Source organism: Streptomyces sp. NPDC001401 (assembly GCF_042895385.1).
Lineage (GTDB): Bacteria > Actinomycetota > Actinomycetes > Streptomycetales > Streptomycetaceae > Streptomyces.
The window spans coordinates 512,937-699,442 of sequence record NZ_JBIAWI010000004.1; the positions used below are offsets into that span (position 1 = coordinate 512,937).

165 protein-coding genes, 1 pseudogene and 2 riboswitches (1 of these 168 only partly in view) are annotated in these 186,506 nt (G+C 70.9%); of the genes and pseudogenes, 68 read left to right on the forward strand and 98 right to left on the reverse strand.

Annotation, left to right across the window (positions count from 1 at the left end; translation table 11 throughout):
• Positions 1-262 carry the start of a glycoside hydrolase family 20 protein gene (locus ACFY10_RS17630; protein WP_390666187.1) on the reverse strand. It extends 1,346 nt beyond the left edge of the window, so 262 of the gene's 1,608 nt are visible here — the first part of the coding sequence; its start codon is at positions 260-262; its stop codon lies off the left edge, out of view.
• Positions 263-480: 218 nt separating this feature from the next.
• Here ACFY10_RS17630 and ACFY10_RS17635 point away from each other — a divergent pair, with 218 nt between their 5' ends.
• The 6 genes from ACFY10_RS17635 (at position 481) to ACFY10_RS17660 (ending at position 6,299) form a co-directional block, all read left to right on the forward strand.
• Positions 481-1,059 (forward strand): 2-oxo-4-hydroxy-4-carboxy-5-ureidoimidazoline decarboxylase, encoded by a 579-nt coding sequence (locus tag ACFY10_RS17635; protein WP_390666020.1) that lies wholly within the window; start codon positions 481-483, stop codon positions 1,057-1,059.
• Positions 1,060-1,252: 193 nt separating this feature from the next.
• Complete coding sequence (sdhC, locus tag ACFY10_RS17640; RefSeq protein WP_037884595.1) at positions 1,253-1,633, forward strand: succinate dehydrogenase, cytochrome b556 subunit; 381 nt, start codon at positions 1,253-1,255, stop codon at positions 1,631-1,633.
• A 5-nt stretch (positions 1,634-1,638) separates the two neighbouring features.
• The gene (locus ACFY10_RS17645; protein ID WP_390666021.1) at positions 1,639-2,121 is read left to right on the forward strand and encodes a succinate dehydrogenase hydrophobic membrane anchor subunit; all 483 of its coding nucleotides are present in this window, start codon (positions 1,639-1,641) and stop codon (positions 2,119-2,121) included.
• 23 nt (positions 2,122-2,144) lie between these two features.
• Positions 2,145-3,899, forward strand: a complete 1,755-nt coding sequence (sdhA, locus tag ACFY10_RS17650; RefSeq protein WP_390666022.1) for a succinate dehydrogenase flavoprotein subunit — start codon at positions 2,145-2,147, stop codon at positions 3,897-3,899.
• Positions 3,899-4,672, forward strand: a complete 774-nt coding sequence (locus ACFY10_RS17655; RefSeq protein ID WP_390666023.1) for a succinate dehydrogenase iron-sulfur subunit — start codon at positions 3,899-3,901, stop codon at positions 4,670-4,672. Before sdhA ends, ACFY10_RS17655 begins: the two co-directional genes overlap by 1 nt.
• Positions 4,673-5,195: 523 nt before the next feature.
• Complete coding sequence (locus tag ACFY10_RS17660; RefSeq protein WP_390666024.1) at positions 5,196-6,299, forward strand: hypothetical protein; 1,104 nt, start codon at positions 5,196-5,198, stop codon at positions 6,297-6,299.
• On the opposite strand, the gene ACFY10_RS17665 is transcribed toward ACFY10_RS17660, so the two are convergent.
• Positions 6,261-7,007: a hypothetical protein gene (locus ACFY10_RS17665; RefSeq protein WP_390666025.1), complete on the reverse strand. Its 747-nt coding sequence runs from the start codon at positions 7,005-7,007 to the stop codon at positions 6,261-6,263. The genes ACFY10_RS17660 and ACFY10_RS17665 overlap by 39 nt on opposite strands.
• A gap of 242 nt (positions 7,008-7,249) precedes the next feature.
• Between ACFY10_RS17665 and ACFY10_RS17670 the strand changes: the two genes are divergently transcribed.
• From ACFY10_RS17670 to ACFY10_RS17700, 7 genes are all read left to right on the forward strand, one after another.
• Positions 7,250-8,233: a hypothetical protein gene (locus ACFY10_RS17670; RefSeq protein ID WP_390666026.1), complete on the forward strand. Its 984-nt coding sequence runs from the start codon at positions 7,250-7,252 to the stop codon at positions 8,231-8,233.
• 5 nt (positions 8,234-8,238) lie between these two features.
• A complete protein-coding gene (locus tag ACFY10_RS17675) occupies positions 8,239-9,633 on the forward strand; it encodes a hypothetical protein (protein WP_390666027.1) in 1,395 nt (464 codons plus the stop codon).
• 11 nt (positions 9,634-9,644) lie between these two features.
• Complete coding sequence (locus ACFY10_RS17680) at positions 9,645-11,597, forward strand: hypothetical protein (RefSeq protein ID WP_390666028.1); 1,953 nt, start codon at positions 9,645-9,647, stop codon at positions 11,595-11,597.
• Positions 11,598-11,601: 4 nt separating this feature from the next.
• Positions 11,602-13,077: a penicillin-insensitive murein endopeptidase gene (locus ACFY10_RS17685; protein WP_390666029.1), complete on the forward strand. Its 1,476-nt coding sequence runs from the start codon at positions 11,602-11,604 to the stop codon at positions 13,075-13,077.
• 113 nt (positions 13,078-13,190) lie between these two features.
• Positions 13,191-15,932, forward strand: coding sequence for a helix-turn-helix transcriptional regulator (locus tag ACFY10_RS17690; protein WP_390666030.1), 2,742 nt, complete (start codon positions 13,191-13,193; stop codon positions 15,930-15,932).
• Between the two features lie 128 nt (positions 15,933-16,060).
• Positions 16,061-16,471: a VOC family protein gene (locus ACFY10_RS17695; protein ID WP_390666031.1), complete on the forward strand. Its 411-nt coding sequence runs from the start codon at positions 16,061-16,063 to the stop codon at positions 16,469-16,471.
• 45 nt (positions 16,472-16,516) lie between these two features.
• The gene (locus tag ACFY10_RS17700; RefSeq protein ID WP_390666032.1) at positions 16,517-17,248 is read left to right on the forward strand and encodes a TetR/AcrR family transcriptional regulator; all 732 of its coding nucleotides are present in this window, start codon (positions 16,517-16,519) and stop codon (positions 17,246-17,248) included.
• A 24-nt stretch (positions 17,249-17,272) separates the two neighbouring features.
• Here ACFY10_RS17700 and ACFY10_RS17705 read toward each other — a convergent pair whose 3' ends face one another.
• Positions 17,273-19,675, reverse strand: a complete 2,403-nt coding sequence (locus tag ACFY10_RS17705) for an MMPL family transporter (RefSeq protein ID WP_390666188.1) — start codon at positions 19,673-19,675, stop codon at positions 17,273-17,275.
• Positions 19,676-19,841: 166 nt separating this feature from the next.
• Here ACFY10_RS17705 and ACFY10_RS17710 point away from each other — a divergent pair, with 166 nt between their 5' ends.
• Complete coding sequence (locus ACFY10_RS17710) at positions 19,842-20,531, forward strand: response regulator transcription factor (protein WP_390666033.1); 690 nt, start codon at positions 19,842-19,844, stop codon at positions 20,529-20,531.
• Complete coding sequence (locus ACFY10_RS17715) at positions 20,528-21,988, forward strand: ATP-binding protein (protein WP_390666034.1); 1,461 nt, start codon at positions 20,528-20,530, stop codon at positions 21,986-21,988. Before ACFY10_RS17710 ends, ACFY10_RS17715 begins: the two co-directional genes overlap by 4 nt.
• A 15-nt stretch (positions 21,989-22,003) precedes the next feature.
• Here ACFY10_RS17715 and ACFY10_RS17720 read toward each other — a convergent pair whose 3' ends face one another.
• The 4 genes from ACFY10_RS17720 to ACFY10_RS17735 form a co-directional block, all read right to left on the reverse strand.
• Positions 22,004-22,405 (reverse strand): ATP-binding protein, encoded by a 402-nt coding sequence (locus tag ACFY10_RS17720; protein ID WP_390666035.1) that lies wholly within the window; start codon positions 22,403-22,405, stop codon positions 22,004-22,006.
• 95 nt (positions 22,406-22,500) lie between these two features.
• The gene (locus tag ACFY10_RS17725) at positions 22,501-24,057 is read right to left on the reverse strand and encodes an ABC transporter substrate-binding protein (protein WP_390666036.1); all 1,557 of its coding nucleotides are present in this window, start codon (positions 24,055-24,057) and stop codon (positions 22,501-22,503) included.
• Positions 24,058-24,273: 216 nt separating this feature from the next.
• The gene (locus tag ACFY10_RS17730) at positions 24,274-25,515 is read right to left on the reverse strand and encodes a metallophosphoesterase (RefSeq protein WP_390666037.1); all 1,242 of its coding nucleotides are present in this window, start codon (positions 25,513-25,515) and stop codon (positions 24,274-24,276) included.
• A gap of 52 nt (positions 25,516-25,567) precedes the next feature.
• Positions 25,568-25,807: an SCO4848 family membrane protein gene (locus ACFY10_RS17735; protein ID WP_390666038.1), complete on the reverse strand. Its 240-nt coding sequence runs from the start codon at positions 25,805-25,807 to the stop codon at positions 25,568-25,570.
• 91 nt (positions 25,808-25,898) lie between these two features.
• Here ACFY10_RS17735 and ACFY10_RS17740 point away from each other — a divergent pair, with 91 nt between their 5' ends.
• A complete protein-coding gene (locus tag ACFY10_RS17740) occupies positions 25,899-27,173 on the forward strand; it encodes a D-alanyl-D-alanine carboxypeptidase family protein (protein WP_390666039.1) in 1,275 nt (424 codons plus the stop codon).
• Here the strand turns inward: ACFY10_RS17740 and ACFY10_RS17745 are convergent.
• The 3 genes from ACFY10_RS17745 to ACFY10_RS17755 form a co-directional block, all read right to left on the reverse strand.
• Positions 27,121-28,083 (reverse strand): YihY/virulence factor BrkB family protein, encoded by a 963-nt coding sequence (locus tag ACFY10_RS17745; protein ID WP_390666040.1) that lies wholly within the window; start codon positions 28,081-28,083, stop codon positions 27,121-27,123. The genes ACFY10_RS17740 and ACFY10_RS17745 overlap by 53 nt on opposite strands.
• A 147-nt stretch (positions 28,084-28,230) precedes the next feature.
• Positions 28,231-29,220: a decaprenyl-phosphate phosphoribosyltransferase gene (locus tag ACFY10_RS17750; protein ID WP_390666041.1), complete on the reverse strand. Its 990-nt coding sequence runs from the start codon at positions 29,218-29,220 to the stop codon at positions 28,231-28,233.
• Positions 29,213-29,731: a phosphatase PAP2 family protein gene (locus tag ACFY10_RS17755; RefSeq protein WP_390666042.1), complete on the reverse strand. Its 519-nt coding sequence runs from the start codon at positions 29,729-29,731 to the stop codon at positions 29,213-29,215. The genes ACFY10_RS17750 and ACFY10_RS17755 overlap by 8 nt, the downstream gene beginning before the upstream one ends.
• A gap of 133 nt (positions 29,732-29,864) precedes the next feature.
• Between ACFY10_RS17755 and ACFY10_RS17760 the strand changes: the two genes are divergently transcribed.
• Positions 29,865-31,220 (forward strand): FAD-binding protein, encoded by a 1,356-nt coding sequence (locus tag ACFY10_RS17760; RefSeq protein WP_390666043.1) that lies wholly within the window; start codon positions 29,865-29,867, stop codon positions 31,218-31,220.
• 19 nt (positions 31,221-31,239) lie between these two features.
• Complete coding sequence (locus ACFY10_RS17765; RefSeq protein ID WP_390666044.1) at positions 31,240-31,995, forward strand: decaprenylphospho-beta-D-erythro-pentofuranosid-2-ulose 2-reductase; 756 nt, start codon at positions 31,240-31,242, stop codon at positions 31,993-31,995.
• A 16-nt stretch (positions 31,996-32,011) separates the two neighbouring features.
• On the opposite strand, the gene ACFY10_RS17770 is transcribed toward ACFY10_RS17765, so the two are convergent.
• Together ACFY10_RS17770 and trpS are read right to left on the reverse strand one after the other, a co-directional pair.
• Entirely contained in the window at positions 32,012-32,590 is a 579-nt protein-coding gene (locus ACFY10_RS17770; RefSeq protein WP_390666045.1) for a 2'-5' RNA ligase family protein, read from the reverse strand.
• A 137-nt stretch (positions 32,591-32,727) separates the two neighbouring features.
• Complete coding sequence (gene trpS, locus ACFY10_RS17775) at positions 32,728-33,741, reverse strand: tryptophan--tRNA ligase (RefSeq protein WP_390666046.1); 1,014 nt, start codon at positions 33,739-33,741, stop codon at positions 32,728-32,730.
• Positions 33,742-33,872: 131 nt separating this feature from the next.
• Here trpS and ACFY10_RS17780 point away from each other — a divergent pair, with 131 nt between their 5' ends.
• The 3 genes from ACFY10_RS17780 (at position 33,873) to ACFY10_RS17790 (ending at position 36,200) form a co-directional block, all read left to right on the forward strand.
• Positions 33,873-34,433: an RNA polymerase sigma factor gene (locus tag ACFY10_RS17780; RefSeq protein WP_390666047.1), complete on the forward strand. Its 561-nt coding sequence runs from the start codon at positions 33,873-33,875 to the stop codon at positions 34,431-34,433.
• Positions 34,420-35,355: a hypothetical protein gene (locus ACFY10_RS17785; RefSeq protein ID WP_390666048.1), complete on the forward strand. Its 936-nt coding sequence runs from the start codon at positions 34,420-34,422 to the stop codon at positions 35,353-35,355. The genes ACFY10_RS17780 and ACFY10_RS17785 overlap by 14 nt, the downstream gene beginning before the upstream one ends.
• 200 nt (positions 35,356-35,555) lie before the next feature.
• A complete protein-coding gene (locus ACFY10_RS17790; protein WP_390666049.1) occupies positions 35,556-36,200 on the forward strand; it encodes a hypothetical protein in 645 nt (214 codons plus the stop codon).
• 72 nt (positions 36,201-36,272) lie between these two features.
• Here the strand turns inward: ACFY10_RS17790 and ACFY10_RS17795 are convergent, their stop codons facing one another.
• Complete coding sequence (locus tag ACFY10_RS17795; protein WP_390666050.1) at positions 36,273-37,724, reverse strand: glycine hydroxymethyltransferase; 1,452 nt, start codon at positions 37,722-37,724, stop codon at positions 36,273-36,275.
• Positions 37,725-37,767: 43 nt separating this feature from the next.
• Positions 37,768-37,857, reverse strand: a riboswitch (ZMP/ZTP riboswitch).
• A gap of 103 nt (positions 37,858-37,960) precedes the next feature.
• Here ACFY10_RS17795 and rocD point away from each other — a divergent pair.
• The 3 genes from rocD to ACFY10_RS17810 all read left to right on the forward strand — a co-directional run bounded on the left by rocD (position 37,961) and on the right by ACFY10_RS17810 (position 41,418).
• Entirely contained in the window at positions 37,961-39,166 is a 1,206-nt protein-coding gene (rocD, locus tag ACFY10_RS17800; protein ID WP_390666051.1) for an ornithine--oxo-acid transaminase, read from the forward strand.
• 128 nt (positions 39,167-39,294) lie between these two features.
• On the forward strand, positions 39,295-40,344 hold the full coding sequence (locus ACFY10_RS17805) for an AraC family transcriptional regulator (RefSeq protein WP_390666052.1): 1,050 nt from the start codon (positions 39,295-39,297) through the stop codon (positions 40,342-40,344).
• 225 nt (positions 40,345-40,569) lie between these two features.
• Entirely contained in the window at positions 40,570-41,418 is an 849-nt protein-coding gene (locus ACFY10_RS17810; RefSeq protein ID WP_390666189.1) for a hypothetical protein, read from the forward strand.
• Positions 41,419-41,433: 15 nt separating this feature from the next.
• Here the strand turns inward: ACFY10_RS17810 and ACFY10_RS17815 are convergent, their stop codons facing one another.
• The 3 genes and pseudogenes from ACFY10_RS17815 to ACFY10_RS17825 all read right to left on the reverse strand — a co-directional run bounded on the left by ACFY10_RS17815 (position 41,434) and on the right by ACFY10_RS17825 (position 43,323).
• Positions 41,434-41,556 (reverse strand): hypothetical protein, encoded by a 123-nt coding sequence (locus tag ACFY10_RS17815; protein WP_390666053.1) that lies wholly within the window; start codon positions 41,554-41,556, stop codon positions 41,434-41,436.
• Positions 41,538-41,980 (reverse strand): annotated as a pseudogene (locus ACFY10_RS17820) (carboxymuconolactone decarboxylase family protein); the annotation flags it as partial. The pseudogene ACFY10_RS17820 and the gene ACFY10_RS17815, both read right to left, overlap by 19 nt.
• Complete coding sequence (locus tag ACFY10_RS17825; RefSeq protein WP_390666054.1) at positions 41,923-43,323, reverse strand: PLP-dependent aminotransferase family protein; 1,401 nt, start codon at positions 43,321-43,323, stop codon at positions 41,923-41,925. The pseudogene ACFY10_RS17820 and the gene ACFY10_RS17825, both read right to left, overlap by 58 nt.
• A 47-nt stretch (positions 43,324-43,370) precedes the next feature.
• Between ACFY10_RS17825 and ACFY10_RS17830 the strand changes: the two genes are divergently transcribed.
• Entirely contained in the window at positions 43,371-43,868 is a 498-nt protein-coding gene (locus tag ACFY10_RS17830; RefSeq protein ID WP_390666055.1) for a carboxymuconolactone decarboxylase family protein, read from the forward strand.
• Positions 43,865-44,590, forward strand: a complete 726-nt coding sequence (locus ACFY10_RS17835) for an isocitrate lyase/phosphoenolpyruvate mutase family protein (protein WP_390666056.1) — start codon at positions 43,865-43,867, stop codon at positions 44,588-44,590. Before ACFY10_RS17830 ends, ACFY10_RS17835 begins: the two co-directional genes overlap by 4 nt.
• Here the strand turns inward: ACFY10_RS17835 and ACFY10_RS17840 are convergent, their stop codons facing one another.
• The 8 genes from ACFY10_RS17840 to ACFY10_RS17875 form a co-directional block, all read right to left on the reverse strand.
• Complete coding sequence (locus ACFY10_RS17840) at positions 44,591-45,538, reverse strand: ABC transporter substrate-binding protein (RefSeq protein ID WP_390666190.1); 948 nt, start codon at positions 45,536-45,538, stop codon at positions 44,591-44,593.
• 13 nt (positions 45,539-45,551) lie between these two features.
• A complete protein-coding gene (locus ACFY10_RS17845; RefSeq protein WP_390666057.1) occupies positions 45,552-47,495 on the reverse strand; it encodes an ABC transporter permease in 1,944 nt (647 codons plus the stop codon).
• Positions 47,495-48,625 (reverse strand): glycine betaine/L-proline ABC transporter ATP-binding protein, encoded by a 1,131-nt coding sequence (locus ACFY10_RS17850; RefSeq protein ID WP_390666191.1) that lies wholly within the window; start codon positions 48,623-48,625, stop codon positions 47,495-47,497. The genes ACFY10_RS17845 and ACFY10_RS17850 overlap by 1 nt, the downstream gene beginning before the upstream one ends.
• 8 nt (positions 48,626-48,633) lie before the next feature.
• Positions 48,634-50,163, reverse strand: a complete 1,530-nt coding sequence (locus ACFY10_RS17855) for a GMC family oxidoreductase (protein WP_390666058.1) — start codon at positions 50,161-50,163, stop codon at positions 48,634-48,636.
• 126 nt (positions 50,164-50,289) lie between these two features.
• A complete protein-coding gene (locus ACFY10_RS17860; protein ID WP_390666059.1) occupies positions 50,290-51,819 on the reverse strand; it encodes an aldehyde dehydrogenase family protein in 1,530 nt (509 codons plus the stop codon).
• 203 nt (positions 51,820-52,022) lie between these two features.
• Positions 52,023-53,078: a hypothetical protein gene (locus tag ACFY10_RS17865; protein ID WP_390666060.1), complete on the reverse strand. Its 1,056-nt coding sequence runs from the start codon at positions 53,076-53,078 to the stop codon at positions 52,023-52,025.
• A 10-nt stretch (positions 53,079-53,088) separates the two neighbouring features.
• Positions 53,089-53,454, reverse strand: coding sequence for a hypothetical protein (locus ACFY10_RS17870; RefSeq protein ID WP_390666061.1), 366 nt, complete (start codon positions 53,452-53,454; stop codon positions 53,089-53,091).
• Positions 53,444-55,171, reverse strand: a complete 1,728-nt coding sequence (locus ACFY10_RS17875; protein ID WP_390666062.1) for a hypothetical protein — start codon at positions 55,169-55,171, stop codon at positions 53,444-53,446. The genes ACFY10_RS17870 and ACFY10_RS17875 overlap by 11 nt, the downstream gene beginning before the upstream one ends.
• Positions 55,172-55,324: 153 nt before the next feature.
• On the opposite strand from ACFY10_RS17875, the gene ACFY10_RS17880 reads away from it, so the two are divergent.
• A complete protein-coding gene (locus tag ACFY10_RS17880) occupies positions 55,325-56,242 on the forward strand; it encodes a GNAT family N-acetyltransferase (protein ID WP_390666063.1) in 918 nt (305 codons plus the stop codon).
• An 80-nt stretch (positions 56,243-56,322) separates the two neighbouring features.
• On the opposite strand, the gene ACFY10_RS17885 is transcribed toward ACFY10_RS17880, so the two are convergent.
• Positions 56,323-57,246 carry a LysR family transcriptional regulator gene (locus ACFY10_RS17885; protein ID WP_390666064.1) on the reverse strand — a complete coding sequence of 308 codons (924 nt, stop codon included), beginning with the start codon at positions 57,244-57,246 and terminating at the stop codon, positions 56,323-56,325.
• 96 nt (positions 57,247-57,342) lie between these two features.
• On the opposite strand from ACFY10_RS17885, the gene ACFY10_RS17890 reads away from it, so the two are divergent.
• Positions 57,343-58,776, forward strand: coding sequence for an MFS transporter (locus tag ACFY10_RS17890; RefSeq protein ID WP_390666065.1), 1,434 nt, complete (start codon positions 57,343-57,345; stop codon positions 58,774-58,776).
• Between the two features lie 10 nt (positions 58,777-58,786).
• On the opposite strand, the gene ACFY10_RS17895 is transcribed toward ACFY10_RS17890, so the two are convergent.
• From ACFY10_RS17895 to ACFY10_RS17920, 6 genes are all read right to left on the reverse strand, one after another.
• A complete protein-coding gene (locus tag ACFY10_RS17895) occupies positions 58,787-59,704 on the reverse strand; it encodes a hypothetical protein (protein ID WP_390666066.1) in 918 nt (305 codons plus the stop codon).
• 142 nt (positions 59,705-59,846) lie between these two features.
• The gene (locus ACFY10_RS17900; protein ID WP_390666067.1) at positions 59,847-60,836 is read right to left on the reverse strand and encodes a malate dehydrogenase; all 990 of its coding nucleotides are present in this window, start codon (positions 60,834-60,836) and stop codon (positions 59,847-59,849) included.
• A gap of 320 nt (positions 60,837-61,156) precedes the next feature.
• Complete coding sequence (locus tag ACFY10_RS17905; RefSeq protein WP_390666068.1) at positions 61,157-62,377, reverse strand: DUF2690 domain-containing protein; 1,221 nt, start codon at positions 62,375-62,377, stop codon at positions 61,157-61,159.
• A gap of 365 nt (positions 62,378-62,742) precedes the next feature.
• The gene (locus ACFY10_RS17910) at positions 62,743-63,216 is read right to left on the reverse strand and encodes a helix-turn-helix domain-containing protein (protein WP_390666069.1); all 474 of its coding nucleotides are present in this window, start codon (positions 63,214-63,216) and stop codon (positions 62,743-62,745) included.
• Positions 63,217-63,449: 233 nt separating this feature from the next.
• Positions 63,450-63,971, reverse strand: coding sequence for a DUF3017 domain-containing protein (locus tag ACFY10_RS17915; RefSeq protein WP_390666070.1), 522 nt, complete (start codon positions 63,969-63,971; stop codon positions 63,450-63,452).
• Positions 63,961-64,815 (reverse strand): bifunctional methylenetetrahydrofolate dehydrogenase/methenyltetrahydrofolate cyclohydrolase, encoded by an 855-nt coding sequence (locus tag ACFY10_RS17920; RefSeq protein WP_390666071.1) that lies wholly within the window; start codon positions 64,813-64,815, stop codon positions 63,961-63,963. Before ACFY10_RS17920 ends, ACFY10_RS17915 begins: the two co-directional genes overlap by 11 nt.
• 267 nt (positions 64,816-65,082) lie before the next feature.
• Here ACFY10_RS17920 and ACFY10_RS17925 point away from each other — a divergent pair, with 267 nt between their 5' ends.
• The 6 genes from ACFY10_RS17925 to ACFY10_RS17950 all read left to right on the forward strand — a co-directional run bounded on the left by ACFY10_RS17925 (position 65,083) and on the right by ACFY10_RS17950 (position 71,215).
• Positions 65,083-65,685 carry an RDD family protein gene (locus tag ACFY10_RS17925; protein ID WP_390666072.1) on the forward strand — a complete coding sequence of 201 codons (603 nt, stop codon included), beginning with the start codon at positions 65,083-65,085 and terminating at the stop codon, positions 65,683-65,685.
• Between the two features lie 37 nt (positions 65,686-65,722).
• Positions 65,723-66,253, forward strand: coding sequence for a hypothetical protein (locus tag ACFY10_RS17930; protein ID WP_390666073.1), 531 nt, complete (start codon positions 65,723-65,725; stop codon positions 66,251-66,253).
• Positions 66,254-66,384: 131 nt separating this feature from the next.
• On the forward strand, positions 66,385-67,131 hold the full coding sequence (locus ACFY10_RS17935; protein WP_390666074.1) for an FHA domain-containing protein: 747 nt from the start codon (positions 66,385-66,387) through the stop codon (positions 67,129-67,131).
• The gene (locus ACFY10_RS17940) at positions 67,128-68,699 is read left to right on the forward strand and encodes a protein kinase (RefSeq protein ID WP_390666075.1); all 1,572 of its coding nucleotides are present in this window, start codon (positions 67,128-67,130) and stop codon (positions 68,697-68,699) included. Before ACFY10_RS17935 ends, ACFY10_RS17940 begins: the two co-directional genes overlap by 4 nt.
• Before the next feature lie 159 nt (positions 68,700-68,858).
• Entirely contained in the window at positions 68,859-69,359 is a 501-nt protein-coding gene (locus ACFY10_RS17945; RefSeq protein WP_390666076.1) for a hypothetical protein, read from the forward strand.
• A 179-nt stretch (positions 69,360-69,538) separates the two neighbouring features.
• A complete protein-coding gene (locus tag ACFY10_RS17950; protein WP_390666077.1) occupies positions 69,539-71,215 on the forward strand; it encodes a protein kinase in 1,677 nt (558 codons plus the stop codon).
• 6 nt (positions 71,216-71,221) lie between these two features.
• Here the strand turns inward: ACFY10_RS17950 and ACFY10_RS17955 are convergent, their stop codons facing one another.
• Complete coding sequence (locus tag ACFY10_RS17955; protein ID WP_390666078.1) at positions 71,222-71,947, reverse strand: family 16 glycosylhydrolase; 726 nt, start codon at positions 71,945-71,947, stop codon at positions 71,222-71,224.
• A gap of 77 nt (positions 71,948-72,024) precedes the next feature.
• Between ACFY10_RS17955 and ACFY10_RS17960 the strand changes: the two genes are divergently transcribed.
• Positions 72,025-72,678, forward strand: a complete 654-nt coding sequence (locus ACFY10_RS17960) for a hypothetical protein (RefSeq protein ID WP_390666079.1) — start codon at positions 72,025-72,027, stop codon at positions 72,676-72,678.
• Between the two features lie 15 nt (positions 72,679-72,693).
• Here the strand turns inward: ACFY10_RS17960 and ACFY10_RS17965 are convergent, their stop codons facing one another.
• The 3 genes from ACFY10_RS17965 to purN form a co-directional block, all read right to left on the reverse strand.
• The gene (locus ACFY10_RS17965; protein WP_390666080.1) at positions 72,694-73,197 is read right to left on the reverse strand and encodes a hypothetical protein; all 504 of its coding nucleotides are present in this window, start codon (positions 73,195-73,197) and stop codon (positions 72,694-72,696) included.
• 98 nt (positions 73,198-73,295) lie between these two features.
• Entirely contained in the window at positions 73,296-74,861 is a 1,566-nt protein-coding gene (purH, locus tag ACFY10_RS17970; RefSeq protein ID WP_390666081.1) for a bifunctional phosphoribosylaminoimidazolecarboxamide formyltransferase/IMP cyclohydrolase, read from the reverse strand.
• Positions 74,858-75,487, reverse strand: a complete 630-nt coding sequence (purN, locus tag ACFY10_RS17975) for a phosphoribosylglycinamide formyltransferase (protein ID WP_390666082.1) — start codon at positions 75,485-75,487, stop codon at positions 74,858-74,860. The genes purH and purN overlap by 4 nt, the downstream gene beginning before the upstream one ends.
• A gap of 305 nt (positions 75,488-75,792) precedes the next feature.
• On the opposite strand from purN, the gene ACFY10_RS17980 reads away from it, so the two are divergent.
• The gene (locus ACFY10_RS17980) at positions 75,793-76,557 is read left to right on the forward strand and encodes a hypothetical protein (RefSeq protein WP_390666083.1); all 765 of its coding nucleotides are present in this window, start codon (positions 75,793-75,795) and stop codon (positions 76,555-76,557) included.
• Between the two features lie 31 nt (positions 76,558-76,588).
• Here ACFY10_RS17980 and ACFY10_RS17985 read toward each other — a convergent pair whose 3' ends face one another.
• The gene (locus tag ACFY10_RS17985) at positions 76,589-78,256 is read right to left on the reverse strand and encodes a DUF6350 family protein (RefSeq protein WP_390666084.1); all 1,668 of its coding nucleotides are present in this window, start codon (positions 78,254-78,256) and stop codon (positions 76,589-76,591) included.
• Between ACFY10_RS17985 and ACFY10_RS17990 the strand changes: the two genes are divergently transcribed.
• Positions 78,146-79,330: an RNA polymerase sigma factor gene (locus tag ACFY10_RS17990; protein WP_390666085.1), complete on the forward strand. Its 1,185-nt coding sequence runs from the start codon at positions 78,146-78,148 to the stop codon at positions 79,328-79,330. The genes ACFY10_RS17985 and ACFY10_RS17990 overlap by 111 nt on opposite strands.
• Before the next feature lie 147 nt (positions 79,331-79,477).
• Here ACFY10_RS17990 and sucD read toward each other — a convergent pair whose 3' ends face one another.
• The 8 genes from sucD to ACFY10_RS18030 form a co-directional block, all read right to left on the reverse strand.
• The gene (sucD, locus tag ACFY10_RS17995; RefSeq protein ID WP_390666086.1) at positions 79,478-80,362 is read right to left on the reverse strand and encodes a succinate--CoA ligase subunit alpha; all 885 of its coding nucleotides are present in this window, start codon (positions 80,360-80,362) and stop codon (positions 79,478-79,480) included.
• 20 nt (positions 80,363-80,382) lie between these two features.
• Complete coding sequence (gene sucC, locus ACFY10_RS18000) at positions 80,383-81,561, reverse strand: ADP-forming succinate--CoA ligase subunit beta (protein ID WP_390666087.1); 1,179 nt, start codon at positions 81,559-81,561, stop codon at positions 80,383-80,385.
• 483 nt (positions 81,562-82,044) lie between these two features.
• Positions 82,045-84,039 carry a hypothetical protein gene (locus ACFY10_RS18005; RefSeq protein ID WP_390666088.1) on the reverse strand — a complete coding sequence of 665 codons (1,995 nt, stop codon included), beginning with the start codon at positions 84,037-84,039 and terminating at the stop codon, positions 82,045-82,047.
• A gap of 274 nt (positions 84,040-84,313) precedes the next feature.
• On the reverse strand, positions 84,314-85,399 hold the full coding sequence (locus ACFY10_RS18010; RefSeq protein ID WP_390666089.1) for a hypothetical protein: 1,086 nt from the start codon (positions 85,397-85,399) through the stop codon (positions 84,314-84,316).
• Between the two features lie 272 nt (positions 85,400-85,671).
• Complete coding sequence (locus tag ACFY10_RS18015; protein ID WP_390666090.1) at positions 85,672-86,847, reverse strand: VWA domain-containing protein; 1,176 nt, start codon at positions 86,845-86,847, stop codon at positions 85,672-85,674.
• Positions 86,844-87,002: a hypothetical protein gene (locus tag ACFY10_RS18020; protein WP_390666091.1), complete on the reverse strand. Its 159-nt coding sequence runs from the start codon at positions 87,000-87,002 to the stop codon at positions 86,844-86,846. The genes ACFY10_RS18015 and ACFY10_RS18020 overlap by 4 nt, the downstream gene beginning before the upstream one ends.
• Positions 86,999-89,695 (reverse strand): DUF5682 family protein, encoded by a 2,697-nt coding sequence (locus ACFY10_RS18025; RefSeq protein ID WP_390666092.1) that lies wholly within the window; start codon positions 89,693-89,695, stop codon positions 86,999-87,001. Before ACFY10_RS18025 ends, ACFY10_RS18020 begins: the two co-directional genes overlap by 4 nt.
• Before the next feature lie 175 nt (positions 89,696-89,870).
• Positions 89,871-91,010 (reverse strand): AAA family ATPase, encoded by a 1,140-nt coding sequence (locus ACFY10_RS18030; RefSeq protein WP_390666093.1) that lies wholly within the window; start codon positions 91,008-91,010, stop codon positions 89,871-89,873.
• A 133-nt stretch (positions 91,011-91,143) separates the two neighbouring features.
• Here ACFY10_RS18030 and ACFY10_RS18035 point away from each other — a divergent pair, with 133 nt between their 5' ends.
• Both ACFY10_RS18035 and ACFY10_RS18040 read left to right on the forward strand, forming a co-directional pair.
• Positions 91,144-92,499, forward strand: coding sequence for an SWIM zinc finger family protein (locus ACFY10_RS18035; RefSeq protein WP_390666094.1), 1,356 nt, complete (start codon positions 91,144-91,146; stop codon positions 92,497-92,499).
• Between the two features lie 64 nt (positions 92,500-92,563).
• A complete protein-coding gene (locus tag ACFY10_RS18040) occupies positions 92,564-94,183 on the forward strand; it encodes a DUF5691 domain-containing protein (RefSeq protein ID WP_390666095.1) in 1,620 nt (539 codons plus the stop codon).
• Positions 94,184-94,338: 155 nt separating this feature from the next.
• On the opposite strand, the gene ACFY10_RS18045 is transcribed toward ACFY10_RS18040, so the two are convergent.
• Positions 94,339-94,755: a cobalamin B12-binding domain-containing protein gene (locus ACFY10_RS18045; protein ID WP_388819976.1), complete on the reverse strand. Its 417-nt coding sequence runs from the start codon at positions 94,753-94,755 to the stop codon at positions 94,339-94,341.
• A 353-nt stretch (positions 94,756-95,108) separates the two neighbouring features.
• On the opposite strand from ACFY10_RS18045, the gene ACFY10_RS18050 reads away from it, so the two are divergent.
• Together ACFY10_RS18050 and ACFY10_RS18055 are read left to right on the forward strand one after the other, a co-directional pair.
• Complete coding sequence (locus ACFY10_RS18050; protein WP_390666096.1) at positions 95,109-95,975, forward strand: lipase family alpha/beta hydrolase; 867 nt, start codon at positions 95,109-95,111, stop codon at positions 95,973-95,975.
• 281 nt (positions 95,976-96,256) lie between these two features.
• Positions 96,257-97,684, forward strand: coding sequence for a M23 family metallopeptidase (locus ACFY10_RS18055; protein ID WP_390666097.1), 1,428 nt, complete (start codon positions 96,257-96,259; stop codon positions 97,682-97,684).
• A 105-nt stretch (positions 97,685-97,789) separates the two neighbouring features.
• Here ACFY10_RS18055 and pcrA read toward each other — a convergent pair whose 3' ends face one another.
• Complete coding sequence (pcrA, locus tag ACFY10_RS18060) at positions 97,790-100,276, reverse strand: DNA helicase PcrA (protein ID WP_390666098.1); 2,487 nt, start codon at positions 100,274-100,276, stop codon at positions 97,790-97,792.
• Positions 100,277-100,399: 123 nt separating this feature from the next.
• A complete protein-coding gene (locus ACFY10_RS18065; RefSeq protein ID WP_390666099.1) occupies positions 100,400-101,479 on the reverse strand; it encodes a ScyD/ScyE family protein in 1,080 nt (359 codons plus the stop codon).
• Between the two features lie 261 nt (positions 101,480-101,740).
• A riboswitch (cyclic di-AMP (ydaO/yuaA leader) is annotated at positions 101,741-101,911 on the forward strand.
• An 8-nt stretch (positions 101,912-101,919) separates the two neighbouring features.
• Between ACFY10_RS18065 and ACFY10_RS18070 the strand changes: the two genes are divergently transcribed.
• Both ACFY10_RS18070 and ACFY10_RS18075 read left to right on the forward strand, forming a co-directional pair.
• On the forward strand, positions 101,920-103,083 hold the full coding sequence (locus ACFY10_RS18070; RefSeq protein ID WP_390666100.1) for an NlpC/P60 family protein: 1,164 nt from the start codon (positions 101,920-101,922) through the stop codon (positions 103,081-103,083).
• Positions 103,084-103,320: 237 nt separating this feature from the next.
• Positions 103,321-104,295, forward strand: coding sequence for a tellurite resistance/C4-dicarboxylate transporter family protein (locus tag ACFY10_RS18075; protein WP_390666101.1), 975 nt, complete (start codon positions 103,321-103,323; stop codon positions 104,293-104,295).
• On the opposite strand, the gene ACFY10_RS18080 is transcribed toward ACFY10_RS18075, so the two are convergent.
• Complete coding sequence (locus ACFY10_RS18080; protein ID WP_390666102.1) at positions 104,273-104,626, reverse strand: hypothetical protein; 354 nt, start codon at positions 104,624-104,626, stop codon at positions 104,273-104,275. The two genes, ACFY10_RS18075 and ACFY10_RS18080, sit on opposite strands and share 23 nt — an antisense overlap.
• 452 nt (positions 104,627-105,078) lie before the next feature.
• On the opposite strand from ACFY10_RS18080, the gene ACFY10_RS18085 reads away from it, so the two are divergent.
• Complete coding sequence (locus ACFY10_RS18085) at positions 105,079-106,140, forward strand: NlpC/P60 family protein (RefSeq protein WP_390666103.1); 1,062 nt, start codon at positions 105,079-105,081, stop codon at positions 106,138-106,140.
• Between the two features lie 18 nt (positions 106,141-106,158).
• On the opposite strand, the gene ACFY10_RS18090 is transcribed toward ACFY10_RS18085, so the two are convergent.
• Together ACFY10_RS18090 and ACFY10_RS18095 are read right to left on the reverse strand one after the other, a co-directional pair.
• Positions 106,159-106,884, reverse strand: coding sequence for a LuxR C-terminal-related transcriptional regulator (locus tag ACFY10_RS18090; RefSeq protein WP_390666104.1), 726 nt, complete (start codon positions 106,882-106,884; stop codon positions 106,159-106,161).
• A complete protein-coding gene (locus ACFY10_RS18095) occupies positions 106,884-108,173 on the reverse strand; it encodes a PspC domain-containing protein (protein ID WP_390666105.1) in 1,290 nt (429 codons plus the stop codon). The genes ACFY10_RS18090 and ACFY10_RS18095 overlap by 1 nt, the downstream gene beginning before the upstream one ends.
• A gap of 179 nt (positions 108,174-108,352) precedes the next feature.
• Here ACFY10_RS18095 and ACFY10_RS18100 point away from each other — a divergent pair, with 179 nt between their 5' ends.
• The gene (locus tag ACFY10_RS18100; protein ID WP_390666106.1) at positions 108,353-109,864 is read left to right on the forward strand and encodes a PspC domain-containing protein; all 1,512 of its coding nucleotides are present in this window, start codon (positions 108,353-108,355) and stop codon (positions 109,862-109,864) included.
• Positions 109,851-110,099 (forward strand): hypothetical protein, encoded by a 249-nt coding sequence (locus ACFY10_RS18105; RefSeq protein ID WP_390666107.1) that lies wholly within the window; start codon positions 109,851-109,853, stop codon positions 110,097-110,099. The genes ACFY10_RS18100 and ACFY10_RS18105 overlap by 14 nt, the downstream gene beginning before the upstream one ends.
• Before the next feature lie 118 nt (positions 110,100-110,217).
• On the opposite strand, the gene ACFY10_RS18110 is transcribed toward ACFY10_RS18105, so the two are convergent.
• Positions 110,218-110,748: a DoxX family protein gene (locus ACFY10_RS18110; protein WP_390666108.1), complete on the reverse strand. Its 531-nt coding sequence runs from the start codon at positions 110,746-110,748 to the stop codon at positions 110,218-110,220.
• 182 nt (positions 110,749-110,930) lie between these two features.
• Positions 110,931-112,220 (reverse strand): hypothetical protein, encoded by a 1,290-nt coding sequence (locus ACFY10_RS18115; RefSeq protein WP_390666109.1) that lies wholly within the window; start codon positions 112,218-112,220, stop codon positions 110,931-110,933.
• A 186-nt stretch (positions 112,221-112,406) separates the two neighbouring features.
• On the opposite strand from ACFY10_RS18115, the gene ACFY10_RS18120 reads away from it, so the two are divergent.
• On the forward strand, positions 112,407-113,291 hold the full coding sequence (locus ACFY10_RS18120) for a DUF4429 domain-containing protein (protein WP_390666110.1): 885 nt from the start codon (positions 112,407-112,409) through the stop codon (positions 113,289-113,291).
• Positions 113,292-113,296: 5 nt separating this feature from the next.
• On the opposite strand, the gene ACFY10_RS18125 is transcribed toward ACFY10_RS18120, so the two are convergent.
• A complete protein-coding gene (locus tag ACFY10_RS18125) occupies positions 113,297-114,106 on the reverse strand; it encodes a class II aldolase/adducin family protein (RefSeq protein WP_390666111.1) in 810 nt (269 codons plus the stop codon).
• Positions 114,107-114,282: 176 nt separating this feature from the next.
• On the opposite strand from ACFY10_RS18125, the gene ACFY10_RS18130 reads away from it, so the two are divergent.
• Entirely contained in the window at positions 114,283-114,792 is a 510-nt protein-coding gene (locus ACFY10_RS18130; RefSeq protein WP_390666112.1) for a pyridoxamine 5'-phosphate oxidase family protein, read from the forward strand.
• Between the two features lie 18 nt (positions 114,793-114,810).
• Here the strand turns inward: ACFY10_RS18130 and guaA are convergent, their stop codons facing one another.
• The gene (guaA, locus tag ACFY10_RS18135; RefSeq protein WP_390666113.1) at positions 114,811-116,385 is read right to left on the reverse strand and encodes a glutamine-hydrolyzing GMP synthase; all 1,575 of its coding nucleotides are present in this window, start codon (positions 116,383-116,385) and stop codon (positions 114,811-114,813) included.
• A gap of 324 nt (positions 116,386-116,709) precedes the next feature.
• On the opposite strand from guaA, the gene ACFY10_RS18140 reads away from it, so the two are divergent.
• Together ACFY10_RS18140 and ACFY10_RS18145 are read left to right on the forward strand one after the other, a co-directional pair.
• Positions 116,710-116,997, forward strand: a complete 288-nt coding sequence (locus tag ACFY10_RS18140; protein ID WP_390666114.1) for a chorismate mutase — start codon at positions 116,710-116,712, stop codon at positions 116,995-116,997.
• A gap of 726 nt (positions 116,998-117,723) precedes the next feature.
• On the forward strand, positions 117,724-118,743 hold the full coding sequence (locus ACFY10_RS18145; RefSeq protein ID WP_390666115.1) for an LAETG motif-containing sortase-dependent surface protein: 1,020 nt from the start codon (positions 117,724-117,726) through the stop codon (positions 118,741-118,743).
• 71 nt (positions 118,744-118,814) lie between these two features.
• On the opposite strand, the gene ACFY10_RS18150 is transcribed toward ACFY10_RS18145, so the two are convergent.
• The 4 genes from ACFY10_RS18150 to ACFY10_RS18165 form a co-directional block, all read right to left on the reverse strand.
• A complete protein-coding gene (locus ACFY10_RS18150; RefSeq protein ID WP_390666116.1) occupies positions 118,815-120,590 on the reverse strand; it encodes a GMC family oxidoreductase N-terminal domain-containing protein in 1,776 nt (591 codons plus the stop codon).
• A 28-nt stretch (positions 120,591-120,618) separates the two neighbouring features.
• Positions 120,619-122,232 (reverse strand): succinic semialdehyde dehydrogenase, encoded by a 1,614-nt coding sequence (locus tag ACFY10_RS18155; protein ID WP_390666117.1) that lies wholly within the window; start codon positions 122,230-122,232, stop codon positions 120,619-120,621.
• A gap of 137 nt (positions 122,233-122,369) precedes the next feature.
• Positions 122,370-124,148, reverse strand: coding sequence for a protein kinase (locus tag ACFY10_RS18160; RefSeq protein ID WP_390666118.1), 1,779 nt, complete (start codon positions 124,146-124,148; stop codon positions 122,370-122,372).
• 65 nt (positions 124,149-124,213) lie between these two features.
• Positions 124,214-125,164 carry an MBL fold metallo-hydrolase gene (locus ACFY10_RS18165; RefSeq protein ID WP_390666119.1) on the reverse strand — a complete coding sequence of 317 codons (951 nt, stop codon included), beginning with the start codon at positions 125,162-125,164 and terminating at the stop codon, positions 124,214-124,216.
• A 72-nt stretch (positions 125,165-125,236) separates the two neighbouring features.
• Between ACFY10_RS18165 and ACFY10_RS18170 the strand changes: the two genes are divergently transcribed.
• Positions 125,237-126,139 (forward strand): AraC family transcriptional regulator, encoded by a 903-nt coding sequence (locus ACFY10_RS18170; protein ID WP_390666120.1) that lies wholly within the window; start codon positions 125,237-125,239, stop codon positions 126,137-126,139.
• 15 nt (positions 126,140-126,154) lie between these two features.
• Here ACFY10_RS18170 and ACFY10_RS18175 read toward each other — a convergent pair whose 3' ends face one another.
• The 5 genes from ACFY10_RS18175 to ACFY10_RS18195 all read right to left on the reverse strand — a co-directional run bounded on the left by ACFY10_RS18175 (position 126,155) and on the right by ACFY10_RS18195 (position 136,624).
• On the reverse strand, positions 126,155-127,756 hold the full coding sequence (locus ACFY10_RS18175; protein WP_390666121.1) for a serine/threonine-protein kinase: 1,602 nt from the start codon (positions 127,754-127,756) through the stop codon (positions 126,155-126,157).
• Between the two features lie 122 nt (positions 127,757-127,878).
• Positions 127,879-129,492: a serine/threonine-protein kinase gene (locus ACFY10_RS18180; RefSeq protein ID WP_390666122.1), complete on the reverse strand. Its 1,614-nt coding sequence runs from the start codon at positions 129,490-129,492 to the stop codon at positions 127,879-127,881.
• 75 nt (positions 129,493-129,567) lie between these two features.
• Complete coding sequence (locus ACFY10_RS18185; RefSeq protein ID WP_390666123.1) at positions 129,568-131,250, reverse strand: protein kinase; 1,683 nt, start codon at positions 131,248-131,250, stop codon at positions 129,568-129,570.
• A 160-nt stretch (positions 131,251-131,410) separates the two neighbouring features.
• Positions 131,411-134,170: a protein kinase gene (locus tag ACFY10_RS18190; RefSeq protein ID WP_390666124.1), complete on the reverse strand. Its 2,760-nt coding sequence runs from the start codon at positions 134,168-134,170 to the stop codon at positions 131,411-131,413.
• 174 nt (positions 134,171-134,344) lie between these two features.
• Complete coding sequence (locus ACFY10_RS18195; RefSeq protein WP_390666192.1) at positions 134,345-136,624, reverse strand: serine/threonine-protein kinase; 2,280 nt, start codon at positions 136,622-136,624, stop codon at positions 134,345-134,347.
• Between the two features lie 172 nt (positions 136,625-136,796).
• On the opposite strand from ACFY10_RS18195, the gene ACFY10_RS18200 reads away from it, so the two are divergent.
• Complete coding sequence (locus ACFY10_RS18200) at positions 136,797-137,840, forward strand: serine hydrolase domain-containing protein (RefSeq protein WP_390666125.1); 1,044 nt, start codon at positions 136,797-136,799, stop codon at positions 137,838-137,840.
• Between the two features lie 62 nt (positions 137,841-137,902).
• Here ACFY10_RS18200 and ACFY10_RS18205 read toward each other — a convergent pair whose 3' ends face one another.
• Entirely contained in the window at positions 137,903-139,609 is a 1,707-nt protein-coding gene (locus ACFY10_RS18205) for a glycerol-3-phosphate dehydrogenase/oxidase (protein ID WP_390666126.1), read from the reverse strand.
• A 270-nt stretch (positions 139,610-139,879) separates the two neighbouring features.
• Between ACFY10_RS18205 and ACFY10_RS18210 the strand changes: the two genes are divergently transcribed.
• Entirely contained in the window at positions 139,880-141,088 is a 1,209-nt protein-coding gene (locus tag ACFY10_RS18210) for a nucleotide sugar dehydrogenase (protein WP_390666127.1), read from the forward strand.
• A 646-nt stretch (positions 141,089-141,734) separates the two neighbouring features.
• Here the strand turns inward: ACFY10_RS18210 and ACFY10_RS18215 are convergent.
• The 4 genes from ACFY10_RS18215 to ACFY10_RS18230 form a co-directional block, all read right to left on the reverse strand.
• The gene (locus ACFY10_RS18215) at positions 141,735-142,859 is read right to left on the reverse strand and encodes a GuaB3 family IMP dehydrogenase-related protein (RefSeq protein ID WP_390666128.1); all 1,125 of its coding nucleotides are present in this window, start codon (positions 142,857-142,859) and stop codon (positions 141,735-141,737) included.
• Between the two features lie 104 nt (positions 142,860-142,963).
• Entirely contained in the window at positions 142,964-144,466 is a 1,503-nt protein-coding gene (guaB, locus tag ACFY10_RS18220; protein ID WP_390666129.1) for an IMP dehydrogenase, read from the reverse strand.
• A 154-nt stretch (positions 144,467-144,620) separates the two neighbouring features.
• Positions 144,621-145,208 (reverse strand): sigma-70 family RNA polymerase sigma factor, encoded by a 588-nt coding sequence (locus ACFY10_RS18225; RefSeq protein ID WP_390666130.1) that lies wholly within the window; start codon positions 145,206-145,208, stop codon positions 144,621-144,623.
• 320 nt (positions 145,209-145,528) lie between these two features.
• On the reverse strand, positions 145,529-146,140 hold the full coding sequence (locus ACFY10_RS18230; RefSeq protein ID WP_003948568.1) for a response regulator transcription factor: 612 nt from the start codon (positions 146,138-146,140) through the stop codon (positions 145,529-145,531).
• Between the two features lie 381 nt (positions 146,141-146,521).
• Here ACFY10_RS18230 and ACFY10_RS18235 point away from each other — a divergent pair, with 381 nt between their 5' ends.
• Positions 146,522-146,848: a WhiB family transcriptional regulator gene (locus ACFY10_RS18235; protein WP_390666131.1), complete on the forward strand. Its 327-nt coding sequence runs from the start codon at positions 146,522-146,524 to the stop codon at positions 146,846-146,848.
• Positions 146,849-146,896: 48 nt separating this feature from the next.
• On the opposite strand, the gene ACFY10_RS18240 is transcribed toward ACFY10_RS18235, so the two are convergent.
• The gene (locus ACFY10_RS18240; RefSeq protein ID WP_390666132.1) at positions 146,897-147,802 is read right to left on the reverse strand and encodes a LysR family transcriptional regulator; all 906 of its coding nucleotides are present in this window, start codon (positions 147,800-147,802) and stop codon (positions 146,897-146,899) included.
• A 286-nt stretch (positions 147,803-148,088) separates the two neighbouring features.
• Between ACFY10_RS18240 and ACFY10_RS18245 the strand changes: the two genes are divergently transcribed.
• Together ACFY10_RS18245 and ACFY10_RS18250 are read left to right on the forward strand one after the other, a co-directional pair.
• On the forward strand, positions 148,089-148,862 hold the full coding sequence (locus ACFY10_RS18245; protein WP_390666133.1) for an SDR family NAD(P)-dependent oxidoreductase: 774 nt from the start codon (positions 148,089-148,091) through the stop codon (positions 148,860-148,862).
• 84 nt (positions 148,863-148,946) lie between these two features.
• On the forward strand, positions 148,947-149,654 hold the full coding sequence (locus tag ACFY10_RS18250; protein ID WP_390666134.1) for an ester cyclase: 708 nt from the start codon (positions 148,947-148,949) through the stop codon (positions 149,652-149,654).
• Between the two features lie 87 nt (positions 149,655-149,741).
• On the opposite strand, the gene groL is transcribed toward ACFY10_RS18250, so the two are convergent.
• From groL to ACFY10_RS18270, 4 genes are all read right to left on the reverse strand, one after another.
• Positions 149,742-151,367 carry a chaperonin GroEL gene (gene groL, locus ACFY10_RS18255; RefSeq protein ID WP_390666135.1) on the reverse strand — a complete coding sequence of 542 codons (1,626 nt, stop codon included), beginning with the start codon at positions 151,365-151,367 and terminating at the stop codon, positions 149,742-149,744.
• 129 nt (positions 151,368-151,496) lie between these two features.
• Complete coding sequence (gene groES, locus ACFY10_RS18260; protein WP_003998759.1) at positions 151,497-151,805, reverse strand: co-chaperone GroES; 309 nt, start codon at positions 151,803-151,805, stop codon at positions 151,497-151,499.
• Positions 151,806-152,074: 269 nt separating this feature from the next.
• A complete protein-coding gene (locus ACFY10_RS18265; RefSeq protein WP_390666136.1) occupies positions 152,075-152,890 on the reverse strand; it encodes a polysaccharide deacetylase family protein in 816 nt (271 codons plus the stop codon).
• On the reverse strand, positions 152,887-153,819 hold the full coding sequence (locus ACFY10_RS18270; protein ID WP_390666137.1) for a polysaccharide deacetylase family protein: 933 nt from the start codon (positions 153,817-153,819) through the stop codon (positions 152,887-152,889). The genes ACFY10_RS18265 and ACFY10_RS18270 overlap by 4 nt, the downstream gene beginning before the upstream one ends.
• A gap of 30 nt (positions 153,820-153,849) precedes the next feature.
• Here ACFY10_RS18270 and ACFY10_RS18275 point away from each other — a divergent pair, with 30 nt between their 5' ends.
• Positions 153,850-155,091, forward strand: a complete 1,242-nt coding sequence (locus ACFY10_RS18275) for a methyltransferase domain-containing protein (protein ID WP_390666193.1) — start codon at positions 153,850-153,852, stop codon at positions 155,089-155,091.
• On the opposite strand, the gene ACFY10_RS18280 is transcribed toward ACFY10_RS18275, so the two are convergent.
• The 5 genes from ACFY10_RS18280 to ACFY10_RS18300 all read right to left on the reverse strand — a co-directional run bounded on the left by ACFY10_RS18280 (position 155,088) and on the right by ACFY10_RS18300 (position 160,615).
• The gene (locus ACFY10_RS18280) at positions 155,088-156,386 is read right to left on the reverse strand and encodes an RNA polymerase sigma factor (protein WP_390666138.1); all 1,299 of its coding nucleotides are present in this window, start codon (positions 156,384-156,386) and stop codon (positions 155,088-155,090) included. The two genes, ACFY10_RS18275 and ACFY10_RS18280, sit on opposite strands and share 4 nt — an antisense overlap.
• A gap of 53 nt (positions 156,387-156,439) precedes the next feature.
• Entirely contained in the window at positions 156,440-156,796 is a 357-nt protein-coding gene (locus ACFY10_RS18285) for a YciI family protein (RefSeq protein ID WP_390666139.1), read from the reverse strand.
• A gap of 181 nt (positions 156,797-156,977) precedes the next feature.
• Positions 156,978-158,027 (reverse strand): LCP family protein, encoded by a 1,050-nt coding sequence (locus ACFY10_RS18290; protein ID WP_390666140.1) that lies wholly within the window; start codon positions 158,025-158,027, stop codon positions 156,978-156,980.
• Positions 158,028-158,107: 80 nt separating this feature from the next.
• A complete protein-coding gene (locus tag ACFY10_RS18295) occupies positions 158,108-159,451 on the reverse strand; it encodes an endo-1,4-beta-xylanase (RefSeq protein ID WP_390666141.1) in 1,344 nt (447 codons plus the stop codon).
• A gap of 102 nt (positions 159,452-159,553) precedes the next feature.
• Positions 159,554-160,615: a LacI family DNA-binding transcriptional regulator gene (locus ACFY10_RS18300; protein WP_390666142.1), complete on the reverse strand. Its 1,062-nt coding sequence runs from the start codon at positions 160,613-160,615 to the stop codon at positions 159,554-159,556.
• Positions 160,616-160,767: 152 nt separating this feature from the next.
• On the opposite strand from ACFY10_RS18300, the gene ACFY10_RS18305 reads away from it, so the two are divergent.
• Both ACFY10_RS18305 and ACFY10_RS18310 read left to right on the forward strand, forming a co-directional pair.
• Complete coding sequence (locus ACFY10_RS18305) at positions 160,768-163,071, forward strand: glycoside hydrolase family 3 N-terminal domain-containing protein (protein ID WP_390666143.1); 2,304 nt, start codon at positions 160,768-160,770, stop codon at positions 163,069-163,071.
• A 30-nt stretch (positions 163,072-163,101) separates the two neighbouring features.
• Positions 163,102-163,620, forward strand: coding sequence for a hypothetical protein (locus tag ACFY10_RS18310; RefSeq protein WP_390666144.1), 519 nt, complete (start codon positions 163,102-163,104; stop codon positions 163,618-163,620).
• Here ACFY10_RS18310 and ACFY10_RS18315 read toward each other — a convergent pair.
• Genes ACFY10_RS18315 through tsaB form a run of 4 tightly spaced genes read right to left on the reverse strand, consistent with a single transcriptional unit; the run spans position 163,571 to position 166,107 of the window.
• Positions 163,571-163,828: a hypothetical protein gene (locus ACFY10_RS18315; protein WP_390666145.1), complete on the reverse strand. Its 258-nt coding sequence runs from the start codon at positions 163,826-163,828 to the stop codon at positions 163,571-163,573. The genes ACFY10_RS18310 and ACFY10_RS18315 overlap by 50 nt on opposite strands.
• Positions 163,825-164,928, reverse strand: a complete 1,104-nt coding sequence (gene tsaD / locus ACFY10_RS18320) for a tRNA (adenosine(37)-N6)-threonylcarbamoyltransferase complex transferase subunit TsaD (protein WP_390666146.1) — start codon at positions 164,926-164,928, stop codon at positions 163,825-163,827. Before tsaD ends, ACFY10_RS18315 begins: the two co-directional genes overlap by 4 nt.
• A complete protein-coding gene (gene rimI, locus ACFY10_RS18325; RefSeq protein ID WP_390666147.1) occupies positions 164,921-165,454 on the reverse strand; it encodes a ribosomal protein S18-alanine N-acetyltransferase in 534 nt (177 codons plus the stop codon). Before rimI ends, tsaD begins: the two co-directional genes overlap by 8 nt.
• On the reverse strand, positions 165,451-166,107 hold the full coding sequence (gene tsaB, locus ACFY10_RS18330) for a tRNA (adenosine(37)-N6)-threonylcarbamoyltransferase complex dimerization subunit type 1 TsaB (RefSeq protein WP_390666148.1): 657 nt from the start codon (positions 166,105-166,107) through the stop codon (positions 165,451-165,453). Before tsaB ends, rimI begins: the two co-directional genes overlap by 4 nt.
• 114 nt (positions 166,108-166,221) lie before the next feature.
• Between tsaB and ACFY10_RS18335 the strand changes: the two genes are divergently transcribed.
• Positions 166,222-166,776: a hypothetical protein gene (locus tag ACFY10_RS18335; RefSeq protein WP_390666149.1), complete on the forward strand. Its 555-nt coding sequence runs from the start codon at positions 166,222-166,224 to the stop codon at positions 166,774-166,776.
• A gap of 19 nt (positions 166,777-166,795) precedes the next feature.
• On the opposite strand, the gene ACFY10_RS18340 is transcribed toward ACFY10_RS18335, so the two are convergent.
• The 5 genes from ACFY10_RS18340 to ACFY10_RS18360 form a co-directional block, all read right to left on the reverse strand.
• Positions 166,796-166,969, reverse strand: a complete 174-nt coding sequence (locus tag ACFY10_RS18340; RefSeq protein WP_390666150.1) for a hypothetical protein — start codon at positions 166,967-166,969, stop codon at positions 166,796-166,798.
• Positions 166,970-167,119: 150 nt separating this feature from the next.
• The gene (gene tsaE, locus ACFY10_RS18345; protein WP_390666151.1) at positions 167,120-167,632 is read right to left on the reverse strand and encodes a tRNA (adenosine(37)-N6)-threonylcarbamoyltransferase complex ATPase subunit type 1 TsaE; all 513 of its coding nucleotides are present in this window, start codon (positions 167,630-167,632) and stop codon (positions 167,120-167,122) included.
• Positions 167,598-168,839, reverse strand: coding sequence for an alpha/beta fold hydrolase (locus ACFY10_RS18350; RefSeq protein ID WP_390666152.1), 1,242 nt, complete (start codon positions 168,837-168,839; stop codon positions 167,598-167,600). The genes tsaE and ACFY10_RS18350 overlap by 35 nt, the downstream gene beginning before the upstream one ends.
• A gap of 199 nt (positions 168,840-169,038) precedes the next feature.
• On the reverse strand, positions 169,039-170,208 hold the full coding sequence (gene alr, locus ACFY10_RS18355; protein ID WP_390666153.1) for an alanine racemase: 1,170 nt from the start codon (positions 170,206-170,208) through the stop codon (positions 169,039-169,041).
• A gap of 61 nt (positions 170,209-170,269) precedes the next feature.
• On the reverse strand, positions 170,270-171,160 hold the full coding sequence (locus ACFY10_RS18360) for a L,D-transpeptidase family protein (RefSeq protein WP_390666154.1): 891 nt from the start codon (positions 171,158-171,160) through the stop codon (positions 170,270-170,272).
• 128 nt (positions 171,161-171,288) lie between these two features.
• Here ACFY10_RS18360 and ACFY10_RS18365 point away from each other — a divergent pair, with 128 nt between their 5' ends.
• Positions 171,289-171,666 (forward strand): VOC family protein, encoded by a 378-nt coding sequence (locus ACFY10_RS18365; protein ID WP_390666155.1) that lies wholly within the window; start codon positions 171,289-171,291, stop codon positions 171,664-171,666.
• Between the two features lie 54 nt (positions 171,667-171,720).
• On the opposite strand, the gene ACFY10_RS18370 is transcribed toward ACFY10_RS18365, so the two are convergent.
• The 3 genes from ACFY10_RS18370 to ACFY10_RS18380 all read right to left on the reverse strand — a co-directional run bounded on the left by ACFY10_RS18370 (position 171,721) and on the right by ACFY10_RS18380 (position 174,066).
• Entirely contained in the window at positions 171,721-173,193 is a 1,473-nt protein-coding gene (locus ACFY10_RS18370) for an NAD(P)H-hydrate dehydratase (RefSeq protein ID WP_390666156.1), read from the reverse strand.
• Positions 173,194-173,209: 16 nt separating this feature from the next.
• A complete protein-coding gene (locus tag ACFY10_RS18375) occupies positions 173,210-173,581 on the reverse strand; it encodes a holo-ACP synthase (protein ID WP_275775486.1) in 372 nt (123 codons plus the stop codon).
• 65 nt (positions 173,582-173,646) lie between these two features.
• Positions 173,647-174,066, reverse strand: a complete 420-nt coding sequence (locus tag ACFY10_RS18380) for an ATP-binding protein (RefSeq protein ID WP_390666157.1) — start codon at positions 174,064-174,066, stop codon at positions 173,647-173,649.
• A gap of 200 nt (positions 174,067-174,266) precedes the next feature.
• Here ACFY10_RS18380 and ACFY10_RS18385 point away from each other — a divergent pair, with 200 nt between their 5' ends.
• From ACFY10_RS18385 to ACFY10_RS18395, 3 genes are read left to right on the forward strand one after another with little or no spacing between them, the layout of a single operon-like run.
• Positions 174,267-175,106 carry a helix-turn-helix domain-containing protein gene (locus tag ACFY10_RS18385; protein WP_390666158.1) on the forward strand — a complete coding sequence of 280 codons (840 nt, stop codon included), beginning with the start codon at positions 174,267-174,269 and terminating at the stop codon, positions 175,104-175,106.
• A gap of 8 nt (positions 175,107-175,114) precedes the next feature.
• The gene (locus tag ACFY10_RS18390) at positions 175,115-175,303 is read left to right on the forward strand and encodes a DUF397 domain-containing protein (protein WP_390666159.1); all 189 of its coding nucleotides are present in this window, start codon (positions 175,115-175,117) and stop codon (positions 175,301-175,303) included.
• Positions 175,300-175,518 carry a DUF397 domain-containing protein gene (locus ACFY10_RS18395; RefSeq protein ID WP_390666160.1) on the forward strand — a complete coding sequence of 73 codons (219 nt, stop codon included), beginning with the start codon at positions 175,300-175,302 and terminating at the stop codon, positions 175,516-175,518. Before ACFY10_RS18390 ends, ACFY10_RS18395 begins: the two co-directional genes overlap by 4 nt.
• Here ACFY10_RS18395 and glmS read toward each other — a convergent pair.
• Entirely contained in the window at positions 175,479-177,326 is a 1,848-nt protein-coding gene (gene glmS, locus ACFY10_RS18400) for a glutamine--fructose-6-phosphate transaminase (isomerizing) (RefSeq protein WP_390666161.1), read from the reverse strand. The two genes, ACFY10_RS18395 and glmS, sit on opposite strands and share 40 nt — an antisense overlap.
• 234 nt (positions 177,327-177,560) lie before the next feature.
• Between glmS and coaA the strand changes: the two genes are divergently transcribed.
• Complete coding sequence (coaA, locus tag ACFY10_RS18405; protein WP_390666162.1) at positions 177,561-178,529, forward strand: type I pantothenate kinase; 969 nt, start codon at positions 177,561-177,563, stop codon at positions 178,527-178,529.
• 21 nt (positions 178,530-178,550) lie between these two features.
• The gene (locus ACFY10_RS18410) at positions 178,551-179,498 is read left to right on the forward strand and encodes a DUF389 domain-containing protein (protein WP_390666163.1); all 948 of its coding nucleotides are present in this window, start codon (positions 178,551-178,553) and stop codon (positions 179,496-179,498) included.
• Here ACFY10_RS18410 and ACFY10_RS18415 read toward each other — a convergent pair.
• From ACFY10_RS18415 to rplM, 4 genes are all read right to left on the reverse strand, one after another.
• Entirely contained in the window at positions 179,495-180,028 is a 534-nt protein-coding gene (locus ACFY10_RS18415; protein WP_390666164.1) for a hypothetical protein, read from the reverse strand. The two genes, ACFY10_RS18410 and ACFY10_RS18415, sit on opposite strands and share 4 nt — an antisense overlap.
• Before the next feature lie 117 nt (positions 180,029-180,145).
• A complete protein-coding gene (glmM, locus tag ACFY10_RS18420) occupies positions 180,146-181,504 on the reverse strand; it encodes a phosphoglucosamine mutase (RefSeq protein WP_390666165.1) in 1,359 nt (452 codons plus the stop codon).
• 162 nt (positions 181,505-181,666) lie between these two features.
• On the reverse strand, positions 181,667-182,194 hold the full coding sequence (gene rpsI, locus ACFY10_RS18425) for a 30S ribosomal protein S9 (protein ID WP_275775499.1): 528 nt from the start codon (positions 182,192-182,194) through the stop codon (positions 181,667-181,669).
• 42 nt (positions 182,195-182,236) lie between these two features.
• Entirely contained in the window at positions 182,237-182,680 is a 444-nt protein-coding gene (gene rplM, locus ACFY10_RS18430) for a 50S ribosomal protein L13 (RefSeq protein ID WP_020941688.1), read from the reverse strand.
• A gap of 337 nt (positions 182,681-183,017) precedes the next feature.
• Here rplM and ACFY10_RS18435 point away from each other — a divergent pair, with 337 nt between their 5' ends.
• Positions 183,018-183,902, forward strand: coding sequence for a hypothetical protein (locus tag ACFY10_RS18435; protein ID WP_390666166.1), 885 nt, complete (start codon positions 183,018-183,020; stop codon positions 183,900-183,902).
• Between the two features lie 108 nt (positions 183,903-184,010).
• The gene (locus ACFY10_RS18440; RefSeq protein ID WP_390666167.1) at positions 184,011-184,385 is read left to right on the forward strand and encodes a hypothetical protein; all 375 of its coding nucleotides are present in this window, start codon (positions 184,011-184,013) and stop codon (positions 184,383-184,385) included.
• A 27-nt stretch (positions 184,386-184,412) separates the two neighbouring features.
• On the opposite strand, the gene truA is transcribed toward ACFY10_RS18440, so the two are convergent.
• The 3 genes from truA to ACFY10_RS18455 form a co-directional block, all read right to left on the reverse strand.
• Entirely contained in the window at positions 184,413-185,279 is an 867-nt protein-coding gene (truA, locus tag ACFY10_RS18445; protein WP_390666168.1) for a tRNA pseudouridine(38-40) synthase TruA, read from the reverse strand.
• 145 nt (positions 185,280-185,424) lie between these two features.
• Complete coding sequence (gene rplQ / locus ACFY10_RS18450) at positions 185,425-185,919, reverse strand: 50S ribosomal protein L17 (protein ID WP_390666169.1); 495 nt, start codon at positions 185,917-185,919, stop codon at positions 185,425-185,427.
• A gap of 177 nt (positions 185,920-186,096) precedes the next feature.
• Positions 186,097-186,506 (reverse strand): DNA-directed RNA polymerase subunit alpha C-terminal domain-containing protein (locus ACFY10_RS18455; RefSeq protein WP_346184910.1); only part of this gene is annotated, 410 nt, incomplete at its 5' end.

A 186,506-nucleotide genomic window follows, 5' to 3' on the forward strand; every position in this document is an offset into this window, starting at 1 on the left:
GCACCGGACGCCAGCCGGGCCCGCGCGCCGCGGTGTGGGAGCGCACCGCGGGGATGGTGCGGGGGGCCTTGGACAGGGCGTACGAACGGGTCGGCGTCGGCGTCGGGCTCTGGCCGTGCGAGGCGCTGGGCGCTGCCGCGGACCTGCCCGCGGAGGGCGGCTGCTGCGCCGACCCGGCCGGCCCGCTGTCGTCGGAGGAGGCCCAGAATCCCAGGCCGATCCCGAGCGCGACGGTCCCGGCGAACGCACCCGCGATGATCATGCGCCGCTGCTGCTTCGCGTTCTGCGCCGGAGACCGACGCCTGTGCTGGCTCACAGCGTCAACCTAAGGCCCAAGGGCAACACGAAGCGTCCACCACGCGTCCCGAAAGCCTCCCTTGCGGGTGAAATTCGGGCATCCGTCGGACACGTCACGTCCAATCTCGATAACGTGAGACCACATCTCTCGCAGCTCTCACAGCATCCTCTGCCGAAACACACGTGACGCCCACACACCTTCCTGGCCGAGTCGCCGCCATACCGGCGCTGCCCGAGCAGACCCGCACTCCACCGTCCACGACGGCGCTGGAGGAGTTCAACACCGCGCCCGCCGACGAAGCACGGCGCCTCCTCCTCACCTGCCTCCGCAGCCTCTGCTGGTCCCACCGAGTGGCGGACCACCGCCCCTACCCGGACCTCGACTCCCTGCTCGCCGCCTCCGACGAGGCGGCCTACGACCTGACCCCGGCGGATCTTTCGGAGGCACTGGCAGCCGAGACATTGCCGACATTGCCCGACGAAACCTACGCAGTCGCCTATACAGCCCTGAGGGCGGCGCACGCGGCGTACGAGGCAAGGTTCGGCCACTCATTCGTCATCTGCCTGGACGGCCTGCATGCGGACGAGACGCTGGACCATGCCTTGGCAGGCATCCGGTCACGCTTGGCCAACGATCCCGAGGAGGAACGGGTAGTGGCGGCAGAGGAACTCCGGCGCCTGGCAAGGCAACGGCTGGTGCACTCCCTCAGGGGCGCGGGGAACTGCGCGACCAGCCAAACACAACCCGCACCCGGCAAATAAACCCGGACACCCCACCCCAGAAGCCGCAAACGCTAACCCATACGCGTGCCACTTTGATCACACCGGTAGGCCCCCCGTAAAGCTTGCGGCAGCGCGTCGCTACGATGCTGGGGGCCGGTGGACCGTACCCGGCCGGGCCCGACCGACAGCACAAGCCGGCGCGGCCCCAATCCCCGCTCCCGGAGGGACTTCCGTGCCGGCTGGAACGCTGTACCGCGGCCGGGAAGGAATGTGGTCCTGGGTGGCTCACCGAGTCACCGGCGTCCTCATCTTCTTCTTCCTGTTCGTTCACGTGCTGGACACCGCTCTCGTCCGTGTCTCCCCCGAGGACTACGACAAGGTCGTAGCCACGTACAAGACCCCGATCGTCGCTGTGCTGGAGTACGGCCTCGTCGCGGCCATCCTCTTCCACGCACTGAACGGCCTGCGCGTCATCGCCGTCGACTTCTGGTCGAAGGGCCCGCGCTACCAGAAGCAGATGCTCTGGTCCGTCGTGGGCCTGTGGGTCGTGCTGATGCTCGGGGCGATCTACCCCGTCCTCGGCCACGCCGCTCGTGAACTGTTCGGGAGCTGAGACCGATGGCCACCACTGAAACCGCCGCGTCCGGGATCGGCCCCGTCGAGGGCGACTCCGTCCACAACGTCGACAACCCGGCGCCCCTGATCGAGGCCCCGCGCAAGCGGACCAAGAAGACCCCGAAGTCGACCCGGGGCAACTTCGAGATGTACGGCTGGCTCTTCATGCGCCTGTCGGGCATCGTGCTGGTCGTCCTCGTCCTCGGCCACCTGCTGATCCAGCTCGTGCTGGACGGCGGTGTGTCGAAGATCGGCTTCGCCTTCGTGGCCGGCCGCTGGGCGAGCCCCTTCTGGCAGGTCTGGGACCTCCTCATGCTGTGGCTCGCGATGCTGCACGGCGCCAACGGCCTGCGCACGGTCATCAACGACTACGCGGAGCGCGCGAACACCCGGCTGTGGCTCAAGGGCCTGCTCTACACCGCCACGGTGTTCACCATCCTGCTGGGCACGCTGGTGATCTTCACCTTCGACCCGAACATCCGCTAGGCACGGGGCTGAGGCAACCACTCATGAAGATCCACAAGTACGACACCGTCATCGTCGGCGCAGGTGGCGCGGGCATGCGCGCGGCCATCGAGTCCACGAAGCGCAGCCGCACCGCCGTGCTGACCAAGCTCTACCCCACCCGCTCCCACACGGGCGCCGCGCAGGGCGGCATGGCCGCTGCGCTGGCCAACGTGGAGGAGGACAACTGGGAGTGGCACACCTTCGACACGGTCAAGGGCGGTGACTACCTGGTCGACCAGGACGCCGCCGAGATCCTGGCGAAGGAGGCCATCGACTCGGTCCTCGACCTGGAGAAGATGGGCCTGCCGTTCAACCGGACGCCCGACGGGACGATCGACCAGCGCCGCTTCGGCGGTCACTCCCGCAACCACGGCGAGGCCCCGGTCCGCCGGTCCTGCTACGCCGCGGACCGCACCGGCCACATGATCCTCCAGACGCTGTACCAGAACTGCGTCAAGGAGGGCGTGGAGTTCTTCAACGAGTTCTACGTCCTCGACCAGCTGATCACCGAGGTCGACGGCGTCAAGAAGTCGGCCGGTGTCGTGGCGTACGAGCTCGCGACCGGCGAGATCCATGTCTTCCAGGCGAAGGCCGTGATCTACGCGTCCGGCGGCTGCGGCAAGTTCTTCAAGGTGACGTCCAACGCGCACACCCTGACCGGTGACGGCCAGGCCGCCGTCTACCGTCGCGGGCTGCCGCTGGAGGACATGGAGTTCTTCCAGTTCCACCCGACCGGCATCTGGCGCATGGGCATCCTGCTGACGGAGGGCGCCCGTGGTGAGGGCGGCATCCTCCGCAACAAGGACGGCGAGCGCTTCATGGAGAAGTACGCGCCGGTCATGAAGGACCTCGCGTCGCGTGACGTCGTCTCGCGCTCCATCTACACGGAGATCCGCGAGGGGCGGGGCTGCGGTCCCGAGGGCGACCACGTCTACCTCGACCTCACGCACCTCCCGCCGGAGCAGCTGGACGCCAAGCTCCCGGACATCACCGAGTTCGCGCGCACGTACCTCGGCATCGAGCCGTACACGGACCCGATCCCGATCCAGCCCACCGCGCACTACGCCATGGGCGGCATCCCGACGAACGTCGAGGGTGAGGTCCTGAGCGACAACACGACGGTCGTCCCGGGCCTGTACGCGGCCGGCGAGGTCGCCTGTGTCTCGGTGCACGGCGCCAACCGTCTCGGCACCAACTCGCTGCTGGACATCAACGTGTTCGGCCGTCGGGCGGGCATCGCGGCGGCGGAGTACAGCCAGAAGGCGGACTACGTCGAGCTGCCGGAGAACCCGGCGGAGCTGGTCGTCTCGCAGATCGAGCAGCTGCGTACGTCCACCGGCACCGAGCGCGTGGCGACGCTCCGCAAGGAGCTGCAGGAGACCATGGACGCGAACGTCATGGTGTTCCGCACCGAGCAGACGATCAAGACCGCGGTCGAGAAGATCGCCGAGCTGCGCGAGCGCTACAAGAACGTCGCGATCCAGGACAAGGGCAAGCGGTTCAACACCGACCTGCTCGAGGCCGTCGAGCTGGGCAACCTGCTCGACCTGGCCGAGGTCATGGCGGTGTCGGCGCTGGCCCGCAAGGAGTCCCGCGGCGGTCACTACCGCGAGGACTACCCGAACCGCGACGACGTCAACTTCATGCGCCACACCATGGCGTACCGCGAGGTGGGCGACGACGGCACCGAGTCCATCCGTCTCGACTACAAGCCGGTCGTCCAGACCCGCTACCAGCCGATGGAGCGTAAGTACTGATGGCAACCCCGACTCTGGAGAAGGCGGACGCGGCCCCCGAGCCCGGCTTCGCCGACTCCCCGTACATCACGGTCACCTTCCGCATCCGCCGCTTCAACTCCGAGGTCTCGGCGGAGGCGGTCTGGGAAGACTTCCAGCTGGAGATCGACCCCAAGGAGCGCGTCCTCGACGGCCTCCACAAGATCAAGTGGGACGTCGACGGCACGCTGACCTTCCGCCGTTCCTGCGCCCACGGCATCTGCGGCTCGGACGCGATGAGGATCAACGGCAAGAACCGTCTTGCCTGCAAGACCCTCATCAAGGACATCAACCCCGAGAAGCCGATCACGGTCGAGCCCATCAAGGGCCTGACGGTCCTGAAGGACCTCGTGGTCGACATGGAGCCGTTCTTCCAGGCGTACCGGGACGTCATGCCCTTCCTCATCACGAAGGACACGAACGAGCCCACGCGCGAGCGTTTCCAGACCGCCGAGGACCGCGAGCGCTTCGACGACACGACGAAGTGCATCCTCTGCGCCGCGTGCACGTCCTCGTGCCCGGTGTTCTGGAACGACGGGCAGTACTTCGGCCCGGCCGCCATCGTCAACGCGCACCGCTTCATCTTCGACTCGCGCGACGAGGCCGGCGAGCAGCGCCTGGAGATCCTCAACGACCGTGACGGCGTGTGGCGTTGCCGCACGACCTTCAACTGCACGGACGCCTGCCCGCGCGGTATCGAGGTCACGAAGGCGATCCAGGAAGTGAAGCGGGCGCTGATCACGCGCCGTTTCTGAGGTTCCCCTCCCCTACCTCACCGAAGGCCCCGTTCCCGCTTGGGAAGGGGGCCTTCGTCGTGGACATGGTGTGCGCACACGGGAGTTGACGGCATACTCGATGCACCTACGTCGGGGGTGGGCGTGAACCGAGCACGTTGGGGCGCGGACTTCGGGGGCTTGGCGCTGAGAAGCGAGCATGCCCTCTGGAGCTGGGCGGGTGACTCCTACGGATCGGCCACCGAGGAGTGGGAGTACGTACACGTCTGCAAGAGGACCGACTGCGAGCAGCCCACCCGGAAGACAGCGGCGACCGCGCCGCCTCAACGGTGCGGGTGTGGGGAGGACATGCTCAGCCGCCGGATCGAGTCCGGGAACCGGTTCGATCCGATCACCCACCACACCCAGGACATCTGGGCCTGCCCCCAGTGCCAAGCCGCCCCTCCCCACCGGAAGACCACGCCTCCCCGGCGCACCGACTGCCGTCACGCGTACCAGCGCTATGCCATAGCCGCCCGACAGCAGCACTGAAGGGACCAGCAGCATGCTGAACGGACTGATCTCCGCCGGGAGCAAGGTGCTCGGAGGCTCGCGATTCAGCCTGATCAGCGTGCTGCCCACCTTCCTGGTCATCACCGTCATCGCGGTCCTCGTACGAGCGCACCTGTACGATCCCCACGCCCACGCGGACTTCAGTGCGGTCATGCCGACGACGAAGGACGCCTTCGGTGTCGGACTGTTCCTGCTGATCGCCTTCCTCGGCGGGGTGCTGATCCGACCGTTCGAGGCAGCTGTCGTCCAACTCCTCGAGGGGTACTGGAACCCGCCTTCACCCCTGGCGCCGCTGCACGGGGCCGCGGTGGAATGGCACAGGCGGCGACGGAACCGAGCCATCCTGGACGTAGCACACGGTGCCGCGAGCCCTGCCGCCCCGCAGGCGACCGTCGGCAGACGCCCCCTCGCCGAACTCGCCGCCGTGGACCGTGCCGCCGCGAGGAGGGCTCGCGCCGTCGCCAGATCCCGGCGGATCCGGCGCGGCTATCCCGTGGAGATACGCGATGCCGGGAGAACTGTCAGGGACCGGGACGGAGAGGTGATGCCCACCTTGCTGGGCAACGCCCTCAGGCGCGGCGAGCGACTCTCCGGCGACCGGTACGGCCTTGACATGCCGACCGTGGCACCAAGGTTGTACGCCTTCACCTCGCCTCGCCTGCAAGGCGCCGTCAACCAGCAGATGGACCTCATATCGGCTGCCGCGTCCCTGTCCGTCTCGCTCGGCGTGGCCACGGTCGCGACGATCCCGCTCATCGCCCGCCTCGATGCCTGGTCCCTGCTCCCGCTGGCGCCGGCCTGCATGGCGGTCCTGTCCTACCGGGGAGCGGTGGCTGCGGCGCTCTACCACGGCACGCTGCTCAGCTCGGCATTCGACCTGCACCGGTTCGACCTGATCAGGGCCTTCCACTACGACATCCCGACGGACGCCAGGTCGGTCGTGGCGCTGAACGGCAAGATCTCCACGTTCCTGGCCGCCGACAACCTCCACCGGCTCGACACCAGCCTGGATCTCAAGGACACCAATATGGTGCACCCGTCCGACGACCAGGACGTCCTACAGCGAACTGATCGCGACGGAGCCGCCGAGTCCTAGCACGTTCAGCACCACCCGTTGCGGCTGCCGCAGCCCTCCGCCGTCCAGGTACTCGCGCTCGTTTGGATACACCGCGACACGATCCGCGAAGTGCACAGCCGGGGCGTTCTCCACGTTCCCCTTCACCACCGCGCAGTACGGTCCCACGACGAGCTCCACCCTCCCGAAGAGCACGGTGATGTCGGCCTGGAGGACCCGCAGGCGGTCATTCGGTGAGGCGAAGCCCGTGAACTCCGCGCCCGACAGGTCGATCACCGCGTTCCCGAAGTAGGAACTGACCGTCAGGCTCCGCAAGGGCACGCCGGCGGTGACCACCCGCCGGTCCACGGGTACCAGAACGCTCCGGTAGCGCCGCAGGGGATGATCGTGCTCCCGCGGACGGGACTGGGTCGGTACGCCCAGAGAGAGGGCCGCGCCCAGAACGATCACCACGACCGGCAGGATCTGATGGGCAGCACTGCCGTCGAAGGCCCCGGCGTTGTACGCGGCCCAGACGCCACCCCCCGCAACCAGCACCACAGGCCCGGCCAGCAACCCCTTGGGCACCGCAGCGCGAAGTATCAGCAACAGCCCCATCACGGCCAGCGCATAGGGCATCGCCGACAGAGCCCAGCGCCCACCCGCCCGGATGGCTGATCCACCGCCCAGCAACCAGGTCGTGCCGCCGACTACCACCAGCAGCCCGAAGGCTATTCGCACACGGCCCACCGGCTTCCCCTCCCGCGTTCAGTCTGAAGAGTACTGAAGGCTTCATGACACGTCCCTTGGCAGGCGGGGCAGGCAGGCCCAGGCCGCCCTTGACACCCCTGGGGTCCGGCCACCCCAGGGTTTTCCCCAGGTCCGCCCCTGGCGACGCCGTACCCCGTGCGCTGCCAACGTTGCCGTTCCAGGCCCTGGTTCAGGGGTCCGGACAGGTCGCGTCGGCTCAGGGCCGGGAGGGGCTGATCTCTATGCAGCCGTACGAAGAGGAATACGAAAGGCGTTACCGGGAGGAAGAGGAAGAGGAGTTCGGCGCCGAGGAGTACCGCGAGGAGCGTCGCGCGGAGCGGGTGCCCGAGTCGCTGGAGAGCCCCTTCAGCGAGGAGGAGGAAGTCCAGCTGGCCACCGAGCTGCTGGGGGTCACCTCCGAGGAGGAGCTGGAGCAGTTCCTGGGCAACTGGCTGAAGGCCGCGGCGAAGAAGGCCGGGGGCTTCCTGCGTTCCTCGGTCGGCAAGCAGCTCGGCGGCATCCTCAAGAACGTCGCCAAGCAGGCGCTGCCGGCCATCGGAGGCGCCGTCGGGACGGCGATCGCCCCCGGCCTCGGCACGGCGGTCGGCTCCAAACTGGGCAGCTGGGCGAGCAACCTGTTCGAGGTGGAGGGCGAGGGCCTCGACCACGAGGAGTACGAGTTCGAGACCGCCCGGCGCTTCGTCGCCCTCAGCGGTGCCGCCGCACGGAACGCGGCGTTCGGCTCGCGCCGGACGGCCCCGCGGTCCCTGGCACAGCAGGCCGTCCACTCCGCGGCACGCCGCTACGCACCGGGAGTGGCCCGGCGCTTCCGGGCCTTCTCCGTTCCGGCGCCTTGGTACTGGCCGGGCCCCGTGCCCGTGTACGTCGACGAGCCGGCCGCGGCACCGGACGCCCCCGGCGCCCCCGCTGCCAAGGAGGAGTGGGGCGGCTCCAAGGGGCTCGAGGAATGGCGTCAGGGCGAGGAGCAGCGCGAGGAGTGGGGGCGCCGCGAGGAGCAGCGCGAGTTCGGTGAGGAGCGTGGCTGGGAGCACGCCGAGGAGGAGGAAGAGGACGAGGAGTGGGGGCGCGCCGAGGAGGAGAGGCGCGCCCGGGAAGAGGGCTGGGGACACGCCGAGGGGATGCACCCGGGCGGCCACCACAACGGCCATGCACGGTCGGGTCGTTGGGTCCGACAGGGCCGCAAGATCGTCATCATGGGGGCCTGACCGCCATGGACCTGCGGCCGGCAGCCACCGCGCTGCTCGAAGGCGAGGCCCGCGCACTGCTGACCCGGCTGGACCGGGTCACGCCGTTCGCACTGCACGAGACCATGGTGCCTGCCGCCGCACCGTCCGCCGCCGCCCAGAGCGCGATCGAGCGCTTCCTGATGGAGGGGCGGGCCAGACTCCGGGGCCGGGTCGGTGCGTATCTGGAGTGGCTGGACGGGCCGGGCGGGGAGAGGGACCCCGAGTGGCAGCAGCATCAATTCTCGTTGCTGCGCTGGGAGTTCAACTCCGTACTGACCCACTTCGACCTCTTCCAGTCGGCGGTCACGCAGCGCAGCGAGCGTGACATCGGGGTGCAGCTCGCCGGGCTCGACGTCGCGGCCGTCGACGCGCTGACCACACCGGGCACACCGCTCGCCGACCCGCCGCCGATCGTCTGCTACCTCGCCCGCGGCCCGGGCGGCGCGATCCGCCGGGTGCACACCCGCATCCCCGGCGGCGGCCGCAGCCCAGTCTCACTGATCCGGATACCGCGCGAGCGCATGGTGGGGTACGGGATCGGCTCCTCGCTGGTCCACGAGGTCGGGCATCAGGCGGTCGCCCAGCTCGGGCTGCTGGGGTCGCTGCGGCCCGTGCTGTACGACATCGAGCGGCATGCCCGTACGGCGGCCGAGCGGACGGCCTTCCGCTACTGGGGGCTGACCCTCTCCGAGGTGCTCGCGGATCTCTTCGCCGTGGGGAAGCTCGGCATCGGCGGCACCCTGGGGCTGATGGCGGTGGTGAGCCTGCCGCGCCGGCTGGTGCTCGCCCCGGCCCTCGACGACCCCCATCCGTTCCCCTACATCAGGGTCCGGCTCAGCTGCGCCATGGGCGACGCCCTGTATCCGCATCCCCAGTGGCGGGAGCTGAGCGCGCTGTGGGCCACGCTCTATCCGCCGCGCCGCGCCCCGCGGGAGCTGCGCGCGCTGACCGGGATCCTCGAACGGTCCATGCCCCGCTTCGTCCGGCTGCTGGCGGGCCATCGTCCGCCCTCGCTGAGCGGTGCCCGGCTGGCCGATCTGATGCCCCGCTCCAGCCGTACCCCCGCCCTGCTGCTGGCGCGTTACCGGCGCTGGGTACGGCAGCCCGCGCTGCTGCGCACCGCACCGCCCACGCTCGTCTTCGCGGTCCTCGGCCAGGCCAGGGCCGCCGCGCTGATCACCCCGGAGGAGGAGAGCCGCCTGCTCGGGGAGCTGATCACCCATTGGGCGCTCTCCAGCACGCTCGACGCCCTGGACGGGGCGGCAGCCGCGCCTTTTAGGGGCGCGGGGAACTGCGCGACCAGCCACGACGGCGCCGCAGACAACCGACAACCCATAGCCGCACATCAAGCGGAGCGCTCCGCGCTCGACAGCCGTTGAGGAGGCCGTCCATGGCCACGATCGAAGTACGGCCCCAGCAGATCCAACAGGGCGGACGAGTCTCGCTGTTCGCCACTCCCAGTCGGCAGACCGCCGGCGGAACCACCGAACCCACCGCCGCGGAGGCGGCGACCACCATCACCTGGGAAATCCTCGGCTTCGGCCCGCTGCCCGGCGACCCGACCGATCCCGTCCGGGCCGTCTGGGACGTCCCGGACGACCAGCAGCCCGGCGCCTACACCGCCCGCGTGACGTTCCGCAGCCCCGGTGTCGCGGACGACGTCGGCACCGCCGACCTCACCGTGCAGGTGCGGCCGTTCGCCGCCGGCGACAGCATCAACGTCCAGCTGCGCAGGGCGGGTTCGGACCCGACGGACGACCAGGCGCTGTGGACGGCGATCCGCCGCTCCACCGACCGGATCTCGTTCAACGAGTACAGCGCGTTCATCGACCCGATCATGTGCAACATCGCACCGCTGCCGGGCGCCCGCGAGCCGCGCAAGTCGATCGGGCCGCGCGCCCTGCCCTTCCCCGGCGTGGACGCGTACCGGCTGCTGAAGGTCGCCACCGAGGTGTTCCTGATCGTGCGGTGCGGGGTCCTCGTCGACAGCCACGATCTGACGTCTCCGTTCGAGGGGGTCGACCTGGAGGAGGAGCGGCGCCGCTACGGCGAGTCGGGCGACGTGGACGGCGACGCCTTCGGGCGGGCCATCCAGCAGCGCTGGCTGCGCTACATCTCGGCGCACTCCCCGGGTGAACGCCGCCCGGACGAACAGGACCTGGCGCTGCTGCCCTACCTCGGGGTGATCCGGCTGAAGCTGGGCGAGCTGGCGATCACGGACGCGGACAAGTTCGGCGTGGAGTGCTTCGGCATCCTGCGCGACAAGCTGACCTTTCCCTGCTTCCTCGAACTGATCTGGTCGTACTGGCACGAGGAGGGCATGCTGGTCCAGTCGACCGAGGCGATCGCCGCGCGCTTCCAGAACCTGCACGGCCCCGGCGACTACGATCCGCTGGCCCACGTCGACATCGATCCGCTGCGCGCCCTCAACCAGCTGATGTGGGGCTACGTACAGGACGAGCAGAACCGGCTGTCGCCGCTGCGCCGGGCCTACGAGTACGACCACCAGTACGGGATCACCCAACTGGCGCCGGGCGGACCGCCGTTGCGACCGGTGGACAGCCGTCCCCGGTTCCTGGAGGCCTTCCACACCCTGCTGAGTCTGACGTCGGTCTTCTTCCGCGAGGACGACGACACCACGATCATCGCGGACGGCTTCCCGGTGCTCAACGCGCTCAAGGACGTCCATCTGCTGCTGACCGAGGGACAGCACAACCAGTACGGCGACCTGCCCTGGACGGCCCGCCAGGAGATGCTCATGGAGGAGTGGCTGCTGGCCCGCCCGGAGATGCGCGAGTTCCTGCCCGGCCGCACGATGGTCGCCTACCCCGAGCAGTGGATGGACCGCGTCGACACCATGAAGCGGCTCCAGGGCTGGACCCCGGACACCGTCATCCACTTCCGCGACCTCGGCCGGTTCGGCGAGCAGCTGCTCCTGTCGATCCGGTACGGCAACTGGAACGCGGTCAACGACCGTACCCAGGCGGCGAACTGGGCCCGCTACTGGCGTTCGGAGATCCAGGGGTACCTGCACTCGTACCGCTCGGTGACCGGGGTCGACCTCGGCCTGGAGCGCACGGACGCGCGCATCGACGCCACCATGCCGGCCGTGCATCTGCGGCGCAGGCTGCTGGAGCAGCAGGGCCGGCACGCCGTCGCCGCGGGCTCCGACCAGCGGGGCGGGCGCGAGCTGGGCCGGGCCGAGCCCAGGGCGCAGCTGCCGCGGGCCGCCGCCCGGGCACCGCGGGAACTGCCGCGCGGCAAGCAGCCCGAACGGCGGCCCGCCGGGCTCCCGCCGGGACGTACCGGCGCAGCTCGGCGCGGCCGTCCGGAAGGGGAGTGAGGTCATGCCGGCCGCTCCGATCGCCCTGCGGAACGGGACCGGGCACGTGCCGGTCGCCCGGGCCGGGCGCGTGCGCGGCACCACCGCCCGCAACCGCGCCTACGCCCGTTCGCTCGGCTGGGAGGCCCACCTCCCGGCCGTCCGGCGGGCCCTCGACCGGCAGCGTACGCACTGGGACTGGGCCACGCTCGGCGCCGAGACGCGGAAGTGGCAGGCGGTACAGGGCATTTCACCGGCGGACGGCGTCATCGGGCCCGCCACCTGGGCTCTGCTGCGCACCGCCGCGGGAGTGGCCAGGGACCCCTCGATCGCCTATCAGCTCCCCGAGTTCGGACTGGGGTTCCGCGCCACGGGCAGGCCCGCGCACCGGTTCGGGCGGCCGGAGACCGCCCGTGCCCTGCTGGCCGTCGCCGCCGCCTGGCGGCGGGCGCATCCCCGGGGGCCCGTGCTCGACATCCGGGACCTGTCCCGCAGCGGCGGCGGCCCGCTGCCCGGGCATGTCTCGCACCGGCTCGGCCTCGACGTGGACATCCGCCCGGTGAAGGCCAACGCCCGTCAGGGACCGACAAGTTGGCGTCAGCCCTCGTACTCGCGGGCGCTCACTCAGGAACTCGTCGACCTGCTGCACGGCAACGGCGTGCTGCCGGTCCACGTGATCTTCTTCAACGACCCGGAGGTCCGCGGCGTACGCCCGCTGAAGAACCACGACAACCATCTGCATGTGCGCTTCGCACCGCCGTCGGCCTCACCGTCGCCGTCGGCACCGGCGTCCGCCGCCCGCAGGAGCTCCGGCCCGGTCCTGGAGGTCACGGCGACCCCGCGGCTCGGCGTGCTGAGCGCCCAGGGCAAGGCGCCCTACCGGTTCACCGAGGACGACGCCGAGTGGACCGCGCGGTTCATCATCGGGGAGTCGGGCGGCCGGGACGACGCGGACAGCCATGCGGTCATCTGGGCGATGTTCAACCGGTACGCGCTGCTCACCCGCCCCTACTACCGGACCTTCAACGCCTTTCTGCGGGCCTATTCGACCCCGCTGCAACCGGTCCTCAAGAGCTGGGGTGCGAGCAGGCGGAACATGAACCGCGCCGACTTCGTCCGGACGGGCGGCACCTTCGGACCGCCCGCCCCGCCCGGCATCCCCCGCGGCCAGCGCCGTGCCTACCTGGACCTCCAGCAACGGCCGTGGGCCCAACTGCCCGCCGCGGCAAGGTCGGTGGCCGTGCGGGCGCTCGGCGGGGCGATCCCGAACCCGATCGGCAACGCCACGGAGTTCGGCTCGACGTACGTCTACTTCCACGACGCGAACCGCAGGTATCCGAACCCCGACGAATGGCGGCGCTTCACCGAGCAGTACGCCGCCAGGATGGGATGGCAGTGGATCGGCCCCGTACCGGGCCTCGACCAGAACAAGAACACCTTCTTCGTCCAGCGCAGGCTCGCCTCACTGCCCGTCCCCGCGGTGCGCGTCCTGGCGGGGTGAGTCCCGTCGGCCCCGACCGCCGAACCACTCAACGGCACACGCATTGAACCGACATGACAGGGCGCTCACCATGGCCCTGGGAACACCGACGACTCACGGGGGTGGACGTCGACATGCCGGTGAACGCGCTGCCGTACCGGACTCAACAACCGGCCGACGCCGGGGAACTGTCGTTCTACGGGCGGAAGCCGCAGCTCGGAGCGGTGCAGGACCGGCTGCGTGAGGCCCGCGCCGGTGCTTCGCGGCTGGTGGTCGTCGAGGGTCCGCCGGGCATCGGGAAGACGGCCCTGGTCCGCCGCTTCCTGCGTACGGCGGACCGGGTACGCGTATTGGAGGCCAGCGGCGCCGAGAACGAGACGGCACTTGCCTACGGCGTACTCACCCAGCTCCTGAGACAGACCACGGTGGGCGAGTACGCACCGGGCCCGCAGGACGAGCCCAGCACGGCCGGCGCACGACTGCTGGCCCTCGCCGACCGGATCCCCGCGGACAGAGTCGTCGTGGTCGTCATCGACGACGCCCACTGGGCGGACGCCCCGTCGCTGGACGCCCTCACCTTCGTGCTGCGCCGCCTGCAGTCCGAGCCGGTCCTCACCGTGCTGGCCGTCCACGGACCGGCCGAGGCCCGGCTTCCCAAAGGGCTGGGGAGGCTGCTGGCGGACGACGAGACCCTCCGGCTCACCCTCGACGGCCTGACCGTCGAGCAGACCGGCGCCCTGTGCGACCGGCTGCTGCCCACGCGCCTGCCGCCGCACGCGGTCGGCAGGCTGCACGCCCACACCCGGGGCAATCCGCTGCATCTGCGCGCCCTGCTCCGCGAGGTGGAGCCGGAGGTCCTGGCCGCTTCCGACTCACCCCTGCCCGCCCCCCGTTCGTACGAGTCGCTGGTCCGGGACCGCCTCGCGCACTGCGACCCCCCGGCCCGGGACCTCGTCGCGGCGGCGAGTGTGCTCGGGCTGCGGGCGACGCTGCACCGGGTGGCGCAGCTCGCCGGTCTGGAGAACCCGCTGCCGGCGGTCGAACAGGCCGTAGGACAAGGGCTGTTGGAGGAGGGCCCGGCGGGCGGTCCGCCCGAGCTGGCCTTTCCGCAGCCGCTGATCCAGGCCGCCGTCTACCACCAGCTGGGCCCGGCCCGGCGGGCCGCACTGCACACCAGGGCGGTGCAGGCCAGCAAGGACACCGCCGGCCGTACCTGGCACCAGTTGCTCGCGGGCCGCAGCCCGGACCCGGCGCTGGTCGCCGACCTCGCCACGGGCGCCCGCCGGCAGGCCGCCGCCGGCCACTGGTCGAGAGCCGCGTCGATGGCCGCGCACGCCTCCCGGCTGGCGACGACCCGGCCGGAGCGGGAGCGGCTGACCGTGGAGGCGGCGGACGCGCTGCTCTGCGACGGACGGGTGGAGGAGGCCGCCGATCTGGTGCGTTCACTGCCGGGAGACACCGCACGCGCGGCCCATCGGTACGCGCACGGCCATCTGGCGTTCGTCCGGGGCGAGACGCCCAGCGCCCGGCTGCTCCTCGACGACGCGTGGCGGCACTGCGATCCGGCCGTCGACCCGGCGCTGGCCCGGCGCATCGCGGAACGGCTCTCCTACGTCTGTCTCCTCCAGGGCGAGGCTGCGGCCGCCGTCCGCTGGGCGCAGCGGGCCGAAAGTCTGCCGCCCGTGCCGTTCACCTGCGGAATGCTGCGCTACGCACAGCTGGCCGCGCTGGGCCTGACGGGTGCCGCCGAGGAGGGCATCGCACGGGCGGCCGGGCTGCCGGAGTCCGTACTCGTCCAGTCGGGGGACGTGGACCTGCTGCTCGGCCGGAGTGCGCTGCGGCTCGGCTCCGACGACCTGGAGGGCAGCCGGGCGGACCTGCGCTCGGCGGCCCCCCTGTGCCGGAGCGGGCCCGCGCCCCTGCGCGCGATGTCCCAGCTCCTGCTGGGCGAGACCGAACTCCGCCTCGGGAACTGGGACGTGGCTCTCGCCGAGCTGGAAGCGGCGGCGTCGACCGCGGCCGGCCGCGGCCTCGCCTGGCTGGAGCCGGTCGCCCACGCGGACGCCGCGGCGGCGCTCGCCCTGCGGGGGCTCACCGAGCGCGCCGCCGAGCACCTCGCGAAGGCCCGGGACAGCAGCGGATACGGCCACGGGGTGTCGAGCTTCGCCCATGTGGCCAGGGCACAGGCCCAGTTGGCCGCGGCCCGGGGGGCGCAGGACGAGGTGGCGAGCGCGCTGCTGCCCCTGCTGCAGCGGGAGTCGGTGGCGGAGACGGTCGTCGCACCCTGGCGTGATCTGCTGGCGGACGCGCTGACCGCGCTCGGGGAACACCGGCAGGCCGAGCGGATCCTGGACGGCCTGGACGCGCCCACCGCCCACCGGGGCCGGCACTCCCAGCTGGCGGCGGCGGCCCGGGCACGGGGCACCCTGCTGGCGGCGCGCCGGGCGCCGGCCGCCGCGGAGTGGTCGTTCCGCAAGGCGATCGGCCACGCGGAGCAGGTGCCGGACCCCTTCAACCGGGCCCGCGTCCACCTCGCCTACGGCGCGTTCCTACGCCGCGCGGGCAAGCGGACCGCCGCCGCCGGGCAACTGCGCCGGGCCCTGCACACCTTCACCGAGCTGGGCGCCGCCCCCAGCGCGGCCCACTGCGAACGCGAACTGGCCGCCATCGGCGGGGCGATCGTGCCGGACTCCCCCCTCACCCCGCAGGAACTGGCGATCTCCCGCCTGGCCACGTCCGGACTGACCAACCGCCAGATCGCCCGCCATCTGGTCCTCAGCGTCAAGACGGTCGAGTTCCACCTCAGCCACGCCTACACCAAGCTGGGCATCACGTCCCGCATGGGCCTGCTGGACAAGCTGCCGGACGCCCCGTAAGGGGCGCGGGGCTGTATCGATATGCGGCTCCGCCGCGTGGGGCGACCAGCCACGACGATCCGCGGACAAATGACGGCACATCGCCGCGCATCCCACGGTGCGCGCACCCTCGCTCCTATTCTGACGGTATGTCAGATGACCAGTCGTACGAACTGCTCGGATTCGACAACGTCCTGCTGCCCGTCGGGAACCTCGGCACGGCGGTCGACTTCTACGAGCGCGCCGGCTTCGAGGTGGGCTTCCGGTTCGACGAGGCCGGGATCGCGCAGCTGAAGGTCGGCGGCGAGACACCGGGGATCCTGCTGCGGCAGGAGGAGGAACTGGGGCATCGGTCGCCGCCGTGGCCCTCTCCCCGCGTGTGGATCGAGGTGGCCGACGCGCGGACAGCGGCCCGCTCCCTCGCCGCGGCGGGCATCACGCTCCTCGACGAACCCTTCTCCGTGGCCACCGGCTGGACCGCCGAGATCGCCGACCCCTGGGGGAACGTCATCGGATTCACCGACTACAGCAAGCGCCCGGAGCTCGGCCGCCGCCCCTGAGGCCGCGAAGGACGGCTCCTGCGTCACCCCGTAGGCTCTCGTTCCGTGCGCGCGAAGAACGACGGCCCCGACGAGGGCGGCAACCCCAGCAAGTCCGAGCAGACCCGTGCGCTGATCCTGGAGACCGCGATGCGGCTGTTCCAGGAGCGCGGCTACGACAAGACGACGATGCGGGCCATCGCCAAGGAGGCCGGGGTCTCCGTCGGCAACGCGTACTACTACTTCGAGGGCAAGGAACACCTGATCCAGGGCTTCTACGACCGCCTCGCCGCCGAGCACCGGGTGGCGATCCGGGAGGTCCTCGCCCGGGAGACCGACCTGGAGGCGCGGCTGGCGGGCGTGCTGAAGGTGTGGCTGGACATCGCGACGCCGTACCACGAGTTCGCGGTGCAGTTCTTCAAGAACGCCGCCGACCCGGACAGCCCGCTCAGCCCGTTCTCCCCCGAGTCCGAGCACGCGCGCGTGGAGGCCATTTCCGTCCACCGGGAGGTACTGGCGGGTGCGACGAAGACCAAGGTCCCGGAGGAGCTGAGGGACGTCCTGCCCGAGCTGATGTGGCTCTCCCAGATGGGGCTGGTCCTGTACTGGATCTTCGACCGTACGGAAGGGCGGGAGCGGAGCTACCGCCTGGCCGAGCGGGGGGCACGGCTGACCGCTCGGGGTGTGTCACTGGCCCGGTTCCGGGTGCTGCGGCCGCTGGTGCGGGAGGTGCACGAGCTGTTCACGGACTTCTTGCCGGGGATGACGAAGGTGCTGCCGAACCCCGGCAAGTCCTGAGAGCCGGTGAACTTCCGGACGCGGTCAGTTCACCGCGTCCACCTCCCCCTCCGCCAGCTCCACGTCGTACACCAGCGGTCCGTCCGCCACCACGACCTGTGCCGCACGTGAGCCGTACGACGTCGCGGTCGTCGCCAGCAGATACGTCCCCGGCGCCGGTACCGACACGATGTACGAGCCGTCCGCCAGCGATGTCACCCGGTCCAGCTGGCGTCCGCCCTTCGACAGCAGCGTCACCGCGGCGCCGTCCACCGGCTCTCCGTCGGCGGTGCGTATGAAGCCGTGTACGGCGGAGGCGGGACCTTCACCGGCTTCGGGCCCGGCCTCCTCCTTGGGCTCGACGGCCAAGTGCGGAAGCCGCTTCTCCAGCCAGGCCGGCAGCCACCAGTTGGAATTGCCGAGCAGGTGCATCGCGGCCGGCACCAGTGCCGTACGGAGAATGAACGCGTCCAGGGCCACCGCGGCAGCCAGGCCCACGCCCGCCATCGCGGCCCCGGAGTCGCCGCTGAGGACGAAGGCCAGGAACACGCAGACCATGATCAGGGCCGCGGAGTTGATGACCCGGCTGGTCTCCGCCAGACCGACCCGGACAGCGCGCGCGTTGTCGCGCGTGTGCACCCACTCCTCGTGCATCCGGCTCACCAGGAACACCTGGTAGTCCATCGACAGCCCGAACAGCAACGACAGCATGATGACCGGCAGGAAGGCGTTGATGGGGCCCTCCTTGCCGAGGCCCAGCAGATCCAGGCCCCAGCCCCACTGGAAGATCGCGACGAGCACGCCGAAGGAGGCGGCCGCGGCGATCAGGTTCATCAGGGCGGCCGTCAGCGGGACGACCAGGGAGCGGAAGGCGACGAGCAGGAGCAGGAAGCCGAGGCCGATGATCGTCGCTATGAAGAGCGGCAGGCGGTCGCCCGTGACCGACGCGAAGTCCTTGGAGACCGCTGTCACGCCGCCCACGTGGGCTTCCGCCCCTGCCTTCGGAATCACCTTGTCGCGCAGGGTGTCGATCAGGTCGTCCGTCTGCTTCGACTGCGGCGATGTCGTCGGGACGACCTGGATCACGGTCACGCCCTGCGCGGGCGGCAGCGCGGCCACGCGCGCGACGCCGGGGGTCGACCCGATGTCCCTGACGAGGGAGGCCGTGTCGCCGCCCGCGGTGACCACCTGGAGCGGGCCGTTGAAGCCGGGGCCGAAGCCCTCGGCGAGGAGGTCGTAGGCCTTCCTGGTGGTCGACGAGGCGTTGTCGTTGCCCTGGTCGGTGGCGCCGAGGCGGAGCGACAGCACGGGAATGGCGAGGACGGCCATGACGACCAGGGCGAGTGCGGCGATCCGGCGCGGACGCTTCTGGACGTTGTCCGACCAGCGGGCCGCGAGGCCGCTCGCGTGCTCGGTCTCGGGGCCGCTCGCGGCGAGGCGCCGACGCTGGCGGCGGCTGAGGACACGCGGGCCCAGGAAGCCCAGCAGGGCAGGGAGGAGGGTCGTGGCGGCCAGGACGCTGAGCACCACCGTCAGGGATGTGCCGATGACCACGCCGTCCAGGAAGCGCAGTTGGGTGACCAGCATGCCGGCGAGGGCGATGCAGACCGTGCCGCCCGCGAACAGGACCGCCCGGCCGGAGGTGTTGAGGGCGGTGACCGCCGACTCCTCCGGGTCCAGGCCGCGCAGGATGCCCTTCCGGTGCCGGGTCACGATGAAGAGCGCGTAGTCGATGCCGACGCCCAGGCCGATCAGGGAGGCGAGCAGCGGGGCGATGTCGGGGATGTCGGTGGTGTGGCTGAGCAGCTGGGTGGAGAACAGGCCCATGCCGACGCCGAAGATCGCGATGGCGATCGGCAGCATCATCGCGAAGAACGAGCCGAAGGCCAGGAAGAGCACGACGGCCGCCGCGACGATGCCGACCATCTCCGACAGGCCCTGCGGCGGCTCCTGGACACGCTGGATGGCCTGGCCGCCCAACTCGACGTGCAGACCTGCGCGTTCGGCGTTCTGCGCGGTGTCGACGACGTTCTGGACGAGGTCCTTGGGCACCTCGTTCGCGCGCTTGGCGAAGGTCAGCTGGGCGTACGCGATCTTGCCGTCACGGCTGATCTGCGCGGCTCCCCGGGCGCCGGCGTACGGGCTGGTCACCTCGCCGACGCCGTTCATCTTCGCGATCTTGTCGAGGGCGGGTGTGATCCGGGACTGGACCGCCTGGTCCCTCACCGAGCCCTGGTCGACCTTCCACACCACCGTGTCGGTGTCGCCCGAGGTGTTCGGGAAGGCCTTCTCCATCAGGTCGTATGCGCTCTTGGAGTCCGTGTCGGGGAGGGAGAACACGTTCGCGTAGTTCGTGCCCGCCGTCGAGGCCGAGAAGCCCAGGCCGAACAACGCCCCCACCCACAGCAACAGGACCACCAGCCGGTGCCGATAGCACCACCGTGCCAATGCCGCCACGATCAACGCTCCTTTGCCGTCGTCGGTTGGTCCCCCCAGGTCCTGCGCAACAGGATTGGCTGCGCCACGCGCGCGTGGACACCGATCGCCATGACTCTCAAGGAACTCCAAAGACCGATCCGGCCCGACTGTCAGTGGCCCGCCCGATACTGGGGGCATGACGACGGCTCCAGGCACCGTGCTGGTGGTGGAGGACGAGCCGAGCATCGCGGACGTCCTCGCCATCGCCCTGCGCTACCACCGGTTCGAGGTGATGATCGCGGGCACCGTCCGCGAGGCCCTCGCGCTCGCCGAGCGCACCCGGCCCGACGCGGCGCTGCTCGACGTCATGCTCCCGGACGGGGACGGGCGGGCCCTGGGGCGCGAACTGCGCGCCAGGCGGCCCGACCTGGCGCTGGTCTTTCTCACCGCACGCGACTCGCCCGCCGAGATCGTCGGCGCCCTCGGCTTCGGCGACGACTACATCACCAAGCCGTTCAACATCGACGAGGTCGTCGCCCGCATCACCGCGGTGCTGCGGCGCACGCGCACGGCCGACGTACTGCCGCAGCGGCCCCCGCTGCGCTACGGCGACCTGGAGCTGGACGAGACGACGTACAGCGTCCACCGCGCGGGCCGCAGCGTCGAGCTCACCCCCACCGAGTACGCCCTGCTGCGCTTCCTGGTGCGCAACGGCGGCCGGATCGTGCCCAAGGAGCAACTCCTGCGCCATGTCTGGCAGTACGAGCACACACCGCCCGAGTCGACCGTCGTGGAGACCTACATCAGTTATCTGCGGCGCAAGCTGGACGTGCTCGGGCCGCCGATGATCACCACGCGGCGTGGTGTGGGATACGGGCTGGCATGAGGCTCCCGCGCGCGCTGTGCACCAAGCGGGGCGTCCACTCCCTGCGCGCCAAGCTGACCCTGGCGAACGTGGCCCTGCTCGCCCTCGGCATCGTGGCGACCACCGCCATCAGCCTGATGGGCATGCGGTACTACCTCATCGGCCAGATCGACGGCGGGCTGACCAAGATGCGCGACTCGCTGGCCGGTTCGCAGCTCACGATCCGGCAGATCGACTCCCTGGGCGCGCTGACGTTCGTCCACGACCGCCTGGTCCCGGACTCCACGGACAAGGAGCGCTCGACACCGGACTCGATCTACACGGCCGTCGACGGCAAGGGCGCGGCCGTCGGCATCCTCGGCGTCAAGCCCACCGAGGCACAGACCGGCCTGGCCCGCGCGGTCGACGACGCCCGGGCGCTCGCCCGGGACACCGATCCGCACGAGGTGAAGGTGCACGGCAACACGTACCGGGTCACAGCCGTCCGGCTGTCCGACGGCACGTACGTGCTCATGGCCGCGTCGACCGAGGCCCTGCACCGCGGCATGGCCAAGGCTCTCAGACTCGACTTCGCCGTCGGCGGCCTGTTGCTGGCGCTGCTCGCCTGTCTGACCCTGTTCAGCGTGCGGCGCCGGATGCTGCCGCTGGAGGACATGGTGGAGACGTCGACGGCGATAGCCGAGGGCGACCTGACCCGGCGCGTGCCCTCCAGCCACCATCCGACGCAGGAGGTCGAACAGCTGCGGCTCGCCCTCAACTCCATGCTCCACCAGGTCGAGTCGGCGTACCGCACGCGCGAGGACAGCGCGGCCCAGCTGCGCCGCTTCGTCGCCGACGCCTCGCACGAGCTGCGCACCCCGCTGTCCGCGATACGCGGCTATCTGCAGCTGTACGACAAGGGCATGCTCACCGACCCGGAGGAGCGCAGGAGGTCCTGGGAGCGGGTGCTCGCGGAGACCGACCGCATGGGGCGGCTCGTGGACGAACTGCTCACCCTGGCCCGCCTCGACCAGCAGCCCGAACTGCGCTTCCGGAACGTCGACGTGAGCCGCCTGGTGCGGGACGCGGCCGAGGACCTGCGGGTGCAGCAGCCGGAACGGCCCATCAAGGTCGCGGCCGACGGCTCCGTGCTGGTGCACGCCGACGAGTCGGGGCTCAGACAGGTGCTGGGCAACCTGGTGGGCAACGTACGCACACACACGCCCGCGGACGTGGCGGTGCGGCTGGGAGTGGAGCGGGAGGACGGGGTCGTACGGCTGTGTGTCGCGGACGAGGGTCCGGGGCTGTGCGAGGAGGACGCCGCGCGGGTCTTCGACCGCTTCTTCCGGACCGGCGGGGGCGCGGGCAGCGGGCTGGGCCTGGCGATCGTGCAAGGGGTGGTGCAGGCGCACGGCGGGGAGGTCGCGGTGTGCACGTCACCGGGCGAGGGTCTGGCCGTGACGGTCACGCTGCCGTCCCGGACGGCCGTACGGCCCTGACTCGACGGCCGGCGCTCAGGGGTTGACCATGACGAGCGCCCATACGGTCTTGCCGTGGCGCCCTCTGCTCCACACCCCCCAGGCCGCCGCGATGTTCTCCACCAGTTGCAGGCCGCGGCCGGCCTCCTCCCACTCACCGACCAGCCGTAATCGGGGCTCCAGCCGGCCCTCGTCGGACACCTCTATGAGACAGGACCCGTCGGCGAGCGCGGTCACCGCCACCTCGAACTCCCGCTCCAGGAGCGGGCCATGGCGTACGACGTTGGTCGCCAGCTCGGACACGAGCAGCACCGCGTCCGCCAGCGCCGGATCGTCCGGCAAGTGCCCCCAGTCGGCCAGATGGTCCCGGACCCGGCGCCGGGCCAGACCGACGGAAGCCGGATGCCGGGGCAGCCGGAAGGAGTTGCGTCTCAACACGTTTGCTCCTCACCCCGCGCACACCTCCGTCACATGGTCCTGCGTCAGGTGAGCGTCCGACGTCACTGGGGCGAATGTCAACGCCGCAACTTCCGTCAGATCCAGGAAAGGCTCCAGAGCCGGAACACGCCGGTGCCGTCGTCCAGATACTGGCTGCCGCCGACGTCCTCGCTGCTGAGGACGTATTCCTTGCCCTGCCACAGCGGGATGACCGGCACGTCGTGGGCGACGTCCTGCTGGAGCGTGCTGAAGTCCGAGGCCGCCTCGCCACGGTCGGCATATCGCTGGCTGGCCTGAATCAGCTGATCGACCGCCTTGTTGCTGTAGCCGGTGTTCATGGTGCCGTCGGTGCCGACGAGCGGGGCGCCGAAGGTGTCGGGGTCGGGGTAGTCGGCGACCCAGCCGACGGCGTAGGCGTCCAGCTTCCCGGTCGCCCAGCGCTTCTGGAAGTCGGACCACTCGTAGCCCTTGAGGGTCACCTTGAACAGGCCGCTCGACTCCAGTTGCTTCTTGATGGCCTCGGCCTCCTGCTCGGCGGAGCCGCGGCCCTTGCCGTAGCCGTAGGTGAAGCGGACCGGCAGCGTCACGCCGGCCTCGGTGAGCAGGGTCTTCGCCTTCGTCGTGTCCTGCTTCGGGTAGGCGTCGAAGAACGATGTGGTGTGGCCGGTGATGCCCGTCGGGATCAGCGAGTACAGCGGGTCGACGGTCCCCTGGTACACCGTGGCGGCGAGCTGCTCCCGGTTGATCAGCCAGGCCATGGCCTGGCGGACCCTGACGTCGTGCAGGGGCGCGTTCGCGCGGGTGTTGAGGTAGAGGTTGCGGGTCTCGGAGCTGTCGGACTCGGCCAGGCGCTGGTTCGGGTCGCTCGCCGAGAGCCCGGACAGGACCTTGGGGGGCAGCTGGCGGGTGGCGGCGTCGATCTGCTTCGCGTTCCAGGCCTTGTCGAGGGCGTCCGAGTCGGCGTAGTAGAGCAGGTCGACGGGCCGGCCCGTCTTCTGGATGGCGCCCTTGTACTGGGTGTTCGGCTCGAGAGTCGCCTTCTTGCCCTTTGTATACGCCGTCAGTTCGTACGGTCCGGTGCCGTCGGCGCCGGGGTCGGTGCGCAGGCCCTTCTTCGGGTACTTGTGGCTGTCGACGATCGAGCCGGCCCCCGTGGCCACCTTGAACGGGAAGGTGGCGTCGGGCGAGGACAGGCGGAAGGTGACCGTCAGGCCGTTCGCGTCGACCGAGTGGAGCGTGCTCAGCAGGGAGGACGGGCCGACGTCGGAATTGATCGCCTTGACCCGGTCGAAGGAGTACTTGACGTCCTCGGCGGTCATCGTGCGGCCGCTGGGGAAGGTGAGCCCCGTCCGCAACGTGCAGCGGTAGGTGGTCAGTTGGCTGCCCACGAAGCCGCAGCTCTTTGCCGCGTCGGGCACCGGCGAGGCGCCGCCCGGCTCGAAGGTCAGCAGTGACTGGAAAACGTTGCTGAACAAGGCCCAGGAGCCCGCGTCATAGGCCCCGGCCGGATCGAGCGAGGTGACCTCGTCCGTCGTGCCGACCTCGATGGTCCTGTCGGTGTTCTCCTGCGAGGGCAGCAGCTGCCAGCCGCCCACCCCTACACCCGCCAGTACCAGCAGTGTCGCAAGAATCCGCATGCGAACCGAGCGCATCGGTTGCCCTCCCCGGGCCCGACGGGCCCCGCCCCACATGCCACTCCCCTAGTGGCGCGGCTCACCTAATCACAGGTTTTTCACCTGGGGGAAGAGGGTTTTGTTGAGTTGAGAAAGAAGTTACCGCAAGGGGTTTCCACCAGGTTTCACAGGGCCCTCACAGGGTCCGCGGCGCATGGTTTCGGCCAGCGGTTTCCATCGGACCCTTGGGTCCGCTCAGGCGTGCGTCGACGCCAGTTCGATCACGGTGATGTCCGACGGTGCGCCCACGCGCGTGGGCGGCCCCCAGGCGCCCGCGCCCCGGCTGACGTAGAGCTGTGTGTCGCCGTAGCGCTCGAGGCCCGCGACGGTCGGGTTCGCGGCGGCCGCGATGAAGTTGCCGGGCCAGAGCTGGCCGCCGTGGGTGTGGCCGGAGAGCTGGAGGTCGACGCCGTGCCTGACGGCGTCGTGGATCTGGACCGGCTGGTGGGCAAGGAGCACGCACGCGCGTGCCGTGTCCCGGTCGCCGAGCGCCTTGGTGAAGTCGGGGCCCTGGCCCTCGCTCTCGCCCGCGATGTCGTTGACGCCGGCGAGGTCGAACCACGGCAGCTCGGTGCGGGCGTTCTCCAGGGGGTGCAGCCCGAGCCGCCGCACCTCCTCGACCCACTGCGCGGCGCCGGAGAAGTACTCGTGGTTGCCGGTGACGAAGTAGGACGGCGCGTTCAGCTGCGACAGCGGTGCCGCCGCCGGGCCCAGGTTCTTCACGCTGCCGTCCACCAGGTCGCCGACGACCGCGACGATGTCCGGCTGGGTGGAGTTGATCGTGTCGACGACCTTCTGCGCGAAGCCCCGGCCGAGGGTCGGGCCCAGGTGGATGTCGCTGACCACCGCGATGCGGTAACCGTGCGCCCCGCGCGGGAGCTTGGCCAGCGGCACGGTGACGCGCTTCACACCGGGGCCGCGCAGCACGCCGTAGGTGCCGTAGCCGACCGTTCCCACGGCGGCAGCGGCGGCGGCGCCCGCGACCACGCGGGAGACGAAGAGGCGGCGCGACGGCTCCGAGGGCGGGGCGGACCCGGGCTCGGGCTCCGGCGCCTTCGGCGGTACGGATCCGGCCGGTACCGGCTGCGCCTGCGGTACGGCGGCCGTGGCGTGCGCCCGCCGCGCCGGCAGACGGCGCAGCAGGGGCCGTACGACCTCACCCGCCACCACGGCAAGGAGCAGATAGATCGACAGCGCGAGCCACAGGAAGCCGGGCCAGGCGAGGACCTGCTGGAGCCAGAAGGGCGCGCCCGCGCGCTCGCCGACGACGGCGCCGACCGCCAGCACCCAGCCACCCGCGATCATCGCCGCACCCACGCGGCGCGCGAGGCCCGGGCCCCGGGTCGTGTCGCGGAACAGACGGCGCCACAGGTACCAGTTGCCCGCTACGAGGACGCCGAGCGCCAGCAGCGCGAATACCCCGAAGACGACGACCATCGTGCCGTGACCCCCGTTGCCGGTTCTGCCGTTTGTGTGTATTTGGCGCGGTTTATGAGGTCTGGCGCAAAGCGCGCAGTCCACGCAACCCGATGCCCCCGATGACCGTCCCCAATACGAAGGAGACGACGGCGAGGGTCAGATGCACCCAGAAGTACGCCGTCGGGTGACCGTCGTCGAACGCGAGCCCGCTGCCGTCCTTGATGAGATTTTTAACGAAAGTGACCCAGATGACCCAGGACCACACCCCGAAGGCGAGCAGGAACCAGGAGACCGGGCGGCTGAGCTTCATGCGTTCAGTATCGCCGCCGCCCGTTCCGTTCCGTGCCCGGGGTGGGGTGGGAGGCGGGACTTCACGTCCCGTGGCATGTACGTTCTCGTCCGTGCCCGCTCCCAAGAAGACCGTCAGGCGATCCCTGCTGGTCACCTCCGCCGTCCTGTCCTCGTTCGCGCTGACCGCGCCCGTCTCCTTCGCGGACCCGAGTCCCTCGACGCGTCCGTCGGCCACTCCCCCGGCGAACATGTCGTCCGTGGGCGGCACCCGCCTCGGGCAGCCGGGCACACAGGTCGATCTGGGCAGCGGCGCCCCCGTGCTCCCCAAGGACATCACCGCGCGCTCGTGGATCGTCGCCGACGCCGAGTCGGGCGAGGTGCTCGCCGCGCACAACGCGCACTGGCGGCTGCCCCCGGCGAGCACGATGAAGATGCTGTTCGCGGACACGGTGCTGCCGAAGTTCCCGAGCACCCAGAAGCACGAGGTGGCGCCCTCCGACCTGGCGGGCATGGGCGCCGGTTCCAGCATGGTCGGGATAAAGGAGGGCGAGACGTACACGGTCCACGACCTGTGGCTCGGCGTCTTCCTGCGCTCGGGCAACGACGCCGTGCACGTGCTGTCCGCGATGAACGACGGCGTCGACAACACCGTCAAGGAGATGAACGAGCACGCCGAGGAGCTCCAGGCCCTCGACACACACGTGGTCACGCCCGACGGATACGACGCCCCGGGGCAGGTCTCGTCCGCGTACGACCTGACGCTGTTCGCCCGCTCCGGGCTGCAGAAGAAGGACTTCCGCGAGTACTGCTCGACGGTCCGCGCGAACTTCCCCGGCGAGACCACGAAGAAGAAGGGCAAGTCGGTCCGCGACTCCTTCGAGATCCAGAACACCAACCGGCTGCTGACCGGCGACTCCGACGTCTCCGTCTACCAGGGCATCGCGGGCGTCAAGAACGGCAACACGACGAACGCGGGCGCGACCTTCACCGGTGTCGCCGAGCGGAACGGCAGGGTGCTGCTGGTCACTGCCATGAACCCGGAGAAGAGCGAGCACAACGAGGTCTACAAGGAGACCGCCAAGCTCTTCGACTGGGGCTTCGCGGCGGCCGGAAAGGCCCGCCCGGTGGGTGAGCTGGTCGCGCCGAAGAGCGCCGCGCAGTCGAGCGCCCAGCCCGGCGGGAACGCGTCGGCGGGCCAGGCGGGCGGGGCCGGCAAGGCGTCCGGCTCACCGGTGGCGAGCGCCTCGGCCGCGGGCCGCTCCGGCGGCATGGGGGTCGCCTTCGCCATAAGCGGTGGGGTGCTGGTGCTGCTCGCGGCGGCCGCGTTCCTGGTCAACCGCCGCTGGCCGCTGCCGGATCTGGTACGTCGCCGGTCCCGTCCGTGAGTTCTTCCCTGCCGTCCCCCTCGTCGCTCTCATCTCCCTCGTCCCCCTGATCGCCCTCGTCCTGCTCGCTCTGCGTCGCCGTCCACGCGGCGCAGAACAGGACCAGCTTCGCCGTGAAGTTGATCCACAGCAGCAGGGCCACGGGCACGCCGAACGCGCCGTACATGCTCTTCCCGGCCACGCCCTGCATATAGCCGCTGAGCAGCGTCTTCAGCAGCTCGAAGCCGACCGCGCCGATCAGCGCGGCGACCATCAGCCGGCGGCGGGACGGTTCGACGCCGGGCAGCAGGGTGAGGACGTACAGGAGCAGCAGGAAGTCGGCGAGCACGGCGACGGCGAACGCGGCGATGTGCAGCAGGATGCCGCCCCAGCCGCCGTTCTCGATGCCGAGCTGCCTGGTGATCCAGCCGACCATCGCGGAGGCGACGGTGGAGATGGCGAGCGTGACGAGGACGGCGCCGCCGAGGCCGACGAGGATGCCCAGGTCCTTGACCTTGCGCAGGACGGGGTTCTCCTCCTGGTCGGGCAGCTCCCACACCGCGCGCAGGCACTCGCGCGTCGAGCCCGCCCAGCCGATGCCGGTGAACAGCAGCAACGCTCCCGCGATGAGGCCGATGGCGCCGGCGTTCTGGACCAGGCTCTGGATGTCGAGCTGGTCGGAGATGCCCGGCACCTGCTCGGCGATCTTGTTCTGCAGGTCGTTCTGCTGTTGCTTGCTGAGCGTGGCCGCGGCGATCGCGGCGGCCACGGTGAGCAGCGGGAACAGCGCGACGAAGCTGGTGAACGTCATCGCCGCGGCAAGCCGGGTCCACTTCACCCGGTCCAGACGTTCGTACGACCGCCACGCGTGCGTGAGCGTCAGGCGCGCCACCAGCGGCCCGACGAAGGGGAGCTTCTTCAGCCAGTCCATGATCAGACTCTCCCCCAGGTGTGGAAGACCAATGTGCGAGTACCCCGCAAACCCCGAAGACACAGCACGGTGCCGCACAGCACCGTGCCGCCGAGCGCCTTGCCCCTGGTCGCTTGCCCCTGGCCGGGTGGGCGCGTGGCGCGTGGGTCACCAGTGCGCCACCGCCAGGCCGTACATCGCGAGCCAGACCAGGGCGATCAGGGCGAGGGCGCGGTCGCGCAGGACGACGTCCTCGGGTTCGCCGGCCGTGCCGCGGTCGGCGAAGACGGCGTACCGGAGGATCGCGAGGATGAAGGCCACCATGGAGAGCTGACGCCAGGGCAGCACGCCGGTGTGCCGGGCCCGGCCCTCCTCCAGGGCCCACAGGCAGTAGCCGAGGACGGCGACGGCGGCCGCCAGCTGCCACACGAAACGCAGGTAGCCGGTGGAGTACTCGGTGAGCAACGCGCGCGTGGCGCCCGTTTTCCCGGCCATCTGGACGGCTTCGGAGTAGCGCTTGGCCGACACCATGAACAGCGCGCCGAAGCCGGTCGTGATCAGGAACCAGCGGGACAGCGGAATCCCCAGCGCGAGTCCGCCGACCATCGCCCGCATCAGGAATCCGGTCGTCACGACGACGAGGTCGACGACGAGGACGTGCTTGAGGCTGACGCAGTACGCCAGCTGCATGCCGACGTACGCGCTCAGCAGCGCCGCGACCTCCGGCGAGACCAGCCACGCCGAGGCGGTCGGCGTGAGGACGCCGAGGGCGGCTCCGAGGGAGTACGCGACGGGTACGGGGACCTGTCCCGCGGCTACGGGGCGGTGGCGCTTGGTGGGGTGGGCGCGGTCGGCCTCGGCGTCGCGGGCGTCGTTGATCAGGTAGACGGCGACGGCGCAGGCGGTGAACAGGGCGAAGACCAGGGCGAGTTGGGCCATCGAGTGGCGGGAGAAGAGCCGGCCGGCCGCGGCGGGGGCGGCGGCGACCAGTAGGTTCTTGATCCACTGCTTGGGGCGTGCGGTTCTCAGCAGGCCCCTCAGGAGGGCGCCGAGGGAGCCTTTGCGGGGTGGTGCGGTGTTCCGGTTCGGTGTGCGCTGCTCCAGGAGCGCCGCGTCCTTCGTGCGTGCGCTGCCCCTGAGAGGCGCCGTCTCAGTCATGAGCGCCCCCTCTCATCCAGCGTGACCCCATGCGTGCCGTGAGCGCTCCCAGCGCGACGCCCGCCGCCACGTCCGAGGGGTGGTGCACGCCGACGACCAGGCGGGAGAGGCACATCGCGGCGGCGAGCGGCGGGATCACATGCGCGCCGAGCGCCCCGTAGGCGACGGCGGCCGCCGCGGCGGAGGTCGCGTGGGAGCTCGGGAAGGAGTGCCGGCCGAGGGTGCGTACGAGGGGTTCGACATGCGCCGGGCGCGGACGGCGCACCACTCTTTTCACCCCCATGCTGACCAGGTGCGCGCCCGCGGTGAGCGCCGCCCCGCGCAACCAGGCACCGCGCCGCGCTCCGTCCACGGCAGCTCCCGCGAGGCCCGCCGCGAGCCACAGCGCACCGTGCTCACCGGCCCACGAGAGGGCGCGCGCGGCGCCGGCGACGCACGGCGCGCTGCCGCACGCCCGCAGTGCAGAAAGGATTTGGCGGTCCAGGTGGTCCAGCTGGTCCAGGTGCTCCATGTGGACTCACTGTTCACGCCGAGACCGATAAAACTCTGACAATATTGAGCGACATCCCATTAATCACCCATTTCGGGGAGAAGTGTCACGTTTCAATGCTGACCGGTTATATATGGGCGATACGGTCACCGATATGTCTGCCGACACCGCTCCGGTCACCGTCACCGGCTGGGGCCGCACCGCCCCCACTGCGGCCCGTCTGATCCGCCCACGGACGTACGAGGAGGCCGCGGCCGCCGTCCGGGGCTGCGGGGTCCGCGGAGGCATCCCCCGGGGCCTGGGACGGGCGTACGGGGACGCGGCGCAGAACGCCGGCGGGGCGGTGCTCGACATGACGGGCGTGGACCGCATCCACGCGATCGACGCCGCCGGCGGCACCGTGCTGTGCGACGCGGGCGTCTCCCTGCACCGTCTGATGGAGGTGCTGCTGCCGCTGGGCTGGTTCGTGCCGGTGACGCCCGGCACGCGTTATGTGACGGTCGGCGGCGCGATCGGAGCGGACGTCCACGGCAAGAACCACCACGTCTCCGGTTCCTTCTCCCGGCACGTCCTGTCGCTGGAGCTCCTCACCGCCGACGGCAGCATCCGCACCGTGAGCCGCGGCACGCCCCTGTTCGACGCCACCGCCGGAGGCATGGGTCTGACCGGCGTGATCCTCACGGCCACCATCGGGCTCCTGCCGGTCGAAACCGCCCTGATGTCGGTGGACACGGAGCGCGCCACGGACCTCGACGACCTGATGGCGCGTCTCGCGGCCACCGACCACCGCCACCGCTACTCGGTCGCGTGGATCGACCTGCTGGCCCGCGGCGCGGCGACGGGACGCGCGGTCCTCACCCGCGGCGACCACGCCCCGCTCGAAGCGCTGCCCGCACGCGCGCGTGGAGCGCCGCTGGCCTTCCGCACCCCGCAGTTCCCGCCGGCCCCCGCCTTCCTCCCGGAGGGCCTGCTCAGCCGCACGACCGTGGGCCTGTTCAACGAGCTCTGGTACCGGACGGCGCCACGCGCGCGTACCGGCCAACTGCAGCGGATCTCCACCTTCTTCCACCCTCTGGACGGCGTGCCCCACTGGAACCGCATCTACGGCCGCGGCGGCTTCGTGCAGTACCAGTTCGTCGTCGGACACGGCCAGGAGGACGCCCTGCGCCGGATCGTGCGGCGCATCTCCGAGCAGCGCTGCCCGTCCTTCCTGGCCGTCCTCAAGCGGTTCGGGGAGTCCGCCCCGGGGTGGCTGTCGTTCCCCGTGCCCGGCTGGACGCTCGCCCTGGACCTCCCGGCGGGCCTGCCCGGCCTCGGCGCGTTCCTCGACGAACTCGACGAGGAGGTCGCCACGGCCGGCGGCCGCGTCTACCTCGCCAAGGACTCCCGGCTGCGCCCCGAACTCCTCGCTGCGATGTACCCGCGCCTCGACGACTTCCGGGCACTGCGCACGGAACTCGACCCGCGCGGCGTGTTCACGTCCGATCTCTCCCGCCGTCTCGCCATCTAGGCACCTAGGAGCTGCTGTCGTGAAGGACGCCTTCGGCCTCCCCCAGTCCCTGCTCGTCCTCGGCGGTACGTCCGAGATCGCGCTCGCCACGGCCCGCCGTCTCATCGCGCGCCGCACCCGCACGGTGTGGCTCGCCGGACGCCCCTCGCCCGCCCTGGAGCAGGCCGCGGAGCAACTGCGCGGCCACGGTGCCGACGTGCACACCGTCGCCTTCGACGCGCTCGACCCCGACTCCCACGAGACGGCCCTCGGCAAGGTCTTCGCGGAGAGCGACGTCGACATGGTGCTGCTCGCCTTCGGAATCCTCGGCGACCAGGCGCGCGACGAGCGCGAACCGGCCTGGGCGGTGCGTGTCGCGCAGACCAACTACACGGGCGCGGTGTCGGCGTCCCTGGTGTGCGCACGCGCGCTGCAGTCGCAGGGCCACGGCTCGCTGGTGGTGCTCTCCTCCGTCGCCGGCGAGCGGGCCCGCCGCAGCAACTTCATCTACGGTTCCAGCAAGGCCGGCCTGGACGCCTTCACACAGGGCCTGGGCGACGCGCTGTACGGCACGGGCGTGCACGTCATGGTCGTACGCCCCGGGTTCGTACGGTCGAAGATGACCGCCGGCCTCGAGGAGACACCGCTCGCGACGACGCCGGAGGCGGTCGCGACGGCCGTCGAACTGGGGCTGCGGCGGCGCTCGGAGACGGTGTGGGTGCCCGGCACGCTGCGCGTGGTGATGTCGGCCCTGCGGCACGTGCCGCGCGGGGTGTTCCGCCGGCTGCCCCTGTAGCCACGGCCCCAGGTCGTTACCGGGTGGGCAGGGAGCCGCGCTCCACGTGCCCGGCCTGCGGCGGCACCACGGAGCCGCCGAAGGTGTACTCCCGCAGCTTGCGCCATACGCCGTCCGCGCCCTGTTCGTAGAGGGCGAAGCCGGTGCACGGCCAGTCCGCCTCGTAGCCGGCGAGTTCCTCGAAGGCGCGGTCCATCGCCTCGTCGTCGATGCCGTGCGCCACCGTGACATGCGGGTGGTACGGGAACTGCAGTTCGCGCGGGACGGGGCCGGAGGGGTCGCGGAGCTGCTTCTGCAGCCGGGTGCAGGCCTCGGCGCCCTCGGCGACCCGCACGTAGACGACGGGTGACAGGGGCCGGAAGGTGCCGGTGCCGGACAGCCGCATCGGGAACGGCCGGCCGGCCGCGGCGACCTCGGTCAGGTGCCCCTCGACGGCCGGCAGGTCGCTGCCGTCGACCTCGGTCGGCGGCAGCAGGGTGACGTGCGTGGGGATGCCGTGAGCAGCGGCGTCGCCGAAGCCCGCGCGCAGCTGTTGGAGCAGGCTGCCGTAAGGCTCCGGGACCGCGATCGACACGCCGATCGTTACGGTCCCCACGTCGTCTCCTGTCGTCGTGACGGATTTGTTCTCAGCCGTCGGCTATCGACTGTAAGGCCACGGCTGTGTCGCGGGCAGGCGCAACCATAGTGATGTGCAGCGCTCTGCCGGGTGGTACGTGCGTGCGCTGGTGTACGTCAGTGCTTGGCAGGCAGGAAGCCCACCTTGTCGTACGCCTGGGCGAGGGTCTCCGCGGCGACTGCGCGGGCCTTCTCCGCGCCCTTGGCCAGGATCGAGTCGAGCGTCTCCGAGTCGTCCAGGTACTGCTGGGTGCGCTCCCGGAAGGGCGTCACGAAGTCGACCATGACCTCGGCGAGGTCCGTCTTGAGGGCGCCGTACATCTTGCCCTCGTAGTCCTGCTCCAGCTCGGCGACCGACTTGCCGGTGAGGGTCGAGTAGATGGTGAGCAGGTTGCTGACGCCGGGCTTGTTCTCGGCGTCGTAGCGGATGACGGTGTCGGTGTCGGTGACCGCGCTCTTGACCTTCTTGGCGGTGGCCTTGGGGTCGTCGAGGAGGTTGATGAGGCCCTTCGGCGTGGACGCCGACTTGCTCATCTTGATCGACGGGTCCTGCAGGTCGTAGATCTTCGCCGTCTCCTTGAGGATGTACGGCTTCGGGATCGTGAAGGTCTCGCCGAAGCGGCCGTTGAAGCGCGTGGCGAGGTCACGGGTGAGCTCGACGTGCTGGCGCTGGTCCTCGCCGACCGGGACCTCGTTGGCCTGGTAGAGCAGGATGTCGGCGACCTGGAGGATCGGGTACGTGAACAGGCCGACGGAGGCGCGGTCGGCACCCTGCCGGGCGGACTTGTCCTTGAACTGGGTCATACGGGAGGCCTCGCCGAAACCGGTGAGGCAGTTCATGACCCAGGCCAGCTGGGCGTGCTCGGGGACATGGCTCTGGACGAAGAGTGTGCAGCGCTCCGGGTCGAGACCGGCCGCGAGCAGCTGGGCGGCGGCGAGCCGGGTGTTGGCGCGCAGCTCCGCCGGGTCCTGCGGAACGGTGATCGCGTGCAGGTCGACGACCATGTAGAACGCGTCGTGGCTCTCCTGCAGTGCCACCCACTGGCGGACGGCGCCGAGGTAGTTGCCGAGGTGGAACGAGCCTGCGGTGGGCTGGATTCCGGAGAGCACACGAGGACTGTCAGAGGCCATGTTCACCATTCTCTCAGGTCTGTCGAGCCGATCCGGAACTGGTCGGAAACAGGTGGGAACCGATCCATCTCCTGCGGTGTAACAAGAGTGTGAGAACGCGGGAGGGGGGCCGCATCGTCGATGAGGCCGCGGTGATCGCACGTGTACGCGCCGGGGAGCCGGAGGCGTATGCGGAGCTGGTGCGGGCCCATACGGGCATCGCGCTCAGGGCGGCCGCGGCGCTCGGGGCGGGAGCGGACGCGGAGGACGTGGTGCAGCAGGCCTTCGTCAAGGCGTACTGCGCGCTGGGCAAGTTCCGGGACGGCGCGGCCTTCAAGCCGTGGCTGCTGTCGATCGTCGCCAATGAGACGAGGAACACAGTGCGCACGGCGGCGCGACAGCGCACGCTCGCCGGCCGGGAGGCGGCCCTCGTGGAGGCGGAGCCGCTGATACCGGAATCGGCGGACCCGGCGGTGGCGACGCTGGAGACGGAGCGCCGCGCGGCGCTGCTGTCCGCCCTGGAGAAGCTGAGCGAGGAGCACCGCCTGGTCGTCACCTACCGCTATCTCCTGGAGATGGACGAGTCCGAGACGGCCCAGGCCCTGGGCTGGCCTCGCGGGACGGTCAAGTCCCGCCTGAACCGCGCTCTGCGCAAGCTGGGCCGACTGCTGCCGGATTTCAGGCCTCGGGAAGGGGGTGATGAGCGTGAGTGAGGGACGAAGCGCGTACGACGGTGAGGGCGGCCGGGGTCGGGGCCGCGAGGACCGCGCTTCCGGGCTGCTGGAGGAGCTGCGGGCGCTCGGCCGGTCGCTGGACGCACCCGGGAGCGGCGATGCGGACGGTTCCCTCGGTGCCGAGACGATGGTCGAGCGGGTGCTGGGACAGATACTGGCCGAGCATGTGCCGGTCCCGGCGGTCGAGCCCCGGAGCCCCCGTGAGCGGCTGCGCGCGGTCCGGCGCTGGACCCGGCTGCGGTGGCGCCCGCTGACCGCGGTCCTGTGCGGTCTGCTGACGGTTCTCGTGCTCACGCCCCCGGTGCGGGCCGCGGTCTTCGACTGGTTCGGCTTCGGTGGGGTCGAGGTGCGGTACGACCCGTCGGCGGTGCCCTCGCCGGGTGCCTCGGTGCCGGGCTGCGGCACATCGGTGTCGCTGGGGCAGGCCGAGCACCGGGCCGGCTTCGAGCCGCTGGTGCCGGACGCGCTCGGGGTGCCGGACACGGTGGCGGTGACGAGCCAGCCGCACGGCCGGTTCCTGGTCAGCCTGTGCTGGCGGGAGGACGGGCGCACGGTCCGGCTGGACGAGTTTCCGGAGCGGCTGGACGTCGGCTTCACCAAGGTCCTGCGCGAGCCACCGGAGTGGATCGGGCTGGGCGGGGAGCCCTCGGCGGACGGGGTGCAGGAGTACGCCCTGTGGTTCCCGCGCCCGCACCTGCTGAGCTTCTGGCTGGTCGACCCGGACGAGAACCGCTTCACCCGCAAGGAGCGGACCGCCGGGCCGACGCTCCTGTGGACCCGTCACCAGGCCGGCGAGGGCGAGATGACACTGCGGCTGGAGGGGGTGGCGTCCAGGACCCGGGCAGTGGAGCTCGCAAGGTCCCTGGAGAAGCGGCTCGAGAGCAACGATTCATCTAGATAGTGCGCTGTATCAGGAAATAGCCCGCTGAGATGGAACCCCGTCGGCCCGAGCGGTGTACCAGAAGTGACACGCAGCTCGCGAGCGGGCCGCACGGGGTTACTGGTTGGGGGGACGGGATGCGCAGGTGGAGGGGCAGGGTTCGCGAACCGGCAGTGCTGATCGGGGCGTCGGTATCCGCGGTGGCGATGGCCCTGTGCGGAATGCAGACGACCACTGCGGCGGCGGAGACACCCACGCTGGCGCAGGGCCGGGACGTCCCGGATCTGGCCCTGGTCATGGTGGGCAGCTCGGGGCGGACAACGGCGGTGCGCTCCGGCGAGCCGGACTTCGCCCGCCTGTGGCAGTTGCTGCAGCCAATGCACTCAGGAACGGAGCGGGTGCCGGAAGCCTGGGAGGAAGGCCGGTATCCGCTGGTACGGCTCACCGTGGTCTGGGGGCTGACGGGGATAGGTGGCTGGCCCCTGACGAACGGGCCTCCGGACGGTGACGTGGCCATCGAGCGGCAGGACCAGCTGCTCGTGGCGGCGGACGGCACACCGTGGGTGCGCTCGGATCCGGCACCTGAGGTGGAGGACGACGACATCCGCTGGCACCGGGCACCGCGCTCCGTCTTCGACCAGCTGTACCGGCAGGGACTGCTCGGGATGTCCGGGAAGGAGGCCTTCGCGTACGGCGGCGCCCGCGAGGCGTCCTGGGTGCATGCGTCCGACTTCTGGTGGGTTCCGGGGGTGGCCGTGGGCCTGGTGGTCGGTGCCGGAGGCACGCTGCTGATACGCCGCGCGGCGGCCCGGCAGGGTGCCGGACCGCCGCGGGAGGAGCCACGACAGGAGCTCATCGATCTCTGAGAATCACCGATCTCCGAACGCCGTCGGTCTTTGAGAGTCGTCGATCTTTGAAAACTCAAGAGCGAGCGCTGGTCAGCCCAGGTCGATCTCCGGGTACAGCGGGAAGCCGGCCACGAGGTCGGTGGCGCGGCGGGAGATCTCGTCCGCGATCTTCGGGTCGAGGACGTGCTGCGCCTTGGACGGGGCGCCCGACTTGGTGGTGCCCGGCTCGGTGCTGGTCAGCACACGGTCGATGAGGCCCGCGACCTCGTCCATCTCGGCGGTGCCCAGGCCACGCGTGGTCAGGGCGGGGGTGCCGATGCGGATGCCGGAGGTGTACCAGGCGCCGTTGGGGTCGGCGGGGATGGCATTGCGGTTGGTGACGATGCCCGAGTCGAGCAGGGCGGCCTCGGCCTGGCGGCCGGTGAGGCCGTAGGAGGTGGCGACGTCGATGAGGTTGAGGTGGTTGTCGGTGCCGCCGGTGACGAGGGTGGCGCCCCGGCGCATCAGGCCTTCCGCCAGCGCGCGGGAGTTGTCGACGATGCGCTGGGCGTAGTCCTGGAAGGAGGGCCTGCGTGCCTCGGCGAAGGCGACGGCCTTGGCGGCCATGACGTGCGGGAGCGGGCCGCCGAGGACCATCGGGCAGCCGCGGTCGACCTGGTCCTTGAGGGAGTCGTCGCACAGCACCATGCCGCCGCGCGGGCCGCGCAGCGACTTGTGGGTGGTGGTGGTGACGATCTGGGCGTGCGGGACCGGGTCGAAGTCGCCGGTCAGCACCTTGCCCGCCACCAGGCCGGCGAAGTGCGCCATGTCCACCATCAGGGTCGCACCGACCTCGTCGGCGATCTCGCGCATGATGCGGAAGTTCACGAGACGGGGGTAGGCGGAGTAGCCGGCGACGATGATCAGCGGCTTGAACTCGCGGGCGGAGACGCGCAGGGCCTCGTAGTCGATGAGGCCGGTGGCGTGGTCGGTGCCGTAGGAGCGCTGGTCGAACATCTTGCCGGAGATGTTCGGGCGGAAGCCGTGGGTGAGGTGGCCGCCGGCGTCCAAGGACATACCGAGCATGCGCTGGTTGCCGAAGGCCTGGCGGAGCTCGGCCCAGTCGGCCTCGGTGAGGTCGTTGACCTGACGGACGCCGGCCTTCTCCAGAGCGGGGGCCTCGACGCGCTGGGCGAGGACCGACCAGAAGGCGACGAGGTTGGCGTCGATGCCGGAGTGCGGCTGGACGTAGGCGTGGCGGGCGCCGAAGAGCTCCTTGGCGTGTTCGGCGGCGAGGGACTCGACAGTGTCGACATTGCGACAGCCGGCATAGAAGCGGCGGCCGATGGTGCCCTCGGCGTACTTGTCGCTGAACCAGTTGCCCATGGCGAGGAGGGTGGCCGGGGAGGCGTAGTTCTCGGAGGCGATCAGCTTGAGCATCTCGCGCTGGTCGTGAACCTCCTGGCCGATGGCGTCGGCGACACGCGGCTCCACGGCGCGGATCACATCGAGGGCGGCACGGAAGGCGGTGGACTCGGTGGAGAGGGGCTGCTGCTCTGACATGTCGTCGGCCTCCGGGTGGCGTGGCTTGAAGCGTTCACGGTTCACGGTTGGCCCAGGCGCACGGCACTCGCTCACACACAGGCCGCTCCCCGATGGTCGGTCCCATCCCAGCGCGCCAGTCACGGCCCGCCGATCAGCCTACCGGGCGCGTCGAAAGGCAGAGGTCCCGCGTCCACCATGCGAGCGACGATAGGAAAGGGGCACCCTCAGAGCACCTGGCACCTTCTGGAGATCCCGTGACCGCTACGGAGACACTCATCGCCGCCGCCGACGCGCACACCGCGCACAACTACCACCCGCTGCCCGTGGTCGTCGCCACTGCGGACGGGGCGTGGATGACCGATGTGGAGGGGAGGCGGTATCTGGACCTGCTGGCCGGTTACTCGGCGCTCAACTTCGGCCATCGCAACAGGCGCCTGGTGGAGGCCGCGAAGGCGCAGCTGGATCGGGTCACGCTGACGTCGAGGGCGTTCCATCACGACCGGTTCGCGGCGTTCTGCTCCGAGCTCGCCGAGCTGTGCGGGATGGAGTTGGTGCTGCCGATGAACACGGGCGCGGAGGCGGTCGAGACGGCGGTGAAGACGGCCCGGAAGTGGGGGTACCGCGTCAAGGGCGTGCCCGCGGAGATGGCGAAGATCGTGGTCGCGGGCAACAACTTCCACGGCCGTACGACGACGTTGATCAGCTTCTCCACCGACCCGGAGGCACGGGCGGACTTCGGGCCGTACACCCCCGGCTTCGAGATCGTGCCGTACGGGGACCTGACGGCGATGCGGTCGGCGGTCACGGAGAACACGGTGGCCGTGCTGCTGGAGCCGATTCAGGGCGAGGCGGGGGTGCTGGTGCCGCCTGCCGGTTATCTGCCGGCGGTGCGGGAGCTGACGCGGGAGCGGAACGTGCTGTTCGTGGCGGACGAGATCCAGTCGGGGCTGGGGCGGACCGGAAAGACCTTCGCGTGCGAGCACGAGGGCGTGGTGCCGGATGTGTATGTGCTCGGGAAGGCGCTGGGCGGCGGGATCGTGCCGGTGTCGGCGGTGGTGTCATCGGCGGATGTGCTCGGAGTGTTCCGGCCCGGTGAGCACGGGTCGACGTTCGGCGGGAATCCGCTGGCCTGTGCGGTGGCACTCGAGGTGATCGCGATGCTGCGAACGGGCGAGTTCCAGGCGCGGTCCGCCGAGCTGGGTGGTCACCTGCACCGGGAACTCGGCGCGTTGACCGGCACGGGGCGGGTGACGGCGGTGCGCGGGCGGGGGCTGTGGGCCGGCGTCGACATCGCGCCGCGGTACGGCACGGGGCGGGAGGTCTCCGAGAAGCTGATGGAGCGGCGAGTGCTGGTGAAGGACACGCACGGGTCGACGGTGCGGATCGCACCGCCGTTGGTGATCGGGAAGGAGGACCTCGACTGGGGGCTCGCGCAGTTGCGGGCTGTGCTCGGGCTCTGAGCGGCTCGGCCGGGAGTCGGCGTGCTCCCGTGCGGTTTTCGGCTTCCGGGACCTTCGGCCCTCGACGCAGCGGTGCGGAGGTCGGGAAACTCGGACGGTACGGACGTACGGGACACGTGGCGAGAGGCATGTCCGTCATGGGCGCAGGCGGGTCGGAGGCCGTGCCGGTGGGTGCGGGGCGGGGGCTGCTCTTTCGGGGTCGTGACGTCGAGGAGCTGCATGCGCTGGTGAGTGCGCGGTTCGCGCCGCATCGGCTCACGGTGCTGGACGAGCATCCGGTCGACGGGCGGTTCCGGTGCGTGCACGAAGGGGCCGTGGCGCTGTACGAGTTGGGGTACGGGGCGGAGGTCGATGTCACGCCGGGTGAGTTGCCGGAGTTCTACAACATCCATGTGCCGCTTGCCGGGGACGGCATCGTCACCGCGGACGGGGTGGCCCTGGCATCCGCGCTCAGCATCGTCAATCCGGGGCAGCGGCTGTCGATGCGGTGGAGCGGGGAGACCCTGAACCGGGTGCTGATCATTCCTCGGCAGACCATCGACCGGGCGCTCGCCGTGCGGCTGGGTGAACCGCCCATCGTGCCGCTGCACTTCGCGCCGGTGCTGGATCCGCGCGTGGGGGCGGTCCGGGCGTGGTTACGGGTGGTGCGGGCGTTCGCGGAGTTCGCCGACTCGGAGCTGGCGGCGCGATCGCCGCTGGCGGTGGGGCACTTCGAGCAGTTGCTGGTCGACGGTCTGCTGGACGCGCAGCCGCACATGCTCAGCGATGCGGTGGCGGGGCGGGGGCCCGCGGTGCTGCCCAATGCGGTACGGCGCGCCGCGGACTTCTGTGCCGAGCATGCCCACGAGCCCATCTCCGTGGCCGACATGGCGATGGCGGCGCGGGTGAGTCTGCGGAGCCTGCGGGAGGGGTTCCGGGCACATCTGGCCACGACTCCACTGGCGTATCTGCGGCGTGTACGGCTGGATCTGGCCCGGCGCGATCTGCTCGCCATCGCCGACGGACATGCGCTGGGGACGGTCACCGATGTGGCGCTGCGCTGGGGGTTCGCGCATCTGGGGCGGTTCACCGGGCACTATCGGCAGACGTACGGGGAGACGCCGTCGCAGACGTTGCGGGGGACTCGGGCTGTCCGTGAATCTGGCGCTATCCACAAAACGGTGGCGTTTCCGCCGTAACCGGATAGCCGGGTCAGGGGCGTCGGAGCGATGGTGGAACCCTGCCGCCCGGGTCGTGGACGGTGGTTCGGGGGAGCCGAGCCGGGCGGCAGCAGACGCGGGACCAACGCCCCTGGCACAGATGCACCTTGCGCCTATGCGCAAGGCCAAAGATCGGTGAGAGCCGACGCCGAGGCATCGCCGCTTCCTGTGCCTCTCCCCTACAGTCGCTTTGTGATCTTTGGGATGGTGTGCGCGCTGGGCGCGGCGGTCTGCTTCGGTACCGCGACGGTTTTGCAGGCGGTCGCCACGCGGTCGGCCAGTACGGGTGGGGGCGGAGAGGCGGCGCTGCTGCTGCGGGCGTTGCGGCAGTGGCGGTATCTGGCCGGGCTGGCGCTGGACGGGCTGGGGTTTCTGCTGCAGATCGCGGCACTGCGGTCGATCCCGATCTACGCGGTCGCTGCGGCGCTCGCGTCCAGCCTGGCGGTGACCGGGGTGGTCGCGGCGCGGCTGCTGCAGGTGCGGCTGAGCGGGACGGAGTGGGGTGCGGTCGGGGTGGTGTGCGCCGGGCTCGCCATGCTGGGGCTGGCGTCCGGGGCCGAGGGCGATCGCGAGGGGTCGACGGCGCTGAAGTACGCGATGCTCGCGATTGCCGTCGTGGTGTTGCTGCTCGGGCTGTTCGGGGGCCGGTGGTCCGGGCGGGGGCGGGCGCTGGTGCTCGGGCTGGGGGCCGGGTTCGGGTTCGGGGTGGTGGAGGTGTCGGTGCGGCTGATCGACTCGCTCGCACCGTCGGAGCTGCTCACCAACCCGGCGACGTACGCCCTGCTGCTCGGTGGAGGCGCCGCCTTCCTGCTGCTGACGTCGGCGTTGCAGCGCGGCTCGGTGACCACTGCCACCGCCGGGATGGTGATCGGCGAGACAATCGGGCCGGCGGCGGTGGGCGTGGTGTGGCTCGGGGACCGTACGCGGGAGGGGCTCGCCTGGCTTGCGGTGCTTGGGTTCGTCGTCGCCGTTGCGGGAGCGCTGGCGCTGGCGCGGTTCGGGGAGGCGCCGGCACCGGTGGCGGCCGAAGAAGCCGAAGAACCAGCGGTGTGACGGACGCGCACCGCCTCAACCCCGCGCCTGCGTGATGCCGGCCCACAGGCGGGACCTGGCCTCCAGCGCGAGGGTCGCCGTCTCGACGGCCTCCTGCCGGCGGGCGTCGTCCGTGCCGCCTTCTTTGCCGGCTGACAAGCCCCCGGCACCGTCCGCGCAATGGCGATCCGGTTGTACGCGTTGATGACGGTCGCCGCCCAGATCAGTGCCGCGATCCGCTGCTCGTCGAAGACCTCGGCGGCCTCGTCGAAGACCTCGGCGGCCTCGGCGTAGACCTCGTCCGGGACATGGCCGTCGTGAACCAGGGTCACGGCCTCGGTCAACGCCAGTGCGGCGCGCTCCCGTTCGGTGTAGAGATGCGCTGCTCGGTCTCGCCCTGGGCGCGGGCGTCCTTGGTGTGCATGTCGAGGCAGAACGCACAGCTGTTGATCTGTGTGGCACGGATCCTGATCAGTTCCAGCAGTTCCGGACCGGCCTTGGCGTCCTGTGCCGCGCAAACGGCGATTACGGCCCCGCCGATTCCGGCAGCGCCGCGCACAGCGCGTCCAGCGTCCCCGCCCAGGCGCTGTCCGGCGGTGTCCCGTACCCCACGACCAGCGCGTCACGCGGCTCGACGGTGGCGTCCGGGTGCCGGTAGCGGTGCAGCCCGTGCACCGCGAGGCCCTGCCAGGCCGCCGCCCGCAGCGTCGCCTGCTCGGTGCCCGGCGGCAGACGCAGCACCACGTGCAGGCCCGCCGCGATGCCGGTGGCGCTGACCTGGGGGGCCCGCCGCGCGAGTTCCGCGACGAGCGCGTCCCGGCGGCGGCGGTAGCGCAGCCGGGCGGCGCGCACATGGCGGTCGTACGCGCCGGAGGTGATGAACTCGGCAAGCGTGAGCTGGTCCAGGGCCCCGCACGAGTCGATGTGGCCCTTCGCCTTCGCCGCCTCGTGGGCGAGGTCCGGCGGCAGGACCAGCCAGGCCAGTCTGAGGCCGGGGGCGAGGGACTTGCTGGCCGTGCCCGCGTAGACGACGTGGTCCGGGTCCAGGCCCTGGAGGGCGCCGACGGGCTGGCGGTCGTAGCGGAACTCGCCGTCGTAGTCGTCCTCGACGAGCAGGCCGCCGGTGCGGCGCGCCCAGTCGACGGCGGCCGCCCGCCGGTCGCGATGCAGGGTGCCGCCCATCGGGAACTGGTGGGCGGGGGTGAGCAGGACCGCGGCCTCGTCCGTCAACTCCCCCGGATTCGTGCCCCGTTCGTCGAACGGCAGCGGGACCGTCCGCAGACCGGACTCCGCCAGCAGATCCCAGTGCACGTACAGGCCGTACGACTCCACGGCGATCGTGCTCGCGCCGCGCGCCCTCAGCACTGCGCAGAGGATGCGCAGGCCCTGCGAGATGCCGGCGCAGACCAGGATGCGTTCGGGGTCGGTGCGCACGCCCCGGGACCGGGCGAGGTAGCCGGCGAGAGCGGTGCGCAGTTCGATCCGGCCGCGCGGGTCGCCGTAGTCGAGGGCCTGGTACGGGGCCGCGGTGAGGGCTCGGCGGGCGGCCTTGAGCCACTCGGCGCGGGGGAAGGACGCCAGGTCGGGGAGGCCGGGGGCCAGGTCGTAGGCGGGGCGGCCGGGAGTGCGGGGGCGGGGTGCTGGCGTGGCAGGCGGGCTCACCGCCCGGTCGGCCACCCGCGTGCCCGAGCCCTGCCGGGCGGTGAGCCAGCCCTCCGCCACCAGGTCGGCGTATGCGTCGGCGACCGTGTTGCGGGCGATGCCCAGGTCGGCGGCGAGGGTGCGGGAGGAGGGCAGCCGGGTGCCGGGGGCCAGACGGCCGGTGCGCACGGCCTCGCGCAGGGCGTCGGTGAGACCCCGGCGGACCCCGGGACCCGTCGGCTCCAGGTGCAGGTCGACGCCCAAAGTGGCCCAAGGTTTCGCCATGGGAATGGACCATACCTCTGGGCTGCCTCGCTTCTAGGGTCGAGGGCATGACGACAGAAGAAGCCACCGCGTACGCGCCCGAGCAGCCCGCCCGGCTGGGCTGGGCCCAGCACGTCCCCGAGGTCTACAAGGCGATGGTCCGCCTCGACGCGGCAGCCCGGCAGGGCCTCGACCCGAAGCTGCTGGAGCTGGTGAAGATCCGCGCCTCGCAGCTCAACCACTGCGCGTTCTGCCTGGACATGCACACCAAGGACGCCCTCGCGGCCGGTGAGAGCGTGCAGCGGATCATCCAGCTCGGTGCGTGGGAGGAGTCGAAGCACTTCTACACGGAGAAGGAGCTCGCCGCCCTGGAACTGACCGAGGCGGTCACTGTGCTGACCGACGGCTTCGTCACGGACGAGGTGTACGACCACGCGGCCAAGCACTTCGAGGAGCCCGAGCTGGCGCAGCTGATCGCCGCGATCACGGTGATCAATGCCTGGAACCGGTTCGCCGTGACGTGCCGCATGGTCCCGGGGCACTACGAGGCGGGGCAGCACCGGTGAGCAAGGTGGACGTCTTCCGCGCCCTGCACCGGAGGCGCGAGCCCGGTGACCCGCTGGTCCTGCCCGGCCCCTGGGACGCGGTCAGCGCCCGGGTGTTCGTGAAGGCCGGGTTCCCGGCGCTCGCGACGCCCAGCGCGGGGATCGCGGCCTCCCTCGGGTATGAGGACGGGTCCACGCCGGCCGACGAGATGTTCGCCGCGGTGGCGCGCATCTCCCGGGCGGTCGATGTGCCCGTGTCGGCCGACGTCGAGGACGGGTACGGGCTGGCGCCGAGGGAACTGGTGGAGCGGCTGCTGGCAGCGGGGGCCGTGGGCTGCAACCTGGAGGACTCCAGCGGGGGCGTCCTCAAGGACCCGCACGAGCACGCGGAGTGGCTGGCCGAGGTGCGGTACGCGGCGGGCGACCGGCTCTTCGTCAACGCCCGCGTCGACACCTTCTCCCACGGGGACGGTGACCCCGAACGGGCCATCGAGCGGGCCGCGTTGTACGTCGCCGCCGGCGCCGACTGCATCTATCCGATCGGCGCCCCGGCGGACGTACTCCCACTCCTGCGGTCCGGCATCCAGGGGCCGATCAATGTGTACGGCAAGCTGGACGGCGGCCCCAAGCCCGCCGAGCTCGGTGAACTCGGGGCCACGCGCGTCACGTTCGGGCCAGGGCTGCTGCGCTGGGCGGCGCTGGCGCTGGAGGGGATGACCGGGGAGCTGAGGAAGCGGATGTGATCACGACAGCCACGCCTTCCACGTCGACGCGTGGCTGTCCACCCACTTCTTCGCCGCCTGCTCGGGGGTGAGCTTCTGGTCGGCGATCAGCAGGGAGACCTCGTTCTGGTCCTCGGTCGTCCACCTGAACTTCTTCAGGAAGGCGGCCGCCTTGCCGCCCTTCTTCGCGAAGTCCGCGTTGAGGTACTTCTGCAGCGGGGTGTGCGGATAGGCGCAGGCGACTTTCGCCGCGTCCGCGTCACAGCCCTCCTTGTACGCCGGCAGCTTCACCTCGGTCATCGGGACCTTCTTGAACAGCCACTGCGGCGCGTACCAGTACGTCAGGAAGGGCTTCTTCTCCTTGGCGAACTGCTTCATCTGCGTGATCTGCGCCGCCTCGGAACCGGCGAACACCACCTGGTAGTCCAGCTTCAGGTTGCTCACCAGCGCCTTGTCGTTGGTGACGTAGGACGGTGAGCCGTCCATCAGCTGGCCCTTGCCGCCGCTCTCCGCGGTGCGGAACAGCGACGAGTACTTGTTGAGGTTCTTCCAGTTCGTGATGTCGGGGTGCTGCTTGACCAGGTACGTCGGCACGTACCAGCCGATGTGGCCGGTCACTCCGAGGCCGCCGCCCCGCGCGATCGTCTTCTTGTCGTCGACGTAGCGCTTCTCCTGGTCGGGGTGGCCCCAGTCCTCCATGATCGCGTCGACGCGGCCCTGGCTGAGCGCGTCCCAGGCGGGGACCTCGTCGACCTGGACGGTGTCCACGCGGTAGCCGAGCTTGTGCTCCAGCAGGTACTGGGCGACGGCGACGTTGGACTGCGCACCCACCCAGGACTGGACCGAGAGGGTCACGGTCTTGGCGCCCTGCGCATTGGCGAACGGCGATGCCTGCTTGGTCATGTCGGCGGCACCGCAGCCGGTGAGCAGCACCAGGGAGCCCACCACGGCGGTCGTACTCACACTCATACGAATGCGCATGTCACGCTCCCTTCTTCGTGCGCCGTTGGATCGGCTGGGTCACCCGGTCGAGCATCAGGCCGAGGCAGACGATCGCGGCGCCCGCCACCAGGCCGGTCGCCAGGTCACCCTGTGCCAGGCCGAAGACGGTGTCGTAGCCGAGAGCGCCTCCGCCGACCAGGCCGCCGATGACGACTACGGCGAGGACGAGGACCACGCCCTGGTTGACGGCGAGCAGCAACGCCGGGCGGGCGAGCGGGAGTTGCACCTGGCGCAACTGCTGGGCGGGGGTCGCGCCGAGCGAGCGGGCCGACTCCAGGGCGGCCGGGTCGACCTGGCGCAGGCCCTGCGTGGTGATGCGGACGATGGCGGGCAGCGCGTAGACGACGGCGGCCGCCGCGGCGGGCGCACGGCCCACGCCGAACAGCGCGACCACCGGGATCAGGTACACGAACTGCGGCATCGTCTGGAAGACGTCCAGGACGGGGCGCAGGGCCCGTTCGAAACGGTCGCTGCGGGCCGCCGCGATGCCGGTCGCGAAGCCCAGCACCAGGGTGACGGCGACGGCCGCCAGCACCTGGGAGAGCGTGTCGAGCGCCGGCGTCCAGACGCCGAGCACACCGACCGCGGCCATGGCGAGGACCGCGGTGAGCGCGGTGCGCCAGGTGCCGATCAGCCAGGCCAGGGCGGCGACCACGAGCAGCACCGACCACCAGGGCAGCCCCTGCAGGCCGCTGCGGACCGGGTTCAGCACCCAGGTCGTGAAGTGGCCCGCCCAGTCGGCGGTGCCGCCCACGACAGGCACGCCCGAGTAGAGGTGGGCGGTCATCCAGTCGACGGCGCGGTTGACCGGTTCGGCGATGTTCAGCGTCCAGGCGTCGGGCCAGCCGAGGCCTCCGGCCAGGCGTCCGGCCAGCGCGACGGCCACGGCGGCGACGGCAGCGTAGAGCCAGGGGCGCAGGCTGCCGGGTTCCTCGCCGGCGTGCTCGCCCGCCGCGCCGGTGATCCGGTCCAGTACGACGGCCAGCAGCACGATCGGGATACCGGCCGCGAGCGCCGCGCCCACGTCGACGGAGGCCAGCGCCTGGTAGACGCGGTCACCGAGGCCGGCGGCGCCGATGACGGAGGCGATGACGGCCATCGACAGCGCCATCATGATCGTCTGGTTGAGGCCCAGGAGGAGCTCCTTGCGGGCCAGGGGGATGCGGGCGGTCAGCAGCCGCTGGGGCGCGGTGGCGCCGAGCGACTCGACCGCCTCCAGGACCTCCTTGTCGGCGCCGCGCAGCCCGAGCGCGGTGAGCCGGGCCATGGGCGGGGCGGCGTAGACGACGGTGGCGAGGACGGCCGCGGGGACGCCCATGCCGAAGACCAGCACGACGGGCAGCAGATACGCGTAGGCAGGCATCACCTGCATGGTGTCCAGGACCGGGCGCAGGGCGCGGTCGAGGCGGTCGGAGAGACCGGCGGCGAGGCCGAGCACCACTCCGACGACGACCGACGCGAGCACGGCGACCACCATGAGCGCGAGCGTCTGCATGGTCGGCACCCACATGCCGAGCAGGCCGCAGGCCAGGAAGGCCGCCGCCGTGCCCAGGGCGAGCCGGACTCCGGCGACGCGCCAGGCGACGAGGGCCCCGAGGGCCGTGACGCCGGGCCAGCCCGCGGCGAGGAGGACCAGATACACGGCGCGTACGGAGATCACGACGGCGTTGCTGATGTAGCCGAAGCCGTAGAGGAACAGGGGGTGGCTGTCCCGGTTGTCGATGATCCAGTTGCTGGCGGTGGTGAGGGGGTTGGTCAGGTCGACGGTTAGGGCTTCGGGCCAACTTCCGCTTGCCCAGCGGGCGTTGGCCAGAGGGACGAGGATCGCTGCCGCCAGGGCGAGGAGCAGGAGCTTCTGGACCGCGCGGTGTTTGAGAGCGGCTGGGAGTGCGAGGCGAGGGGCGTTTGCGGTGACCGTTGCCATTAGACGGCCTCCGTGTTGGTGCTGGGGGGCGGCGGGGTCGCTGGACCGCGCTGAGCGGGTGCCGCTTTCTGTGGGACGGGTGCCGCCCCAGCGGCACGACTGCCCGCAGCTACGCCAGCTACGACGCCGAGCAGGGTGTCCGCGTCCACGACGCCCAGACAGCGGCCTTCCTCCACAACACAGGCCGTCTCCCCGCTCGCGGCCACGACCTTGATCGCGTCGGCGACGAGCTCGCCGGGCGCGAGAGCCCCGGGATGCTTCGTGCCGCCGCACTCCCCGGCCCGCATGGCCGTACGCACCGTCATCACCTGCTCGCGGGAGACGTCCCGTACGAACTCGCGGACGTAGTCGTCGGCCGGGCTGCCCACGATCTCCTCCGGGGTGCCCAGCTGGACGACCCGGCCGTCGCGCATCAGGGCGATGCGGTCGCCGAGCTTCAGGGCCTCACTCAGGTCGTGGGTGATGAAGACCATCGTGCGGCCCTCCTCGCGGTGCAGGCGGACCACCTCCTCCTGCATGTCCCGCCGGATCAGCGGGTCGAGCGCGCTGAACGGCTCGTCGAAGAGCAGGACCTCGGGGTCGACGGCCAGGGCGCGGGCGAGACCCACGCGCTGCCGCTGACCACCGGACAGCTGGCTCGGTCGGCGCTGCTCCATGCCCTCCAGGCCGACCTTGGCGACGACCTCCTGGGCGCGCGCCCGCCGTTCGGACTTGCTCACGCCCTGGATCTCGAGGCCGTACGCCACGTTGTCGAGGACCGTGCGGTGCGGCAGGAGACCGAAGTGCTGGAAGACCATCGCGGCGCGGTGGCGGCGCAGTTCGCGCAGGCGGGACTTGTCCATGGCGCGGACGTCCTCGCCGTCGATGGCGATCGTGCCGGCCGTCGGCTCGATCAGCCGGGTCAGACAGCGCACGAGCGTGGACTTGCCGGAGCCGGACAAGCCCATCACCACGAACACCTCGCCCTTGCGTACGTCGAAGGAGACGTCACGGACGGCGGCGGTGCAGCCCGTACGGGAGCGGAGTTCGGCGGGTTCCAGCGAGGTCAGTTCTGGATCGGCGGGGATGCGCTCGGCCTTCGGGCCGAACACCTTCCACAGTCCCTCAACAGAAAAGACCGGCGTATTCATCGCGTTCATCACGCACCACTTCCGATCAGGTCTACGGCTTTCTCCCCGACCATCAGCACTCCGATCATCGGGTTCACGGCGGTCATGGTCGGGAACACGGAGGCGTCCGCGATACGGATGCCGTCCAGACCGCGGATCCTCAACTGCGGGTCGACGACAGCCAGTTCGTCGTCGCTCGCCCCCATACGGCAGGTCCCCGCCGGGTGGTACACGGTGTGCGCGACCTTGCGGGCGTACTCGCTCAGCTCCTCGTCGCCCGTGATGTGCGGGCCAGGGGCCACCTCGCGCTTGAGCCAGCTCGCCAGCGGCTCGGTCTGCGCGATCTCGCGGGCGATGCGGATGCCGTCGACCAGGGTGCGGCCGTCGTAGTCGTCCTCGTCCGTGAAGTAGCGGAAGTCGAGGGCCGGCTTGACCGACGGGTCGGCGCTGGTGAGGTACAGCCGGCCGCGGCTCTTCGGCTTCGGGATGTTGGGCGTCATCGATACGCCGTACGCCGGGCGTTCGTAGCCGAGCCGCTCCGGGTTGTCGGTGAACGGCACCTGGTAGAAGTGGAACATCAGGTCCGGGCCCTGGTGTTCGGGGTCGCGCCGGACGAACAGCCCGGCGTCGCTGTCCATCGCGGAGTTCTCCGGGAGCGGGCCGTGGGTCTCCCAGACGATCACCGACTCGGGGTGGTCGAGCAGGTTCTCGCCGACACCCGGCAGGTCGAGCACCACGGGTATGCCGAGCGCCTCCAGGTCCTTGCGGGCGCCGATGCCCGAGTGCAGCAGCAGGCGCGGGGAGTCGACGGCACCGGCGCAGAGCAGGACCTCGCTGCGGGCCCGTACGAGCATCTCCTCGCCGTCCTTGGTGCGGACGTGCACGCCCTCCGCCCGGGTGCCGTTCAGCTCCAGCTTGTACGCCCAGGTCTCGAGGAGGATCGTCAGGTTCTCGCGCTCGTCCATGACCGGGTGCAGATACGCCACCGACGCCGACGAGCGCTTGTTGTTCTCGGGGTGGTAGGCGAGGTCGAAGAAGCCGACGCCCTCGGTGAACGGGGAGCGGTTGAAGCCCTCGATCCGGGGGACGCCGACCGCGTGCTGCGCGGCGTCGACGAAGTCGTGGGCGATGTCGTTCCGGTCCTTCTCGTCGACCGGGACGATGTTGTTCAGCAGCCGGGCGTAGTACGCCTCCATCGGCACCGCGCCCCAGCCCTTGGCGCCGGCCTCCTCCCACTCGTCCCAGTCGGACGGCAGCGGCTTGAAGGCGATGAGCGTGTTGTGCGAGGAGCAGCCGCCGAGGACCCGGGCGCGGCTGTGCCGGATGTGCGAGTTGCCGCGGGGCTGCTCGGTGGTGGGGTAGTCGTAGTCCAGCTCGCCGCCGAGGAGGCCCATCCAGCGGCGCAGCGTCAGCACGTCCTCACGGCCGACGTCGCTCGGGCCGCCCTCGATGACGGCGACGGTGACGTCCGGGTTCTCGGTGAGGCGGGAGGCGATGACGGAGCCTGCGGTGCCGCCGCCGATGACGACGTAGTCGTAGATCTGGGTGTTCTCGGACATGGGGGTGGTAACTCCAGGGGGATCGAACGCGCCCCAAAGGGGCGCGGGGAACTGCGCGACCAGCCACAACGGGCCTGCCAGACGACCGACGGTCCGTCCGCGGCACACAGCGGCGCGCAGCGCGTCTCAGCCGTTGAACCAGCGCACGGGCTTGGGCGCGAGGTTCTGGTAGACGTGCTTGGTCTCGCGGTACTCGGCAAGACCGGCGGGGCCGAGCTCGCGGCCCACCCCGCTCTTGCCGAAGCCGCCCCACTCCGCCTGCGGAAGGTAGGGGTGGAAGTCGTTGATCCAGACGGTGCCGTGGCGCAGCCGGCCCGCGACCCTGCGGGCCCGGCCCGCGTCGGCGGTCCAGACGGCGCCCGCGAGTCCGTACTCGGTGTCGTTGGCGAGGGCGACGGCCTCGTCCTCGGTGCGGAAGGTCTCCACCGTCAGCACCGGTCCGAAGACCTCTTCGCGTACGACGCGCATCTCGCGGTGGCACTGGTCGAGGACGGTCGGCTCGTAGAAGTAGCCGCCCTCGGGGCGTTCCGGCGACGGCTCGGGGCGCTTGCCGCCGGACCGCAGCACCGCGCCCTCCGCGAGCGCGGAGGCGACGTACGACTCGACCTTGGCGCGCTGCTGCGCGGAGACGAGGGGGCCGCACTCGACGCCCTCCTCGGTGCCGCGGCCCAGGCGGATCCGGCCGGCCCGGCGGGCGAGTTCGGCGACGAAGCGCTCCCGTACGGACTCCTCGATGATCAGGCGGGAGCCGGCCGAGCAGACCTGGCCGCTGTGGATGAAGCCCGCGTTGAGGGCCTGGTCGACGGCCGTGTCGAAATCCTCGTCCGTCGCGCAGGCGTCGGCGAAGACGACGTTGGGGTTCTTGCCGCCGAGTTCCAGGGCGACCTTCTTGACGCTCGGGGCGGCGGCCTGCGCGACCTTGGTGCCGCTGACCAGGCCGCCGGTGAAGGAGACCAGGTCGACGTCCGGGTGCTCGGCGAGCCGGGCGCCGACCGAGTGGCCGGGGCCGGTGACGATGCCCGCGACACCGGTGGGGAGCCCGGCCTCGGAGAGCAGGTCGATGAGCGCGATGGTGGTGAGCGGGGTGATCTCGCTCGGCTTGATCACGAAGGTGTTGCCCGCTGCGAGCGCGGGGGCGATCTTCCAACTGGCCTGGAGGAGTGGGTAGTTCCAGGGGGTGATCAGCGCGCAGACACCGACCGGTTCGTGTACGACGACGCTGTGGATGTCGGGCGAGCCCGCGTCGACGACCCGGCCCGGGGCCTCACCGGCCACCAGGTCGGCGAAGTAGCGGAAGGCGTCGGCGACGCAGTCGATGTCGATCCGGCCCTCTTCGGCGGTCTTGCCGGCGTCACGGCTCTCCAGCAGCCCGAGCCGCTCGCGGTCGCGCACCAGGAGGTCGGCGACGCGGCGCAGCAGCGCAGCGCGCTCGGCCACGGGGGTGCGCGGCCAGTCGCCGTGGTCGAAGGCGTGCCGGGCGGCCGCGACCGCCAGGTCCGTGTCCTTCTCGTCACCCTCCGCAACCAGAGCGAAGCCCTGGCCGTCCGCGGGGTCGATGATCTCGCGCGTGGCACCGGAGACGGCTTCTCGCCACTCCCCTGCCACGTGGATGGTCGCCTGCGCGTCCAGCCCCTGGGTTTCCGCTCTCTCCGCCATGATCCGTACTGCCTTCCGTTCCTGTTCGGTGCCCCTGAGTGACACATGTGTCCCTCACGAGGACCGTGAGCGCCTGCCCCCCGCCTCCGGTTGCATGCGCAATCCATGGACGAAAGTGCGCTGCATCACTGAACATGCGGGCAAACAGGACGAAACGTAGGCGGATGCTGAGCCGAGGGGTGGTGCGCACCACAGAGGCGCCGTCAGTCGGTCCCCGGGTCCGCGTCACACGTCGTGTAGGGCGGGCAGAACCAGCCCAGCGCCGTGGTGAGGTAGGCCAGCTCGTCGTCGCGGCCGTCGGAGTCGGGGCCGTACGAGGCGATGGCGTAGATGTTGCCGTCCGCTGCGACGAAGCGCTCGTCGTAGACGTGCCAGGTGCCGACGTCGGGCTCGCCGTTGATGCTGTCGGCCAGGTACTCCAGCCGTGAGCCGGTGAACTCGCCGTCGTCGAGCTTCTGCAGATCGAGCTTCTTGAAACCGGCGGGCTTGCGGGTCTGGTCGGACAGATACAGCTTGAAGGAGGCCTCGGGTGACGCCTCCGACACCTGGTACACCTGCAGCCGGTGTTCCCGGTCGGCGCTGCGGTAGCTGACCACGGCCATCCCGTACTGCGAAGCGACGCTGCTGCGCGACCACCCTTCCGGTATCGCGACCCGGAACCCCTCCGTGTCATTGCGCAGCTCGTAGCCCGCGGGCGGTGCGGAGGCCGAGGGGGAGGGCGATCCCGTGTCGCCGGCGAACGGCGACTGCGAGACGTCAGGCGACGCCGAGGCCGTGGAGGGCGTGGAAGGCGTGGCGGAACTCGCCGCCACGGGCTTCTTCCCCGACCCGTCGTCCTTCCCGACCACCATGGTCAGTACGAGGCTCACGGCGACCCCGACCACGGCGGCACCGACGACCACGGACCAGACGAGCCGCCGGTTGAGCCCTCCGGCGGGGGCGGGCGGGGAGAGCGGCTCGACGGGCGGCCAGGAAGCCCCACTGGACCACTCCGGCACGGTGCCCTCGGCCCCCGGACCGTGCCAGGCGCTCTCCGCAGCGCCACCGGGCCAGCCCTGCGCCCCCGCGGTGGGAGTCTGCGCCCCCACGGTGGGAGTCGACGTCGGAGGCGCGGGGTAGGCCGGGCCGGCGGTGGGCGGATCAGCGACCGGCGCCCCCTCCACCGGCGGCGGCAGCGTCGGCTCGGCCGCCGGGCTGCCGCCCGTGCCGTCCTCCCAGCGCTGGGTGTCCTCGTTCCAGTACCGCTGTCCCCCGCTCATCGCGTCCCTCTCACCGCCCCAGCAGGCCGGCCACGGCGCCGGCGGAGGAGAGGAAGGTGACCAGGGCCTGGGAGTCGGCGAGCAGTTCGCGCAGGCGCTGGCGGCGCGTCGGCCCCGCCTGTCCGGTGCTGGTGATCTCGCTCTCCGTCTCGGCGAGCGCCGCGCCCAGCGCGACCGTCTGCTCGCTGCTGTTCACCCGCCCCAGGTCGTCCCTCAACTGCCGTATGGCTTCGAGGAGTTGCTGGGTGGCCTCGTCCGGCTGCGCTCCCGAGCCGTGGTGCACATGGCTCTCGGCGTGTGCGTTGTTGCCGACGGCGACGTTGTTGTTGCTGCCGGAGATGTCGCCGATGTTGAAGCTCGGCTCTTCACTGGCCATTGCTGTCGGCTCCCTTCTGCGGCGCGGTGCCGCCCGAGGCATTGGAGGACGAGGCGGAGTTCTGCATACCGGCAGCGACGTTGTTGTTGCTGCCCGAGATGTTGCCGATGTGCACGTCGCCGTTGCTTATGTTCACGACCTTCTGCATGAACTCCCCGGTCTCGTAACCGGCTTCGGCGAGCGCCGCCCGCACCCCGTTGGCGACACGGTCCTGCACGCTCTTCAGATAGCGCGCCACGTCCATCTCCTGGAAGAGCGAACCGGCGGCCACCGAGCCCAGTTCGCGCACCGACAGCGCCGGCCCGTCGGGCAGCGCGCCCGCATACCCGCCGGTCAGCAGCCGCCACACGTACACCAGGCCGCGGCCGAGCTGGGCGACCGAGCGCCCCGCCGACGCGGGCACCAGGACGACGGCCCCGGCCGCCTTGCCGAGCACGTTGTTGTTGCGGAACCGGTGCGCCGTACGGTCGGCGTCCTTGAAGTCCGCTCGCACCGGCGTCAGCACATGCGGCGCTATCTCCAGCATCAGCATCCGGCCCTGTGTGTGGATGCGCACGAAGACCGTGACGACCAGTTCCTCCTCCCAGCCGCCGACGCGGATGCGCAGGAAGTGCCGCCGCTTCTCGGCGCCCTCCTCGACCGCCCGCGTCCGGTGGTCCTCGAAGGCCTGCGGGGTGTACGGCGCCTGGTCCCGGTGGAGCAGCCCCTCGACCGGCAGGAACACGCACTCGTCGATCTCCAGCCAGCGCAGGCGGTCGCGGACGCCGGGGCTCGCGTACTCGGCCGGGACGCGCAGCTGTTCGAGCAGCGGGCGGACCTCCTCGAGGACCGTGCGGTTGCTGAGCGGCCGCTGCTTCTTCAGCTCGTCCGGCCGCAGTTCGACGGCCAGCACCCAGGTGTCGTACGCCGCTCCGGCCCCGCAGAACGGACGCGCCTCGTGGTACATGACCAGCGGCGCGTGCTGCTCGACCCGGATGCGCTGCTTCAGCCGCTGGAAGCGGGGGTTCTCGGCCTGCTCGGCGGGGTCGCCGGCGGCGTCCGGGAAGCGCTGCGGGGAGAGCTCGGCGGCCAGCGCGCGGCTGAACTGGTGGCGCTGGGTGTGCACGCACCACGCGATCAGCGCGAACACGGCGAGCGCGAACCAGGCCTGCCACGGCTTGATCGCATCGCTGATGCTGCTCGGCGAGAACACGTCACTGAAGCTGGGCGAGTCCGAATAGCCGTAGTCGTACGAGGAGTTGTAAGAGCCGTACGACGAGCCCTCGTCCGAGCCCGAGCCGAACGCCGCGAGGACGGTGAAGACCATCATCGTGGCGAAGAACGCACGGCCCCACCAGCGGACGAGGAACGCGGCGATCCGGCGGTACAGGGGCGGCTGTTCGGCGCCGCCCCTGATCCAGGGGGCGAGGGCGAGCGCCACGCTGGGCAGCAGGAACAGGAGCAGCAGCCCGCCGCTGAGCGCGGTGCCGACCACCCACAGGCCGATGATCGCGCCGGCCCACAGCAGCTCCTGGCGGCGGGCGCGCAGCGCGTGGGCGAGAACGCGGGCGGCGTCGAAGCCGAGCGAGGGCGCCACGATGCGCTGCTCGTTGAGATGCAGTTCCTCGATGACGCGGTCGCGGTAACCGGAGTCCAGATAGGTTCCCGCGCACAGCAGCCGGGTGGCCTCGCTGGCGTGCGGCGGAGTGGGCGGTGCTGCAGGTGGCGCGGTGCTCACGCGAATCCCCCGATGCGTGGAAAAGCCGTTGTCAGACGTTCAGTTGACAAACCATCAGCATAGAGGGGCTGGTGGGAGCGGGGAAGCGGAATACCAAGGTGTGGAATCCAAGGTATGGACCCCCGCCGATTCTTTGACTAAAGTCAAAGAATTATGGAGCCAGGGCATACGGAGCCGGTGTCGACGGAGCAGGTGGCGGCCCTCCGTCGCTTCAACCGTTACTTCACGCGCCGTATCGGGGCGCTCGACGACCACTACCTCGGCCAGGACCGCCCGCTCGGCGAGGCCCGGCTGCTGTTCGAGATCGCCGGGCAACCGGGCGGGGTCTCGCTGCGGGAACTCAGGAGCCGCCTCGGGCTCGACGCCGGCTACCTGAGCCGGATGGCCAAGGCGCTCCAGGCGCAGGGCCTGGTCCGGCTCAGCGTCCACCCGGACGACAACCGGCTGCGCATGATCGAGCCGACGCCCGCCGGGCGCGTCGAGGTCAAGGAACAGAACCGCCGGGCAAACGCCCTGGCGGCAGGCCTGCTGGACACCCTCGCCCCCGCCCAGCGCGCCCAGCTGATCGAGGCGATGACCACCTCGCAGCGCCTGCTGCGCCTGGCCGCCATCACCGTCGAGCTGGTCGACGGCGCCGCCCCGGACGCCCGCGCCTGCCTGGACGCATACGCCGCCGACATCGACGCACGCTTCCCCGAGGGCTTCGACAAGTCGGACCTGGTGGGACCGGAGGAGGTGTCCGGGGACGCGGGTGCGTTCTTCGTCGCGTACGAGGAGGGCCGCCCGGTGGGCTGCGGCGCACTGCGTCGCCTCGAACCCGGCGTGGGCGAGATCCGGCACGTGTGGGTACACCCGGAGGCCCGGCGCCTCGGCCTCGCCCGCCGGATCCTCGCCGCACTGGAGCAGGCGGCGGCCGAGCGCGGCTGCACGGTCGTACGACTCGACACACACGCGACCCTCACCGAGGCCCAGGCGATGTACAGGGCGAGCGGCTACACGGAGATCCCGTCGTACGTCGACCACATCTACGCCGCCCACTGGTTCGAAAAACGGCTGGACACCGCCCTCTGAGGGGGCGCGGGGCTGTATCCACAAGCGGCTCCGCCGCGGGGCGCGACCAGCCACAACGGCGCCGCAGCCGACAAACAACGCTAGGCACCCCCAGGCCACTCAGCCAAAACCTCCCGCACAGTCCGCCGCAGCCACGCATGTGCCGGGTCCGCGTCATGCCGTGGGTGCCAGGCCAACCCCAACTGCAGCGGCGGGAGTTGCAGCGGCACGTCGAAGGTGACCAGGTCCAGGGCCGCCGCCAGCGGCAGGGCCCACGAGCTGATCAGTCCGACGAGGTCGGTGTCCCGGACGATGAACAGCGAGGCGGGGAAGGTGCCGACCGCCCCCACCACCCGCCGTTTCAGGCCGAGTTCGGCGAGGGCCGTGTCGACGGGCCCGTGCAGCTTGCCCCGTCGCGACACGATCAGATGATCGGCCTCCGAGGCGAACCGCTCCGCCGTCAACTCACCCTCCAGCAGCGGATGTCCGGCCCGTACGACGCCCATCATCCGGTCCTCGTGCAGGGTCTCCACATGCACCTCGGGCGCCGTCGTGTCCACGACCCCGACCTCCAGATCGGCGGTCCCCTCGCGCAGGAACGGCGCGTCCACATGGCTCTCGGCCAGGAACCGGACGCGGATGCCGGGCGCCTCCTCTGCGGCGCGGGCGAACAGGGCGGCACCGCAGGCGGCGGCGATGGCGTCGTGGCCGATGATCGTGAGGGTGCGGCGCACGGTCCTGAGGTCCGCGTCCCGGCCGGGCGCGAACAACGCCCGCGCCCGCTCCACCACGGCACTCACCTCGGCCTGCACGGCCAGCGCGTGCGGCGTCGGCACCATCTGCCGCCCGGCCCGCACGAGTACCGGATCGCCGAGCGCCTTGCGGATCCGGCCGAGGGTGCGGGACATCGCCGGTTCGGAGAGATGGAGCCGGCGGGCGGCGCCGCCCACGCTCTGCTCATCCAGCAGCACATCCAGGGCGACCAGCAGATTCAGATCCAGACTGCTTGATTGCGTCACGCGCATCGATCCCTTGCAAAGGTTGCACTGGAGTGCAGGACACGACCGAGCCTACGGTGACAGGGCATCCCACACCACCCACCGAGCTCCCGAGGAGGAGCCATGCCCTCGCCTGCCCCGATATCGGCTTCGGTATCGGCCCCGATCCCGGCCCTGAAACGGTCCACGCTTCTCGCGGTGTGCGCCTGCGTCCTGGTCGCCCAGAGCATGGTCGCCGCCGTCAACCTCCTTGTCCCGCAGCTGAGTTCGTCTTCGCTGCACCCCTCGCACACCGAGATCCTGTGGACGGTGGACGCCTACGTCATCGTCTTCGCGTCCCTTCTGATCCCGGCCGGTGCGCTGGGCGACCGGTACGGCCGCAAGGGCGCCCTGCTGGCCGGTCTCGGCCTGTTCGCAGCGGGCGCGGCCACCAGCGCGCTCGCCCCGACCCCGGCCCTGCTCATCACCGGCCGCGGCATCTCGGGAGCCGGAGCCGCCCTGATCACACCCGCCACGATGTCGATCCTGATGCGTCTCGCCGGACCCGAGCACCGCGCCCGGGCCATGGCCTCCTGGACGCTGGCCATCGGCCTCGGCGGCATGGCGGGCAACCTCGGCGGCGGCCTGGCGGGCCAATTCCTCACCTGGCGCGCCCTGTTCGGCGCGATGGTCCCGCTGGCCGCGCTGCTCGCCGTCATCGTCGCGTTCACCACGCCGCGCACGGAACGAGCCGCCGGCAACCATCTCGACCCCCTGGGCACCGTGCTGCTCACGGCAGCCCTGGTCGCCCTCCTCTTCGGCATCATCGAGGGCCCGACGTACGGCTGGAGTTCCCCACGCATCCTGGCCGTCTTCGCGGCGGGCGCCCTCCTCACGGCCGCCTTCACCCTCCACGCCCTCCGCTCCCGCACCCCCCTCTTCGACCCCCGGGTCTTCAGCTCCCCCCGTCTGCGCGCCGCGTCCCTCGGCATGACCACCGGCTTCTTCGGCCTGTTCGCCCTCTTCTTCGTCAACTCGCAGTACCTGCAGGGCGTGAAGGGCTACGGCCCCGCCGTCACCGGCGTCGCGATCGTGCCGCTGATCGTCGGCATGGCGCTCGTCCCGAAGGCGGCGGCACGCTGGGCCTCGCACCCGCGCCCGGTCATCGGCACCGGTCTCGCGCTGATCGGCCTCGGCCTGCTCGGCGCGTCCACCGCGGACGCGGGCACGCCCTATCCGGCGTACGCCTGCTGGCTGCTGGTCATCTCGGCAGGCACCGGCCTGTGCATGCCCGCCCTCACGCTCGGCGTCGTCACGTCCCTCCCCGCCCACCAGGCGGGCCTCGGCTCCGGTCTCGGCACCTCCGCCCGCGAGATCGGCGCGGCCCTCGGCGTCGCCGTCACCGGCACGGTCCTCGCCGCCCACCCCGACCTCGCCCACGGCATGGGCCCGGCCCTGCGCACGGTCGCCCTGCTGGTCCTGGCGGCGACGGCAGCGGTCGTGGCCGGCTACCGCGAAAACGGCGCCCCCTCTCGCCCGGCGGCCTCGTCCGCCCGCACCAAACAGCCCGTCTCGTGACGGTCAGCGGCTACGAGCAGTCGGCCCCCGTCGGGCAGAAGGACCGCACCGCCATCGCCAGCGGCCCCCGTACCAGTTCGGGGTCCATGTTCTCGGGGCCGCTGGAGCGGATCGCGTACAGGGTGCCGTCGGCGGCGCGGAAGCGGTGGTCGATGACCTGGCGTGCGCCCTTGTCCTTGTCGACGTAGCGGTACGACAGTTCGGCCCAGATGTCGCCGCGGTCGCGGTCGAGGACCCGGTAGCCGGGCTGCTGCGAGAAGCCGTAACCGGGGTCGGTCTCCGCGAGGGTCAGGGACTCGTAGGGAGTGGACTCGGAGAGCTCGAAGATCTGCAACTGGCGGCCGTCGGCGGGGGCGTCGTAGTAGACGACGGGGGCCAACTTGCCCTGCTCCTGGCGGCGGGTCCAGCCCTGGGGGACGTCGACCCCGTAGCCGACGGGGTCCTGGGCGCGGCGGTAGCCGACCGAGGGCGACGAGGACGCCAGGAGCGAGGCGGACGCGGTGGGAGTGGGAGTCGGCGTCGGGCTCTGCGGCGGGGTCGTGGTGACCGCGGCACTCACGCTCGTCGCGGGTGTGGCCCCGGCGCCGGTGCCGGTGGAGTGGTCGCGGGTAAGGAACCAGGCGCCGGCTCCGGCGCCCGCGCCGAGAACGAGCGTGGCCGTAAGAGCGGCCAGGACGCGGCGGGCTCTCCGGCGTGGGTTCGCGGGCGGCGGCGGTGGCGGCCAGGTCGGCGGCAGGACGCCGCCCGTGTGGGTCGGCACCGAAGCCCAGGGCGGTGGTGCCTGGCCCGTCTGCGTCTCGGCCGACGACCACGGCGGCGGAGATGCCGGCTGCTGGGCGGCCCAGGCCGCCTGGCCTCTCTCCTCGCTCGGTTCACGCTCCGGTCCGGAACCGGAGCGGCCGTCGTCGTAACCGTCCCAACCACTCATGGCACGCCCCCCGAATCACCCCATTGGGTACCGCTTCTGACGGTAGCGGCGAAAACGGCCACGGGCCCCGTTCCGGAAGGAAACCGGAACGGGGCCCGTGCGGGGTCGTGACAGAACCGTAAAGCCGTATGGCTCAGTGGGCTCAGATGAGGCCGAGGCCGCGGACCGCCTCGCGCTCCTCCTCGAGCTCCTTCACGGAGGCGTCGATGCGGGCGCGCGAGAACTCGTTGATGTCCAGGCCCTGGACGATCTCGTACTGGCCGTCCTTGGTGGTGACCGGGAAGGAGGAGATCAGGCCCTCCGGGACGCCGTAGGAGCCGTCCGACGGGATGCCCATGGAGGTCCAGTCGCCGTCCGCCGTGCCGTTGACCCACGTGTACACGTGGTCGATGGCGGCGTTGGCGGCGGAGGCGGCCGAGGACGCGCCACGGGCCTCGATGATCGCCGCGCCGCGCTTGGCGACGGTCGGGATGAACTCCTCGGCCAGCCACTTCTCGTCGTTCACGGTCTCGGCGGCGTTCTTGCCGGCGACCGTGGCGTGGAAGATGTCCGGGTACTGGGTGGCGGAGTGGTTGCCCCAGATCGTCAGACGCTTGATGTCGGCGACCGTGGAGCCCGTCTTCTTCGCGAGCTGGGTCAGCGCCCGGTTGTGGTCGAGGCGGGTCATCGCGGTGAAGCGCTCGGCCGGTACGTCCGGGGCGGCGGCCTGCGCGATGAGCGCGTTCGTGTTGGCCGGGTTGCCGACGACCAGGACCTTGATGTCGTCCGCGGCATGGGCGTTGATGGCCTGGCCCTGCGGCTTGAAGATGCCGCCGTTGGCGGAGAGCAGGTCGCCGCGCTCCATGCCCTTGGTGCGCGGGCGGGCGCCCACGAGGAGGGCGACGTTGGCGCCGTCGAAGGCGACGTTCGGGTCGTCGGTGATGTCGATGCCCTGGAGCAGCGGGAACGCGGAGTCGTCCAGCTCCATGGCCGTGCCCTCGGCGGCCTTCAGCGCGGGGGTGATCTCCAGCAGGCGCAGCTTGACCGGCACGTCCGCGCCGAGCAGCTGGCCGGAGGCGATGCGGAAGAGCAGGGCGTAACCGATCTGGCCGGCCGCGCCGGTGACGGTGACGTTCACGGGAGTGCGGGTCATGGCGTTCTCCGTATGACAGCTGGCGGTGGGCGTCCTTGCCCTGGGGTGCGGACGTACAAATGATCGATCTCTTGGTATCAAGAGATCCACCGGTCAGGCTATCGCGCCTCCGGGATCCCGGATGCGCGGGTCCGTGTGGCCCGTCCCACAGAGTGAACCGGCGACTCAACCGGCTCAGAAGAAATGCGGGACGGGAGGAATAGTCGTCCCCATCCCGGGCACGCGAACCGTACCCCCACGGGAGTCCGGCACGGTCGGTCCCCCCACGGCGGCCGCCTCAGTCCCCCCTCTCCCGGACGGGCGGCCGCCCCTTTTTCTCCCTACTTCGTGCACCCCTTCTGCCCCGACGCCAGCGTCGCGCACGCCGTGGCCTCGCCCGCGTCCTTGACCGCGACCATCGGGGTGTAGGCGATGTTGTCGCCGGTGGCGGTGATGCTGTCGCTCTCCTTGGCCTTGCCGGCGGTCACCTGCACGGAATCCCCCTGGGTGGCCTGGGTGATACGACCCCACGCGGCACCGCACGTCTTGCTGTACCGCACCTCGACCGTGGTCGTGCCGACGACGGCGGTCTTGGCGGTGGTGACCGAGGCGGCGTCCTTGGTGCAGCCCATGGCCTCCGCGTCCTTGCCGGTGCAGGAGGCGCCGCTGCACTTCACGCCGGCCGGCAGGTCGGTCCGGGCGCTGACGGACGGGGACGGCGAGGCGCCGCCCTCGTTCTTCTTGCCTCCGCCGTTGTCGGTCAGGTAGAACACGGCCGCTATGACGACCAGCACGCCGACGAGACCCGCGAGGAACATCGTCAGCTTCCGCCTGCCGCCGCCGGAGGAGGAGCCCCCACTCGGCCGCGGGCCCTGCGGCGGCTCGCCGAACGGGCTCGGCGTCCCCGGCGTCCAGCCGTGACCGTCGGCCGCCGGTTCCGGCGCCGCGGCTCCGGGAGTACGCGCACCGGTCTGCGACGGACCCTTGTACCCGGCCACCCCCCACGAGTTGGCGCCGGAGGAGCTCTCCGGCGCACCCGCGGAGGGTGATCCGCCGCTCTCCCGCACCGCCCCCGCCGAGTCCCGCACCTCCGGGCTCACCGGCTGCGGCGGCACCGTCGGTGCCACTCCCGCAGGACCCGCGACTCCCGGCATCGCCGTCGCGCTGCCGGACCTGCGGGCCGTCGCGCTGCCCTTGCTGCTCGCCTTGCCGCTTCCCTTGGCATTGGCGGGAGGCGCCCCGAACTCACCGAGCGCGGCGCGCGCCTGGGAGATGCGGATGGCCTCCATGGTCATGTCGTGGCGCATCTCCGAACGGCTCCAGGCCCGTTCGGCGAGCTCCCACATGGTCGTCAGATGGATCGGGTTGGTACCCGTGACCTCGGCCAGCGCCACGATCGCACCCTTGGGCGCGAGCAGCCGGCCGTTCAGATACCGCTCCCAGGACGTCTTGCTGTAGCCCGTGCGGTCGGCCACCGACGCGATGCTCAGGCCACTGCGGTCCACGAGTCGGCGCAGCTGGCTCGCGAACTCCCTGACCTGCGGATCGAGTTCGTCCGGCAAGGCCCTCCAACGAGGCATTGCTTCCCCCCTCTTCCCCCCGGTTGTGCTGGTATTCCTCGCGTTTCCCCCGCGCGTGGTGCCCGTTCTGGCTACCCACAGGGATGCGCCCAGTAAGGATCTCAGTTCCCGGGATGGGGGCGCACGGGAGCGTTGGGGCCGTTCGGCATGCACCGTTGCACGCCGAACCGGCCGCGGTCCAGTGTCCCACCGGCGACCCCCTCCGCCGCCCGGCCGGACCTGCCCACACTAGGGCCCGCATCGAACAATCCCGTGTCAAATCCGCAAACTTGTCAATACATCGACACCGCAGGCACACACGGACAACCCCACCCGCCACGGTCGTATTCGCCCCACGCACGGGCAACTCACCCGAGGGTGAGAACGCCCACGACCGCGATCACCAGCATGAGGAACAGGAGCAGTACGGCGTACAGAAGCAACCGCCCGCCCGGCCGCCGACGGGTCTCCTCGGGGGCGTCCCACCAGGGCAGGGTGGGGTCGTCCTCGTAGTCGGGCGGGCTGTCGTCACCGGATTCACCCGCTTCACCGGCAGGTTTCGCCGGCCGGGGCCAGGCCTGGACGGCCAGTTCCCAGCGCACGCCGAAGCGCTCGGCCTCGGTGTCGGCGAGGCCCGCGATCCGGCACAGGGCGCTGACCGCCTGCCGGGGCGGGGGCTGGGTGGCGTTGAGGTAGCGGTGCCAGGAGGACTTGCTGTACGCGGTGCGGGCGCCGAGCGAGACGAGGCTGAGCCCCGTACGGTCCTTGAGGAGCCGCAGCTGCTCCACGAAGTGCCGCACCTCCGGCGGCAGATCGTCCGGCAGCGGCTGCCAGCCGCCCATCGCACACCTCCACGGCGTTCCTCGTGTTCCCCGGTCGTGTCGCCCGGTCTGAGCAGGTGACGACGCGGGCCGCCCGATGGTTCCCGCGTTGCGGAACGGTCACCTCCGTGCCACAGCGTGCTGACAGGCGTTGAACAGGCCGTTCACCGTGCAGGAGGCTTTGGCTTCGGCGACGGCCCGTCCTTGCTCGGGGGAGAGGACGGGCCGTCGTCACGGAAGGTTCCGTACGGGGACTAACTGCTCACCGTGAAGTGCAGCGTGTCCTTCAGGAACGGGATCTGCAGCCACGGGTTCGGCTGCACCATCATCGCCAGCAGCACGATCGCGAGGCCCAGCACGCCGTACGTGACGATGTCCGTGAAGCGGGAGCGCACGGCGAGCATGCCGACGTCGGGCAGGATCCAGCGCAGCACGGCGCCGGCCACCAGGGCGATGCCGATCAGCAGCGTGCCGTACCGGAAGACGTCCAGCGCGGTCAGCAGCAGGCCGAGCCCGACCATGCCGAGGACGGCGAGGATCGGCCACTGCCGGGCCGGCGCGGGGGCGTCGCCGCGGGCGGCCCGGCCGCCGCCCTCGGGACGTGCGGTGTCCTTGGTGAACAGCGGGAAGCGGCGCGTCGTGCGGCGCGGCCTGCCCTCGGCGTCGGGCGCGCTGATCGCGTCGCGCACGGTCTCCTCGGCCTGCTGCTCGGGCTCGTTGACCTCGCGCTCGGGCCGCTTCGCCGCACCTTCGGGGCGCTTCGCCTCAGCCGGCACTGCGCTCCGCCGCCTCGACCACGTTGACGAGCAACTGGGCACGGGTCATCGGGCCGACACCGCCGGGGTTCGGCGAGATCCAGCCGGCGACCTCGGCGACGCCCGGGTGGACATCGCCCACGATCTTGCCTTCGGCGCTCCGCGAGACGCCGACGTCGAGGACGGCCGCGCCCGGCTTCACGTCCTCGGGCCGGATCAGGTGAGCCGAACCGGCGGCCGCGACGATGATGTCCGCACGCTTCAGGTGCGAGGACAGATCACGCGTGCCCGTGTGGCACTGGGTCACGGTCGCGTTCTCGCTGCGGCGGGTGAGCAGCAGCGGCATCGGGCGGCCGATGGTGACACCGCGGCCGACGACCACGACCTCGGCGCCCTTGATCTCCACGCCGTACCGGCGGAGGAGAGTGAGGACGCCGTTGGGGGTGCAGGGCAGCGGGGCGGGCTCGTTCAGGACGAGGCGCCCGAGGTTCATCGGGTGGAGGCCGTCGGCGTCCTTGTCCGGGTCCATGAGTTCCAGGATCCGGTTCTCGTCGATGCCCTTGGGCAGCGGCAGCTGGACGATGTAGCCGGTGCACGCCGGGTCCTCGTTCAGTTCCCGTACGACCGCCTCGATCTCCTCCTGCGTCGCCGTGTCCGGCAGCTCGCGCTGGATGGAGGCGATGCCGACCTGGGCACAGTCGCGGTGCTTGCCGGCGACGTACTTCTGGCTGCCGGGGTCGTTCCCGACGAGGATCGTGCCGAGGCCGGGCGTGATGCCCTTCTCCTTCAGCGCCGCCACGCGGGCGGTCAGATCGGACTTGATCGCGGCTGCGGTGGCCTTGCCATCGAGAATCTGGGCGGTCATGACCCCATCCTCGCGGATGACCGCCCCCCGGTTCCAATCCGGGGCCCTTCCGGACGCCACGGCACGGCTCCGCTCGTATCCGGCCATGATCAGAGATGTTGCACTTGCACAACACCTTCCGCCCACAGCTGGACAACGGCTCGCCCCTCCGAGAACGATGTAAGGCGCTGTATCGCGGCTGATGTTCGGGGGGCATACCGCTCTGATCGTGACGTTCCTCCGCACAATTCCGCAATGTCCCCATGCGTGCAACGGAGGAATCCCGCCATGAGTTTCGGCGACCCGAACAACCCCTACGGCCAGCCCCAGCAGCCGCCGCAGCAGCCCGGTTACGGCTACCCCCAGCAGGGCGGCCAGCAGCCCTACGGCTACCCGCAGCAGGGCGTGCCGCCGCAGCAGCCGGGATACGGCTACCCGCAGGCGCCGCAGGCCCCGGCCGGCTACGGCTACCCGCAGCAGCCGGGTTACGGCATGCAGCCTCCGTACGCGAGCTGGGGTCAGCGTTTCCTCGGCACTCTGGTGGACGTGCTCGTGTTCGTGCCCGCCTACATCGTCATCGCCATCGGTGGGGGCACCAGGATCTGGGCTCTGGTGATCATCGGCTACCTCGCCGTCCTGGGCATCGCGATCTGGCAGCTGATCCGGGAGGGCCGCACCGGCCAGACGGTCGGCAAGCAGGCGCTCGGCATCCGCCTGGTGCGGGAGATAGACGGGCAGCCCCTCGGTGTCGGCTTTGCCTTCGTCCGCCGGCTCGCGCACTTCCTGGACAGCCTCGCCTGCTACATCGGCTGGCTGTGGCCGGCCTGGGACCCCAAGCGTCAGACGTTCGCCGACAAGGTGTGCTCGACCATCGTGATCCGTACGAACTGAGCGCTGCTCCACCCCATTTCACGGAGGAACACCCCCCATGAGTTTCGGCGGCCCCAACAACCCCTACGGCCCGCAACAGGGCCAGCAGCCGGGCTACGGCTACCCCACGGCTCCCCCGGTGGCCTCCTACGGCGGTGCTCCCGTGATGACGACGATGCCGGGCACCGTGAGCGCGGGCCGTGTGCTGCTGTGGGTGATCGTTCCCCTGCAGCTCATCGGCGTGGCCCTGTTCGCCTTTGTCGCCGGGGTCGTTCGGAGGACGACGAGCGCCGGCGTCGAGGACGACGCCTCCTTCGAGAAGATCAAGGAGTACTCGAGCGGCGTGCTGTGGGCGATGGTGGTGTTCGCGCTGGCCTGGGCGGTGTTCGCGGCCGTGCTGGCGTTGAAGTTCAGCGACGGCGGCAACCGTGTCCGGATCACGGCCATCGTCTTCGGCGTCATCACCGCGATGCTGGGCCTCTACCCCTTCGTCGTCGTGGGCCTCCTCCACACGGTTCTCGGCATTCTGATCGCCGTGTTCGCCGGCAACGCGAACGGAAGCGCCTGGTTCAACCGCGTACGCCAGTGAACCGCCGCGCGCCACTGAACAGTTCGCGCCAATAAATCGCCAAGGGCCGTGTCTCCCCGTCCCAGGGGGACACGGCCCTGGTGCGTCGCCCTACTCTGACCTGGGTAGCCGGCAGGCACGGGAGACGCACCTTGTACAGCATCATCGTGGTACCTCCGCCGACCACGGAGGACGAGTCCACTCGCACCCAGCTCAGGCTCGCGCCCGGCGAGCGGCTGACGTTCGGGCGCAGCGCCGACTGCGACGTGGAGATCCCCCACAAGGGCGTCTCCCGCAGGGCCGGTGAGATCACCGCGCAGGGTGCTTTCTGGATACTGAGCAACCTCAGCGGCGAGCAGACGTACGTCGTCGAGAACCCGGAAGGCGCGGGCGAGCACATGAAGGTCGGGCCGGGCCGACTCGACGCACCGGTCCCCTTCGAGTTCTCGCGGATCGTGCTGCCGGCGGCCGGGGACCTCCTGCCCATCGAGGTGTGGGCGCCCCGCCACGACTACCTCCACTCCGAGGGCGGCCTCGACGGCGCCACCACCGCCCCCGCCTTCTCCGTCGACCGCACCAAGCGCTACTTCGCGGTTCTGGCGGCCCTGTGCGAACCCCGCCTGCGCGGCGAACCGCACGCCCCGCTGCCCACGGTGGACCAGGTCGTCGACCGCCTGCGCCCCAACTGGCCGGCCGCGTCCCGCACTTCGGTGCAGTGGAACATCGACTACCTGGCGGTGAAACTGCGCCTGAAGCCGGGCCCTGAAGAGGCGGACACGGGCCCACGGCTCAACGGCAAGAAGGAGTCGCTGGTCTCGCTCGCCCTCCGCTTCGACCTCGTCCGGGAGGACGACCTGGTCGTGCTGTCCGCCTCGCCGTCCGGCCGGGCGGTCCGGTGACCGAGCCCTACGCCGTGCCGGTGCCCAAGGGGTACCGGGTCGGCGCCTGGGAAGTACGGGAGCCGATCGCGACGGGCGCCTTCGGCAGCGTCTACGAGGGCCGGCGCACCGTCGACTCGCCCGACCTGCCCCGCACGGCCGCCCTCAAGTTCCTGCCCACCGGCACCGGCACCCCCCGCCAACTCGCCCACCTGCGCGAACTCATCGACCGCGAGGTCGAGTTGCACCGCCGCCTGAAGCAGCCGCGCCTGATCCGGATGTACGAGACGCTCGTCGTCGACGACCCGGAGCGCCCCGCCCTCGACGGCGCCACCGTCCTCGTACTGGAGAAGGCGGAACGCTCCCTGTCGGCGCTGCTCTCCGCCGCCCCCCGCCCGCACGCCGGACCGGCACTGCTCGCGCAGATCTGCGAGGGCCTGGCCCAGCTGCATCGCGCAGGGTGGGTGCACGGCGACCTGAAACCGGCCAATGTGCTGCTGATGAAGGACGGTTCGGCACGTCTCGCGGACTTCAACATGGCCGCGGAACTGGAAGGCACGCACGCGTACACCCCCGCGTTCTCCACGCCCGACTACACCCCGCCCGAACTCCTGTGGTCGGAGATCGGCACCCGCGGCCGCCAGATCCGCCCGTCCGCCGACATCTGGGCCTTCGGTGTCCTGGCACATCTGGTGCTGACCGACTCCTTCCCGCTGCCCGGCGGCACCCCGACCGCCCGCCGCGACGCTGCCGCCGCCTACGCCCGCGGCACCGACGAACTGCGCCTCTCCCCCCAACTCCCGGACGCCTGGCGGGAGATCGTGCGGGACTGCCTCTCCCGCACCCACGCCGACCGCATCGACACCGGCACCCTGCTGCTACGGGTCGAGGAGGCGGCCGGCGCGGCCCGCTCGCCGCGCCTCCCCCGCCTGTTGCCGCTGCTTCCCCGCCGCAGACGCCGCTCGACGGCGATCGCGGGCGCGACCGCCGCCACCGTCGCGATCGCGGCGCTCGGCTACGGCATCAGCACCTGGGCGGACGCGGGCGGCAATCCCCCGGCCGCCAACAGCGCCTCCCCCACGGCGAAGGTCACCCCCGCCACCTACGGCTCCGCCGAACTCCGCACCGACAAGGGCGTCCCGGCCGTCTACCGCCCGATGATCGTCAAGGCGGCTCACGACTGCCCCCAGCCGGACGTCACACCCGCGCTCATCGCCGCCATGCTCAAGGCGGAGAGCAACTTCGATCCGAAGCTCTCCGACCCCGGCAAGGACGAGTACGGCATCGCCCGCTGGACTCCGAGGCTCCTGCGCTGGTGGATCCGGAGCGACGGCCGGCCGGTCAAGTCGAACCCCAAACCGCCCCTCTCCGTCCCCGACTCGATCACGGCCCTCGGCCACTACCTCTGCTACATCGAGCCGCAGCTGACGCCCGGACTGCCCGGCGACAAGCGGGTGCTGATCGCCGCCGCGTACCGGACCTCGTACAAGCGCGTGAATGCCGTGCGCGGTATTCCCCCCGAGTACCGCGACTACTGCAAGCGGCTCGCGCAGCACCTCAAGGAGTACACGCCGCCGGGCAAGAAGTGACCCTGAGAGTTCATAGGTACCGGAGCGGGGAGTGGGCGCGTAGCAGGTCGTCAAGAAGTGACCCTGAGACTTCCGAGGTACCGGGCGGCGGGCGCCGACGGCACGGTGGTACCACTCCGCCACGGCGGAACGACCACCAGAGTTCATGGGGGAACGAACGTGAACATCGCCAAGCCCGCCGCACTGCTCCTCGCGGCCACCGCCCTGCTCGCCGGCTCCACGGTCGCGGCCACTGCGGCCGACACTCCGGACGGCACCCGAGTGACCTCGACGCCGGACGGCATCCGCGTCAACAGCCTCCAGCAGACCGCCGACCAGGTGCTCGCCGGCCACCCGAAGGCCCTGAAGGTCTCGGCGAACGAGGTCAAGTACGACGGCCTGAGCCTCACCCGCGCCCCGAAGGGGAAGCTCGGCGCCCAGGACCTGGCCTGTGACTACGGCCACCTGTGCATGATCGTCAAGGGCACCAAGTTCGACTTCTACAAGTGCCAGACCTGGACCGTGAACAACTGGACCGGCGACGGCCCGTTCACCAACAACCAGACGCCCGGCACGGTCGCCAGGTTCTACAACCAGGACGGCAGCGTCCGCTGGACGTCCACGGCGTACGAGGCGGGCACGGCCAGCTGGGACCCGATCTGGTCCCTGCGCCCCTGCTGACAGGGCGCCCCACAGCCGCGGTCTCCGGCTCCCTCGGGGGAGGGCCGGAGGCCGCGCTCATGTCTACGGCGAGCTGCCCACGCCCGCCGCCCCCGCAACCCGGTAGTCTCTCGTCAACCAGGGGTGCCACAGGGCACGTTGGGACGACCGAGGTCGAGAGCGAACACGTCGGGGGATCCATGTCAGACGCCGCCCTCGCCCAGACCTGCGCGAGGCCGCTGCGACCGGCCGATCCGGTGCGCATCGGACCGTACGTGCCGTTGGGGCTGCTCGGCAGCGGCGGCATGGGCCGGGTCTATCTGGCGCGGCACGGCGACGGGACGCCCGGACTCGCCGCGGTGAAGGTCGTCCGGCCCGAGCTCGCCGAAGACCCCCGCTTCCGGCGGCGGTTCGAGCGGGAGGCCACCGTGCACGCGCGCGTGGGCGCACCGTACACGCCGGAACTCTTCGGTACCGGATTCGAGGCCGACAGCGAGCTGCTGTGGATGGCGACTGCGTATCTGCCGGGCCTCAATCTCGCGGACGCCGTGCGTGAGTGCGGCGTGCTCGCGCCGCCCGGGGCGTGGCGGCTCGTCGCGGATCTCGGTCGGGCACTGGGCGCGCTGGCCGCCGTCGGGATCGTGCACCGGGACTTCAAACCCTCGAACGTCCTCCTCACCCAACAGGGCGCGCACGTAATCGACTTCGGCATCGCGCAGGCCGTCGACGCCAGCGCGATCACCACCACGGGCAGCCGGGTCGGCACCCCGGCCTTCATGTCCCCGGAGTACCTGAGGGACGGCCGCTGCGACACCGCGTCCGACGTGTTCTGCTGCGCCAGCACCGTCGTCCACGCGCTCACCGGCCACGCCCCGTTCGGCGACGGCACCGGCATGGACGTCCTGCACCGTGTCGCCTCCGAGCAGCCGAACGCCGAGGTCATGGCCGAGGTCGCGGCAGCCGACCCTGCCCTGGCCGCCCTGCTGACCGCCTGCCTCAACAAGGACCCCGCCCTACGCCCCGGCCCGCAGGACCTCATCGACGCCGCTGCCACGCACCCGCGGGCCGTCTTCTGGCAGGAGCCTCTGGGCAGCCGCCTCCGCGCCCGCCAGCAGGCGTACGACGTACTCCGCGTCGGCCCGGTACCGGGCGGACAGCCTCAGCAGACGCCGACCCAGCCGGTGACGTACCCGGCGGCAGGGCCGGGGTTCGGCCCACCGGTGACTCCGGTTCTAGCGGTGCCCCCACCGGCCGCACCGGCCCGGCGTCGCAGGCGGCCGTACGCCGCCATCGCCGCCGTACTCGCGGTGTGCGCCGTCGCCGCAACCGCCTTCCTGCTCACCCGCCCGTCGTCCTCCGACGCCACCACAGGCGCCGCCTCCACCGCCGGCACGGCCGGCACGTCCGACGACGGCGCCAGGCCCTCGTCGGCCTCCAAGAACCCGAAGGAGAAGGGGCAGGAGAAGCCGAAGGGGCAGGGGCAGCTGGTCGACACGGGCGCCTCCGCCACCCCTTCCCCGTCCGGCAACGGCACGCAGAGCACCAGCCCCACTCCCCACCCCACCTCCAAGACACCCGGCGCTCCGACCCCCACCCCCTCGAAGTCGACCCCCGCCCCCGCAAAACCCCCCTGGCTCACCGACTGCACCTACTACTCCGGCACCGAACAGACCGAACTCGGCGACCGCGGCCAGCGCGTCGTACAGGTGCAGTGCATGCTGACCAAGCGCGGCTACAGCGTGGGCAGTTCGGGCGTGGACGGAGACTTCGGCAAGGACACCGACACGGCGGTACGAAGCTTCCAGACCGCCAGGGGACTGGAGATCGACGGCCAGGTGGGCCCCAACACCTGGGCGGCACTGCGCAGTTCGACCTGAGTGGCTTTACGGAAAGTACGGCGTGTAGGTGATCGAGGAGACCTTCAGATACCTCGCGCCGTCCCCTGTGGCCCAGGTCGAGTCGTTGGGGTTGCCCGGCCAGTCGCCGCCGACGGCGGTGTTGACAATGAAGTGCATACCGACACCCGGGGCAGTGGTGTACCACTTGGTGCCGGTGATGGTGCCGTCCACCGCGAAGTCGATGTGATCGGGCCACCAGGTGAACGAGTACGTGTGGTACGCGTTGGTCCAACCCGCACCATTCGTCTTCGAGAACTGGGTCTGGGCGTTGTTGGAATCGTGGGAGGTCTGGTAGACGGTGTTCGCGTTCTGGCCGACGATTTCCGCGGCGTCGAACTCGGGCAGCCACGGATTCAGGTAGGCCGCCCATACCGCGGGCAGGAGGCCCTGGCCGTTGGGCATGTTCGCGGTGAAGCTGTAAGTGCCGTAGCCGTAGAGCGCCTTGGACTCCACGCGGCCCGAGTAGTAGGTGCTGCCCGACTTGTAGGTCTTGATGACCAGAGTGCTGCCCTCGTACCAGACGCAGCCGGGGGTGTAGGTCTCCAGCTCGTTGTTGGCGGTCCACCGACCGCTGATGACGTTCCACGAGTTGACCGTCTGCGGGGCTCCCCAGGACGCCGCGTGGGCCTGCGGCTGTCCCAGGAGGAGCAGTGACAGCGCCGCCAGGGCGGCGACCATCAGGCGTCCCGGCCGGAGAAATGCAGATGACATCGCGGCTCCATTGCTCGGATGACACGGGGTGTGGGAGCGATCCCACTTTCGTCAACCGGACTGTAGGAGTCCGTTCAATGTTTGACAAGATGCACGGAGCGGATCGCTTCCTGGCTTCTGGAGTTGAAGCCACCAGTCTTTGGCGGGCCGGAGGCCACGGCCGTGTCTCGCCGTTGTACGGTCCCGATGCCACGCCCGAGACCAGGGCATGGTTCCTGCAGACAGGGGGGATCGTGAACCAGCAACTCGTTCCGGCACCGAAGAGGCCGCTGAGCAGAACAAGGAAGACCGCTGTCGCGATGGGGGCACTGATCGCGGCTCCGTTGCTGATGGCGAGCACGGCCTGCGGATCCAACAACGCCGACACGCACGACGGCTCGACAGCGGCCGCAAAACCCGCCGCCGGCCACACCAGCCCGGCAGCGACGCCGGCCACACACCCGTCGCCCTCAGCCGGCCCGGCACAGAAGCTGGCCGACCTCGACGGCAACCTTCGCCCCGCCGACCAGTACCAACAGGTCCTCTCCGCATTGGCACCACGCTGCAAAGAGGACCTCCCGCACCTGGCGACCGTCGTCGACACGACACTCAAAGCCGTGAAGAAGAAGGGAGGCTCCGACGAGGACGAATTCAGCGTCCTGCAGAAACTGGAGGCCTGGGTGCCCGCCGGAAAACCGCGGGCCAACTGCGCGTCGGAGGCGACGGCTTACGTGGCGCAGCGCGAAAAATGATTCGGTACGCGGCTGCTAGCCGAAGTCCGGGACGGCCGGGGATGTCCAGAAGGTCACAGTCGGCCCATAGGAGCCGTCCTCCTCGTCGCCGACCTCGACGGTGATTTCCCGGTCCGGGTAGCGCGCGGACAGGACTCCCTGCCAGCACTCCCCCAGAGCCAGCGCGAGTTGGGGCAGTTCCTCCCCGAGCCGATCGCGGTCTGTCCGGGAAGCGTTGATGAACACATCCCACAACCTGACCTGGTTGACGACCGCTTCGATTCGTTGCCGATTGTCGCCCAGACTCGTGAACCAGTTGTCGACAGTGTCCTGGCTGAAGTTCTCCTTGAGGAACACGCAACCGCGGTACTCGACCGTCTCGGGGCAGAACAGCCAGGCCGCGGCCAGGACGAAACGCAAGCCGCCCTCGTAGTCGAGGTAGTTGGCCGGGGAGAGCTCCTCGTCCTTCCATTCGGTGCGCCACTGCCTGAAGAACGCCGGCAGCACGCGCTCGGACCACACCGGCTTGCTGTTCGTCACGGGATCTCCCCAGGGGCCTACGGCAACCGCCCGTACCCGGCGCCAACCGAGTACGGGCGGATGAGTCAGCGTCGAATGCGCCGCTCTGCGGAGACGGCTCAATGGAAGAAGTGCCGCGTCCCCGTGAAGTACATCGTCACGCCCGCCTTCTTCGCGGCCTCGACCACCAGCTCGTCACGGACCGAACCGCCCGGCTGGACAACGGCCTTGACGCCGGCCTCGATGAGGATCTCCAGGCCGTCCGGGAAGGGGAAGAAGGCGTCCGAGGCGGCGTACGAGCCCTGGGCGCGCTCGGCGCCGGCGCGCTCGACGGCGAGCTTTGCGGAGTCGACGCGGTTGACCTGGCCCATGCCGACGCCGACCGAGGCGCCGTCCTTGGCGAGCAGGATCGCGTTGGACTTCACTGCGCGGCAGGCCTTCCAGGCGAAGGACAGCTCGGCGAGCTCGGAGGGCGACAGCGCCTCGCCAGTGGCCAGGGTCCAGTTGGCCGGGTCGTCGCCGTCCGCCTGGAGGCGGTCCGTCACCTGGAGGAGCGCGCCGCCGTCGATGGGCTTGACCTCGGCCGGGTGGGAGGGCGCGGCCGGGGCCTTCAGGACGCGGATGTTCTTCTTCTTGGCGAGGGCTTCGAGGGCGCCGTCCTCGTAGTCCGGCGCGACGATGACCTCGGTGAAGATCTCGGCGACCTGCTCGGCCATCTCCTTCGAGACCGGGCGGTTCACGGCGATGACGCCGCCGAACGCCGACAGCGGGTCGCAGGCGTGCGCCTTGCGGTGGGCCTCGGCGACGTCCGAACCGGTCGCGATACCGCAGGGGTTGGCGTGCTTGATGATCGCCACGGCCGGCTCGTCGTGGTCGTACGCGGCACGGCGGGCGGCGTCCGTGTCCGTGTAGTTGTTGTACGACATCTCCTTGCCGTGCAGCTGCTCGGCCTCCGCAAGGCCGACGCCCGTGCCGTCGACGTAGAGCGCGGCGGGCTGGTGCGGGTTCTCGCCGTAACGCAGGGTGCTCTTGCGCTCCAGGGCGGCCGCGATGAACTCGGGGAACTGAGAGTCGTCGGCGGGCGCGTAGGCGGACGCGAACCAGCTCGCGACCGCGATGTCGTACTCGGCCGTGTGCCGGAAGGCCTCCGCGGCGAGCCGCTTGCGGGTGGCGAGGTCGAAGCCGCCGTCCTTGACCGCGCCGAGCACGTCCGCGTACCGCGCCGGGCTGGTGACCACGGCGACCGACGGGTGGTTCTTGGCGGCCGCGCGGACCATCGACGGGCCGCCGATGTCGATCTGCTCGACGCACTCGTCGGGGGACGCCCCGGAGGCGACGGTCTCGCGGAAGGGGTAGAGGTTGACGACGACGAGGTCGAACGGCTCGACGCCCAGCTCGGCCAGCTGCTCGCGGTGGCTCTCCAGCCGCAGGTCGGCGAGGATGCCCGCGTGCACCTTGGGGTGCAGGGTCTTGACCCGGCCGTCCAGGCACTCGGGGAAGCCGGTGAGCTCCTCGACCTTGGTGACGGGCACGCCCGCGGCGGCGATACGGCCGGCGGTGGAACCGGTGGAGACGAGCTCGACACCGGCCTCGTGCAGCCCGCGCGCGAGCTCCTCGAGCCCGGTCTTGTCGTAGACGCTGACGAGCGCCCGGCGAAGGGGCCGCTTGTTGATGTCGGCGGTCACTGGATAACTACCTTTCGTCCCTCAATGCGATAGCCGTTGCGGGCGAGCCGCCCCACGACATCGACGAGCAGCCTTCGCTCGACTTCCTTGATGCGCTCGTGCAGAGCGCTCTCGTCGTCCTCGTCCCGGACCTCCACCACGCCCTGAGCGATGATCGGTCCGGTGTCGACGCCGTCGTCGACGAAGTGGACGGTGCAGCCGGTGACCCTGGCGCCGTACGCGAGCGCGTCGCGCACACCGTGGGCTCCCGGAAAACTGGGGAGGAGGGCAGGGTGCGTGTTCACGAACCGCCCGCCGAAACGGGCCAGGAACTCCTTGCCCACGATCTTCATGAACCCGGCGGAGACAACCAGGTCGGGCTCGTACGCGGCAACGGCCTCGGCGAGCGCGGCGTCCCACTCCTCGCGGGTCTCGTAGTCCTTGACCCTCGTCACGAAGGTCGGCAGCCCGGCGCGCTCGGCCCGGGCGAGCCCCTCGACCCCGGCGCGGTCGGCCCCGACGGCCACGATCTCGGCGCCGTAGGCCTCGACACCGCTCGTCGCGATGGCGTCCAGCAGCGCCTGGAGGTTGGTGCCGGATCCGGAGACCAGCACGACGAGGCGCTTGGCCACGGGCTTGGCGGCCACGGTGGAGCCCTTTCTCGGGGGAGCGTTTCCGTACGGTCGACCGTATGTACGTTCGTACGAATGCTTCGCGTCCCGGGATACGGGGAAGTCTACGAAGCGGCCGAACGTCAGCAACGATACCGGCACTCCGGGCGGCCCCCACGGGACGGGGGCGTGGCCGGAAGGTAGCGTCTGGGAGAGCCCGGGTCGGGAACGTGGTCGTCGTGCTGTGCGTTTCCGAAGTGAAGGCCCGTGCAAGACAGACGTACGAAGCCTGATCACTGCCGTAACACCTGCCGTATCGCCTAGGGGAAGACGCTCACTTGATGCCGGACCGCAGCCTGCGACTGCTCATGCTCCCCCCGCAGTCGGTGGAGGGAGGGGAGCACCGCGGCGTGCTGCTGCGGGAGCGCCCCGCCTCTCCGCCCGACGCGCCCTCGGACAAGAAGACCGGCGACTCCCCCGAGGACGACAACCCCTTCGCCCCGCCGCCGGAGGGCACACCCGACCGCCCCTGGCGGCCGCGCCGCCCGGCCGACGGGGAGAACGGCGACGGATCGGGCGACGCCGGTTCCCCCTGGGGCAGCCAGTGGAGCGACCGTCAGCCGGGCCGCTCCCCCGGCGGCTTCGGACAGCGCCCCGGCGGTCCGCCCCCGAGCCCCGAGGGCCAGGGCGGCAACACCCCGGGCTCGGGCATGCGCTGGGACCCGACGGACCCCTCCCAGCGCCGCGCCCGCTACGCCCTCCTGTGCGGGATGTGGGCCTTCTTCTTCGCCCTCTTCAGCTGGCCGTACGTGGCCCTGCTGCTCGGCGCCCTCGCCCTGTACTGGGGCGTCAGCGCCCTGCGCGCCAGGACCGGCGCCTCCGAGCCCACCAACGACACGGCCGGCCGGCCGCAGACGACGGCAGCGGTGACCGGCCTGGTCACCGCCTCCCTGGCCATCGCGCTGGTCGCCGCGACCTTCACCGCGCAGATGGTTTACAGCGACTACTACACCTGCACCAGCGACGCCCTCACGAACGAGGCGAAGCAGTCCTGCACCCAGCTTCTGCCCAAGGAGCTGAGGGGGTTGCTGGGGACGAACGGCTGACGCACGGCCGTTCCGTCAGCGCGGTCGGCGGTCACGGCAGGTCCGGCGCGTCCGGCACGTCCGGTGCATCCGGCGTCCGAGGCGGGTCGGACGCGTCCTTCAGCGCCGCCCACCGGGACTCGCGGGTGGCGTCGCCGGGCCATGGGGCCGGCTGCTGGGGCGCCGGTTCGACGGGCAGGAAGTCGTACGGCCCGAACCCCGCCTCCTCCTGGTCGCTGAGCGCGCCGTACGCGTCGTCCTGGTCGTAGGGCGCGGAGGGCGTTCTGGCGTCCGCCGGCTTCTGTGCCCCGCCCGAAGCCGACTTCCGCCGGAGCCGCCCCATGCTCTTCGACTTCTTCGGCTTCTTCGGTTTCTCCGCCTTCGACTCCGCGACCTCCGGCCTCGGCTCGACGATCTTCGCCTTCGGTTCCAGGGTGTTCGGCGTCGGCTCCACGGTCTTCGGCCTCAGATCCAGGGTCTGCGCCACAGGTTCTCCGCCCGCCCGACGTCCCCGGCGTGCCCGGCCCTGCCAGGCCCGCACCACCACTGCCGTCGGAATCGCCGCAACCGCCGTCCATACGAGCGCCGCGCCCCCCGTCTCCCACCACACCGGCCCGAAGCTGGCCAGCTCCGCGACCCCGAGCCGTCCGCCCGCCATCGCCGCGAGTACGGCCATTCCGGCCGCGCACAGCAGCGCCGCCAACGCGGCGGTACGGGCGGTCTGCCCAGCGCCGGACACTCCGGCGGCAACCGAGCGGGACGCACCGCGGGATTCCGCCCCGCCCACGAACCACCCCACCGCGAGTCCGGCCGCGATCGGCACTGCTCCCGAGACCCAGTTCGGCCACCCCCCGGTCCCCGCGTCCGGCACCGCGGCCAGCAGCGGAAACGGCGGCAGCAGCGGGGCCGGCGCCGAGGACAGCGGATCCACCACATGCCCCGCGCCCAGCACGAACCCCGGCCCGAGGGCGTACGCCGCCCCCCACACCGCCGCGTTCGGCACTAGCACCAGGCACAGGAACAGCACGGCGAAACGGCCCGACCAGCCCTCCGTCAGCTGCAGGAAGGAGTCCCGCGCCGCACCGCCGTGCCACACCAGCGACACGGCCACCAGCACCGCGCCGCCCCCGACGAACACCGCCGCCCCCGCCCCGGCGGCCCGTGCCGCGGTGCCCAGGCGGGCGTGGGCGTCCGGTCCAGAGCCCCGCACCGCGGCCGGCAGCAGCTTCAGCACCCCGTCGAACGCCCGGCGCGGATACCCGTATGCCGTCCACACCCCCGCCCCCGCCATCACCATGACGAGCAGCGGAAGGCACAGCGTGGCCCGCCCCCACGAGGGCCGCAGCTCTCCGCCCGAGGCGTACAGCGCGGCGGCCGCGCCGACGCCGAGGTAGCCGAGGACGACGCCCGCCCAGGCCGTACGCCCGGACAGAAGCGGCCCGTCCTCCTCGCCGCCGTACACCACGTCCCGCGCCGCCCGGTGCACCAGCAGCACCGGCAGCACGAACAGCAGCAGCGGTGTGACACCCACCGGCGCGGGGGCACCGGAGAGCGTGTCGGTGCGCAGCAGTTCGGTGCCGTGCGCCAGCAGCCACAGCGCGGCGGCGACATGGAGCGCACCGCCGGGCCCGCTGTCGGGGTACGGCGAGCTGATCCAGAACACCATCACGAGCACGGTGATCGCCCCGAGCCCCAGCCCGGCGGCCACCGCACCCCCCATCAGGCCGGCGCCCAGCCCGGGCGATCGGTCACGCACCCTGGCCCGAATCCGGGCACGCAGGTACGACAGCGGGGGCCGGCGAGCGGTGCTCATCTGGATCACGACCGCCATGCTCCCAACGACACGCGCTTTCTCGTCGTAACAGGCAAACCTCCGAAGTGTCGCTCAATATACGTTTATGTTCTTTTTCGTACGGAAGGGTGCCCCGTGACGCAGGATCAGGTCGCCAAGCGGGACGGCACCCCCAACGAGACCCCGGCCGCCGGGCCCGCCGCTCCCCTGACGCCCACTCAGGCCTTCGACGCGCTGTACGCGTTCTGCGCCCCCGCCCTCGTACGGCAGACGTACCTGCTCACCGGGCGGCGCGAGCTGGCCCGCGAGTCGGTCGAGCGGGCCTTCCAACTCGCCTGGCAGCGCTGGCCCGAGGTGGCCGTCGACCGGGACCCGGCCGGGTGGGTGCGGGCGACGGCGTACGAGTACGCGCTCTCTCCCTGGCACCGGTTCCGCCCGTGCGTGAGGCGCCCCGAGCCGCCGCTCACCGACCGGTGCGACCGCGAGCTGCTGGGCGTACTCATGGAACTCCCGCCGTCGTACCGCCGGGCGCTGCTGCTCTACGACGGTGTCGGCCTCGACCTGCCGGAGACGGCGGCCGAGGCGGAGGCAAGCACTCCGGCGGCGGCCCACCGGCTGCTGCACGCGCGCGAGGCGGTCGCCGCGCGCGCACCGGAGCTTGCCGATCCGTCCGCGCTCAACCGCCGCCTGGCCGAACTGGCCTCCACGGAGCGGCTGCCCGCACCCAAACCGCCGACGGTGCGCAGGCGCGGCGAGCGCAGGGCGCGCTTCTGGACGCGGGCCGCCATCGCCTTCACGGCGGCGCTGATCGGGACGACGGCGCTCGCATTGCGCACGGCCCCCACGCACTACGAGCCCCCGGTGCCGCCGGGCGCGATGGTGCAGGGGGTTCCGCCGCGGGTGGCCCTGGGGGCGCTGTCGCAGGCGGAGGTACAGCTGCGGGCGAAGCTGCGCGGGGAGACCGCGCACGGTCCCGAACGGCTCGTACCGCTGAATCAATAGCACGCCCAGCCTGCGGGCAGTCGTGCCGCTGGGGCGGCGCCCGTCCCACAGACAGCGGCACCCGCCCGGCGCGGCCGGCCACAACGCCGGTGGGCCCGCCCCCACCCCGGGAACGGGCCCACCAACGTTCAGCTAAGAAGCCGCTGTTCAGCCCGCGAGGATCTCGCGCGCCAGCTTCGCCGTCTCGGTCGGCGTCTTGCCGACCTTGACGCCGGCGGCCTCGAGGGCCTCCTTCTTCGCGGCAGCCGTACCGGAGGAGCCGGAGACGATGGCGCCGGCGTGGCCCATGGTCTTGCCCTCGGGCGCGGTGAAGCCCGCGACGTAGCCGACGACCGGCTTCGACACGTTCTCCTTGATGAAGGCCGCGGCCCGCTCCTCGGCGTCGCCGCCGATCTCACCGATCATCACGATCAGGTCGGTGTCGGGGTCGGCCTCGAACGCGGCGAGCGCGTCGATGTGCGTGGTGCCGATGACCGGGTCGCCACCGATGCCGACGGCGGAGGAGAAGCCGATGTCACGCAGCTCGTACATCATCTGGTACGTCAGCGTGCCGGACTTCGAGACCAGGCCGATACGGCCCGGCTTGGTGATGTCGCCCGGGATGATGCCGGCGTTCGACTGGCCCGGGGTGATGAGACCGGGGCAGTTCGGGCCGATGATCCGGGTCTTGTTGCCCTTGGACACGGCGTACGCGTAGAACGCGGCCGAGTCGTGGACGGCGATGCCCTCGGTGATGACGACCGCGAGCGGGATCTCGGCGTCGATCGCCTCGACGACGGCGGCCTTGGCGAAGGCCGGCGGTACGAAGAGGACGGATACGTTCGCGCCCGTCTTCTCGATCGCCTCGGCGACCGTGCCGAACACCGGGATGTCGGTGCCGTCGATGTCCACGGAGGTGCCCGCCTTGCGCGGGTTCACGCCACCGACGATGTTCGTGCCGTCGGCGAGCATGAGCTTGGTGTGCTTCATGCCCGTGGAGCCGGTCATGCCCTGGACGATGACCTTGGAGTCCTTGTTGAGGAAGATAGCCATGGCTGTGTGTCCCTCGTCCCTTACTTCGCAGCCGCGAGCTCGGCGGCCTTGTCGGCCGCGCCGTCCATGGTGTCCACGCGCTGCACCAGCGGGTGGTTGGCGTCGGTGAGGATCTGGCGACCCAGTTCGGCGTTGTTGCCGTCGAGACGGACGACGAGCGGCTTGGTGACGTCCTCGCCGCGGTCCTCGAGGAGCTTCAGCGCCTGCACGATGCCGTTGGCGACCTCGTCGCACGCGGTGATGCCGCCGAAGACGTTGACGAAGACGGACTTGACGTCCGGGTCGCCCAGGATGATCTCCAGGCCGTTCGCCATGACCTGCGCGGAGGCGCCGCCGCCGATGTCGAGGAAGTTGGCGGGCTTGACGCCACCGTGGTTCTCACCGGCGTACGCGACGACGTCCAGGGTGCTCATGACGAGACCCGCGCCGTTGCCGATGATGCCGACCTCGCCGTCGAGCTTGACGTAGTTGAGGTTCTTCTCCTTGGCGGCGGCCTCGAGCGGGTTGGCCGACTCCTTGTCCTGGAGGGCCTCGTGCTCCGGCTGACGGAACTCGGCGTTCTCGTCCAGGGAGACCTTGCCGTCAAGGGCGATGACGTCACCGGAGGCGACCTTGGCCAGCGGGTTGACCTCGACGAGGAGGGCGTCCTCTTCGATGAAGGTCTTCCAGAGGGTGACCAGCACGTTGGCGACCTTGTCGGCGACCTCGGCCGGGAACTTGGCGGCCGCGACGATCTCGCGGGCCTTCTCCTCGGTCACACCCTCGTTGGCGTCGATCGGCGTCTTGGCGACGGCCTCGGGGCGGGTGGCCGCCACCTCCTCGATCTCCACGCCGCCCTCGACGGACGCGATGGAGAGGAAGGTGCGGTTGGCACGGTCGAGGAGGAAGGAGACGTAGTACTCCTCCAGGATCTCCGGGGCCGTCTCGGCGATCATCACCTTGTGGACCGTGTGGCCCTTGATGTCCATGCCGAGGATGTCCGTCGCGCGGGCAACGGCCTCGTCCGGGGTGGCGGCGAGCTTCACGCCACCGGCCTTGCCACGGCCACCGACCTTCACCTGGGCCTTGACGACAGACTTGCCGCCGAGACGCTCGGTGGCTGCGCGGGCCGCCTCAGGCGTGTCGATGACTTCACCGGCCAGCACCGGTACATCGTGCTTGGCGAAGAGGTCCCTCGCCTGGTACTCGAACAGGTCCACGCGCTTCCGTCCCTATCAGTGATCTCGCGGTTCGTTGGATGCGTGGGCGTGCCGCGAAGGGCAACGTGACGTCCGCTAGTCACAGGGGAGGCGCACACGGTGTCCGAGCGCGCGGCATGTCCGTCTCGCAGGTTATCGCTGCTTACGGAGGGCCCCTAAATCGAGGGTCACACCTGAGCGGTGATACCTGTCACATGATGCCGCGCTCACTGGCACGGCGTGCCGAAAGTGAAGGGCCTCACCGGGTTGGGGTTGACCCGGTGAGGCCCCTTGTGCAGCCCCCGAGGGGGCTCGGAGCAGGTGGTCCCCACCCCAATGGGGACCACCTGGCCCGTCCGCGGGGTTCCGGTCGGACGAACCGACGGCTTTCGGCCGTCCGGGTCCTTCGGCCCGTGGAGTCGGTCGTTCGCCGCATCACTGCGGCGGATCGCGTCGTGCGGCGGCTCCGCCGGGGGCCGCCGCACGACGCCGCTCGCGGATCGGTCAGACGCCGTACGGGCTGCCGTGCTGCAGGTTCTGCACGTAGCCCGGCGTGACCGACTCGGCGACGCCCTCGACGCCGGAGAGGGCGTGGCCGGCGAGCGGGCCAGAGGTGGACCGGACGGTGCCGGTCAGGTCGCCGGCGAAGGGCGCGACCCGGCTCACGACGCCGGGGGCGAACGGGTCGACGTCACCGACGACGCCGTACGCGAAGGGGTCGGCATCGCCCGCGACGCCGTACGCCAGCGTCGTCGCGCTGCCGCCGACGCCCTGCACGACGGGCTGGACGGTCTCGGTGACGGTGTCGACGACGGGCTGGACGGCACCGGTGACACCGTGCGCGAACTGCGGCACCTGCCCGGCGACGCCGTACGCCAGGTCGGTCGCGTGACCGGCGACGCCGTACCCGAGCGGAGCCACGTCCTCGGCGATCCCGCCGGCGAACGGCTGGACGTCGCCCGCGACGCCGTACGCCAGCCCGCCCGCGTCCGCCACGGCCTGCCCGGCGACCGGCAGCACGCCGTCCACGGCGGTGTGCGCGACGGGCGGCAGCACGGCGCCCACCGCGTCGTCCTGGACCTGGCCGACCAGGCCGGTGGCGTACGACGGCACGTCCGCGACGACACCGCCGGCGACCGGAGCCACGCCGTACACGGCGCCACCGGCCACCGACTGCACGTCGGACACCGCCCCCGCGGCGACGGACTGCACGCCCTGCACCACACCACCGGCAACCGGCTGCACGCCCTGGACGACGCCACCCGCGACCGGCTGGACGTCGGCCACGACGCCGTACGCCAGCGCCGTCGCCGCGTCGACCGTGTGACCGGCGGTCTGCCGGACCCCGGCCACCGCACCGCCGGCGACCGGCGCCACGCCGTACACGGCACCCGTGGCGACCGGCGTCACGCCGTCCGCCACATGACCGGCAACCGGCGCGACCCCGCCGACGGCCTGCCCGGCGACCGGGACTACGCCCGCCACCGCCTGGCCGGCGACCGGCGTCACGCCATTCACGGCGTTGGCAGCGAGGGGCGGGACGGCAGCCGCGGCCGTCTCCGCGACGACCGGGGTGACCGTGCCGGGAACGCTCTTCACGGTGCCGACGACCTTCTGCTCGACCCCGCCGACCGTGCCCGTGACATGGCTGGGGACCGCGGCCACGGAGGCCTCGGCGGCGCCGGCGACGGCACCGGCCCCGCCCTGCGCGGCGGCCGTCACGCCTGCGGCACGGCCCTGGACGCCGGTCGCCGCGGTCTGTGCGGCGCCCTGGACGCCCGCCGCGGTACGGCCCGCGCCCGCGACGGTCTGCTGCGCCTTCGTCCTTACGACACCGTCGACGCCCTGCGCCTGGGTGCGGGCCGCCGACTGCACGCCCTGGAGCTTCGTCTGCGCGGCGGCAAGGGCCTGCTCCAGCTCCGGCGCGAAGGCGGCGAGGGGGCCGAAGAGGTAGTCGACCTCGCCCCGCGGGGAGGAGGTCGTGTCGGTGACGGTGGTGCGGGCGGTGGTGACGGCGCCCTCGGCCGCGGACTTCGCCTCGGCCTGCGCGGCACGGGCGGCCTTGGCGCCCTGGATGGCGGCGGCGCCCTTGACCTTGGACGCCTTCTTGGCCGCCTGCGCGGCGGACGCCTTGCCGTCGACGTACTTGCGGGCCTGCTCGGCGGTGCTGCCGGGCGTCGCCTTCTCGGCGCCGGCGACGGTGCCGGTGACCGTGGAGGTCGCCTTGGCCGCGGTGCCGCCGACCGTACCCGTGACGCCGGAGACGGTGTCCTGGACACCGGTGACGACGCCGTCGACCGTGCCGGTGACGGTGTCGGTCAGCGCGCCGAGGGTGCTGCCGGTGTCGACGGTCGCGTCGGTGGCCGGATCGGATGTCGTGTCGGACACGGACAGGGAGGAGGAGGGCAACTCGTCAGCGCTGGCGACGGCGGAACCGAGCGCCCACGCGCCGGTGACACCGGCGGCTATGACGATGGAGCGGCGGATGTTCTTGTTCATGCGTGCGTCAGATCCTTAGATCCCTGGAAGCTCCGCGCTCCTTGATCTCAGGGGAGATCCGGGGAGTTCCGGGGCTTCTTCGAAGGGCTCGGGGTTCGAAAGGCTTGTGCCTCGAACGGCTTGGGACATTTCCGGCGCCACTTCCGGTCCTGGTCCGGGGAGTCGGGACCAGCGGAGTCGGCGGCTTGCGTCCGGAGAACGGAGGGTGTCCGGACGGGCGGGCAGACCTGTTCCGCCCCCGCGCGGCAGGTCCGTGGCGGGGGAAGGGCCTGCGCTAGCCGGGGAATACGGGAATGTCCCGGTGCCTGTCCCGGGTACCGGCCGCGGCTGCGCCCGCGGCGGCGCCGGGCACGAGCCGCACGGGCGCCCGGTGGTTCAGGGCGACGGCTTGCGCGTCACCGTGCCTCGAGGTGCCGTTGTCCACGGCGGCCCGGTTGGCCGGCGCACCGGTCGGGTCGCCGCCGGGAGCCTGCTGCGCCGGGGCATGCCCGGCACCGGCGGCCCGCCGCCCGTCGCCCTGCACGACGGTGGCGCCGCCCGCGGTGACGTCCACGGCGAACCGCGGCCCGTGGGCCGTACCGCTCGCCCCTGCTCCGGAGCGCCTGTCGTCGACGGCCCCTTCCGTCCCCGAGTGCCCTGCGGCGCCCGGCTCCGGTGCCTGCGCGACCGGCGCGGGAAGTATCTGGGCCGGCGGCGCAGGGAGGCCGGGCAGCGCGGGCAGGCTCGGCAGCGACGGGGACCCGGGCAGCCCCGGCAGGGAGGGCAACGACGACAACGGAGGTATCTGCGCGGTCACCCTGCCCAGCCCGGCGGTCACGGTCTCCACCAGACCACCGACCGGCTGCACGACACGATCGCCCACGGAGTGGACGAGGTCACCGGTCAACGGGGTGAGGACCTGATCGGCTGCGCCCAGGGTCGCAGGATCGGGGTCGGGCCTGGGGCTGGGCTTGGCCTCGATCGGTGCGGGTGCCGGTGCCTGTGCGACGGGAGCCGTCGGTTGGGGCTTGTCCGGAGCGTCCGGCTGTGGCTGGGGCGCTGACGGAGTGTCCGGCTTCGCCTTGGCAGCGGGCGCCGCATCGTCCGCCTGCGCCGCGGGTGCGGCCGAAGCGTTCGTCAGCCGGCCGACCGCACCGACCGCACCACTCGTCAACGACCGGACGCCGTCCGCCGGAGCGGTCGGCGCGATCTCGGACGAGGAGGCGGCCGGCGCCCCCTCCGCCGCGTGCGCCTGCTCTCCGCAGAGGAACCCCAGTGCGAACAACCCGCCCACCAGCAGGACCACTTGCAGCGCACGCCGTCCGGCCGCCGTGCGCATCACGCGCAGAGCGGCACCGGGCAAGGCTGCTGGCCAGGTCAAGAGGGGGTGGGTCCTCTCGTGCGGCGGAACGGATTTCACGTGACGAGCCGTAACGAGCTACGAGTCGGAGCGACGCGGTGCGATGCGGTACGGACGAGCGGAGCAACGGCGCACCGCTGATGAGGCGTCGATCCTCGCACGGCACTCCCGAGGTTGCGCAAGCCCCCTGTTACCGATGGGTAGGCATGTCCGTTTTGCTGGGCGAAGTCGGACGACGATGCATCGACAAATCGTCAGCGAACGCTCCCTGTCCGCCCGGTCGCGCTTTCCGGTCATGCCGTGTCAGGTATGGGCAGCGGGCGCTTCTCGATCGCCGCCGCCATCACTTCAGGGAACAGATCGGGCGTGCACGCGAACGCCGGTGCCCCCAGCGCGGCGAGCGCGGCCGCATGCTCCCGGTCGTAGGCCGGCGCCCCCTCGTCCGACAGGGCGAGCAGCGTCACGAACTGCACTCCCGACGCCTTCATCGCTGCGACCCGCTTGAGCATCTCGTTCCGTATGCCTCCCTCGTACAGATCGCTGATGAGCACGACCACCGTCTCCGCGGGCCGGGTGATCTGCGACTGGCAGTAGGCGAGTGCCCGGTTGATGTCCGTACCGCCGCCCAGTTGCGTCCCGAACAGCACGTCCACGGGGTCGTCCAGCTGGTCGGTGAGATCGACGACCGCCGTGTCGAAGACGACGAGCCGCGTGTTGATCGACCGCATGGACGCGAGCACCGCACCGAACACGGACGCGTAGACCACGGATGCCGCCATCGACCCCGACTGGTCGATGCAGAGGACGACTTCCTTCTTCACGGACTGGGACGCCCGCCCGTAGCCGATGAGCCGCTCCGGCACGATGGTCCGGTACTCGGGCAGGTAGTGCTTGAGGTTGGCCGCGATGGTGCGGTTCCAGTCGATGTCGTGGTGGCGCGGCCGGTTGATCCGGGCGCTGCGGTCGAGGGCGCCGGTGAGGGTGGCCCGGGTGCGGGTGGCGAGCCGCTTCTCGAGGTCCTCGACGACCTTGCGCACGACGGCCCGTGCCGTCTCCTTCGTCGTCTCCGGCATCGCCTTGTTGAGGGAGAGCAGTGTGCCGACGAGGTGTACGTCGGCCTCCACCGCCTCCAGCATCTCCGGCTCGAGCAGCAGCGCGGACAGCCCGAGCCGATCGATGGCGTCGCGCTGCATGACCTGTACGACGGAGGAGGGGAAATACGTCCGGATGTCCCCGAGCCAGCGCGCCACTGACGGCGCCGACGCCCCGAGCCCCGCCGAGCGGTCCCGCCCCGCCTGCCCTTGCTTGTCCCCCTTCCCGTACAGCGCGGCCAACGCCCCGTCCATCGCGCTGTCCTGCCCCGACAGCGCGCATCCCGTGCCGTCGGCGGCGTCGCCCCCGAGCACGAGCCGCCAGCGCCGCAGCCGCTCCTGTGCCGGGGCGGCCGGGTCCGTCGCTTCGGTCGTCATCGGCACACCCCCGTACGGGGCCGGTCCCAGAGCGGCATCACCGGCACGATCGTCGTCGGCACCCGGCCGTCCTCCCGGAGCTTCTGCGCGCCGCCCCGGACGGCCTCACCCGCACTGCCCCGCCGCCTCGGCTCCCGCGCTCCTTCTGCTGTCATCCCGCCACCCCCACAAGGTCGTTGTCGATGTCCTCTTCCACTCCGCCCGGGCCACCCGGGCCGCCCGGTTCGTCCAGCCCCAGCAGCAGCCGGACCACCGGCAGCACGGCATCAGCGCGCCCGGGGTCGAGGTCGGCCGCGAAGCCCGGTATGCCGGAGCCGACGGCCGCCACGCTCCCCCGCTCCCCCGGTCCGCGCCGGACCAGCTCGCCCAGCGTCCGGCGCACGCCCGGCTCGTACGCCGAGAACGTCCGCCGCAGCAGGGGCAGTACGTCCGTGAACGCGTCCGCCGGCACCCCGGTCAGCCAGGAGTCGACCAGCCCGAGCAGTCGCTCGTCGTGCACGAGGAGCATTCCGCCGCCGGACCCTCCGCCGACAAAGCCCTCGATCCACGCGGCCGCGTCCCCCGGCGGAGTCCCCGGCGAGAGCACGAGTCCCATGAGCCGCGCGGCCTCGTCCTGCCCCAACTCCCCGTCGTCCAGCAACAGCCGCACGGCCCGCCCCCGGACCACACCGGGCACGGTGTCCCGGACCGACAGCACGCGCAGGACCGAGTGCCAGCGGCCACGCAGATCGCGGTGGTCCGGAGCGGGCGCGTCGCCCAGCAGCCCCACCGCCCCGTGCACCGCGTCCACATGGCGTCGCATCTCCTCGGCGGCGTCTGTGTCCAGAGCCGCGCAGGCCGGGGGCAGGCCGACGAATATCCGCTCGGCGAGGCCCGCGGCGACTCCTGCCAGCGCTCCGGTGTCCGTGCCGCGTACGTCGCCGTACCGCAGGGAGCGGACCAGGGCCGGCAGGGCCTGCGCGAGGTGGCCGACGTCCGTGTCGAGCGCCGCCCGGTCGGCCAGGACCTGCATCACCACCGGCAGCGCTTCGGGGAGTTCGGCCAGCAGGCAGCGCTCGGCGAGCCCGGTGACATCGGCCAGGGCCTGTGCGGCGACGGCGTCCGCCTCCGCCTTGGCCGTCGCCGCGGCGAGCACCGTCGTACCCCACACCCCGGCCTCTGCCACCCGCACGGACAACTCCGGCTCCCAGCGCAGCCGCCACGTCTCCCGGAACGTGCCCGTGCTCCCCCGCGAAGCCACCGGTTCGCCCCACGCGACACCCAGCAACCGCAGCCGGTGCAGCAGCCTGCTGCGCCCGGCGTCGGTCTCCTTGCGCAGGTCGAGCTCCAACTCCCGCTCCAGCGCCTCCGGTTTGAGCCGCAGCCGACGCTGGGTGCGGTCCAGGTCCCGCTGCAACGGCACCGCCGGCGCAGCCTGCGGCACCTCCCCCAGCACGTCCCCGACGACCAGCCGGTCGTGCACCAGCGCCAGCGGCACGTCCGAGCCCTCGCACATAACGGCACGCACGGCATCGGTCGTCTCGCTGAGCCCCGGCAACGGGCGGCCCCGCATCACGGCCAGTGTTTCGGCCAGCCGCACCGCCTCGATGACGTGCGCCGAAGAGACGATCCGGTCCTCGGCGCGCAGCAGTCCGGCCACCTTGGTCATCCACCGCTCGACCGGCCGGTCCGGGGCGGCGAACAGATGCCCGTACCAGCCCGGCGAGTCGATCCCCGCCCCGTACCCGCTGACCCTCGACAGCCTGCGGTACGTCCACGGCACCCACGTCATGTCCGCCCTGACCTTGGGCAGCCCCTTCACCAACGCCCGGTCGGCGGCGACGGCCGTCCTCTGCCGCAGCGCAGGCACGTGCCAGGCCCCGCACACGACGGCCACCGCGTCCCCGAACTCCCGCTGCGCCGCCCGCACCTGGAGCCGCATGTACGCCTCCCGCACGAGATCCCGGTCATGCCCACCGCTGCCGTACGCCTCCCGCAGCACCCCCATGGCCTCTTCGAGCACGACGAACGGCGCGAACGCGTCCCCCTCTCCCAGCCCCCGGTGCTCGACGACGTCCTCCCACCACCGCTCCGCGTCGTCGTACCCGGCGGCTTCGGCGAGCACGGCGAGGGGGTCGATACGGACGTCGGCTTCGACGTCCGATGTGTCGGCAGAGGGCTGCGCACCGGCATCGGCATCGGCATCGGCATCGGCATCGGCATCGGTGTCAGTGTCGGCATCGACGCCGGACCCGGCTCGGGTCTCTACCTCGGCGCCGGAGCCGGCCGCAGCGTCGGCTCCGGCCTCGATTCCTGCCCCGGCACCGGAGTTGGCGTCTGATCCAGTCCCGGTCTCTGCCCCAGCACCGGAGTTGGCGCCGCCCCCGCGCTCGGCGTCGACACCGGCCGTACCGCCTCCGGCCGAACCGGCGTCGTCCCCACGCCCGTTGCCGGCTCCCCCGCCGGGCTCGCCGTCCGTGTCCTTTCTCCACGCCAGGGTGTGCGTCGCCGGCAGGTCGATGAAACGCGCCGGGACTTCGTGCTCCAGGGCCCACCGGATCGCGACCCACTCCGGGGAGAACTCGGCGAGCGGCCAGAAGGCCGAGCGGCCGGGCTCGTCCACGGCGTGGGCGAGGAGGGCGACCGGCGGCCTCATGTCCTCCTCGGCCGCCAGTGGGATCAGCGCGTCGGCCTCGGGCGGCCCTTCGATCAGCACGACCCGGGGCCGGGCCGCGTCCAGCGCCGCCCGTACCGCGCGCGCCGAGCCGGGTCCGTGATGCCGTACGCCGAGCAGCAGCGGCCCGCCACCCGCCACGTCACTCCCGCCCCTCGCAATCCGTGTCACACCGTCCCCCTCGTCATCCTTCATCGCGGCCCTCGACTGCACCCGCCGGACGCCTTCCGGGCGCCCTCCACGCCGCTGCCGTCCCCGACGTACGCCCCGTCCTCGTGTGCCATGCACACAGAGCCGCCGCCCGATCCCTGGCCCCCGCCCGACCCCTTGTTCCCGCCGTTCCCGCCCGCGCGACCCCACCCCAGGTCGTTCACGCGCTCACCTCCCGGCAGGCCCGGTAGAAGTCCTTCCAGCCGTCGCGCTCGCGGACGACCGCCTCCAGGTACTCCTGCCAGATGACGCGGTCGGCCGCCGGGTCACGGACGACGGCGCCGAGGATGCCCGCGGCGACGTCGCCGGCCCGCAGCACGCCGTCGCCGAAGTGGGAGGCCAGCGCGAGTCCGCTGGTGACGACGGAGATCGCCTCCGCCGTGGACAGCGTGCCGCTGGGCGACTTGAGCTTCGTACGGCCGTCGGACGTGACCCCGTCGCGCAGCTCGCGGAAGACGGTCACGACCCGGCGGATCTCGTCGACGCCGTCGGGCACGGCCGGCAGGTCGAGCGAGCGCCCGATCTGGTCGACGCGCCGCGAGACGATGTCGACCTCGGCCTCCACGCTCTCCGGCAGCGGCAGCACCACCGTGTTGAAGCGGCGGCGCAGCGCGCTGGAGAGGTCGTTGACCCCGCGGTCGCGGTCGTTGGCCGTGGCGATCAGGTTGAAGCCCCGGACCGCCTGCACCTCCTGCCCCAACTCCGGTATCGGCAGCGTCTTCTCGGAGAGGATCGTGATGAGCGTGTCCTGGACGTCGGCGGGGATACGGGTCAGCTCCTCCACCCGCGCCGTCATCCCCTCCGCCATGGCCCGCATGACGGGGCTGGGCACCAGGGCGTCCCGGCTCGGGCCGTTCGCCAGCAGCTGCGCGTAGTTCCAGCCGTACCGGATCGCCTCCTCCGGCGTGCCCGCCGTGCCCTGCACGAGCAGCGTCGAGTCGCCGCTGACCGCCGCGGCCAGGTGCTCGGACACCCAGGTCTTCGCAGTGCCGGGCACGCCGAGCAGGAGCAGGGCGCGGTCGGTGGCGAGCGTGGTGACGGCGACCTCGACGATGCGGCGCGGGCCCACGTACTTCGGTGTGATCACCGTGCCGTCCGGCAGGGTGCCACCGAGCAGGTACGTCGCCACCGCCCACGGAGACAGCTTCCAGCGGGCCGGGCGGGGGCGGTCGTCCTGCGCGGCCAGCGCGGCGAGTTCACCGGCGGAGGCGTTCTCGGCGTGTGGCCGCAGCGCCTCGGTCGGTTCCTTCGCAAGTACTTCGGCTGCTTCGACGGTCATCGGTTCCACAGACACAGACATGGCTGAGGCCCCCTCCAGCTCGGCCGGTTCGGATCTGACACCAACCGTGCACCACGCCACTGACAATGCGTTCCGACCTGCGCAAACGTGCTCGCAGGCCCGATTGTCAGTGGCGGGATCTACCTTCGATGTCATGACTCAGCAGGGGGTGCGCTGGAGCGCGGATCAGGTGCTGGCACTGGCGCCTGACGTCGCGTCACGCAAAGCGGGAAGCAAACTCGGCGCGGCAGGGCCGTGGTCCGAGGCGGGGAGTTCCGACGAGGGGACGGTGTGGGGGCTGTGCAAGGGCAGTGGCAGCAAGCCGTATCAGACGGTCGTGGACATCGCGGACGCGGCGGGCCCCGCGTACAAGTGCAGTTGCCCGAGCCGCAAGTTCCCGTGCAAGCACGCGCTCGGGCTGCTGCTGCTCTGGGCGGGCGAGGACGGTGCGGTGCCGTCGGGGCAGGTGCCGGACTGGGCGGAGCAGTGGATAGAGGGGAGAAGGCAGCGCGCCGAGCAGAAGCGGACGGCGGGGGCCTCCCATTCCTCGTCCGGGTCCGGTGATCCGGAGGCCGCGCAACGCCGGGCGGAGCGCAGGGCCGAGCGGATCACCGCGGGCGCGACCGAGTTGGAGCAGCGCCTGGCGGATCTGCTGCGCGGAGGTCTGGCGAGCGCGGAGCAGGCGGGGTACGGGCTGTGGGAGGAGACAGCGGCACGCATGGTCGACGCCCAGGCACCCGGACTGGCCGCGCGGGTGCGGGAGTTGGGGGCGATCCCGTCGTCCGGGCCAGGCTGGCCGGTGCGTCTGCTGGAGGAGTGCGCGTTGCTCCATCTCCTCGACCAGGGCTGGCTGCACCGCGCGCAGCTGCCGGACGGCCTGGCGGCGACGGTCCGTTCACGGATCGGCCTGCCCGGCACGGCGGACGGCCCGCCGCTGCGGGACCGCTGGCTGGTCCTCGCCCAGTACGACACGGCGGACGCACGCCTGACGACCCGCAGGATCTGGCTGCACGGCACCGACTCGGACCGCAGCGCACTTCTCCTCTCCTACGGCGCCGCGGGCCGCGCCCCGGAGCTGGCGCTGCCCGTCGGGCTGACCTTGGACGCCGAGGTGTACGCCTATCCGGGTGCCGGACAGCTGCGGGCGGCCCTGGGCGAGCAGTTCGCACCACCGGCACCGGCGGCAACACGGCCGCCGGGAATGACGACGGCCCAGGCGGCCGCCCGCTACGGCGAGGCACTGCGGGACGACCCGTGGCTGGACTCCGTCCCGGTCACCCTGGACCGGGTCATACCGATCCCGGACGGCGACTCCTGGCAGCTGGCGGACGCCGACGCGGAGGCGGCGCTGCCACTGACTCCCGCCGCCCGCACCCGCCCCGGCCTCTGGCGCCTCGCCGCCCTCTCGGGTGGCGCCCCCGTCAAGGTCTTCGGCGAGTGCGGCCACCGCGGCTTCACCCCGCTGACAGCGTGGCCGGAGGGGGCGGGAGAGGCGGTGCAGCTGTGCTGAGCCGACGGTCCGGGGACTGCCGTACGACGCCCGCAGAGACGGCCCCTTCATGGGAAGGAACGACATGAACAGCACGTCCACGCCTGTGGCTGCGCCCGCCCCGGGCGCCTGGGAGGAGCTCGTCACGGCGGCGCTGCTCGGGACGGAGCGGCGCACCCCGCCGGGCGGAGCGCCGGGGCGGGAGGCACCGGTGGCGCTGCTGGACGCGGCGGCCGCGGAGACCGTACGGCGGCGGGCCGGGCTGCAGCCGGCGCGGGCGGCCGGGCGGCCCGCGCCCGCTGCCGAGGACCCGCGACCCGTGCTGCCCCCCGCTGCGGCCCGCAGGCTCGCGCTGCTGCTCGCCGACCGCCCGGGCACGGGCGGCGGCGGCCGCAGGGGCACGGCGCCCGACCTCATGGAACTGCTGCCCCAGTGGCTCGCGGCGGCGAACGCCCGCGGATTCGCGGCACCCCCTCAGGCACTGCCCGCGCTGCTGGACGCGGCCCGGGGGCGTACGGATCTGCGTCCGGCGGCGCTGGCATTCGCAGGGCCGCGCGCCGTGTGGCTCGCCCGGCTGAACCCCGACTGGCGGTTCGCCCTGCGCGCGATGCCGGGCGGGGGCGCCGCCCTGCCGCAGCCCGAGGACACGGAGCAGACGCGGCGCCTGTGGGAGGAGGGCCTGTTCGCCGAGCGGGTCGCGCTCCTGACCGCCATACGCGCCCGCGAGCCCGCCGCGGCCCGCGAGCTGCTCATGACGACCTGGTCGACGGAGCGGGCCGAGGACCGCCTGATGTTTCTCGACTCGCTGCGTACGGGGCTCGGCCCCCAGGACGAGCCCTTCCTGGAACGGGCGCTGGCCGACCGCAGCCGCAACGTACGGGCGACAGCGGCCGAGCTGCTCTCCGCGCTGCCGGATTCGGCGCTCGCCGCGCGGATGGCGGTCAGGGCGACGGCCTGCGTGGCCGTCGACCACATGCGGCACGCGCCGACGATCACCGTCGAGGCCCCGCACGAGTGCGACGCGAGCATGGAGCGGGACGGTGTCGTACCCAAGGCTCCGGCAGGACGGGGTGAACGGTCGTGGTGGTTCGGCCAGTTGGTGGAGGCGACACCGCTCGGGACGTGGTCCGCGCGGCTGGGTGGGCGTACGCCACGGCAGATCGTGGCACTGCCGGTGACGGACGACTGGCAGAGCGAGCTGCACGCGGCGTGGTGCCGGGCCGCCGTGCGGCAGCGGGACCCCGAGTGGGCCTGGGCACTCCTCGGAACCCCGTCCGCCCCGGAGGCCGGCGGGCCGGGAGCCGTGTCGCTGGCCGAGCGCGCCAAGCTGCTCGGGACGCTCAGCGCCGTCGAACGGGCCGACTGGGTGGCCGGATTCATCGCGGCACATGGTCTGTCCGAAGCGTTTCAGCTGCTCGGGGTGTGCGCGGTGCCCTGGTCTGCGCCGCTCGGACGGGCGGTCGTCGACGCGCTCAACATCGCGCGGGACGCAGGGAGTTATCCATGGAGCTTCAGCGGAGTAATGGGCCTGGCCGAGCGCTGCCTCGACCCCTCCGAAGCGAGCCGCCTCGACGGCCTGCTGGCGATACCGGACGAACCGGAGGACGCGTCGCCCGGTGCCGGGGGCTACTGGGCGGAGGCGTTCCAGCGCCTGGTGACTACGTTGCGGTTGCGGGCGGCGATGGCGGAGGAGCTGGGGGCGTAGGGCGGTACGCCTTCATTGGACGGCGCGCCTTCAGCACCGGTCGGCATATTTCAGCCCGTCCGGCGTTTGAGGACGAGGCCGTTGAGGCCGATCGGGGGTCTGGGGGCAGAGCCCCCAGGGACAGCAAGCCCCACTCACCCGCAGCGCATGACGGCCTACGCCCCGGCCGGCTGCCGAACATTCGCCCGCACCCAGTCCACGATCGACTGCGTCGTCGCCCCCGGCGTGAAGATCTCCGCGACGCCCTTCTCCTTCAGCGGAGCGATGTCCGCCTCGGGGATGATCCCGCCGCCGAAAACCAAGATGTCCTCCGCGTCCCGCTCCTTGAGCAGGGCGATCACCGCGGCGAAGAGCGTGTTGTGGGCACCGGAGAGGATCGACAGCCCGATCGCGTCGGCGTCCTCCTGGATCGCGGTGTCGACGATCTGCTCGGGAGTCTGGTGAAGGCCAGTGTAGATGACCTCCATACCGGCGTCGCGCAATGCACGCGCGATCACCTTGGCCCCACGATCGTGGCCGTCGAGCCCCGGCTTGGCCACCACCACGCGGATCGGACCGGCTGCCACACCCATCACTGCCTCCATGAAGCGACTGCATGCATCCCTACCGACAAGTACTGCAGTACCCAAACCGGCCGGGGAAGTGAACGAACGTTATCGCCAGCATCCCGCAACCGGCAGTTTCGCGGTGAAGAGCGAGGGGGAAATCACACGATGGGACACGTTCACCGCGCACTGTTCCGGCGGGAACACGCGCAACGGGAGCCGCAAAGAGGTCGCCGCACCACCGCGCCGCAGGCCGCGCGCCGTGGCGATGCGGCGCGTCGACGATGCCACGAAGGGCAGTCGACCACCTTCCTCGCGGCCTCCCACGAGGGCACACGGGGGACAGAGGCGTCCTCCTGCGTGCCGACAGGAGGTCGGCCATGAAGGTCACAAGGGCAGCGCTGCCCCTTCTTCCACTCTGTCAGCGGCTGCTCCCGAGCAGACTGGCGGGACTCTCCCTGGCGCTGCTGAAGGCGACCGCCCTGGAAATCGCGATCCTCGCGGGACACCTCCTCCTCTATCCCTCCGGCGTCACACAGGAACGCCGAGGACCATCGGCCCCGCTCCCGTCGCCGGGCGGCGCCGCGCAGCTGCCGACCGAGACCAAACCCCCGGTCGTCCTCCTGCACGGCTTCATAGACAACCGCTCGGTCTTCGTGCTGCTGCGCCGCAGCCTCGCCCAGCACGGCAGGCAGCAGGTCGAGTCGCTCAACTACTCGCCGCTGACCTGCGACATCCGCACCGCGGCCGAGCTGCTGGGCCGCCACATAGAAGAGATCTGCGAGCGCACGGGCAGCAAGCAGGTCGACATCGTCGGGCACAGCCTCGGCGGACTGATAGCGCGGTATTACGTGCAGCGGCTGGGCGGTGACATCCGCGTTCGCACGCTGGTGACACTCGGCACCCCGCATTCCGGCACCCGGGTGGTGCCGCTGGCGAACGCGCACCCAATCGTCCGCCAGATGCGCCCCGGCTCGGAGCTGCTCGAGGAACTGACCCGGCCCGCGCCGGGCTGCCGTACGCACTTCGTGAGTTTCTGGAGCGACCTCGACCACCTGATGGACCCGCTGGAGACCGCCTGTGTCGACCACCCCGACCTGATGGTGCAGAACGTACGGGTGAGCGGGATCGGACATCTCGCCCTGCCCGTGCACCCCGCCGTCGCGGCCGGGATACGCCAGGCCCTCGACGCCGAGCGAACAGGAGCCGAAGCCGCCGCCCATGCCGGCGGCCTGACAGTGGCGTGACCGCGTCCCGTACAGGCGGCTTACAGCCCTCGGACGGCGCTCGGACAGCACGCGAACGCCTTTCCGACAGCCATTCGGCCTCGAACATTCTTCGAACACAGGGCCAAAGCCGTGCCCACCCTCCCCCGAAACACGGCCGAATGCCCGTTTCCTGCGCGCACGAAACCTGTTGAAGATTGTCGAGCCCGCATACCGCCGGGTACAGTCACCGCACTGCTCTGGCAGCCCCTGTTGTCGAGGCGAAAGAGAAGTTGGTGAACGACCGTCACCCGTCGGGGACCATGACTACCCCGGCCCCGGCTTCCGACGCCGCCTCGGCGCACTACGCGTCGTACGGCACGCAGGAAGCCCAGTACGGCGACTTCACCACGTACGGCGGCTACGACTCCAACGGTTTTGCGACCGGCAGCCACGCCACCGGGACCTTCGCCGCAGACCCCCTGTTCGGCAGCCTCCCGGGCGAGAGCACCGGTTCGTACGACTCCGGCCACTGGGCCACCAGCAGTCACCACACCCTGAACTACGACGCGTATGCGGCCCAGCACCATGCCGCCTATGACACCGGCGTGTACGACACAACCGCCTGGACCACCGCCTACCAGCCGCTCTCTGTCATCCCGCCACAGTCCACCGGACATGATGTCTCCGGTCAGTGGGACGCGAACGCCTGGCTGCAGCCCGATCATTCGGGCGCTCCCGCCGACCAGACCCAGCAGTGGGAATGGGGCACCCAGGCCTTCGACACCGGGGCGTACGACGCCACGCAGTGGAACTCCGAGAGCCCGGAGGGCGGCGCCACCGCCGCACCCGCCGACGACTACGAGCAGCAGGCCGATCAGGGCTCGTACGGCGAACCCGTCCCGGACGACGGCCAGTTGGACGCCGTCGGAGAGCAGCCCTCTCTCACCCCGCTCCTCGACGACCAGGAAGAGGTCACGCCGGCTCCGGCATCGCGCGCCGCCTCCCGAAGCGGGGCCCGTTCCCGCCGCCGCGCGCCCGCCAAGCGGTCCGCGCTGCTGACCATCGCCGTGCCCTCGGCGTGTGTGATGGGCGTGGCCGGTATCGCCGCCGCCTCCGTGGGCACCTTCACCGGCGACCAGGACACCTCGACGACCGCCTCGGACGCGCATGCGGTGAAACCCTCCGCCGCCAACAACAAGCTGGACACCCAGATCCAGAGCCTCTCCGCCGGCGCGGACGACTTCGCCGACCGGGCCAGCCGTACGCAGGAGCGCATCGACCTCAAGACCCAGCAGGAGGCCGAGAAGAAGAAGGCAGCGGCTGAGGCGGCCCGCAAGGAGCGGCTGCGCCCGAAGTACGTCCTTCCGGTCACCCAGAAGGGGCTCAGCGCCTACTTCGGCCAGGCCGGCATCAACTGGATGTCCGTGCACACCGGCATCGACTTCCCGGTCTCGTACGGCACGACGGTGATGTCCGCGACCGACGGCACCGTCCGCACGCAGTGGAACAGCGCGTACGGGAACATGATGATAGTGACCGCGAAGGACGGTACGGAGACGTGGTACTGCCACCTCTCCAGCTACCGCGTCTCCTCCGGTACGACCGTGAAGGCCGGCGACCCGATCGCGTACTCCGGCAACTCGGGCAACTCGACCGGCCCGCACCTGCACTTCGAGGTCCGGCCGGGCGGCGGCTCGGCGATCGACCCGCTGCCGTGGCTGCGGAGCCATGGGCTGGACCCGACGTAGAAGCCCCTGGGGGCTGCGCCCCCAGACCCCGCTTCGGCCTGAACGGCCTCGTCCTCAAACTCCCCCAGAGGGGGTGCCCCCAGACGGGCTGTAAGTCACCGCCAGTTACAACTTCTCCACCGGCGCATATCGCAGCAGCAGCCGCTTCGGCTTGGTGTCGCCGAAGTCGATCGTCGCCTCGGCGTTCCCGCCCGTGCCCTTCACGGCCACGACCGTGCCGAGTCCGAACTGGTCGTGCGTGACGCGGTCGCCGACGGCCAGCGAGACCACCTGCTTGTCGGAGGCCCGGCTCGTGGCGAAGCCGGACGCGCCCGATGCCGAGGAGCGCGAGCGGGAGGACGACAGGGAGGCCGCCACACCCGACGCCGGGCCGGAGGGGACCGGTGCCGTCGCGCCTGTCCGCTTCCAGTCGACGTGGTGCGCCGGGATCTCCTCCAGGAAGCGCGAGGGCGGGTTGTACGACGGCTGCCCCCATGCGCTGCGCAGCGACGAGCGCGTCAGGTACAGCCGCTCACGCGCGCGGGTGATGCCGACGTACGCGAGCCGCCGCTCCTCCTCCAGCTCCTTGGTCTGGCCGAGGGCGCGCATGTGCGGGAAGACGCCGTCTTCCATGCCGGTGAGGAAGACGACCGGGAACTCGAGGCCCTTGGCGGTGTGCAGGGTCATCAGGGTGATGACTCCGGAACCGTCCTCGTCCTCATCCGGGATCTGGTCGGAGTCGGCGACCAACGCGACGCGCTCCAGGAAGTCGGAGAGCCCGCCGGTCGCCTCGCCCTCACCGGATTCCTGCTCGAACTCCAGGGCCACGGCGGCGAGTTCCTGGAGGTTCTCGATGCGGGTCTCGTCCTGGGGGTCGGTGGAGGCCTGCAACTCGGCGAGATAGCCGGTGCGTTCGAGGATCGCCTCCAGGACGGTCGCCGGGCCGACGCCCGACTCGACGATCGTGCGGAGGTCCTCCATCAGCGTGTTGAACCGCTTGACGGCGTTGGTCGACCGCGCGGCCATGCCGTACGCCTCGTCGACGCGGCGCAGCGCCTGCGGGAAGCTGATCTTCTCGCGCTGGGCGAGGGCGTCGATCATCGCCTCCGCGCGATCGCCGATGCCGCGCTTGGGGACGTTCAGGATGCGGCGCAGCGGCACCGAGTCCTCGGGGTTGGCCAGCACCCGCAGGTAGGCCAGGACGTCCCGGACCTCCTTGCGCTCGTAGAAGCGGACGCCGCCGACGACCTTGTAGGGCAGGCCGACGCGGATGAAGACCTCTTCGAAGACACGGGACTGGGCGTTGGTGCGGTAGAAGACGGCGACGTCTCCGGCCTTCGCCTCGGCGGAGTCCGTGAGGCGGTCTATCTCGTCTGCGACGAACTGCGCCTCGTCGTGCTCCGTGTCCGCGACGTAGCCGGTGATGCGCGCGCCCGCGCCCGCGTTCGTCCACAGGTTCTTGGGGCGGCGGGACTCATTGCGCTCGATGACCGCGTTCGCCGCACTCAGAATGGTCTGCGTGGAGCGGTAGTTCTGCTCCAGGAGGATCGTCGTCGCGTCCGGGTAGTCCTCTTCGAACTGGAGGATGTTGCGGATCGTCGCGCCGCGGAAGGCGTAGATCGACTGGTCGGCGTCACCCACGACGCACAGTTCGGCGGGCTGCAGGTCGTACTCGTTGGGCGGTACGTCCTCGGCGTGCGCGCCGGTGCCGACGAGTTCGCGTACAAGCGCGTACTGGGCGTGGTTGGTGTCCTGGTACTCGTCCACGAGCACGTGGCGGAAGCGACGGCGGTAGTGCTCGGCGACGTCCGGGAAGGCGCGCAGCAGGTTGACCGTCGTCATGATCAGGTCGTCGAAGTCGAGGGCGTTCGCCTCGCGCAGCCGCGACTGGTACATGGCGTAGGCCTGGGCGAGGGTCTTCTCGAAGCCGTCGGCGGCCTGGGCGGCGAAGTCCTCCTCGTCGATCAGCTCGTTCTTCAGGTTCGAGATCTTGGCACTGAAGGACTTCGGCGGGTAGCGCTTGGGGTCGAGGTCCAGGTCGCGGCAGACCAGGGCCATCAGGCGCTTGCTGTCGGCGGCGTCGTAGATCGAGAACGACGAGGTGAAGCCGAGCTTCTTGCTCTCCCGGCGCAGGATGCGCACGCACGCACTGTGGAAGGTCATCACCCACATCGCGTTCGCGCGCGGGCCGACGAGCTGCTCGACGCGCTCCTTCATCTCGCCCGCGGCCTTGTTGGTGAAGGTGATCGCGAGGACCTGGCCCGGATGCACATTCCGCTCGCCCAGGAGGTAGGCGATGCGGTGGGTGAGCACGCGGGTCTTGCCGGAACCGGCGCCGGCCACGATGAGCAGGGGGGTGCCGGAGTGGACGACGGCCGCGCGCTGGTTCTCGTTCAGCCCGTCCAGGAGCGCGGCCGGGTCGATCGCCGGGCGGGGGGCGCCGTCGCGGTAGTAGGCGTCCCGGTCCGGTGGCACGTCGAACTTCCCGCCGAACAGATCGTCCGGAACCGGCTCCGGTCCATGATCGTCCTCGGGCGGCGGCGGAGGTTCCTCCTCGTGCCCGCGGGGGGCCTGGAGGTTCGCCAGGAAGCTGTCGTCAAAGAGGCTGCTCATCGCTCTCCGAGTCTAGGGCGCCCCACTGACAGCCCGCCGCCGCCCTGAGAACATCGCCGGATTCAGCGACCCGGAGGGCCGGGAACCGGCCTCCCGGAACCCGGCCCTCCGGCCTCCCGCAGCTCAGAAGCCGAGGATCTTCCAGACCTGGCCGCCGGGCGTCTTCCTGCCCTCCAGGACCGTGCCGTCACGGTCCGCGATCGACCAGGCCGAGACGTAGACCTTGCCGTCCCAGGGGTCGACGGCAATGCCCGCCGGGAACGGCACCTTCACGTTCGTACGTGTGCCGCCCGAGACCTTCGTCACGACGCCGGCGAAGAGCTGGCTGACGTACAGATCTCCGTCGTCGTTGAAGGCGATGCCCGTGATCGAGCCGAAGCCGGACTTCCAGCCGAGGATCTTCCCGCTCCAGGGGTCGACCTTCCACACGCGCGCGGTGGGCTTCTTGGGCTCGCCGTTCAGCTCGCCGACGTAGAGGTTGCCGTCGGGGCCGAGGGCCAGGGATGTGGGGACGGCCTCGTGCTTGTCATGGTCCTTGAAGACCGTGAACGGGCGGGCCTTGCCGTTCGGGGAGACCTCGATCAGGTCGTTCCCGGCCGCGTCGGCGACGATCTTGCGGCCGTCGGGGAGGGCGAGGACGGCGTACGGGTTGGAGTCGACGGACGCCTTGTGCGGGTTGTACTTCAGTTCTACGGCGGAGATGTCGGCGGCGATCCTCGCCTTGCCCCGCTCGATGGACAGGAGCTTGCCGAGCTTGTTCCAGGGCGGGGTGGTGGGCACGCCGGCCTCCGGCGGGGCCCAGGTCTCCACGCCCCAGACGCAGCCGTTCAGGGCCGAGACGCCGTCCACGCCGACCGAGAAGCCGCCGTCGGGCGCTCCCGCCGAGGGCAGGCCGTCGACCACGCGGTAGTGCTTCCAGGCACCCCCGTCCCAGAAGATCTTGGTGACTGCCGACGAGAGACCTATGCACGTCGGGCCCTCCGGTCCCTGCCCCAGGCACTTCTTGCCACCGCGGCCGGCCTCGGCGACGTACAGGTGCCCGTTGTCGTACGAGAGCTGGCGCGGGTTGTCCAGGCCGGTCGCGATCACGCGGATCACCGGCCTGCCGCCGGAGTGTCCGCCGGTGGCGCTCGCGGGCGCGATGCCCGCGGTGGCGGCCAGGGCGGCCGATGTGCCCATGACGAGTGCTGTGCGCTTTCTCATGGCGTACCCCCTCACCTGCCGCGGCACCTGACCGCGACTGGCTGGAAGTTAGCGTCCGGAAGCGGTCGGACGTCATCACTCCGGCAAAAATACGCACAAGTCGGTGCAGATCCCTCCGGATTGACGACCACCTGCGACGTCCTGACCAAAGGTCACGAAAATGTATCGGGCATATCGAACATCAACCTTCACAGAGGCCACACGAGTTGGCTACCGTTCCGGGCAGGCCGCACGACCCCCACCGGCGAACGTCGCCGGGCCGCGCGGCCTCCGCCGAGTCCGGCGCGCCGCCGCGCATCCGGAGCCGGGGACCCACACCGACCTTGGGGTGAATCGGTCCGACTCCCTTTCGGGAACGGACCGTAGGGCAACCCTTCCGAACCACCCGCCCGAACCCGACAGCTAACTCGGTAGGCGGAGCATGGAAGGAGTCGCCTCCCTTGGCGTCGCACCGCAAGTCGCGCCCCGCGGGTACGCGCGTAGCAGGCATACGCACCCCCGCCCTCGCCACGGCCGCCCTCACCTCGGTGGCCCTGCTGTCCCAGTCGGCCAATGCCGCCCCCGCCGCTGACGGGAAGCCCAGCCTCGAAGAAGTCGAGAAGAAGGTCGACGACCTCTACCGCCAGGCGGAGTCGGCCACCGAGAAGTACAACGCGGCCAAAGAGAAGACCACGCAGCAGCGCAAGAGCGTCGACACCCTCCTCGACGACGTCGCCAAGCGCACTCAGAAGCTCAACGAAGAGCGGGAGCAGCTCGGTTCGTTCGCCGCGGCCCAATACCGGACCGGCGCCGCCGCACCCGACACGGCGACCTTCCTGCTCGCCGACTCCCCGCAGGACTACTTCGACCAGACGCAGCTGATGGGGCGGCTGACCTCCCGCCAGAAGAGCGCGGTCGACGACTACTTCACCGAGCAGTCCGCGACGATGAAGAAGCGTCAGGAGGCCTCCAAGAGCCTCCAGACGCTCACCGAGACGCAGAGCAGTCTGCAGACCGCCAAGTCCACGGTGCAGAAGAAGCTCTCCGACGCGCGCGAACTGCTGTCGAAGCTGACCGCCGAGGAGAAGGCGCGGCTCGCGGCGATCCAGAAGAAGAAGGAAGAAGAGGCCGCCCAGAAGGCCGCGGAGCTCGCGAAGCAGCAGGCGGCGGAGGAGAAGGCCAAGGCGGAGGCCGCTGCCCAGCAGGATCAGAGCGGCAGCTCCTCCACGGACTCGGGATCCACTTCCACCAGCGATTCCTCGTACGCCACCAAGGCCGAGAAGGCGCTCGCCTTCGCCCGCGCGCAGATCGGCAAGCCGTACGTCTGGGGCGCCACCGGCCCCGACTCCTACGACTGCTCCGGCCTCACCCAGGCCGCCTGGAAGGCCGCGGGCGTCTCCCTCCCGCGCACCACCTACGACCAGGTGAACGCCGGCACCACGGTCTCCCTCACCGACGCCCAGCCCGGCGACCTGATCTTCTTCTACGACGACATCAGCCACGTCGGCATCTACATCGGCAACGGCATGATGATCCACGCCCCGAAGCCCGGCGCCTACGTCCGCGAGGAGTCGGTCTACTACGGCGGCGAATCGATCATCCACAGTGTGGTGCGGCCCGCCTGAGGCACCGGTGAGCCCTGCGACACCGGGGAGCGGTGCACGCGCGCGTGGAGGCAGTTTGTGATGCACGCGCGCGTGCGGGCCGTTTTCCGGGAGTTCCGCGGAGGGCGCCTTCCCTGAGTCGCCGGCGTGCAGCTCCTGTCCGGCGCGCCCGTTCCTGCCCCGCGCCCGCGCGTATTTCGCCGTACCCGCGCGCGTGGCCCGCCCTCAACCCGCGCCGCGCTCCTTAGCATCGGCCCCATGTCCGGACCGACCTCACTCCGCGCCTGGTGGGCGCAGCGTTCGCCGGCGGCCGGGTCCGCCGTGATGGCGACCGGCATTCTGTCGGTCGGGCTGCATCTGACGGGGTACGAGGTTCTGTCGCGGGTCTTCCTGGTCCTGGCCTGTGCAGCCTGGGCGGGGCTGGCGGCGGACTTCGGCGTCCGTCTGATGCGGGATCGGGAGAGGTGGCGGGCGGAGGCGGGGACGCCGGGCGCGCTGACCGCCGTCGCGGCGACCGCCGTGCTCGGAACCCGGTTCTCCGCCCTGGGACGGCAGACCCTCGCCGAGGCCCTGCTCGCACTGGCGGCCGTGCTGTGGCCGGGGCTGCTGGTCGAAGCCGTACGGCACTGGCGACGTCACATGCCGGGCGCGGTCTTCCTGTGCTGTGTGGCCACGCAGGGGCTCGCGGTGCTCGGCGCCACGCTCGCCGGGGCCGAGGCGACGGCATGGCTCGCGCATGCGGCGCTCGTGCTGTTCTGGCTCGGGCTCGTTCTCTACGGCTGTGCGCTGGCCCTCTTCGACCTGCGACAGGTGAGGCAAGGGCCGGGCGACCAGTGGATGGCGGGCGGCGCGCTCGCCATCTCGGCGCTCGCCGGATCGAAGCTCGTCGCCGCGGACAGCGCGCGCCTGTACCTGTGGAACGACGACGACCGCGGTGTCCTGCGCTCGGTCACCGTCGCGCTGCTCGCGCTCGGCCTGGCCTGGTACGCCGTACTGCTCGTCGCCGAGGCCCTCCGGCCGCGGCGCGGCTACGACGTGCGCCGCTGGGCGACCGTGTTCCCGATGGGGATGACGGCGGCGGCCGTGCTGTCCGTCGCCGCCGCCCTGGATGTCCCGTGGCTCAAGGGGCCCGGGCGGGTGCTGCTGTGGATTGCGGTGGCGGCGTGGGTGGCCGTCGCCGCGGGGGCTGTCGCCGCGGCCCGCGCCGGCATCAGGTCCACAGCACCGCGATGAAGATGTTCGCCGTGGTGAGCAGGCCCACCAGCCCGAACAGGCTCTTGTCGACCTTCTCGTCGTCCCGCTTCACATAGACCAGGCCGAGGATCACGATCAGCAGGGCCAGCTTCACGCCGATCTTGATGTTGTTGACGTGATGGTCGTCGGCCTGGTTGAGGCCGACCAGGATCGCGCCGGTGACCAGCATCGTCAGCGCGCCGTGCAGCATCGCCGGGACGAAACGGGCCTCGCCGCGGCACATCGCCTTCATCTGGGTGAGGAAGCCGCCGAGAAGCGCGGCGATGCCGATGATGTGCAGGCCGACGAAGAGATGGATGAGTACGTCCATGAGGCCGGAGCTTAAACAGGGGCGCATGGGGCGCCGGACACCGCCCCGTCCTTCATACCTGGATCCCATACCGGGACCCCATAGGTGGATCCCATAGGCGGATCCCGCATACATGCGGCCCATAGCACTCCGCCACCCGCACGTGTCCCGGAACCGCCACATCGGTCAGCGCACTGCGTGAAGTCGACGGCGCGAGTCCTGGATCACGGTCGGGTACGGTCACGCGGCGATCCGCCGGGGGCACTTCCGCACATCGCGTTACCGAGCCGACACAGTCAGGTTTAGCGTCCTCCACCAGGTGACCGGCTCCCCACCGCCGCCCGGGCCAGGGGCGGCAGCCGGCCACCACCGCCGAGAAGGTCCGGCGGCGGCCCGCTCCCCCTGTGCGGGCCGCCGCCGGACGCGTAAGCCGCCCCGGAACGGGCGGTCGTACGAAAGGACGTGCAGTCCACGTGGCAGCGCACCGCAGGCCCAGTCGGCGCTCGCTCAGCGGCAGTTCGGCCCGGACCGCCTTCACGATCGCGCTGGCGGGCGCGGCGACCGCCACGGGCTTCGAGGGGACCGGACACGCCGAGCCGGATCTGTCGCCGGAGCAGGTCAAGGCGGAGGTGGACAAGCTGTACCAGGAGGCGGAGGTCGCCACCCAGAAGTACGACGGGGCGAAGGAGCGGGCGGACGCCGCCGAGCAACGGCTGTCGACACTGCGGGACGAGGCGGCGCGCAAGACGGACGGGCTCAACTCGGCGCGGGACGAGCTGGGTTCGATGGCCGCGGCGCAGTACCGCGACGGCGGCCTCGACCCGGCGCTGCAACTCGCGCTGTCGGACGACCCCGACCACTATCTCGAGGGGGCCGAGTTCGTCGACCGGGCGGGCACCCGGCAGGCGGCGGCCGTTGCGGGCGTACGCGAACAGCTGCGGGAGATCGAGCAGTTGCGCGGGGCCGCACGCATCGAGCTGGCCGGGCTCAGGGCGCGGCAGGCGGAGCTGAAGCGGGACCAGAAGACGATCAACGGGAAGCTGGATGCGGCTCGGCGGCTGATGTCCCGGCTGTCGGCTGCAGAGCGCGCTCGGCTCGGGGACGGCACCGGCCGCGCCTCACGGTCGGCCACGGGTGGCCGGGAGGGCCTCGCGCCCCTTGGATCCGCGACCGCCGAGGCGCCCGGCTCCCGCGCCGCAGCGGCCCTCTCGTACGCGTACTCCAAGCTGGGCAGCCCCTATGTGTGGGGCGCGACCGGCCCGGACGCCTTCGACTGCTCGGGCCTCGTCCAGGCCGCCTATCGCGCCGCGGGCATCTCCCTGCCCCGTACCACCTACGCCCAGATCGACGCCGGCCGCCGCGTGTCCCGCTCCGAACTGGCCCCGGGCGACCTGGTGTTCTTCTACTCCGGCATCAGCCACGTCGGCATCTACGTCGGCAACGGCATGATGATCCACGCCCCGAATCCGTCGGCGCCGGTGCGGATCGCACCGATCGACGAGATGCCGTTCGCGGGGGCCACGCGGGTGGTGTGAGCTTCGGGCAGGGGCTTCTCAGACCAGCCGTCGCGCCGTCGCCCACCGCGTCAGCTCATGCCGGTTCGACAGCTGCAACTTCCGCAGTACCGCCGAGACATGGGACTCGACCGTCTTCACGGAGATGAACAGCTGCTTGGCGATCTCCTTGTACGCGTACCCCCGGGCGATCAGCCGCAGTACCTCGCGCTCGCGCTGGGTGAGGCGGTCGAGGTCCTCGTCGACCGGCGGGGCGTCGGTGGAGGCGAAGGCGTCGAGGACGAAGCCGGCCAGGCGGGGGGAGAAGACGGCGTCGCCTTCCTGCACGCGGAAGATGGAGTTGACGAGGTCGGTGCCGGTGATCGTCTTGGTGACGTAGCCGCGCGCGCCTCCCCGGATCACGCCGATCACGTCCTCCGCCGCGTCCGACACGGACAGCGCGAGGAAGCGGACTGGCTGCTCGGCGTCCGCCATCAACGCGGCGCAGCGGCGCAGGACTTCGACGCCGCCGCCGCCCGGGAGGTGGACGTCGAGGAGGACCACCTCGGGGCGGGTCGCGGTGATGACCGTGACCGCCTGGTCGACGTCCGCGGCCTCGCCGACGACCTCGACGCCGGTCTGCTCGGTCTGGCCGATCTCGGCCTGTACGCCGGTACGGAACATGCGGTGGTCGTCGACGAGGACCACGCGCACGTGCCGCTCGCCCGCGCCACCGCCGGCCGTCGGCTCCACAGGCTCCGCATTAGCCTCGGTCGGGTCGCTCATCACGTCTTCTCCGCCCTCTCCATCTCCAGCTCGACCTCCGTGCCGCCGTCCGGCACCGCGCGCAGCCGCGCCGTACCGCCGTGGCGCTCCATGCGGCCGATGATCGATTCTCTGACGCCCATGCGGTCGGCGGGTATCGAGTCCAGGTCGAAGCCGGGGCCGCGGTCCCGGACCGACACGAAGACCGTCTTTCCCTCGACTTCGGCGTAGACCTGTACGGCGCCGCCCTCGCCACCGTACTTGGCGGCGTTCACCATCGCCTCGCGCGCGGCCTGCATCTGTGCGCCGATCCGCTCGTCGAGCGGGCAGTCGCCGACGACGACGACCTCTATGGGGACGCCGTGCTTGTCCTCGACCTCCGCGGCGTTGCGCCGCACCGCGTCGGCGAGGTTGGCGGGTTCGTCCGCCTCGTCCTTGCCGGTGCCCTCGGGTTTGTAGAGCCAGGTGCGCAGGTCGCGCTCCTGGGCGCGGGCGAGGCGGCGCACCTCGTTCGCGTTCTCCGCGTTGCGCTGGATCAGGGTCAGGGTGTGCAGCACGGAGTCGTGGACATGGGCGGCGACCTCGGCGCGCTCCTGCGCGCGGATGCGCATCAGGCGCTCCTCGGAGAGGTCCTGGGTCATACGGACGAGGTACGGCCCAGCGAGGAGCGTTATCCCGACGAGGACCGCGAGGGCCGCCTGCAGGACGGAACCGAGGTGGGCGGCTGAGCCCTGCAGCACGAACATGCCGGAGACGCCGGCTGTGACGAGGAGAACGCCGCCCGCCGCGCGCAGCAGGGTGAGCGTGCGCCGACGGCTGCCGACCTCGACCCAGCGGGCCCGCCGCGCGTTGTCCGCCTGGCGCCAGACGAGGGCGACGCCCGCGCCTACGAGGACGGTGGGCCAGAGGTAGGCCTTGGCTCCGCCGCCCACATTCACATTGCCCACGAAGACCATGGCCACCACGACCATGAGGAGCAGGGCGACGATCTGGCCCTTGTCCGGCTTGCGGGCGACCAGTCTGCGGCGGCCGTCCGGCGAGGTCTCGGTGCTGACCAGCGACGGGGGTTTCTGGCCGCCGACGCCGCCGACGCCGAGCGGCACGAAGAACCAGAACGCGGCATACAGCAGCGCGCCCAGGCCGTCCGCCATGAACAGGCCGACGAACACCAGCCGCACCCAGATGACCGGCAGCCCGAGATGCCCGGCGAGCCCCCGCGCCACGCCACCGAGCCAGCGTCCGTCGCTGCTGCGGTAGAGCTTGCGCGGCGGCCGCGGTTCGACGAGTGGCGCTGCAGCGGCTTCCGGCATGCCATCGATACTCACACGGTCGGAGGACAGGGGCATCAGGGTCGACCCCCGAGACTCCCCTGATCTTCGAACTCGGGCCCCGTCGAACGCTTCCCGGTCGCCGGCTCAGGGGCGATATCAGGGTCCGGCCAGGGTCGTACCGACTCCCGCCGGAGCGGCTCGGCCGTCACCATGGACACATGACAGATCACGAGCGCGCCGCGACGGGTCCGGGACCCGGCTCCGGCCCGCGCCCCGCTCCGGGCGCCGGGCCGCAGGATGCCGCGCCCGCCGCGGATGCCGCAGCCGCCGCCGGGCCGCGACCCGGTGCGGGGGCGGACCCGGGCGCCGGTGCCCCTGCCGACGCGGACGCGGGCTCGCGCGCGCACGGGCGGGCGGGCGCGCAGGAAGAGGGAGGTGCGGTTGCGGAGACCGCCGAGGCTCCCCGCAAGTTCCGGCGCGACCGGCAGTACAAGGTGCTCGCCGGGGTGTGCGCGGGGCTCGGGCGGCAGTGCGACATGGATCCGGTGATCTTCCGGATCACCCTCGCGGTGCTCTCGGCGACCGGCGGCATCGGCCTGATCTTCTACGGCTTCGCCTGGCTGCTCATCCCGTACGAGGACGAGGAGGAGAACGAGGTCCGCAAGCTGCTGACCGGCCGCGTCGACGGCCAGGCGCTGACCGCGGTGATGTTCGCGCTGGTCGGCTGCGGGGTGTTCCTGTCCTTGCTGAAGAACGGCGGGGTGCTGGCCTTCGCCGTCGTCCTCTCCCTGCTCCTCGCGGGCGCCGGGTACTGGTCGCGGCAGCGCGGCGCCCCCGACCCCGACCCCCTGGCCGCGCAGGCCGTCGCCGACGCCCCACCGGAGGCCCAGGCACCGCCGGTCCCCGCCGCCTACCCCTCCTGGTGGCGCGACCCCATCGTCAAGGACGGCACGCATGTCGGCGGCACCGGCTATCTGTGGGGCCCCCAGGACTCCCGCGACCGGGACATCGCGGCAGCGGTCAACATCAGCCTCGGCACGCCCTGGCCCCATCGCGCAGACATCCGCACACCGCGCTCACCGGCGCCCAGGCCGCGCGGCCCCCGCTGGATCGGCGGCTGGGTCTTCCTGCTCGCCCTGCTCACAGGCGCCCTCGGCACCGGCCTGACCTGGGACGACCATGCGCTCGGCACCAGCCTGCAGACCGGCCTGTCCTGCGCGCTCGTGGTCTTCGGCCTGGGCATCGCGGTCAGCGCGTTCCTGGGGCGTACGGGAGCAGGGTCGGTCTTCCTCGCCATCATCACGGCGGCCCTGCTCGCCGGCTCGGCGGCCCTGCCCAAGGACGTCGGCACGCACTGGATACGCACGACCTGGCAGCCGGCCGCGGCGGCGGACGTGCAGGAGAAGTACGACGTCGGCAGCGGCGTCGGCACCCTGGATCTGAGCCGGCTGCACCCGGCCAAGGGACAGACGGTGAGCACGAAGGCCGATGTCGGCATGGGCCGGCTGAAGGTGATCGTGCCGAAGGACGTGACCGTGAAGCTGAGCATCGACGTGGGGGTGGGCGACATCCAGCTGCCGGGCGACAAGCCGGGAGACGTGGACGTGGAGCCGGGCAAGCACAAGGAGGTGACCTTGCCGGCGGTCTCGGGCGGCAAGAACACAGGCACGCTCGACCTCGATCTCAAGGTCGGTCTCGGACAGGCGGAGGTGAGCCGTGCTGCGTCATGAGTTCCAGCCGGGGAAGCTGGTCGCCGGTGTCTTCCTCGCCCTTGCGGGCGCCGTCTACGCCGGTGACGCGGGCGGACTGTGGGAGACCCCGTGGTTCGCGGTGATCCCGGTCGTCACGGGCGGGCTCTGTCTGGCCGGTGTGGTGGGAGCGCTGACCCGGGGCATACGGCGGCGCCGGGCGGCAGTGGCTGGAAAGGGGCCGACTGAGGCGCAGCTGGATGCACCGGGGACATGACACAGGTCTCCGGGGCAGCGCGGCTCCACGCCGGGGGACATGACACAGGAGTCCGGGGTGGCGCGGGTCCCGGTCGGGCCGGGGCGCTCCGCGACCGGTAGCCCCCGCCGACCAGGAGCTACCGGTAGCCTCCCGCCCGCTGCCTTCGCCGCGCGCGGAGTGCCGCGTCCAGGGAGAAGGTGGCGGCGCCCGCGAGCACGAGGGGGAGCCAGGCCATCAGGTAGGCGAGGTCGTTGCCGTAGTAGTACGGGTCGGACTGCCAGCTCACGGTGAGCCACAGGCTGAGGGAGATCAGCGCGCCGCCGAGCGCTGCCAGGCGCGCGAACAGGCCGATCAGGGTGCCGATGCCGACCGCCAACTCGCCCAGGGCGATGGCGTAGCCGAAGCCCACGGGGTTCTTCAGGGCCATGTCGACCATGGCTGGGATGGCGGAGGAGTCGCGGACGTTGCGCATCATCTCGCCGATGGATCCGGAACCGGAGTCCTTCAGGAACGCGCTGTTGGTGAGCTTGTCCAGCCCGGCGTAGATGAACGTGACGCCGAGGAAGACGCGGAGCGGAAGGAGGGCGTACCGGGACGCTGAATCGCGCCAGCTCCGGTCGCCGTCGAGGTACGGGGTGTGCGTGTCCGTGCGCATGCCGTGAGTCATCGCTGTCGCCTCTCGCCCGCGGTGCCGGGACCCCTCACCAGACGATACGTACGCAAAGGACGGTGCGCTCAATGAGTTCGTGCCGATTTCAACGCCCGTGCCCTGCGCCGAGAGGGGTGTCCTATTCGGTCCGTCACATCGATTCAGTCCGTCAACTCAGTCCGTCAACTCAGTCCGTCAACTCAGTCCGTCACATCAATCGCGTACCTATTCGTCTCTACCCCCGCTGCCGTGACTACTTGCACCTCGACACGCCCCGGTTCCACATCCGCCGGTACCGGCACGGTCAGTGCCGCGTCCGTCGGGTTGCTGAAGCCGCCGGTCACCGGGACGAGGGGCACATGGACGTTCACCGTGCCGATGCGGACCACCATGCGGGTCAGCCGGTCGGCGCCCTGTGCTCCCGGGGGGACGAAGCCCGCGCCGCGGATCTCGATGTCGTCGCCCGTGCGGATGGGGGCGTCGAGGTCGCCGGCCTCCCGGGCGCGCACCACGGAGAGGATCACCGGGCGGCCGCCCTCCGCGTACTTGCCGGCCACGTAGGTCGCCGCCGACACCAGCACCACCACCGCGAGACCCCATGGAAGGTCCGGCAGCTGGTCCGGGCGGCGGGCCAGCCGTACCGCGGCGAACAGGACGGCGACGGTGCTGATCACGACGTACTGGATGTCGGCGAAGGTGCCCCGTCCCGAGTCGTCGGTCAGCAGGTCGGCCGCCCTGGGCCGGTCCGCCCGTACCTTCTGCAGCCGCTGGCCGAGGACCCGCAGCCCGACCACGCGCCGCACCAGCACCGCGATGCCGCACACCACGGCGAGGACGGTGACGACACCGGCGCCGCGGGCGAGACCGAGGCCGGAGATCAGCGTGTCGCGCTCCGTGTGGTCGGAGGCCGCGGCGAGGCGGCCGGCCAGGAGCAGCACGGCGTAGGCGACGAACAGCACCCAGGCCGCCGCCACCGCGCGGGACGTGGACAGGCGGTTGTCCTCGCCGATGACGGGAGCCAGCAGGCCGCCCCGCGCACGGTGGAACCAGGACGCGGCGGTCAGCACCCCGCCCACGAGCACGGCCGCCAGCAGACCCGCGGTGCGCGCCGTCGTCCAGCCCGCGCCGATGGCCGTGAGCGACTGCACCAGCAGCAACAGCACCACCAGCGCCCACACCGCACACACCGTCCGCCGCCACAGACGGGCCAGCCAGGCCTCGCCCTCGGCGCGGCCGCGCTCGGCGACGAGTTCCGCGGACTGGGTGAGCTCCTCCGAGACCCACTGGCGGGAGGCCGAGGCGGAGTGGGCCACCGCGGCGGGCAGCCCCTGACCGGCCGCGAAACCGTCCCGCATCAGCAGGAATTCGGCGACCGCGCGCCGGTGTCCCTCGCGCGCCCCGTGCGGGCAGTCCCCGCAGGTGCAGCCACCGCCGTGCGCACCTTTGCCGGCGCCCGCGTCCGCGCCGCCTCTCGCCTCCTGCACCGCCACGCTCGACGCCCGCCTTCCCCGCATCCCCTGCGGCCGGCGGCCCTGTCCAGCATTCGGCCGCCGCCTGCAACTCCCCGAGTGATGACAGCGAATTGTGCCCTACGCCACCCCGCCCCCGTCCGGCAGGTCTGGTCAGCGCGGGGTGAAGCGGGGCCGCCGTGTTGACCCTGCTGCGAGAATTTCCCTATGGCCGAGATCATCCAGCGCGACGGAACCTGGGCCTTCGACGGCACCACGGTCAGGATCACGCCGGGTCTCCACCGCTCCGTGCCGCTGTTCCGGCAGACGTACGGCGAGGTCGCGGTGCCCCTCGAAGCGGTCGCGGGCGTGGTCTTCGAGCCCGAACGCAAGCGCGGGCGGCTGCGGATACGGCTGCGCGAGGGCGCCGACCCGTTGCTCCAGGCGACCGGCGGGCGGCTGCCCGATCCGGCCGACCCGTACCGGCTGGTGGTGGACGTGGACCGGGCCGGGGTCGCCGAGTACGTCGCCGAGGAGATCCGCCGGGCTCTGCTGCTGGACCAGATTCCCAAGGAGCCGACCAAGGCGTATCTGCTGCCGGGGCCGCCCGTGCCGGTCTCGGTCCGTTCCTCCGACGGCACCGTCTCCTTCGACGGCACCCAGGTGCGCATCGACTGGGCCGACACCTCCGACCGGGTCAAGCGGGCGACCGGGCCGCGGATCATCGCCGTCGGCGACCTTGTGCAGGTCGAGTGGCTGCCCAACTCCGGTTACGAGGACGGCTTCCTGCGCTTCGTGACGCGCGAGACGGTGTTCTCCAAGCTGCCGCCGGAGAAGGACCCGTACGCCCTGGACCTGTGGGGCAGCGCGCGGCGCGACCTGCTCACCGCGCTCGTCGCCACCGCGATCACCGCGCGCCTGCCGCACCCGTCCACCCGCAACGGCGGCGAGTACGCGGAGAGACGGCAGCCGACGGCGGCCGTACCGCCCGCGGCCGACCACCACGACGTACTCCTGCGGCGGCTGCGGGAGTTGGGCGAGCTGCACCGGGACGGGGTGCTCACGGACGAGGAGTTCGCGATGACCAAGGCGGCCGTACTGCGAGGATTCTGAAGCCGTCAGCTCAGCAGATCCGGCTCGCTGCGGCTGATGTCCTGCCACAGCGGCTGGTAGTTGATCCACGCCACCAGGTCGCCGCCGAGCTGCTCGCGGGTCGCCACCGCCAGCCGGTGGTCGATGAGGAGGGGGCGTCCGGCGGCCTTGGCGGTCAGCTGCACCTGGGCGGAGCGTTCCATGGACACGAACCACCAGGCCGCCGCGTCCACCGAGTCGCCGACCGTCAGCAGCCCGTGGTTGCGCAGCACGAGCGCCTTGCGGGAGCCGAGCGCCGTGGCGATGCGACGGCCCTCCTCGGCGTCGACGGCAACGCCGGTGTAGGCGTCGTAAAGGGCGTGGTCCTCGTAGAAGGCGCAGCTCTCCTGGGTGATCGGGTCGAGCAGGTCGCCCAGCGCGGACAGGGCACGGCCGTGCACCGAGTGGCAGTGGGCCACGGCCACGACGTCCGGGCGGGCGGCGTGCACCTGGACGTGGACGGTGAAGGCGGCCTGGTTGACGTGGTAGCGCCCATCGATCACCTGACCCTCCGAGTTGGCGAGCACCAGGTCGCTCACGGTGACGTGCTTGAAGGGCATCCCGAAGGGGTTGACCCAGAAACAGTCGCTGTACTCGGGGTCGCGGGCCGTGATGTGCCCCGAGACGCCGTCCTCGAAGCCGAGCCGCCCGAAGATCCGCACTGCGCCCGCGAGCCGCTCCTTGCGATGCCGGCGCTCGTCCTCGACCGAGTCGTGCATCGGCGGCATCGCGAACCGCAGCCGGTCGCTCGGAAGGGCGGGGGGCGGAGTGGGCCCGGCCCCGGGGGTCCCGTGCATGTGTCCTCCAGCACTGGGTTGCTTTACGGGGCGGAAGTTACCGTCGGTCAGCCCAGGAGAACAGAGATGTTCTGTAAAGATGACGCGCGCAACCGTTCCGGGGGCGCGCGGGCGGGCTGTGACGCCCCCACGGATACCCGACAGAAGATGTCGGGTATCGGCGCGACACTCGCCGTATGACAGCGAAGACGGCAGCGAACACGGAAGCGCATACGGCAGCGAACTGGGCGGCGTTCGCCAGCGCCGAACCCGACCTGGCCAGGACCGTGGAGGAACGCTTCGGCGCCTTCACCCACCACGTTCTCGCCACGCTCCGCAAGGACGGCTCCCCGCGCACCACCGGCCTCGAGGTCCGTTTTCTCGACGGCGAGCTGTGGCTCGGCATGATGCCGGGCTCGCTCAAGGCCCTCGATCTCAACCGCGACCCGCGCTTCGCACTGCAGGCGAATCCGGGGCCGGGCACCGGGATGGGCGGCGGTGACGTGCGGATCAGCGGGCGGGCCGTCGGCGTCGAGGACGGGGAGGCGAAGGCGGCGTACAGCAAAGAGGTGGAACCGCCGGAGCCGTTCCACCTCTTCCGCACCGAGTTGACGGAGGTCGTACGGACCTACGTCGAGGACGACAAGTACCTGGTCGTCGAGGTCTGGAAGCCCGGAGCGCCGGTGCGCACGCTCAAGCGGACATGACCTTCACAGCCGTGGGGACTACTCCCACTCGATGGTGCCCGGCGGCTTCGACGTCACGTCGAGGACGACTCGGTTGACGTCCGTGACCTCGTTGGTGATCCGCGTCGAGATCTTCGCGAGGACCTCGTACGGCAGCCGCGACCAGTCCGCCGTCATGGCGTCCTCGGAGGAGACCGGGCGCAGGACGATCGGGTGGCCGTAGGTCCGGCCGTCGCCCTGGACGCCGACGGACCGGACGTCCGCGAGCAGTACCACCGGGCACTGCCAGATGTCGCGGTCGAGGTCGGCCGCGGTCAGCTCCTCGCGGGCGATGGCGTCGGCCTCGCGGAGCAGGTCGAGCCGCTCCTTGGTGACCTCGCCGACGATCCGGATGCCGAGGCCGGGACCCGGGAACGGCTGGCGCTGGACGATCTCGTCCGGGAGCCCGAGCTCCTGGCCGACCATCCGGACCTCGTCCTTGAAGAGCTTGCGCAGCGGCTCGATGAGCTTGAACTCGAGGTCCTCCGGCAGCCCGCCCACGTTGTGGTGGGACTTGATGTTGGCGGTGCCGGTGCCGCCGCCGGACTCGACCACGTCCGGGTAGAGCGTGCCCTGGACGAGGAACTCCACCGCCGGACCCTCGTCCGCGATGATCTCCGCCTGCGCCTGCTCGAAGACCCGGATGAACTCGCGGCCGATGATCTTCCGCTTCTCCTCGGGGTCGGAGACGCCCTTGAGCGCGGTGAGGAAGCGCTCCTCCGCGTCCACGACCTTCAGCTGGACGCCGGTCGCGGCCACGAAGTCCTTCTCGACCTGCTCGGTCTCGCCCTTGCGCATCAGGCCGTGGTCGACGTACACGCAGGTCAGCTGCGAGCCGATGGCCTTCTGTACGAGGGCCGCGGCCACGGCGGAGTCGACGCCGCCGGACAGACCGCAGATGGCGCGCTTGTCGCCGACCTGCTCGCGGATCGCGGCGACCTGCTCCTCGATCACGTTCCCGGTGGTCCAGGAGGGGGTCAGGCCCGCGCCCCGGTACAGGAAGTGCTCCAGCACCTGCTGGCCGTGCGTCGAGTGCATGACCTCGGGGTGGTACTGGACGCCGTACAGCTTCTTCTCGTCGTTCTCGAAGGCGGCGACCGGGACGACGTCCGTGGACGCCGTGACGGAGAAGCCCTCGGGGGCGGCGGAGCAGGCGTCGCCGTGCGACATCCACACGTGCTGCTCGGCCGGGGTGCCCTCGAAAAGGGTGGAGGACGACTTCGATACGTGCAGATCGGTACGGCCGTACTCGCGCGCGCCGGTGTTGTCGACCGTGCCACCGAGGGACTGGGCCATCAGCTGGAAGCCGTAGCACATGCCGAACACGGGGACACCGGCCTCGAAGAGCGCGCGGTCGAGGCGGGGGGCGCCCTCCTCGTACACGGACGAGGGGCCGCCGGAGAGGATGATCGCCGCCGGGTTCTTGGCGAGCATCTGAGCGACCGGCATGGTGCTCGGCACGATCTCGCTGTAGACCCGGGCCTCGCGGACGCGACGGGCGATGAGCTGGGCGTACTGCGCGCCGAAGTCGACGACCAGGACGGTGTCGGTGGCGGCTGGGGTCGCTGATGACACGGGTTGCCTTCCGGCGGTGAGCGAGGGTGTGTGTGAGGCCGAGTCTACCGGGCCTGGCGGGACCGCCCCGTGAGCAAGTCCCGTCTCAGGATGCGAACCGCCTTGGACACCGTCGGCACCCACGGCATACTGGCCCCATGCTCAAGACCGCGACCTTCCTCTTTACCTATGGCAACCGGCCCACCGGCTGCCATGGTCGTGCTGCTTGAGCAACTGACAAGCGACTTCCCAGGCGCCCCGGGCCGACAAGGTCCGGGGCGCCTGGCGTTTGCGGACACTGCCGGTCCGGGACGCCGCCCTTCGACTCTTTCGAGGAGCCCCGACATGACCGCCACCGCAGCAGAGAAGACCGGCGCCCGTACCACCGAGGCCGCCGATGTGATCACCGGCGCGCGGGAGCGCATCGACGCGCTCGACGACCGGATCATCGGCCTGATCCAGGAACGGATGGCCGTCTCCGCCGTCATCCAGGAGGCCCGCATCGCCTCCGGCGGGCGGCGCGTGAACCTGTCCCGCGAGATGGAGGTCCTCGGCCACTACAGCGAGGCCCTCGGCAAGCCCGGTACGTCCCTCGCCATGACGCTGCTCGAACTGTGCCGCGGTCGCATCTGAGTTCGGGGTCCCTTTAACCCGTACGGCGCGTGACCGCCGCGCGAAGCCCTTCGTTGGTGGTGGTGTCCGTGCCAGCCAGGGGCGGGCCCGAAAGAACCACGCGTGGCTTGCTGGAGTGATGAGACGTACGGGTCGTGCCGAACGTCGTGGGACCTCACTCCAGGGTTGTGGCCGGACAGCAGGGGACAGCAGCCCGGCCACCCAAGAGAACGGTCGGCTCCGGGGACGCCCGGGGCCGACCGGCGGAAAATGCAAAAATGCACAACCCTGGGTCAAACGGTTGCGTACGCCCCGTCCATCCAGCACGATGCGTAGAAAGCCCCCAAGTCCCGCAGCAGACAACTGCATTGCTTGCACTTCCGTACCTTCAGAGGTCGAGACCATCCGTGCGCCTCGGATGCGCCGGGGCGGCGACCCAGGGCACACGAGACAAGCGGCGCAACCCCCCGGCGCCGCTCCCAGGCACCGGCGCTGCCCTGACGTCGGTGCTGACGGAGAAGGGCCCCGCGGCCAAAGCCCGCGGGGCCCTTCGCATGCCGACTTCAAGGTCGGCATGCCGACTTCAAGGTCCGCACGCCAACTCCAAGTGATCCACGCCACATAAGAATTCTGTGAATGCCGGCACAACCATTTACACGCTTCACGGATCCAACCAGGCGAACCAAGGGCCACACCCGCGCCCCACACGCGGAGCCCTCCCACTGGACTGGACTCCCTGAGGTTTTCATGAAGCTTCGTCGTGCCATGGGCGTGGCGGCCGCGACCGCGGTCATCGCTCCCCTCGCGCTGCTGTCCGCGCCCGCCGCCTTCGCGGACGAGACGCCGACCGCGAGCGCCACCGAGACCGTGTCCGAGACGCCCACCGAGACGCCGAGCGACACGGCCTCGGCGACGCCGACGGACACCGGTCTGCCGACCGACACGGCAGCGCCGAGCGACTCGGCGTCCAGCTCGACGCCGACGGCGAGCGCCTCCGCCAGCGAGTCGAGCGAGCCCACGCCCTCCGTGTCGGCCGAGCCGAGCGATGACCCGTCGGACCCGGACGTCCCCTACTGCGACGACCTCGACCAGAACTTCGGCAACGCGAAGGTGTCCGCGGACATCAAGGGGCTGCCGGGCAAGATCGTCGCGGGTGACGGCTTCCACTCCTTCAAGCTCACCGTCACCAACGAGTCGAAGACCACCGTCGACGGTGTCGCCTTCTACGCCGAGGTGGAGAACTACGAGCTCGACGAGTCGAAGTTCCTGAGCCCGTACGTCGACCTGGAGTTCAAGAACCCCGAGACCGGCTCCTGGGACCGCATCGGTACCGACGAGTGGGCGGGTGACTACTTCTTCTACGTCGACGAGCTGAAGGCCGGCAAGAGCCAGACGGTCGCCCTGCGCGTCAGCATCGACGCCAAGGCCCCGGCCGGCGACGCCTACTCCTTCGGTTCCGGTGCCTACCTCGACAACGTCGACGGACAGGACTGCATCGCCGAGGGCTGGGCACAGTACGACTTCGAGGTGCTGAAGGCCGGCTCCGCCAACACCGACCCGGGCTCCGCCACCCCGAGCGACAAGGGACCCAAGGACTCGGTGAAGAAGCCGCAGGGTGAGATCTCCGCCCTGCCGACCGGCAACCTCGCCGAGACCGGCTCCAGCTCCGCCCTGCCGGTGATCGGCCTCGTCGGCGGTGTCGCCGTCGTCGCCGGTGCCGGTGCGGTGTACACGGTGCGTCGCCGTCGGGCCGGCGCGAGCGCGTAACAACAGCTCACTGCAAGAAAGAAGGACCCGCACTCGGAGGGGGGTGCGGGTCCTTCGCTTTGCCTGAGCGCCTACTTCTTCGGCGGCACCGCCGGCATTCCCAGGAACGGCAGCTTCAGTGCGCCGAAGGCGTCCGCCGGGACCGCGGGAGCGTTCGGTTCCACCGGCTTCAGGCGTTCGTACGCCGCTCCCTGTGCCGGACGGGGGTCCTCCTCGTCCTTGTTGGGCCAGTACGACATCGCCCGCTCGGCCTGGGCGGTGATGGTGAGGGAGGGGTTCACACCCAGGTTGGCGGAGACCGCGGCGCCGTCCACCACCGAGATGCCGGGGTGGCCGTAGAGGCGGTGGTACGGGTCGATCACGCCGGTCTCGCGCGAGCTGCCGATCGGGCAGCCGCCGAGGAAGTGGGCGGTGAGGGGGGTGCCCATGAGTTCGCCGACGTTCGAGCCCGCGAAGCCGTTGATGTCGGCGGCGAGGGCGGACGCGCCCTCCGAGGCGGCCTTGATCTGCTTGGGGTTGGGCGCGCCGTGGCCCTGGCGGGCGGTGAGCAGGCCCTTCCCGACCCCGTCCGGCTTGAGGTACGTCGTCAGGGAGTTGTCCAGCGACTGCATCACCAGGCCGATGATGGTCCGCTCCGACCAGCGGCGGTTGGAGAGGGAGCGCAGCACGAGGAGGGGGTGGCGGGCGGCGTTCGCCAACCAGGCCATGACTCTCGACGATCCCTCCGCGTACGGGACCTGGAGGATCGACAGGCCGCCCATCGAGTTGGAGCCCTTGCCGTAGCGGACCGGCTCGATGTGGGTGTTCTCGTCCGGGTGGATGGACGAGGTGATGGCGACTCCCTGAGTGAAGTCGACCTTCGGCTCGCCGGTCGCCTTGCGGTAGCGGCGGTTGTCCGTCTGCGCGCCGACCAGCGCCTCGGAGTTGGTACGGGTCAGCTCGCCCAACTTGTCGGAGATGTACGGGAGTTGGCCGCCCGCCTTCATACGGTGCAGCAGGGTCTGGGTGCCGTAGGTGCCGGCGGCCAGCACCACCCGGCGGGCCTTGAAAGTGCGGCCCTCGGACTTCTTCTCGCCGGTGGGGAGGGTCGCGACCGCGTAGCCGCCCTGCGAGTCGTCCGTGATCGACACGACCGTCGTCATGGGGTGCACGACCGCGCCCGCCTTCTCAGCGAGGTAGAGGTAGTTCTCGTTGAGGGTGTTCTTCGCGCCGTGACGGCAGCCGGTCATGCACTCGCCGCACTCGGTACAGGCCTTGCGCGTCGGGCCCGCGCCACCGAAGTAGGGGTCGTCGACCTGCTCTCCGGGTCCGGCCTTCGCCGTCCCCTCGGCGTCCTTGCCGTCGCCGAAGAAGACGCCGACCGGCGCCATGTGGAAGGTGTCGCCGACGCCCATCCGCTCGGCCGCGGCCTTCAGGTGGACGTCGGACGGGGTCATCGTCGGGTTCAGCCGCACGCCGAGCATGCGCTGCGCCTGGTCGTAGTACGGCTTCAGCTCCTCCTGCCAGTCCGTGATGTCACGCCACTGGGGGTCGTCGAAGAACGGCTTCGGCGGTACGTAGAGGGTGTTGGCGTAGTTGAGGGAGCCACCGCCCACGCCTGCGCCGGCCAGGACCATGACATTGCCCAGCAGGTGGATGCGCTGGATGCCGTACATGTGGAGCTTGGGCGCCCAGAGGTAGTTCTTGAGGTCCCAGGAGTTCTTGGGGAGGGTGTCGCGGGTGAAGCGGCGGCCGGCTTCCAGGACACCTACGCGGTAGCCCTTTTCCGTCAGGCGCAGGGCGGTCACGGAACCGCCGAAGCCTGAGCCGACGACGATGACGTCGTAGTCGTAGGTGTCCTGTGACACGTGCTCTCCTCGTTGAGAACGGGTGTTTCTACTTGAAGCGCAGGGCCTTCATCAGCCGGAGGCTGCGGCTCATGAACTGCGCGTACTTCTCGTCGTCCATGCCCAGCGAGGGCGCCATCGGCAAGAGCCTCTGCTGAGCGACCGTCTGGGCCTCCGTGTACTTGAGGATGCCCTCGGAGCCGTGGCGGCGGCCGAGGCCCGAGTCCTTCATGCCGCCCATCGGGGACTGGACGCTGCCGTAGGCCGGGGCGTAGCCCTCGTTGACGTTGACCGTGCCGGTCCGGAGGCGGGAGGCCACGTCGCGGCCGCGGCTGCCGTTCTTCGTCCAGACCGAGGAGTTCAGGCCGTACGGCGTGGAGTTGGCGTGCTCGATCGCCTCGTCGTCGGTCTTGAAACGGTAGATCGAGACGACCGGGCCGAAGGTCTCCTCGGTGCAGACCGACATGGGCTCGGTCACGCCGTCGAGGATGGTCGGCTCGAAGAAGTACGGGCCGATGTCCGGGCGGGCCACACCGCCGGCGACGACCTTCGCGCCCTTCGCGACCGCCTCGTCGACGTGGCGGGTGACCGTCTCCAGCTGGCGTTCGCCGACCAGGGAGCCCATGTCGGCGCCGTACGCGAGGGACTTGCCGAGGCGCATGGCCTTGGTGCGGGTGGCGAAGCGCTCGAGGAAGGTGTCGGCGATCGACTCGTGGACGTACAACCGCTCGATGGAGATGCAGAGTTGGCCTGCGGAGGAGAAGCAGGCGCGGACCGCGCCCGCGGCCGCCTTCTCGATGTCGGCGTCCTGAAGGACCAGCATGGCGTTCTTGCCGCCGAGTTCGAGGGAGACGCCGACCAGGCGGGCGGCGGCACCCTGGGCGACCTCGCGGCCGGTGCGGGTGGAGCCGGTGAAGGAGACGTAGTCGGCGTGCCGGACCACTTCCGGGCCGACGACCGGGCCTTCGCCGAGGACGACCTGGAAGACGTCCGCGGGCAGCCCCGCCTCGATCAGGAGATCACGGGCCCACAGTGCCGTCAGACAGGTCTCCGTGTCCGGCTTCATGACGACTGCGTTGCCCGCCGCGAAAGCCGGGAGCGCGTCGCCGACCGACAGTTCCAGGGGGTAGTTCCAGGGAGCGATCTGGCCGACCACGCCGCGCGGGTGGCGCAGTTCGGTGACCTTCGTCAGCGTCGGCATGGCGCCCGCGTGCCGCTTCGGCTTGAGGTAGGCGGTGGCCCGGCGGCCGTAGTGGCGGGCCGCGACCGCGACGGCCTGGACCTCCTCGTGGGCGTGCAGCCGGGCCTTGCCGGTCTCCAGCTGGATGAGGTCGAGGACCTCGGCCTGGCGGGCGAGGATCAGGTCGTGGAAGCGGAGGAGGACGGCCGCGCGCTGCCGGACCGGTGTCTGCGCCCAGACCGCCTGCGCCGCACGGGCCGCCTCGAAGGCTTTTGCCACGTCCTCGGGGGTGGACTCGGGCAGGTCGGCCAGCTTCTCGCCGGTGAACGGCGTGTGGTTGGCGGTGCGCCCGGAACCGACCACGCCCTTGGTGAGCTGGGCGATCAGCTCGGGGGTGACCACGTCGGCGGCGGTGCGGGCGCCTTCGGGTGCGGGGGCGAGGGGGTTCGTGCCGGTCTTGGCCTCGGCATGCGCTTCCGTCATGAGGCGCAGGGTATGACGGCGCGGGGGCTTTGGGTACCCGTCGGTAACGCGGCTTCACGGAGTACACACACGCCGCCAGTGCACACTGGCAAGGTTTGCGCTGATCAGGGCGTTGGGCCGGGACGACGGGGAATGCTTCAGCTCTTTCCGATCACGAGGCGCGCGCGGGCACCCTTGAAGAGCGCCGTGCCCTTCTTCTCGGCCGGTGTCCCCTTGGGCATGTCCACGCGCAGTTCGTACATACGCCCGTCGTCGGTGCGGATCATCAGCTGCATCACCCGGGTCGGGGTGCCGTCCAGGCCGTAGGTGGTGTCGGCCTGGACGGCCTCGAAGCCGTGGAAGGTGGTGCGGGTGTACTGGGTGCGCGCGTCCCCGCTGTAGCTGTTCCAGTCGGCGTGCGCCTGCTGCGCCTGGGCCATCGGGGAGCGCGGGGCCTTGTCCCACTGGGTGAGGCGGATGCTGACGTCGCCGTCGGGCGCGTCGTACTCCACGAGGTGGCGCGGGCTCGCGGAGCTGCCTTCCCTGGCGGACTCCCGGTACCGGCTCGGCAGGGACAGCACGGCGTTCATGCCCTTCTCCCGGTGTTCGGTCCAGGCGGTGGCGCCGGTGCCGGGGGTCGCGACGCGCGCCGGGGCCTCGCTGAGGGTGGCGGTGCGCTCGCTGACGCCTCCGCTGTCGGACTCGCCGAAGTAGGACGTACCGAGCCAGGTGCCCCCGACGAGGAGGGCGGCCAGCGCGGCGAGGGAGACGGGGCGGCGCAGAAGGGGGCGCTTCGGGGCCGGGTCCGGCTGGGGGACGCTCGCGGTCGAGGGTTCGGCGGCGGACGGCTCGGGGGCCGGCTGGGGTCCGGATGTGGGTGCGGTGCCGGATGTCGGTGCGGGGTCGGATGTCGGTGCGGGGTCGGATGTGCGCGCGGTGTCGGATTCCGGTACGGCCACGGGGGCCGCTGCCTCCGGCACCGGGGCCGTCGGGTCCGACACGGGTGCCGCCCCCAGTCGTACGGTCCCCACGTCGTCGGCGAACTCCCGTAGCCCTGCCGTGTCCTGAGCTGCCGCCGCACCGGCCTCGACCTGCGGTACCGGCCAGCCCTCCGCCACCGCCTCCAGCACCGCCCCGGCCTCCTTCGCGCCGGGTCGCTGCTCCGGGTCCTTCACCAGCAGCCGTGCGATCAGCGGGCCGAGCGGTCCGGCCTGTTTGGGTTCGGGCGGGTCGGAGGCGATGACCGCGGCGAGGGTGGACTCCACCGTCGTACGCCGGAACGGAGACACTCCCTCCACGGCCGCGAACAGCAGCACGCCCAGCGACCACAGGTCGGAGGCGGGCCCGGCGCCCCGGCCCGACATCCGTTCGGGCGCTACGAACTCCAGGGAGCCGACGAACTCCCCGCTGACGGTGAGGGATTCCTCGCCCTGGACATGGGCGATGCCGAAGTCGGTGAGGACGACACGGCCGTGCGCGCCGAGGAGGACGTTGGCGGGCTTGACGTCCCGGTGCACGATGCCGACGGCGTGCGCCGCATCCAGGGCGCCGAGGACGGCGAGGCCGATACGGGCGGCTTCGCGCGCCTCGACCGGGCCGCGCTGGAGGACTTCGTGCAGGGACTCGCCGCGGATCAACTCCATGACGATCCAGGGGAGTCCGTCCTCCTCGACGACGTCATGGATCGAGACGGCGGCCGGGTGGTCGACGCGGGCGGCGGCGCGGGCCTCGCGGTAGAGGCGGTGGGCGGCTCGCCGGTGGTGCTCGTCCTCCGGGTCGCCCGGCAGCCGCGGCTGCTTGACGGCGACGTCCCGCTCCACGAGTTCGTCGTACGCCTGCCAGACGGTGCCCATCCCGCCGGAGCCGATGCGCTCGGTCAGCCGGTAGCGCCCGCCGAGCAGCCGCCCTTCGCGCGAATGTTCGCCGCCTGCACTCATGCCTCATGAGTACCGTGCGGAACGGGGACTTGTCGACGCGGGTCCCTGCAACGTCCTACGACGTCCTACGGCATCCAGCGGACGAAGGCGAGCGAGTCGCCCCGCCGCCGTACCTCCACGACCCCTGATCCGCCGAAGTGCGCCGGGATCACCAACTCGCCCTCTTCTGCGGCCCGTTCGAGCACCCGACGGCGGCTGGTGACCGCCTGCCCGGGGTCCAGGCAGAAGCAGCTGCTGCACTCGGGGTGCAGGATCTGGACCGGGCTGTGCAGCAAGTCGCCGACGAAGACCGCTCGTTCACCGTGCGAGGAGACGCGCAGGACGGACGAGCCCGGGGTGTGGCCGGGGGCGGACTCCAGGATGAGGTGCTCGTCGATGCGGTGCTCGCCGTCCCAGAGCACGGCCTGACCGGACTTGTGCACGGGCGCGATGCTGTCCTCGTGGATCAGCCGGTCGTCCGGGCGTACGCCGCCGCCGTATCCGCCGTCGGGGCCGAAGTGGTGGTCGTCGGCGGCCGGGAGAAGGTAGGTGGCGTTGGGGAAGGCGGGTACCCAACTCCCGTCCACATCATGGGTGTTCCAGCCGACGTGATCCCCGTGGATGTGGGTGTTGACGACGACGTCGACATCCTCCGGCCGTACCCCGGCCCGCGCCAGCCGGTCCGGGAAGTCGCCCTGCCGCTGGTGGAAGAGGGCGTTGCCCGGCCGCTCGCGGCCGTTGCCGACCCCGGTGTCGACGAGGACGGTGCGGCCGCCGCTGCGGACGACCCAGGTCTGCAGCGCGACCACGGCACGGTCGCTGCCGGGCTCCCAGTGGTCCGGGACGAGCACGTCCCGGTTGTCCCGCCACACCTCGGGGCCGACGCCCGGAACGAGGTCCCGGACCGGTGCGTAGGGCGCCCGCCACTCGACGACCCGGAACACCTCGACGTCACCGATCACGAAACCCTGCACATCACTCTGTCCGTCAGCCTGCACATCACTCTGTACGTCAGCCTGCGCGTTGTCATCAGCCATGCCATGAACACTAGAAGCGCCGCTGTGAGCGTTCCAATGCCTCTGTGGCTCATTCGGATACGCTTGCGTCTCATGGATGTGGTGAGTGACGCGATCTCCGCCGTACGCATCGGGCAGCCCTCCTCGAACCGGCTGCGGGTCGGCGGGACCTGGTGCACGCGGTTCGCCCCGTACGAGGGCGCGGGGTTCCATGTCGTCCTCGCGGGCGGCTGCTGGCTGCAGCCCGACGGGGGCGGTGAGCCGGTGACGCTCGGCGCGGGGGACGTCGTACTGCTGCCGCACGGGGCGGGGCACGTACTGGCGGATGCACCGGGCGATACGGCGCGGGCCGTGCCGTTCGAGGAGATGAGGCGGCCGGCGGGGGCGCCGGGCGGGCGTGAGGTGGAGCTGCTGTGCGGCAAGTACCGCCTCGACCGCAGCCGGGTGCATCCGTTGCTGGCGGAGCTGCCGCAGGTCGTGCATCTGCCGAACCGGGTCGGCGCCCACCCCGAACTCCGGGCTGCCGTGGACCTGTTGGCCCGCGAGCTCGACGAGCGCCGCCCGGGTTCCTGCCTGGCCCTGCCGAGCCTGCTCGACCTGCTGCTGATCTACATGGTGCGGGCGTGGACGACGGAGGCGGGCCCGTCGGCGGGTGCCTGGCCTGCGGTGCTCGGCGACCCGGTGACGACGGCCGCCCTCCGCGCCCTGCACTCGGAACCGGCCGCCCCCTGGACCAACGAACGCCTGGCCGCTGAGGCGGGCGTCTCCCGCGCGACGCTGGCCCGCCGGTTCACCGCCCTGGTCGGCCGCCCGCCCATGGCGTACCTGACCTGGTGGCGCCTGACGCGCACGGCCACCCTCCTGCGCGACACCGACGCCCCGCTGGCCTCGGTCGCGCGTGAGGCCGGGTACAGCAGCCCGTACGCGCTCTCGCATGCGTTCAGCAGGGAGTTCGGGGTGACGCCGGGGAGGTACCGGGCGGAGGTACGGCGTTGAGGGCGGGTCAGGGAGTCAGAGCTTGTCGACGTCCAGATTCGCGATCGCGGCCCCGGCCACCTCGCGTCCGCGGGCGGTGAAGTCGCCCTTGCCCGGGTAGCTGACGATCAGCTTGTACAGGTCGCCGGCGGAGGACTTGTAGTAGAAGATCCGCACCTCGCGAGGGAGCGGGTTCTGACTGTCGTCGGTCTTGTAGACCACCGTGTTTTCGGCGGCCTGCTTTCCCTTGTACGTCGTCAGCCTGGTCGCGGTTTTCGCGCCGGCGGGCATGTTGAGCTCGTACGCGCCGCTCTCCTTGAACTTGCCGTTGTCGTCGTACATCTGGGCGGCCGCGGAGTCCTTGATGGCATCACCGGTGTCCTCGGACTTCTTCTCGAGGCTCAGGGTGATCCCGATCGCACCGCTCAGGTCGCTGTACGTGACCCAGTGAGTCTTGTCGGTCTTCCGGTCGGGCACGTGCCGCTGGTAGCCGTCCGGCACCGCCAGCGTCCCGGCCACGTCCTTCTCGTGATGGGTCTGCCAGCCGTCCGGCAACGGCCCCGCAAAGGGATCCGCGATCAGCAGCCACGCCGCCACCGCCGCGGCGAGGACGCCCGCGCCGACCCCGAACCACGCCCTGCGCCCGAACCGGATCCCTCGGGTGACGATCTGCACGGGCTGGGTGGCTTGCGTGGCCGCGGCGGGCGGCGGGGTCGCGGTCTGTTCCAGCAGGGCCCGGACCTGCGTGGCGTTCGGACGTCTCGCCGGGTCCTTCTGCAGCAGGCCCGTGATCAGCTCGGCCAGCGGTCCCGACGCCGAAGCGGGCGGTGCCGGTGTGGCGTTGAGGACCGACTGGAGCGTGGCCGGAGTGTTGCTGCGGCGGAACGGGGAGACGCCCTCCGTGGCCGCGTAGAGGACGACACCGAGGGACCAGAGGTCGGAGGCCGGGCCCGGGCGCTGGCCCAACACCCGCTCCGGGGCTATGTATTCGGGCGAGCCGACGAAGCCGCCCGTGTCCGTCAGGTTCGTCTCGCCCTCGATCTGCGCGATGCCGAAGTCGGTCAGGACGACGCGGTCGTGGCGGCCGAGGAGCACGTTGTCCGGTTTCACGTCGCGGTGCAGGATGCCCGCCGCATGCGCGGCCTCCAGCGCGCCGAGCACCTCCAGGCCGATCCTGGCGGCCTCACGCGCGTCCAGCGTGCCTTCCTGGAGGGCGCTGCCGAGCGAACGGCCCTGCACCAGCTCCATGACGATCCACGGCCGGCCGTCGACGACCGCCACATCGTGGACATTGACCACTGCCGGGTGGTCGAGACGGGCCGCGGCGCGGGCCTCGCGACGCATCCGCTCGAAGACGTTGGCACGTTCGCGTTCGGGAAGGTGGTCCGGAACGCGGGGCTCCTTGACGGCGACCTCACGGTCGACGGTCTCGTCCTTGGCACGCCACACCGTGCCCATGCCACCGTGCCCGAGCTTGGCCAGCAGCCGGTAGCGGCCCGCGACGAGGCGCCCGGTACCCGGGTCCTGCGGCAGGGCCACCTGAGTGGGCACGGCATACGGATTCGGCTGATTCGGCGGTTGCAGAACAAAACTCGTCGTGTCGTCGGACTCCGGGCCCGGTCCCCCGTTGTTGCTCATGCGTCCATCCATATCGCGCCAGACGCTCCCGCATCCACAGGGAGCGCATTCCGGTCACAGACCCGTGACCCGGGCTGCCGCGTATTTCCGCTTCCTGCGCGTACGAGCCACTTGCTTCCGCTTCATGTGCGTACGAACGTGTCGACCGCGACGTCGAAGTGCTCCTTCGCCTCCCGCACCTTGCCGACCGGCGCCGACACCCACACGTCGTACATCCGCCCGCCCTCCTCCCAGCACAGGTCGTACGTGTGCCGGGGACCCTCGGCCGTACTGAAGCCGTTCCAGGTGAACTCCCAGAGGGCGGCGGGGTGTCTGTGCTGTGTGGTCGAGGTGACCCGGCCGTCGTGGTAGCCGGGGTTGGTGTCGGAGCCCTTGGCGGCGGCGCGCCGCATCACCGCGAGCGGGCCGCCCGGCTCGGGGTCGGTGGCCTTGATGCCGAGGCGGAAGGTTTCTCCCGGCGACAGGTAGAAGACGCGCTCGCCCTGCGGTTTGCGGGTGAAGGCCTCCGGTACGGCGAGGGAGAAGCCGGCCGGGTCGTCGGCGACGCGGTAGCCGGAGGGGGCCGAGGGGCGGGTGGCGGTGACGGAGGGTGTGGAGGTGGGCGACGGGCTCCGCGTACTGGAGGTGGGCGACGGCGACGCGCTCACCGATGTCCCCGGCGCCGAACTCGTCGGCGTACCGCCACCCCCCTCGCCGTCCCGGTTCATGAGCAGCGCCGCCGCCGACACCCCCGCCCCGGCCATCGCGGCGACGAGCAGCGCGGCCACCAGCACGCCCCGGGTGGAGTGCCGGGTCTCCACCGTGGTCGGCGGCGAAGGTGACGGCGTCGGCAGCGGCGCGGGCGGGCGGGGCACGTTCCGCTCGGTCGGTGTGTAGCGGGGCGGCAGCTGCGGGGTGTGGCCGGTGCTGCGGTAGGCGCGCAGCATCCGCTCGGCCTGCTCCGCGTCCAGCCGGCGGTCGGGGTCGCGCTCCAGCAGGCCCAGTACGACGGGCAGCAGCGGCGCGGCCTGCGCGGGCGGCCGTATCTCGTCGAACACGACCGCGTGCAGGATGCCGCCGAGCGAGTCGCGCCGGAACGGCGATTCGCCGCTCAGCACGGTGCACAGCAGAGCGCCCAGCGACCACAGGTCGGACTCGGGGCCGGTCCTGGCCCCGGACATCCGCTCCGGCGCGGTGTACTCGGGCGAGCCGACGAAGGAGCCGGTCTCGGTGAGCGTGGTGGCGCCCGCGACCTGGGCGATGCCGAAGTCGGTGAGGACGACCCGGTCCGTGCCGGACTCCAGCAGGACGTTGGCCGGCTTGATGTCGCGGTGCAGGACACCGGCCTCGTGCGCGGTGCGCAGCGCGCTCAGCAGGCCGACGCCGATCCGGGCGGCCTCGGCGACGTCGACCGGCCCGCGCGCGGAGATGCGGTCGGCCAGCGAGCCGCCGTCGATCAACTCCATGACGATGTACGGGCGTTCGTCGTGCTCCACGACGTCGTGGACGACGATGATGTGCGGATGGCGCAATTGGGCCACCGCGCGGGCCTCGCGCAGGGCGCGGTCGCGCTGCCGCCGGGCCTCCTCGGCGGAGAGCGTCTCGTCCAGGTCGAGGGGGATCTCCTTGACCGCCACCTGCCTGCCGAGCAGCTCGTCGGTCGCCCGCCACACCACGCCCATGCCACCGCGCCCGAGCCTCGCCTCAAGCCGGTAACGGCCCGCTATGACACGGACGCCTTCCCCCTCGGTCCCCATGCGCCCCATCATGCCGCACCGGACGACCCGGCTCCGGGGCGGCGACCGGCCAACCCGGCCGGATCACGGCGCCTGCTACTGCGAGGTCTTCTCCTGCCAGCCCTGCAGCACCGACTTGAACTGCTTGCCGGTCTTCGCCCAGTCGGCCGCCGGCGAGGCCATGTAGATCGCGTACTCGGTACCCGCCCCCGAGAAGTAGGTCTCCTCGATCGAGCGCCACGGCCCGGGGAACTTGGTGCCGTTGGACTGCGCGGTCCAGGTGGCCTCCCACAGGGAGCCGTCGTAGTCGCGGTAGTTGTTCTTCTCCATCCGCACGGTCTTGAAGTCGAGCAGCCGGGACTGGAGCAGCTGCTCCAGTCTCTTCTGGTGGTCGTACGCGTTGGTGAAGTCCGGCGAGGTGTCGATGGCGATCCGGAGGTAGTGCTTCTCGTTGTCCGGTGTGTAGTCGACCTGCCTCAGGTCGCCGTCGATGCCGACGACCCTCCGCGACCAGCCCTTGGGCAGGTAGACGGTGAAGCCCCAGGGGTCGTTGTACGCCTGCCAGTTGGCGGGAACGGTCCCGTTGGTCCCCCGGCTCGGCGAGCTGCTCGGCGACGGGCTCTGCGGCCCGGTGGTCCCGGTGGAGTCCGACGGTCTGCCATGGTCCTGCTGCTGCAATGCCACGGCCGCACCGCCGCCGACGATCGCCGCGAGGGCGACCACCAGGAGGAAGGCGCGCAGGCGCCGGCGCTTGCGAGCGGGCGGGGCGGAGACGGGGCCGGTACCGGAGGGCTGCCCCGGGCCCATGCCGGTCGGCCCGATCGAGGTCGGCCCGGTCATCGGCGGGTACGGCGTGGCGGAGCCCGTCTGCGGCCCCGTACGGGAGCCGGTGTGCGGCCCTGTACCGGTGCTCGCTGTGTCGAAGCCATGCTGGGTGTGCAGATAGGCCTGCGCCGCGTTCGACCGCCGGCCCTCCGCCGCCTCGGCGAGCATCTGCTCGGCCTCGGCCGCACCGGGCCGCACCGCGGGGTCCTTGTGCAGCAGCGCGGCCATGACGGGTCCGAGCGGACCGGCGTACTGCGGATCGGCCGCGTTCTCCTCCACGACCGCCTGCATGGTGGACAGCGGCGAGGTGCGGCGGAACGGCGACCTGCCCTCCACCGCCGTGTACAGCGTGGCGCCGAGCGCCCACAGGTCGGAGGCGGGGCCCGGGTCGTGGCCGCGGACCCGCTCGGGGGCTAGGTAGTCGACGGAGCCGACGACCTCTCCGGTGCGGGTGATCGTCGTATCGCCCTCGATCTGGGCGATGCCGAAGTCGGTGAGCAGCACCCGGCCGTCGTGGCCGATGAGGACGTTGCCGGGCTTCACGTCGCGGTGCAGCACTCCGGCGGCGTGCGCGGCGCGCAGCGCGCGTAGCACCCACAGCCCGATGCGCGCGGCCTCGGCGGGCTCGACGCGTCCCCGCTCCTTGACCGCGTCGGCCAGCGAGTACCCCTCGACGAGCTCCATCACGATCCACGGGCGGCCGTCGTGCTCCAGCACGTCATGGACGGTGACGACCGCGGAGTGGTTGATGCGCGCGGCGGCGCGCGCCTCCGCCCGGGTGCGCGCGAGCAGCCGCTCCTGGTCGCTCTCGGACACATAGAGCGCGGCGGTCAACTCCTTGATCGCGACGGCCCGGTGCAGCACCTCGTCGTGCGCACGCCACACGCGGCCCATGCCGCCGCTGCCGATCGAGTCGGCGAGCCGGTAGCGGCCCGCGACAAGCTGGCCCTGCATCTGATTCACGTTGCCCCGCAATGCTCTTGACAGGGTCAGACTAAGGACCGGCCCGTAAACAGGGAACAACGGGGGTCCCAAGGAGACCGCACTGTGACGGTTGTCGCTCAGAGGCCCGGACAGCAACCGTTTTCGCTTCACGGACCGTTCACAGGTGAGGTCAGCCGGTCACCTGATACGTGGCCGACGCCTGCTCGTACAACCTCGTCACCTCGTCCCGCTGCGACTCGGGACCGCGCACCTGCACGATGTGGTACCGCCCGTCGATGAGCATCACGAGGTTGCGCACATACAGGTCGTTCCCGCTGTCGTCGGTCCAGGTGAACTGCCCCTCGGCCATGACCCGCGTCCCCACCGTGACGGTGCGCAGCCCGGTCGCGGTGGCCCAGCTGGAGCTGCGGTACGGCTGCAACTCGTGCTCCGTGTCCCGCTGGTACGCCATCGGGTCGCTGCCGTAGGTGACCGCGCCGTCCCGTCCCTTCACGACGACGAGCTCGAAGTCGCCGTGCGAGTACACCACCTGGTTCCAGTCGTTCTTGGGCGCCCGGGACCAGCCCTTGGCCACGGCGACCCGGAAACCCTCCGGGTCCTTGCGCAGCGTGAAACCGTCGGCCACGACGGGCCCGGTGGTCTGGCTCTCCGTGGCACCGGCCGAATTCGAGGGGCTGTCCTCGGACTTGGGTGAGGTCTGGTCGGGGCGTGGCTGGCTGCTGGCGCCCTTGTCCGACTGCTCGGGGGCGGGGCTGACGTCCCCCGCACTGCCGGTGCGGTCGCTGCCCGCCGCGCCGTTCTCCCCGGCCTTCGGCATGAAGAGCACGGCGTACGCGACCGCGGCGGCCAGCAGAAGCAGGATCAGCAGAAGCAGGGTGCGGCCGAGCCTGCGGGGTGAACGTGCCTGCTCCTTGGCCCGCTTGTGCCGCCCGTGCGCGCTGGTCGCGGGCAGTCCGGCGCGCCGCCTGCGCACCAGCTCGCCCCGCCGCCGTACGACAGGCAGCCGGCTGGCGTCGACGGGCGGCGCGGCGATGACGTGCGCGCCGGCGTCGGGCTCGGGCGCGGACCGCACCAGCGACCGCAGCCAGCCCCTGAGCTCCTCGAAGTCCAGCCGCTCGGTGGGGTCCTGACGCAGCAACGACTCCACGACGGGCCGAAGCGGACCGCACTCCTCCGCGAAGGCGGGCGGCTCGGCACACACCATCTGCACCAGATCGGCCGTCGACTCCTCCGGATACGGCGCATGCCCCTGTACGGCCCGGAAGAGCAGCGCCCCGAGCGCCCACAGGTCGGTCGCGGGCCCGATCGGCGCCGCCAGCTGCCAGTTCTCGTGCACGGGCCCGGCCTGCTCCGGCGCCCACCGCTCCGTCACGGGCCCCACCACAGCCATCCGCGCCTGCCGGGCCCGCTCGGCGGCCAGCGGGGTGGCGGGACCGCGTGGGGCGGGAGTGCCGGCCACGAGGTCGTCCCAGCGGCTGGGGGGCGTTGCGCCGGGCGGGAGCGGGGCGGGAGTGTGGGAGGCGGGTGTCGGAACGCCCGTCGGGGGAGCCTTGTCGAGGCGGGGCGCTGGAAAGCCGGACGTCAAGGGGGCGCCGGGGACGGGCGCTGTGCCGGGCTGCGCCGCGTAGGTCCCGCCGTTGCCATGGCCACTTCCGCCGGCATAGGGGGCGCCGCCGCCAGGCGGGAGTGCCGTACGACCGCCCTGGCCCGCGAGACCGGCCGCTCCGTTGTCCCCGGCGGCCTCCGCCCCGCCGACTCCGCCGCGCGGCCCGGCGCCGTGCCAGGGGGTGGCGCTCACACCGTAGGGGTCGGCTATCTGCCCCGGAGGAGCGGTGGTGCGGGGCGTGTTCTCCACGCCGTCGCCGGAAGTGTGCGTCTGCGCCGAGCCGCCCGCCTGCGCCGCGGGGCCGCCCTCGGGCGCGGAACGGGCACCGGGCAGCGCCGCCCGCCCGCTCTGCGCCTCCTGAACCCTGGCCGCGGCCCGGGCGCCCGCCCGATACGCGGCAATCGCCCCGGCCCGCGCGGCCCGGATGTCCCCGCCGCTCTCCAGGGCCTTGGGCGCGAACGCACCCGGCGCCCCCGCCCCGTTCGCCGTGTCCGCCCCGGCGCCCGGCAGCCCCCCGGCCGTACGCGCCCGGATGGCGGCGCGCCGAGCGGCCTCGGGGTCGGCTTCCCGGGGACCGCCTTGAGCACCCTGGAATCCAGGGGGACCCTGGACACTCTGCGCACCCTGGACGCCCGGCAGACCCGGCCCGCCCGGGGAACCGTCCGCAGATCCAAGGCCGCTGTCCCCGTCACCCTCCGGAGCCGGCACCGGGTCATACCCGCACAGCGCCTCCTCCGCCGCCCCGACCGCGAGCCCGGTCAGCATCACCCGGCCGTCGTCGCAGACCAGCACCGTGCGGGCCGTGATGTTGCGGTGCACCCAGCCATGGGCGTGCAGCACACGCAGCGCCATGAGGACGTCGGAGGCCACCTCGGCCGCCCGATACGGCGTGAGCGGCTTCTCGGCGAGCAGCGCCGACAGCGGCCGCGCCGACACCAACTCGCTGACGATCCACAGCGAACCGCCCTCGGCGAACACGTCGAAGACCTGGTCGAGCCGCGGATGGTCGGGGATCCGCGCCGCGGCCTGCGCGGCCTCGACCGCACGCCGTACGGCCGGGTCGGTGGGCCGACGCACTCCGGTGCGCGCCGCGGACCGCCCGCTCCCCCGCTCCCGCGGGTCACGGGCCGTGAAACCGTCGGGCAGCCCTTCCGCGTCGAGCACCTCCGCCTCGACGACTTCCGGCAACGGCACCTGCCTGACCAGGACTTCCTGACCGCTGTAGGTGTCGAAGGCCCGAGTGTCGGTGAGTTCGTACTCGTCGGCGGGTGGCAGCGGCAGGCGGTAGCGGTCGGCAAGAACCCGTCCCGCATAGTCGTCCACATTGCCTCCCCCGGCCGCCCGGTTGGTCAATTCCGTTCGCCTTGCGCCCCGTTCCGAACCCATACCTGGATGCGTACGGTCCGCAAACACTCACGATACGTGCCGGAGGCAACCTGCAATGAGGGGATGCCATATCTCACGGCATCTCACGGCTCAAACGCGGGCCGGTTCACTTCACGACTTGGGTTCGAACGTCTTCGCGAGCGTCTTCCAGGTGTCCTTACGGAGTTCGCTGTCCCAGTTCGCGGCTTTCGCCGTGTACATCAGCGCATATCCGAGATGGTCGTTGACGACGAACCCCCGGTCGATCGTCCGGTACTTCGTCCCGCTCTCCACATAGGTGAACTCCCAGTCGGCCGTGTTCCAGCCGCGGTAGTCCACCTGCTCTATCCGGATCTTCTGGTACTGCGAGCGCGTCATGTAGCGCTCCTGGTTCTTCCAGTCGGACACCGGGTCGCCCTTGGGCGTGGACGTCCAGGCGACGAGCAGCTTCTGCCCGTCGGGCCCGGTGAACCGGTCCCCGGCGGCACTCGCCGACTGATACTTCCATCCCTTGGGCAGCCCGATCGAGTACCCCTGGCTCCCCTTGTAGGTCGACTTCACCGCACTGTCGTCCCCGGACGACCCGCCCGCTCCCGCACCGGTCCCACCGGAGGCGGTCGGACTGTTGCTGGGCGTGCTGCCGCCCGTCGCAGCCGAGGCGGACTGCGAGTCGCTTCCGTCCGCACGGGTGCCGCCGCCCTTGTCCTCCTTGGTGTCGGCGCCGGCGGACGCGCTCGCCGCGACCTTCCCGCCGCTGTTCTTGGTCCCGTTCGAACCCTTGCCGTCGCCGCCGCCGAGCGTGAGGGCCAGCACGGTCCCGAGCACGGCGAGCACGACCACCACGGCGATGATCACCAGCGTCCGCTTCGGCACCACGTCGGTGAGCGGCGCCCTGGGCACGGGCCGCGGCGGCAGATCCGGCGGCGGCACGACCGGCCACCCCGAACTACGCCCACCGGCCTGCACGTTCGCCCCCTGCGCCGTGCGCTCCCGGCCCCCGGAATCCGCACCTGCCGACAAGCCCGAGGCACCCGCGGAACCCGAACCGGCCGAAGAACCCGAAGCCCCCGAAGAACCGGAGTCGGCCGAAGAACCGGAAGAAGCCGAGGGCTGCGCCGGAGCCGCCGGCGCCGACGGCGACGAGGCCGACCGTGGAGCCGCCGGCACCGCAGGCATCGGAGTCGTCGGAGCCGGAGGCGGAGGAGTCGTCGGAGCCGACGGAGCCGACGGAGCCGAAGAACCGGACGCACCCGACGCCCCGCCGTCGGCCGCCCCGGCGGACTTCGCGCCACCCGACCCCGAACCCGCCGTATCGCTCCCGGACTTGCCGCGCGCCGCAGCCGCCGAACCGGCCGCCGCTCCCGCCGCCACGGCAGCCTTCCGCACGGAACGCAGCGCCCCGCGCAGCTTCTCCGCCGCCTCCTCGCCGCGCTTGCCGCCGGAGCCGCCCGAACTCCCCTTGCCCTTCGGCGCATCGGGCTGCACCGGCAACGGCACGACGCGGGTCGCGTCCGCCGGCGGCTCCGGCTCGGCCTCCTTCGGCTCGGGCGCGTGGATCACACGGTTGAGCATCGCCCGCGCACCCGCGTCGTCGAGCCGCTTGGCGGGATCCTTGGTCAGCAGCCCGTAGATGACGTCCTTCAGCGGCCCCGCGTTCTTCGGCTCCTCCATCGGCTCGGTCATCACCGCGGTGAGGGTCGCGATCGCGGAACCCTTGTCGTACGGCGGCACGCCCTCGACCGCCGCGTACAGCAGTCCGCCGAGCGACCACAGGTCGGCCGCGGGGCCCGGCTTGTGCCCGCGGGCCCGCTCCGGGGAGATGTAGGAGGGCGCGCCGACGAGCATGCCGGTCGAGGTGATGGACGGGTCGCCCTCGACCTGGGCGATACCGAAGTCGGTGAGTACGACCCGTTCGGTCTCGGACTCCAGCAGGACGTTGGACGGCTTCACGTCACGGTGCAGGATGCCCTCGCGGTGCGCCGAGCGCAGCACGTCGAGAATCGCCAGCCCGACCTCGGCCGCACGCCTGGGCTCGAGCAGGCCGTCCTCCCGGATGACCTCGGCGAGCGACTTGCCCTCGACGAGCTCCATCACGATCCACGGCCGGTCGTCCTCCTCGACCACGTCGAAGACCGTCACCGCGCTGTTGTTGCGGATCCGCGCGATCGCCTTGGCCTCGCGCAGCGTCCGCGTGATCAGCCGGCGTTTCTCGTCCTCGTCGATGTTCGACGGGAACCGCAGCTCCTTGACGGCGACCGTCCGGCCCAGCGTCTCGTCCTCGGCCCGCCACACCGTGCCCATGCCGCCGCGGCCGAGCACTCCTCCCAGCCGGTACCGCCCGGCGAGAAGACGCTCGCTGTTGTCCTGACGAGTGTCCTGACGAGATGTCCCCGCCCGCTCCGCCTCCGACATGCGTCCCCTCATGCAACCCGCCCTGACAGAGCCTCCATTGTCCCTCACCCGACAAGTGCCCGACGCCCAGGGTGCCCGTGGCACCGTACGAGGAGCCTGTGCACCCGGGGCCCCGCCGAACCGCGCGTTGCGCCACCCTGCATGATGGGCCGCAACAAGGGAGGACCTCGCGATGCCGCCGCTCCGGACGCTACTGGCCGTGCCGGTGTCGATCGTGCTCCTCTCCCTGTCCCCGACCGCCTCCTCGGCCCCCGCGGCACCGGCCACGGACACGCTCGTTCCCCTGCTGGTCACGCGGGGCGAAGCCCCCGCCGCAGCCCTCCTGGCCCGCGAGGAATCCGGCACCCGATACGCCCAGGCCGGTCATGGAATCGCCCGTACCGACCACTTCCGCGCCGGCAGCATCACGAAGACCTTCATCGCGACGGTCGTCCTGCAACTCGCGGCGGAACACCGGCTGTCCCTGTCCGACACCGTCGAGCAGCATCTGCCCGGCCTGGTGCGCGGAGCCGGCAACGACGGCCGCACGATCACCCTGCGCGCCCTGCTCACCCACACCAGCGGCCTGAACGACTTCACCATGGACACCGGAGGCGTGGTTCCCGTCTCCCCTCTTCAAGCCGTACGCATCGCACTCACCCACCCCCCGGCCGACCCGGGCCGCTTCTCCTACTCGAGCACCAACTACGTGGTGCTCGGCATGGTCATCAAGCAGGTCACCGGCCGCTCGTACGCCACCGAGGCCGAGCGCCGCATCATCGCTCCGCTGGGTCTGACAGGCACCTCCTTCCCCGGCTCCCGTATCTCTCTGCCCTCCCCGCACGGCCGCGCCTACGCCGCCGACGGAACCGACGTCACCGAACTCGACCCGCGGGTGGCCGGAGCCGCGGGCGAGCTGGTGACCACGCTCGCCGACCTGGACCGCTTCTACGCGGCCCTGCTGAGCGGCGAACTGCTGCCCTCGCGCTGGCTGCGCGAGATGCGCGACACCCGCACCGCACACGGCTTGTACGGCATGGGCCTGCTTCCCGAGAAGCTGCCGTGCGGCATCACGGTGTGGGGACACAACGGACGCATCAACGGAAGCTACGTGCGCACCGCAGCCACCGTCGACGGCCGGCGTGTCCTCACCTTCCGCGTGAACACGACGGCGATCGCAGATCCCGACCTCGAACCGGCCCTGCTCGCCGCCGAGTTCTGCCCTCGCACTCCGTAGAACGGCCGGGTTCCGAACGAAGGTCCCGGTTCGCACCACTCGTTCGAGTGATGTCCGGCGTCCTACAGCGGCACGATGTCCGGCGCCCCCAACCGCGCCGCGTCCGCCGTCAGATCGTCCGGCTGCCGCTGTGACTCCCGCTCGGCCTCCACCCGCTTCTCGTAGTGCTCGATCTCGCGCTCGATCTGGTCCTTGTCCCAGCCGAGCACCGGCGCCATGAGTTCGGCCGCCTCCCGCGCACTGCGCGTCCCCCGGTCGAAGGTCTCGATGGAGATGCGGGTGCGCCGGGTGAGTACGTCGTCCAGGTGCCGGGCGCCCTCGTGCGAGGCGGCGTACACGACCTCGGCGCGCAGATAGTCGTCGGCGGCCTGCAGCGGCTCCCCGAGCGACGAGTCGGCGGCGACGAGGTCGAGGACCTCCTCCGCCATCGACCCGTACCGGTTCAACAGATGCTCCACCCGCACCACATGAAGACCCGTCCGTGCCGCGATCCGCGCCCGCGCGTTCCACAGCGCCCGGTAGCCCTCGGCCCCCAGCAGCGGCACGTCCTCCGTCACGCACTCGGCGACCCGCAGGTCGAGCCCGTGCACCGCCTCGTCCACCGCGTCCTTGGCCATCACCCGGTACGTCGTGTACTTGCCGCCCGCCACCACGACAAGGCCGGGCGCGGGATGCGCCACGGTGTGCTCGCGCGACAGCTTGCTGGTGGCGTCCGACTCGCCGGCCAGCAGCGGGCGCAGCCCCGCGTACACGCCCTGCACGTCGTCCCGCGTCAGCGGCACCGAGAGGACCGAGTTCACGTGCTCCAGCAGGTAGTCGATGTCCGCGCTGGACGCGGCGGGGTGCGCCTTGTCGAGGTCCCAGTCGGTGTCCGTCGTGCCGACGATCCAGTGCCGGCCCCAGGGGATGACGAACAGCACGGACTTCTCGGTGCGCAGGATCAGTCCGGACGACGAGCTGATGCGGTCCTTCGGTACGACCAGGTGGATGCCCTTGGACGCCCGGACATGGAACTGCCCGCGCTCGCCGACCATGGCCTGGGTGTCATCGGTCCACACGCCGGTCGCATTGACGATCTGCTTGGCGCGGATCTCGTACTCGCCACCGGCCTCGACATCCTCCATGCGCGCCCCGACGACACGCTCCCCCTCCCGCAGGAAGCCCGTCACGCGCGCGCGGTTGGCGACCTTCGCGCCGTAGGCCGCCGCCGTGCGCACCAGGGTGGCCACATAACGGGCGTCGTCCATCTGGGCGTCGTAGTACTGCAGGGCCCCGACCAGCGCGTCCTTCTTCAAGGCGGGTGCCACGCGCAGGGCGTGGCGACGGGTCAGATGGCGGTGCATGGGCAGACCGCGACCGTGTCCGCGGGCCATCGACATCGCGTCGTAGAGCGCGACGCCCGATCCGGCGTACAGGCGCTCCCAGCCCTGGTGCTGCAGCGGGTACAGGAACGGCACCGGCTTCACCAGATGCGGGGCGAGCCGCTCCAGCAGCAGCCCGCGCTCCTTCAGCGCCTCCCGTACGAGCGCGAAGTCGAGCATCTCCAGATAGCGCAGTCCGCCGTGGATCAGCTTGCTGGACCTGCTGGAGGTGCCCGACGCCCAGTCACGCGCCTCGACCAGGCCCGTGGACAGACCGCGTGTCACGGCGTCCAGGGCGGTGCCCGCACCGACCACGCCGCCGCCCACGACCAGTACGTCCAGCTCGCGCTCGGCCATTCCCGCCAGTGACTCGGCTCGCTGCGCCGGCCCCAGTGTCGCTGTCCTCACCGCTGCCTCCTGCTGTCGGTAGCGCCGGCCGCACCCGTCGGGCGAAGCCCGTTCCTTTCCCCCATGCCCAAATTCTGACCGGCTTGCCCGACTTCAGCCACCAGTCGCCCCCAGCCTGTGGACAACATTCCCGAGACCTGCGGAAAACACGGACAACCAATCCAGCAAATCGGTCATATTTACTCCTAGTGTGACATTGCGCTTCGCCTGTCCTGTCCACAGGACTTGCGCACCTGCCCCGCTTCGGTTATTGGGAGGACGGCACACGCCATGCCCGCAGATCTCGCCGTCATCGGACTCGGCCCGTTCGGCCTGCCCCTGGCCCAGGCAGCCGTCGCGGCCGGCATCCCCACACTCGGCTACCGGACCGGGCCCGAACCCGCCTCCCTCAGCCCCGCCGAACTGCGCCGGATGCTCGCGGGGGGCTTCCGCCACGCCACCAGCCCCGCCGAGCTCGGCCGCGTCCGCACCGCGGTCATCTGCGTGCCGACCCCGCGCGGCGCGGACGGCACGCTCGACCTCGGCCAGGTGGAGGCGGCGGCCCGTACCCTGGCCGCGCGTCTGCGCCCGCACACCACGGTCATCCTGGAGTCGCCCGTCCCCCCGGGCACCACCGAGGAGTTCCTGTGCCCCCTCCTCGAGGAGGGCTCCCAGCTGCAGGCGGGCCGCGACTTCCACCTCGCCTACTCCCCCAGCCGGGTCGACCCCGGCAGCCGCGCCTTCACCCCGGCCAACATCCCCAAGGTGATCGGCGGCCTCACCCCCGCCTGCACCGAGTCCGCCGCCGCCTTCTACGGCCGCCTCGCCGACAAGGTGGTACGCGCGCGTGGACTGCGCGAGGCGGAGACCGTGCAGCTACTGGAGACCAACTTCCGGCACGTCAACATCGCGCTCGTCAACGAAATGGCCGTCCTCTGCAACAACCTCGGCGTCGACGTCTGGGACGTCATCCGCTGCGCGGAGACCAAGCCGTTCGGCTTCGAGGCCTTCCGCCCCGGCCCCGGCGTCGGCGGCCACGCCGTCCCCCAGGACCTGACCGGCCACCCGGGCCGCCCCCTGCGCATGGTCGAACTGGCTCAGCAGGTCAACAACCAGATGCCCCGTTACGTCGTCCAGCGCGCCGCGGCCCTCCTCAACGAGCACGGCAAGTCGGCGCGCGGCGCACGCGTGCTGCTCCTCGGCGTCACCTACAAGCCGGATCTCGCCGACCAACAGGGCACCCCCGCCCCGGAGATCGCCGTCCGCCTCATGGAACTGGGCGCCTCGATCAGCTACCACGACCCGCACATCCCGTCCTGGAGCGTCCTGGACCGCCCGGTCCCACGCGCGGACGCCCTCTACGAGGCCGCGGCCGAGGCCGATCTGACGATCCTGCTCCAGCAGCACCGGACGTACGACCTGCAGGGGCTGTCGGTGAAGGCGCAGCTGCTGCTGGACACGCGGGGGGCTGCGCCCACGGGGGCGGCGCATCGGTTGTGAAGGGGGGCGCGCGGACGCGCGGGCTCCGGGGGCTGCTGGCAGGCGGGGCGCGGCGCGGGTACCTTACGGAGACAGGTGGAGTCGGCCGCAGAGGGCACTGTGGCGGGCTCGTGGATGGATCGCGGAGTGTCCGCCGCTACGTTTCTTAGGGACGGCCGCTCACCATCACACCAACAAGGTGGAGCCCACCGCAGTGGCTGCTGCGGCAGGCTCCTGGATGGTTCACGGAGTGTCCGCCCCTAGTTGCCTTGGGGGCGGCCGCTCACCATCCGAAAATCCGCAAGATCCACCTCCTCCGGCACTTCACCGTCCAAAGACGGATCCGATCCCAGCGAGAGGGCTTGCGGTGACGTCCCATGGACGCCCCCTTCCACGACACCGCCCAGTAGCCCGGTGGACGGTCCGTCGGAAATCGGGCCGGGCCCCGAGGAGCGGGGTCCGGAACCAAGTCCTTGGAAGGGGGCGCTCCAGCAACCTGGGGCGCCGACACGGACGTTATCGCCCTCGACCCGGCTGACCAGCCCGTATCCGTCCCGAACGCAACCACGCGCCCCCCGCACCACGCCACGCGCCCCGCGCAAGCCCACGGCACACAAAAGGGGCCGGTCACCCCACCAGGTGACCGGCCCCCATCACGCCGTACGGACTACCGCTTGTGCTGCGAGTCCGCCACCGTCACCTCGACCCGCTGGAACTCCTTCAGCTCGCTGTACCCGGTCGTCGCCATCGCCCGGCGCAGCGCGCCGAAGAGGTTCATCGAGCCGTCGGGAGTGTGCGACGGGCCGGTCAGCACCTCCTCGACGGTGCCGACCGTGCCCAGGTCGACCTTCTTGCCGCGCGGGAGCTCCTCGTTGACGGCCTCCATGCCCCAGTGGTGGCCCTTGCCGGGTGCGTCCGTGGCGCGGGCCAGCGGGGAGCCCATCATCACGGCGTCCGCGCCGCAGGCGATCGCCTTCGGCAGGTCGCCGGACCAGCCGACACCGCCGTCTGCGATCACGTGCACGTACCGGCCGCCGGACTCGTCCATGTAGTCGCGGCGGGCCGCCGCCACGTCCGCGACCGCGGTGGCCATCGGCACCTGGATGCCCAGCACGTTGCGCGTGGTGTGCGCGGCGCCGCCGCCGAAGCCGACCAGGACGCCCGCCGCGCCGGTGCGCATGAGGTGCAGGGCGGCCGTGTAGGTGGCGCAGCCGCCGACGATCACGGGGACGTCGAGCTCGTAGATGAACTGCTTCAGGTTCAGCGGCTCGTGCGAGCCGGAGACGTGCTCCGCCGAGACCGTCGTACCGCGGATGACGAAGATGTCCACGCCCGCGTCCACGACCGCCTTGGAGAACTGCGCCGTGCGCTGCGGGGAGAGCGCGGCCGCGGTGACCACGCCGGAGTCGCGCACCTCCTTCAGGCGGGCGCCGATCAGCTCCTCCTTGATGGGGGCGGCGTAGATCTCCTGGAGACGGCGGGTGGCCCGGTCCGCGTCCAGCCCGACGATCTCGTCGAGCAGCGGCTGCGGGTCCTCGTACCTCGTCCACAGGCCCTCGAGGTTCAGCACGCCGAGGCCGCCGAGCTCGCCGATGCGGATCGCGGTGGCCGGGGAGACGACGGAGTCCATGGGGGCGGCCAGGAACGGCAGCTCGAAGCGGTAGGCGTCGATCTGCCAGGCGATCGAGACCTCCTTCGGGTCCCGCGTACGGCGGCTGGGGACGACGGCGATGTCGTCGAAGGCGTACGCCCGGCGGCCGCGCTTGCCGCGCCCGATCTCGATCTCAGTCACGTCTGTGGCCTTTCCCTGATGCGTTGCAGCGTCTTCCAGTATCGCCGACGGGTACGACAAGGGCGGCCCCGGTGCTCCGGGGCCGCCCTTGGGGAGCCTGGTGACTACTTGTTGCTGTAGTTCGGCGCCTCGACCGTCATCTGGATGTCGTGCGGGTGGCTCTCCTTGAGGCCCGCGGAGGTGATCCGCACGAAGCGGCCCTTGGACTCCATCTCGTCGATGGTGGCCGCGCCCACGTAGCCCATGGTCTGGCGCAGACCGCCGACGAGCTGGTGCAGGACGCTGGCCAGCGGGCCGCGGTAGGGCACCTGGCCCTCGATGCCCTCGGGGACGAGCTTGTCGTCGGAGGCGACCTCGGCCTGGAAGTAGCGGTCCTTCGAGTACGACTTGCCCTGGCCGCGGGACTGCATGGCACCGAGCGAGCCCATGCCGCGGTACGACTTGAACTGCTTGCCGTTGATGAACTGCAGCTCGCCCGGGGACTCCTCGCAGCCCGCGAGCAGCGAGCCCAGCATCACCGTGTCGGCGCCGGCGGCGAGCGCCTTGCCGATGTCGCCGGAGTACTGCAGACCGCCGTCGCCGATCAGCGGGATGCCCGCCGGGCGCGCCGCGAGGGAGGCCTCATAGATGGCGGTGACCTGCGGGACGCCGATGCCGGCGACCACGCGCGTGGTGCAGATCGAACCGGGGCCCACGCCCACCTTGATGCCGTCGACACCGGCGTCGATCAGCGCCTGCGCGCCGTCACGGGTGGCGACGTTGCCGCCGATCACGTCGACGGACACGCTCGACTTGATCTTCGACATCCAGCTGAGGGCGTTGCTGTTGTGGCCGTGCGAGGTGTCGACGACCAGGAAGTCCACCCCGGCCTCGGCGAGCGCCTGGGCACGCTCCAGGGCCTCGGGGCTGGCGCCCACGGCGGCACCGACCAGCAGCCGGCCCTCGGCGTCCTTGGCGGCGTTCGGGTACTTCTCGGCCTTGACGAAGTCCTTGACCGTGATGAGGCCCTTGAGGACGCCCGCCTCGTCGACCAGCGGAAGCTTCTCGATCTTGTGGCGGCGCAGCAGCTCCATGGCGTCCACGCCGGAGATGCCGACCTTGCCGGTGACCAGCGGCATCGGCGTCATGACCTCGCGCACCTGACGGCTGCGGTCGGACTCGAAGGCCATGTCGCGGTTGGTCACGATGCCGAGCAGCTTGCCGGCCGGGTCGGTGACGGGGACACCGCTGATGCGGAACTTGGCGCACAGGGCGTCCGCGTCGGCGAGCGTCGCCTCCGGGTGCACCGTGATGGGGTCGGTGACCATGCCGGACTCGGACCGCTTGACCAGGTCGACCTGGTTCACCTGGTCCTCCACGGACAGGTTGCGGTGCAGCACACCGACGCCGCCCAGCCGGGCCATCGCGATCGCCATGCGGGACTCGGTCACCTTGTCCATCGCCGCCGAGAGCAGCGGGATGTTCACCCGGACGTTGCGGGAGATGCGGGACGAGGTGTCGACCGCATTGGGGAGCACCTCGGATGCGCCCGGCAGCAGCAGCACGTCGTCGTAGGTCAGCCCGAGTGTCGCGAATTTACCGGGCACTCCGTCGACGTTCGCAGTCATGACACCTTCCCCAAATGGCCTTGATCGGTGCGGATGTCCATGCTAACGGGAAGCACGGCTCCCGAATTCCACGGTTACGCATGACCCTGGGCTTCGTATGTTCGTACGGAATTGTCGAGAGACCTGTTCAAGGAAGGCGCTTACGCCAATGGAGTTACTGCTCTGCGAGCGCCCTGAGCCGGCTCAGTGCCCGGTGCTGCGCGACCCGCACCGCTCCGGGTGACATTCCCAACATCTGTCCCGTCTCCTCGGCCGTGAGCCCCACCGCGATACGCAGCAGGAGCAGCTCGCGCTGGTTCTCCGGCAGGTTGGCCAGCAGTTTCTTGGCCCATTCGGCGTCGCTGCTGAGCAGCGCCCGCTCCTCCGGGCCGAGCGAGTCGTCCGGCCGCTCCGGCATCTCGTCGGACGGGACCACTGTCGACCCCGGGTGCCGCATCGCCGCTCGCTGCAGGTCCGCGACCTTGTGTGCGGCGATGGCGAAGACGAACGCCTCGAAGGGGCGACCGGTGTCCTTGTAGCGCGGCAGCGCGAGGAGGACGGCGACGCAGACCTCCTGCGCGAGGTCCTCCACGAAGTGCCGGGCGTCACCCGGCAGCCGCGACAGACGGGTGCGGCAGTAGCGCAGCGCCAGGGGGTGGACATGGGCGAGCAGATCATGTGTGGCCTGCTCGTCTCCGTCGACGGCGCGATGGACGAGTGCACCGATCGCCCCTACGGCACTCGCCGCCTCGTCGTCGCGCATCGGTCCATGGTGCCTTGCGGCCGCGCGGGCCGTGGCACCGTGTCCCATGTTGTGCACCGAAGCGTTATGAGCAGGTGCGCCGGAACTCATCCCTTGCGCCCTCCCCTTCCGCTCGACCGACTCGTCCCCGAGAGACTCCACACCTCAAGGATGCGGCATCCGCGCCGAAACGAGCAGCGGGCACCGACAGCGCCACTTGGCCGAGCACGCATCCGCGCCCCCAAAAGGGGCGCGGGGCGACACATCGTGCGGCTCCGCCGCGTGGGCGCGACCAACCACAAACAACCCGCACCAAGCCGACGGCCGACACGACCGAGCTCCTAGCGGACCAGACCCCACCGGAACCCGAGAGCCACAGCGTGCGCCCGGTCCGAAGCACCGAGCTTCTTGAACAGCCGACGCGCATGCGTCTTGACGGTGTCCTCGGACAGGAACAGCTCACGCCCGATCTCGGCGTTGGACCGTCCGTGGCTCATACCCTCGAGCACCTGGATCTCGCGCGCCGTGAGCGTGGGCGCCGCGCCCATCTCGGCGGAGCGCAGCCGACGCGGGGCCAGCCGCCACGTGGGGTCGGCGAGCGCCTGGGTGACGGTCGCGCGTAGCTCCGCACGCGAGGCGTCCTTGTGCAGATAGCCGCGGGCACCGGCGGCGACCGCGAGGGCCACGCCGTCCAGGTCCTCGGCGACGGTGAGCATGATGATGCGCGCGCCGGGGTCGGCGGACAGCAGCCGGCGCACGGTCTCGACGCCGCCCAGTCCGGGCATGCGTACGTCCATCAGAATCAGATCCGAACGGTCGGCGCCCCAGCGGCGGAGGACTTCCTCGCCGTTGGCCGCGGTCGTCACGCGCTCGACGCCGGGCACGGTCGCGACCGCGCGGCGGAGCGCCTCTCGGGCAAGCGGGGAGTCGTCGCAGACGAGGACGGATGTCATGGCCGCCCTCCGCAGCTGATGCACGTCACCTTGAGCCTCCAGGCTGGTACGAAATCGTCACCTGTGCGGTCGACCGTCTCGGACGCCTGCCCGAGCACTTGTAGCTTCAACCGCCTCCGCACTCTCAACGATGGTCACTCGAAAGAGTTACGGGGCCGTGTGCCATCTTCGGCACTCTACGTGAGGGCGCGGACACGGTGCAGACATGCAGGGCGGACCCTCAACGTTTCATCACAACCCATGCCCCATTTAGCCCTTTTTCTTCCCATCTACTGGCGTGTGAGGCTAGATTCGCAATGAGTCATATTTTCATCTCCTTAGATCGTAGATATACGGTCGTCGGCACCGTATCCGCTCAGAACGGCTACAAGGGGTCACGTAATGGCAGATTTCTCCCGCCTTCCCGGACCGAACGCGGACCTGTGGGACTGGCAGCTTCTGGCCGCCTGCCGCGGGGTGGACAGCTCGCTCTTCTTTCATCCGGAGGGTGAGCGCGGTGCGGCCCGGAGCGCTCGCGAGAACTCGGCCAAGGAGGTCTGTATGAGGTGCCCGGTGCGCGCGCAGTGCGCGGCGCACGCGCTGGCGGTGAGAGAGCCGTACGGCGTGTGGGGCGGCCTGACCGAGGACGAGCGCGAAGAGCTCATGGGACGGGCGCGGAACCGGCTGGTGGCGGCGGCGACCGGCGGGGACGGCAGCTCGAACACTTGAAGGAACGTTTCTTCGTCGCCGACTGATGGGCACGCGTGTGCGTGCCCATCATTTTTGCTGGCGGGCGGCTGCGCGCCCGAGTTGCTCCAGGGTCGCGGCGACCGCGGGCACCTGGGCCAGATCGGGCAGCGTCAGCGCCACGATCTCCCGCCGCACCGCCGGCTCCAGCGTCAGCACGCGCGCGTGCCGCGGCCGTACGGACTCGATGGCGAGCTGCGGCAGTACGGCGACGCCGAGGCCGGCGCCGACCAGTCCGACGACCGCCGGATAGTCGTCGGTGGCGAAGTCGATGCGCGGAGTGAACCCTGCGCCCTCGCAGACCTCGACCAACTGCCCGCGGCAGCGCGGGCATCCTGCGATCCACGGCTCGCGCGCGAGATCCCCGATGGCCACGGTCCCGGCCTGCGCGAGCCGGTGCCGCTCGGGCACGAGCCCGACGAGCCGGTCGCGCAGCAGCGGTTGTACGACGAGGTCGTCCCACTCCTCCGCTCCCTGCGCACCTTCGTAGCGGAAGGCCAGCGCCACGTCGCAGTCGCCCTCGCGCAGCAGCTCGACGGACGCGGGTGGTTCGGCCTCCTCCAGGGAGACCCGAGTGCCGGGGTGCGCGGCGCGCAGGGCCGCGAGGGCGGTCGGTACGAGCGTCGAGCTGCCGCTGGGGAACGAGACGAGCCGTACCCGCCCGGCGCGCAGCCCCGCGATGGCGGCGACCTCTTCCTCTGCCGCCGTGAGCCCGGCCAGGATCCCCGCGGCATGCCGCACCAGCGCCTCGCCGGCCTGGGTCAGCCGCATCTCACGCCCGCCGCGGACGAGCAGCGGCGTACCGACCGACGCCTCCAGGGCTTTCATCTGCTGGCTGACGGCGGGCTGGGTGCAGCCCAGTTCGCGTCCAGCGGCCGAGAAGGAGCCGGTGGAGGCGACGGCGCGCAGGACGCGCAGGTGGCGGGCTTCGATCACGGTTCGAGGATAAGTGATCCTTTGATGAGGTGCCCGATAGTGCGTCGATACTTTGACTTGACGTCACCTGCCTTTCCAGGGCCATCCGGGTGAGAAGGGATGGGTGAAGCGGTTCACACAGAAGGGTGCTCCGGCCGGACCGGAGGGGCGGGAGGCGGCACGTCTGCACTTGGAGAAGCACGACTCCTGACGGACCATCAGGTCAGCCCTCTCCTCGGATGCTTCACCACCGTCGGGCCCTGTGCAGAGATCGGATTCCCACAGTCCGGGTAACTACCCTTGGGCCATGACAACGGCTCTGATTACGGGATCGACCGCGGGCATCGGCGCCGCGTTCGCGCGGCGGCTGGCGGCCGACGGGCACAACCTGGTGCTTGTCGCCCGCGACACCAAGCGGTTGCAGGAACAGGCGACCGAACTGCACGACCGGCACGGCATCGAGGCGGAGGTCCTCACCGCGGATCTCGCCACGGACGACGGCATCGAGACCGCGGCCGCGCGCCTGGCCGACCGCAAGAACCCGGTCGACCTACTGATCAACAACGCCGGTTTCGGCAACAAGGGCCGCTTCCTCGACGTATCGATGGCCGACGAGCTGACGATGCTCAAGGTGCACTGCGAGGCGGTGCTGCGCCTGACGGCGGCGGCGACCGAGGCGATGCGCGAGCGCGGCCGCGGCGGGGTCGTCAACGTCGCGTCCGTGGCCGCCTTCGTGCCGCGTGGTACGTACGGCGCCTCGAAGGCGTGGGTCGTGCAGTTCACGCAGGGGGCGGCGAAGGACCTGGCGGGCAGTGGGGTGCGGTTGATGGCGCTGTGCCCGGGGTTCGTGCGGACCGAGTTCCATCAGCGGGCCGGGATGGGGACGGACAACATCCCCGGGTGGATGTGGCTCGATGCCGACAAGCTGGTGGCGGCGGCGCTGTCGGATCTGGCGCGGGGGAAGTCGTTGTCCATTCCGGATGCGCGGTACAAGGCGCTGATGGGGATCGTGAAGGTGACGCCCCGGGGGCTGCTGGGCGGGATCACTTCGCGGACCGGGCGGAAGTACGGGCCGCAGTAGCCTCCCGGCGTCAGGGGGCGCCGCGGGGCCCCGGTGGGAGAATGGTGCTGTTCCAACGGGACCCCGGGGACCGGAGGCAAAACCATGACCTTCGTTCAGATCATCGACTGCAAGACCAGCCGGTTCGACGACATCAACCGGCTGATGGACACATGGGTCGAACAGACCAAGGGGAAGCGGACAGCGACGCACAGTGTGATCGGCAAGGACCGGTCGGACGCGTCGCACTTCATCGAGATCGTGGAGTTCCCGTCGTACGAGGAGGCCATGCGGAACTCCAACCTGCCCGAGACCGACAAGATCTTCCGCGAGATGGTGGCTCTCTGCGACGAGATGCCGACGTTCACCGACCTGGACGTCGTGCGCGACGAGCAGCTGAACGCGGACACCTCGCGGCGGTTCTTCCAGACGCTGGCCGCAAAGGGCGAGCTGGCTCCGCTCGACGACATGGTCGCCGAGAACTACCACGACCACGATCCCGCCAACGAGCAGGACACCATCGGCATGGACGCGCTGCGGCGCGAGGTCGAGATGTGGCGCGGGGCCTTCGACTTCACGTTCACCCTCGACGACCAGTTCGCCCAGGGCGACCGGGTGTGCAACCGGTGGACCTGGAACGGCACCCAGAAGGCCGAGTTCATGGGGATCCCGTCGACCGGGAAGCAGGTCACCATGACCGGTGCGACCATTCACCGGTTCGGCGAGCACGAGAAGATCGTCGAAGCATGGTGGCAGTACGACCGGCTGGGGCTGATGGCGCAACTGGGCGCGCTCGAAGGCCTGGAGCGGTAGGACGACGCGAAGGCCCGGCACCTCTGGGGTGCCGGGCCTTCGTACTGACCGGGTCAGTGGCTGACCGGGGTCAGTGACTGACCGATGTCAGTGGGCGTGGCCGTGGCCGTGGCCCGCGGCGGCCGGCTCTTCCTCTTCCTTCTTCTCGACGACCAGGGTCTCGGTCGTCAGCAGGAGGGAGGCGATGGAGGCGGCGTTCTCCAGGGCGGAGCGGGTGACCTTGACCGGGTCGATGACGCCGGCCTTGACCAGGTCGCCGTACTCGCCGGTGGCGGCGTTGAAGCCCTGGCCCTTCTCGAGCTCGGCGACCTTGGAGGTGATGACGTAGCCCTCCAGGCCGGCGTTCTCGGCGATCCAGCGCAGCGGCTCGACGACGGCCTTGCGGACGACCGCGACACCGGTGGCCTCGTCGCCGGTCTTGCCCAGACCGCCTTCCAGGACCTTCGCGGCGTGGACGAGCGCGGAGCCACCACCGGAGACGATGCCCTCCTCGACCGCGGCGCGGGTCGCGGAGATGGCGTCCTCCAGACGGTGCTTCTTCTCCTTCAGCTCCACCTCGGTGGCGGCGCCGACCTTGATCACGCACACGCCGCCGGCCAGCTTCGCGAGGCGCTCCTGGAGCTTCTCGCGGTCCCAGTCGGAGTCGGTGTTCTCGATCTCGGCCTTGATCTGGGCGACGCGGCCCACGACGTCCTCGTGGTTGCCGGCGCCGTCGACGATGGTCGTGTCGTCCTTGGTGATCGTCACTCGGCGGGCGGAGCCCAGCACGTCCAGACCGACCTGGTCGAGCTTGAGGCCGACCTCCTCGGAGATGACCGTGGCGCCGGTGAGGACCGCCATGTCCTGCAGCATCGCCTTGCGGCGGTCGCCGAAGCCGGGGGCCTTGACCGCGACCGCGTTGAAGGTGCCGCGGATCTTGTTCACGACCAGGGTCGACAGGGCCTCGCCCTCGACGTCCTCGGCGATGATCAGCAGCGGCTTGGAGGCACCCGCCTGGATGACCTTCTCGAGCAGCGGCAGCAGATCGGCGATCGAGCCGATCTTGCCCTGGTTGATCAGGATGTACGGGTCGTCGAGGACGGCCTCCATGCGCTCCTGGTCCGTCACGAAGTACGGGGACAGGTAGCCCTTGTCGAAGGCCATGCCCTCGGTGAAGTCCAGCTCCAGACCGAAGGTGTTGGACTCCTCGACGGTGATGACACCGTCCTTGCCGACCTTGTCCATCGCCTCGGCGATGAGCTCGCCGACCTGGGTGTCCTGGGCGGACAGGCCGGCCACGGCGGCGATGTCGGACTTCTCGTCGATCGGGCGGGCGGTCGCGAGGAGCTCCTCGGAGACCGCGGCCACGGCCGCGTCGATGCCCTTCTTCAGCAGCGCCGGGGAGGCACCCGCGGCGACGTTCTTCAGGCCCTCTCGGACCAGCGCCTGGGCGAGCACGGTGGCGGTGGTGGTGCCGTCACCAGCGATGTCGTTGGTCTTGGTCGCCACCTCCTTCACCAGCTGCGCACCGAGGTTCTCGTACGGGTCCTCGACCTCGACCTCACGGGCGATGGTGACGCCGTCGTTGGTGATGGTGGGCGCGCCGAACTTCTTGTCGATGACGACGTTGCGGCCCTTGGGGCCGATCGTCACCTTGACCGTGTCGGCCAGCTTGTTGACGCCGCGCTCGAGGGCGCGACGGGCGTCCTCGTCGAACTTCAGGATCTTCGCCATGACAGCGGGAGCCCTCTCGGAATCTGTGGGTGAAAAATGCACTGCGCCCCGGGCGCCCGGCTTCTTGTGTGGTCGCGGGGGCCAGGGGCGCAGCGTCGAGCAATGTGCTTCTCGAGGAAGCGAGGTGAATTACTTCTCGATGATCGCGAGCACGTCGCGAGCCGAGAGGACGAGGTACTCCTCGCCGTTGTACTTCACCTCGGTGCCGCCGTACTTGCTGTACAGCACGATGTCGCCGGTCTTGACGTCGAGCGGCAGGCGCTCGCCGTTCTCGAAGCGGCCCGGGCCCACGGCCAGGACGACGCCCTCCTGGGGCTTCTCCTTGGCGGTGTCCGGGATGACCAGGCCAGAGGCGGTGGTCTGCTCGGCGTCGAGCGGCTGGACCACGATGCGGTCCTCGAGCGGCTTGATGGCAACCTTGGAGCTGGTGGTCGTCACGATCCGACCTCCCCCTTCGGAGATCTCACGGGGTTAACTGTCTGAGGTGGCGACCAGGTGGATCCGTCGTCGCGGGTGCCGGACCTGCCCGTCGCGTAGTTGGCACTCTCCACTGGGGAGTGCCAGAGCCGAGACTATGACCGCGATTAGCACTCGGTCAAGCGGAGTGCCAATGCCTGCGGCGCGTCGGGGGGGTTCATCGGCCTGAAGGGCCTCGTCCTCGAACGCCGGACGGGCTGGTATTGCCGACCGGCGCTCGGAGGTCACCGTCAGAGATAGTCCTCCAGGCGTCCCACCGTCAGCCCCGCCTGCTGCACCCGTCGCAGCAGGCGTACCGTGCGCGCCCTGAGGGTCAGGCCCACGCCCTCGTCCGGGTCCACCGCCACGATGTCGCCGGGGCGCAGGCGGTGGATGCCGCGCAGGTACGTCAGCTCGCCGCCTCCCGTCATCGACGCGCGCCACAGGACCAGGGCCGAGATGCCGCAGTCGGCGGCCGCTCGGCGGGTGATGGTGTCGTAGGTGCCGTAGGGCGGGCGGAAGAGGCGGGGGCGGCTGCCGAAGCGGGATCCGAGTTTGTCCTGCTGGCCGCAGATCTCGGCGCGCTGGCCGGCGTACGGCAGGCCGCGCAGGGCGGGGTGGTCGAGGGTGTGGTTCTGGATGCTCGCGCCGACCGACCGCAGCCGGGCGAAGTGGCCGTACCCCGGCCCGACGACGCTGTCCGTGAGGAACATGCTGACGGGCAGCCGCAGTTCACGGACCAGGTCGACGAAGCGGGGATCCTTTTCGGCGCCGTCGTCGTAGGTCAGGAAGACGACCTTGTCGTGGGTACGGATGCGGGACACGACCGGGGGCAGGCCCGAGCGCGCCGTCCGGGCCCGCGCCGCACGAGGCGGCTTCGGGGCGGGGAGCAGCGGGGCGGCGAGGCCCCAGCGGCGGTACGGCCGCTGGGGTGTTCCGGCGGGCCCGTGCGGCTGTATGCCCTGGGCGGCCTTCTCGCCCAGCCGTTCGATGGGGTCGACGGACTGGGCGCAGCCGGTGAGGAGCGCGAACGCCAGCGCGGCGGCCGCCGGGCCCCGGAGCCTCACAGGTAGTCCTCCAGGCGGGCCACCGCGTATCCCTCGGCCGTGACCCTGTTCAGGAAGCGGCGCATGTCGTCGACCATGGTGCCGTTCCACTCGTCGCGGCCGCGGAAGTGGGTGAGCACGATGTCGCCGGGGTGCAGGTCCCGGTCGTCCTCGCGGTACTCCCAGTGGTCGACGAAGACCTCCTCGTCCCAGATGGGCGCGTACTTGATGCCGCAGGACTTGGCGGCGCGCAGGGTGTCCTGGTTGTAGTTGCCGAAGGGCGGGCGGAAGACGGTCGGGCGCTTGCCGAACTGCTTCCTCATGATCGCCTGCATGCCGCAGATCTCGTGCTTCTGCTCCCGGTACGACAGGCCCGGCAGGTAGGGGTGGGTGAGGGTGTGGTTGTTAAGGGTCACGCCCTCGGACTGCATCCTGCGGAAGTAGGCGTAGTCGTCCTTCACCAGGAAGTTGCTGAGGAAGGCGGTGTACGGGATCTTCAGGTCGCTCATCATCCGCAGGAACGCCCGGTCCTTCTCGGCGCCGTCGTCGATGGTCAGGAAGACGATCTTCTGTCTGGTGGGGATCGTCGTGAAGACGGGCGGAAGGCGCAGTTCCTCCTGGTCGTCCACCTCGAAGCCGCTGCGCGCCCTGATCTTCGGCTTCTTCACGGGTGGCGGCGGAGCCGACAGCGGGACCTTCGCCAGGTCCCAGCGCTGTGCCGCGGCAGCCCGGGCGGCGTACGCGGCGCCCAGCTTCGTGGCGTACGAGTCGAGGGCGCGGGCCGGGGGTGCCTGCAGGGGCTGCTGCCGGCCGGGCCCCGGGCGGGCCGGCGGACCGCCGAACTGTGCACATCCCGAGGCGATGGCCGCCACGGCGAGCACGGCGATTCCACCGCGGATCCACGGCACCCCATAGGCCCGAGTTTTGTCATTTTGTACGACTACTCGCATGGTGCCGGATCCTTCCAGGCCACCGCCCGGATCCCGGCCCGACACCGCGGCCGGAGGCGCACCATCCACCGACTGGCCCACAATGACCCGGTGAACGACCTCGCTGACCTCCTCACCCCCGAAGGCCGCGCCCTCCTCGACGAGGTGCGCGGCACGGCCCCCGCCGACGAGCTCGCCGTCGCCACCCGGCTGCGCCGCGAACACCCCGCCGAGCTGGTGTCGGCGGCGCTCGGGCAGGCGCGGCTGCGGCAGCGGGCGGCGGCCAAGTTCGGCTCCGAGGATGCGCAGCGGATGTTCTTCACGCCGAACGGGGTGGAGCAGTCGACACGGGCGAGCGTGGCGACGTATCGCGCCGAGTGTTTCCGGGCGACGGGCGTGCGGTCCGTCGCCGACCTGTGCTGCGGGATCGGCGGTGATGCCGTCGCGCTCGCCCGGGCCGGGATCCGGGTGCTCGCCGTGGACCGGGATCCGGCGACCGCGGCCGTGGCGCGCGCGAACGCCGACGCGCTCGGGCTCGCCGAACTGATCGAGGTGCGGGAGGCGGACGTCACGGAGGTGGATACGTCCGGCTACGACGCCGTGTTCGTCGATCCGGCCCGGCGCGGTGGTCGCGGGCGCATCTTCGACCCGGAGGCCTACTCGCCGCCCCTGTCGTGGGCGGTCGAGGCGGCCCGCAAGGCACCGCGCGCCGCACTGAAGATCGCGCCGGGCATTCCCCACGAGGCGATTCCCGCGGACGCGGAGGCCGAGTGGATCTCGGACGGGGGTGACGTCAAGGAGGCCGTGCTGTGGTTCGGCCCTCGCGTGACGCCGGGCGCACGGCGGGCGACGCTGCTGCCCTCCGGCGCCGGTGTGCGGGCCTCGCCCGCCACGGCGCTGCCCGACCCCGAAGTCCGGCCCGTCGGGCGGTACTTGTACGAACCGGACGGCGCCGTCATCCGCGCCCACCTGGTCGCCGAGGTGGCCGAGGACCTGGACGGCGGGCTGATCGACCCCACCATCGCCTACATCACCGCGGATGAGCACCACGTGACCCCGTATGCGACGGCGTACGAGATCACCGACCAACTCCCCTTCAACGTAAAGAAGTTGAAGGCGCTGCTGCGGGAACGGGAGGTCGGCGTCCTGACCGTGAAGAAGCGCGGGTCGGCCGTCGAGCCGGAGGAGTTGCGCCGCAAGACCCTCCCGAAGCCGCAGGGCCCGAACACGGCAACCGTGTTCCTGACCCGGGTCGCGGGTGCGCCGACCATGCTGATCGGTGCCCCTGCCTAGGCATCAAGTGAACGGAGTTTCCCGCGCAGCAGCTCCTGCTCCCGCTCGTTCCGCGCCAGCCCCGCGGCCCGTACGAACTCCTCGCGCGCCTCGGCCGTACGTCCGAGCCGCGCCAGCAGATCGCCGCGCACGCTGGGCAGCAAGTGGTAGTCGCGCAGGGTGGGTTCGGCGGCGAGGGCGTCGACGATCGCCAGTCCCTGCGCCGGGCCTTCCGCCATGGAGACGGCGACGGCGCGGTTGAGTTCGACGACCGGGGACGGGGCGCGGGCGGCGAGCAGGCCGTACAGCGTGGCGATGCTCGTCCAGTCCGTCTCCTCGTACGTGTACGCGTGCGCGTGGCAGGCGGCGATGGCGGCCTGGAGGGCGTACGGGCCCGGGGCGCCCGTGGCGGTGGCGTCGGCGCGGTGGAGGGCTGTGATGCCGCGGGCGATGAGCATGCGGTTCCAGCGGCGGCGGTTCTGGTCCTTGAGGAGGACGGGTTCGCCGTCCGGGCCGGTGCGGGCGGCGGCGCGGGAGGCCTGGAACTCCAGCAGGGAGGTCAGGGCGTGCACCTCGGGCTCCTTGGGCATCAGCCCGGACAGCACGCGGGCCAGCCGCAGCGCGTCCTCGCAGAGTGCGGGGCGCAGCCAGTCGTCACCGGCCGTGGCGGCGTAACCCTCGTTGAAGATCAGGTAGATGACGTCCAGGACGGAGCCGAGCCGGGCCTCGCGTTCGGGGCCGTAGGGCACCTCGAAGGCGATGTTCTTGGCGGCGAGGGTCTTCTTCGCGCGGACGATGCGCTGGGCGACGGTCGGCTCCGGGGTGAGGAACGCGCGGGCGATCTCGGCCGTCGTCAGGCCGCCGAGCAGGCGGAGGGTGAGGGCGATACGGGCCTCGGCGGACAACACCGGGTGGCAGGCGGTGAAGACGAGGCGGAGCAGGTCGTCGTCGATGTCGTCGGGGTCGGCGGGCTCCTCGGGCGGGGCCGTCGTCTCCAGGGTGCGGCCGATCTCCGCCAGTTTGCGGGCGTAGTTCTCCCGGCGCCGGATCAGGTCCACGGCGCGGTGGCGGGCGGTGGACATGAGCCAGGCGCCCGGGTTGTCTGGCACGCCGTCGCGCGGCCACTGCTCCAGGGCGGCGACCAGCGCGTCCTGGGCGAGCTCCTCGGCGATGCCGACGTCGCGGACGATGCGGGCGACGGCGGCGATGATGCGAGGCGATTCGAGACGGAAGACGGTCTCGATGGCGTGGCGGGGGTCGGCAGCGGCGTCGCGCGGGGCGGCCGTGGCGTGCGAGGCGGTGGGCTGTGGTTCCACAGCCCACCATGCAACACCCCCGGCGCCCTCGGGCCAAGGAAGGCTCAGGTTTCTCAGCCTTCGGCGATCTCCCGCACCTCGCAGGTCACCGTCCAGAACTCCTCGTGCACCTTCAGGAAGCGCTTGGTCCACTCCAGTGCCTCGGCCTGGTCCTTGCACTGCATGATCGCGTAGCCGCCGATGACCTCCTTGGACTCGGTGAAGGGCCCGTCGGTGACGGAGATCTGCCCGCCCTCCCAGTGCACGCGGGTGCCCTGTGCGGACGGGGTCAGCCCGGCCGTGTCGAGCATGACTCCGGCCTTGGTGATCTCCTCGATCAGCTCGCCCATGCGCTGCATCAGCTCGGGGCTGGGGCCCTCCGCGGGCGCGGTCTTCTCGTCGATCTTCACGAGCGACAGGTAACGCGGCATGGTGACTCCTTCGGTCGGGGCGGTGTCTCGGTTCCGCCTTTCACCGGTGCGTCGATCAGGGGGAGACCGGATCGACACGGGCGCCGGAATTTCTTGAAGAAATTTCCCGCCGGTCCGTTTTCGCAGGTCGGAGCGGATCTCCTGCTCCCGACCCCGCGATGCGGCTCCGCCGGCGGAGCGCTCAGCGCAACGACTCCCACAGCCTGCTCGCCGCCGGTTCCTTCGCCACCACCCGGTTGGGGTCCGAGGGTGCCGTCACCACCGGCATCATCACGGTCTTCATCCGGTCCGCCGACAGGCCCTTCAGGCTCTCGCCGAGGCCGACCAGTTCGCTCAGCGAGTCCAGGCCGGTGTCGGTGGTCAGACTGCTGGTCACCGCCTCGGCCACCGTGTACAGCTTGCCGGGGTCGGTGAACAGGCTCGTCGAGGAGATCCGCTCCAGCAGGGCCTTCACCAGCTTCTGCTGCAGGCCTATCCGGCCGAGGTCGCTGCCGTCGCCTATGCCGTGCCGGGTGCGGGCGAGGGCCAGGGCCTGCTTGCCGTTCAGGGTGTGGGTGCCCGCCTTCAGGTGCAGATGGCTGTCGTCGTCGTCGATGTCCTGGTCGGTGGTCACGGTGACGCCGCCCAGCGCGTTCACCAGCTTCGCGAAGCCCGAGAAGTCGATCTCGAGGTAGTGGTCCATGCGGACGTTCGTGATCGACTCGACGGTCTTCACGGCGCACACCGCACCGCCCACCGAGTACGCGCTGTTGAACATCGCGCCGTACGCCACCGCCGTCGACCCGCCGGACTTCAGCGGGCAGGACGGACGCGTGACGAGCGTGTCGCGCGGGATGCTGACGACGGTGGCCTTCTTCCGGCCCGCGTCGATGTGCACGACCATCGCCGTGTCGGACCGGGCGCCGGAACTGCTGCCCCCGCCGAGTGTCTTGTTCTCCTTGCCGCTGCGCGAGTCCGAGCCCAGCACCAGGATGTTCAGGGAGCCGGTGGGCAGCGGGGAGGCCGACGCGGACGCGGACGGCATGATCACCGCCTTCGCCGGGCGGTCGTCGCCGAGCGCGTTGTTGATGTCGACGCTCTTGATGTTGCTGTTGAGGTGCCAGTACGCCCAGCCCGCCGCGCCTGCGCCCAGCACCAGCAGGCCCGCCATGGTGAGGCCGGCGATCTTCAGTACGGTCGACCGCCGGCCTTTGGGTCTGCCCGCGTCTCCGCTCTCGTCGTGTCCCGTCACGAGCAGGAACGTAAATCCGAATTATTAGGGGATTGTTAGTGACGACGGCGTGAGACGGTTTTCTTCGGAAATTCTCACGCTCAGCCCAGCGTCACCGCGGGCACCGGGTTGCTGCCGCTCCAGGACGCGTTGAACCCGAAGGTCACCGAACCGCCGTCCGGCACCGAGCCGTTGTAGGAGGCGTTCGTGCAGGACACCGCCGTACTCGACTGACTGCAGGTCGCGTTCCAGGCCTGGGTGATCTGCTGGCCTGCGCCGAACGTCCAGTTCGCCTTCCAGGACGACAGCGAGGCGCCCGAGCAGGCGATGGTCACCTGGCCTGTGAACCCGGTGTTCCACTGGCTCGTCACGCTGTACGTCGCCGTGCAGGCACCGGTGGGTGGCGTGGTCGTCGTACCGCCGAGCGCCTCCGCGATCGCGTGGTACGCCGGTTTCGGCGCGTAGTTCTCGTCGTACGGCGTCGCCGCGCCGTAGCCCGGGAAGGTGCTCGGCACCCAGGAGTCGGAGTCGGTGAAGCCCCAGACGGTGACGCCCGCGCACCGGGTGACCGCCACGCAGGCGTTCAGCACCGACTTGTAGTCGGCGGCCTGCTGGGCGAGCTTCGTGCTGTCCGCCGGGAGCGCCATGCGCACGTCCAGCTCGGTGATCGACACATCGACGCCGAGGTCGGCGAAGCGCTGGATGTTCTGCTGCAGCGACGACGGCACCTGACCCAGGATCAGATGCGCCTGCAGGCCCACGCCGTCGATCGGGATGCCCCGGCTCTTGAGGTCCTTCACCAGGTTGTACAGGGCGGTCGACTTCGCGTTGACGCCTTCGACGTTGTAGTCGTTGATGTACAGCTTGGCGGCCGGGTCGGCGGCGTGTGCCCAGGTCAGGGCATTGGCGATGTAGTCGGCGCCGAGGCCGTTGTACCAGAGGGTGGAGCGGTAGGTGCCGTCCTCGTTGAAGGGTTCGTTGACCACGTCCCAGGCGGCGATCTTCCCCTTGTAGCGGCCGACCTCGGTGCTGATGTGGTTCTGCAGCAGGCTGCTGAGCTGGGCGGAGGTCCAGCTGCCGTTGGTCAGCCAGCTCGGGTTCTGGTTGTGCCAGACCAGGGTGTGGCCGCGCACCTGCTGGTTGTGCGCCTGCGCGAAGGCGACGATCTGGTCGGCCTCGCTCCAGTTGAAGCTGCCCTGGGTCGGCTCGACCGAGCCCCACTTCATGGCGTTGCCGGGGGTGAGGGAGTTGAACTGCGCCCCGGCGAGGTCGCCGTACGTCCCCGTGAGCTTGGAGCCGGTCACCGCCGTGCCGATGACCTTGCCCTTGGCGGCGGCGAGGTCGCGCAGCGGGGTGTCGGCGGCGTGCGCCGCGGGCGCCGTGAACAGCAGCGCGGCGCCGGTGACGAGTGCCGCCAGGGATGAGCCTGTTCTCAGAGATCTCATCGCGGGTGCCTCCGAAAGTTTCGGTCGTACAACCGATTGGCTTCGGAGGAGTGTGGAGGCGCCCGTACCACCCGTCAATACGTCAACTTCCGGCCACCCGTGTCACGCCGGAGGCGGCGCCGTGCTGCTGCGCACCACCAGGCTGGTCGCCAGCTCCACCCGGGTCGCCACCGGCGCCTGGTCCTCCCGCCCCAGGTCGAGGACGAGCTTGGCCGCCGCCTCCGCCATCTCCGTCAGCGGCTGCCGTACGGAGGTCAGCGGCGGCCCCACCCAGCGCGCGACGGGCAGATCGTCGAAGCCGACCACGCTCAGGTCCTCGGGGATGCGCAGGCCCAGTTCGCGCGCGGCCTCGTACAGACCGAGCGCCTGGAGGTCGTTGAGGGCGAACACGGCGGTGGGGCGGTCCGGGCGGCGCAGCAGCTGAAGGCCCTGCCGGTAGCCGGCCTCGTGGTGGAAGTCACCGGTCGCGATCAGCGCCGGGTCGACGGGGAGGCCCGCGGTCTCCAGCGCGGCCCGGTAGCCGTCGACACGGGCGCGGCTGCACATCATGCGGGTCGGGCCCGTGATGGCGCCGATGCGGGTGTGGCCGAGTTCGATCAGGTGCCGGGTGGCGGCGAGACCGCCCTGCCAGTTGGTCGCGCCGATCGACGGGACGTCGACGCCGGGGTCGCCGGCCGGGTCCATCACCACGAACGGGATGGAGCGGCTGGTCAGCAGCGCCCGCTGGGACTCGTCCAGCCCGGACAGCACCAGGATCACTCCGTGCGGGCGGCGGGCGGCGACCTGGTCCGCCCAGGTCCGCCCGGGCGTCAGCCGCCCGGCGCTCTCGCTCAGCACCACGCTCAGCCCGGCGTCCCGGGCCACGTTCTCCACGCCCCGGATGACCTCCATCGCCCACGCGCTCTCCAGCTCGTGGAAGACCAGGTCGATCAGGGGCGAGCGGCTCGCCTCGGCGCGCCTGCGCCGGTAGCCGTGGGCGCGCAGCAGTTCCTCGACGCGGCTGCGGGTGGCCGGAGCCACGTCCGCGCGGCCGTTGAGGACCTTCGAAACAGTCGGCGCGGACACGCCGGCCTCGCGGGCGATCTCGGCGAGCGTCGCGGTCTGTGCCGACCGGCCTGTCGTCGGGGTTGTCGTCCGCGTTTCAACGGGCTCCGGGGGTGTCATGGCGGCGATCGTATCCCTGCACGACCTCTTGACGAAGCCTCCGGACCGCCCTAGGTTCCCGGAACATTCGACATACATAGCGAAACATTCGTCGTCAGAGTTTGCCAGCGTTCGTGAGAGGGCCACCCCCACTCGACCAGAGCAGGAGTTTCATGACCACCGCCCCCTGGCGTGACCCCGCCCTGCCCGCCGCCGCCCGCGTCGACGACCTCCTCTCCCGGATGACTCTCGAGGAGAAGACCGCCCAGCTGTACGGCGTGTGGGTGGGCGCCGCCACGGACGGCGACGGAGTCGCCCCGCTGCAACGCGAGATGAGCTCCGACTACGACTGGGAGGAGCTGATCACCCACGGCCTGGGCCAGCTCACCCGCTCCTACGGCACCGCCCCCGTGGACCCGGCGCTGGGCGCGCAGGCACTGGCCCGCGCCCAGCGCCGTATCGCCGAGTCGGGCCGGTTCGGCATCCCGGCCGTCGCCCACGAGGAGTGCCTGGCCGGCTTCACGGCCTGGGGCGCCACCGCCTACCCCGTCCCGCTGGCCTGGGGCGCCACCTTCGACCCGCCCCTGGTCGAGGACATGGCCCGCGCCATCGGCAGCGACCTCCGCTCGGCCGGCGTCCACCAGGGCCTCGCCCCGGTCCTGGACGTCGTACGGGACCCGCGCTGGGGCCGGGTCGAGGAGACGATCGGCGAGGACCCGTACCTGGTGGGCACCATCGGGACGGCCTATGTGCGCGGCCTGGAGTCCGCCGGGATCGTCGCCACGCTCAAGCACTTCGCCGGGTACGCGTCCTCGGCGGGCGCCCGCAATCTCGCCCCAGTCCGGGCCGGCATCCGCGAGTTCGCGGACGTGACCCTGCCGCCGTTCGAGCTGGCGCTGCGCGAGGGCGGCGCCCGCTCGGTCATGGCGGCGTACACCGACACGGACGGCATCCCGGCCTCCGCGGACCCGTCCCTCCTGACCGAACTCCTGCGCGAGCACTGGGGATTCACCGGCACGGTGGTCGCCGACTACTTCGGCATCGGATTCCTCGAGACCCTGCACCGGGTGGCGGGCTCCCCCGCCGAGGCGGCGCACGCGGCGCTGACGGCCGGCATCGACGTGGAGCTGCCGACGCTCAAGTGCTACGGAAAACCACTGCTGGAGGCGGTACGGGCGGGCGCGGTACCGGAGTCCCTGGTCGACCGCGCGGCCCGCCGGGTGCTGCTCCAGAAGTGCGAGCTGGGCCTCCTGGACGAGGACTGGGACCCCGAGCCCGCCGCCACGATCAACCTGGACTCGGCCGCGAACCGGGCCCTGGCCCGCCGTCTGGCCGAGGAGTCGGTGGTGCTCCTGGACAACCCGGACGGGGTCCTCCCCCTCCCGCCCGACACCCGTATCGCGGTGGTCGGACCGCGGGCGGCCGACGCGTTGGCGATGCTCGGCTGCTACTCCTTCCCGTCCCACGTCCTGACGCACCACCCCGAGGTGCCGATGGGCGTGGAGATCCCGACCGTCCTGGAGGCGCTGCGGACCGAACTCCCGGACGCCAAGGTGACGTTCGCCCAGGGCTGCGACACCTCGGCCCCGGACTCGTCGGGCTTCGAGGAGGCGGTGGCGCGGGCCTCCGAGGCGGATGTGTGCGTGGCGGTGCTGGGCGACCGGGCGGGCCTGTTCGGACGGGGTACGTCGGGCGAGGGCTGCGACGTGACGGACCTGCAACTCCCGGGCGTGCAGGGCGACTTGCTGGATGCGCTGGTCGCCACCGGAGTCCCCGTGGTCCTCGTCCTCCTCACCGGCCGCCCGTACGCCCTGGGCCGCTGGCACGGCCGGCTGGCCGCCGTGGTGCAGGCGTTCTTCCCCGGGGAGGAGGGCGGCCCGGCGGTGGCGGGAGTGCTGTCGGGTCGCGTGAACCCGTCGGGCCGCCTCCCGGTGAGCGTCCCGCGGGTCCCGGGGGGCCAGCCGTGGACGTACCTCCAGCCCCCGCTGGGACTCGCGGGCGAGGTCAGCAACCTCGACCCGACCCCGCTGTACGCCTTCGGCCACGGCCGCTCGTACACGACGTTCGCGTGGGAGTCCGACTCCGCCGGGGCGGAGATCGGCACGGACGGCTCGTACGACGTCTCGGTCACCGTCCGCAACACCGGGGAGCGCGCGGGCGCCGAGGTCGTGCAGCTGTATCTGCACGACCCGGTGGCCTCGGTGACCCGCCCGGACGTACGCCTGATCGGTTATCAGCGGCTGGAGCTGGAGCCGGGAGAGGCGTCCCGCGTCACCTTCCGCTTCCATGCCGACCTGTCGGCCTTCACGGACCGCTCACATACGAGGGTGGTCGAACCGGGCGCGCTCGAACTACGGTTGGCGGCATCCAGCGCGGACGTTCGGCACACGGCCCGGCTGAGTCTCACCGGCCCGGTGAGGGTGCTCGGCACCGACCGGCGGCTGCTCTGCGAGACGGAGATCTCGAGGGCGGACTGACCCCCGCGCCTCGGACTTGGGGGAGGGACGATGGTCCGGTACGTGCATCACGAGTTGTGGGCGGCGGCGTTGATACTCGCCGGTGTCGCCGGCGGCTGGGCGGCGGCGGTCGGCACGGGCCAGAGCCCGCCGGTACGGAGCGGAGCCATCGGGGTGCTGGTCACCTTCGCGCTCGGCTTCCTCGTACTGTCGACGCTGCTACGGGCGACCCGGCTCAAGTGGGTGGGCCAGATGCGGGAGTTCGAGACCGCGGCGCCTGTGCCGGACACCGACCCGAGTCGTCGCACCGCCCTCGCACCCCGCATGCTCGGCCTGCTGCTGCTGTCGGCCCTGTGCGTCTTCGTCATCAGGGACACCGCCATCGTCGTGGTCCCCCTGGCCATGGGCCTGGACTGGCTCGGCAAGGCGGTGGTCGGCGTCGGCTGGGAGCACAGCAACGGGCGACGCCTGTGGCTGGCCCCCGACTCCGACGGGCCGTCGGCGCTCCTCTGCACCACCGTCAGTCCGGCCCCAGGGACTCGAACCGCCACCGGTGCACGGCCCGCATAACCAACTCACCGTCCGGTTCCGGGAGTTCGGGCAGCTCGGCATCGTAGGCGGCGTCCCACCACGTGATGACGAGGACGCGGTCCTGCGGGGCCCGGAAGTTCTCCCGGCGCACCGGCCGCGCCGGGAGTTCCTGCGCCCGCGCCCAGGCGAGCAGCTCCTCGCCCCGCCCCTCGGCCGCCCGCGCCTCCCACATCAACGCAACCGTCACGGGTAGAGGTTCTCCTTGCTGACCTCGTGCACATGATCGTGGTCGTGGTCGTGCGAGTGGCCCGGCACATGCGGGTCCGTCACCGGCAGCGACGAGTCCGCGGACAGATCCCAGGCCGACGCCGCCCGGTTACGGGCCACCAGCTCCGCACCGAGCGCCGCCACCATCGCCCCGTTGTCCGTGCACAACTTCGGCCGCGGCACCCGGAGCTGGATCCCCGCCGTCTCGCACCGCTCCTGCGCCAGCGCCCGCAGCCGCGAGTTCGCAGCGACCCCGCCGCCGATCATCAGGTGCTCCACGCCCTCGTCCTTGCAGGCCCGCACGGCCTTCCGGGTGAGCACGTCGACGACCGCCTCCTGGAAGGAGGCCGCCACGTCACGCACCGGCACCTCCTCCCCCGCGGCCCGCTTGGCCTCGATCCAGCGGGCCACGGCCGTCTTCAGCCCGGAGAACGAGAAGTCGTACGCCGGGTCGCGCGGGCCGGTCAGGCCGCGCGGGAACGCGATCGCCGACGGGTCGCCCTCGCGCGCGTACCGGTCGATGACCGGGCCGCCGGGGAAGCCGAGGTTCAGCACCCGTGCGATCTTGTCGAAGGCCTCGCCGGCCGCGTCGTCGATGGTCGCGCCCAGGGGACGTACGTCCGAAGTGATGTCCGTCGACAGGAGCAGCGAGCTGTGCCCGCCGGACACCAGCAGCGCCATCGTCGGCTCGGGCAGCGCCCCGTGCTCCAGCTGGTCCACGCAAATGTGGGAGGCGAGGTGGTTGACGCCGTACAACGGCTTGCCCAGCGCGTACGCGTACGCCTTGGCCGCCGATACGCCGACCAGCAGGGCACCCGCCAGACCGGGACCGGCGGTGACCGCGATGCCGTCCAGGTCCCTCGCGCTCACCCCCGCCTCCTTCAGCGCGCGCTCGATCGTGGGCACCATCGCCTCGAGGTGCGCCCGGGAGGCGACCTCCGGGACGACGCCGCCGAAGCGGGCGTGCTCGTCGACGCTGGACGCGACGGCGTCGGCCAGCAGGGTGGTGCCGCGGACGATGCCGACGCCGGTCTCGTCGCAGGAGGTCTCAATCCCCAGGACCAAAGGTTCGTCAGCCATGGATCTCGGTTTCTCGTTCGGAAGTTGATCCCGCGGCGGAGCCGCTGTCGGATTGCGTGGTCAGTCGCATCACCAGGGCGTCCACATTGCCCGGCTGGTAGTAGCCGCGTCTGAAACCGATGGCCTCGAAACCGAAGCGCTCGTAGAGCTTCTGGGCGCGGGTGTTGTCGATCCGGCACTCCAGCATCACTTCGGCGCACTCGAAGGCGGTGGCGGCCCGGAGGAGTTCGGTGAGGAGCCGTCCGCCGAGGCCGGTGCCCCACTGGTCGCGGGCGACGGCGATCGTCTGGATGTCGGCGAGGTCTCCGGCGGCGGCGAGGCCCGCGTACCCGACCACCTGCCCCTCACCGTCCTCGGCGACGACGTAGCGGCGCGTCGCCTCGTGTCCGCGGGCATGGGCCAGTTCGGACCAGAACATGCCGCGGGACCAGGCGTCCTCGGGGAAGAGGTCCTTCTCCAGTACGAGCACGCGGTCGATGTCCCACCAGCGCATCTCGCGCAGTCGAGGGGTCACGGGTTCGGTCACTTGGGGGTGACCACCTTGTAGTTCTTGGGGACCTGGGCGTCCGGGCGGCGCAGGTACAGCGGCCGGGCCTCGGGCAGTTCCTCGCCCTTGCCCAGCCGCTCGGCGGCCAGACTCGCGAGCGCGGCGGCCGAGACGTGCTCCGGCTCGTGCACGTTCGGGAAGGTGTCCGGGTACAGCAGCGCGCCCGCGCCGACGGCGGGCAGTCCCGCCACCCGGTCCGCGATGTCGGCGGGCCGGTCGACGGCGGGGTCGGTCAGCCGGGTCCGTGAGTCCGCGTACCGCGCCCAGTAGACCTCCTTGCGCCGGGCGTCGGTCGCCACGACGAAGGGCCCCTTCTCGATGTCGGCCGCGTACGCCAGACCGTCGAGCGTGCACACGCCGTGCACGGGGACACCGAGCGCGAGCCCGAAGGTGTCCGCGGTCATCAGGCCGACGCGCAGCCCGGTGTAGGGGCCGGGACCGATGCCTACGACGATGCCGGTGACGGCGTCGAGCCCGATCCCGGCCTCGGCGAGCACCCGGTCGACGGCCGGCAGCAGCAGCTCACCGTGCCGGCGCGCGTCCACCTGGCTCGAGGAGGCGATGACGTCCGTGCCGTCGTGCAGGGCGACGGTCACGGCTGGGGTTGCGGTATCCAGAGCGAGCAAGAGCACGCAAACAGCCTACGGCTCCCGCGCCTCGCGCATCGCCGCCCGGGTCAGGCGTGTGCGGGCTGCTACGGTCGCCGAAAAGCACGACGTACGAGGCGAATGGGTCAGGTGGCGAGCGTGGCAAGGAGCAGCTCCGGATTCGTGTTCGGGCTCACCGCGGCCGCCCTGGCCGCCGTCGGCTTCCTCGGCTACCGCGCCTTCGCGACCGCCCCGGCCGGCTTCGGCAAGCCACAGGCGAGCGCCTCACCCACGCTGGCCGTCTCGGCGGCGCCCGGCGCCCAGCGGAACCCGGCCGCCCCGCCCACCGCGTCCGGCGCGGGGGAACGGGTCGTGTACGCGGTGGGCGCCGACCGTGTCTGGCTGGTCGACGCGGGCAACAGGGTCATGCGCAGCTTCACGGTCGCCCCGGGCAGCGTCGACCCGGCCCCCGGCGTCTACCGGGTCACCTCCCGCTCGAACTCCGCCGTCGGCACCGACGGGACCGCCATCGAGCACGTCGTCCGCTTCACCAGCGTGGACGGCGTGGCCGTCGGCTTCAGCGCGGCGGTGGCCAGTACGTCGGCGACACCCGACCCGGCTGTGCGCACGGGCGGGATCCGGGAGTCCCGCAAGGACGGCGCCGCGTTGTGGGAGTTCGCGACGATCGGCGCGCAGATCGCCGTGATCCCCTAGGGCTGTCCCCGGACAGGCCCTATGCGGCTTCCCTGTGCCGGGCCGGTGGCCGGGACGCCTCGAGGTCCGGCAGCCGCGGTGGGGTCGAGACCGCGTCCGCCGCGGCGCACGACGCCAGCAGTTCGCGCATGGAGACGCCGGCTACGACGGCGTACGGCTTCTGCGGCTGCTCGTTGCTCTCGGTGGCCGACATGGACGCCTCCTGAGGACCCGGGGGCGGGCGTAGTTAGGTAGACCTAACTACGAACTGGGTACCATGTGACCACGCACAAGACACCGAATGCAATATCTTGCCGACGTCTTGTCGGAACGTTCACGGATTTGTGCGTCGGCCGTGCGGCCGTCAGGCGGACAGCACGCTCAGGTCCACTGTCGACCACCGCTCCCCGAGCCCGGTCACCGTCACGTGCCGCACCTCGTCGGTGGTGTCTCCGACGGCCCGGTGGATGACGACGTGCAGCCGGTCGTCGGTCAGCTCCTCGACCTTGCCCTCGCCCCACTCCACGACGATCACCGAGTCGGACAGCGAGACGTCGAGGTCCAGGTCCTCCATCTCGTCGAGCCCGCCGCCCAGGCGGTACGCGTCGACGTGGACGAGCGGCGGCCCGTCGCCCAGGGACGGGTGCACACGGGCGATCACGAAGGTCGGGGACGTGACGGCGCCGCGCACCCCGAGCCCCTCGCCGAGCCCGCGGGTCAGCGTCGTCTTGCCGGCGCCGAGCTCGCCGTTGAGCATCACGAGATCACCGGCGCGGAGCAGCTTGGCCAGGCGGCGGCCCAGGTCCTGCATCTGCTCGGGCGAGGTGACCGTCAGCCGGGTCTCAACCGGGTTGTGCGGTGCTGCTGGTGCTTCCATAGCCACCCACGGTAGCCCCTGCCGGGACGGCACCCGCACGGGTGAGGAGGTCCGCCAGCCGGTCGGTGACCACCTCCGGGTGCTCCAGCATCACCAGGTGCCCGGCGTCCGGAACCAGCACCAGTTCGGCGTCCGGCAGCCGGTCGGCGATCGCCTCGCTGTGCTCGCTGGGCGTGACGAGGTCACCGATTCCGGCCAGGACGAGCACCGGCAGGTCCGCGAAGTACTCCAGCGCCTCGGTCTTGTCGTGTTCCGTGAACGCCGGGTAGAACTCGGCGACCACGTCGATCGGCGTGCCCTCGATCATCCGCTCGGCGAACCGCGCGACGGCCGGGTCGACGTCCCTTGATGCGAACGAGTACCGCTTGATGATCCCGGCGAACAGGTCGGCGGTCGCCCGCCGCCCCTTCTCCACCAGCGCGGCCTGCTGCCCCAGCGCCTTCAGCACCCCGGGGAGCACCCGGCGCACGGCGTTGACGCCCGCGACAGGCAGCCCGAAGTTGACCTCGCCGAGCCGCCCGGACGAGGTACCGACGAAGGCGGTGGCGACCACTCGGTCACGGATCAGCTCGGGGTACTGGTCGGCCAGCGCCATCACGGTCATCCCGCCCATGGAGTGCCCGACGAGCACGATCGGCCCGTCCGGCGCGGCGGCGTCGATGACGGCCTTCAGATCGCGCCCCAGCTGGTCGATGCTGACCGGCACGCCGTCCTGCACCTGCTGCACGCCCCGCCCGGACCGCCCGTGGCTGCGCTGGTCCCAGTGCACGGTCCGGACGACGCCGCGCAGGGCCGCGCGCTGGAAGTGCCAGGAGTCCTGGCTGAGACAGTAGCCGTGGCTGAAGACGACGGTGACGGGAGCGGGCGCCTTGCGCCCGAACAGCCGTCGGCGGCGCGGGCCGAGCGCGGGCACGGCGTCGGGGTCGACGTCGTCGACCTCGTAGTACAGCTCGGTGCCGTCGTCGGCCGTCGCCTTGCCGGGCGTGCCGCGCAACGACCCGTACGGTCCCGTCGAGTCGAGCGCGAGCCGCGCCTTCTTCCTCATCCCGCGGCCGACGGTGAGCCGCTCTATGGCGACGCCGGCCGCCGCGCCCGCGGCGACCACGCCTATCGCGGCGCCCGCGATGCCGGTCGCCCTGCGCCAGTTCCCGGCCGCCCCCGTGGCGGAGACGACGGCTGCGACGGCCTCCGCACTGCTCTCGCTCACGTACCGCTCCTCTTCGCCGGATTGCTGCTGCTGTTCGCTGGGTCGGGTGGTGCAGGTGTTGCTTGCATTACTCGTGTTGCTTGCGCTACTCGTGTTGCTCGCTTGATACCGCTGTTGATCGACTGACCGATGTTGCTCGGCTTACGGGTGCTGCACTTCTGCCGGACTGTTGACTGTGGACTGTCGGGCCTCTGTGCAGTTACCCGCTTTGTTCCTCATTCACGTAGACGCGAGGAACGCGCGTTCCGATCCGCGTGACAATTTCGTACGCGATGGTGCCTGCGGCCTGCGCCCAGTCCTCGGCGGTGGGCTCGCCGCGGTCGCCCGGCCCGAACAGCACCGCTTCGGTACCGGCCGCGGGCTCGTCCCCGCCGAGATCGACGACGAACTGGTCCATCGCGACCCGCCCCGCAACGGTCCGCCATTTGCCCCCGACCAGCACCGGACCGGTCCCGGAGGCGTGCCGCGGAACGCCGTCGGCGTATCCGACGGGCACGAGTCCGAGGGTGGTCTCACCGGGGGTGATGTAGTGATGCCCGTAACTGACCCCGTGACCCCCCGGAACGTGCTTCACGAGCGCGAGGGACGCCGACAGAGTCATCACCGGGCGCAGCCCGAAGTCGGCGGGGCTGCCGATCTCGGGGCTGGGCGAGATGCCGTAGAGGGCGATCCCGGTCCGTACGAGGTCGAAGTGGGCCTCGGGAAGGGTGAGCGTGGCGGGCGAGTTGGCGATGTGCCGCACCTCGGGGCGCACGCCCTGGCCCTCGGCGTACGCGAGCATCTCGCGGAAGCGGGTGAGCTGGCGGGCGATGGAGGGATGACCGGGTTCGTCGGCACATGCGAAGTGCGACCAGAGCCCGGTGATGCGGACGGTCCCGTCGGCCTCGGCGCGCAGGGCGGCTGCGACCAGCTCGGCCCAGTCCTCGCCCGGCCGGCAGCCGCCCCGCCCCAGCCCGGTGTCGGCCTTGAGCTGCACGCGCGCGGGAATGCCCGCCGCCCGGGCCGCCGCCGTGACCTCCTCGAGGGCCCACATCCCGCTCACCGACACGTCGATGTCGGCCTCGATCGCCTCCCGCCAGGGCCCGCCCGGCGTCCACAGCCAGCACATGATGCGTCCGGGCAGCCCGGCGGCCCGCAGCGCGAGCGCCTCCTCGGGCGTGGCGGTCCCCAGCCATGCGGCGCCCGCCTCGACGGCGGCCCGGGCACAGGGCACGGCCCCGTGGCCGTACGCCTCGGACTTGACCACGGCCATGAGGGCAGCGCCCGGCGCGAGGGCGCGCAGGGTCCGTACGTTGGCGCGCAGGGCGGCCAGGTCGATCTCGGCGCGGGCCCGCAGGGGCGCGGTCGGGGCAGCTGCTGTCTCAGTCATGGCGCACCCAGTGTCTCAGAGGGGTCCGACACCCCCCGAGGCACCGGCCCCGTGCAAGCGCCTACTTCCCGGACCGCTGTCCCCAGACGTAGACACGGTCGCCCTTCTTCAGCACACCCCACAGCTTCCGGGCGTCGTCCAGCCGCAGATTGACGCACCCCCACGAGCCGACGATGGTGTAGATGCTGCCGTAGATGGCATGAAAGGCCTGCCCGCCACTGAAGAACTGGGCATAGGGCATGGGCGAGTTGTAGAGCGTCGACCAGTGGTTCTTGTGCTTCCAGTAGATCTTGTGCCATCCGACCCGGGTGGCATGCCCGACCCGTCCGCTGCGCATGGGGACGGGCCCGTAGACCACCTCGCTCCCCTTCTGCACCCAGGTCAACTGCCGGTCGAGATCGACACATGCGACCCGATAGGTCCGCTCGGGGCACTTCTTTTTGGCATTCGGATTTTTCTTCGCGGAAATGAGCTGCATGGCGGCCCAGGTGACGGGCCCGGCGAACCCGGTCGCCGCCTTGATCCGATGCTTCACCTGAAATTTCCGGATGGCCCGGCAGTCGGCCGCCGACTGCTTCCCGTCCGCCTTCAGCTTCAGCCACTTCTCGACCGCCCGCTGGTAGGGCCCGGTCTTCCTGCTGCACTTCACCTTCCCGGCGGCCTCCTCGAGGGGCACGTACTCGACGAGGTCGTACGTCCCCTCCGGCGCGTCCCGAGGCTCGACGGCGTCCTCGTCGTCGGTGGGCGTGTACACCTTCGGCGCCAGCACCTGGTCGGGCGTGTCGACCTGCCACGGCTGAGCGGGCCCCGGCGCGACACCGGGCACCAGCTCGGCCCCCCAGGCGGGGGGTCCGGGGGCGGCCGTGGCGGCGCCGGCGGGAAGGGCGATCACGGCGGCGACCACGACCACGGCACCGCGACAAGCGATATGTGCAATATGTCCATTGATCATGCAATCAGAGAAACGCGCAGGGGCGACAGGCCCGGGGCGGCGCGCGGCGGGGTCACCCTTTCCGACGAGCGCCGCCCGGGCGACGGCGCGCGACCCCCGGCCTAGTCTGAGAACCGGAGGTGGTGGAGATGCTGGCAGACACACCACTGAACGCCGTCATTCCGGCGTCCGACATCGAAAGGGCCAAGCACTTCTACGGCGACACGCTCGGCCTCAAGCTCATCGACGACCGGCAGGACACCGCGCTCTTCGAGTCCGGCGGTGCCCGCTTCGTCCTCTACCTGACACCGAGCGGCGGCCAGGCCGCCCACACTTTGGCCGGCTGGACCGTCGGCGATCTCGACGCGGAGATGACGGAACTGCGCAGCCGCGGCGTCACCTTCGAGGAGTACGACCTGCCGGGCCTGAAGACGCAGAGCGGCGTGGCGGAGGGCGCGGGCATGCGCGGCGCCTGGTTCAGGGACAGTGAGGGAAACATCCTCAGCGTGGTGCAGGACCTCCGGTAGGCGGTGCTCCGGCGGACCGGACCCGGGTAGGGCCTCCTGGCAGCCAAGGTCCGGTCAGTCCCGCACGTCCCGCCACGCCCCAGGAATCGCCTCGGCCACGTCGTGCGCCCCCGCCGGCGCCCCGTCGGACGCGAACCGCCCGGCCAGCCCGTGCAGATACGCAGCCGCGCTCCCCGCGTCCAGCGCGGAGAGCCCGGACGCCAGCAGCGACCCGGCAAGCCCGGACAACACGTCCCCACTGCCCGCGGTGGCGAGCCACGGCGTCCCCGTCGCATTGACCCGCACGGCACCGCCGCCCGAATCGGCGACGAGCGTGGTCGAGCCCTTGAGCAGCACGGTCGCCCCGTACCGCGCAGCAAGCTCGCGCACGGCCGCCAGCCGCGCCCCCTCGACCTCCTCCCGCGCCACACCGAGCAGCGCGGCGGCCTCTCCGGCGTGCGGGGTCATGAGCGTCGGGGCGCTGCGAGCCCGTACGGCATCCCGGTCGGCGAGCCGCAGCCCGTCCGCGTCGATGAGCACGGGCACGTCCGCCTCCAGCACTTCGGCCACGGTCGAGGCGTCGTCCCCCGCGCCGGGCCCGACCACCCACGCCTGCACCCGCCCGGCCTTCGCGGGCCCCTGATCCGACACGAGCGTCTCCGGGAACCGCGAGACGACGGCGTCCCCGGCGGGCCCGACGTACCGCACGGCCCCTGCGCCACCCCGCAGCGCCCCGGACACGGCGAGCACGGCGGCCCCCGGATACCGCGCGGACCCGGCCGCGATCCCGACGACCCCCCGCCGGTACTTGTCGCTCTCGGCACCGGGCACGGGCAGGAGTCGCGCCACGTCCACGTGCTGCAGAGCCTCCAGCTCGGCCGCAGCCGGCAGTACGTCCCGGAGCCCGATGTCGATGAGCCGCACCGACCCCGCGTACTCCCGCGCGGGATCGATCAGCAGCCCCGGCTTGTGCGTCCCGAAGGTGACGGTGAGGTCGGCCCGAACGGCGGCACCGCGCACCTCCCCCGTATCGGCGTCGACGCCGCTGGGCAGATCGACGGCGACGACGGCGGCACCGGACTCGGCGGCACATGCGGCCAACTGCGCGGCCTCGGGCCGGAGTCCGCCCCTGCCGCCGATCCCCACAATCCCGTCGACGACGAGATCGGCCCGGAGAATCGCCTCTTCTACGGCACCGACACCGACGGAGGCAGCGGCACCAGCAGCCGTCCCCGCCCCGACGACGCGCCCTCCGGCGCGCAGCAGGGCGGCAAGCCCGCCGGTGTGGGCCCGCTCGGGCGCGAGCAACACGGCTGCGACACCCGCCCCCCGCCGAGCCAGCCGCGCGCCGGCATACAGCGCATCGCCCCCGTTGTCCCCGCTCCCGACGAGCAGCACGACCCGGCTGCCGTAGACCCGAACGAGCAGATCGGCACACGCGGCGGCCAGCCCGGCAGCTGCACGCTGCATCAACGCCCCGTCGGGAAGCCGCGCCATGAGCTCCCGCTCTGCTGCCCTTACCGTCTCCACGCTGTACGCAGTACGCATGGGGTCGAGTCTGCCCTCAGCCTTCGGCGATCACCACCGCCGACGCCACCCCGGCGTCATGGCTCAGCGACACATGCCAGGACCGCACCCCCAGCTCGGCCGCCCGTGCCGCCACCGTCCCCTTCACCCGCAGCCGCGGCTGCCCGCTGTCCTCGACGACGACCTCGGCGTCCGTCCAGAGCAGCCCGGGCGGCGCACCGAGCGCCTTGGCCAACGCCTCCTTGGCGGCAAACCGCGCGGCGAGCGAGGCAACACCCCGCCGCTCACCGCTGGGCAACAGCAACTCGCTCTCCAGGAACAGCCGTTCGGCCATCCCGGGCGTCCGCTTGAGCGACGCCTCGAACCGATCGATCTCGGCTACGTCGATACCGACCCCGATGATGCTCATTCGGGCACTCTATTCGCCGGGAACCTCCGGGTCCTCGGCGAACAGGTCCTCGGCCGTCCGTACGTTCACGCAACGGCACTCACCTCGCACCACACGTACTTGCCCCGGTTGCCGTTCCTGGCCAGCGGCTGCCACCCCCACAGGTCGGCACAGGCGCGCACCAGAGCGAGCCCCCGCCCTTCCTCCGCATCAGCGAGCTGCTCCAACTCCCGTGGCGGCTCCGGCGGTTCGGGATCGGCGTCCCACGCCCCGATCCGCAGCACGCCGGCCGACCAGCGCACGCGCAGTGCAGCAGGCCCCTTGGTGTGGCGTACGGCATTGGAGACCAGCTCCGTCGCCAGCAGCTCGGCGGTGTCCACGACGCCGATCAGACCGTGGACGGTGAGGACCAGACGGAGGGTTCGGCGACAGACGGTGACGGCACGGAGGTCGTTCGGGATGTACAGGGAGTACTCCCACGGTTCCTTCGGTTCGTTTTCGGGCATGCGGCAACTCCGGTTCGATGGCGGGGGTTTGGCGGTGGCAACGCCGCGAGCCGTCATGGCAGGACGGAGCGGTGCACTTCCGCAGAGTGTGCGTCGCATCACTGACGGTAGACCTGGATTTACAGGTTCAGCAAGTCGATCGCGTAATCTGACCCTCGAACGAGTCGCGCCCACAAGCGCGTTGAACCGAGGAGCAGTTCATGGCGGGATTGCGGCGGGAACCAACAGCACGTCAGTTGCGCCTGGGCATCGAACTGCGCCGGCTTCGCGACGCGGCAGGTTTCACTGGTCGCGAGGCGGCAGCACTGCTCGGGGTGAGCTCCACCCAGATCAACCAGATCGAGTCCGGCCTCTCCGGGGTGAGCGAGAAGCGCCTGCGCCGCCTGGCCTCCAACTACGCCTGCACGGATGAGGAGTTCATCAACGCACTGGTCGCGATGGCCACCGACCGAACACGCGGCTGGTGGGAGGAGTACCGGGGTCTGCTACCCACGTCCTTCCTGGACGTGTCCGAGCTGGAATACCACGCCCGGTATCGACGCCACGTGGCCAGCCTGTTCGTGCCAGGCTCACTGCAGACGGAGGAGTACGCTCGCGCCGTCTTCGCATCCAGACTTCCGCAACTCACCAGTGACGAGCTTGAGTTGCGCATCCGGCACCGAATGGCACGCCAGAAGATCACCATCCCGTGCGAAGCAGTGATCCATGAGGCAGCGCTACGGATCAGGGTCAGCGACCGCGCCGCCTCAAAGGCCCAACTCGCCCGACTCCTTGAGCTTTCCGAAGCGGACCACATCACCCTGCGTGTCATCCCCTTCGATCTGGACAACTTCGCCCGAGCTTCAAGCACGATGACGTACTGGGGTGGCCCCGTATCCAAACTGGACACAGTGGTACGTGACGCGCCCCACGGCTCAGTCTTCATCGACTCCGAGGCGCAGCTCACCACTTACCGAACGAGCTTCCGTAAGGTAGAGGCCGCGTCACTCGATCCCGAGCGGTCCCGTGAATTCATCCACAAGCTGGCGAAAGAGCTGTGAGGCACCCCATGGACAACTGGCGGAAGTCGTCCTACTCAGAGGGCGGCGACGGCAACGAGTGTGTGGAGATCGCCAACTCCGTCACCCACGTAGCCGTCCGCGACTCAAAGACCCCGGCCAGGGCAACCCTCACCTTCCCAGCCGGCGCCTTCACCACCTTCGTCAAGGCCCTGAAGAGGGACGAAGGTGCGCAATGACGCCTCACACTCGCTGGCGGAAGTCGTCCTACTCAGGCCCCGACGACGGCAACGAGTGCGTGGAGATCGCAACCTCCCCCACCCACATAGCCATCCGCGACTCAAAGACCCCGGCCAGGGCAACCCTCACCTTCCCGGCCGGAGCCTTCTCCGCCTTCCTCGATGGCGTGAAGACCTACTCCACGGTCACCGACTTCGCCAGGTTCCGCGGCTGATCCACCTCATTGCCGCGAGCGGTCGCCAACTCGCACGCGAACACCTGCAACGGCACGGTGGCCACGAGCGGCTGCAACAACGTCGGCGTCGCAGGGATCCGTACGAGATGGTCGGCGTACGGCACCACCGCCTCGTCGCCCTCCTCCGCGATCACGATCGTCCGCGCACCCCGCGCGCGGATCTCCTGGATGTTGGACACGATCTTGTCGTGGAGCACAGACCGCCCCCGGGGCGACGGCACAACCACCACCACCGGCAGATCGGGCTCGATCAACGCGATCGGCCCGTGCTTCAACTCCCCCGCCGCAAACCCCTCGGCGTGCATGTACGCCAGCTCCTTGAGCTTCAGCGCACCCTCCAGCGCCACCGGATACCCCACATGCCGCCCCAGGAACAGCACCGTCTTCTTGTCGGCGAGCGACCGCGCAAGCTCCCGTACCGGCTCCATGGTCTCCAGCACCCGCTCGACCTCACCGGAGATCTGCGACAGGTCCCGGATGACGGCCCAGATCTCGTCGCCCCATTTGGTGCCCCGCACCTGCCCCAGATACAGAGCGACCAGATAACAGGCAACCAACTGCGTCAGAAACGCCTTGGTCGAGGCAACGGCCACCTCCGGCCCGGCATGCGTGTACAGCACCGCATCCGATTCCCGTGGAATGGTCGACCCGTTGGTGTTGCAGATGGCCAGCACCTTGGAGCCCTGCTCCCGTGCATGCCGTAGAGCCATGAGTGTGTCCATGGTCTCGCCGGACTGCGAGATGGCGATGACGAGAGACCGCGCCCCGAGGATCGGATCCCGATAGCGGAACTCACTCGCGAGCTCGACCTCACACGGAATCCGCGTCCAGTGTTCGATGGCGTATTTGGCGATGAGCCCGGCATGAAAAGCCGTACCGCACGCCACAATCACGACCTTGTCGACTTCCCGCAGCTCAGAGGCGCTGATCCGCACCTCGTCCAGCGTCAGCGAACCGCCCGCATCGATGCGCCCCAGCAATGTATCGGCGACCGCCTTCGGCTGCTCGGCGATCTCCTTGAGCATGAAGTAGTCATAGCCCCCCTTTTCCGCCGCGGACGCATCCCAGTCCACGTGATAGGAGCGCACGTCGGCCGGGAGGCCGTCGAAGCCCGTCACCGTCACCCCGTCGCGCCGCAGCTCGACGACCTGGTCCTGCCCCAGCTCGATCGCCGACCGCGTGTGTGCGATGAACGCGGCGACATCGGAAGCCAGGAACGCCTCACCCTCCCCAACACCCACCACGAGCGGCGAGTTCCGCCGAGCCCCCACCACCACATCCGGCTCGTCCGCATGCACCGCGACCAGGGTGAACGCCCCCTCCAGCCGCCGGCACACCAGCCGCATCGCTTCCGCCAGATCCGCACATGCCGAGAACTCCTCGGCGAGCAGATGCGCGACCACCTCGGTGTCCGTCTCGGAGGCCAGATCGTGCCCCCGCTCCTCCAACTCGGCGCGCAGCAAGGCGAAGTTCTCGATGATCCCGTTGTGCACGACGGCGACCCGCCCGGCGTTGTCGAGATGCGGATGCGCATTGGCGTCCGTAGGCCCCCCGTGCGTGGCCCACCGCGTATGCCCGATCCCCGTCGAGCCCGTCGGCAGCGGCCGGTCCACCAGCTCCTTCTCCAGGTTCACCAGCTTCCCGGCCTTCTTCGCGGCCGCCAGCCCGCCATCCGCCAGCACGGCGACGCCCGCCGAGTCGTATCCCCGGTACTCCAGCCGCTTCAGCCCGGCCATCACGACATCGAGCGCCGACTGCGACCCCACGTATCCCACGATTCCGCACATGGGCCGCAGCCTAAGTGCCAAGAGCAGCCGGAACACGGCTCAGCGTGCCCGAAATCGGAAATTCTGCGGCAGGTTGAAATCCATCCACAATTTCGAACACATGGGCGACATGGGATTCCCTCGAGGCTCCGGAAGTGCTCGCCACCGGCTGATCACGGCAGAACGTGACCGACCCCACCCCGCGTCCCGTTCAAACTCCGTTAACAATGGACTGTGATCTCTCCGGTCTCCTCGATGCCCCGGAGCGCCCACCGGCCCAGGCCGGAGGCGACTCCCTACGTCGACCTCACCCGTGCGGAGTGGAGCGCGCTGCGTGAGAAGACGCCGCTTCCCCTCACCGCCGAGGAGGTCGAGAAGCTGCGCGGCCTCGGTGACGTCATCGACCTCGACGAGGTGCGGGACATCTACCTCCCGCTGTCCCGGCTCCTCAACCTGTACGTCGGGGCCACCGACGGCCTCAGAGGCGCCCTGAACACCTTCCTCGGCGAACAGGGCTCCCAGTCCGGCACGCCGTTCGTCATAGGGGTCGCCGGCTCCGTGGCCGGCGGCAAGTCAACCGTCGCCCGCCTCCTCCAGGCCCTGCTCTCCCGCTGGCCCGAGCACCCGCGCGTCGAACGAGTCACGACCGACGGCTTCCTGCTCCCCACCAAGGAGCTCCAGGCCCGCGGCCTCATGTCGCGCAAAGGCTTCCCCGAGTCCTACGACCGCCGCGCCCTGACCCGCTTCGTCGCCGACATCAAGGCGGGCAAGGACGAGGTGACGGCCCCCGTCTACTCCCACCTCATCTACGACATCGTCCCCGACCAGAAGCTCACGGTCCGCCGCCCGGACATCCTGATCGTCGAGGGCCTGAACGTCCTGCAGCCCGCCCTCCCCGGCAAGGACGGCCGTACCCGCGTCGGTCTCGCCGACTTCTTCGACTTCAGCGTGTACATCGACGCCAGCCCCGAGGACGTCGAACGCTGGTACCTCAACCGGTTCAAGAAACTGCGTCAGACGGCCTTCCAGGACCCGGACTCGTACTTCCGCAAGTACACGCAGGTGTCCGAGGAGGAGGCCCTCGAATACGCCCGCACCCAGTGGCGCACCATCAACAAGCCCAACCTGGTGGAGAACATCGCCCCTACCCGCGGCCGCGCCACCCTGGTCGTCCGCAAGGGCCCGGACCACAAGGTCCAGCGCCTGCGGCTGCGCAAGCTGTAGCCCCGCCTGTTAAAAAGGGCCATGCTGCATCTGCGCCTGATCACACCGTCCGACAGGACCGACGACGTGGTCCGCCTGATCGAGAAGACCGTCGGCACCACGCATCTCGTCGTGGTGCCGGGAGCCGCCCGCAATCCGGCCGGGGACGTCGTCATGTGCGACGTCGCACGCGAGGCGGGCGACGAACTCATCGGCGCGCTAAGGGCGTTGGAGCTCGACCGCACCGGATCCATCGCCGTCGAGAACATCGACCTGTCACTGTCCAAGCGCGCCGACAAGGCCGAGGAGGAGGCACCCGGCGAAGGCGCGGACGCGGTCCTGTGGGAGCACCTCACCGACGCGACGCACGAGGAGTCCACGCTCTCCGTCACCTACGTCGCCTTCATCACGCTCGCCACGATGATCGCGGCCTGCGGTGTCGTACTCGACAACGCGATCCTGATCGTGGGCGCGATGGCGGTGGGCCCGGAGTTCGGCCCGCTGGCCGGTATCTGCACCGCGGCCGTACAACGCCACCCCAGGCTCGCGCTGCGCTCCCTGACCGCCCTTCTCGTCGGCTTCGCCGTCGCCATGCTGGTGACGGTCGGCTTCACCTACTTCATGGACGGCGTCAACCTGTTCACCAAGGTCCAGCTGGAAGCCGAACGCCCCAACACCAACTTCATCTACCGCCCCGACGCGTTCTCGTTCGTCGTCGCGGTACTGGCGGGAGCCGCGGGCACCCTCTCCCTCACCTCGGCGAAGTCGGGCGCGCTGGTGGGCGTGGCCATCTCGGTGACGACGGTCCCCGCCGCCGCAAACGCGGCAGTGGCCTTCGCCTACGACGAGTACCGACAGGCCTGGGGCTCCACGGAGCAACTCCTGCTGAACCTGCTCGGCATCGTCCTCGCCGGCACCCTCACGCTCCTGGCCCAGAAGTGGCTCTGGGCCAGGCAGCGTGAACGCACGGCGAAGGCCGGCGGCGTCTAGGAGCGCGATTCGCAGTCCGCGGCGACGCTGTCGCCGGCGTCGGCGAACACCACGTCGGACGTGCCACCGTCACAGGTCACCGTGTCGACGGCGGGCGCGTCGCCGCTCACGCCGATCGTGTCGTTGCCGCTGCCGGTCGCCACGGTGTCGGAGCCCGTGCCGGCGTCGACGAGGGTGCGCAGCGAAACGCTCGTCCCGTCGAAGCTGTCGTCCAGGTCCCCCAGTCCGACCGAGAGCCGGGAGGTGCCGGCGACGCTGCCGCAGTCGACGCTGGTGGCGGACAACCGAACGCAACCCGGTCCCAGCGCGATCCCCGTGGTGTCCGTGAGGATCACACGACCGCTGGAAGTGCTGGCAGTGACATGGTTCGCCACACCTGAACGTGCGCTGAGGAGCACCATGCCGAAAAGACGGAACGCGGTGGAGCCGGGGGTCTGAGCCGCGGCCGGGGTGGCGAGCGCGGGGACGGCGAGACTCGCGACCAGGGCCGGAACAGTTGCTCGCTTCAGGATGCTGCTGACTGTCTTCATGCTGTGTTTCTCACTTCCATCGGGGGCATGCCACACGTGGCGGCCTCGACGTCAGTGAAACAACCAGTGACCCATTCGGCACATTTTGTTACGTCCGTGGAGTGACGCAGGTCGGCTCTAACCCAACGCCGACTTCACCGCATCCGCCAGCCGCCCGGCCACAGACCGAGCCTGGTCGATATCGGCCGCCTCGACCATCACCCGCACCAACGGCTCCGTCCCGGACGGCCGCAGCAACACCCGCCCGGTGGACCCGAGTTCCCGCTCGGCCTCGGCAACGGCAGCCGCCAGCTCCGCAGAGGTCTTCACCCGCGCCCGGTCCACGTCCGGCACATTGATGAGCACCTGCGGCAGCCGCTCCATGACACCCGCGAGGTCCTTGAGCGTACGTCCGGTCTCGGCGACCCGGGCCGCCAGCATCAGCCCGGTCAGCGTGCCGTCACCGGTGGTGGCGTGATCGAGGATGATCACGTGCCCGGACTGCTCGCCCCCGAGCGCGTACCCGTGCTCCTTCATCTCCTCCAGCACATACCGGTCCCCGACCGCCGTCTGGACGAGATTCAGCCCCTCCCGCTCCAGCGCCAGCTTGAAGCCGAGATTGGACATGACCGTCGCGACAACGGTGTCGGCCCGCAGTACCGACCGCTCCCGCATCGCCAGCGCGAGCACGGCCAGAATCTGGTCGCCGTCGACCTCCGCACCGGTGTGGTCCACGGCAAGGCAGCGGTCCGCGTCACCGTCGTGCGCGATGCCGAGCGCGGCCCCGTGCTCGACGACGGCGGCCTTCAGCAGATCCAGGTGGGTCGACCCGCAGCCGTCGTTGATGTTGAGCCCGTTCGGCTCGGCGCCGATCGTGATCACCTCGGCACCGGCCCGCGAGAACGCCTCCGGCGAGACCCGAGCCGCAGCACCGTGCGCCTCGTCGAGGACGACCTTCAGCCCGTCGAGCCGGTTCGGGAGTACGGCGATCAAGTGCGCCACGTACTGGTCGAACCCCTCGTCGTACGACCGCACCCGCCCGACGCCCGCACCGGTGGGCCGCTCCCAGGGCTCACCGTGCCGGTGGGACTCGTACACGGCCTCGATCTTGTCCTCCAGCTCGTCGGCCAGCTTGTGGCCGCCGCGGGCGAAGAACTTGACGCCGTTGTCGGGCATGGCGTTGTGGCTGGCGGAGAGCATGACGCCCAGGTCGGCGCCGAGCGCGCCCGTGAGATACGCCACCGCGGGAGTGGGCAGCACACCGACGCGCAGGACGTCCACGCCGGCGCTGGCGAGGCCGGCGACCACGGCGGCCTCCAGGAACTCCCCGGACGCGCGCGGATCCCGTCCGACGACCGCCGTCGCCCGGTGGCCCTCGAAGGTGCCCGCCTCGGCCAGTACGTGCGCCGCGGCCACGGAGAGGCCGAGCGCCATCTCCGCCGTCAGGTCCGCGTTGGCGACGCCGCGCACGCCGTCCGTGCCGAAGAGTCGTCCCACTTGTCCTCCTGAGGAAGCGTCAGTTGTTGCAGCCGTGCCGGCATCCGATCACACAAGCCTTTGAGGGTCTTGTGCCGTTATACGCCCCCGACGGTCATAAACGAACGCCCCGGCAGCACTGAGGCGTGCCGCCGGGGCGTTCGCAGAAGCAGGCAGCGAAGCTTAGCGCTTGCTGTACTGCGGGGCCTTGCGGGCCTTCTTCAGACCGGCCTTCTTGCGCTCGACCGCACGGTCGTCGCGCTTGAGGAAGCCGGCCTTCTTGAGCGGGCCGCGGTTGTTGTCGACGTCGGCCTCGTTCAGCGCACGGGCGACACCGAGACGGAGCGCACCGGCCTGACCGGAGACACCGCCACCCGCGATGCGGGCGATGACGTCGTAACGGCCCTCGAGCTCGAGCACCTTGAAGGGCTCGTTGACTTCCTGCTGGTGCACCTTGTTCGGGAAGTAGTCCTCGAGGGTGCGACCGTTGATCTTCCACTTGCCGGTGCCCGGGACGATCCGGACGCGGGCGATGGCGTTCTTGCGACGGCCCAGGCCGGCGGCCGGCTGGGGCTCGCCGAAGCGGGACGCGAGGGACTCCGAGGTGTACTCACCCTCGACGGGGACCTCGGACTCGGTGGTGTAGCTGTCGATGTCGACGAGCTCGGTCTCGGTCTCTTCGACCGGCTGCTCAACAGTGGTCTCGGCCACGATGCTCCTCAGATTCTTTTCTGTCTTAGGGGGTGGCCGGAACTACTGCGCGACCTGGGTGATCTCGAACGGCACCGGCTGCTGCGCAGCGTGCGGGTGCACGTCACCCTTGTAGACCTTCAGCTTCGAGAGCATCTGACGGCCCAGCGTGTTCTTGGGGAGCATGCCCTTGACGGCCTTCTCGATGGCCTTCTCGGGGTTCTTGTCGAGCAGCTCGTCGTAGCGGACGGAGCGCAGACCACCCGGGTAGCCGGAGTGGCGGTACGCCATCTTCTGGGTCCGCTTGTTGCCGGAGAGGTGCACCTTGTCGGCGTTGATGATGATGACGAAGTCACCGGTGTCGACGTGAGGGGCGTAGATCGGCTTGTGCTTGCCCCGCAGGAGGGACGCGGCAGTGGTGGCGAGACGACCCAGGACAACGTCCTGAGCGTCAATGACGTGCCACTGGCGAGTCACATCGCCGGGCTTAGGGCTGTACGTACGCACTTCTCAGCCTTCTTCTTCAGGGATGGGTGCTGACACAAGGCATCCTTGAAGCGATCGTGCAGCTGGGGACGACAGTGCCGGGAACGCTGCCCGTATGCCGCCCACTGGTAACTGCTCCAGGGAACCTACGTAAGGGCTTCTCTCGTGAGAACGACCAAGCCAATACGCATAACAAATCGCAAGGGTACTAGCGCAGCCCCGAACGGGTCAAAACGAGGTCGCCGCCGCACCCCGAAGAATGAACGGAGACCGAGATGTGCCCCCCTGCCGGAAAGGTCCCCGGCGGCTCCACCGGAGGCACACCGGCACCCTCCGCCTCCCGTCTAAGATGCGCCCCATGAGCTTTGGGCAGCAGGGGGGACCCCAGTCCCAGTGGGACCCCTGGAAACCGCACTCCCAGCAGCCGTGGACCAGCGGCGGCGACGACGGCCAGACCCCGGACTGGGCAGCGCTCGCCGAGGCGTCCGAGACGCGCAACAAGAGGCGCCGGCTGCTGTTCATCGGCGGCGGCGCGGTCGCCACGATCGCGATCGGCACCGCCGTCGCGATGGCCGTCGTCTCGGCGAACAGCAAGAACGAGGCCTCGGGCAACCCGTCCAGCCTGCCCGCGAGCGCGTCCATCCCGGGCAGCACCGCGACGGCCCCCTCCTTCGCACCGACCAGCGCGCCGCCCCCGCTGAACCCGAAGGACTTCATCGCCAGCAAGGCCAAGGACACGGCCCCGCTCAGCGCGCAGACCCTCTTCCCGCTCACGCAGCTGGCGATGGGCTCGACCGTGTACAAGAAGGGCGCGACGGACGACACGAAGAACTGCGCGTCGATCGCCCAGGGCACCCTCCCGAAGGTCCTCAACGCCAACCACTGCACCCGCCTCCTGCGCGTCACCTACAGCAGGAAGGACGTCGCGGTGACGATCGGCGTCGCCGTCTTCGACACCGAGGCACAGGCGACCAAGGCCAGGACCCAGTCGGACAAGAAGGGCTTCGTCAAGGCACTGCCCGGTGGCGGTGTGAAGGCCTTCTGCAACGCCGCCACCTGCCTCACGACGGCCAACTCCTACGGCCGCTACGCCTACTTCGCCACCGTCGGCTTCACCAACGGCAAGGACGCCACAAAGCAGTCCACGAGCATCTTCGCGGCCGGCAACGACCTGCAGCTGTACACGTTCCGCCAGATCCGCAGCCGCGGCGAGGCCCAGGCATCGGCCGCGGCGAACCAGTAGCCGCCAACGCCCGTTGATCCACTCCGTAAACAGGTTCGATACGATCTTGCACCGCGCCCCGCGAGGCGCATGACCAGACGATCAACCTGCAAAATACGGGGTCCACGAATGAAGTTTCGCAAGAGCATTGTCGCCTCGATTGCGGCGGCCGGTGTCGCGCTGACGCTGGGCACGGCCGGGACGGCGTCCGCGTCGACCTACTACTCGTTCCCCGGCGGTCAGGCGAAGTTCACGTCCACGGGCGAGATCCTCAAGGTCTGGGACACCAAGGCGGGCAGGACCGGCGTTCTCGTCTTCGTCGAGGACACCTCCGCGGCGAACCCGACGATGGACAAGTGCCACGTCCTGGGCAAGGGCAAGACCAAGACCTGCGACATGAGGTTCAAGAACGGGCACAAGCTCCGGATCGACGCCTACTCGTACACGAAGCTGGGCGACCCGGACACGTACAAGCTCGTCGCCACCTGGAAGGACAAGGCGTAACCACCGGCACGCGCCGGGCGCCCGGGGTCAGCAGCAGCCGGCCCCGGGTACCCCCGGCAGACTCCGCCGGTTGCGCGCCTCCTTGTTGCGCGCGGCGAGCAGCTCGTCGGCCGGGTAGCCGACCTCCTCCAGGGTCAGCCCGTGCGGCCGTACGACATGCACGGCCGAATCCCGTACACCGGCGGCGAGCACCTTGCCGGGCCACTCCGGCCCCCGGTGCCCGTCCCCCACGAACAGCAGCGCCCCGATGAGCGAGCGCACCATGTTGTGGCAGAAGGCGTCGGCCCGCACGGTCGCGGTGATGATCCCGTCGTCCCCGCGCACCAGGCTCAGCTCCTGCAGCGTACGAATGGTGGTCGCACCCTCCCGCTTCTTGCAGTAGGCGGCGAAGTCGTGCTCCCCCAGCAGCCGTTCGGCGGCCTCGTTCATGGCGTCGACCTCAAGCGGCCAGTCGTGCCAGAGAACGTGATTGCGCAGCAGCGGATCCACCCCGCCGGGGTTGTCGGTGACCCGGTACGCGTACCGCCGCCAGACCGCCGAGAAACGGGCGTTGAAGCCGCTGGGCGCCTCCCTGAGGGCCCACACCCTCACATCCCTGGGCAGGCGCCCGGCAAGCCGCTTGAGCAGCTTGTCGTGGTGCGCACCCCAGACCTCCCGCGGCAGATCCACATGCGCGACCTGCCCCCGCGCATGCACCCCGGCATCGGTCCGCCCGGCCACGGTCAGCTCGTACGTCGTCTCCCCCGACCGCGTCACGGTCCGCAGAGCATCCTCGATCTCCCCCTGCACGGTCCGCCGCCCACCGGCCTGCTTGGCCCACCCGGAGAACTCGGTCCCGTCGTAGGAGAGATCGAGACGGACACGAACGTAACCGGGCTGCACTTCGTCACTCACTCGTAGATCCTCTCAGCAATACAAAAGCGGGCCCGCTCCTCGAAAGGAACGGGCCCGCCAACGCCCTGCTTCAGGGGCGCGGGGAACTGCGCGACAAGCCACGGCGAAGCTGCAGCCGCCGGACAACAGTCACCCGGCAGAACGCTTACGCGTCCTTCGACTCCTCAGCCGCGTCCTCGACGACCTCGTCAGCCTTGGTCTCCTCGACCTTGGCCTCCTCGGCCTCCTTGACCGCACGCTTCGTCGCGGCCTCGGCCTCACCCGTCGCCTGCTGCGCAACCGTCAGCGCCTCGACCAGCTCGATGACAGCCATGGGCGCGTTGTCGCCACGGCGGTTACCGATCTTGGTGATGCGGGTGTAGCCACCCGGACGGTTCTCGTAGCGCGGGCCGATCTCGGTGAAGAGCGTGTGGACGACGCTCTTGTCCGTGATGACCTGCAGCACCTGGCGGCGGTTGTGAAGGTCGCCCTTCTTCGCCTTGGTGACCAGACGCTCGGCGTACGGGCGCAGGCGGCGGGCCTTCGCCTCGGTGGTGGTGATACGACCGTGCTCGAACAGCGCCTTCGCGAGGTTCGCGAGGAGCAGCTTCTCGTGCGCGGCACTGCCGCCCAGACGGGCACCCTTGGTGGGCTTCGGCATTTTCTCTCCTGTGTGTCTGCCCCGGCCGTATCAGGTACCGGGGTCAGTATCCGAGCGAGCGGTTGCCCGTCGGAGATCCGGGCAAGCCCCGAAGGGGCTGCTCGGAAGGGGCGCGGGGAACTGCGCGATCAAGCACAGCGCACCCGCACCCGAGTACGGACCGGAAGGCCCGAGCTCTTAGTACTGCTCGGTCTCGACGAACCCGGCGTCCGCGTCGTCGTCCGCGCCGAACGCGTCCGCCGCAGCGGTGGGGTCGAATCCGGGCGGGCTGTCCTTCAGGGCCAGGCCCATGCCGGCCAGCTTCGCCTTGACCTCGTCGATGGACTTCGCACCGAAGTTGCGGATGTCCAGGAGGTCGGCCTCGGAACGAGCCACGAGCTCACCCACGGAGTGGATGCCCTCGCGCTTGAGGCAGTTGTACGACCGAACGGTGAGCTCCAGCTCCTCGATCGGCAGCGCCAGATCAGCGGCAAGGGCGGCGTCCGTCGGGGACGGGCCCATGTCGATGCCCTCGGCGTCGATGTTCAGCTCGCGGGCGAGACCGAACAGCTCGACCAGGGTCTTACCGGCGGAGGCCATGGCGTCAC

Excerpts from the sequence above, each read along its gene's own strand:
- ACFY10_RS17645 (WP_390666021.1), top strand. The coding sequence starts at position 1,639 with ATGGCCACCACTGAAACCGCCGCGTCCGGGATCGGCCCCGTCGAGGGC.
- sdhA (WP_390666022.1), top strand. The coding sequence starts at position 2,145 with ATGAAGATCCACAAGTACGACACCGTCATCGTCGGCGCAGGTGGCGCG.
- ACFY10_RS17655 (WP_390666023.1), top strand. The coding sequence starts at position 3,899 with ATGGCAACCCCGACTCTGGAGAAGGCGGACGCGGCCCCCGAGCCCGGC.
- ACFY10_RS17660 (WP_390666024.1), top strand. The coding sequence starts at position 5,196 with ATGCTGAACGGACTGATCTCCGCCGGGAGCAAGGTGCTCGGAGGCTCG.
- ACFY10_RS17670 (WP_390666026.1), top strand. The coding sequence starts at position 7,250 with ATGCAGCCGTACGAAGAGGAATACGAAAGGCGTTACCGGGAGGAAGAG.
- ACFY10_RS17675 (WP_390666027.1), top strand. The coding sequence starts at position 8,239 with ATGGACCTGCGGCCGGCAGCCACCGCGCTGCTCGAAGGCGAGGCCCGC.
- ACFY10_RS17680 (WP_390666028.1), top strand. The coding sequence starts at position 9,645 with ATGGCCACGATCGAAGTACGGCCCCAGCAGATCCAACAGGGCGGACGA.
- ACFY10_RS17685 (WP_390666029.1), top strand. The coding sequence starts at position 11,602 with ATGCCGGCCGCTCCGATCGCCCTGCGGAACGGGACCGGGCACGTGCCG.
- ACFY10_RS17690 (WP_390666030.1), top strand. The coding sequence starts at position 13,191 with ATGCCGGTGAACGCGCTGCCGTACCGGACTCAACAACCGGCCGACGCC.
- ACFY10_RS17695 (WP_390666031.1), top strand. The coding sequence starts at position 16,061 with ATGTCAGATGACCAGTCGTACGAACTGCTCGGATTCGACAACGTCCTG.
- ACFY10_RS17710 (WP_390666033.1), top strand. The coding sequence starts at position 19,842 with ATGACGACGGCTCCAGGCACCGTGCTGGTGGTGGAGGACGAGCCGAGC.
- ACFY10_RS17715 (WP_390666034.1), top strand. The coding sequence starts at position 20,528 with ATGAGGCTCCCGCGCGCGCTGTGCACCAAGCGGGGCGTCCACTCCCTG.
- ACFY10_RS17725 (WP_390666036.1), bottom strand. The coding sequence starts at position 24,057 with ATGCGCTCGGTTCGCATGCGGATTCTTGCGACACTGCTGGTACTGGCG.
- ACFY10_RS17730 (WP_390666037.1), bottom strand. The coding sequence starts at position 25,515 with ATGGTCGTCGTCTTCGGGGTATTCGCGCTGCTGGCGCTCGGCGTCCTC.
- ACFY10_RS17735 (WP_390666038.1), bottom strand. The coding sequence starts at position 25,807 with ATGAAGCTCAGCCGCCCGGTCTCCTGGTTCCTGCTCGCCTTCGGGGTG.
- ACFY10_RS17745 (WP_390666040.1), bottom strand. The coding sequence starts at position 28,083 with ATGGACTGGCTGAAGAAGCTCCCCTTCGTCGGGCCGCTGGTGGCGCGC.
- ACFY10_RS17750 (WP_390666041.1), bottom strand. The coding sequence starts at position 29,220 with ATGACTGAGACGGCGCCTCTCAGGGGCAGCGCACGCACGAAGGACGCG.
- ACFY10_RS17755 (WP_390666042.1), bottom strand. The coding sequence starts at position 29,731 with ATGGAGCACCTGGACCAGCTGGACCACCTGGACCGCCAAATCCTTTCT.
- ACFY10_RS17760 (WP_390666043.1), top strand. The coding sequence starts at position 29,865 with ATGTCTGCCGACACCGCTCCGGTCACCGTCACCGGCTGGGGCCGCACC.
- trpS (WP_390666046.1), bottom strand. The coding sequence starts at position 33,741 with ATGGCCTCTGACAGTCCTCGTGTGCTCTCCGGAATCCAGCCCACCGCA.
- ACFY10_RS17785 (WP_390666048.1), top strand. The coding sequence starts at position 34,420 with ATGAGCGTGAGTGAGGGACGAAGCGCGTACGACGGTGAGGGCGGCCGG.
- ACFY10_RS17790 (WP_390666049.1), top strand. The coding sequence starts at position 35,556 with ATGCAGACGACCACTGCGGCGGCGGAGACACCCACGCTGGCGCAGGGC.
- ACFY10_RS17795 (WP_390666050.1), bottom strand. The coding sequence starts at position 37,724 with ATGTCAGAGCAGCAGCCCCTCTCCACCGAGTCCACCGCCTTCCGTGCC.
- ACFY10_RS17805 (WP_390666052.1), top strand. The coding sequence starts at position 39,295 with ATGTCCGTCATGGGCGCAGGCGGGTCGGAGGCCGTGCCGGTGGGTGCG.
- ACFY10_RS17810 (WP_390666189.1), top strand. The coding sequence starts at position 40,570 with ATGGTGTGCGCGCTGGGCGCGGCGGTCTGCTTCGGTACCGCGACGGTT.
- ACFY10_RS17825 (WP_390666054.1), bottom strand. The coding sequence starts at position 43,323 with ATGGCGAAACCTTGGGCCACTTTGGGCGTCGACCTGCACCTGGAGCCG.
- ACFY10_RS17830 (WP_390666055.1), top strand. The coding sequence starts at position 43,371 with ATGACGACAGAAGAAGCCACCGCGTACGCGCCCGAGCAGCCCGCCCGG.
- ACFY10_RS17840 (WP_390666190.1), bottom strand. The coding sequence starts at position 45,538 with ATGAGTGTGAGTACGACCGCCGTGGTGGGCTCCCTGGTGCTGCTCACC.
- ACFY10_RS17845 (WP_390666057.1), bottom strand. The coding sequence starts at position 47,495 with ATGGCAACGGTCACCGCAAACGCCCCTCGCCTCGCACTCCCAGCCGCT.
- ACFY10_RS17850 (WP_390666191.1), bottom strand. The coding sequence starts at position 48,625 with ATGAATACGCCGGTCTTTTCTGTTGAGGGACTGTGGAAGGTGTTCGGC.
- ACFY10_RS17855 (WP_390666058.1), bottom strand. The coding sequence starts at position 50,163 with ATGTCCGAGAACACCCAGATCTACGACTACGTCGTCATCGGCGGCGGC.
- ACFY10_RS17860 (WP_390666059.1), bottom strand. The coding sequence starts at position 51,819 with ATGGCGGAGAGAGCGGAAACCCAGGGGCTGGACGCGCAGGCGACCATC.
- ACFY10_RS17865 (WP_390666060.1), bottom strand. The coding sequence starts at position 53,078 with ATGAGCGGGGGACAGCGGTACTGGAACGAGGACACCCAGCGCTGGGAG.
- ACFY10_RS17870 (WP_390666061.1), bottom strand. The coding sequence starts at position 53,454 with ATGGCCAGTGAAGAGCCGAGCTTCAACATCGGCGACATCTCCGGCAGC.
- ACFY10_RS17880 (WP_390666063.1), top strand. The coding sequence starts at position 55,325 with ATGGAGCCAGGGCATACGGAGCCGGTGTCGACGGAGCAGGTGGCGGCC.
- ACFY10_RS17885 (WP_390666064.1), bottom strand. The coding sequence starts at position 57,246 with ATGCGCGTGACGCAATCAAGCAGTCTGGATCTGAATCTGCTGGTCGCC.
- ACFY10_RS17890 (WP_390666065.1), top strand. The coding sequence starts at position 57,343 with ATGCCCTCGCCTGCCCCGATATCGGCTTCGGTATCGGCCCCGATCCCG.
- ACFY10_RS17895 (WP_390666066.1), bottom strand. The coding sequence starts at position 59,704 with ATGAGTGGTTGGGACGGTTACGACGACGGCCGCTCCGGTTCCGGACCG.
- ACFY10_RS17900 (WP_390666067.1), bottom strand. The coding sequence starts at position 60,836 with ATGACCCGCACTCCCGTGAACGTCACCGTCACCGGCGCGGCCGGCCAG.
- ACFY10_RS17910 (WP_390666069.1), bottom strand. The coding sequence starts at position 63,216 with ATGGGCGGCTGGCAGCCGCTGCCGGACGATCTGCCGCCGGAGGTGCGG.
- ACFY10_RS17920 (WP_390666071.1), bottom strand. The coding sequence starts at position 64,815 with ATGACCGCCCAGATTCTCGATGGCAAGGCCACCGCAGCCGCGATCAAG.
- ACFY10_RS17925 (WP_390666072.1), top strand. The coding sequence starts at position 65,083 with ATGAGTTTCGGCGACCCGAACAACCCCTACGGCCAGCCCCAGCAGCCG.
- ACFY10_RS17930 (WP_390666073.1), top strand. The coding sequence starts at position 65,723 with ATGAGTTTCGGCGGCCCCAACAACCCCTACGGCCCGCAACAGGGCCAG.
- ACFY10_RS17950 (WP_390666077.1), top strand. The coding sequence starts at position 69,539 with ATGTCAGACGCCGCCCTCGCCCAGACCTGCGCGAGGCCGCTGCGACCG.
- ACFY10_RS17955 (WP_390666078.1), bottom strand. The coding sequence starts at position 71,947 with ATGTCATCTGCATTTCTCCGGCCGGGACGCCTGATGGTCGCCGCCCTG.
- ACFY10_RS17960 (WP_390666079.1), top strand. The coding sequence starts at position 72,025 with ATGTTTGACAAGATGCACGGAGCGGATCGCTTCCTGGCTTCTGGAGTT.
- ACFY10_RS17980 (WP_390666083.1), top strand. The coding sequence starts at position 75,793 with ATGCCGGACCGCAGCCTGCGACTGCTCATGCTCCCCCCGCAGTCGGTG.
- ACFY10_RS17990 (WP_390666085.1), top strand. The coding sequence starts at position 78,146 with ATGGAGCGCACCGCCGGGCCCGCTGTCGGGGTACGGCGAGCTGATCCA.
- ACFY10_RS17985 (WP_390666084.1), bottom strand. The coding sequence starts at position 78,256 with ATGGGGGGTGCGGTGGCCGCCGGGCTGGGGCTCGGGGCGATCACCGTG.
- sucD (WP_390666086.1), bottom strand. The coding sequence starts at position 80,362 with ATGGCTATCTTCCTCAACAAGGACTCCAAGGTCATCGTCCAGGGCATG.
- ACFY10_RS18005 (WP_390666088.1), bottom strand. The coding sequence starts at position 84,039 with ATGAACAAGAACATCCGCCGCTCCATCGTCATAGCCGCCGGTGTCACC.
- ACFY10_RS18015 (WP_390666090.1), bottom strand. The coding sequence starts at position 86,847 with ATGACGACCGAAGCGACGGACCCGGCCGCCCCGGCACAGGAGCGGCTG.
- ACFY10_RS18020 (WP_390666091.1), bottom strand. The coding sequence starts at position 87,002 with ATGACAGCAGAAGGAGCGCGGGAGCCGAGGCGGCGGGGCAGTGCGGGT.
- ACFY10_RS18025 (WP_390666092.1), bottom strand. The coding sequence starts at position 89,695 with ATGAAGGATGACGAGGGGGACGGTGTGACACGGATTGCGAGGGGCGGG.
- ACFY10_RS18030 (WP_390666093.1), bottom strand. The coding sequence starts at position 91,010 with ATGTCTGTGTCTGTGGAACCGATGACCGTCGAAGCAGCCGAAGTACTT.
- ACFY10_RS18035 (WP_390666094.1), top strand. The coding sequence starts at position 91,144 with ATGACTCAGCAGGGGGTGCGCTGGAGCGCGGATCAGGTGCTGGCACTG.
- ACFY10_RS18040 (WP_390666095.1), top strand. The coding sequence starts at position 92,564 with ATGAACAGCACGTCCACGCCTGTGGCTGCGCCCGCCCCGGGCGCCTGG.
- ACFY10_RS18045 (WP_388819976.1), bottom strand. The coding sequence starts at position 94,755 with ATGGGTGTGGCAGCCGGTCCGATCCGCGTGGTGGTGGCCAAGCCGGGG.
- ACFY10_RS18050 (WP_390666096.1), top strand. The coding sequence starts at position 95,109 with ATGAAGGTCACAAGGGCAGCGCTGCCCCTTCTTCCACTCTGTCAGCGG.
- ACFY10_RS18055 (WP_390666097.1), top strand. The coding sequence starts at position 96,257 with ATGACTACCCCGGCCCCGGCTTCCGACGCCGCCTCGGCGCACTACGCG.
- pcrA (WP_390666098.1), bottom strand. The coding sequence starts at position 100,276 with ATGAGCAGCCTCTTTGACGACAGCTTCCTGGCGAACCTCCAGGCCCCC.
- ACFY10_RS18065 (WP_390666099.1), bottom strand. The coding sequence starts at position 101,479 with ATGAGAAAGCGCACAGCACTCGTCATGGGCACATCGGCCGCCCTGGCC.
- ACFY10_RS18075 (WP_390666101.1), top strand. The coding sequence starts at position 103,321 with ATGTCCGGACCGACCTCACTCCGCGCCTGGTGGGCGCAGCGTTCGCCG.
- ACFY10_RS18080 (WP_390666102.1), bottom strand. The coding sequence starts at position 104,626 with ATGGACGTACTCATCCATCTCTTCGTCGGCCTGCACATCATCGGCATC.
- ACFY10_RS18090 (WP_390666104.1), bottom strand. The coding sequence starts at position 106,884 with ATGAGCGACCCGACCGAGGCTAATGCGGAGCCTGTGGAGCCGACGGCC.
- ACFY10_RS18095 (WP_390666105.1), bottom strand. The coding sequence starts at position 108,173 with ATGCCGGAAGCCGCTGCAGCGCCACTCGTCGAACCGCGGCCGCCGCGC.
- ACFY10_RS18100 (WP_390666106.1), top strand. The coding sequence starts at position 108,353 with ATGACAGATCACGAGCGCGCCGCGACGGGTCCGGGACCCGGCTCCGGC.
- ACFY10_RS18110 (WP_390666108.1), bottom strand. The coding sequence starts at position 110,748 with ATGACTCACGGCATGCGCACGGACACGCACACCCCGTACCTCGACGGC.
- ACFY10_RS18120 (WP_390666110.1), top strand. The coding sequence starts at position 112,407 with ATGGCCGAGATCATCCAGCGCGACGGAACCTGGGCCTTCGACGGCACC.
- ACFY10_RS18125 (WP_390666111.1), bottom strand. The coding sequence starts at position 114,106 with ATGCACGGGACCCCCGGGGCCGGGCCCACTCCGCCCCCCGCCCTTCCG.
- ACFY10_RS18130 (WP_390666112.1), top strand. The coding sequence starts at position 114,283 with ATGACAGCGAAGACGGCAGCGAACACGGAAGCGCATACGGCAGCGAAC.
- ACFY10_RS18140 (WP_390666114.1), top strand. The coding sequence starts at position 116,710 with ATGACCGCCACCGCAGCAGAGAAGACCGGCGCCCGTACCACCGAGGCC.
- ACFY10_RS18145 (WP_390666115.1), top strand. The coding sequence starts at position 117,724 with ATGAAGCTTCGTCGTGCCATGGGCGTGGCGGCCGCGACCGCGGTCATC.
- ACFY10_RS18155 (WP_390666117.1), bottom strand. The coding sequence starts at position 122,232 with ATGACGGAAGCGCATGCCGAGGCCAAGACCGGCACGAACCCCCTCGCC.
- ACFY10_RS18160 (WP_390666118.1), bottom strand. The coding sequence starts at position 124,148 with ATGAGTGCAGGCGGCGAACATTCGCGCGAAGGGCGGCTGCTCGGCGGG.
- ACFY10_RS18165 (WP_390666119.1), bottom strand. The coding sequence starts at position 125,164 with ATGGCTGATGACAACGCGCAGGCTGACGTACAGAGTGATGTGCAGGCT.
- ACFY10_RS18170 (WP_390666120.1), top strand. The coding sequence starts at position 125,237 with ATGGATGTGGTGAGTGACGCGATCTCCGCCGTACGCATCGGGCAGCCC.
- ACFY10_RS18175 (WP_390666121.1), bottom strand. The coding sequence starts at position 127,756 with ATGAGCAACAACGGGGGACCGGGCCCGGAGTCCGACGACACGACGAGT.
- ACFY10_RS18180 (WP_390666122.1), bottom strand. The coding sequence starts at position 129,492 with ATGGGGACCGAGGGGGAAGGCGTCCGTGTCATAGCGGGCCGTTACCGG.
- ACFY10_RS18185 (WP_390666123.1), bottom strand. The coding sequence starts at position 131,250 with ATGCAGGGCCAGCTTGTCGCGGGCCGCTACCGGCTCGCCGACTCGATC.
- ACFY10_RS18195 (WP_390666192.1), bottom strand. The coding sequence starts at position 136,624 with ATGTCGGAGGCGGAGCGGGCGGGGACATCTCGTCAGGACACTCGTCAG.
- ACFY10_RS18200 (WP_390666125.1), top strand. The coding sequence starts at position 136,797 with ATGCCGCCGCTCCGGACGCTACTGGCCGTGCCGGTGTCGATCGTGCTC.
- ACFY10_RS18210 (WP_390666127.1), top strand. The coding sequence starts at position 139,880 with ATGCCCGCAGATCTCGCCGTCATCGGACTCGGCCCGTTCGGCCTGCCC.
- guaB (WP_390666129.1), bottom strand. The coding sequence starts at position 144,466 with ATGACTGCGAACGTCGACGGAGTGCCCGGTAAATTCGCGACACTCGGG.
- ACFY10_RS18225 (WP_390666130.1), bottom strand. The coding sequence starts at position 145,208 with ATGCGCGACGACGAGGCGGCGAGTGCCGTAGGGGCGATCGGTGCACTC.
- ACFY10_RS18230 (WP_003948568.1), bottom strand. The coding sequence starts at position 146,140 with ATGACATCCGTCCTCGTCTGCGACGACTCCCCGCTTGCCCGAGAGGCG.
- ACFY10_RS18235 (WP_390666131.1), top strand. The coding sequence starts at position 146,522 with ATGGCAGATTTCTCCCGCCTTCCCGGACCGAACGCGGACCTGTGGGAC.
- ACFY10_RS18245 (WP_390666133.1), top strand. The coding sequence starts at position 148,089 with ATGACAACGGCTCTGATTACGGGATCGACCGCGGGCATCGGCGCCGCG.
- ACFY10_RS18250 (WP_390666134.1), top strand. The coding sequence starts at position 148,947 with ATGACCTTCGTTCAGATCATCGACTGCAAGACCAGCCGGTTCGACGAC.
- groL (WP_390666135.1), bottom strand. The coding sequence starts at position 151,367 with ATGGCGAAGATCCTGAAGTTCGACGAGGACGCCCGTCGCGCCCTCGAG.
- ACFY10_RS18270 (WP_390666137.1), bottom strand. The coding sequence starts at position 153,819 with ATGCGAGTAGTCGTACAAAATGACAAAACTCGGGCCTATGGGGTGCCG.
- ACFY10_RS18285 (WP_390666139.1), bottom strand. The coding sequence starts at position 156,796 with ATGCCGCGTTACCTGTCGCTCGTGAAGATCGACGAGAAGACCGCGCCC.
- ACFY10_RS18295 (WP_390666141.1), bottom strand. The coding sequence starts at position 159,451 with ATGAGATCTCTGAGAACAGGCTCATCCCTGGCGGCACTCGTCACCGGC.
- ACFY10_RS18300 (WP_390666142.1), bottom strand. The coding sequence starts at position 160,615 with ATGACACCCCCGGAGCCCGTTGAAACGCGGACGACAACCCCGACGACA.
- ACFY10_RS18305 (WP_390666143.1), top strand. The coding sequence starts at position 160,768 with ATGACCACCGCCCCCTGGCGTGACCCCGCCCTGCCCGCCGCCGCCCGC.
- ACFY10_RS18310 (WP_390666144.1), top strand. The coding sequence starts at position 163,102 with ATGGTCCGGTACGTGCATCACGAGTTGTGGGCGGCGGCGTTGATACTC.
- tsaD (WP_390666146.1), bottom strand. The coding sequence starts at position 164,928 with ATGGCTGACGAACCTTTGGTCCTGGGGATTGAGACCTCCTGCGACGAG.
- ACFY10_RS18340 (WP_390666150.1), bottom strand. The coding sequence starts at position 166,969 with ATGTCGGCCACCGAGAGCAACGAGCAGCCGCAGAAGCCGTACGCCGTC.
- tsaE (WP_390666151.1), bottom strand. The coding sequence starts at position 167,632 with ATGGAAGCACCAGCAGCACCGCACAACCCGGTTGAGACCCGGCTGACG.
- alr (WP_390666153.1), bottom strand. The coding sequence starts at position 170,208 with ATGACTGAGACAGCAGCTGCCCCGACCGCGCCCCTGCGGGCCCGCGCC.
- ACFY10_RS18360 (WP_390666154.1), bottom strand. The coding sequence starts at position 171,160 with ATGATCAATGGACATATTGCACATATCGCTTGTCGCGGTGCCGTGGTC.
- ACFY10_RS18365 (WP_390666155.1), top strand. The coding sequence starts at position 171,289 with ATGCTGGCAGACACACCACTGAACGCCGTCATTCCGGCGTCCGACATC.
- ACFY10_RS18370 (WP_390666156.1), bottom strand. The coding sequence starts at position 173,193 with ATGCGTACTGCGTACAGCGTGGAGACGGTAAGGGCAGCAGAGCGGGAG.
- ACFY10_RS18375 (WP_275775486.1), bottom strand. The coding sequence starts at position 173,581 with ATGAGCATCATCGGGGTCGGTATCGACGTAGCCGAGATCGATCGGTTC.
- ACFY10_RS18380 (WP_390666157.1), bottom strand. The coding sequence starts at position 174,066 with ATGCCCGAAAACGAACCGAAGGAACCGTGGGAGTACTCCCTGTACATC.
- ACFY10_RS18385 (WP_390666158.1), top strand. The coding sequence starts at position 174,267 with ATGGCGGGATTGCGGCGGGAACCAACAGCACGTCAGTTGCGCCTGGGC.
- ACFY10_RS18390 (WP_390666159.1), top strand. The coding sequence starts at position 175,115 with ATGGACAACTGGCGGAAGTCGTCCTACTCAGAGGGCGGCGACGGCAAC.
- ACFY10_RS18395 (WP_390666160.1), top strand. The coding sequence starts at position 175,300 with ATGACGCCTCACACTCGCTGGCGGAAGTCGTCCTACTCAGGCCCCGAC.
- glmS (WP_390666161.1), bottom strand. The coding sequence starts at position 177,326 with ATGTGCGGAATCGTGGGATACGTGGGGTCGCAGTCGGCGCTCGATGTC.
- coaA (WP_390666162.1), top strand. The coding sequence starts at position 177,561 with ATGCCCCGGAGCGCCCACCGGCCCAGGCCGGAGGCGACTCCCTACGTC.
- ACFY10_RS18410 (WP_390666163.1), top strand. The coding sequence starts at position 178,551 with ATGCTGCATCTGCGCCTGATCACACCGTCCGACAGGACCGACGACGTG.
- ACFY10_RS18415 (WP_390666164.1), bottom strand. The coding sequence starts at position 180,028 with ATGAAGACAGTCAGCAGCATCCTGAAGCGAGCAACTGTTCCGGCCCTG.
- ACFY10_RS18435 (WP_390666166.1), top strand. The coding sequence starts at position 183,018 with ATGAGCTTTGGGCAGCAGGGGGGACCCCAGTCCCAGTGGGACCCCTGG.
- ACFY10_RS18440 (WP_390666167.1), top strand. The coding sequence starts at position 184,011 with ATGAAGTTTCGCAAGAGCATTGTCGCCTCGATTGCGGCGGCCGGTGTC.
- rplQ (WP_390666169.1), bottom strand. The coding sequence starts at position 185,919 with ATGCCGAAGCCCACCAAGGGTGCCCGTCTGGGCGGCAGTGCCGCGCAC.